This is a genomic window from Pseudomonas tumuqii, from assembly GCF_013184545.1.
Taxonomy (GTDB): domain Bacteria; phylum Pseudomonadota; class Gammaproteobacteria; order Pseudomonadales; family Pseudomonadaceae; genus Aquipseudomonas; species Aquipseudomonas tumuqii.
In genome coordinates this window covers 1-228,845 of sequence record NZ_JAAOJA010000004.1, presented here as the reverse complement: position 1 = coordinate 228,845, position 228,845 = coordinate 1, and the positions used below count along the sequence as shown (strand labels likewise).

Genomic DNA, 228,845 nt, shown 5'->3' with positions numbered 1-228,845 from the left:
AAAGCCAACATACCCCAGCCCGGGCTTCTCGCCTGCCCAGTTTTTTCATGGCCTGCGAGCATATATTTACTAATTTTCCTTAAGCCCGGCCTGCGCCACCATCGTCCTCAACAACCACAAGAAGCCGCTCGCGGCACCCGACAAGCCGTTCACGGCATCAGGTATGCCGCTAGCGGCCCAGGTATGAGGATAGAGGCGATGTTGGACTACAGCGATTGGCACAAGCGCGCCGCCGCGCAAGGCTTTATCCCCCAGGCCCTGATCGACGGGCAGCTGCGCCCGGCCCAGAGCGGTGCGACCTTCGCATCCATCAACCCGGCCACCAACCAGCTGCTGGCCGAGGTCGCCGCCTGCGATGCGGCGGATGTCGATGCCGCCGTGCGCAGCGCCCGCCAGGCCTTCGAGCAAGGCCCCTGGGCACGCATGGCCCCCCGTGAGCGCAAGCAGGTACTGCTGCGCCTGGCCGAGCTGATCATGGCCAACCGCGAGGAACTGGCCCTGCTCGACTCGCTGAATATGGGCAAGCCGGTGATGGATGCCTACAACATCGACGTGCCGGGCGCCGCCAACGTCTTCAGCTGGTATGGCGAAGCCCTGGACAAGCTCTATGACCAGGTCGCCCCCACCGCCAGCGACGCCCTGGCCACCATCACCCGCGAGCCCTTGGGGGTGATCGGCGCGGTGGTGCCGTGGAACTTCCCCCTGGACCTGGCCGCCTGGAAGCTCGCTCCGGCCCTGGCCACCGGCAACTCGGTGGTATTGAAGCCCGCCGAGCAATCGCCCTTCTCCGCCCTGCGCCTGGCCCAGCTGGCCCTGGAGGCTGGCTTGCCGGCCGGGGTGCTGAACGTGCTGCCGGGCCTGGGTGAAAGCGCCGGCAAGGCCCTCGGCCTGCATATGGACGTGGATTGCCTGGCGTTTACCGGCTCCACCGAGGTGGGCAAGTACTTTATGGCCTACGCGGCGCAGTCCAACCTCAAGCAGGTGTGGCTGGAGTGCGGCGGCAAGAGCGCCAACCTGGTATTCGCCGACTGCCAGGACCTGGACCTGGCTGCAGAAAAAGCCGCCTTCGCGATCTTCTTCAACCAGGGTGAAGTCTGCTCGGCCAACTCGCGCCTGCTGGTGGAACGCTCGATCCACGATGAGTTCGTCCAGCGCCTGATCGCCAAGGCCCAGCAGTGGCAACCGGGCGACCCGCTGAATCCGGCCAGCCGCGCCGGCGCCATAGTCGACTCGCGCCAGGCCGAACGCATCATGGGCTTTATCGACCGCGCGCAGAGCCAGGGCGCCACCCTGGTCTGCGGCGGCCAGCGTCTGAGCTTCAATGGCTCGGACAGCTTTATCCAGCCGACCATCTTCACCGGCGTCACCGCGGCTATGCAGCTGGCCCGCGAGGAAGTATTCGGCCCCGTGCTGGCGGTGCTGCCCTTCGACAGCGAAGAGCAGGCCATCGCCCTGGCCAACGACAGCCAGTACGGCCTGGCCGCCTCGCTGTGGACCGATGACCTCAACCGCGCCCACCGGGTGGCCCGCCGCCTGCGCGTCGGCACCGTGTCGGTGAACACCGCGGACGCCCTGGATGTCTGCACCCCGTTCGGCGGCTGCAAGCAGTCCGGTTTCGGTCGCGACCTGTCGCTGCATGCCTTCGACAAATACAGCCTTCTGAAAACCACCTGGTTCCAGCTGCGCAGTTAGTGCGCAGCAGATAACGGTGCGCCTATGAGCACAGCGATATCTGCGCACGCAAGAGCGCGGCGATAACTGCGGCACCTGCCGCGTGCGATTCACCTGAGACAACAACAAGATTGCAGGAGAACCCCCATGCATGATCCCGATATCAGCCTTGCTCCCCCCTTCGAACTGGCGTCGCCCGCCGCGCGCAAACGCAAACCCAGCCTGGGCCTGAGCGCCCTGCTGGCCGTCGCCATCGGCCTGGTGGTATCCCAGGGCGTGATGGTGCTGATGCTGCAAGGCGCGGGCATCGCCGGCCTGGGCTTTCTGATCCCCCTGGCCCTGGCCTTCGTCCTGGCGCTGACCTATGTGCTGTCGTTCGCCGAACTGGCGCTGATGATCCCCCGCGCTGGTAGCCTGAGCAGTTACACCGAGGTGGCCCTAGGGCATTTCCCGGCCATCCTGGCGACTTTCTCCGGCTATGTGGTGGTGGCCATGTTCGCCCTCTCGGCGGAATTGCTGCTGCTCGACCTGATCATCAACGAGGTCTATCCCGGAACCTTCCCGCGCATGAGCATCGCCTACGGGGTGCTGATCGGCTTTACCCTCCTCAACCTGCTCGGTATCGATGTCTTCGCCCGCCTGCAATCGGCCCTGGCGCTGGTCATGATCATAGTGCTGCTGGCCCTGGGCCTGGCGGCGGTGACCGGCAGCGGCAGTGAGCCGATGCTCAGCAGCGCCATCAGCAGCGACTGGAACCCCATGGGCGCCAGCGTGATGACCCTGGTGGCGCTGGCCATCTGGGGCTTCGTCGGCGCCGAGTTCGTCTGCCCGCTGGTGGAGGAATCCAAGCAGCCGGAACGTACTATTCCCTGGTCGATGATCCTCGGCGTGACGGTGATCTTTATCACCATCGCCCTCTACTCCATTGGCGCACTGTTCTATGTGCCCCAGGCGGAACTGGCCAGCTCGGCGCTGCCGCACTACCTGTTCGCCACCGCCCTGTTTGGTGAAACCGGCAAGATCTTCCTGGTGGTCGCTGCCATTACCGCCACCTGCAGCACGGTCAATACCTCGCTGGCGGCCATCCCGCGCATGCTCTACGGCATGGCGGTCAACGGCCAGGCGTTCCCGCAGTTCAAGCTGCTCAGCAAGAAGCACAAGGCACCCTGGGTCGCCGTACTCTTTGTCGCCGCAATCACCGGCCTGCCAGTGGTGTTTATGGGCGACGACCCGGCCGCCATCGGCCTGCTGCTGCTGGCCGCGGCAGTCGCCTGGCTGCTGGCCTATATCATCTGCCACCTGGACGTGATCGCCCTGCGCCGCCGCTACCCGGACCTGGCGCGCCCATTCAAGACACCCTTCTACCCGCTGCCGCAGATCCTTGGCATCGCCGGCATGCTGGTGTCGATCTACTACGTGTCGCCGACCCCGGAGATGACCGCCTCGATCTACTACAGCGCAGGTGCGGTACTCGGCCTGGTATCGCTGATCGCCGTGCTGTGGATCAAGCTGGTGATGGGCAAACCGCTGTTCACCCCGGAGCCCCTGGACAAGGTGCTGGCCCGTCAATGAACCCCCGCCGGGGGCGCGCCCCCGGCTCACACCACAGCTAATCACCGAGGTTGTTGAACATGACAGTCCCACACACCCCCAACCGCCAGACCCAGGACTACCAGGCGCTGGATGCCGCCCACCATATCCATGCCTTTGTCGACCAGAAGGCGCTCAACGCCGAAGGCCCGCGCGTGATGGTGCGCGGCGAGGGCCTGTACCTCTGGGATAACGACGGCAAGCGCTACCTCGACGGCATGTCCGGGCTGTGGTGCACCAACCTCGGCTACGGCCGCAAGGATCTGGTCGCCGCCGCGACCCGGCAGATGGAGCAGCTGCCCTACTACAACATGTTCTTCCACACCACTCACCCGGCGGTGGTGGAGCTGTCAGAAACCCTGTTCAGCCTGCTGCCGGGCCACTACAGCCACGCCATCTACACCAACTCGGGCTCGGAAGCCAACGAGGTGCTGATCCGCACCGTGCGCCGCTACTGGCAGATTCTCGGCCAGTCGCAGAAGAAGGTGATGATCGGCCGCTGGAACGGTTACCACGGCTCCACCCTGGCCGCCACGGCCCTGGGCGGGATGAAATTTATGCACGAGATGGGCGGCATGCTGCCGGATATCGCCCATATCGACGAACCCTACTGGTATGCCAATGGCGGTGAGCTGACGCCGGCCGAATTCGGCCGCCGCTGCGCCCTGCAGCTGGAAGAGAAGATCCTCGAACTGGGCGCGCAGAACGTCGCCGGCTTTATCGCCGAGCCCTTCCAGGGCGCCGGCGGCATGATCTTCCCGCCGGAAAGCTACTGGCCGGAAATCCAGCGCATCTGCCGCCAGTACGACGTGCTGCTGTGCGCCGACGAGGTGATCGGCGGTTTCGGCCGTACCGGCGAATGGTTCGCCCACCAGCACTTCGGCTTCCAGCCGGACACCCTGTCGATCGCCAAGGGCCTGACCTCGGGCTATGTGCCAATGGGCGGCCTGGTACTGAGCAAGCGCATCGCCGAGGTTCTGGTGGAGCAAGGCGGCGTGTTCGCCCACGGCCTGACCTACTCCGGCCATCCGGTGGCGGCCGCCGTGGCCCTGGCCAATATCAAGGCGCTGCGCGATGAAGGCGTGGTCAGCCGGGTCAAGGACGATACCGGCCCCTACCTGCAGCAGTGCCTGCGCCAGGTGTTCGGCGCGCATCCGCTGGTCGGCGAGATCCAGGGCAGCGGCCTGGTCGCCGCCCTGCAGTTCGCCGAGGACAAGGCCAGCCGCAAGCGCTTCGCCAATGAAGGCGACATCGCCTGGCGCTGCCGCACCATCGGCTTCGAGGAAGGCCTGATCATCCGCTCCACCCAGGGCCGCATGATCATGGCTCCGGCCCTGGTGGCCGGGCGCCTGGAGCTGGACGAGCTGGTGGCAAAAACCAAGCTCGCGGTGGATCGCACCGCCATGGAACTGGGCCTGCTTTGAGTCAGCGCTGGCGCCCGATACGAGCAAGCATGACTTGAGCTAAAGGCGTGCAGGCGCAGCAGCGGTACGCTGTTGCGCCTACCCGGTTAACGAGAAGCGCAGTGACGGACAGTTACGGCTTGTGCCAGCGCTCGGCAGCGCTCTGATCGCTTTGCCGGCCTTCGACCCAGCAGGAACCCTCGGCCGTGTCTTCCTTCTTCCAGAACGGCGCGCGGGTCTTCAGGTAGTCCATGATGAAGGCGCACGCCTCGAACGCCGCCTCGCGGTGGGCGCTGGTGGTGCCGACGAAGACGATCGGCTCGCCCGGCTCCAGGCGGCCGACGCGGTGAATGATCTGCAGGTTCAGCAGCGGCCAGCGCTGCTCGGCTTCGAGCGCGATTTTGGTCAGGGATTTCTCGGTCATGCCAGGGAAGTGTTCGAGAAACATCCCGCCGACTTCGCGGCCCGCGTTGAAGTCACGGACATAGCCGATGAAGCTGACCACCGCGCCGATTCCGAGGTTGGCGGCATGCAGCGCGTTGACTTCGGCGCCCGGGTCGAAGGGCTCCAGCTGGACGCGGATGGCCATGCTCAGCCTCCGGTCACGGTCGGAAAGAAGGCCACCTCATCGCCCTCCTCCAGTGGCTCGTCGAGACTGCACAGTTCCTGGTTGCGTGCGCACATCAGGTTCTGTTCGGCCAGCACTTGCCATACACCGCCGCGGGCCAGCAGGTGCTGGCGCAGGTCATCGAGGGTAGCGAGCGCCTGGGTATCGTTCAGTTGCTCGCCGTCCAGGCCCAGGGCCTCGCGGTAACGGGCAAAATACTGCACATGAATCATTGATCGTCCTCGGCCTTGTAGTGACCACTCTTGCCGCCCAGTTTCTCCAGCAGGCGCACGCTTTCGATGACCATGCCGCGGTCAACGGCCTTGCACATGTCGTAGATGGTCAGGGCGGCGACACTGGCGGCGGTCAGGGCTTCCATTTCCACCCCGGTCTGCCCGCTCAGCTTGCAGCGCGCGGTGATCTGCACGGCATCATCGCCATGGGCGAGCAATTCGACCTTGACGCTGCTCAACATCAGCGAATGACAGAGCGGGATCAGGTCGGCGGTCTTCTTGGCGGCCTGGATGCCGGCGATACGCGCGACGGCGAACACATCGCCCTTGGGGTGCGCGCCGTCGACGATCATCTGCAGGGTTTGTGGGCGCATGCGCACCACGGCTTGGGCCACGGCCTCGCGGACGGTCAGCGCTTTGTCGCTGACATCGACCATAGTGGCGTGACCTTGGGAATCGAGATGGGTTAGCACGAGTTTACTCCAGGCAGGGATCGGCCGATTGTAAACCCAGCAGTCAAGATATGGCAGCGGCACGCTGCAAGCCGGGCTGCTGCGCATTCAACTCGCAGCTTATGGCTTGCAGCGTGCCGCTCACCGCCTCCTACATATGGGTTTCGGCGAATTCCGCCAGGATCGAACGCGGCACCCCTTGCAGGGTGATGTGCACGCCGTGGGGGAAGTCCTTGAAGCGCTCGGTGAGGTAGGTCAGGCCCGAGCTGGGCGCCGACAGGTAGGGTGTATCGATCTGCGCCAGGTTACCCAGACAGACCACCTTGGAGCCGGTGCCGGCGCGGGTGATGATGGTCTTCATCTGGTGCGGGGTGAGGTTCTGGCACTCGTCGATCAGGATCAGGCTCTGCTGGAAGCTGCGCCCGCGGATGTAGTTGAGGGATTTGAACTGCAGCGGCACCTTTTGCAGGATGTAATCGACGCTGCCATGGGTGTTCTCGTCGTCCATGTGCAGGGCTTCGAGGTTGTCGGTGATGGCGCCCAGCCAGGGCTCCATCTTCTCCGCCTCGGTGCCGGGCAGAAAGCCGATCTCCTGATCCAGGCCCTGCACGCTACGGGTGGCGATGATCCGCCGATAGCGCTTGCTGACCATGGTCTGCTCGATGGCCGCGGCCAGGGCCAGGATGGTCTTGCCCGAACCGGCGGCGCCGGACAGGTTGACCAGGTGGATGTCCGGGTCGAGCAAGGCGAACAGCGCCAGCGCCTGGTGGATATCACGTGGCCGCAGGCCCCAGGCTTCCTGATGCAGCAGCGGCTCCTGGTGCAGATCGAGGATCAGCAATTCATCGCTCTGGATGCCCTTGATCCAGCCGACGAACCCCTGCTCGTCGATGATGAACTCGTTGACGTGGACTGCCGGCAGGTTGTCGATCAGCTGCACCCGGTGCCAGGTGCGCCCGTGGTCCTGACGGGTCTCGACCTTGCTCACCCGGTCCCAGAAGGAACCGCTCATGCTGTGATAACCCTTCGACAGCAGCGACACATCGTCGACCAGCTGGTCGGTATGGTAGTCCTCCGAGTCGATCCCGCAGGCGCGCGCCTTCAGGCGCATGTTGATGTCCTTGGTCACCAGCACCACGGACATGTCCGGGCGACGGGCTTTCAGCTCGACCAGCTGGTTGATGATCTTGTTGTCGTTGAGATCCTCCGGCAGCCAGGTAATCGGCGAAGTACTTTTAGTCATGAGAATCGAGAGAAAACCACAAGGCCCGCTCTTCTCGCGCTGGATCGCGACACCATGCTCCACTTCCTCGGGTGTGGCGCTACCCAGGATCTTGTCGATCAACCTGATAGCTTGCCGGCACTCGGCGGCGACACCAAGCTTGCCGGTTTTCAGCTTGTCCAACTCCTCCAGAACGGTCATCGGGATGGCGACGTGGTGTTCCTGGAAATTCAGCAGCGCGTTGGGATCGTGGATCAACACATTGGTGTCGAGGGCGTAGAGGGTTGGAGCGGTGGGCTTGAAGCTTCCGTGGTCATCCATACTCGGTCACCTTCTTATAGGAGCCAAGCGACGGAATGCCTGAGCAGCGTTCCGCCGCGGGGACCACCGCCTTCTCAGACGGGGGCTGAGCAGGTGCATGCAAGGTGAAGGCCAAGGGTCGCCACCTGTCTGCAGGGTTCGGCGGTCTGTCTTTTAAATACTCCAAAAATCATGACAGGCGAATGTTTTTTTCAGTTTTCCCACGTTTATTTGTCGCCTCGACAAATAGAGCTTGGCGACCCGCAAAGGCGCCGTTAAAGTCAGAAGTCCGACCCGCGCTCCCAGCGAAAAAAATCCCGCCGCAGTAACCCCCTCACGGCTCGTTTTCAGCACAACGATTAACCTCAATCGTCACGTGCACCAACTCGCTAATCCCCGCCAGCCGGACCTTGTAGCGATCCGCCGAGATGTCGCCATGGGTCACCACGCTGACAATGCAGGCGTACTGTGCGCGACCGACCCGCCACAGGTGCAAGTCCGCCAGTTCGGTGTCCACTTCCTCCGCCAGGGCGCTGCGCACCCGCACCACAACGGGGCTGTCCATCTCCCGATCGAGCAGCACCGTGGCGGTCTCGACCAACAGGCCCCTGGCCCATAGCGCGATGATCACGGCGCCGAGCACGCCCATCAGCGGATCGAGCCAGCTCCAGCCGAACAACAAGCCGCCCAGCAGCGCAACGATCGCCGCCACCGAGGTCAGCGCATCGGCCAGCACATGGATAAAGGCGGCATGCCGATTGAGGTCGCGCGCCTTCGCCGGCGCGACGTGATCGTGATCGTGATCGTGATCGTGATCGTGATCGGCATGAGCATGACCGTGAACATGCGCGTGCTCATGCTGGTCGCGCAGCAGCCAGGCCGACAGCAGATTGACCAGCAGGCCGACCACCGCCACCCCCAGCGCCACCTCGAAGGCAATTACCTGCGGCCGCCACAGCCGCCACAACGACTCGAACGCCAGCAGCGCCACCACCACCAGCAACAGCAGCGAACTGGCGAAACCGGCCAGCACCTCGATCTTCCAGGTGCCGAAGGCGAAACGCGGATCATCGGCGTAACGCCGCGCCAGCAGGTAGGCCAGGGCCGTCAGGCCAATGGCGAGCATATGCGAAGCCATGTGCCAGCCATCGGCGAGCAGGGCCATGGAGTTGAAGGCATAACCGGCGGCGATTTCCACCAGCATGGTCGCCCCGGTCAGCGCGGCCACCCGCCAGGCCTGGCGTTCGCTGCGGGTTTCCAGCGGTCGGTAATCGTGGGAAGGCTCCCAGCGCGAGTGATTGCAGGCGGTCATGGTGGCTCCCTGGAGGATTTGACCTGGACAAACTACAACCCCGTGGCCGCCCCGAGGTCAAGCGCAGCGCTTTGCCCAGGCGCAACACCGTCAGCGCGGATTGCGCCAGGCTTAGCCGGATTACGCCGGTGCACGACATCGTCGCTAGTCTTGGCCGCCCCCAGCTTCTAGAATCGCGCCCAGACTTTCAGGAGCAGACTCTATGCTGATGGTGATTTCCCCGGCCAAGACCCTCGATTACCAGACGCCGCCGGTGACCCAGCGTTATACCCAGCCCGAGCACCTCGACCACGCCCAGGATCTGATCGGCCAACTGCGCGACTTCACGCCCATGCAGATTGCCGAACTGATGCACCTGTCGGACAAGCTCGCCGGGCTGAATGCCGCACGCTTTGGCAGTTGGACCAGGACCTTCACCCCGCAAAACGCCAAGCAGGCACTGCTGGCGTTCAAGGGCGATGTCTACACCGGCCTCAACGCCGAAGACTTCAGCGAAGCCGACTTCGATTTCGCCCAGACCCACCTGCGCATGCTCTCCGGTCTCTACGGCGTGTTGCGCCCGCTCGACCTGATGCAACCCTACCGTCTGGAGATGGGCACCAAGCTGGCCAACCCACGCGGCAACAATCTCTACGACTTCTGGGGCGAGCGCATCAGTGGCTGGCTGAATGACGCACTGGCCGCCCAGGGCGACCGAGTGTTGCTCAACCTGGCCTCCAACGAGTATTTCAGTGCGGTGAAACGCAAGCTACTCGACGCGCGGATCATCGATACCGAATTCAAGGACCTGAAAAATGGCCAGTACAAGATCATCAGCTTCTACGCCAAGAAGGCCCGTGGCCTGATGGCACGCTATGTGATCAAAGAGCGCCTGAGCGATGCCGAGGGTCTCAAGGACTTCGCCGCACAGGGCTACCGCTACTCGGCGGAGCACTCGAAAGCCGACAAACTGGTGTTTCTGCGCGACCTCCCGCAAGACTGATCCCGCCTCCATACCCCCGCCCGGGCCGCCCGCACGGCCCGTCGGCAGCGCCCCAGCGGCAAGCAAATACCGGCACAAACAGCCTGGTTAATTAATTAACACCTGCCCCATTGAACTTTCCGGGCACTTAATGCACCGCGCGCGCAGTGCAAATCCGCGATTATAAATTGCTATCAATTTGCAATTACTTGCCACTATCCAAATAGCCCCTCAAATGAAAAAAGAGGACGAACGGCAGGAACTATAGGAAAAATCGCACACTCTTACCGACGTAACACAATTACTTCATGCAACTTCTGCGTGAACCAACCTGACGCTAATTGTCGGACAGCAGTCCGCCGGGTTACTTCACTCAGATAAATGTTGCCACGCAATCACAGGAGAACTTTTCACTGTTCGAATGTTCCACTGATAGCCAGGAGCCAGAGCCTCCCAGGCCTGCAGCTCAGTAGCAGTATAGGGCACGCTTCATATTACAAGCCCGGTTCAGGCCTCCCCTGCGGATGCCAGATATTTCTCATGCCTAAATTAATTCAGTCGCCCCGTCGACCTGAGTTGAATGAACGATCGTGGCCAAAAAGCCACTATTAAATTGTGCAATAAATGGACGAGGTAATACGATGCGAATCAGTATCTTTGGTTTGGGTTATGTGGGTGCCGTGTGTGCCGGTTGTTTATCGGCCCGCGGCCATGACGTGGTTGGCGTCGATATATCCGCCACTAAAATCGACCTGATCAACAATGGCAAATCGCCAATAGTCGAACCCGGCCTGGAAGTGTTGCTGCAGCAGGGCCTGAACTCTGGCCACCTGCGCGGCACCACCGATGTCGCCGACGCGATTCGTGACACCGAGGTCTCGTTTATTTGCGTCGGTACGCCGAGCAAAAAGAACGGCGACCTGGAACTGGACTACATCGAAGGCGTGTGCCGCGAAATCGGCTTCGCCATGCGCAACAAGCCCGAACGCCACACCGTGGTAGTGCGCAGCACCGTGCTGCCGGGCACCGTGAAGAACGTGGTGATCCCGATCCTCGAAGACTGCTCGGGCAAGAAAGCCGGGGTCGATTTCGGCGTGGCGGTGAACCCCGAGTTCCTCCGCGAAAGCACCGCGATCAAGGACTACGATTTCCCGCCGATGACCGTGATCGGCGAACTGGACAGCGCCTCCGGTGACCTGCTGGAAAGCATCTACAGCGAACTCGACGCACCGGTCATCCGCAAGGACATCGATGTCGCCGAGATGATCAAGTACACCTGCAACGTCTGGCACGCCACCAAGGTGACCTTCGCCAACGAGATCGGCAACATCGCCAAGGCGGTCGGGGTCGACGGCCGCGAAGTGATGGACGTGATCTGCCAGGATCACAAGCTCAACCTGTCCAAGTACTACATGAAGCCCGGCTTCGCCTTCGGTGGCTCCTGCCTGCCGAAAGACGTGCGCGCCCTGTCCTACCGCGCCGGCAGCCTCGACGTCGAAGCGCCGCTGATCGGTTCGTTGATGCGCAGCAACGTGGTCCAGGTGCAGAACGCCTTCGACATCATTTCCAGCTACGACAAGCGCAAGGTCGCCCTGCTCGGCTTGAGCTTCAAGTCCGGCACCGACGACCTGCGCGAGAGCCCGCTGGTGGAGCTGGCCGAAATGCTGATCGGCAAGGGCTTCGAGCTGAGCATCTACGACAGCAACGTCGAATATGCCCGCGTCTATGGCGCCAACAAGGACTACATCGAATCGAAGATTCCGCATGTTTCCTCGCTGCTCAACAGTGACTTCGATGCGGTAGTCGATAACGCCGAGATCATCGTGATCGGCAATGGCGATGAGCGCTTCGCGCCCCTGGCGCAACAGGCTCTCGACGGCAAGCACGTGGTCGATCTGGTCGGCTTCATGCCCACCGCCTCGCGCACGGGTGCCGAAGGTATCTGCTGGTAAATCCAGCCTGCAACAGGCCGTTGAAAAGCGGCAGTAGTTTTTCAACGGACTGGCAGCCAGTTGGGCCGAACCTTGGACGCGCGAGCAGCACCCTCGTCCAAGGTTCCTCCGGCGCACACGATGGATACGCATATGCAAACAAACTCGCTGAAGACCGGTCTCCTAGAGGCCGCAGGCTGGATGTTCTACCTATCACTGCTGATGTTGCTCGCGTTGGCGCTGCCCAGGAGCGTGTTCGACCCCGAGTCGCGCGACTACCTCCTGTTGATCGGCGCTGTGGGCATCTGGCGTTATTCCATGGGTGCGGTGCACTTTTTGCGCGGCACTCTGTTTCTCTATGTGGTGTACCCCTATTACCGCCGCAAGGTGAAAAAACTCGGCAAGGACGCCGACCCTTCTCAGGTGTTTCTGCTGGTCACCAGCTTCCGCATCGACGCGTTGACCACCGCCCAGGTGTACCGCTCGGTGATTCGCGAGGCGATTGACTGCGGTTACCCGACGACGATGGTGTGTTCCATCGTCGAGCTGTCCGATGAACTGCTGGTGAAAAACCTCTGGGCCCGGATGAACCCGCCAGAGCACGTCAAGCTGGACTTCGTGCGCATCCCCGGCACCGGCAAGCGCGACGGTCTGGCCTACGGCTTTCGCGCCATCTCCCGGCAAATGCCGGATGAGAACGCGGTGGTCGCGGTGATCGATGGCGACACCGTGCTCGGCGAGGGCGTGGTGCGCAAGACGGTGCCCTGGTTCAAGCTGTTCCCGAATGTCGGCGGCCTGACCACCAACGAGTTCTGCGAGGTACGCGGCGGCTACATCATGAGCGAGTGGCACAAGCTGCGCTTCGCCCAGCGCCACCTCAACATGTGCTCGATGGCGCTGAACAAGCGGGTGCTGACCATGACCGGACGCATGTCGGTATTTCGCGCCGAGGTGGTCACCAACCCCGCATTCATCGCCGATGTGGAAAGCGATCACCTCGACCATTGGCGCCTGGGTCGTTTCCAGTTCCTCACCGGCGACGACAAGTCGAGCTGGTTCAGCCTGATGAGCCTGGGCTACGACACCTTCTACGTGCCGGATGCGGCGATCAACACGGTCGAGCATCCACCGGAGAAGAGCTTCATCAAGGCCAGCCGCAAGCTGATGTTCCGTTGGTACGGCAACAACCTGCGGCAGAACGCCCGCGCTTTGCGCCTGGGCACCCGCCGCCTCGGCTGGTTCACCAGCCTGGTGCTGTTCGACCAGCGCGTATCGATGTGGACCAGCCTGCTCGGCATTAGCGTGGCGATCATCGCCAGCATCAAGTACGGCGCCGGCATCCTCATCGCCTACCTGCTGTGGATCGGCCTGACTCGCCTGGCACTGACCCTGTTGCTCAGCGTGACCGGCCACCGCATCGGCCCGGCTTACCCGGTGATCCTTTATTACAACCAGATCGTCGGTGCGATGGTGAAGATCTACGTGTTCTTCCGCCTCGATCAGCAGTCTTGGACCCGCCAGCCGACCAAGCTCGAGCGCGGCCTGTTGAGCTTCCAGCGTTGGTTCAACACCTGGTCTTCGCGCTCCATGACTTTTGCTGCTGCCAGCGTTTTTATCGCCACGCTTCTGGCGTTGGTGTGACCGGAACTCGACCGGAACCCTTTTCGAACAGGAAATTGCAACCATGAATACAGCCGTCAACGTCAATGTGGTCCATGAATCGGAAGCCCAGCGGCAACACGCGCGGGTCAAGATCCCGGCCGTGCTGCGCTACCTGACGAAAAACCGTGAGCGCGCCGACCAACCCATCGGCGACATCTCGGCCGGCGGTTTCTGCTTCAACGCCGGCAAGGTGGCGGTGCAGGTCGGCGACTTTCATAAAGGCCGCTTGCAGTTCAAGCTGGACAGCCTCGACCTGGCCATCGATATCGAATTCCAGGTGCGCTCGGTGAATGCCGACGACGGTCGCGTCGGCTGCCAGTTCCATAACATCAAGCCACGCGAGCAGGCCACCCTGCGCTACCTGATCAGCGCCTTCCTCGGTGGCGAACTGGTCAGCGCCGGTGACCTGCTGAGCACCTTGCAGCGGGAAAACTTCACCAAGGCACGCAAGAACGGCGCCGGCGGCTCTGGCATGGGCGTGTTCGGCCGGTTCAAGGCGGTGAGCTTCAGCCTGGCGATCTTCCTGGTCGGTCTGGCCGCCTTCGGCTTTATCTTCAAGTCGATCTACGGCATCTACTTCGTCACCCACGCCGAATCGGGCCTGGTCAACGTACCCAGCCTGCAAGTGACCATGCCGCGCGAAGGCATGGTGCAGAGCCTGCTCGGCCCGGAGGCCATGGTCGAGAAAGGCGCGCCCATTGCCACCTTCTCCGCCAGCATGCTGGAGATGCTCAAGGGTCACCTGACCGACGAGCAAATGTCCCCGGAGAATGTCGAAGAGCTGTTCGGCAAGCAAATGAAGGGCACCCTGACCAGCCCGTGCGACTGCAAGGTGGCCCGTCAGTTGGTTGCCGACGGTCAGTTCGCCGCCAAGGGCGATGTGATCTTCGAACTGGTACCGCAGAACACCAAGGCCACAGTGCTGGCCAGCTTCCCCTACCGCAACTTCGCCCAGGCTCGCCCGGGTAGCCGCGCCAGCTTCTGGGTGGCCGGCGAAGACACGCCGCGCTACGGCAAGATCATCAGCAGCAGCCTGCATGAAGGCGGCCTGTCGGCGGACATTCGCGTGATCATCGAACCGGAGCAGGACCTCAACAGCAGCCTCGCCGGCCAGCCGGTCGAAGTCATCCTCGATCGTGGCCCGTCGTTCGACTGGCTGCTCGACAAAGCCCTGGCGAAAGGTCAATAAGGAGGACTCCGCAATGGCGACTATCGCCCCCCGTCTCATGCATGCCGCGCCCCTGCTGGCGCTTTCCCTGGCCGTGACCCTCGCCGGTTGCGCCGGGCTGCCGGACGAGCGCCTGGCCGCCGAAGCGCTGAAGCGCGGCGACACCAGCATCGCCGAGCAGAACTACCGCCAGCTGGCGGAGTTGGGCTACACCGATGCGCAGGTCGGCCTGGCCGATCTGCAAGTAGCCGGCGGTACGCCGCAAGACCTGGAAAAGGCCGAGCGGACCTATCGCCTGGCCCTGGACGAGTCGCCGCGGGCCAAGGCACGCCTGGGCAAATTGCTCGCGAGCAAAGTGGACGCCAGCCCGGCCGAGCGCCGTGAAGCGGGCGAGTTGCTGAATGACGCCTTCACCGCGGGTGAGCAGAGCAGCCTGTTGCCGCTGGTCATGCTCTACCTGCAATACCCACAGGATTTCCCCGGTATGAACGTTCAACAACGCATCTCCACCTGGCGCCAGCAAGGCCATACCCAGGCCGATCTGGCACAAATCCTCCTCTATCGCACCCAGGGCGACTACGACCAGCACCTGGGTGAAATAGAACAGATCTGCCAAGGCCTGATTGCCGAGGCCGAGGTCTGCTACGTCGAACTGGCCACCGTGTACCAGAAGCAAGGCCAGGCCGACAAACAGAAAGCCCTGCTGCAACGCCTGATGGCGGGCTACCACAGCGCCGTGGTGACCCCGCAGCGGGTGGATGCCGTCGCCCAGGTGCTGGCCGACGCCGAACTGGGCAAGCCGGACGAAGGCAAAGCCCAGGAACTGCTCGAAGCCATCGCCCCGGCCTACCCGGCCGCCTGGGTCAGCCTGGCGCGCCTGCTCTATGACTACCCGGGCCTGGGCGACATCGAGACCATGATGAGCTACCTCGACAACGGCCGCGCCGCGGCACTGCCGCGCGCCGAACTGTTGCTCGGCCGGCTCTACTACGAAGGCAAGCTGGTGCCGCAGGACCCACACAAGGCCGAAGAGCATCTGCGCAAGGCCGCGCCCAGCGAACCCAGTGCCAACTACTTCCTCGGTCAGCTCTACATCCGCGGCTACCTCGGCGACATCTACCCGCAGAAAGCCCTGGATCATTTGCTCAGCGCCGCCCGTAACGGCCAGATCAACGCCGACTTCGCCCTCGCGCAGATGTACTCGCAAGGCAAGGGCGTGATTCCCGATCCGGTCAATGCTTTCGTCTTCAGCCAACTGGCGCTGCCGAAGAACACGCCGCAGGCCACCGAACTGGCCAGCCTGGTCGAACAACAACTGCAACCGGCCCAACGTACCCGCGCCGAGCAACTGCTGCGCGAAGAACGCCAGGTGCGCGGCAACGTCTTGCAAGCCCAAACCTCGTTACAGGCGCAAAACCAATGAACAGGAATTACGCGATGAAACTCAACAGGATCACCGCAGGCCTGGGCCTGAGCGTGTCATTACTCTCCGCCAGCTCGGCATGGGCGGTGCAGATGAGCGACGACAACTTCGGCCTCGACGTCAAGATCACCGCGCAATCGGAAGATGACCGCGACCTCGGCACCCGCGACGGTGGCGACGTCAACGGCATCGGTGTCGACCTGCGCCCCTGGCTGTATGGCCAACGCGGTGACTGGAGTGCCTTCGCCATGGGCCAGGCGGTAGTCGCCAGCGACATCATCGAGACCGATACCCTGGCGTCGTCCGACGCCGACCTGGCCAGCGATGCGCCGGCAGACGACGGCCGCGATCGGAAGAAGAACTACCTGGCCCTGCGCGAATTCTGGGTCGACTACGCCGGCCTCACCGACTACCCCGGCGAGCACCTGCGCCTGGGCCGCCAACGCCTGCGCAACGATGACGGGCAATGGCGCGATACCAATATCGAAGCGCTGAACTGGACCTTCGACACCACCCTGCTGCGCGCCAGCCTGGGTACGGCCCAGCGCTTCAGCGAGTACCGCACCGACCTCGACGAACTGGCCGCGGAAGATGAAGACCGTCTGCATCTGTTCGGCGATATCGAAACCCAGTGGCGCCCGGGACATTGGGTCGGCCTCAATGCCCATCACTCCGACGATGACGGCAAGCTGGCCAATCCCGGCGAACCGATCGACGCCCTGGACAAACGCGCCACCGGCAAACTGACCTGGCTCGGCGTGCAAGCCAACAGCGACGCCTACAACTTCCGCAACCAGAAGCCAGTCAATTACTGGGCCAGTCTCACCTCGCTGACCGGCGACCGTGAAGACCTGACGCGCGGCGTCGACAACGGCCAGGAAATCGCCACCGGCAAAAACAGCGACAACGTCAGCGCCTGGGCCACCGACCTCGGTCTGCGCTTTCGCCTGGACCCCAACTGGCAAGTCGGCGGCGCTTACGCACGGGCCAGCGGTAGCGGCGATGAAGACGGCAACGGCACGGGCAACTATCGCCAGACCGGCCTGCAAAGCAACCGTTCCAACTTCACCGGCACCCGCGCCAGCGTTCATCGCTACGGCGAGGCCTTTCGCGGCGAACTGAACAACCTGCAGTCGGCCACCCTGTTCGGCTCCTGGCAGATGGCCGAGGACTATGACGCCAGCCTGGTCTACCACAAGTTCTGGCGGGTCGATGATCGGCAGCAGATCGGTAGAAGCGGGATCAACGCCCGGATCGATGACCCGCTCGCCGACGACGTCCCGGCGCCCCAGGTCGCCCTGGTGGATGGCGAGAAAGATCTCGGCCAAGAACTCGATCTGGTGGTCACCAAGTACTTCAAGCAGGGCCTGCTGCCCGCTTCGATGAGCGAGGCGATCGACGAGCCGGCAGCCCTGGTGCGTTTTCGCGGTGGCGTGTTCAAGCCCGGCGATGCCTACGGCAGCGACACCGACTCGATGATGCATCGAGCCTTCGTTGACGTTATCTGGAAATTCTGAGGACAGCGCCATGAAGCAACGACCAGGCAAACTCAAACAAGGCTGTGCAGTAGGCCTGCTATGCAGCGGCCTACTGCTCGGCGCGCTGCAGCTGGCGGCGCCCTGGGTGCAAGCGGCGCAAGTGCTCGACAACCCTAATGTGCCGACCAAGGCACTCAAGGAAACCAGCAACTACACGGTAACCAGCGTACCCGTCGAGCAGTTGCATCTGGATGTGCCCAAGCTGCCCGACCTCAGCGGCTACACCGCGGCGGCCGTCGAAGCCAAGATCAAGCGCACGCCCGGCGGCAAGGTCGTGGTGCGGCGCATGTTGCAGCAGGATGCGCTGAAGGACTTCGTCGGCGGCAACGAGCGCCTGCGCGAATGGGTCCAGCGGCAGAACGGCATGCCCCATGCGATCTTTATCGAAGGCGGCTACGTCACCCCGCAGGACATCGCCAAGGCCCTGCCAGACAGTCAGTTCCGCGAGGTCAAGCCGGGCGTCTACCTGGCGCGGCTGCCGATCGTGGTGGCCGAGGGTGCAACCCTGCACGTGGGCAAGGACACCAAGGACCTGCGCCTATCCCAGGAACGCGGCAGCTTCATGGTCAACGACGGCCAGCTGTTCTTCACCGACACCAAGCTCACCGCCTGGCGCGAAGCGGACAACAGCCCGGCCAGCTTTCGCAAGGCCGATGAGTTCCGCCCGTTTCTGGTGTCCTGGGGCGGCAGTGAGCTGTACATCTCCGGCAGCGTCTTCACCAGCCTGGGCTACAGCAACAGCAAGTCCTACGGCGTCAGCATCACCCAGTACACCCCCGGCATGCAGGCCCGCCTCAAGCGTGCGGAACCGACCGGCTGGCTGATCGACTCGGAGTTCGTCGACCACTGGTACGGCTTCTACTGCTACGAAGCCGCGAACGTGGTGGTCAAGGGCAATACCTACCGCGACAACATCGTCTACGGCATCGACCCGCATGACCGTTCCCACGGTCTGATCATCGCCGATAACACGGTGCACGGGACCAAGAAGAAGCATGGCATCATCATTTCCCGCGAGGTCGATGACAGCTGGATCATCAACAACAAGACCTACGACAACAAGCTCTCGGGCATCGTCCTCGACCGTAACAGCGTGCGTAACCTGGTGGCCTACAACGAGGTGTACCAGAACCACGCCGACGGCATCACCATCTACGAGAGTTCGGACAACCTGCTGTGGGGCAACAAGGTGTTGAACAACGCCCGCCACGGCATTCGCCTGCGCAACAGCACCAACATTCGCCTGTACGAGAACATCTCGGCGGCCAATGGCCTGACCGGCATTTACGGCCACATCAAGGATCTCTCGAACACCGACCGCAACGTCGCACTCGACCCCTTCGACACCGAAGTGTCGATGATCGTGGTCGGCGGCAAGCTCGCCGCCAACGGCTCCAGCCCGCTGTCCATCGACTCGCCACTGTCCGTGGAGCTGTACCGCGTGGAAATGCTCGCACCGAGCAAAAGCACCGGCATCAGTTTCGCCGGCATCCTCGGCGAACGACAGGATGAAATTCTCGACCTGATGGTGCGCCGCAAACTAGCCGTACTCATCGACCCGGTCGAGAGTCAGGCCGAACTTCAGGATTGAGGGAATACAACGTGATCAAACGCCACTTCAATTTCCGCCAACTGGCCCTTGCCAGTGCCCTGTTGGGTGCTGCGGGTAGCGCCATGGCCGCACCGCAGTACCAGGTGCAGCGGGTCGGGCCACTGTGTCCGATCGCCCAGGACCCGAGCCAGTACAACACCAAGTACCTGAGCTTCTTCACCGCGCTGGTGCAGGGCCAGGGTGATTGGCTGTTCCGTAGCGGCAACGACCTGCGCACCGATTTTGGCACCACGCCCGCCGGCTATCGCCAGTTCAAGCGCCTGCGCGACACCCTCAAGCGCAAAGGCATCGAGCTGATGGTGGTCTATCAGCCGACCCGCGGCCTGGTCAACCGTCAGCAGCTGACCGCGCAGGAGAAAGCCAGCTTCAACTTCGAGCTGGCCAAGCAGAATTACCTGAAGGCCGTTGCCGAAATCCGCAAGACCGGTATCTGGGTCACCGACCTGTCACCGCTGTTCGACGAACAGGACGTGGACACCGCCTACTACTTCAAGGCCGACCACCACTGGACGCCGGCCGGTGCCGCGCGCACCGCCGAACTGGTGGCCGAAACCCTGAAGCAAATGCCCGGCTTCGACGAAGCGCCGAAGCAGGAGTTCGCCAGCACGGTGACCGGCCTGCTGGGCAAGGCCGGCACCCTGCACAAGACCGCAGCCACCTTCTGCGGCACCACCTACGCCACCGAGTACGTCGAGCGCTTCGAGACCGAGCCGGTGGGCGAAGCCGATAGCGACAGCCTGTTCGGCGACGAGGCCGACCCGAAGGTCGCCCTGGTCGGCACCAGTAACAGCGGCCCGGCCTACAACTTCGCCGGTTTCCTGCAGCAATACAGTGGTGTCGAAGTGCTCAACCGGTCGGTCAGCGGCGGCGGCTTCGACAGCGCCCTGCTGCAATACATGACCAGCAAGGAATTCCACGAAAACCCGCCGAAGATTCTCATCTGGGAGTTCGCCACCCATTACGACCTGGCGCAGCAAAGCTTCTACCGCCAGGCCGTACCGCTGGTGAACAACGGCTGCGAGGGCCGCCCGGCGGTGATGAAGAACAAGGTCACGCTCAAGCCCGGCTCCAACCAGGTCCTGGTCAACGGCGAGAACCAGCCATTGCTGGATCTGCGCGGTGGCGACTACCAGGTCGACCTGACCTTCAGCGACCCCGGCGTGCACAAGGCCAAGGCCACCCTCTGGTACCTGACCGGCCGCCGCGAGAATTTCAAACTCGAGCAGAGCGACCGTGCCCCTACCGACGGACGCTATGTCTTCGAACTGCGCAACGATGCCGATTGGGCCGACCTCAATCTGCTCGCCCTGGACATCCATAGCCCGGAAAACATGCCGGCAAATCTCAGCGTCGAAGCAACCATGTGCAAACGCCCCAGCGCTGGCGACAAAGCCCTCACGGCACAAGCCCAGTGAAGGCAATAGGAGGCACGATGAAACGCCCCATTTGGATACTCGCTCCCTGCCTGATCGGCGCGGCCCTGCTCGCCCAACCGTTGTTCGCCGCCAGCCTGGTGCCGCCGGCCGGCTACTACGCGCCCGTGCAGGTCACCGACAAGAAGGCGCAAGCCTGCCAGGCAACGCCAAAGCCCTACACCGACAAACTGGTGTTTCGCAGCAAATACGAAGGCTCGGGCAAGGCCCGCGCCACCCTCAACACCGACTCGGAGAAGGCCTTTCGCGACAAGACCGCCGCCATCACCGAAATGGAGCGAGGGATCAGCCAGCAGGTCATGCACTACATGCGCGATGGCCAGCCCGAGCTGCTCGACTGCACCGTGCAGTGGCTGAGCGAGTGGGCCGAGGCCGACGCCCTGCTCAGCAGCGATTACAACCACACCGGCAAATCGGTGCGCAAATGGGCGCTGGGCAGTCTGTCCTCCGCCTACCTGCGCCTGAAATTCTCCAAGTCACAGCCGCTGGCCGCCTATCCGCAGCAAACCAAGCTGATCGAAGCCTGGTTCATCAAGATGGCCGAGAACACCGTGCATGACTGGAGCGATCTGCCGCTGAAGAAAATCAACAATCATAGCTACTGGTCCGCCTGGTCGGTGATGTCCACGGCCATCGCCACCGATCGCCGCGATCTGTTCGATTGGGCCGTGGAGCAGTTCCGCGTGGGCGCCAACCAGGTCGACGCCGACGGCTACCTGCCCAACGAACTGAAGCGCAGCCAGCGCGCCCTGGCCTACCACAACTACAGCCTGCCGCCGCTGATGATGATCGCCGCTTTCGCCCAAGCCAACGGCGTCGACCTGCGCAAAGAAAACCAGGGCGCGCTCCAGCGCCTGGCCGAACGGGTACTGGACGGGGTGAATGACCAAGACGACTTCGCCAGCAAAACCGGCGAGAAACAGGACATGGAAGACCTGAAGAAGGACAGCAAATACTCCTGGCTGGCGCCCTACTGCACGCTTTATGCCTGCTCGGCCGACACCGAGGAGCTCAAGCAGGAGATGGGCCCGTTCAAGACCTTCCGTCTCGGCGGCGATGTCAGCCAGGTGTTCGATCCGAAGAAGCCGGACGATAGCTGAGAGCGGCTTTATGTAGGGCGGCTTGTGTAGGAGCCAGCTTGCTGGCGAGCCAGACGCCGCAAAAGCATCGCCAGCAAGCTGGCTCCTACAGGTCCGTGGTGGTTGCACGGAATGTAAGCCTCGGACGATGAAACACCCTCCCGCTCGCGGGGGGAAAGGGGGGCTTGCGAGCCCCGGAAGAGTTGCTACTCAACGGAGATCTACGGATGGTCTTTTCATCCAACGTATTCCTGTTCCTGTTCCTGCCGATCTTTCTCGGCCTGTATTACATGAGCAGTAATCGCTATCGCAACCTGCTGATCCTGATCGGCAGCTACGCCTTCTACGCCTGGTGGCGGGTGGATTTTCTCCTGCTGTTCATCGCGGTCACCCTGTGGAACTACGGTTTCGGCCTGCGCATCTATCGCGCCGGCGTACGCAGCAAGGCGGCGCAACGCTGGGTGATCTGGGGCGTGGCCGGCAACCTGGCGACCCTGGGTTACTTCAAGTACGCCAACTTCGGCGTGGCGAACATCAACAAGGTGCTGGACGGCGCCGGCTTCGAGCCGTTCCTGCTGACCCATGTGATCCTGCCGATCGGCATCTCCTTCTATATCTTCCAGTCGCTCAGCTACCTGATCGACGTGTACCGCGGCGACACCGAACCCACGGAAAACCTGATCAACTTCGCCGCCTTCATCGCCCTGTTCCCGCAACTGATTGCCGGGCCGGTGCTGCGCTACAAGGATCTCGCCGACCAGTTTACCGACCGCACCCACAGCCTCGACAAGTTCTCCGAAGGCGCCACCCGCTTCATGCAGGGCTTCGTCAAGAAGGTGTTCATCGCCGACAGCCTGGCACCGCTGGTCGACCACATCTTCGCCCTGCAAGACCCCAGCACCGGCGACGCCTGGCTGGGCATGATCGCCTACACCGCGCAGTTGTATTTCGACTTCTCCGGTTACAGCGACATGGCCATCGGCCTGGGCCTGATGATGGGGTTCCGCTTTATGGAAAACTTCAACCAGCCCTATATCAGCCAATCGATCACCGAGTTCTGGCGGCGCTGGCACATCAGCCTGTCGACCTGGCTGCGCGACTACCTGTACGTGCCGCTGGGCGGCAACCGCAAGGGCACCTTCAACACCTACCGCAACCTGTTTCTGACCATGCTGCTCGGTGGCCTGTGGCACGGCGCCAACTGGACCTTCCTGATCTGGGGCGCCTGGCACGGCATGTGGCTGACGATCGAACGCCTGTTCGGGGTGAACGCCGCGCCCAAGGTGATCAATCCGCTGAAGTGGCTGTTCACCTTCTTCCTGGTGATGCTCGGCTGGGTGATCTTCCGCGCCGAGAACCTGGACATCGCCTGGCGCATGTACAGCGCCATGTTCAGCCCGGCGATCTTCAGCAGCCAGGGCTGGCAGCTCAGCGAACTGAACAGCGCCAGCATCAGCGACCTGCAGGTTGCCACCCTGGTACTGGCTTATGCGGTCATGGCCTTTTGCGGCTTGCGCCAGTTCTACCGCCACAAGGCGCTGGATGCCCGCGCCGATGGGCCGGCGACCGAGCTGTCGCGCATGGTCAAGGCCGTGCCTGGCGATGAGCAGGGGCTGACCGTCGGCAGCGGCGGTGTGCTGGTGCAACAAGCCACCTGGAGCGCCGCCATGCCGCGCTACCTGGTACGTGGCGCGTTGCTGCTGCTGTTCTGCGCCTCGGTATTGAAGCTCTCGGCGCAGAGCTACTCCCCCTTTCTTTATTTCCAATTCTGAATGAGGCCGAGCATGACGCGTCCATTACGCAAACTCTACGTCGCCCTGTTCCTCGGCGTGCTGACCCTGCTGCTGCTCTGGTCCATGCGCGGGGTCCTGAGTTACCAGGCCCCCAACCAGTTCAGCGTGCTCGACGGCAACCTGGCAAAGACCTTCGAGAGCCATTACGACAAGCAATTCCCGATCAAGCAGATCGGTATCAACGTCTGGGCCGCGCTGGACTTCCTGCTGTTCAACGAAGGCCGCCCCGGTGTGGTGATCGGCAAGCACGACTGGTTGTACTCGGATGAAGAGTTCAAGCCGGTGGCCGATGGCCAACAGCACCAGCGCGACAACCTGGCGCTGATCCAGGGCGTACGCGAGCAACTGGCGCAACGCAATGTGCTGTTGCTGCTGGCGATAGTGCCGTCGAAGTCGCGCCTGTACCCGGAGCACGTCGGCGACAACCGCATCAGCAGCCAGCGCGAGGATCTCTATCAGCGCTTCCACCGCGAGGTGCGTAGCGCCGACATCGCCGCGCCGGACTTGCTCGCCACCCTGCGGGCCGAAAAGAACAGCGGTCAGCTGTTCCTGCGCACCGATACCCACTGGACACCACTGGGCGCGGATCTGGTCGCGCGCCAACTGAGTGAAACCGTAAACCGCTCGCTCGCCCTGAACGGCGAAGCGCAGGCATTCGTCACCGAGGCGACCAAACAGAAGCCACTGCTGGGTGACCTGACCAGCTTCCTGCCACTGGCGCCGCTGTTCGAGCAGCTGATGCCCGAACCCGACCAGTTGCAGCAGTACCAAACCAATGCGGCAGACGCGGCCGGCGGCAGCGATGCGCTGTTCGCCGACAGCGACATCCCGGTGGCACTGGTCGGCACCAGTTACAGCGCCAACCCCAACTGGAATTTTGCCGGTGCCCTGCGCCAACACCTGCAACGCGACCTGAGCAACCACGCCGAAGACGGCCAGGGGCCGATCGTGCCGATGCTCAAGTACCTGCAGAGCGACGAATTGAAGAACGCCGCGCCGCAGTTGGTGATCTGGGAGTTCCCCGAACGCTACCTGCCGATGGCCAACGACCTCAGCAACTTCGATCCGGCCTGGATCGCCGAACTTAAAAGCAACAGCAGCAAGCAACGCCTGGCCAGCAGCACCAGCCATTGAATCGGCCCTGCGCTGGAAAGGCTTCACCCGAACATGATCAACAGATCATTTTGTTAAACCACATGGAGATTTACCCATGAACAGACAAACCAAATGCAGCTGGACGTCCTACGCCTGTGCCATCGCCCTGAGCCTCGGTGCCCTGCACGCCCACGCCGGTGAAGGTGGCCTCTACGCCCCAACCGCGCCCAAGGGATCGACCTTCGTCCGCGCCTATAACGCCGGCAACAGCGAACTGAGCGTCAGCGTCGGCAACACCGACCTGCGCGACATCGCTCCGCTGGGCTCCAGCGACTTCAGCTTCCTCCCGGCCGGCAGCTACAGCGCCAAGGTCGGCAGCAGCAGCCTGCCAGTGAAACTCGACGCCGACCGCTACTACACCCTGGTCAACCAGCCGGGCGCGGAACCCAAGCTGGTGGAAGAAGCCGCATTCGCGAACAAGCAGAAAGCCCTGCTGCGGGTGCAGAACCTGTCCGACAGCACGCTCAGCCTGAAGACCGCCGACGGCAAGGCCGCGGTGGTCGACAAGGTCGCCCCGGATGGCAACGGCGAGCGCGAAGTCAACCCGGTCAAGGTCAGCCTGGCGCTGTTCGACGGCGAGAAGAAGATCAGCGACCTCAAGCCCGTCACCCTGGCGCGCGGCGAAGTGGTCAGCCTGTACATCACCGGCAGCGGCAGCCAGCTCTCGCCGGTGTGGGTCAAGCGCCCAGCCAAGACCGACTAAACACCCGGACAACAGCCAAGATCGGCAATAGACCGACATGCAAACAGCGCCTTCATGAGGAGGCGTTTTGGAGTGATGCCCCCAGAGCTGTTCGTTCAGCCTGGGTAACCGGGCAAACCCGCCAACGGGCGGGACACGTCCAACCAAATGCATAAACGCTTTAGGAGTACCAACATGATTCCAGTAATTCTTTCCGGCGGCAGCGGCTCGCGTCTTTGGCCCCTCTCGCGCAAGCAGTACCCCAAGCAGTTCCTCGCCCTCACCGGTGAAGACACCCTGTTCCAGCAAACCATCAAGCGCCTGGCCTTCGACGGCATGCAGGCGCCGGTACTGGTATGCAACAAGGAACACCGCTTTATCGTCCAGGAACAACTGCACACCCAGCAGCTGGCCACCCAGGCGATCCTGCTCGAACCCTTCGGCCGCAACACCGCGCCAGCGGTGGCCATCGCCGCCATGAAGCTGCTCGCCGAAGGCCGTGACGAACTGCTGCTGATCCTCCCCGCCGACCATGTGCTCGAGAACCAGCAAGCCTTCGAGAACGCCCTGGCGCTGGCCAGCAAGGCCGCCGAAAAAGGCGAGATGGTGCTGTTCGGCATCCCCGCCATCCGTCCGGAAACCGGCTATGGCTACATCAAGTCGGTGGCCGACGCGGCGTTGCCTGAAGGCGTGATTCGCGTGCAGTCTTTCGTCGAGAAACCCGATGAAGCCCGCGCCCGTGAATTCGTCGCCTCGGGTGACTACTTCTGGAACAGCGGCATGTTCCTGTTCCGCGCCAGCCGCTACCTGGAGGAGCTGAAGAAACACGACGCCGACATCTACGACACCTGCCTGCTGGCACTTGAGCGCAGCGAGGTCGAGGGTGACGTCATCAATATCGACGCCGCCACCTTCGAGTGCTGCCCGGACAACTCGATCGACTACTCGGTGATGGAAAAGACCACCCGCGCCTGCGTGGTACCGCTCGATGCCGGCTGGAACGACGTCGGCAGCTGGTCGTCGATCTGGGACGTGCACGAAAAGGACAACAACGGCAACGTCACCAAGGGCGATGTCATGGTGCACAACAGCCGCAATTGCCTGGTGCACGGCAACGGCAAGCTGGTCTCGGTGATCGGCCTGGACGACATCGTGGTGGTGGAAACCAAGGACGCCATGATGATCGCCCACCGCGACCACGTGCAGGACGTCAAGACCGTGGTCAACCAACTCAATGAGCAAGGCCGCAGCGAAACCCAGAACCATTGCGAGGTCTACCGGCCGTGGGGCTCCTACGACTCGGTGGACATGGGCGGGCGCTTCCAGGTCAAGCATATCTCGGTCAAACCGGGCGCCACCCTGTCCTTGCAGATGCACCACCACCGTGCCGAACACTGGATCGTGGTCTCCGGCACCGCCGAGGTGACCTGTGGCGAAAATGTGTTCCTGCTTACCGAAAACCAGTCCACCTACATTCCGATGACCGCGGTGCACCGCCTGAGCAACCCCGGCAAGATCCCCCTGGAAATCATCGAGGTGCAATCGGGCAGCTACCTCGGCGAAGACGACATCGAACGCCTGGAAGACGTCTACGGCCGCAGTGAGGCTGCCCCGCTGAGCATCGCCGCCCGCTGAGTCGACCTTAACCCCGCAGCAAACAAACGCCGGCCCTTGCCACAGCAAGGGTCGGCGTTGCTGTTTCCGGCCTGCGCCAGCACGGCGCATGTCGCCCCAGCCTTGTGTAGGATAAGGTCCTGTGTTGTCCACCAAGGCCCACCCCCTATGTTATTCGGCGCGATACTGGTTCTGAGCTGGCTGATCCTGCTGATCCGCTACCCGAGCAAAGCCCTGCCTATCTCCCTCGTCGCGCTGATCGGCCTGGGCCTGGTGGCCAGCTGGGTGCTCTGGCAGGAAAGCCGCGAGACGCGTCACCTGGCGCATCTGCAATTACGCCTGGTCTACGACCCGCAAAACTGCCCGGCCAATCGCCCGCTGGCCCTGACCCTGCAGAACGGCAGCAGTGCCGCGCTGCTCGAACTGCGCTGGCAGATCGCCGCCTACCGCCCCGGCGACAGCGTCAACCTCGCCGAACGCCTCTACGAATCGCCCCGCTACAGCGGCCCCGGCGAACTGCTGCCCGGCGCCACCTGGCAGGACTGCCTGCCCCTGCCGACCCTGCGCAGCGGCTATCGCGCCAGCACCCTGGAGTTCCGCGCCGAACGCCTGCAAGGCAGTTTCAGTCGCTGATCCACCCTCTCAACCCCACAAGGATGCCCGCATGACCCAGCCCACCGTCCTGATCACCGGATGCTCCAGCGGCATCGGCCGCGCCCTGGCCGACGCCTTCAAACAGGCCGGTTATCAGGTGTGGGCCACAGCCCGCAAGGAGACCGACCTCGCCACCCTCGGCGCGGCCGGGTTTACCGCGGTGCAACTGGACGTCAACGACGGCCTGGGCCTGGGCCGACTGGCCGAACGCATGCAGGCGGAGATCGGCGGCCTGGACGTGCTGATCAACAACGCCGGTTACGGCGCCATGGGGCCGCTGCTCGATGGCGGCGTCGAGGCCATGCGCCGGCAGTTCGAGACCAATGTGTTCGCCATCGTCGGCGTGACCCGGGCGTTGTTTCCCCTGCTGCGGCGCAACAAGGGCCTGGTGGTGAATATCGGCAGCGTCTCCGGGGTTCTGGTCACCCCCTTCGCCGGCGCCTACTGCGCCTCGAAAGCCGCGGTGCATGCCCTCTCCGATGCCCTCCGTCTGGAGCTGGCACCCTTCGCCATCGAGGTGATGGAGGTGCAGCCCGGTGCCATTGCCTCCAGCTTCGGCGCCAATGCCAGCCAGCAGGCCGAGCAGTTGCTCGATGAGGCCTCGCCCTGGTGGCCGATCCGCGAGGGGATTCGCGCCCGTGCCCGCGCCTCCCAGGACAACCCCACACCCGCCAGCCACTTCGCCCGCGACCTGCTCGCCGCCGTGCAACGCGGCAAGCGCCCGCGCCTGCTGCGCCTGGGCAATGGCAGCCGTGCCCTGCCGCTGATGGCGGCACTGTTGCCGAAAAGCCTGCTCGAGGCTGTACTGAAAAAACGCTTCGTGCTGAACCGGAGCCTCTGAATGCAGCCCTCGACCGATCTGACGCCAAGCCCTGCCGCCGTGTCCATGGCCCGCCTGGCCCTGGCGGGCGTGGCGGCGGTGATCGTGCTCAATCTGCTGCTGCGCACCTTCGTCAGACTCGGCGGCCTGCTGACCACCCTGCTGATTGCCGCCACGGTCGCCGCGGCCATGGCCCTCTGGTTTGCCGCTCGCCAGCGCCGCGCGCCACTGCCCAGCGAACGGCGACACCTGGTCTGGCTCTATGGCGGCGTCCTGGGGCTGCTCTATCTCGGCCTGCTGGCCATGATGGCGCTCAAGGACGAGCCCAGCCCGATGGGCATCCTGCTCCTCGCCCTGCATTACCTGTGCTACCCGCTGTTCGCCCACGTGTTGTTCTCCGCGCGGATTTTCCCCAGGCAGCGTTAGCACGCCTGCCGAGGGCCACGCGGTCAACCACAGCAGCTTCTATGCTGACTAGAGTGCCTTTCCCATCAGCCGCTCAATAGGCCATCGCGTATGCGCATCGCACTGCTGGCCCTGAGCCTGATGCTGTTCGGCTGCGCCACCGCGCCGGCCCCGCCTGCGCCCGCGGGCGAGTGGCGGAGCGTCCATGTGGTCAATCACGGCCTGCATACCGGGCTGGTGATCGCCCGCGCCGACTTGCTCGAAGTCCTCCCCGGATTGGCCGAGACGTTCGACGACGGCGACTTCATCGAACTCGGCTGGGGCGACGAGGCGTTCTACCGCGCCGCGCAACCCACCTTGGGCCAGACGCTGCAGGCGTTGTTCTGGCCGACCGCCAGCGCGTTGCATGTGATCAAGATCGCCGGAGACCCTCGGCGGCAGTTCGCCGGCCGCGAACTCATCGAGGTACGGCTGGCCGAGCATGGCTACCGGCAACTGCTCGGCTTCGTCGCCGCGCGCTTCGCCCGCTCGGCGCAGGGCACCTTGCTGGTACTCGGCCCGGGCCAGTATGCCGAGAGCCGCTTCTACCAGGCCGAGGGCAGTTACACCCTGCTCTATACCTGCAATACCTGGGTCGCCGAGGCGCTGGTCCGCGCGGGTTGCCCGCTGACCAGCGCCTCGGCGGTAACCGCGGGCCAGGTCATGGCCCGCCTGCGCCGGGCGACGACGGCCGGCGCGGCCTGCCTGGCCGCGCCCTGAGGCACGCAGGGCCGGCGGCCATACCCGGTTGTTTTAAGCCTGTTCCAAATGGGCATAATCGCGTGTACGTCCCTCGACTATCGTCATGGATATCAGCCTATCGCGCAGCGTCATGCTGTCTGGCGCTCACGGCCAGCACAGTGCCAGAGTCTTCGCTTTACTTGTGCAAGCAGCCGCTGCGCGGGTTGTCGACCCAGCGTTGCTCGAGCCGAGCGAAAGGAGACCATGATGAGCCCACTCAAAAGCGTCGTTATTCCACTGGCATTGTTGAGCGGATCGCTCATGGCATCTGCCGCCTGGGCCGAGCCGGCGGCGCTGATTACCGCCACGCCCGCCGAACTCGAATGGGTCGCCGCGCCGTCGGTGGGACCCGGTGCGATGATCGCCGTGATCGAGGGCGATCTGAAAACTGCCGAGCCCTTTACCTTCCGCTTGAAGGTGCCGGCCAACTCGAACATCGGCGTGCATACCCATCCGGTGACCGAACGGGTAACCGTCATCTCGGGCACCTTCTATTTCGCCAACGGCGACAAGTTCGACGCCGCCCAGGCCAAGGCCTACCAGCCAGGCGACACCCTGATCATCCCCGCAGGGATGCCTATGTTCGCAGCCACCAAGGACCAGGAAGTCGTGGTTCAGTTGCATGGGACCGGCCCCTGGGGCATCAGTTACCTGGACCCGGCGGACGACCCGAGAAACCAGTAGCGTCGTGGCACGCCAGGCTGTTGCCGCGCGATCGCCTCGGCGCGGCAACAGCGGCGGATAAAACGCCGCCCGGCGTCGTGAGCGCGCGGCCCGGAAGCCGGTCAAATTGGCGACAGAGCCAAGCCCGCCATGGTACGTGGGCAATTCCTGGCATACGGCCAGGCGTGATCCGCTATCGGCTCGAGCGCAGCGCATAAGCGCATGCCAGGCAGTGCCGCGCCCCGCAAGCGACTATTGGTTTTATACTCAATGCAGGTCGTGCATGAGTCGGAGGCGAACCATGTCAGTGCCTACCCGCCAAGAGCATCAATGCCTGAACCGCGCGTTGCGCACCCTGAGTGGCTGCAACCGGGCACTGCTGCGCGCCGAAGACGAAGCAACCCTGCTCCAGGAGATCTGCCGGGTGATCGTCGAGCAGGCCGGTTACCGCATGGCCTGGGTCGGCCGCGCCGAGCAGGACGCGGCGAAGACGGTCACCCCGGTTGCCCACGCCGGGGTCGAACAGGCCTACATCGATTCGCTGAACATCTCCTGGGCCGATGACGAACGCGGTCGCGCCACCACCGGCACGGCGATCCGCACCGGCCAACCGGGCCTGACGCGCAATCTGCTGACCGACACCCACACCCGGCCCTGGCGCGAGGGCGCGATCAAGCACGGAATCGCCTCGTTTCTATCGCTGCCGCTACGGGTCGAGGGCGAGATCTTCGGTGCCATCGGCATCGGCGCCCCGGACCCCGATGCCTTCGGCCCCCAGGAGCTGGAGCTGCTGAGCGAGGCCGCCGAGGACCTGGCGTTTGGCCTCCAGGCCCTGCGCAGCAAGGCGCGGCGTGCCCAGGCCGAGCAGGAGATCCAGCGCCTCAACCGCGCCCTGTCGACGCGGGTGGCGGTCAACCATGCACTGATCCACGCCATCAACGAGCTCTCGTTGCTCAAGGAAGTCTGCCGGGTCCTGGTGGCCGAATGCGGCTACCGCCTGGCCTGGGTCGCCTACCTCCAGGAAGACCCCACCGAACCGGAACGCCAGGTCGCCTACGCCGGCGACGATCACGGTTACCTTGCGCGTGTCGAGGCCTGGGCCGGCAGCGCCGAGGGCAAGGCCTACATCCAGCAATTCGATGCCGAGCTCACGGCCGGCCGGCCACTGGTCATCCGCAACCTCCTCGATGAACCGCTAGAAGCGCTAAAAGACGTCGCCATCGAGCACGACATTGGCGCGGCCATCGTGCTGCCGCTGCGGGTCGAAGAGGTGCTGATCGGCAAGCTGGTGATCACGGCCGCCGAGGGCGACGCCTTCGACGAGCAGGAAGTCGACCTGCTGCTGGCCACCGCCAACGACCTCGGTTTCGGCATCGCCACCCTGCGCACCCGGGCTCGGGCGCTGCAGGCCGAAGCGACCATCAGGCGCATGGCTTATACCGACGAGCTGACCGGCCTGCCCAACCGCCTGCGCCTGCGCGAACTGCTGGAGAACGCGATCAGCGCGGCCAAACAGGAGCACTGGGCACTCGGCCTGTTGCAACTGGAGGTCGGGCGCAACCAGGAACTCAACGAAACCCTCGGCTATCGCGAGGGTGACCGCCTGCAACAAGCCATCGCCGCCCGCCTGGTCCAGGCGGTGGGCGCGAGCAACGCGGTGGCGCGGATCGGCGAGTGCGAATACGCCGTGCTGATGCCCAGCGGCGGTGCCGAACAGGCCTCGCAGCTGGCGCAGAAAATCCTGGTGGCGCTGTACGAACCGATCGACCTGTCCGGGCTTTACCTCGACGCCCGCGCCAGCATCGGTATCGCCCTCTACCCCGGTCACGGCACCGATGCGGATGCGCTGATCCGCCGCTCCGGCAGTGCCATGGACCAGGCCAAGCGTTCCAGCAGCGGCTATGCGCTGTTCCACGGCGGCCTGGATCGCGAATGCGCCCAGCACCTGACCCTGATGAGCGAGCTGCGCCGGGCGATCGAAGGCAACCAGCTGCGGTTGTACTACCAGCCGAAGCTGCAGATCGCCACCAACAAGGTCTGCGGCAGTGAAGCCCTGGTGCGCTGGCAGCATCCGCAGCACGGCCTGCTGCCGCCCAACGATTTCATCAAGCTGGCCGAAAATACCGGGCTGATTACCCCACTCACCTACTGGGTGCTCGACGCGGCGCTGGGCCAGAGCTACGCCTGGCACCAGGAAGGCGACCATCGACCGGTCTCGGTCAACCTGTCGGCGCACGATCTGCGCGATCCCAAGCTGATCGAGCGGATTCGCGGCGCCTTCGCCACCTGGGGCGCGCAGCCGAACTGGATCGAATTCGAACTGACCGAAAGCGCACTGATGGAAGATCCGGTGGCGGCGCTGGCGACCCTGACCCAACTGCGAAACCTCGACAGCCGGCTGACCATCGACGACTTCGGCACCGGCTACTCCTCGCTGGCCTACCTGCAGAAGCTGCCGGTGGACTCGCTGAAGATCGACCAGTCCTTCGTCACCCGCATGCTCAGCGACGACGATGACTCGGCGAAGATCGTGCGCTCGATCGTCGAACTGGCGCACAACCTCGACCTCGAAGTGGTCGCCGAAGGTGTGGAAAACCAAGAGACCCTGACCCGCCTAGGCAACTTCGGCTGCGACATCGCCCAAGGCTTCTCGATCAGCCAGCCGCTCCCCGGGGACAGCTTCCGCGCCTGGGAAGCGCTGTCAACCTGGCATTGACCCACGCAGGAGACGCCATGCCATCCCGTAGGGTGTGCCGCGCGTACCACAGCTAAAGACGCTCGTCACCTCTGGCCATTCAGCCCGCAGCCCGTGCCAGCCGCGCTACGGCTTTCGGCTTGCGAAACACCAGCACGTTGCCGAGCATCACCAGCAGCAGACCGAACAACGCCGGCGCGGTCCACTGATAGCCTTCGACGAACACCGAGATATTCAGCGCCACCACCGGGAACAGCACCGTGCAGTAGGCTGCCCGCTCCGGCCCCATGCGCCCGACCAGGGTCAGGTAGGCGGTAAAGCCGATCACCGAACCGGGAATCGCCAGGTACAGCAGCGAACCGACATAGCGCGTGCTCCACTCGAAAGCGAACGGCGTGCCGTTGACCAGACCGATCACCACCAGCATCAGGGCGCCGTAGAGCATGCCCCAGGCATTGGTGGTCAGCGGCTTGAGGCCGGCCTTCTGCTGCAGGCTGGAGAGCAGATTGCCGGCGGAAAAGCACAGGGTACCGAGCAGCGACAAACCGATGCCCAGCAGGGTTTCCCGGCTGGCCGCATGGCCGGCCAGCTCCGGCCAGAACAGCAGGCCGAGGCCGCCCAGCCCCAGGGCGCCGCCAGCCAGTACATTGGCGGCAATCTTCTGCTTGAGGAACAGCCGGGCATTCAGCGCATTCCACAAGGTTGCCGTGGAGAAAATCACCGCGATCAACCCGCTGGGGATCCACTGACTGGAGGTGTAGAAACACAGGAAGTTGATGCAGAACAGACACAGTCCCTGGATCAGGCAGATCACCTGGCCACGTCTATCGAGCTTCTGCAGGCGGCCACTGAGCAGCAGCACGGCAAACAACAGCGCCGCCGCCAGGGCGAAGCGATAGGCAATCGAGGCGACAATCGCCACCTCGCCCATCTGCAGTTTGATGGCGATCCAGGTGGTGCCCCAGATCAGCACGGTCAACAGGTACAACGACAGATTCATCGGATGACTCCCGGTAGATGCCGCAAGTCTGCGCCGTGCCTGGCGCCGGCACTTGCACAAAGTTGCGGGTTTTGTCCGGCAGCGGCAGCAACGCCCGAGCCACTCAGCCGCTGCCGCCGCAGCGCATGTGCGCTGGCGCACCGACCGCAAGTGGCTGTGCGCCCAGTCTGAATCCAGGGCTGCCTGGCGGACTTTTCTCTTCGGCCGTGGTCAATAGCAAGAGGCTGCCGGCAACAGGCAGCACAAGAGGATATGGGTTATGACGACAATCAACAGATTCGGCCCCCTGCTCGGATTGGCCGGTGTCCTTACGCTCAGCGCGTGCATGTCCACGCCACCGCCCGCTGCGCCCTATCCGCAGGATCCCTACCAGGGTAGCGCGGCACCAGGCGGCATCTATTCCGGCTACGGCCGAGTGGAGTCGATTGACAGCGCCCCGCAGGAGTACCAGGGCGTCGGTGGAACCGGCATCGGCCTGGGCTCAGTGGCAGGCGCGGTGATCGGCGGCGTGGCGGGCCACCAGGTAGGCTCGGGCAGCGGCAACACGGCGGCGACAATCGCCGGGGCGGCAGGCGGCGCCTACATCGGCCACCAGCTGGAGAAGCGCAAACAGGCGGCCAGCGCCTACCGGATAACCGTACGCATGGAAGACGGCTCCTATCAAACCCTGACCCAGCCAAGCATCGGCGACCTGCGAGTCGGCGACCGCGTGCGCATCGAGAATGGTGCCCTGCAGCGCTACTAGCGTCGCGATACCGATCAAGCGGCGGTGCAACGCCCTCGCGGATGGGTTAGGCGCACGCTGCCGATAGCGATTGGTCCAGCAAGATCCGTTGCGCCGTAACCCATCATCGGCGCAACGCTGGATAGCGTTTGCTGGCGGAAGTTACTGCGCCGGCTTTAGTCCGCAGACGCCTGGTCCGGCTATGCCCAATGGTTGCTCGGCCCCCCGCCGAGCGGCATGACGGACTCTGCAATCTCATCGGAATTCGGTCCGCGGCTTTCGCCCTGTCCTAAGCTTTATTAAAGGCACCAGGGCATTCGCCTGTGAGGACTGAACATGCACCCCTTGCTAGAGGAGCTTCATCACTATCACCAGACTATTTCCGTCACCATCGACCAGATGAAAGGCCTGCTCGACAAACTGAAAAATGACGTGTGCGACGCGGCCGATCGGCAGCAGCTTTTTGCACTACTGGAGTCGCTGCATGGTGAAGCCGAGACCCGGCACCACCAGAACGAAGAGCTTATTCGCCGCCTGCTGTTGACCACCCGCGCCCCCGTGCATCCGCGCGTGCTGGATATAGAGCGCGACCATCAGGGCTTCGCCCGGATTGCCAACCAACTCAAGGCGCTCGAGCACTCGAGCCATACGCCGAGAGAAATAGCCACCTTCATCGAGGATTACATAAGCAAGTACTATGATCACCTGGACAGCGAGGAACATATCTTCTTCCCCCTGGCGGATGAATGGCTAAGCGACAACCAATGGCAGGAAATCAAGCGACAGTGGCAGGCATCCGGCTCGTAGGGCGGCCCGGACGGCGCTCCGTTCGAAGGTAGGGCGGTCCGGGCGGCGGTCCGCTCGGAGCGCAGCGACAGCCCGCCAGTTTTGTGCCTGAACCATGGTGTACTGCCTGCAATGACGTCCGGCTGTGCTGGTTAAGCCTTCAACGCAGCTTCGATCGTCGCGATGTCGATCTTTCTCATGTTCATCATGGCTTCAAACGCGCGCTTGGCCGCCGCTCGATCAGGATTGGCTATCGCGGCCGTCAATGCGCGTGGCGTGATCTGCCACGACAGTCCCCACTTGTCCTTGCACCACCCGCATGCGCTTTCCTCGCCGCCGTTTTCGACAATCGCGTTCCACAAGCGGTCCGTTTCGGCCTGGTCGTCAGTGGCAACCTGGAACGAGAAAGCCTCGTTATGCGTGAAGACTGGCCCCCCGTTCAGTCCGAGACAGGGGATGCCCATCACCGTGAACTCAACCGTCAGGACATCGCCCTGCTTGCCCGCCGGATAGTCGCCAGGCGCGCGATGGACTGCGCCTACCGCGCTGTCCGGGAACGTCTTGGCGTAGAAGGTCGCAGCATCCAACGCGGTGCCGTCGTACCAGAGGCAAATCGTATTTTTGCTGATCATCCTGGTTCTCCAAGATTGGGACTGACCCGTGGAGTCTAGCCTCGAAGGTAGCCTGGAGCGGCAGCAGGGCATTCTTGCTGCCTGCTATCGAACCAATCATAGCTGCCGTTGGCGAAAGGCAGAACCGGCCAAAAACGGACCTTGAACTGACGACCCATGACGTGTTGTTTTTGATCTTTAGATCACTTTTGCGGTATAGCCCCAACAAGATCCCTGAAGCCTCTTCCGCGTCAGGTTTGTGCGTGCAGGACGTGTTGATCCGGTTGATGGGTTCAGGCGCATCCTGCTCGCCTTCTTCTAGTTATCGAAAAGAGCAGCCAGATCTCCGGTACGCCAGACGTTGTCGACCCTGACGCGTTCAATGAGCCAAACGTCTCCCTGCCTTACCATTTCCACGTCGTAACGGTTTTTCATGAGGTAGTGGCGCGACGGATCGCTTTTCAGCACGTGCTGCGCTTCCACCAGGGCATCCAGATGCGCCTTGTCACCATTGATGCTGGCCCGAGGGTTGCTCACCGAATGAGTGGTGTCGACGTGACTGAGCGCTACTGATAGCGCTGCGACGATAGTGTCCCGACTTTCCAGCACCGGGTATTCAAAGCCGGCTTTTGCGGCGGCGGGCCGGAAGTCGGAAACTGCATTTTCCGCCAACGCCGATGCGAGAAGATCGTTGTCTTGCAGATCGATACCGGCAGCGAATCGGTAAAGTGTTTCAACCACCGAGAGCTTGTCTGCGGTTTCCTGAAGGTCTGTGGATGACATGGTTAACGCCTTATGTGAAGTGAATCACCATGGTATAAGTTGTATACTAGATATCAATTACGCACCTTGGAGTCATCAGGTATCTCAGAGGAAACCACATGCATGAATCGGATGATCGGAGCCTGACTCGAATCGGCTCAGACACAGACAATAAAGTCGATTGCTCGAGTCGTTTCTTGCTGGATCAAATCGCGGACAAGTGGTCGGTACTGATCCTAGCGGCGCTATGTCAGAAGCCGCTGCGGTTCAACGAACTCAAACGCTGCCTGGATGGCATTACCCAAAAAGCGTTGACTCAGGCGCTGCGACGCCTGGAGCGCAACGGCATCCTTGACCGTCGGGTGATCCCTTCGTCGCAGATAGCGGTCGAGTACAGCATTACCCCATTGGGCCGGACGCGGGAAGAACCATTCCGGGCTTTGCATACCTGGACCATCTGTCACGTGGACGCCGTCATACAAGCACAGTCGGCCTTCGACGAACGCGAAACTGAGCCGTTATAGCGCCCTAGTAATCGGTCATTGTCGTACCGGCAATGGTCTCGGCGAATCCGATGCCGAACACCCGTGCCGGGGTTTCGAAGCCGGGTTGTCGCTCACCATTCAGCACCCGACGTGCTGCCTCCACAGCTGCCAAAGGTGTGTAGCTGTAGCCGTTGACTGTTTCGATGACTGAGCGCACAACCATGCCGTCAGCGCCTACGACTTCAGCCACTGCACGGGCACGATGACTGTCACGCTCTTGAATACTTGGGCCGTCCGGGAGTTGTGACAGATCGCCTTCAGGGAAGGCATCGCCGGTTATATGCACAAACATGGCAATGTTCGGGATGGCGGTGGAACGCCAGCCGGTGACCAGATCACCGAACGATAACGGCACGCACAGCGCCGGACCCTGGCCAAAATCGAAGTACTGCGGTTGCGCATCCGGTGTTGCTAAAAGCTGTCCATCCACTCGCGTCAGAAGCCCCGCCCCCATGATCTCGCTGACACTCATGGCCGAGCCCCGTGACATTGAGCCAGCGACCTGTAACGCTACTCTCAACGTCTGCGGATTCTGCACGCGCCGAGCGACATGCATCGCCAGACAGTCTGTCGGCACCACGTCCCAGCCAACCCCAGGCAGCAACATGACCCCGGCCTGCGCAGCTTGGGTTCCCAACCGTTCCGCCAGCCGATAGGCATTGATCTCAGCCGTGATATCCAGATAGTCGACCCCGGCCTTGATGCAAGCGTGCATCAAGGGTTGTGCCGTTTGAGCGAAAGGCCCGGCAAAATTCAGCAGTACGCCGACGCCCTCCAACGCTTCTGCCGCCAGGGCATCAGGGCTGAACACTCGATACGGAACATCAAGTCGCGTAGCGAGTGACTTCACCTTTTCGGCAGTGCGCCCAGCGATAACAATGTCCAGTCCCAATGCCTTGGCATGCTCGGCAGCCATGCGACCGGTGTAACCTGTCGCGCCGTAGATCATTAATTTGTTCATTGCGCGTGCTGCCAGTTCTTGTAGACGAATTCGAGGCTGTAGCCGTCCGGGTCAAGAACATTGGCGGCGTAATAATTGGGGTCGTAATGCAGTCGTGCGCCTGGAGCACCGTTGTCGATAGCACCATGTTCCATGGCGGCTGCGTAGGCGGCATTAACTTCAGCCTTGCTGTGCGCCACGAAGCCAACATGCGCTGCCCGCCCCTCTACCACGCCCTCGCGCAACCAGAAAAATACCCGCCCATTGGCGCCGAAGCCCTTGAGATCCGGGTGGCCCGGCGGACCGTCCTTGCCGTCGTAATCGAGCCGTCCGGTGATGCCGAGCGGAGCCAGCGCAGCGGTATAGAAACGAATGGAACGTTCAACGTCACTGACCGAGATAAAAATGTGATCAAGCATTGCGGATGCCTCGCTTTCAGAGGGTGATTTAAATGAAATATCCGCCCGAGACCTCAATGGTTTGGGCATTGATCCAGCTACCTTCTTCAGACAGCAGCATGGCGATAACACGAGCGACGTCCTGCGCTTCACCCACTCGGCCAAGGGCCGTCTGCGAGGCGAGTAACGTTTCGAATTCTTCATTCAAACCGCCGCCCAGCTCAGTGCGAATCGCGCCCGGCGAGACTGAATTGGCACGGATGCGCCGAGGGCCGAACTCTTTGGCCATGTAACGAGTAAGCACATCGAGCCCACCCTTGAAGGCCGCATAAGGCGCGACGCCCGCCGTGGCAACGCGTGTTGTGGCGCTGGTCAGGTTGACGATACTGGCGCCTTCTTCCATCAGCGGCAGCAAAGCCTGGATCAGAAAAAATGGCCCTTTGAGGTGAACGTTCAACAAGCCGTCAAACTGTGCCTCAGTAACCGTCTCCAACGGGTTGAACAAGCCATGGCCGCCGTTGTTCACCACACCGCCGAGGGTGGTCACTCCCCAGGTTGTCTGTAAGGCGAGTTGCACCGCTTCTCGGAAACTGTCGAAACGGCTTATATCGGCAACGTCGAGTTCAAGCGCCACCGCCTTGCCACCCGATGCCAGGATGCGCTCGACAACAGATGCTGCCGAGTGAGGATCGCTCTTGTAGGTCAGAATGACGCCCATGCCGCGCTGGGCGCAGTGCTCGGCGGCACTGGCGCCGATTCCCCGGCTGCCACCTGTGATAACGACAACACTCATACGCTGCTCCAATGTCGCTGAAATGAGTTACTACAGTAACCATCGCCTTCGCCATGAACGCAGCCGTTCCTACTCGAATCCTGCCTGTTTCTGCTTTTTTCTTGCGTGAATGCATCCGCCTGAGTTCAGATGCCCCTTATGACGAACCGACTGAAAGAACTTCGGGCTTTGGCTGCACAAGCCGAAAACCGCCGCACCGAGACGGGCATCCCGCGCGTGGCCATGGTGCAGGGGAAAATTCCTGAGCATCTGCTGGCAGCTGTTTACGAGCCGATGATCAACCTGATCCTGCAAGGCAGTAAATCGATGACCATCGCAGACCGTACGCTTCGCTACGATCCGGCGACGTATTTCGTGATGTCCATCGAATTGCCAGCAGTAGGTCAAGTACACCCCAGTGCCCAGGGTGAGCCTTACCTCGCGGTCAGCCTGACATTGGATCCGACGGTACTGACAACGTTACTGGCTGACCTTCCAAAACCCGGCGGGCATTACGACAAGAATGCCGGCTTCTCGGTAGCGCCGGTCACACCTGATTTGATGGATGCCTGGGTACGCCTATTACGCTTGATGAACCGCCCCGAGGACATCGCGGTCCTGGCGCCTGCCTACGAACGTGAGATTCTGTATCGTGTTCTGCAAGGCCCCCATGGTTGGATGCTGCGTGACATCGCGGCCCCCGATAGCGCCATGGCTCGGGTCAGTCTGGCCATCCAGTACATTCGCCGTGATTTCGCTAAATCCATACGGGTGGAGGCACTGGCGCAACACGCTGCGATGAGCGTCTCAGCCTTCCACCGTCACTTCAAAGCCGTCACTGCATTGAGCCCGTTGCAGTATCAGAAAAGGGTTCGCCTGCTTCAGGCGCGGACGCTGATGGTCGCCGACGCCAAAAGTGTCACCCATGCGGCGTTTGAGGTTGGTTATGAAAGCGCTACGCAATTCAGTCGAGACTACGCACGGGTATTTGGCATACCGCCAGCGCGAGATGCGACCAGAATTCTTGGGGAAACCCGAGGCGAGAGAAGGTAGGCCGATTTACTTTTTAGCACCAAACACCGCGTGTGCTTAGCAGCCGATCTTAGGTGTACTCCACAAATTACCGAGAGTTAACGTCCTCTTTTGCCGATTCTGTTGAAAACAGTCGATCTTGGCCGGAGCCGCCTTTCCAGAGCTCAAAAACGCACGACTTGGACGTTGCTGCGTGAAAACCAAGGCAGTTCCGTCTCCCGTTCGGGTCAGATTTCAACGTAGGCAACGCTCTTTTGTGGGCTGAAATTGCAAATGGACTTTTTCAACAGAATCGGCCGAACGCAGACTTTCGTGACCGTCCGCTCCTTGGCCCATCATGGCCACCGGCACAAATCCCCTCTTGCCTAAACTTGCGCTTTTCTCTCCCCTGAGGGCTGGCAGATGCTCGGGGCCGGGGTAGCATGGCGTGGCAGAGGGAGTACCCATGTCACAGCTCGATCAAAGCCAGGTCTTCCAGGCCATGGCCAGTTCGCCCAATTCCAGGCTGTTGCACAGCGCCGAGCTGGGCGATGGCCTGGCCGCGGCGCTGTGGAGCAATTGCCACGATACCCGCGACTACCAGGCGCCGAGCCACCATACCCTGTCCTGCTACCTGGCCGGCGGCACCGGTACCTTTCGCCGCGAGCGCCCGGACAGCAAGGGCGCGCCGGACAAGTTGTGCATCCTGCCGGCCGGCCATCAATCGGCCTGGGTGATCAACGGCGAGATCAATCTGGCGCACCTGTATGTCAGCCAGGAGCAGTTCGCCCTCGGCGCCGTGCGCCTGCTCGACCGCGAACCGCGCGAGCTGCAACTGCGCGAAGGCACCTTCCTCGACGACCCGCAGCAGGCCCAGCGCTTTCGCCAATTGAGCCGACTGAACTGGCTGGAGCCCGGCGAGCGTCTGCTGACCAGCAGTCTGGCCCACGCGCTGCTCGACCATGCCCTGCTGTCCCAGGTTGGCCGGCGCGATGGCCTGCGCCTGACCGGCGGCCTGGCGCCAGCACAACGGCGACGGCTGCGCGAGTACATCGACGCGCATCTGGCCGAGCCGCTAAACCTGGGCCAGTTGGCCGGGCTCTGTGCGTTGTCCGAGTACCACTTCGCGCGCATGTTCCACCTGAGTTTCGGCCTGCCGCCGCATCGTTATCTGCTCGCTCGCCGCCTCGAACGCGCCCGCCAGCTGCTGCACGGCAGCCGCCTGCCGCTGGGCGAGATCGCCCTGGCCTGCGGCTTCGCCAGCGCCAGCCACTTCAGCAACCGCTTTCGCCAGGCCTTTGCCGCGACGCCAGGGCAGTACCGCCTGGCGCTCGGCGGCTGACCGGCCGCCGTTTGCCGGGAGACGGCATATGGCTGTGCGAGGCGGCGCCTGACAGCCAGCGCCACCGCTGGCCTGAGCGACCGCCCGCCAGATTGCTCAACGGCCTGCTAATCCACCGCCAGCTGTGCCAGAATCATCGGCTTTGCACCCACCCGGCACTGCCATGTCCAGACTCGCCCCCACTCCCGCTGAATTGCCATGATGGCCCTGGATGTCCTGCATCTGCGCCAGGCCGACTGGCGCCCGGCCTTTCGCGCCGGGGACTTCAGTCGCGGGCTGGGCTATGCCGAGCAGGGCCGCAGCACCCTGCTCAGCCTCAAGGGCGAAACCCTGCTGGCCAGCTGTCGTGGTTCGGGCGCGCAGACCTACCAGCAGCGCATCAGCCTGCAGTCCTTCCCCCAGGGCTGGAGCGTCAACGGCCATTGCAGCTGCCCGGTGGGGTTCAACTGCAAGCACGTGGTCGCCGCCCTGCTGACCCTGGAGCGCCAGCAACTGGCCGGGATCGACCTCAGCCCGCTGATAGAGACGCGCGCCGATGTCGTCGAGCAGCGCCTGGAAGGCGTGCAACCGCGGCCCGTGCTGATGCTCGGCAGCCATGTGCGGGTGCATTTCGATGCGCGCAAGGGCCGTATGCTCGAGCAGACCCAGCACCGCGCCGCCCTGGCCTTCGATTACCAGGGCCAGCTGGCCTACGGTAAACCGGCGAAAGACCTGCTGGTGCGCCAGAGCCCGAGCCTGACCCTGCGCATCATCCGCGACGCCGCTGCCGAGGCGGCGCTGCGCCAGCGCCTGGAAGATGCCGGCCTGCAGGTCGCCCTGCGCCAGAGCGAGGCCCTCGCCGAGCATCCCGGCGAACACTTCGAGCTGCCCGGCGAGACGGCCTGGCTGAGCTTCGTCCAGCAGCAATTGCCGCTGCTGCGCGAGCAGGGCTGGCGGATCGAGCAGCAGCCGGAATTTCGCTACAACCTGGCGCAGGTCGACGACTGGTACGCCGCGATCGAAGAAACGCCCGAACACGACTGGTTCGACCTGGAGCTGGGTATCGAAGTCGAAGGGCAGCGCATCAGCCTGCTGCCGATCCTGCTGCAGGCGATCCGGCACAAACCCTGGCTGCTCAATGGCGATGCCATGGCCCAACGCCAGGATGAGGAAATGCTGCTGGTCAGCCTGCCGCAGAGCAACAAGCACATCGCCCTGCCCTTCGCCCGCCTCAAGCCCTTGCTGGCGACCCTCGGCGAGCTGTTTTTCCGCGAGCCGGGCGAGTCCAGCCAGCGCTTGCGTCTGCCCCGCGCCGACGCCGCACGCCTGAGCGAACTGGAGCAAGGTCCGGCGCTGCACTGGCAGGGTGGCGAGCAACTGCGCGGTTTTGCCCAGCGCCTGCAGGCGCACAGCGCTCAGCAGGTCAAACCGCCGGCGGATTTGCAGGCCACCCTGCGCCCCTATCAACTGCAGGGCCTGGCCTGGATGCAGGCACTTGCCGAGCTGGAAATCGGCGGGGTGCTGGCCGACGACATGGGCCTGGGCAAGACCCTGCAGACCCTGGCGCATATCCTCAGCGAGAAACAGGCCGGGCGCCTGGACCGACCGGCGTTGATCGTCATGCCCACCAGCCTGATCCCCAACTGGCAGGACGAAGCCGCGCACTTCACCCCGCAGCTCCGGGTGCTGGCCCTGTACGGGGCGAAACGCCGCCCGTTGTTCAAGCTGATCGGCGAACACGATATCGTCCTGACCACCTACGCCCTGCTGCCGCGCGACCTCAAGGCGCTGGCCGCGCAGCCCTATCACCTGCTGATTCTCGACGAAGCGCAGAACATCAAGAATCCGCGCAGCAAGGCCGCCCTGGCCGCCGGCCAATTGCAGGCCCGGCAACGCCTGTGCCTGACCGGTACGCCGCTGGAAAACCACCTGGGCGAACTCTGGTCGCTGTTCAACTTCCTCATGCCCGGCTGGCTCGGCGACGCCAAGAGCTTCGCCCGCGACTACCGCACCCCGATCGAGAAGCAGGCCAACCAGCAACGCCTGGCGCACCTGCGCGGACGGATCAAACCCTTCGTGCTGCGCCGCACCAAGGAACAGGTGGCGCGCGAGCTGCCGCCCAAGACCGAGGTCACCCACTGGGTCGAACTGACCGCCGCCCAGCGCGACCGCTACGAAACCCTGCGCCTGGCGATGGACAAGAAAGTGCGCGATGAAGTCGCCCGCCAGGGCCTGGCGCGCAGCCAGATCGTCATCCTCGAGGCGCTGTTGCGCCTGCGCCAGGCCTGCTGCGACCTGCGCCTGCTCGGCGATGACGACGCGCAGCTGAAAAGCAGCGACTCGGGCAAACTCAGCGCCTTGCTGGAGATGCTCGAAGAGCTGGTCGATGAAGGCCGCAAGGTGCTGCTGTTCTCCCAGTTCACCTCGATGCTGGCGCTGATCGAAACCGAGCTGCAGGCGCGGCGGATCGGCTACACCAAGCTCACCGGCAGCACCCAGGATCGGCGCACCCCGGTGCAGCAGTTCCAGGCCGGGCAGTTTCCGGTGTTCCTGATCAGCCTGAAAGCCGGCGGCGCCGGCCTCAACCTCACCGCCGCCGACACCGTGATCCACTTCGACCCCTGGTGGAACCCGGCCGCCGAAGCCCAGGCCAGCGACCGCGCCTACCGCATCGGCCAGGACAAGCCGGTGTTCGTCTACAAGCTGATCGCCCGCGGCAGCGTCGAAGAGAAGATCCAGCACCTGCAGCAGGCCAAGGCCAACCTGGCGCGCGGCCTGCTGGAAGGCGGCAGCCAGGCGCAGTGGCAGATGAGCGAAGACGACCTGCAGGCGCTGTTCGCGCCGCTAAGTGACTGACCCCGCTTTTTGGTCATCGCTCTGCGTATCGTCTTTCTCGGATGCATCATCGGCCGTATTGCGCTTGCGCCGTGGGCCATCCGCCTACACCGAGGAGTAGGCGGCATGGCGCACCAGCAGAATCGCCTTCGCCGCCCAGTTCGTCGCTTTGCCCGACGACATACACCAGGGTCGGCGTCTGATAGACCAGGTTGGCGTTATCGCCGATGCACGCCACGGCAGCGGCGTCGCTTATGATTTTGCTCATTGAGTAAACCTTATAGCTGCCGGACGGGGAGACAAGTGGCTGACAGTAAAGCCGCTGAGCAGGTCAAGCCCGCTGCGGAATATGGCCATGGCTCATGGTTGCCCGAGAGAGACGTGGCGCGATGACTGCCGCGAACGCCTGGAGACGCTCTCGCTACGGCGCTCGATATTTTCACAACCGCTGATCCCTTGCCCCACCTTGCCAACGGGTGACGAGCGCTCCTTGTCACATGCCGTCACATCCCGGTGCAGTGGATGGCTTAGGCAGGCGCTGTAATGGACAAAGATGACGCAAATCGGTGTGGAACCATCCGCATTTTGGCAAGTAACCAGGAAGCAAGGTGCTAGGCTGCAAGCCAAGAGTTACCGGGTAGTTGCTCGCTGTTTGCATGGCTGGAGAGGCCGATCTCGCTATCATCGGGCGCATTCAAATTGCCCACTCAGTTTTTAATCCCAGGAAATCAACCATGCCCAGCAGTACGCGGTTTGCAGTCGCAGTCCATATTCTTACCGGGTTAGCCATTCACGAAAATCAACCCCTGCCATCCGAAATTATCGCCAAGAGCGCCAGTACCAATGCCTCGGTGATTCGTCGAATCCTGTCGATGCTCAATGAGGCCGGCTTTTCCACCTCGCAGTTGGGCCAGGGCGGCGGGGCTTTGTTGGCCAGGCCTGCCAGCAGCATCACGCTGCTGGACATATACCGGGCGGTGGAAAAGGTCCCGCTGTTCTCCATGCACAGAACGGCGCCGGACAAAGGCTGCGCGGTGGGCAAATACATCCAGCCGATCTTGCAGGAGAAAATCGACATCGCCACCGCGGCGCTGGAACTCGAACTCAGCCGGGTGAGCATTGCCGATATCGCCGGACAGATCTCCGAGAGCGAGCGCCTCTGTCCTGACTTGCAGGATTACCAGGCCCGCTAACCAGGCAGCGCGGCCACGCTCAGGGGCTGGCCGAGCAGGCTGCTCATGATGCTGCGCGCCTTGTCCTGCGCGGCACTGCTGCAGAACGCCAGGATGCCAGGGGTTTGCTGTGTGCTGAGCAAATCCAAGGCCTGCAAGCGCCTGCCTACTTCGGCGGCAACCGCCGCCGAGGGATCGATAATCTGCACGTCAGGCCCCACCACGCGCTGGATGCTGTCTAGAAGAAATGGGTAGTGGGTACAACCCAGCACCAGGGTGTCGACGCCCTTGTCCAGCGCAGGGGTGAGCAGGCTCCTGAGTAGTTGCTCCACCTCGCTGGAATCCAGGTCGACGGATTCGACCTTGTCAGCCAGCCCCGGACAGGGCACGAACAGCACCTCCACGCCGGCGGCATAGCGCTGGCGCAAACGCTGCAGGCTTTCGCTGTGCAGCGTGCGGGTGGTGGCCATAACGGCTATGACACCGCTCCGGGTCATGATGGCGGCCGGTTTGATGGCTGGCTCGATGGCGATGATGGGGATCGCGAAGCTATCGCGCAATTCGCTCACCGCCACCGCGGTAATGGTGTTGCAGGCAATCACCACGGCCTTGCACTGCTGCCCGACCAGGAAACTGATGATCTGCGCGGACCTTGCGCTGATCCAGGCCGGACTCTTGTCGCCATAAGGCGCATGGAGCGAATCGGCCACATAGAGCAGATTTTCCTGCGGCAACTCAGCCTGGATCGCGCGCAACAGCGACAGCCCCCCTACTCCTGAATCGAGCACGCCGATCGGCTTAATGACAGCCACACCCGCGGCCTCGCCGTAACAGTTATAGCCATGCACCATTGGATTCATTCCATGGTTTTATCGAGCTTGGCGGCTCGCTGGCCGCGCAGGTGCCACGCAGTCAGCAGCGCCGGGCGGGCGTGTAGCAGCGACATAGACAGTGCGCCGGCCAGCATGCCCCAGAAGGCCGAGCCTATGCCCAGCAGGGAAACCCCCGAGGCAGTTACCAGAAAGGTGATCAAGGCCGCTTCACGGTGCCGCTCTTCCAGCAGGGCGCTGGCCAGGCCGTTGCCTATGGTGCCGAGCAGGGCCAGGCCGGCGATGGCCAGAATCAGCTCATTGGGGAATGCCATAAAGAGCGCGCCCACTGTGGCACCGAAGATGCCCACCAGCAGATAGAAGAAGCCTGCCGCAACCGCTGCCGCATAACGTTTTTTCGGGTCCTCATGGGCTTCCTTGCCGGTGCAGATGGCCGCGGTGATGGTCGCCAGATTCAAGGCGTAACCGCCGAAGGGCGCCAGCAGCAAGGTCGCCACGCCGGTCCAGCCAATCAGTGGCGAGCTGGGCGTCTGGTAGCCGGAAGCGCGCAGCACGGTCAGGCCCGGAATGTTCTGCGAGGCCATGGTCACGGCGAACAGCGGCAGGGCGACACCGATCATGGCCTGCAGGCTGAAGCTGGGCGCGACGAACTCGGGCGTGGCCAAGGCCAGGTCGACTCCCTGGAAATTCAACATGCCGGTGCCGGCGGCTATGCAGATGCCGACGAGCAACGGCACCATGACCGCATACCTGGGCAGCAGGCGGCGCGCCAGCAGGTAAGAGAGGAACATGGGAAACACCAGGCTGAACTGGGTTTGCATGGCCTTGAATGCATCCAGGCCGAAGCGCAGCAGTATGCCGGCCAGCATAGCGGCGGCGATGGCCATGGGGATGTGCTTGACGATGCGTTCGAACCAGCCGCTGAAGCCGCACAAGGCGATCAGCGCACCGCAGACGATAAAGGCCCCGGTGGCTTCCTGCAGTGAAACGCTGGAGGCACTGGTGATCAGGATCGCCGCCCCGGAGGTGGACCAGGCAATGGCGATCGGTGCCTTGTAGCGCAGCGACAGGGCGATGCCGGTTACGCCCATGCCGATGCACAGGGCGAGCATCCACGAGCCGATCTGCGCCGGCGTGGCACCCAATGCCTGGGCGGCCTGGAATACCAGGACGGCGGAACTGGTGAAACCCACCAACACCGTGACGAACCCGGCATTGATGGCGGAAAGGGACAGATCGTTGAAGAAACGCATAACCAGATCCTGTTGTCTTGAAAGCGCCAGGCCTTTCGCGCATACGCGAAAGGCCTGGCGAAACATAGGCCCGCGCCGTTACTGCGAGGCGACCTGCTGGTCCGCGATGGCCTTGATATAGGCCGGATGAGCCTGGACCGCCGCGATCATGCGCTTGACCTTGTCGCTCATCAGGATATCGACCGGGAAGTAGGCACCCCAGCTGGCATACACGGCCAACATCATGTCGACCACGGAAATGCGCTCGCCGAAGATAAAGGTCGAGTTTTCCAGTTGCGTGTCCAGCGAGGCCCACAGCGTGCCGATGATGTCGCTGGCGGCGTTCAGCGCCTGCTCCTTGGCCGGGCCGTCGGCGAGGGTCTTGCCGATAAAGAACAGGCGACCATAGGCCGGATGCAACGTGGCGTTGGCGAACATCAGCCACTCGGTGAAGCGGGTTTTTTCCAGGCCGCCCTCGGGCAGCATCTGGTTTTTGTGCTTCTCCAGCAGGTAGAGAATGATCGCCGCGCCTTCGCGGATGACCTGGCCGTTATCGACCAGTACGGGAACCATGCCGCGGGAGCCCAGCTTGTCGAAATCGCTGACCTTGTTGCGGTCAATCGGCTCGACGTCCTGGTTGAGCTCATTGAGCAGGGCATGGATGGCCAGTGAACAGGCACCCGGCATGTAATAAAGTTTGTACATGATGTTCTCCTACCTTGGTTTCGAGCTGTTGCTCTTCGAATTGACGCGCCCTTAGCGGGGACGCGCCGTCCATCTCCGTTACCTGCGCCTGCAAACCCGGCCTAGTGCTGATGCCAACTGGAGGCCAGTAACACCCTTATGAATCTGCGTTGCCGCGCTTGCGTTCAGGCCACCGCTGTCTCCACACCGGCCGTTTCGTTGCAGCGGAGCCAGTCTAGGCAAGCGTGGTTACTTATGTATACCTGCAATCTTTTAGTTGCTACATTTACCGGTAACCATCTGGTAACCAGCTAGCCAAGGAGTTGAACATGCTGCCGAGACGGCGCAATCCCGTAGCCCATCCCCGTTGTCCCTTGAGCGAATGCCTGAGCATCATCGGCGGCCACTGGACACCCAATATCATCTGGTACCTGAGCCAACAGCCGCGCCGTTTCAGCGAATTGAAGGCGGACATTCCCGGCATTTCGGCCAAGGTTCTCAGCGCCCGGCTGAAGAAGCTCGAGGCCGAAGGGGTGGTCATCCGTACGGTGCTGCCTACCTCGCCGCCCAGTGTCGAATACAGCCTGTCGAGCCTGGGTCTGGAGCTGAAACCGGCGATCGAAGCCATCGTCGCCGTGGGCCATCGGCTCAAGGAAATCGAGTTGGCCGCGGGCTGAATGGCTGTCCTGCCACTAGAGAAATTCATGGCCCGCCTTCCACAGGGTCATGCCCATCAGCGCCACCAGCATGACCAGCAGCATCACCCGGATAAACGGCGCGCCTTTGCTGATCGCCGCGCGGCTGCCCAGCCAGCCGCCCAGCGCATTGGCCAGGATCATGGGCAATGCGACGATCCAGACCACCTTGCCGGCCCAGATAAAGGCCGCCACGCCGCCAATGTTGGTCAGCAGGTTGATGGGTTTGCTGGTCGCCGTGGCAGCCAACAACTCCAGTTTTAGTCGGGCATGCTTGACCAGCAGCAGAAAGACCCCGGTGCCCGGCCCGGAAAAACCGTCGTAGAGCCCCACCGGAGCCAGGCCGGCGATGATCCTGGCCGCCGAGGGTGGCGGGGATGCCCGCTCGCTGCCGCGCACCTTGACCAGCAGCGCCACCAACAGGGCAACGATCAGGCAGACGAGGATGCATAGCTCGAGAATCCAATCGGGCGTGAGTATCGCCAGGCGGCTGCCGAGGAACGCGGCCAGTACGCAGGGCACGGCGGCCACCCGGACGATGCGCCAGACGATCTTGCCATCGAGCGCATAACGCAGCGCCGCGCTGGCGGTGCCGACCAGGGCCACCGCCTTGTTGGTCGCCAGCACATTCACCGGGGCCATGCCGGACAGCAACAGTACCGGCACCTGGATAATCCCGCCACCGCCGGCGATGGCGTCCAGGTAGCCGGCGCAGAGCGCGGCCAAGACCAGCGCCGCCAGCCATTCGGGGGCCTGGTTGAATAGCGTCAGTTCCATCTTGGGCTGCCCGTCAGGCCGGCGCTCGGTTGTATCTGGCGCGATCTAGCCAAGGTGCTGCAGCCGGTCGCGCTCGCTCACCTGGATACCACCGGTACCCCAGTTGTCGGTGTTGACCTCGTCGATGACCACGAAGGTGGTGGCCGGGTTCTTCTGCAGGACATCCTGCATAAGCTGGGTGACGCCGGCGATCAGGCGCGCTTTCTGCTCCCGGGTGACCCCCAGGTCGGTCACTTTGATATTCACGTAAGGCATATTGTGCTCCAGGTCTTGGGTTTGGCTGATGCTGGGCCGGCTGTCAGGCGCAGCCGCAGCTCTGGGCTTGCTCGGCGCTCAGGTGCGCTTCGTTGTGGGTGACGAAGCCGCTGCGTTTCCACCAGTCCAGACCGCCGATCAGCTCCTTAACCTTGAAGCCGAGACGGGCCATCTTCAGCGCCGCGGAGGTGGAGGCGTTGCAGCCGATGCCGTCGCAATACACGACATACAGCGCCGCGCGGGACAGCTGCGCAGTGTGCGTCTCGATCATGCGTTTATGCGGAAAACTCAGGGCGCCGGGGATGTGCTCGCGGGTGAAAGACTCTACGGAGCGGGCATCGAGAACCATCAGGTCCTCGGCGGCTTTCTGGGCTTCGGCCAGGTCCCAGGAATCGATTTCGAAAGCCAGCTTGTTGGCGTAATGCTCGATCTGTTGCTGCATGATGGTCTCCAGGATGATGGGGCGGTGCAATAACGTCCGGCCCGCTAAGCGCGCCGGACGTTGGCGATCAGGCGCGGATAAAGCGCTGCTCGCGGTCGGCGTCGAAGTAGGGGCTGTCGACTATCTTGCTGCCGTCCTCCTTGCATATTTCCAGGTGGAACTTGGTCGGCCCGGCATAGCCGTAATGGTCGCGGGGAATCTCGATGCTCTTGGCGCGGGCCAGGTCATAACGCGAGTCGTCGGCGATAAAGCGCAGGGAGAAGGCGTCGCGGCCTTCCAGCTCGCCCTCGCCCAGCTTGACGCTGCGGTGAATCACGTACTTGTCAAACAGCAGGGCGTCGCCCAGCTCGTAGTCGTCCTCGACCGAGAAGTATTCGAGCAGGCGGCCGATGCCGGGCGAGTTGAGCGGCTCGTCGCGCAGCGCAACGTAGTCGTCGAAGGCGATACCGCCGGACTTGATGCGCTCGTCCAGGCAGCGGAAGACGGCCGGGTCGATATAGTCGTACATGAACTCACCGGAGATGACGTCGCGCGGCACATAGCGCATGCCGCCGGCCTGTTGCTGGGTATTGATGGGGTGCAGCGGTGCCCACAGGGTGGTGGCGTAGTCTTCGGAGCGGTTGAAACCGAAGCTCTGCGATTCGATATGCCAGGTGAAGCCCTTGCTGACATTCTTCTTCAGACCGAAACCGACGCCCTGGGTGAAGAACAGGGTGCGCTTGGTGAGGCCGTGCATGATCTTCTTGAACTGCTGGTTGGCGAGCAGCTCGAAGATCACTTCGTCGTTGTTGCACAGGTCATAGCGCAGCTTGTCGAAGCCCTTCTGATAATGATCGGTGGGCGTTTCCAGTTCATCGTTCACCCGCTTGCGCAGGTACTCGATCATGTCGCTGGAAAAGAACTGTTTGAGCAGGACGAAACCGGTGCGCTGGTAGTCGGCAATATGCTCATCGGTTAGGCGGAAGTTCTGATTAAGCGTTTCCACAAAACACATCTCCATTGTTTATTTGCTGGACTCGTGGGGCTCTGCGCGCAGCAGGCGGCACGAACCTGACACGCAGGTTCGGCATGCCTGACTCGGATTACACCTGCAGCGCAAGAGGTCTTGGCGTATCGGCGTCTTCGCAACTACTGGGGCGAAGGGCGAATACCTTCTCTTGGCGGAGCACGCCGACGAACTCATCGAGCCATTCATCGCTGGGCGCGGTGAAGCTCCGGCCCAGGCGCTCGAGGGTGCGCAGCGTGCGTTCGTTGCTGTACTTGATGTTGCGGCTCTTGCGGCTTGCCCAGAATTTGCCGAGCAGGATGTCCGGGTCATTGGCCCCCTCCACCGCGCGGAACAGTTCGGCGAAGTTGCCGTGGCCACCGCGGCTGAAGTGGAAACCGCAACGTTCCAGGGCGGCGAACACCCGTTCCATGCTGACCTCATGGATGCTGTCGACATGGTAGGTGCCGGGGCTGGATGAGGCGTCCAGCGACACCGCCACTATGCCCGAGGCCACCTCATCGACCGGCGAGAGAACCAGGGGCTCACCCAGGCATTCCGGCAACTGGCCGACCTTGATGCAGGACGCGAGGAACTGCACCAGGCGGTTATCCCGGGCATTGATCTGAAAGCGCGCCGCGCGGGAGTCCGCCGACACGTTGCCGGAGCGGTAAATAAAGCCGTTGTTGCCGTGCAGGCGGAAGCGGTTGACCAGGCACTCGGCGGTGTATTTGGTCAGCTCGTAGTTGTTCTGGAACTCCTGGCCGATATCCAGCGACTCCTCGCAGAAGAAGGCGACCTGTTCCTGGCGGTTCACCCCGCTGACTGCCAGGGTGGACATATAGTGCAAGTCCTTGGCGCGCTGGAATTCGGCCAGTTCGATGCAGGACTTCACCGACTGCACATTGCTCTTGGTGAACGCCTCCTCGGTGCCGAACAGGCGGGTGTCGGCGGCGAAGTGATAGATAGCCTCCACCTGCTCACTGAGCTGCTGGTAGGTCTGGTCATCCAGCCCCAAACGGGCCTCGCAGACATCGCCCTGGTGGATGCTCAAGCGGTTGCTGAAGCCCTCCAGGCGAATGCCGGGGAAATACCAGCCGAACAACTGCTCCAGGCGGGCCTTGGCCGAGGTGCCCTGTTTGTGGCGCACGATGCAGTGGATATGGGCATTCGACTGGAAGATCAGCTCTTTGAGCGCATAAGTCCCGATATAGCCGGTGGCACCGGTCAGCAGCACATGGCGGTATTCGCGATGTTTCTGCTGGCGGGTCTGGGCCAATAGCTGGCGCGGCGCATAGTTGAGCATGCCGGTGCGCGTGCCCTGTTCCAGCACTATCTGCGGTGCCGAAGGAGGCATTCCCGCCAGGTCGGTCAGTTGCGCAGCGATGCCGCGCATCAGCTCGTGCATGTCGGCGGCTTCGACCGACTGCGGGAAGGACAGGTCGAGCAGCAACTGCCCATCTATCACCTTGCCGGTCAGCTTCAGCTCATGGCAGCGGTTGTTCTGCGCATGGCGGGCGTGGCCGAAGGCGAATTTCGCCGGGGTCAGCTCGAAGCGTTCATCGTGGGCGAAATTGACATCGCCGAGAAAGTTGAAGCACACCGGCGCGGACGGGGCATAGCGGCCTTCGTGCGCATGTGGTCGAGACAGCCCGTAGCCCACGCCGAGGTCCTCCACCGCGGCGAATGCACGGCTGACTTCCTGCACCACCGCCGGCATCTCCAGGTGCGGCAGCTCGAGCAGCAAGGGGAAGGTCGAGGTGTGCCAGCCGACCACGCGGCTGACATCGGTGCTGTCATCGAAGGTGACCCGGCCATGGCTTTCGACATCGATGGCTTGCCGTTCGCCGCCGCGCAGTCGCCCCAGGCACAGGCCGAAGGCCGCCAGCAAGAGCAGGTGAAACGGTATGCCGGCGCTGTTCACCAGGTCGCGCAGCAGACGCTGGCTGTCCTCCGCGGAGAAGCCCAGCCACAGCGTGGAGGCGGCACCTTCGGTGTTGTGCGCGGCGAAGTAGCTCGGCAGCGCCGCCGCCTCCCGCTCGGTGCGGCGCAGCCAGGCGCTCTGCAGCTGCGCCTTGTGGCTGTCGATATGCTCCACCCAATCCCAGAAGGTGGTGCGGTTGGGCGTGCGCAGGCTGGCGGTGCCGAAGTACCTGTCGCTGTAGTTGCGCGTCAGCTCGGCGATGATGATGCGCCAGGAAATCACATCCACGGCCAGGTGATGGGCGACCAGCAGCAACAGGTCTTCACCTTCTTTGACCTTGAACAGGTGCACGCGCAGCAGAGTACCGTCCGCCAGGGACAAGGCAGCCTGGACGCGTTCGGCGACCCGCTCGACATGGCTCTGGATCTGCGCCTCGCTGTCGCCGGCGATAAAGGACACGCTGAGGCTATCGTTGCCGTCCTTCTCGGTATGGCTGGCATGCAGGCCCTGGGCATCGCTGGCGTAGGCCATGCTCAACGAGGGGTGCTGCTCCAGCAGTTGACTGAGGGCGGCATTGAGGATGGCCATGTCGATCTTGTCGGCGCTTCTGAGCAGCAGCGCCTGGTTGTAATGGTCCGGCTTGGCCAGTTGCTGCTGGAGCAACTCGCGCTGCGCTGGTGAAAACAAGTTCAGGCGTTGCAGATCACGTTGCGTCGCCGCTCCGTTCAGGCTGCCTTCCTGCTTGTCCAACGCCTGCAGCAGGCCGTTCACACAGGGGTTCTTGAGAAAGGCGTGGGCGCTCACCGGATAGCCTTTTTCCTGCAGTTCGGCGATCAGCTGGATGGCGTCCAGAGAGTCGCCACCGCGATCGAAGAAGCTGTCTTCGAGGCCCACCGCCGCGCCGCGCAGGTGTTTGCGAAACGCCGCGCGAATGGCCTTGAGGCGCTCGTCGCCATCCTCGTCCTGGGGCTGGAGCTCGTCCTGCGGCTGATCTTGCAGTCGCTCCTGAAGCTGCATGCGCAGCAGCGCCAGATTGGTTTTGCCGTTGGCATTGCGTGGAAAATCCGCCAAGGACAGCAGGGTTTTCGGAATCATATAGTCGGGCAGCAGCGCCGGCAGCTGTCCCTTCAGCTCCTGCTCCGGACGCTGGCCCAGCAGCGCCGCGATCAAGCGCTCGCGGCCGCGCACCTCGAGGAGAAACACGGCGGCATCGTCAATCCCGGGAACGCCGCGCAGGACATTTTCCACATGCTCCAGCTCGACCCGGTAGCCGTTGACCTTCACCTGGCGATCGACCCGGCCAATGAACTGCACCAGGCCGCTGGCATCCAGGGCCACCAGATCACCACTGCGGTAGAACCGCTGCGGGCCTTGCGCGGTTTCCATTTCGAGGAAACTCTGGGCGGTGGCCTGCGGGTTGTTGCGATAGCCCTGGGCCACCGAGGGCCCGCCTATATACAGCTCGCCCTTGGCGCTGTGGTTGGCGAATGCGCCCTGCTCATCGCACACGCACAGCAGGCTGTCACCCAGCGCGCGGCCGACCGGAATCGAATCGGAGGGCAGCGCGTCTAGCTGGCCGAGGCTGGTCAAGGCAAAGGTGGTGACCCCCACCGTGGTCTCGGTGGGGCCATAGTGATTGAATAGCTGGGCGATCCGCCCAGACTCGAGCACGCGACGGGCCAGCTTCTTGGGCAGGGCCTCGCCGCCGAACACCAGGTATTCCAGCTGCGGCAACTCGATGCCTGGCTGCTCGGCGGGAAACATCGCATTCCAGTGCGAGGGGGTGATCTTGAGGAAATCGATCCGCTGCCGCTGCAGATAATCGCGAAACGCCGCGGGGTCTTTGCGCTGCTCCACGCTGAGCAGATGCAGGCAGCCCCCGCTGCTCAGCGACAGGAACAGCGAGGTGTTGCCAAGATCCGCCGCCAAGGTGCTGGCATGGGCATAGTTGAGCGGTCGGGTGATCGCGAAGCGCTGGCTGACCGACTCCGTGTAGTGCTGGATATTGCCATGGCTGACAGCTACCCCTTTGGGCATGCCGGTGGAGCCGGAGGTGAACAGCACATAGGCGCTCGCCTCGCGCTCGACCCGGACGACGCTGCCCTGCTCCGCGCCCAGCAACGCGCCGTGCATATCCAGCGGACACAGGCCCAGCTCGCGCAGTGGTTCGAGATGAACCGCCGCGCAGAGCACGGCATCGGCGGCGATGGCCGTCAGCCTGTGGTAGTTCTCCTCACGGACCCCGTCATCCTCGACAAAGGTGTAGGCCGCGCCGACTTTCAGCACGGCAAACAGCGCCACTATCGAGTTGATATCGCGGTTGGTATAGATCGCCACCAGCGAATCCTGAGCAATCCCCGCCTGCGCCAGGTAAGCGACCATGCGCGACGACTGGCGCTCCAGCTCAACATATGAAAGCACTCGCGAGTCGGCCACGACTGCCGGTTGCAGCGGCGCGGACAGACTCAGCTCACGGAGTTTATCTAGCAACATTTCATCAACTTCCTGTCGAGTGTTGGTTAACAAATGGAGGGTTCGACTAGAGGGCGACGCCATGCTGGATAAAAGCCGCGCGGGTGGGCGCGTGATCGAGAACGCCTGAGCGCTGCAACAGCTTGACCAGGTTGGCCTTGGTGGTGACCACATAGCTGTTCAGGTTGTCGAGGAACTGCGCCTGGGTGTCGTCGATGATTTCCGTTACCTGGGCTGCGCTGAAACCACTGGCGCGCAGAATCTTGCGGTCGAAGACGCGATCTTCGTCAGCGGCCAGGTAGTCATCCAGGTAGGCCGGCAGCATGCTGCCGATGATCTGTTTGCGCTCTTCGGGCAGGCGCGCCCAGTGCGCCTTCATCAGCTTGGCGAAGTAGTTGGCGTGACGGCCTTCGTCGGAAACGTGATCGGTCATTACCCTGGTAAACGCGGCGGAGGCGTCCTTCTCACGGCCGATGCTGATCAGGTCCTTGGTCAGGGTGTGTTCGGCCAGGGTCACGGAAATAAGCTGGAAGTCGTTGTGCACCTGGGCCGGCAACAGTTCGAAGGCGCGCTTGACCGCGCTCAGGTTACCGTTGGTTTGCGGCACTTCCAGAGGCTCGACGCCGCTCATGGTTTTCATCTGAATGATGTAATCCATGGCCACGTGAGCGTGGTAGCCCTCGTCAATGACCACAGTCAGGGCGTCGAGCTTCTCTTCTTCACTGGCCCCGGTTATCACGTTGTTGACGATGTTCAGGCTGCAGTCGATAACGAAGCGGGTTTCCAGCAGGCCTATCTCGTACATGTACTGGTAGGCAGACTGGGTCAGCACATAAGCCACGCCCTTGTGGCCGAGCGCCTGGACCTTGGGGTGCTCGCTGAGGATCTGGCGGGATTTCGGGTAGGTGAATTCGCCGTTGGTCTCTTCCGGAACGATGATGCGCGGGCTGTTGCGTACGGTTGCCCTGGCATACCATTTGTTGACCGACTCGAAGAATTGTTTGGAGTTGAGTTCGACGATCGCATTCATGTGCATTCCTCCTTAAAAGTCACGGGTTTGATGAGTCGTATTCAGAACGGCAGCAGAACCGGGAAGGCCTGGCGGTGCGCGGCCAGCGCTTCGCTTACGGATTCGCCAAGGGCTGCGGCGAAACCTTTCAGGTCTTGGTCGCTGTGGGCGGCGGAAAGAAAGATCGGCTCTTCCAGCGACGGAGCCATCAGAAAACCCTTGTCCAGCATCAGTTGATGGGTCTTGGTGTAGACCTCGTAGTGCTGATTCTTGACGTCCTGATAAGACTTCATCGCGCGGTGGCTATCGCGAAAGGCGACGCCGCCGAGCGCACCAAAGCGGGTGAACAGGAACGGAATGTTGGAGGCGTTGAATTCGTCGCGGATGGCGCTATCGAGCACCTGACCCTTGCGCTCCATTTCCTCGTAGAAACCCGGTTGTTCCAGCACATCCAGCGCGGCATTGGCCGCCGCCATGGTCAGCGGGTTGGCGGCGAAGGTGCCCGACTGGAACACGCTGTTGCCGATCGCCACGTGCTGCATGAAGCGCGCCTTGCCGGCGTAGGCACCGATCGGCGTGCCACCACCGATGATCTTGCCGAAGGTCACCAGATCGGGGTCGATATCCATCAGGTTGCAGATGCCGCCAAAGTTGAAACGGAAACCTGTCACCACCTCGTCGAAGATAAACAGCGCCTCATGCTGATCACACAGCAGGCGGATCAGCTCCATAAAGCCTTCCTGCGGACGCACGAAACCCATATTGGTGGCGTAGGGTTCGACTATCACCGCCGCGATGTTCGCGCCGTGCGCCTTGAACAAGCTCTTCAGCTGGTTGGCATCGTTGTATTGGCACAGCAGGATCTCGCGCCCCAGATTTGGCGAAATGCCCTGGGTGACGCCTTTGGTCTTGATCCCGGCAGTGCTCGGGGTGGCCAGCAGTACGTCCGAGTGGCCGTGGTAGGAACCGACGAACTTGACCAACAGGTCTTTGCCGGTATGCGCGCGGGCAATACGGGTGGCGGTCATCACCGCTTCGGTGCCGCTGCAGACGAAACGGATCTGCTCGATAGCCGGAGTGCTGGCAACTATGCGCCTGGCCAGCTGGTGCTCCAGCGGCGAGGTCAAACCAACTACCGTGCCCTGTGCGGCCTGGCGGGAGATCGCCGCGCTGATCTCTTCACGACCATGTCCCAGCAGCAAGGCACCGAAGGCGTTGAGAAAGTCGGTGTACACGTTGCCGTCTACATCGGTGATTTTCGAGCCCTTGGCTGCTGCGAAGCAGATCGGGTTGCCACCGACCTGCTGGAATGCCCGCATCGGCGAACTGACAGCATCTGGGATAACCGAACGGCCGAGTTCGAAGAGGTGAGCTGAGGTTTTGGTGGAGCGCATTCTTGTCGTTTCCCTATTGAACAGAGTGGCCCCCTGGTACTTCGCTCTTTCCAAGGGCGCTAGCGTTTACACATCCGATTTAAATGTATCTGTGTTGCAAACACATGAACAATCTAAGGCGAAACGATGGCTGCACAATCCATATCCAGTGAAAGTGTGAGTCAATTCACTTCGGTGTCGATTGGTCAGGCGAAATCCGTGCGCTTTCACACAATTTTTTGCGATGGGTAACGGGCCGAAGGAGAACTTTTTCTGCCTACTATTCAGGGAGACAGGCAGAAAAATGGCGGCTGGGGCGAGCCGATGGCGGCCAGGGCAAGCCGGTGTTGATCTACAGGCTGATCGCCCGTGCAGCGTCGAACAGAAGATCCAGCACCTGCAGCAGGCCAAGGCCAACCTGGCGGCGCTGTTCGCGCCCTTGAGCGATAGAGGTCGGCGAGACTCGATACGACCTCTACGGGAGAGCAAATCGCCCACCAGAATATGCCCATCAACCAGCACTATGCCCATCAACCCAGACGTCGCAGTTTGCCAAGCCTGCCTACACTGAGACCACGGCCATCTATCCTGACGTGGCAAGCGTCGAGGATTGGATTGCCAGGCACGTCCGTCATACCCATAGCACTTGCTGGTGCCTGAATCGACGCCAGCAAACGCAGAGACCCCGCAATGAGAAAAGTCCTGACCCGCTGCGCCATCGCCGTCGCCCTGCTGCTGCTCGGCTTGCTGATTGTCATGGCAGGTGGCTGGGGCGTGCTGGCCATCACGTTTGCCGGGCCAGCAGACACCACGCTGCGCAATAGCCTGGCAGGCGCAGTTGCCATCGCCTCGCTGGCCGCGTTGGTCGGCCTGGGCTTGCGCCGCTGGCGCGGCCGCTCCCTGGCGGCCTACCTGGTCCTGTTCGCCGGGCTGCTGACCTGGTGGTGGCGCGTCGAGCCGTCCAACGAGCGTGATTGGCAGACCGACGTGTCGGTGCTGCCCTACGCCACTATCGACGGCGATCTGGTCACCGTGCACAACATCCGCAACTTCGACTACCGCAGCGAAACCGATTACACCCCGGCCTGGTACGACAAAACCTTCGACCTGAACAAACTGGAAGGCGTCGACCTGGTCGCCTCCTATTGGATGGGGCCGGCGATTGCCCATACGTTCCTCAGCTTTGCCTTCGAGGGCGGCGACCATCTGGCCGTATCCATCGAGACGCGCAAGGAGAAAGGCGAAGCCTATTCGACGATCAAGGGCTTCTTCCGCCAGTACGAACTGTTCTACGTGGTCGCCGATGAGCGCGACGTCATTCGCCTGCGCACCAACTTCCGCCAGGACCCGCCCGAACAGGTCTATCTCTATCGACTCAAGGGATCTCTGGAAAATGGCCGGCGTCTGTTTCTCGAGTACCTGCACGGCATGAATGCGCTCAAGGACAAACCGGAGTTCTACAACACCCTCACCACCAACTGCACGACGCAGATCTGGTTGAGCGCCAGGGTCAACACCGAGCACATTCCGTTCAGCTGGAAGATTCTGGCAAGCGGCTATGTGCCGCAATACCTCTATGAAAATGGTCGACTGGAGGATAACGGGCCGTCATTCGACGAAGTCCAGCGCAGGGCACTGATCAACGCGCGTGCCAATGCCGTGGATAGCCCACTGGATTTCTCCGCGCGCATCCGCGACCTCTCGCTACTCGATAACTGAGGCCTGGTGCCACTGGCCAATCAAAAACCGCGCACAAGCTGCAAGCAAACGCCACGGGGAGTGACGATGAAACAGCTGGCCCTTTATGTCTCTGCGGCGCTGCTTGGCTGCTGCACACCGAGCATCCTGTCCACCGCCGTGGCGGCCGAATCGCTGGCCGTCAGCGAACGCCCGGCAACCAACCCGAAACGCCCGAAAATCTGCCTGGTACTTTCCGGCGGGGGCGCGCGCGGCGCGGCGCATGTCGGCGTACTCAGGGTGCTCGAGGAATATCGGGTACCGGTCGACTGCATAGCCGGCACCAGCATGGGTTCCCTGGTCGGCGCAGCGTTCGCGACCGGCACCTCCATCGATGAAATGGAGCGGCTGCTCGGCGGCATCTCGACCGAGTTGCTGTTCAAGGAAAAACCGCCGCGCCAGGAACTGGCGATGCGCCGCAAACAGGACGACTACAGCATTCTGTTCACCCCCGAGGTCGGCCTGCAGAACGGTGAGGTCAAGATCAGCAAGGGCCTGGTGTCGGGCGTGCAACTGGAAACCGTGTTGCGCAAGCTGTCCAAGGTCAAGGGCTATCACGATTTCGATAAACTGCCGATCCCCTTCCGCGCGGTGGCCACCGACCTGGTGACCGGCAAGGCCGTGGTGTTCAGCGAAGGCGAACTGGCCAACGTGATGCGCGCCAGCATGTCAGTGCCCGGCGCGGTGGCTCCGGCGGAGTTCGATAGCATGATCCTGGTCGATGGCATGCTCACCAGCAACCTGCCGATCCAAACCGCCCGCAACGAGATGGGCGCGGACATCATCATCGCGGTCAATGTCGGCACGCCCTTGCTCAAGCGCGAAGAGCTGAATGGGATACTCGGCGTCACCAACCAGATGCTGAGTATTCTGACCGAGCAGAATGTGCAGGCTTCGCTGGCGACCCTGCAGCCGGGCGATATCCTGATCTCCCCGGATCTGGGCAATTTCTCCACTGGGGATTTCGACCACCTGCCACAGATCGCTCCGCTCGGTGAGGTGGCGGCGCGTGCAGTGGCCGAGCAGCTCAAGCACCTGTCGCTGCCTCCTGCCGAATACGCTGCGCTGCGCCAACGCCAGTCGGTTCAGGTGGTCGCCGATCTGCGGCCGGTCGACGAGGTTCGCTTCGAGCAGCTGGCTCGGGTCAATCCTGAAACCCTGCAGAGCCTGATGCAAACCAAGGTCGGCCAGCCGATCGACCAGGACATACTCGACCAGGACATGCGCCGTCTGTATGGCACCGATGATATCGAGCACGTGAACTACCGCTTCCTCGAGGAAGAGGGCAAGCGGGTGCTCGCGGTGGATGCCGTCGAGAAAAACTGGGGGCCGAACTACCTGCGCTTCGGCCTGGGACTGTCCAGCGACTTCAGTGGCGATGCCTTCTTCAACCTGCTCGGCAGCTATCGCCAGACCTGGCTCAATTCGCTCGGCGCGGAGTGGCGCAACGACGTGCAACTTGGCCACACCAGCGGCCTGTATACCGAGTTCTACCAGCCACTCAGTGCCCAGGGCGCCTTCTTCGTCGCGCCACACGCGGCAATCGAGCGGCGCACGGCGGACCTGTACCAGGATGATGATCGGATCGCCAGCTACGAGATGACCTCCACCCTCGCAGGCGTCGACATCGGCACTAATTTCAAACGCTATGGCGAGCTGCGCGTCGGCATGTTGGGCGGCAAGCTCAAACCGCAACTGGACACCGGGCCGCAAAGCCTGTCCCCAGGCGAAGGCAGCATCACCCAGGGCGCCTTTACCGGCCGACTGATTCTCGACCAGCTCGATAGCGTGCACTTCCCGCGCTCAGGCTGGCGCGCCGGCAGCACGCTATTCAACTCGAACAGCAGCCTCGGAGCGGACGATGAGTACACCAAGTGGGATGCCGAAGCCAACGCGGTCTATTCGTTCGGCAATCACACCTTCAACTTCGCGCTGAAGGCTGGCGGCAAGCTCGGCAACGACCCCTTGCCGCGCTACGACCAGTTCCAGTGGGGTGGTTTCCTGAAACAGTCCGGCTACTCCACCGGCCAGCTGCTCGGCGAGGAGCTGCAGTTCGGCAGGATGATGTACTACCACCGCATCCTGCCGGGCAGCATATTCGAGGGCGCCTACAGCGGCTTCTCGCTGGAAGCCGGCCGGATCGGCAACCCGCTGGTGCCGGGCAACACGGAGGACTGGCTCAAGTCCGCCAGCGTATTCATCGCCGCCGACAGCCCGCTTGGCCCGGTTTATCTGGGTTACGGCCGCGCGCAGGACGGCAACAGCAGCTTTTATTTCTATCTGGGCAGACCGTTCTAGGTTTTATACGTGAGCAACACCGCCCGCTGACGACAGCTACGGCGGCCGCCGTAGCAACAGCGATGTACAAGGGGCAGCCATGGCCTGCGGGCTCATTTGGCTACCCATGTGAAACGCCAACAGCCCCTGACAGGCCGTTGAAAAATGTAGCGTGCGAATACTAGGCCGGGGCGCGTAGCCAAGCGAAATCAGCCGAGGAAGCGGACTGGGCTCGCACGTGAGAGTACGAGCTGTACATGAGCATTACTCTTGCACCCACCCGTCGGGTCGCACCTAGGCGGCCCCGCTAAAGCGAGTTAGCCGCAAGCGGCTTGCCGAGACTGACTCGTGTCGCTGCGTTGCAACGCGGCACTCATAGTCGAGCGCAGTAGTTTTTCAACAGCCTGCTAAGGCATGTAGCCGACTCTTGACCTAGCCTTCTTCTAGATCCCAGCAGCCCAGCCTTCTGAGCCAGCCATTCGCCTCCGGCAAGGACGATTAGCCATGCCACCAGAATCGTCACTACCCGACAGCCCGCCCAGCCCTGAAACCGCATCCTCCTGGCTACGCTGGCTACCGGGCTTGCTGATGCTCAAGCGATACCGCCTCGACTGGCTGCCCAAGGACCTGGCTGCCGGTCTGGTGCTCACCTCGATGCTGGTGCCAGTCGGCATTGCCTATGCCGAGGCCTCCGGCGTGCCGGGCATCTACGGCCTGTATGCCACCATCGTTCCGCTGCTGGCCTACGCCCTGTTCGGCCCCAGCCGCATTCTGGTGCTCGGCCCGGACTCGTCGCTCGCCGCGCTGATCCTCGCCGTGGTGCTGCCGCTTTCCGGCGGCGATCCGATGCGCGCCATCACCCTGGCCAGCATGATGGCGGTGGTTTCCGGGCTGGTATGCATCCTCGCCGGCCTGCTGCGCCTGGGCTTCATCACCGAGCTGCTGTCCAAGCCGATCCGCTACGGCTACATGAACGGTATCGCCCTGGCCGTTCTCACCAGTCAACTGCCCAAGCTGTTCGGCATCTCCATCGACGGCGAAGGCCCCTTGCGTGATCTCTGGGCCCTGGGCCAGGCTATCCTGGCCGGCGAGGCCAACTGGTATGGCTTCGCCGTGGGTGGCGGCAGCCTGGCGCTGATCCTGCTGTTCAAGCGCTTCGAGCGGCTGCCGAGCATTCTCATCGTGGTGATCCTGGCGACCCTGGCGGTCAGCTTCTTCGATCTGGGCAGCCAGGGCGTCAAGGTGCTGGGCGATCTGCCGCAGGGCCTGCCAACCTTCACCCTGCCCTGGCTCAGCGGCGTCGACATCGCCACCGTGGTGCTCGGTGGCTGCGCCGTCGCCGTGGTGTCCTTCGCCGATACCAGCGTGCTGTCGCGCACCTATGCCGCACGCACCCAAACCCAGGTCGACCCCAACCAGGAAATGATTGGCCTGGGCGCCGCCAACCTGGCCGCCGGACTGTTCCAGGGCTTCCCCATCAGCAGCAGCTCCTCGCGCACCCCGGTAGCCGAGGCGGCTGGCTCCAAGACCCAGGTGACCGGGGTGGTCGGCGCCCTGGCGGTAGCGGCACTGTTGCTGGTCGCGCCATCCCTGATGCGCTACCTGCCCAACAGCGCGCTGGCCGCAGTGGTGATCGCGGCGGTCATTGGCCTGTTCGAGTTCATCGACCTGAAGCGGATTTACCGCATCCAGCGCTGGGAGTTCTGGCTGTCGATGGCCTGCTTTGCCGGGGTCGCCGTCTTCGGCGCCATCCCCGGCATTTGCCTGGCGGTGGCAATCGCCGTGATCGAGTACCTGTGGGACGGCTGGCGCCCGCACTTCGCCATTCTCGGCCGCGTCAATGGCCTGCGCGGCTATCACGATTTGAAGCGCTATCCAGAAGCCCGTCGGGTGCCCGGCCTGGTGCTGTTCCGCTGGGACGCGCCGCTGTTCTTCGCCAATGCCGAGTTGTTCAGGGAATGCATACTGCAGGCCATCGAGGAGTCGCCGACGCCGGTACGCCGGCTGGTGGTAACCGCTGAGCCGGTCACCAGCATCGACGTCACCTCTGCGGACATGCTCGGCGAGCTGTGCGAAACCTTGCGCGCGCGCGGCATCGAGCTGCATTTCGCGGAAATGAAGGACCCGGTCAAGGACAAGTTCAGCCGCTTCGGACTGCTGGAAGTGTTCGGCGAAAACATCTTCCAGCCTACCGTGGGCGCCGCCGTGGATGACTACCTCGACGATCATGCCGTGGACTGGACGCCCTGAGCGGCAGATCGTCAGCAAACCCCGAGACCTTCGTGGCCAATCAAGCCCATTGGCCGTCGATTCAGTAGCGCTCCTCCACCATCTTGAAGGGGTAGGAAACAGCCTTGTAACGGCCGATCCGGGAGCGTTTTGGCAGTTTGACGGGCTCTTGTCGAGTCAGATCCTCGTAGGGAATCTGCTGGAGCAGGTGGCTGATGATATTCAGACGCACCCGCCGCTTTTCCTCGGAGCGCGCCATGAACCAGGGAGCCCAGGAGGTGTCGGTGGCCACGAACATTTCGTCGCGGGCGCGAGTGTATTCGTCCCAGCGGCTGAATGACTTCAGATCCATGGGCGACAGCTTCCAGATCTTGCGGCCGTCGTTGATCCGGTCCTCCAGCCGACGTTGTTGTTCCTCGGCGCTCACCTCGAGCCAATACTTGATCAGAATGATCCCCGACTCGATCATCATCTTCTCGAACAGCGGCGCTATGCTGAGGAACTTTCGAGACTCCTCCTCGGTGCAAAACCCCATGACCCGATCGACGCCCGCACGGTTGTACCAACTGCGATCGAAGATCACCACTTCGCCGGCCGCCGGCATATGGACGAGATAGCGCTGTCCATACATCTGGGTCTTTTCCCGGTCGGTGGGCGCCGGCAGGGCCACCACACGAAACACCCGCGGACTGACCCGCTCGGTGAGCGCCTTGATCGTCCCACCCTTGCCCGCACCATCGCGCCCCTCAAAGACGACGCACACCTTCAAGCCCTTGGCCACCACCCACTGCTGCAACTTGACCAACTCGACATGAAGCTGCTTCAGCGCCTCTTCGTATTCCTTCCTGTGCAGGCGTTCCCCGTCAGCCGGTAGATCCACCGCTGCCTTGTTCTTTTTTTTGGCCATTTGCGAAGCTCCTTCAACTCATTAATACGCAAACTACTGATAGGACGGCCTGCAGTTCCCACGCTCCAACATAAACACCGCTATGCCTGGGTCAGGCGACGCATGCCGTGCCGTGGCAACGCCTCTCAACCGCATCAGCTGGCGCGCGCCCGCCCACGACTTTACTGGGCCTGAGCCGCCTGAGCCGGCCAACCGCCACCCAGCGCCCGGTACAGGCCAACCACTGCACTCAGCTGTTGCTGGCGCGTCTGCGACTCGAGGAGTTCCGCCTGGAACAGGCTGCGGTCAGAGTCCAGCACCTCCAGGTAGCTGACCAAGCCACCGTCATAGCGCGCGCGCGACAGCCGCGCCGCCGTACGCGCCGCCTCGAGCTGGCGCTGCCGGGCGGTGTACTCGGCACGCGAAGTGCGCAAGCCGGTCAGCGAATCGTCCACGTCACGCAACCCATTGAGCACCGCCTGTTCGTAGCCCAGACGCGCCTGCTCGGCACGCTGGCGTTGCGCCTCCTCCACTGATTTCAGCTGCCCCGCGTTGAAGATGGGCGCGAGGATGTCGCCGAATACGTCCCAGCTTTCGCTATCGCCCTCGACCAGGTCGCTCAGATCGCGGCTCGCATAGCCGAAGCTGGCGGTCAGGGACAGGGATGGCAAACGCTGGGCGCGGGCCACGCCAATGCGCGCGGTCTCGGCGGCCAGTTGCTGCTCGGCAGTCACGATGTCCGGCCGCCGCTCCAGCAGGCTCAGCGGCAGGCCTGCCGGAACCTCGACAGGCAAGGTCTGCCGGGCCAGTTCCTCACCGCGCTCAATGACCCGCGGACGCGAGCCCACCAGTACGCTCAGGGCATTTTCGCTCTGGCGTACCGCCCGCTCGAATACCGCCACCGAGGCTTGGGCATCGGCGGCCTCGATCTCGGCCTGGTTGACGTCCAGCTCCGGCACCGTGCCTTTGGCGTAACGCTCCTTGATGATCCCCAGCGCATCTTCACGCGACTGCAGAGTGCGCACGGAGATGCGCAGCCGGTCGTCCAGATCCAGCAACTGGAAATAGGTGGTGGCCACCGAGGCAATCAACGAAATGGTCACGTTGCGCGCGCTTGCTTCGGTGCTCAGCAGCTCCGCCCGTGCCGCCTCCGTCGAGCGCCGCAACTTGCCCCACAGGTCCACCTCGAAGGAGGCTGCGCCGTTGAAGTAATAGCTGCTTGCGGTCTCGGCCGTGGCCAGGATGTTGCGGCTCGGCGATGACCGACCCGCCCCGGCCGCGGCGTCGATGAACGGATACTGGTTGGCCCGTTCGATGCGCAGGATCGCTGCAGCCTCCTCGATGCGCGAGATTGCCACCCCGAGATCGCGGTTGTTGGCCAACGCTTCCTCGATCAGCGCATCGAGCGTTTGGTCGGCGAACAGCTCCCACCAGTCGAGGTTGGCGAACGCCGGATCGGTCGCGGCCGGTTCCTTGTAGGCGCTCGGCACATCGAGTGACGGACGCTGATAGTCGGGGCCGACCATGCAGCCGCCGACCGCCAGCAGCCCGGATAGCAGCATGGCCGTCAGCAGCGGCCGCCTGGCGAATCCCTTCATGGCTTGGCCTCCTCGCTGGCCGGCGCGGCAGGTGCCGCCGGTTTCTTCTTGGCGGTGAGATAACGCTCCACGATCACGTAAAGACCCGGCACCAGCACCACCCCCACCAAGGTAGCCACCAGCATGCCGGCGAAGGAGGTCATGCCCATGATCTTGCGTGCCTCGGCACCGGCGCCACTGGCGAGAATCAGCGGGATCACGCCGAGAATGAAGGCCAGCGAGGTCATCAGGATCGGCCGGAAGCGCCGCCGCGCCGCCTCCAGCGCCGCCTCGACCGGGCCCTTGCCGCGTGCGGTCTCCGCGCGGGCAAACTCGACGATGAGGATGGCGTTCTTCGCCGCCAGGCCGATCAGCATCACCAGGCCGATCTGCGCGAACACGTTGTTCTCGTAGCTGGAGCTGAAGAAGCGCGCCAGCCAGAGGCCGAACATGGCGCCGAAGATGGCAATGGGCGTGCCGAACAGCACGCCGAACGGCAGGGACCAGCTCTCGTACTGGGCGGCGAGAATCAGGAAGACGAACACCAGGGCCATGACGAAGACGATGCTGCCGGAGCCTTCGGCGGCCTTCTCCTGGTACGACATGGCGTTCCAGGCGTAGGACATGTCGCTGGGCAGCACCTGCGCCGCCACCTCCTCCAGCGCCTTGAGGGCCTGGGACGAGCTGTAGCCCGGCGCCGGACGTCCGGTTACTTCGGCGGCGCGGAACATGTTGAAGCGGTAGGTGAACTCGGGGCCGTTGGTGGACTCGTCGGTGAGCAGGGTGTTCATCGGCACCATCTCGCCGGAACCGTTGCGCACATAGAACAGCGAGGCGTCGGCGAGATCCTTGCGGTAGTCGGTCTCCGCTTGCACATAGACCTTGTACAGCCGGCCGAAGCGGTTGAAGTCGTTGACATAGGCCCCGCCGAGGAAGGCGCCCAGGGTCTGGTTCACATCCGCCGGTTCGACGCCGAGCTTCATGGTTTTCTGGGTATCCACGTCCAGGAAGATCTGCGGCACCGTTGCCCGATAGGTGGTGTAGAGGCCGGCAATCTCCGGGCGCTTGGCGGCCGCCTGGATGAATGCATCGGTCTGTTCAGCCAGGTAATCGGGGCTGTTGCCGACCCGGTCCTGCAGCATTATCGAGAAGCCGGAACCGGTACCGAGACCCGGAATCGCCGGTGGCCCGAAGGCAATGGCGATGCCTTCATTGATCGCGGCCAGCTTGGCGCTGAGCCGATGGGCAACCTGGGTCGCCTGATCCGCGGCCGCGGGCCGTTCGTCCCAGTCCTTGAGCTGGATGAAGAAGAACGCGTTGTTGGTGGACGAAGCGCCCGAGAGGAAGCTGTAGCCGGTCACGGTGGTGAAGGACTCGATGGCCGAATCGGCCGCGAGGATGGCCTCGACCTTGGCGGCCGCGGCGTGGGTTCGCTCCAGCGAGGCGGCGTCCGGCAGTTGCAGGTTGGCCATCAGGTAGGCCTGATCTTCCTCCGGCACGAAGCCGCCGGGAACGGTGCGGAACAGCAACAGCAGCGCCAGCACCAGCACGCCGAGCACGGCCAGCGCACGCAACGGGCGATGGGTGAAGCGGCTGGTAACCCCGACGTATTTATCCGTCACCCCGTCCAGCATCCGGTTGAAGCCGTCGAAGAAGCGTGCAAGACGGCCTTTCTTGCCGTGAACGTGCGGCTGTAACAGTGTGCTGCACAGCGCCGGGCTCAGTGACAGCGCAACGATCGCCGAGATACTCACCGAAATGGCGATGGTGATGGCGAACTGTTGGTAGAGCCGACCGGTGATGCCCCCCATCGCGGCCACCGGCACGAACACCGCAATCAGCGAAAGCGCCGTGGCGATCACCGGGCCGCTGACCTCCTTCATCGTCTCGACGGTGGCCTGGCGCCGCTCCATGCCCCGTTCCATCTTCTCCGAAACGCCCTCCACCACCACGATGGCATCGTCCACCACGATGCCGATGGCCAATACCAGGCCGAGCAGCGAGAAGGTGTTGATCGAGAAGCCGAGCAGCGGGAACACCGCGAAGGTGCCGATCAGCGCCACCGGCACCGCCAGGGTGGGGATCAGGGTGGCGCGGAAGTTCTGCAGGAAAATGAACACCACCAGGGTCACGATGGCGGTGGCCTCGAACAGCGTATGGACGATCTCCTCGATGCCGGCAGAAACCGGCTTGGTGGTGTCCAGCGAGATCACGTACTCGATGTCCTCGGGGAAGCGTTCCTTCATCCGTTCCATCGCGCCGCGGATGTTCTCCGCGACTTGCAGGCCGTTGGCATCGGGCAGCTGGTAGACCGCCAGCACGGCGGCCGGCTTGGCATCGAAGGCACCGATCTGGTTGTAGGTCTCGGCGCCCAGTTCGATGCGGGCCACGTCACGCAACAGCACCTGCGAACCGTCGGGGTTCGAGCGCACCACCACCTCGCCGAACTGTTCCGGCGTCTCCAGGCGGCCGCGGGTCTGCACGGCATAGGCGAACTCGGTGCCGGCCGCCGCCGGCGGGCCACCGAGCTTGCCCGCCGGGGTCAGCACGTTCTGCTGCTGCACGGCGTTGACGATGTCCGGCACGGTGAGCGACAGGCGGCTGAGCTGGTCGGGCTTGATCCAGATGCGCATGGCGTAGTCGGCGCCACCGAAGATGGTGACCTGGCCAACCCCCTGAATGCGAGCGATCTCGTCGAGCACGTTGATCGACATGTAGTTGGTGAGAAAATCCGCATCGAAGGTGCCGTTGGGCGAGCGCAGGGTCACCAGCATCAACGGGAACGCCAGCGCCTTCTTGACCTTGACCCCCTTGCGCTTGACCTCCTCCGGTAATTGCGCGGAACCCTCGGACACGCGGTTCTGCACCAGCACGTTGGAGATGTCGAGATCGGAGCCGACTTCGAAGGCCACCGACAGGGTCATCTGCCCGTTACCGGCGTTGGTCGACTTCATGTAGAGCATGTTCTCGACGCCGTTGACCTTCTGCTCCAGGGGGGTGGCGACCGACTGCTCGACGTTCACCGCATTGGCGCCGTCGTAGGTGCCCTCCACCTTGATCTCGGGTGGCGTGATATCCGGATACTGGGCAATCGGCAAGCTCGCCATGGCGACCAGGCCGGCAATGATGATGATGATCGAAATCACCATCGCGAAGATGGGACGACGGACGAAGAACTCACCCATGTCAGGCTCCCTTCGCCGCAGTCGGTGGCAACTCGTTGGCCTCGGCTGGCCGCGGGCTGACGGTCATGCCTGGGCGCAGGCGCAGCAACCCCGCCACCGCGACTCGCTCGCCCGGCTGCAGGCCGGACTCGATCACCCAGCCGCTGCCGAGCCGCTGCCCCACCTGCACCTGGCGCACCTCCACCGTGTCATCCGGCTTGACGACGAACACCCGGTAGGCGGACTGCAATTCGCTGACCGCCCGTTGCGGCAGCACAATCGCGCCCTTGAGCTCGGCGGCATCGAAGCGGATGCGCGCGAACATGCCCGGGCGCAACAAGCCCTCGCGATTGGGAAATTCGGCCTCGATGGTCAGCGAACCGGTGGTGGGATCGATATTGCGGTCGACCTTGGTGGGCACCCCGCGGTGTTCGTAGAGGCTGCCATCGGCCAGGATCAGCGTCAGCGGAAGCTTGCCCATGTTGTCGAGGCCGCCATTGGCGGGGCGGTTGCCCTGTTGCTGGTCGGCCAGCCGCCGCGCCGCGTTCAGATAGCCGCGCTCGGTGATGGAAACCCGCACCGCAATGGGGTCGGTGCGCGATATCACGTTGAGCAGCCCGCCGTTGTTGCGCTGACTGACAAAATCGCCGATCTCGGCCTCCGACAACCCGATCAGGCCGCGCTCGGGCGCATGGATCCGGGTGTAACCCAGCTCGATCTGCGCCAGTTCGACCTGGGCTCTGGCCGCCTCCACGTAACTCTTCGCCGCATCATGGTTGGCAACGGCGGCATCCAGATCCAGCTTGCTGACGGCGTTGATCTCGGCCAACGGCCGGATGCGGTTCAGATCCGACTTGGTCTTGACCAGGCTGGTCCCGGCCTGCGCCAGCATCGCCTGGGCCTGGGCGACCTTGGCCTGGAAGGGTTGCGGGTCGATGGTATAGAGCAGAGCCCCCTTGTCGACGAAGGTACCTTCCTTGAAATGAATCCCGTCGAGGAAGCCATCGACCCTGGCGCGGATGGTCACATCGGTGGAGCCGATGGTCTCACCGATCACATCCAGAGGAATGTTCACGTCCTGAGCGGCAACGGTAACGAAGGGAATGTCCAGCAAGGCTGGTGGTGGTGCTTCCTTGCTGTCGCAGCCACTGAGCAGCATATGCACAACGGCGAACGCCATGCCAAGAAGCAGACGTTGATTGATTTTTTTCGACACGGTGCTTCCCCTCAACAATAGACCTGGCACGGCTCAGTCACACGGGTCACGAGGCAAGCCAGCCCTGGCTCGTCCGTGAGAACTTGCTGATGGTCTCCGTTTGCCAATCAAGGATTAAGAAAACGCTAAAGGACATCTTTCGCGACAAGCGATTGCAGGCGTCAGCACAGAACCTGTGCGGCAGTATCGAGCAGTGGCGGCGATCCCCTGCCGCCGCGAACAGCCGCGCAGTCCTGGTAAAAATCAGTATGGTCAAGGCCTGGCCTTTCGCCACAGTCAGTTATCTCCTTTTGGAATAGTCTGGCTCCGCCGAAGGTTTTCGCCGGCTGTCGCAAGCTCCTCGCGCAGCACCAACAGCGGCTGTTGAGAAGCTCTGAAATAACCGCTTTCCGGGCTATCGAGCAACGCGATCAGGGTCAGCACCACGGAGAACGAAAGCGCCAGCAACGGGATTGCCCATGAGCGCCCGGAACCGGCAATGGCCATCTGGTAGCCGAACCCGAGCATGGTCAGAACCAGCAACGCAAACAGAACCAGCCATATTTCATCGGGAAGCCGCGTTTCTATGCCGATGGTCACCCGTAGCGCATGCACATTGATCAGTTCGTTCAGCGATTCGATGTAGAGGGCGGCAACATCCGAGTTCATGTCCAGGCGGGCATTCTTCACCGCCATTGCCCAGAGCTGCCGTTGCACCTGTTCCGACTCGGCCACGGCCTTGCGGGTTTGCTCGAGACCGGCGGCCTGGGCCGCCTGCAGACGCCAATCCACGTATTCGGCCAACAGGCCTGCTGCTTTCTCACGATCATCCTGCGGAAGAAAATCGGAGCGCAGAAAGGCGGTGCGAATCGAGCCGGCGTCCTCGCGCACCAGTGCTTTACGCGTGTCGTAGCGGTCGGCGACGATCGCGAAGGTGAACGCCAGGATGAACGCCAGCAAGCCCATGGTGGCGCCGGCAATCGCCGAAGCCGACGATTCCTTTTCTTCATCGGAGCGCCTGTGCACGGCAAATCCAAGCCGATACCCCGCCTCGATCGCTACTACCATCAGGAGAACCGTTACCACGAAAAAACCAACGATCACGGACTCTGACTCCCCATGTTTTTCCGCCTCGGCCTGGCCCTATCCTGTTCTTGCAACGAACGCCCAGCGCTCCCAGGCTCGAAGGAGCCTGGCGGCTCATTGCCGCGCTTTTTCCGACCGCGGGATCTGCGACTCACTGATCCTCTCGGCGAGAAGCCGGCTGACGATCACGCCAGGAACCCATCCCCTGTCATGATCGTCATGCATGCGCGGCCCTGCCGGCGCTACTCGAACTTTTCGATATCGCGCACGATGCCGTCGATCACGCCCTTGAGGGTGGCCAGGGTGACCTGTTCCTCCTTGTTCTCCAGTTCCTTGCCATAGCCCTTGCGCACCACCTGCAGCACCGGCTGGCCGGTGCTGGCATCGCGCAGTTCGGCCTCGACGAACAGCTCGGTGGTGCGGTCGCGCGCGCCGGTGGCGCTGGTGGTGGCGGCCACGACCAGTGCGATGGGGATCACCTCGTAGGGCTTGAGCCCTTCGGCCTCGGTCTCCACACCGGTAATGGCGGCACGCAGGATCAGGGTTTGCGGGCCGGGCTTCGTCCCCTCCTCATGAACCTGGAAGCGCCGGCCAAAGGCGGCCTTGACCTGTTCTGAGGTGTAGGTCTGCAACTGATTCAGAGCCGGCGCGCCGATCTGCGCGGATGGACTTGGGGTGGGATAGAAGCCGATTTCCTGCACAATCACGTGCTTATAGCTGTCCAGCTTGACGCCGGGCGCTATCCAGCGCATGACCGGTTGCCCGGTGGCGGACGTGGCAGGTTGCAGCTGCGAGTAATCGGCGAGAAAGCCTGAGTACTGCGCAGGCTCGGTGACTTTCGACGCGCAGCCCGCGAGCAGCAGTGCGGAAAACAACAGCCCAGTGACGGCAATACTGGAACGCTTCATGGGGTGGCTCCTGTAGGGGGCAGTTACGTCAGGCTCATGCAGCCGCCAAGGATGCGGATGGCGGCATCTGGCCGGTGTTCAGGCGTGCTCGATCACAAGGGGCTTTTCTCCCTATGGCAGCGCGTAGACATGCGTCAGGATCTTGGCCATTTCGCCCGGCTCGCCGAAGTACTTCGTGTAGAGCGGCTCGTACTCGTCTGACCGGTACAGGTCGCTCAACACGGTGTCCACCAGCAGGCGGAAGTCCTCGTCACCGCGCGCCAGGGCCATGGACACCGGGGCGATTTCGAAGATGCGATCCAGCACCATCATCTGTTCGGCGGCCTGATTCTTCGCGAGGAAGTTCTGCAGCAGCATGCGCTCGGCGAAGAACGCACTGGCCTTGCCCTCGGCAACGAACTGCACGCCCTGCTCATGGCTGCCGACCGTGACCAGGGTGGCGATCACCCCGAGCCTGCGCAGCTTGTCGCGCACCCAGTCTTCGGTGACGCCGCCTTCAACGGTGGCAAAGGTGTGACTGGCCAACCCCTGGTTGATGGTCGCGCGCCAGGTCGGCCCGCTGTGCACCGCTTCGCCATTGAGTGCGTTCACCAACCCCGGCGCGGCGTCCTTGCGCACCACGACGGAGAGCCCGGCGGTGTACACCGGTAGCGAGTAGCTGATCGACTTGCGCCGCTCCAGGGTTTGCGGCGTCGGCGTGCAGAGGATGTCGATCGCGCCCGAACTGATCGCGCCAACCGCCTCGTCAACAGTCAACGCCTGGTAGCGCACCTGCATATCGCTCAAGCCCAACCCGGTTTTGACCCCGTCTGCGATCTTCAGGCACAGGTCGATGGCATAGCCGCCGACCTTACCGCCCTCCTCACTGCTGAACGGCGCGACGTCGGGTATATAGCCCAGAGTAATCGCGTTGTTGCTGCGTACACGTTCGAGCGTAGCGGCGCCGGCCAGCAGCGGCAGCAGCGCGAACAGACCCGCGAGCAGCAGACTTACGGTTTTGTGTGGCTTCATGTTCATATCCTGGTCCCTACTTTCAGATGTCTTGGCAATCCGGAAGACCACGTTTAGCGCTCGGCAGGCGCGGCCGCGACGGCCGGGCGCTCGTCGACAAAGTTCTTGGCAATCAAACCGTAGAGCAGGTAACCGATCGCCAGCACGATGGTGGCGCCGAACACCGCATCTTTGCCGGAGGCATAGATGGCGTAGTACGAGTAGGCCATCGCCACCAGCAGCACCAGCAGGTTGCGGGTATATACCGCCGAACTGACCTTGGCCTTGTGCATGATCACCAGCAGACCGGTGAGCGCAGTCACGTAGGGAATCAGGTTGGTCACCGCCGCCAGACTGACCAGCTTGCTGAACTGCTCACTGGCGTTGGGCGAGATGGTCGACAGGGCCAGCAGGGTCTGCAACACGCCACAGACGATCATGCCGATGATCGGCGCATTCGCCGCGGTGACCTTGGAGAACAGCTTGGGGAACAAGCCCTGGTCGGCAGTCATCTTGGCGGTCTGCGCCAGGGTGAACTGCCAGCCCAGCAGCGAGCCGATGCAGGCCATCACCGCCAGCACCATGATGATGTTGCCGACCGTCGGGTTGAACATCTGCGCGTATACATAGGCGAACGGTGCCGAGGAGTTGGCCAACTCGGCGTTCGGCACTATGCCCTGGATCACCGTGGTCGACAGCACATAGACCACCGCGGCGCCGAGGGTGCCGAACAGGCAGGCCAGCGGTACGTTGCGCTTGGGATCTTCCACCGCATCCGAGCTCTGCGCCGCCGATTCCATGCCGAGAAAGGCCCACAACGTCAGCGGGATGCTCTGGGTGATGGCGTCGCTGACGGCGATGTTGTTCGGGTTCCAGGCGGCGGCAAACACCTTCGTATCGAACCAGAACCAGCCGATCACGCTCAGCCCCGCCACCGGAATGATCACGCCCCAGACGGTGACAGAACCGATCTTGCCGGTGATATTCGGGCCGCCGAAGTTGGCCACCGTGGTCAGCCAAAGCAGGGTGACCGTACCGACGAACAGCGGAATGGCGCCGCTGCCCAGCCAGGGGATGAACGAGGTGAGATAGCCCACCGCGGAAATGCCGATGGCCACGTTGCCGATCGCCAGCGACAGGAAATACAGGAACGAGCAGAGAAAGAACGCCGACTTGCCGTGCGCCTCCTCGCTGTAGGCTGACATGCCGCCCGAGCGGTTGCAGAAGATGCCGCATTGGGCAAAACAGTAGGCGATGGCCATGGAACCGATCGCGGTGATGATCCATGACAGCAGCGAGACTGCCCCCAGTTGCGCCATGTTCGCGGGCAGCATGATGATGCCCGAGCCCATCATGTTCACCGCCACCAAGGTGGTCAGCCCGAACAGGCTCATTTTCTTACTTGAATCAGCCATACAAGACTCCTTGCTCTGCTCGAAGCGATGACCCTGGGAACGCCGCACTACCGCGCGCCCCGGGTGATTAGGCGCTACTGTTTGACCACATAGACCCTGTAGGTAAGTTGACCCTGGGCGTCGCGCTCGACCTCGACCCCATGGTTGTCATGGCCAAAGCCCGGGAAACGGCCATCGAATAGTTCCATCGCCAGCAGGTAGTCGACGATGGCGCGCTTGTCGGCTCCAGCCTTCTCTCCCGGCATCATCAGCGGGATGCCCGGCGGATAAGGGACAATCTGCACGGCGACGGTGCGGTCCAGCATGTCGCGCACGGCGATCTGCTCGATCTCGCCCCTGACCAGCCGGGCGTAGGTGTCGCGCGGCGAGGACACCGGGTCGGGCAGCAGGCTGAAAGCCGCATCCATGTTGTGCAGCAGGCGCGAGGCCAGCATCTCCTGGTGCATCTCCTCGGCCAGATCGCGCAGGCCCATGCCGGCGTAGCGCTCGGCGTGGCCGGCCACCAGGTCGGGCATCACCAGTTCCAGCGACGAGTTACCGTCGTAGTGTTTCTTGAACTCCATCAGGCCGGCCACCAGCGAACCCCACTTGCCCTTGGTCACGCCCAGGCTGAACAGCAGCAGGATGGAATAGGGCTCGGTCTTCTCCACCACGATGCCGCGGCTGGAAAGGAAGGAGGACACCAGCGGCGCCGGAATGCCGCTGCCTTGCATCTCGCCTTCCAGGGTCTGCCCCGGGGTCAGCACCGTGACCTTGATCGGGTCGAGCATGCAGTAGTCGGCACCCAGGTCGCCGAAGCCGTGCCATTTGGCCGTGGGCTCGAGCACCCAGGCATCGCCACGATGAAGGCGCTGCGGGTCGAGGTCGGCAAACGGCACGCCATCGACCTCGTCCGGCTGCCACACGCCGAACCACCAGTCCTTGGCATCGCGCATGTGCATTTCCTTGCCCAGGCGCACCATGGCCTGGCGGAAGGCGATGGCTTCGCCAATCGATTCGTCGGTGAGGTACTCGCCGGCATCGGCCATCATCTTGGTCGATACATCGGTGGAGGCGATGATGCTGTACTGCGGCGAGGTGGAGGTGTGCATCATGAAGGCTTCGTTGAACAGCGCCGGCTTGACCGGCACCTTGCCCGAACGGATGTGGATCATCGAGGCCTGCGACAGGGCCGCGAGCAGCTTGTGGGTGGAGTGGGTCACGGTCACCGTGGCGTCGTCGGCATGCCGCTCGCCGCGGTACATGCCGTAGCGCCCCTCGTACAGCGGGTTGAAACGCGCATAGGCGTACCAGGCCTCGTCGTAGTGGATCCGATCGACCGTGCGGCTCAGCTCGCGGGTGGTGGTCTGCACGTTGTAGCAGAGGCCGTCGTAGGTCGAGTTGGTCAGCACTGCCAGCACCGGGCGGGCCTGCTTGTCGCGCGCCAGCGGGCTGTCGGCGAGTTTCTGCGCGACCGCCTCGGGAGTCAGCTCGCTGTGCGGCACCGGGCCGATCAGGCCGCGCGCGTTGCGCCGCGGGCGCAGGTACAGCGGCACCGCGCCGGACATGTTCAGCGCATAGTTCAGCGACTTGTGGCAATTGCGGTCGACCAGCACGGCATCGCCGTCGGTCACCGCCGAGTGCAGGACCATCTGGTTGCTCGCCGAGCTGCCGCCGACCGAGAAGAACGAGTAGTCGGCACCGAATACCCGGGCCGCGTAGCGCTCCGCCTCGGCTACCGGGCCGGAGTGGTCGTTCAGCGAACCGAGCTGGCCGACCGACACGCTGAGGTCGGAGCGCAGCATCTGCTCGCCGTAGAAATCGAGGAAACTGCGCCCCACCGCGGTCTTCATGAAGGCGGTGCCGCCGGTGTGGCCGGGGGTATGCCAGGAGTACTCGCAGGTGTCGGCGAAGTTGACCAGGGCACCGAAGAATGGCGGCAGGATGGTGTCGAGGTAGCGCTTGGCAGCCGCCGCGATGCGTCCGGCGATGAACTCGGGGCTGTCTTCCGGCTGCCAGATGAAACCGTCGACGTTCTCGACGAACTCCAGGGGTACCCGGCTCTGGTGCACCTGGCTCATGCCCAGCATGATCGGCAGCTGGGCGGTACGCCGACGGATCAGGCGGATGACCTGCAGCGCCTTGTCCAGGTCGTGCTCGCACAGGCCCCAACCGAGGATCACGCAGGAGTAGGCAGGGTCCGCGCGGAAGACGATTTCCGCATCTGCCAGGGAGCCCACCAGCTCCACCTCAATCTCATGCGCCTGCAGCGCCTGGCCAATCGCCTGGGCGCTGTGGGTGACGATGCTGTCTTCAACTCCGCGGGTGCTGAGGACGATCAGCACCGGGTAGCGCTGTGCCAGGGACGCGGGCAGCGCGGTATCCGAATGAGGCATGAGAGACTCCTGTAGTGATGGAGGTGGAAGCACTCGCCTTACTTGAGGCACCAGAAGTGGTAACCGCCATCCTTGTGCTCGGCGCCTGACACTTCCTTCTCGAATCCGGGGAAGCGCTTGCCCCAGTCCTGCAGCGCCAGGATGTAGCTGAGCCAGGGGCCGTCCAGCGCACCCAGGTTCTCGCCCGGCATGACGATCGGAATGCCCGGCGGATAGGGCATGATGCCGACCCCGGTGACCCGGTTGGCCGCCCGATCGAGCGGCAGCAGTTCGGCATCGCCGGCCTGCAGGGCCTGGAAGGCGGCGCGCGGGGTCATCTCGATCGGCGGCAACTGGCCAAAGGCCTCGGCCTGCAGGGCATCCATGCGGCTGCTGCGCATGTGTTCGAACATCTCCAGGCTGAGGTCGCGCAGGCCCATACCCTGGTAGCGCTCGGGGTGCTGCGCCACCAAGTCGGGCAACACCCGTTGCAGCGACACGTTGGCGTCGTAGTGGCGCTTGAAGGCCAGCAGCACGTTGATCAGCGTGCCCCACTTGCCCTTGGTCACGCCGATGCTGAACAGGCACAGCACCATGAAGTCGGTGATGCGCGAGGGCACGATGTTGTTGCGATAGAGGAAGGCGCCGAGCACGGGCGCGGGAATCCCCTCCGCCTCCAACTGACCGTCGGCGCCCATGCCCGGCACCATGATGCCGACCTTGATCGGGTCGAGCAGGCACCAGCCCTGTTCCAGGCCGGCAAAGCCGTGCCATTCGGCGCCCGGCTCGAGTTCCCAGCAAACCGCATCGGTCGCCAGCTGCTCGGCGTCGGCGTCGGCGAAATCGACCAGCTGGCCACTGCCGTCGCGCACCCGGGGGGCGTTCCACGGCTGGAAGAACCAGTCGCCGCGACTGGCGAACTCGCGATGGACGCGTGCCAGCGCCTGACGGAAATCCACCGCCTCGCGAATCGAGTCCTGGGTCAGGCTGTAGCCGCCATTGCCATCCATCATCGCCGCGCCCACCTCGTTGGAGGCGAACATCGCATAGAGCGGCGAGGTACTGGCCTGGATCACGAAGGACTCGTTGAAGCGGCTGTGCTCGATCGGGTTGCGGCCGTTGCGGATATGGATGAACGAGGACTGCGACAGCGCCGCCAGCAGCTTGTGGGTGGAGTGGGTGGCGAACACCGTCGGCGCGTCGGCCTGGTGTTCGGCCGGGTCGCCGCGCATGGCGAAACGCCGGCGATACAGCGGATTGAAGCGCGCATAGCCGTACCAGGCCTCGTCGAAGTGGATACGCGCGCTGCTCTGCGCCAGCAGGCCTTCGGCACGTTCGGCGTCCAGGCACATGCCGTCGTAAGTGCAGTTGGTCACCACCGCGTAGACCGCCTGGTCACCCTTGGCCTGGGCCTTCAGCGGATGGCTGGCGATGGCTGCGGCGATGCGCTGCGAATCGAACTGCTCGGGCAGGATCGGTCCGATGATGCCGTAGCGGTTGCGCGTCGGGGTCATGTACAGCGGCAGCCCGCCACTCAGCACCAGGCCCTGCTCGATGGATTTGTGGCAGTTGCGGTCGCACAGGGCGAACTGGTTTTCGCCGACGCAGGCCATGAAGATGGCGCGGTTGGAGCCGGAGGTGCCGTTGAGTACCGCATAGCTGGCATGGGAGCCGAAAATCCGCGCGGCATAGGCCTCCGACTCGCCGACCGGGCCGCTGTGGTCGAGCACCGAGCCGAGGTTGCCGCGCTCGATGCCGCTGTCGGCACGAAACAGGTTTTCGCCGAAGAAGTCGAAGAACACCCGGCCCACCGGCGATTTGGTGAAGGCGATGCCACCCTGGTGCCCCGGCGCCGCCCAGGAGTGTTCCTCCTTCATGGTGTAGCGGATCAGCGCATTGGTGAAGGGCGGCAGCAGGTTCTCGAGGTAGCGCTCGATCGCGGCGATCACCCGCCCGGCGACAAAGGGCGCGGTGTCCTCGAGCATCCAGACGAATTCGTCGGCCAGTTCCATGGCTTCGACCGTGAGGCTTTGCTTGGCACTGCGATCGGCCATCAGGAACACCGGCACGTGCTCGTGGCGCTGGCGGATGGCGCGCAACAGTTCCAGGGCCAGCGCATGGCTGGCGGTGTCGTTCTTGCCCAGGGTCCAGTCGACGCAGATGCAGTGCAGCGCCGCATCGGCAACCACCGACGCCAGCCCGTCCTCGTAGGAGGTGGCCTTGACCACCGCGGTATTACGGTTGTGGAACTCGTCCACCAGGTCGTTCAGCACCCGACCCCGCGCACTCAGCGGATTGACGAGGTCATCGTCGACCAGCAGCACGCGTTTCTTCAGTTGAATATTGGTGCGTCCGATCATCAATCCTGCCCTCTAATCCGGGATAGCAGCAGTTGCAGACTGCTACTGAGAGCAGGAGCCAACCGCATTCGCATTGCTAATGCTCCCCTGCCCGATTTGCTCCACGCTAGCTGGCGATAACCGGACAGCAAGTCGCATGAGCGCAAAGATGCTCGACGCCTGATCTAGATCAAAGATTTCTAAGGAAAATTCACCTGGAAATTTTTGCGTGATAACCGCGATTGAGTTGCTGATGGAAGAGGCGTTTTCTATCGTGCAACGCCGTTGCAGGGGCCATTGCCCCGGCGCCGCCACTCGACTCGCTGTCTTCCCGAGCAGCGCTACGGTTGAGTGGCTATGCTGGGCTTACCGTCTCGGTATCGATGCAGCGGTCTACAAGGAGAAAATCGATGCAGCTCATGCCCACTTCCGACAAGGCGCTGTCTCGCGGCCTGCTCGATGTCCTGATTCGTGCCGGCCTGATCGCCGTGCTGGTGATTTTCTGCTACCGGGTCTTCCGCCCGTTCCTCGATCTGATGCTCTGGTCGCTGATCCTGGCGGTCACCCTCTACCCACTGCAGATAAGGCTCAAGAGCAAGCTGGGCAACAACGACGGCCGCAGCGCGACGCTGATCGCGCTGATTGCCATCGGCGTCCTCATGGTGCCCATCTACCTGCTGGGCTCATCCTTGGCCGAGTCGGTGGAGAATGCCCTGGCCGTGGTCAAGAGCGGCAATGTCCATATTCGCCCGCCGGCCGAGTCGGTCGCCGACTGGCCGCTGGTGGGTAAGCCGCTGTATACCTTCTGGCTGCAAGCCTCCACCGACCTCACCGGCGTGGCGCAGAAGTTCACCCCGCAAATCAAGGAGCTCGTGCTCACAATGCTGGGCAAGCTCGCCGGCCTCGGCATGGGCCTGCTGGTGTTCATCGTCGCCCTGATGATCGCGGGCATCTTCATGGCCTACGGCGAGGGCGGCAGCCGTAGCGCGGTGGAGATCGCCACGCGTCTGTCCGGTCCGGACAGGGGACCGCAGATCACCCAACTGTGCACCGCCACCATCCGCGCGGTGGCTCAGGGCGTGGTCGGCATCGCCTTTATCCAGATGCTGCTGATCGGCGTCGCCTTCGTCCTCAAGGGCATCCCCGGCGCCGGGCTGCTGGCCCTGGCGGTGCTGCTGCTCGGCATCATGCAGTTGCCGGCGACCCTGATCACCATCCCGGTGATTGCCTTCGTCTTCACCACCGAGGGGGCCAGCACGGCGACCATCGTCTTTGCCATCTACGTCTTCGTCGCCGGTCTGGCCGATAACGTGCTCAAGCCACTGCTGCTCGGGCGGGGGGTCGATGTGCCGATGCCGGTGGTGCTGATCGGCGCCCTGGGCGGCATGGTCACCAATGGTGTGATTGGCCTGTTCATCGGCCCGGTGGTGCTGGCGGTCGGTTACCAGTTGTTCTGGCAATGGGTCAGGGATCAACCGAAGGATGGCGGACCGGACAGCCAGCAACAGACCTGACTGCGCCATGTTGCCTTCACGTCTCCCAGGCCGATTCCTCCTGCTCGGCGCCCTCGGCCTGAGCGGCTGCATGCGCCTGGGGCCGGATTTTCAGCCACCTGGCGAGGCCTGGCTCGAGCAGTGGCGCAGTGCGGCCATCGAGCAGGCCAGCCAGCCGGGGGCACAACCCGATATCCGCGAGTGGTGGCTGGTGTTCGACGACCCGGCCCTCGACCGCCTGATCAGCGAAGCCGACACCCACAACGCCAGCCTGAAGATTGCCGGCCTGCGGGTGATGGAAGCCCGCGCCCAGCTGGGCATTGCCCAGAGTGGGCGCTACCCGCAACTGCAGCAGGCCAGCGCCGACAGTTTCTACCTGGACCGCAACCAGTCCGGTGGGCGCAATGCGCAGGACAGTCAATTCTGGCAGCACAGCCTGGGCTTCGACATCGGCTGGGAGCTGGATTTCTGGGGCCGTTTCAGCCGGGCCATCGAGTCGGCCGATGCCGCCTACTTCGCCGCCGAGGCCAATTACGAGGACGTGCAGGTGCTGCTGCGCGCCCAGGTGGCGGAAACCTACTACGCCCTGCGCACCACAGAGGCCCGTCTGCGCGTGGCCCGCGAGAACGCCGAGCACCAGCGGCGCAGTTTCGAGATCACCGAGCGCCTGTTCCGCAGCGGCGAGAGTGACGAACTCGATCTGCAACAGGCCAAGACCCAGTACCTCGGCACCCTGAGCAGCCTCCCGGAATTCGAGGATCAGGTAGCGCGCACCCGCAACGCCCTGGCCGTGCTGATCGGCCGCCCTCCCGGCCAGTTGCCGGAGCTGGTCGAGCGCGAAGGACTGATCCCGCTGATCGACCACGCCGTGCTGCAGGATGTGCCGGCCGACCTGCTGCGCCGACGCCCCGACATCCGCGCCGCCGAACTCAATGTCGCCGCCCAGTCGGCGCTGATCGGCGTGGCCAAGACCGATCTCTACCCCTCGCTGAGCCTGCTCGGCAGCATCGTCTGGTCCACCAGCTCGCTGGACGGCGCGCCCGATACCCTGGATCTGGTCGGCGGTCCCAGCCTGCGCTGGAACCTGTTCGACTACGGCCGCATCGACAATAACGTGCGCGTGCAGGACGCCCGCCTGCAGCAGCTGATCGAGGTCTACCGCGACAGCGTGCGCCAGGCGGCGCGCGAGGCCGACGACGCCGCCCGCGGCCTGAGCAAGGCGCTGGAGCGCGAGCGCATCCTGCGCGAGGCGGCGATATCCGCCGAGCGCTCGCTGACCCTGGCCAGCGCCCAGTACCGCGAAGGCTACGCCGACTTCCAGCGCGTGCTGGATGCCCAGCGTGCGTTGCTGGTGCAACAGGACAACTACCTGGTGACGCGCAACAGTGCGGTGAGCAACCTGATCGCCCTGTACAAGGCCCTCGGCGGTGGCTGGCACAGCGCCCAGCCCAGGGTCGATCAGCTCAGCCGCGCGCAGATGCAGCAGCGCACCGACTGGGGCAACCTGCTGGATGAGCCATCGGCCGGTGATGCCCCGCTGCCAAACAAGGACAGCCAAGATGAGTGACGCAGCCCAACCCGCCCCGCCGCTTCCGCCCACTCCGGCGCCAAAGCCGCCCGCCGACCCGGTGAACCAGGGCGTGAAGTGGGTGATCGGGCTGATCGCCCTGAGTCTGCTCTGGTACCTGCTGGCCGACCGCTTCACCCCCTACACGCAACAGGCACGGGTGCAGGCCTTCGTCGTGCCGGTGGCCGCCGAAGTGGCCGGCCGGGTGATCCGGGTACTGGCGCGCAACAATCAGATGGTCGAGGCCGGCGACGTGCTCTTCGAGGTGGATCCCGAGCAGTACCAGATCGCCGTCGAGCGGGCCCGCGCCGAGCTCGAGTCGACCCGCCGGCAGATTGCCGCCAGCACCGCCGGCATCGACTCGGCGCAGGCTTCCCTGCGCGCCGCCCAGGCCAACGAACTGAAGTCGCAGCAGGACCGCGAGCGCCTCGAGCGGCTGTACCGCGAAGACCCTGGCACCATTTCCCTGCGCCGCCTCGAGGTGTCGCGGGCCAGCCATGTGCAAGCCATCAGTCAGGTCGCCGCGGCCAGCGCCGAAGTGCAGCGTGCGCGCGAACAGCAAGGCGGCAGCGACGAACAGAACGCCCTGCTGCGCAGCGCCGCCACCGCCCTGAAGAAGGCCGAGCTGGATCTCGCCAATACCCAGGTGCGGGCACGTTCGGCCGGTCTGATCACCGACCTGCGCACCGATGTCGGCCAGTTCGCCGCGGCGGGCAATCCGCTGATGACCCTGATCACCATCCAGGACGTGTGGATCAATGCGGAAATGACCGAGAACAACCTCGGCCGGCTCGAGCCCGACACGCCGGTAGCCATAGTGCTGGACGCCCTGCCCGGCAAGGTGTTCGCAGGCCGGGTGCGCAGCGTCGGCTACGGCATCAGCGTCGGCCAGAGCACTGCTCCCGGCACCCTGCCCAACGTGGAGAACAGCCGCGACTGGCTGCGCCCGGCGCAGCGCTTCCCGGTGATCATCGAGTTCGCTCCGGGCGAAGTGAGCAAATTGGCCAAGCTGCGCGGCATCCGCGTGGGCGGCCAGGTCGACGTCATGGCGTTCCCCACCGAGGGCAATCCGCTCAATCCACTCGGTCGCCTGTTCCTCTACCTGATGAGCTGGCTGTCCTATGCCTACTGAGTACGCTCATGCCGACCCGGCGTGAACCCCGCGCCCAACGTGCGCTGCGCCTGGCCAGCGGCACCGCACTGTGCCTGGCCGTCAGCTTCGGCCTGGGGCTGCCGCTGCCGTTCATTGCGCCGCTGTTCGCCCTGTTCCTGCTCGCCAAACTCAATCGCCCGCTGTCGCTCAAGGCCGCGCTGGGCCTGACCCTGGTGGTGATGCTGACCACCGGCAGCGGCCTGTTGCTGATCCCGTTGCTGCGCTACGCCTCATTCAGCGGCGTGCTGCTGGTTGGCCTGTGCCTGTTCCTGGCCTTCCGCCACGGGCTGAGTGGTGGCAACGGCCTGCTCACGACCTTCCTGGTGATCGGCCTGACCATGATTTCGGCCGCCGGCACCGCCGATTTCGCCCTGGCCCTGATGGTCATCAATGCCCTGGTACAGAACCTGCTGCTCGCCGTGCTGATCTTGCCCCTCGGCCACTGGCTGTTTCCCGAGCCGGCCGACGCCCCGGCATTGCCGGTCGAACCGCCCCTGCCCGCAGAGGAGGTCGGCTGGGTGGCGCTGCGCGCTGCGCTGGTGGTGCTGCCGGCCTACCTGCTGGCATTGATCAATCCAGCCGGCTACATGGCGATCATCCTCAAGGCGGTGAGCCTCGGCCAGCAGAGTTGCACGGCCACGGTGCGCAATGCCGCTCACGAGCTGATCGGCTCGACCCTGCTCGGCGGCCTGCTGGCCATCCTGTTCTGGTGGGCCCTCGGCCTGTTCGTGCACCTGTGGATGTTCTTCCTGTGGATGCTGCTGTTCGGCCTGCTGCTGGCGCGCAAGCTCTACCGCCTCAGCCCGACCCGGCAAAGCCCCGGCTTCTGGCTGAACAGCCTGGTGACCATGATCATCCTGCTTGGCCTGTCGGTGCAGGACAGTGCCAACGGCCAGGATGTCTACAGTGCCTTCGCCATGCGCATGGGCCTGTTCATCGCCATCAGCCTGTATGCCTGGCTGATGGTCTACCTGCTGGATCGATACCGCCAACGTCGCCAGATACGCCAGCCCGACTGCTGAGGAGATTCGCCCATGCTGCTCAACCTGCTGGCCGGCCTGCCCGTGATGCTGCTCTGCCTGGTCATGGAGGCCATCTTCGTGACCCTGTGCCTGCGTTACTACGCCAGCCACTACAAGCGTTTCAAGCATGCCGGGCGGAGCCGCAAATCGCTTGCCCTGAATATCCTGCTGCTGGGGATGGTGATGCTGCTGATGCTGCTCGGCAATTTCGCCCAGATGATCATCTGGGCCGCGCTGTTCGTGCTGATCGGCGAGTTCGAGGAATTCGCCAGCGCGCTGTATTACTCGGCGGTCAACTTCGCCACCCTGGGCTACGGCGATATCGTCATGTCCGAACGCTGGCGCCTGCTCGGGCCGCTGGAGGCGGCCAACGGCATCCTGATGTTCGGCGTCTCCACCGCGGTGATGACCGCTGCGGTGATGGATGTGATCAAGCACAACATCGCCGAACTGAAGCAGAGCGAACGACCTTAGACCAAGCCTCAATGCCAACAGCAAAGGCGACAGCAAAGGTGTCCCCGATGTGTTGGCACGTAGGCATTGATTGCCCGGTCGAGGCGACTAGAACTTGTCGATATCGCGCACGATGCCATCGATCACGCCCTTGAGGGTGTCCAGGGTGATCTGCTCCTCCTTATTCTCCAGTTCCTTGCCATAGCCCTTGCGCACCACCTGCAATACCGGCTGACCGGTGCTGGCGTCGATCAGTTCGGCCTCGACGAACAGCTCGGTGGTACGGTCGCGCGCGCCGGTGGCACTGGTGGTGGCGGCCACGACCAAGGCGATCGGAATCACCTCGTAGGGCTTGAGTCCCTCGGCCTTGGTGTCCACTCCGGTAATGGCGGCACGCAGGATCAGGGTTTGCGGGCCGGGCTGGGCACCCGCCTCGTGCACCTGGAAGCGCCGGCCAAAAGCGGCCTTGATCTGTTCGGAGGTGTAGGCCTGCAACTGGGCCAGAGCCGGGGCGCCGATCTGCTCGGACGGACTCGGGGCGGGATGGAAGCCGATCGACTGCACAACCACGTGCTTATAGCTGTTCAGGTTGACGCCTGGCGCCATCCAGCGCAAGACCGGTTGGCCAGTGGGAGACGTGGCCGGTTGCAGGCGCGAGTAATCGGCGAGGAAACCGGAATACTGCTCCGGCTCGGTGACTTTCGACGCGCAGCCGCCGAGCAGCAACGCGGAAAACAATAGCCCGGTGACGGCAATGCTGGAACGCTTCATGGTGTTGCTCCTGTGTGGTGACGAGTCGATCAGTAACGCCAGGTGATGGAACTGCTGAGGACATGGATGGCTGCATCGGCGAATTCGCCGGACGTACTGATGCGCTCACCGACACCCTTGCTCTGCGCGATGGGCATGTCGCCCATCCAGATAAAGGCATAGCCGAGGTTCAGCTCCGCGTCCCTGTTGAAAGCGTAGGAGATGCCAGTGGCCAGGCGCCAGGACTCAGCCATCGGCGTGTCAAAAGTGCGGTCACTATCGGCAACCGCCGAGCTGTCATATGCCAGCCCGGCTTGCCAGAGCAGCGCGGGCGTCGCCTGGTACTGGCTGCCGATAGCCAGGTGCCAGGTGTCACGGTATTGACGATCGGTCGTTGCCGACGTCGGGTTGTCGGAATCCAGCTCGATGCCGACCCGACCGAACTCCGACCAGTCCTGCCAGCCGGCACTGGCCAGCAGCGCCCACTGTGCGTCGAGCGCCTGATAGAGGCTGAGGGTAGCGGTTTGCGGAATCGTCATGTCGATGTGCAGCGGTGCGCCGAGGATGCCGCGTTCATCGAGCTGCGTGACCAGCGCGGGGCGCAGGTCGGCGATGCTCAAGCGATCCTCGAACTCAAGATCGACTGCCGTGGTGTAACTCAGGCCGATGCGGGTGCCGGCGCGCGGCTGGTAGATCACCCCGAGGTTGGCACCATAGCCCCAATCGTCGCCCTTGTAATGCAGTTGCCCATCGGCGAAGTTGCCAATACCCAGCGGGTTGTTATCCACCGCCACGTGGGTTTCCAGCGTGCCGTATACCGCGCGCAGGCCGAGGCCGACGGACCACTGCTGGTTGAGCCGGTAGGCCATGCCGGGCGCCAGCGAGACACTCATGATGCTGGCATCCTGGACGAAATAACGGCCGCTCCAGTCTTCGTCGTAATCACCCGCCAGGCCGAAGTCGCCATACAGGCCAAAGCCGACGCTGAGAGCCTGGTTGACTGCATGGCTGACGAAGAAGCTGCCGCCCGGCAGCCACTCGAGGATCTGCCCGCTGTCGGCGCCGGGCTGACTACCCGCCTGGTCATCGAACGAGAGATCGCCATTCACCACCTGCAGACCGCCGCTGACCTGAGTGCCCGGCAAGAAGGCCAGGCCGGCCGGGTTGCTGGCCAGGGTGGATGGCCCCTGGGCACGTGCGGCGGCGCCGGCGTTGGCCAAGCTGACGTTATCGCTAGCGTACTCATACAGCAGGATACCGCCAGCCTGGAGCATGCCGGGACTCACGAGACAAAGGAGACTACTCAACCAGACAAGGGACGGGCTCGCGATGCGCATATGGACATCCTTGATGAAACATCTGCTGCGACTAGCGGCCCAGATAAACGGGCCGTGAACTCCCGTCAGAAGCCAAGATGGAGAAGCGTGAGACGCTCCGCCACAAGCTCGATTAAATGGCACTTCAGCTTCTGATATTTAGTCTGGACCCGGAGTTGTGTCAATTTACGAGCAAAAGCAGATTCGCTCACATGCCCGCAACCATTGCGGTGGCGGTGCGTTGTGCCGTGTTGCTGAAAGCAAGGGCTTGGGGGGGGGGGCTAGGGATTGCCTGCTCGGCCATGCGTTGGCGGCGCTGATCAGCAGGCTTAGATGATGCAGATGCAACGCTGACCTGTCCTCCGGGGCATGTTCTGGAGGACAGTCGTCACCGCGCTATTGATGGATGGATGCAGTCCGGCCCGGCAGCGACGAGCACGCCCATCGGTGCAACGGCTGGCGGAGAACCGGATCGCCGGGCCGCCGGGCCGCCTAATCATCGCCCTGGGCATCATCCTTCTCCGCCGCGTTGTCGGCCGGGTTGCGGCGCATGCGCGGGCCATCGGCTTGCACCGAGGGGAAGCGCGCGGAGGCGTAGCGGACCACCAGAATCGCCACCGCCAGCAACAGGATCGCCCCGGAAATCATCACCACGCCCATATCCGGGCGATGGTGGTGCGACACGTCGGAGATCAGCAAACGAGTCAGCGCGGTGATCGCCACATAGATCAGGAAACGGATCGGCATGTGGTTGGTCTTGAAGTAGATCCCGACCATCGCCCCCAGTTCGAGGTAGATGAACAGCAGCAGGATATCGTCGACCGTGGTGTGGCCCTTCTCGACCATACCGCTGAACGCCATCACCGCCGCCCAGGCGGTGGCCCCGCCGATGGCGAACAGCGCCAGGTAGTGAAAGCTCTCGACCAGCAGGTTGCCGAGCGACTCGGCCAGCCCATGCAGGTTCTCACGCAGCGCCTCGGCCCAATTCAATTTCAAGATGCGACTCCTCGGAGGTTGTGAAGATATCGAGCACCGTCGCGAGGCGGCGGCAGTAGGCGGGTGCTTTTTCACCAGCGCTCGGTAGTGGGTGCCCCGCCATGATCGGACCCGCAGGTGACGGTTGGATTATGCAGGATGAGGGCCAGCCAGGCGGCCGGGAAGAGTGCTGTGCGGCAATACGACACGCCCCCGGCAAGCAGCGGAGGCAAGAAAAAAGCGGGCGGCGCCCTCAGCATTGGCGCCACCCGGAGTCGGGCCTATTCGCTGATCGGTCCGCACTGGGCGGTCGGCATGAGCTGGAGAAACTGCTCCGAACTCATATGCACCAGACCTTCATGATCGCCCGACTCGAAATACACGTCCTTGAGCGCCGTCAGCGACTCGTCGATCAGGGTTTCCATCTCGAACGCGCTGCCCACCGGCGGAATCGCGCCGTCCGCGCAGTCGCTGAAACGCGGGCCGAACTCGTTTTCCCGTGCCAGCCGCCAGTGGCGTTTGGTCAGTTTGCGCACCTTGTTGAGGTCGACCTGGTGGGTCGCCGGGACCACCGCCATCAGCCAATGCCCCTGAAAGTCGTCGAGAATCACCGACTTGGCCATCAGATGCGGCGGTATGCCGGCGCGCCGCGCCGCTTCACGGGTGGTCATCGAAGGATCGTGCTGCAGCATGTCGTAGTGGGAGTGCTGCTGTGACAGGTAGTTTTGCAAACGATTGGCCATGCTCATGATGCACCTCCTGACGTTGGCCTGAGAATCGACGCCAGCCCCGCTTCCCGCTGGAGTCCGCGACAACCGGGTACTGCCGCGACGGGAGTATTGCGAGCCGTCCGGGTATTGCCCGGCCCTGTTTCGAGCCGTGCCTAGCACATACAAGTTTAGTGCATGGGCAAACCCTGTGACCGATGCACTAGCAGGCCTCGGCCAACTGCTTTACACTGCGCCAATACTGTATATATGAACAGTTTTTTACAACCCATCAGCGTGAAGGCGTAGAGGTGATGAATGGCCGTCGAAGTGGTGTACCGCAGCAGCCGGGATCTGGAGCGTTTATTCATGGATAAAGCCGAAGCCGACCGTCATGACAAGATGCTCGAACTGGCCGAGCTGCTCACCGATGTATTGCAAAAGGCCGTGCCTTCGCTGAACGAGCAGCAAGGCGAAGAACTGGGCATTTTCATGGCCAAGAACCGCGAAATCTTCGCCAAGGCCTTCAAGAACCAGCCGGACGCGCTGAGCGAACTGGGCCAAGCCGCGGCCGAATAACCACGACTGCCGCAAGAACGGCCACCCCGTCTTCGCTGCCGCGCTGTCGCGCAGCAAACTGGAGGACTCAAGGATCAAGACCGTAGGATGGGTCGGGCCGCGTAGGTGGGGCCGCCTAGGTCGGGCCGCGTAGGTTAGGCGCCCGCAAATTGACCTGCTGCCAGCAGAACAAAGGCGCCGTAACCCATCATCGATACTCGCCCTGCCAACGGGTACAGGCATAAACCGCCCGATGGGTATCGCTGCGCTCATCCTACGCGGCCCGCACCATCCTACGGTTACTGGCTCCTACAAGATCTCGTACAGATTTCTATATAAAAACAATGGGCTATTTTCAGTTTGATAAGAGCGGGGGGGACGCACAGCCCATGCCTGCGAAACGCTTTTATGACCAAATCTTCTCGGACAGAGCCCACCCCCACCCATCAGTCAGGCCGATGGCTCGCACTGCGTGGCCCGGATGCAGTCCGCAGATGCAATCGCGGCGTAGTTAGCGTCGCCCTCTTCACCTCACCCCCGCTGCCCACGCTTTCGGCCATCCTCATGACTCAGATCATTGTCGCCGACCAGCAATAGCTGGAATCCTGAAGCTCTTGCGAAGCGGAGATTCAAGGAAAAGGCCCATGCCCAGGAAAGTCGAGCCTGGCGACCTGCTACTCGCCATGCTGGTGCTGGCACCGCTCGCCATGGCCGGACCGAGGTTGTCGGGGCTGCAGGGCGAGGGGGTTGTCTGGCTGCTGGCCCTGGCCGGGCGGATAACGGGGGTGCTGGGCCTCGCCGCGCTGCTGGTGACGGCGGCCATGTGCGTACGCCTGCCAGGGCTGGACCGCTGGTTTGGCGGCCTGCCACGCCTGTGGCTACTGCATCGACACCTGGGTTTCAGCGCTTTTATCCTGATTCTCGGCCACGTGCTCCTGCTGAGCTTCGCGGCGCTGCCGCTGTCGCTGGAGCAGGCATTGCGGGTGCTTTTCCCGCCGCTCTCGTATGCCCCTATCTGGGCCGGCTGGCTGGCCCTGGCGGCGCTGATCGGCGCCCTCGCACCGACCTTCCAGGTGTCGGGCATCCACTATCAACGCTGGAAACGCCAGCACCTGCTGTCTGCGGCCGCCCTGCTGCTGGCCTTGCTGCATGCCCTGCCGGTTTCCCCTGAGCGCGCCGCCTGGTGGCTGCTGAGCCTGCTGGCCCTGGCCGCGATCGCCTGGCGCAAGCTGCTGGCCCCGGTTCTGGCGCGGCGCGAATACCGGGTCGCCCAGGTCACCCGACTGGCGGCGGATGTGGTGGAAATCAGCCTGGTGCCCAAGCACAAGGGCATCGTCCATAGTGCCGGACAATTCATTTACCTGACCCCGCAGGATCCATCGCTCGGCGCCGGATGCGCAGAAGAGCACCCCTTCACCATCACCTCTGCGCCGGGCGCTGCCGAATTGAAGCTGGGGATCAAGGCACTCGGCGATGCCAGCCTGGCCCTGCAGGCGCTGACGCCGGGCAGCCGGGTGCAGGTCGAGGGACCGTACGGGCAGTTCTTCGCGCGTCGGGCGCCGCAACGCAAGCAGCTGTGGCTGGGCGGGGGCATCGGCATCACCCCCTTCGTCAGCGCAGCCCGATACCTGGCGGAGCGGCCCGATCAATTCACCCACGTGGTGTTGTTCTACCTGGCCAATCGTCCGGAGCGCGCCTATTACCACGACGAACTCGAACGGATCGCCAGCGCCCACGAGCAGCTGAGCCTGAGCATCCACTACTTCTCCTGCTGCGGCCCCCTCAGCGAGGCCTTCCTGCGCGAGCATTGCCCCGACTTCGCCGAGCGCGAACTCTACATCTGCGGTCCGCCAGCGATGCTCGAGTACCTGCACGGGCTGCTGGCCACGGCCGGGGTCGACCGCGCATTCATCCACACGGAGGCATTCGATTTCCTATGAGCCTGAACAAGATCGCCTATACCGCCCTGGTCGCCTTCTTCAGCGTCGTGCTGACGCTGCTGGCGACCGGTTTGCTCATGGGTCGCTCGACCGAGCCTGCTACCACGGCCGACACCCTCAGACCGATCGGCGCAGAGGAACTGGCCACGCACAATCACCGCGACAGTTGCTGGAAGGCCATCGACGGCAAGGTCTATGACGTCACGTCCTACCTCCCCGAGCATCCCGGCGACGAGGCCCTGACGCTGGACTGGTGCGGCAAGGACGCCAGCGCGGCGTGGCACAACAAACGACCCGGACAGGCCCACAGCGCCAACGCTGCGCTGTTGCTGCAAAGCTATCTGATCGGCCAGTTCGCGTCGGCCACAGCCGCCGCACCGCCCCGGCAGGTCCTGACTACGCCGCAGGGAACAACTGGCACATCTTCGCGCCCGTCCGCCAAGGTACTGCTGGGCCTGGCACCGGGCACCTACCTGGACGGCATCTATCGTGGCCACTTCTCGGACCGGGGCGAGATGCAGGTCAGCCTGCAATTCAGCCTGCGCGAACACCGAATGCACGACATCGAACTGCGCTACCTCGCCTATGCCGGCGTCGACTACCTGAAACTGACCGAGGAACACCCCGCCTACCCGGTACTCCTGCAATACCGGCAAAGCATCGCGCACCTGGAGGGCCAGCCCCTCGCCAACCTCTTCGACCTCTACGAGCCGGGCAAGGTGGTCGACGACATCGACGCCTTCAGCGGCGCCACCCTGCGCGCCAGCAAGGTCATCTCGGCGGTGCGCGATGCCCTGAACCGCGGGGTGTACCAGTGGCAGTGAGCGCATGGGCGCCAGCCGGTCAGGCTGTCCGAGCAGAGCCATAGGCGCAAACTGCTGACTGGGCCAGGCCGTACAGGTCGGACCATTATCGGGCCTACGCGACGCGTCTCTATTTGCAGCTATCCGTATTCCCGAACAGGCCGCTCATCGCATATGTACATAGGTGCCCGGCGCGGCGTCCAGCGGCGGGTAGTCCTGGCTGCCGAGGGCCGTCAGCGTCTCGCGTTGCTCGCCCGAGCGTGCCTGAATCCAGTCCAGCCATTGCGGCCACCAGCTGCCTTCGTGCTTCTGCGCCTGGCTATACCAGGCGTGCGGGTCGGCGCTCAGGCTGGCGTGTTCCATATAGGTGGCCTTGGGGTTGCCCGGCGGGTTGAGGATGGCCTGGATATGCCCGCTGTTGGACAGGATGAAGCGCTTGTCGCCGCCAAGCAGCAGGGCCGAGCGGTAGGCCGTGTCCCAGGGGGTGATGTGATCGTTGATCCCGGCCACGCTGAAGCTGTCGACCGTGACCTTCTGCAGGTCGATCGGCGTGCCGCAGACCTGCATGCCGCCGGCACGGCTCAGGGCATTGAGCCGGAAGAAGTCGAGGAAGTCGCCGTGCAGGGCGGCCGGCAGGCGGGTGTTGTCGTTGTTCCAGTAGAGAATGTCGAAGGCCGGCGGCTGCTTGCCGAGCAGGTAGTTGTTGACCCAGTAGTTCCAGATCAGGTCGTTGGGACGCATCCAGGCGAACACCTTGGCCATGTCGCGGCCGTCCAGCACCCCCTGCTCGGAGGAGCGGCGCTTGGCCGCCTCCAGGGTCTGTTGGTCGACGAACAGCGCCGCCGGGCTCTCCACCCGGCTGTCCAGCAGGCTGACCATGTAGGTGGCGCTGGCGACCTTGCGCAGCTGCCGCTTGGCCTGCAGATGGCCCTGCAGGACGGCCATGGTCAGGCCGCCGGCGCAGGCGCCTAGCAGGTTCACGTCCTTGCTGGCGGTAATCGCCCGACAGGCATCGATGGCCTCCTCGAGCGCCTGCACATAGCTCGACAGGCCCCACTCGCGATGGCGGGCGTCCGGATTGCGCCAGCTCACCACGAACACCTGCAGGCCGTTCTTCAGCGCGTACTGGACGAAGCTCTTGCCCGGCGCCAGATCGAAGATGTAGTACTTGTTGATCTGCGGCGGCACGATCAGCAACGGCCGCGCGTACTGCTGCTCGCTCATCGGCTGGTACTGGATCAGCTCGAGCAACTCGTTGCGCAACACCACCGAACCCGGGGTGACCGCCAGATTGCGACCAACCTCGAAGGCCTGCTTGCTCACCTGGCTGGGCATGCCGCCGTTGTGCAGCAGGTCGTCGACCAGATGACCGACGCCCTTGAGCAGACTGACGCCGCCGGAGTTGAACAGCTCCTTGAGCGCCAGCGGGTTGAGCAGGCTGTTGGACGGCGCCAGGGCATCGCCGAGCTGGGCCAGGACGAAGCGCGCGCGGGCTTGCTCGTCGGCCGGCAGATCGCTCTCGTCGACCCAGGCGTTGAGCTGCTGTTGCCAGACCAGATAGGCCTGCAAACCGCGGCGATAGAAGGGATTGAGCTGCCAGGTGGGATCCTGGAAGCGCGCATCGCGGCTGTTCGGTGGCAGCACGGTGTCGCCGCGCAGCACGCGCCCCAGTTGCCTGCCGAGGGCCAGGGCGTGGCGACTACTGTGGATCGGCTGCTTGAGGCCCTGCAGGGCCAGGGTGCGCAGGGTGGCCAACAGGTTGCGGCCGCGTAAGCCGCCCAGGGCGCTTTGCCCGGCATTGGCAAAGGACGCGGGTACGGGCAAGTTGCCCGACACTGGTTTCTCTTGCATGGAAAAACATCCTCCGGTCATCCCGGTATGGAGTCGAACGGAAAGGGTTGCTCGCCAGGCGCGGCGGGATACGACCGAACAACCGCGCCAAGCCTCAACCCGCAGACAGGCACTGCCAAGGGCTCAGCTGGCGATGCGCTGCGCAGCCCTGCGCTCAACGAGCGGATAGCGGTGGCCATCCAGTAGCGGCGCGGACGTCGCCATGGCCGGCTGAAGGAACCCGAGCAAGGCCTGGCGGGTATCGCGCCAGGCCGCCTTGTGCTCCATATCGAGGAAGTGTCCGGCATTGCCGATGGTGCGGAACTGGCACTGCCGCGCATGGGCGGCGAACAGCCGGGCATCGGCCGCCGTGGTGTATTCGTCCCGCTCGCCGTTGACGAACAGCAGCGGAACCTCGATGGCTTCGGCGCACGCAAGGTAGCACTGGGTATCCCGGGTCAGCACCTCGCGGACATGGAAATGCATCTGCAGGTATTCGTGCTCGGCCAGGCTGCTGATATGCCGCTGGTTGAAGCGTTTGAGCAGCGATGGCAGGTGCTTGCCGATGGTGCCGTTGATCAGGCGGCCGACGTTGAAGCGGTCGCGGGCCAGGAGCAGGTCCAGGCCGCGCTCCAGGTAATCGCGCATCGGCTGGTTGAGCCGCGCGGCGAACGAGTTGATCACGGCCTTCTCGATCCGTCGCGGCCGCTGGGCCAGGGCCAGCAAGGTGGCCGCGCCGCCCCAGGAGAAGGACAGCACATGGTTCGCGCGAAAGTGTTCGATCAATTCCAGAAGTATCTCGGCTTCGTCTTCCTTGCGGATCGGTCGATCATGGCGATTGTGCGCTTTCGACTGGCCGGCATAGGGCTGGTCGTAGAGCACCACATTGAAGCGAGGCTGCAGGTAACGCAGCGTCGGGGCGAAGAATGCGGTGGTTGCCAGTGAGCCGTTGACCAGGATGATGGTCTTGTTGGCGGCAGGGTTGCGGTAATGTTCCGTGTGGATTTTGTACTTCCGGTGAATTTCGACGATGGCAGTTTCCGGCCTCATATCGTTATCCTCTTGGCACAAATTGGGCGCTGCGGACAGTCTGTGCACTGTTCGCAGGGCCATAGCGCGGGCAAAAAAACGCCTGTACCCGAGACTTGAGCAAGTATCAGGCAGCCCCATAAATGACTTGTTTACGTTCACTTAGTTGCAGTGGTTTATCGGATCGATTCCACGTACCACGGCTGAGGATCCCTCCGCTTCAACCAACGCGCACTACACCGCACAGACTGACAACGCGGGCGCCCTGGAGGCTCGACCTGACCTGTTGGTCACCCGTCGACTAGGGAGCAAAATTTAAGCAGGCGTCCCGCGGCTGCGCAACACTCCGCAGGGGTTATTCCGACGAGCGCCAGCGCCATCGAGCGGAACCTGGAGGGCGCTTGGCGAGCCGTTCGAGCGCTGCTCGCCAAAGGTTCGTCAGCCCGCCACTGCGCCGGCGCAAGCGCAGATCCGGGCCAGCCCTGCGCCGGCCAGCTTGTCATTCAGCCAGGCTTCGGGCAGGGTCATGACACCAGCATCCTTGCTCCCGGAGTCACTCATGTCAGCCCTGTACCCAAGTGTCGATCCCGATGGCCTGGTCGAATACTCGGTCGTCTACACCGACCGCTCCCTCAACCATATGTCGCAGGCGTTCCAGCGCGTGATGAACGACATCTCCAGCACCCTGAAACAGGTCTACAACGCCCACGCCGTGGCGATAGTGCCCGGCAGCGGCACCTTCGGTATGGAAGCGGTGGCACGCCAGCTGGCAACCGGCAGGAAGTGCCTGGTGATCCGCAACGGCTGGTTCAGCTACCGCTGGACGCAGATCTTCGAGGCGGGCCAGATCCCGGCAACGGCCCAGGTGCTGAAGGCCCGTCCCGTCGAAGCCGGCGGCCAGGCCGCCTTCGCCCCGCCACCGCTCGACGAGGTGCTGGCGACCATTCACGCGGAAAAGCCGCACCTGGTCTTCGCCGCCCATGTCGAAACCGCCTCGGGCATCCTCCTGCCCGATGACTACCTGCGCGCCGTCGCCGACGCCGTGCATGCGGTAGGTGGTCTGTTCGTGCTCGACTGCATCGCCTCGGGCACGCTCTGGGTCGACATGCAGGTCAGCGCCGTCGATGTGCTGATCAGCGCGCCGCAGAAAGGCTGGAGCGCGTCCCCCTGCTGCGCCCTGGTGATGCTCAGTGCGCTGGCCTGCGCGCGGATCGACGAGACCCAGAGCAGCAGCTTCGCCTGCGACCTGAAGAAATGGCTGCAGATCATGCAGGCCTACGAACAGGGCGGCCATGCCTACCACGCGACCATGCCCTGCGATGCGCTGGCGCGTTTTCGCGATGTCATGCAGGAAACCCAAGGCTACGGCTTTGCCGAGATCCGCGCCGAGCAGCAGACCCTCGGCCAGCGGGTGCGCGCGCTGTTGACCGCCAAGGGTTTCAAGAGTGTCGCCGCAGCAGGCTTTCAGGCCCCCGGCGTGGTGGTTTGCTACACCGACGACGAGCAGATCAAGAACGGCAAGAAGTTCGCCGCCCTGGGCCTGCAAACTGCCGCCGGGGTGCCCCTGCAATGCGATGAACCGGCCGACTTCCAGACCTTCCGCATCGGCCTGTTCGGCCTGGAAAAGCTGAACAATATCGAGCGTACCGTCGAGATCCTCGAACAGGCGCTGGACCAGCTGCCAAGCGACTGATGCATGGCGTTCCAGGCTGCGCCGCCCAGGCGGTACAGCCTGGAGCGCCGCGCGAATCAACCCTCGCCCTGCTCCAGCGCCTGCACCAGCGCCTTGAGAAAACGCGCGGCCTCGCCGCCGGTGACCGCGCGGTGATCGAAGGTCAGCGATAGCGGCAGAATCGGGTGCACCACCACCTTGCCGCCCACCGCCACCGGCTCGTCGCGGATACCGCCAGCGCCGATGATCGCCACCTGCGGCGGCATCACCACCGGGTTGGCGTAACGGCCGAACAGGGTGCCGAAATTGGACAGGGTGATGGTCGCGCCCATCATTTCCTGGGGCGGGATCGAGCGCGCCTTGACGTCGGCACGCAGGCGCGCAACCCCTTCCTTCAAGTCCTCCGCCGTGCGTGCGCCGACATTGCGCAACACGGGCACGAACAACCCGTCCGTAGTATCCACGGCGATGCCCAGATCGAGTTGCGCGTGGCGCTTGAGCGACAGGTTCTTGCCATCGAACCAGCTGTTCAGCACCGGCTCCACCGCGCAGGCGGCGGCGATCGCCTGGGCGATGCGCACCAGCGGATCGCGCGCCTGCAGCCAGCGATGCAGGTCGGCGTCGCCGACAATGAACACCGGCACCACCTCGGCATGCGAACGCGCCATGTTGATCGCCATGCTGCGCCGTACCCCGCGCAGCTTGTCGCCACCGAACTTGTCGCGGGCGGACTGGGTCGCGGCTTCGACATCGCCGCGGGTGATCAGGCCGTCGGACCCGGAGCCGGACAGGCCACTCAGGTCGACCCCCAGCTGGCGGGCCAGTTGACGCACCGCCGGGGTCGCGCGCGGCGCCAGATGCTCGCGGGTCGAAGGCGCGGCGCCGACGAAGAAGCTGTCCGCCTGCGCCTCGCCACCGCCTTCCAGACGGCCGACCACGGTGCCGGCATCGGCCTCGCCCTCGTAGGCCAGCAGCGGCTCGCCGACATGCAGGATGTCGCCCTCGGCGCCGAAGGTCTTGGCCACCACGCCGTCGTAGGGCGCGGGGATATCGACGATGGCCTTGGCGGTTTCCACCGAGACCAACAGCTGGTCGGCCTTGACCTCCTCGCCGGCCTTGACGTGCCACTCGACGATCTCGGCCTCCTGCAGGCCTTCGCCGAGGTCGGGCAGTTTGAAGTATTTCATCTCCACTCTCCCATTCACTTCCCCGTAGAAGCGGGGGTGACGCCTAGTTCCATGCCCGCGATCGATCCGACACCCGCATCGCGGGCATGGCCCGCTCCTACATGATCAGCAGCCGTACACCCGTTTCAGGCGTAATCCAGTACCGTCTCGCAAGCGGCGAGGATGTCCTCGACGCCGGGTATATACAGTTGCTCCTGGCGGTACAGCGGCGGCGGGATATCCGGCGCAGTGACCCGCTGGATCGGCGCCTGCAAATCCAGCAGGGCGCGCTCGTACAGGCTGGCGGCGATTTCCGCGCCGACCGCGCAGCTCTTCGGCGCCTCGTGCACGATCACGCAGCGCCCGGTCTTGCGCACCGAGGCTTCGAGGGTATCCAGATCCAGCGGCTTGATGCAGGCAACGTCGATCACCTCGGCGGACACCCCGCGCTCCTGCAGTTGCGCGGCCGCCTGCAGGGTCTCGTGGACACTGGCGCCCCAGCTGATCAGGGTCAGGTCGCTGCCCTCGCGCAGGGTGAAGCAGCTGTCCAGCGGCAGGCGCTTGCCATCGTCATGCAGCACCTGCGGGTTCATCCGGTACAACCGCGTGGGCTCGAGGAAGATCACCGGATCGGGATCGTCGATGGCCGCCAACAGCAGGCCATAGGCCCGCGCCGGCGAGGACGGGATGACCACGCGCAGGCCGGGAATATGGGCGAACATCGCCTCGGTGCTTTCACTGTGGTGTTCCGGCGCACGAATCCCGGCGCCCATTGGCGTGCGCAACACCATCGGGCAGCTCAAGCGGCCGCGGGTGCGATTGCGCAGGCGGCTGGCATGCGAGACCAACTGATCCAGCGCCGGGTAAATGAAGCCCATGAACTGGATTTCCATCACCGGCTTCAACCCCTGTGCGGCCATGCCGATCGCCAGCCCGGCGATCATGGTCTCGGCCAGTGGCGTGTCGATCACCCGCTTGAAGCCGAAGGTGTCGCGCAGGCCGGCAGTGGCGCGGAACACACCGCCGTTGACGCCGACATCCTCGCCCAGCACCACCACATCCAGGTCCTCGTACATGGCCCGGTGCAGGGCCAGGTTGATCGCCTCCAGCAGGGTCAGTTTGGCCTCACTCATGGCGGCTCTCCTCACGTCGGGCGACGCGCTCGCGCAGCATGTCGCGCTGCTCGGCCAGCGCCGCCGGCCACTGCGCATAGACGTAGTCGAACAGCGCGTCGAGCGGCTGCGTGCCGACCTGTTCGAAGGCCTCCACCGCCTGCTGCACCAGGCCCTGGCACTCGCCGATCAGCGCCTGCTCGCGGCCTTCGTCCCACACCCCCTGGGCGGCGAGAAAAGCCTGCAGGCGCTTGACCGGCTCCTCCTGCCAGGCCTGCTTGACCTCGGAGGCCGGGCGATAGCGGGTGGCGTCGTCGGCGGTGGTGTGGTCGCCGAGGCGGTAGCTGATGCACTCCAGCAACACCGGGCCCTTGCCGTGGCGGGCACGCTCCAGGGCGACCTGCATGCGCTCGTAAACGGCGATGATGTCGTTGCCGTCGACCTGCTCGCCGGGAAAACCGGCACCGATGGCCTTCTGCGCCAGGGTCGGCGCACCGCACTGGATGCGCCGCGGCACCGAGATCGCCCACTGGTTGTTGTTGACCACGAAGACCACCGGCAATTGCCAGGCGCCGGCGACGTTGAGCGCCTCGAGGAAGTCGCCCTTGCTGGTCGCACCATCGCCGCAGGTGGTGACGGCGACCCGGTGCTCGCCGCGAATTTTCATCGCCGTGGCCACGCCGCAGGCATGCAGGGCCTGGGTGGCGATCGGCACGCAGAGCGGAAAGTCCTGGGCCACCGCCGGGTCGACATAGGCGCTGCCACGCTCGTCGCCGCCCCAGTAGAGGAGGATTTCCTCCATCTTCACCCCACGCATCACCTGCACGGCGGTGTCGCGGTAATAAGGCACCAGCACGTCCTCGGGCTTCATCAAGGCGCCGATGGCCACGCCTATGGCTTCCTGGCCGATGGTCGGCGCATAGGTGCCGATGCGCCCGGTACGCTGCAGGGCCACGGCCTTCTGGTCGAACAGGCGGGTCAGGACCATCTGCCGGTACAGGCGGATCAGCAAGTCGAAGTCGTCGGCCCACGCCGGCAAGGCACCGAGCAGGCGACCCTGCGGATCCAGGTAACGGGTATAGGGTATGTCGGGGTTGAGCAAATTCATGGACGTTTCCTCGGCACCTTGTGAGTGTGCTAACAACGGCCGACGCTTGTGGCATCGGCTGAGGCTGGCCGGCCAGGACAAGCAGGGTCAGCCGTACAGCAAACGCTCGGCCAGGGCATCGGCGACCCGCGCGGGTGAGCGCTTGTCGGCCTGGGCGTGGGCGTAGATCTCGGTCAGGCGCAGGCTGATCTGCTGCAGGTGCGTGGTGATCGCCGCCAGGCTCTCACCGCGGTGCCTGAGGGCGACGTAGATCAGCCCGCCGGCATTGATCACGTAATCCGGCGCATAGAGAATCCCGCGCGCCTGCAGGGTGTCGGCGATGTCGGCACTGGCCAGTTGATTGTTGGCCGAACCGGCCACTGCCGAACAACGCAGCTGGCCAACCGTTTCGCCATTCAGCACGCCGCCGAGACCGCAGGGCGCGAAGATGTCGCAGGGCGTGGAGAGCAGGGCGTCACTGGCCACCGGATGGGCGCCCAGTTGTTCCACTGCCAGTTGCACCCTGCCGCGATCCAGGTCGCTGACCAGCAACTCGGCACCGACGGCGTGCAGCTGCTCGGCCAGCGCATAGCCGACATGGCCAAGCCCCTGGATGGCCACGCGCAAGCCTTGCAGATCATCGCCGCCCAGACGCGCCTGCGCCGTGGCGCGAATCCCGGCGAATACGCCCATGGCCGTATGCGGCGAAGGATCGCCCTCCTCGGTGGTGCTGGTGACATGCTGGGTGTGCTGGGCGATGCAGTCCATGTCGGCGCTGGAGGTGCCGCTGTCCACTGCGGTGATGTAGCGACCATTGAGCGTCTCGATGAAACGGCCGAACGCCTCGAACAGCGCCCCACGGTTGGCGACATGCGCCGGGCGGATGATCACCGCCTTGCCGCCGCCCTGCTCGAGGCCGGCCAGTGCGGCCTTGTAGCTCATGCCCTGGGCCAGGCGCACGGCATCGCGAATGGCACTCTGCTCGTCGGGATACGCCAAGTAGCGGCAGCCACCGAGGGCTGGACCGAGACGCGTGTTGTGGATGGCGATTATGGCCTTGAGGCCCGTGGCGGGATCCTGCGTGAGGTGCAATTCCTCAAGCCGGGCGGCTTCCATCATGGCGAACATGCTGTGGCTCCCTTGCTTCTGGTTACAGCCAGTATAGGTGCAGCCCCCGAAACCGCCCGGCCAGGCCGGCATAAGCCGGGCCTTGAGCAAAGCCGGGCTGCATAAACGGCAAATCCAGGCGCAGCACTGGACGCCGCCCAGCAAGGCGGTTACAACCGAGTATTCTGCGGAGGTGATCATGAGCCCACGCCAGACCTGTCTTGCCTGCCTTGAGCGAGAACCGCCTGCGGTCTTCGAGGCGGCGCTATGGATTGCCGCCGAACACGATCCGACGTTGCAACCGGCCGAGGTGCTGCGTGAGTTCGGCACGCTGCAGCAGCAAATCAGCCTCGGCCTCCCCGCCTTGCCGCCCCAGGAACTGGCGCAACCGCTGCTGCGGCGCCTGAGTGAGCTGGATTTTCGCGAAGACGACAGCCCGCCACGCCCGCAGGTCGCCTTGCTGCACAAGGTTATCCAGCGCCGCCGCGGACAACCGCTGGCGCTGGCATTGATCGCCCTGGAGCTGGCGCGACGCCTGGAGATCCCCTTGCAAGGGGTGAACTTCCCCGGACATTTCCTGCTGCGGGTAGCGGGCGCCGATCACCTGCTCGACCCCTGCGGCGGACGACGCCTGTACACCCGTGACTGCCGCGAACTGCTGATCCGCTACCAGGGCGCCCAGGCCGAACTCAGCGCCAGTCACATGCGCCCCTGCGATGGTCGCAGCATGCTGCAACGGCTCTCACGCAACCTGCATCACCTGCACCTGCTGGAAGAGGACTACCTGGCGGCCTTGAAAGATGCCGAACGCGTGTTGCTGCTGGGCGCGCCCACGGTGGCCGACCACCTGGCCCGCGCCGAGCTGTACCAACGGCTGGAGTGCCCTCAGGCCGAGCGCTTCGATGTGCAGCACGCCCTGCTGCTGTGCGACGACCCGGCGCAACGCATGCTGCTCGCCGAGCGCCTGCGCCAGCTCGGCACGCCCCCGCCCCTGCATTGATTCACCCGGGCGGCGATCCGTTCGGAGCGCAGCGATAGCCCGCCGGGTTTTGTGTCGCGCCCTACGGTGTGACAACAAGACATTGCCTTGCTTACAACAGCCCCAACGCCTTGGCCTGCGCCACTGCCTGGGTGCGCCGGGCGACGCCGAGCTTGCCGTTGATCCGCCGCGCATGGGTCTTCACCGTATGCAGGGAAATAAACAGCTGTTCGGCGACTTCCTGATTGGACAGGCCTTGGGCGATCAGGCGTAGCACAGTCAGCTCACGGCAGCTGAGGCAGGCATCTGCCGCCGCCGGCATCTCGCCGATTGCCGCTTGGGGCGGTTCGGCGGCGGCGAACCACAGCCCCTGATAGTTCAGGCGCTCACGCAAGCTTTGCGCGGCCTGCCGGGCCTGGTTCGCCGCCGGCAGATCTGCGCAGGCGCTGCAGGCCTCGGCATAACTTGCCCAGAGTTCGCTGGCGAATGCCTGGCGGCCCTGCCCCACGGCCTGGTCGAGCAATGACTGCAGCGCCTCGCGGACATCTACGCCACGCAGCATGTCGAGGCACAGCAATAGATGTTCCAGGCGCAGGAACAGCTCGGGAAAATTCGGCGGCGGCACGCTGGTTTCGAGTCGGTGCCCCAGCACCCGGGTCAAGGCTTCGCGAGCACGCGAGTGGTGCCCCTGGTAGATCCACAGGCGGCTGCTGGCCAGCAACAGCACGCCGCGATAGAGGGTATCGCTGATCCGCTGGCGCTGCATCCAGCGCTCGGCTTCGGCCAGGTGGGCGAATGCGGCGGGAATATCGCGGCGGCAAGTGGCCAACTCGGCCAGGCCCAGATAGCCATGAAAGGCCCCCGGGTCACCATCAGCCCGGGCATCCGCGAGCCCGGTTTGCAGGTGGCTGGTCGCTTGCTCGATGCAACCCTGACGCAGCGCCAGACGCCCCAGACGCAGCAAAATCCGGCCACGCACCGGCGTCCGCTGCAACGACTGCGCATCCATCTGTTCGAGCACCCGCTGCAGCAGTGCCTCGGCGCGGGCAAACTCACCGCGCACCTCCAGCAGCAGCGCGTGATCGAGCTCCAGCAAGGCCTCAAACACCGTGCTACCGCAGCGGCGCGCCTGCTTGAGTACCTCGTAGCTGAGCTGCTGCGCCTGTTCCAGCCGGCCTTCGCCGATGGCGATCTGGGTCAGCACCGAACGGCAAAGCAGGCTCTGCGCCCAGGCGCTATCCGGCAACGCCGACAGCGCCTCGAGCAGATGCGCGCGCGCCTCTGGCGCCTGGCCACGACCATAGGCGGCAACCCCGCGAATCGCTTGCCACTGGGCGAACAGCTCGGCCAGGCGCTCGGCATCGGCACGCGGCTGAAAGCGCTGCAGTTGATCGACGCAGGCCTGCGCCTCCTCCAGGCGCCCGACCAGCAACAGTGCCCAGGCGTTCAGCAGAATCAGGCGCGGAGTGCTGGTCAGCAGGCTTTCCGGCAGCGAGCTGCGCCAATGCAGAATCAGCGCCAGATCCTGGCCTTGCAGCAGTCGCTCCTCGGCGAAGCGTTCAAGAAAACTGGCCGCGACTTCCGGCTGGCCGCCCTTGAGCGCATGCTCCACCGCCGCGCGCACCTCGCCGCGGGCAGCGAACCACTGGCTGGCATGCAGGTGCAGGCCGGTGCAAGGCGCGGTCTTGGTCCGCTGCTGCAGCAGATGAGCCAGTGGCGGGAAGACCTCGAGCCAGTCCGCCGCACCCTCCACTTCATTGATGAACAGGCCGCGGGCGCGCAACGCCTGCAGCCAGGCCGCCCCCTCGCCCACGCCCAGCAGGTGCTCGCAGAGTTCATCGTTGAAACGCGGAATCTGCGCCAACTGGCAGAGTGCGTGGTTCAGTTCGGCGGGCAGCCCCTGCAACACCTCGTGCTCGATATAGTCGCGCAGCAGGGGATTATGATCTTCACACAGCGGCGATCCCGAGCCCTCGCGTTCGCCCTGGGCGGCCAGCAGACGCAGGGCCGCCGGCCAGCCACGGGTCAGGCCGAGCAGGTTGTCCGCGCGGCTGGCGCGCAGCGTATCCACATGCTGTAACCAGGCGCCGACCTCGCCCGGAGTGAAGGCCAGTTCCGCGCCCCCCAGCTCGAACAACTCGCCCTCCAGCAGCAGGCGCGGCAGGTTGCAAAGCGGGCGCCGCCGGCTGCCGAGCCACCAGCTGAGGTTGGCCGGCGAAGCGCAGAGCAGACGATCGAGGCAGGCGTCGAGTTCGCCATCGGGCTCGCGCGGATAGTCGTTGAGCATGATCCACAGCGCGCGCTGCTCCTGCTGCAGCGCCGCCAACAGTGCGGCTTCGCTCATGCTCGACGGATAGCCCAGGGCGCTGGCCAGTTGTCGGCAGAACGCCGCCGGCGAGGTTGGCTGCCCGGCGCAGTTGAGCCACAGCGGCGAGCATTCGGGCGGACATTGGCGGGCGCAGTCGGCGAGCAGCACCGACTTGCCGAACCCCGCGGGGGCGATCAGCAAACGCAAGCGACAGTCCTGGGCGAGCAAGCGGCGCTGCAGTTGCGCGCGCTGAACATGCCCGGGCGGTTGGCGCGGTAACAGGCCCTTGGCGCAGGATGGCAATGCGATGGGCGGAGATGGCGCGTAGGCGGTCATGACGGCTCGTATTGATTTTGTTTGGGGAGCAGTGCTCATGAGACTAGACCCGAACCCGGGCCTGCAATAGCTGTATCAGCCTAGCTAATATTTGGCGATAAAAAAAAGGCGGCCCGAAGGCCGCCCAATTAAGGAGGAGCAGTGACAGCAGTGACTCTGTCGGCCCTAGCGCACGCCTGAGCTGCGCAGGGCGGCCGGGGTGTAGTCGGCGGCACTGGCCTTGAAGCCGAAGGCATAGGCGGACTTCTCTTCGTTCTTCATGCCCAGGGCCAGGTAGCGACCGGCGACGACGTCGTAGAGAGCCTCCATGGTGTAGGCCGGCACCTTCTGGTGATAGTAATTCTGCGCATGCCCCTCGGCGACGCGCCACAACTGGCCGCGACCGTCGTAGTGGTCAACCAGGGCCAACTGCCAGCTGTCCTCGTCGAAGTACATGTGGCGTTTGGCGTAGATGTGCCGCTCGCCGGACTTCAGCGTGGCCTCCACTTCCCAGACCCGGTGCAGCTCGTAACGGGTCAGGTCCTGGTTGATATGCCCGGCCTTGATCACGTCGTCGTATTTCAGGCTGGGCGAATCCAGCTTGTAGCTATTGTAGGGAATGTACATCTCCTTCTTGCCGACCAGTTTCCAGTCGTAACGATCCGGCGCACCGGAGAACAGGTCGAAGTTGTCTGCGGTACGCATGCCATCGGCGGCGGTGCCCGGACCGTCGTAGGCCACCTGCGGGGCGCGGCGCACGCGGCGCTGGCCGGCGTTGTAGATCCACGCCAGGCGCGGCTCCTTGACCTGGTCGATGGTCTCGTGGACCAGCAGCACGTTACCAGCCAGGCGCGAAGGTGCAGTCACCCGTTGCTTGAAGTAGAGCAGGATGTTGCTCGCCTTGGCCGGGTCGACGTCGGGCATGTCGGAGGGGAAGGCGATTTCGTCCTCGAACTTGACGATGCTGTAAGAGCCGTTGGTCTGCGGAGTCGCCTGGGTGATGTAGCGCTTGACGTTACCGCCGCGGTAACGGGTGATGTGGTTCCACACCACCTCGACCCCGCTCTTGGGGATCGGGAAGGCGTAGTAGCGGCTGTCGCTGAAGTCCTGCAGACCGTTACCGCCATCCATGGGCTTGGTATTGAGTGCGCTCTGCTTGGCCGCTGCGTAGATCTCATCGGGCAGCGCAGCGCTGCGATGGGTCGGGTAGACCGGGATCTTGTAGGTGTCGGCATAGCGCTTGAACATCGCCATTTGCCCGGCGGACAGCTTGTCCTTGTACTGCTCGGCATTGGCGGCGGTGATGGTGAACAATGGTTGCTCGCTGGCGAACGGGTCGGCGAGGAAGCCCTTGGCGTCGACCGCACCGGCGTTGGTTGGCAGACCGCCGGTCCAGGCCGGAATGCTGCCGTCGGCGTTGCCGGCCATTTCCGCGCCTATCGGGGTCAGGCTGCTGCCCAGTTGCGCGGCTTCCTGTTCGGAGACTGCCGCCATCACACTGCTGGCCAGCAGGCTCAGGGCCAGCGCGCCAGTTTGCAGGATTCTTGTAGTTTTCATCATGTACGGATCCTTTGCGCGTGGTTGATCAGAAGTTCGCACCGAAACTCAGGGCAACGAAGTCTCGGTCGGTGATGGTGTTGTATTCGCCGCCGAAGAAATCGGTGTAGCTGAGGCTGGCGTTATAGGTGTTCTGGTAATCGGCACGCAGACCTAGGCTGACGGCCTTGCTGCCTTCATTGAAGTTTGGCCCATAACCGTCGACGTCGTGCGACCAGGCGACGCTCGGAGTCAGGTTGACCCCGGCGATCACGTTGCTGTAGTCGGCGCTGGCGACAAAGCGGTAACCCCAGGAACTGCTGGTGTAGAAACCATCGCCCTGACACTCGTCCGGGTTGGCGGCGTTGAACGCGCCGCACACACCGGGCACGCTGAACTCGCCAGCGCCGAAGATCGGGTCGCGGCCGAAGCGCAGTTCGCCGACATCATCGCTGATGCCGCTGATGTGGTTGTAGCCGACTTCACCGATCAGGGTCAGGCGGCTGGCGCCGAGTACCCGGTCGATGAACTGGATCGCGGTGATCTGCGCCTGGGTGAAGGGCTTGCGCTCGTAGCCGTGGATGTCGCTGCCGCCGACGTTCTGCGCCTGGCCGCTCTCGAATACCGGGTTGAAGGGCAGGCCCAGGGCGGCGAAGGACAGATCGGTGGAGTTGATCTGCATCGGCATGTTCGGCCGGTAACTGAGTTCGCCGGACAACGCGGTGCCACCGACGTTGGTCTGGAAGCTCATGCCATAGAGGCGGATATCCTCCGGATATTCGATAAAGTAACGGGCGTTCGGCGCACCGGGGATAAAGGCCCCTGAAGGGGTGGTGGTGCGGATGGTGCTGAATACCGGGCCGCGGCTGTGGTAGTTCATCGCATAGAGGCCGAACTCGGTGTCGTTCAACTGCTCGGCAAACCAGCGCAAGGCCACCCCGTACTGCCCGCTGTCACGCGCATCGCGGTCGCCGGCACGTGGGATATAGACGTTTTCGCCAGGGGCAAAGCTGTTGTTCGACTCGCCCGGCGGCAGATCCGGGCCGAACACGGTCAGGCGATCATCGCAGCCGTCGGCAATCACATCGGTGGTGGAGAAGAAGGTGCCGCAGTTATCCACCACGGTCTGATCCCACTCCAGCTGATAGAAGGCTTCCATGCTCAGCGAGTCGCTCAGACCCTGGGAGAGATAGAGCATGTTGACCGGGATCAGGCCTTCCTTGATCTCCGCGCCGGGGCGGCGGAAGGCGGCCACGTCGACCGGGTTGATCGAGTTGATCGAGTTCTGGATGAAGGTGCTCTCGCCCCAGCTGACCACCTGCTTGCCGACCCGCACGCTGCCCGGCAGGTCGCCGATGCTGTAGTTGTGATAGACGAAGGCATCGAGAATCTGCGCGCCGGAAGACTGCGCCGCTTCCTTGCGATTGTGGTCGTCGATGTCGTAGAACAGGCGGCTCTCGTCCTTGGTCTCGAAGTCGTACCAGTACTTGCCGCGAACGAACACACCGCTGTCGCCGTACTTCAATTCGAGGTCGTGGATGCCCTTGAAGATCTTCGAGAAGGTCTCGCCTTTCTTGAAGTTCAAGCGGCCGTCGTCCGAGGTGCGCGAGGAGGCCTCGCCGCCGCTGGCGACCGAGATGAAGTCCGGATCGGCGCCGCGCACCGACCAACTGGCGCCGACCGACAGCGCGGAATCGAACTGGACTTCGAGCTCGCCGGCATTGAACGTGATCGCCTGGACCGGCGCGACACAGCCTAGGGCGACGGCAACTGCCAGTGCGCACGGCTGGAAGCTTGCATGCCTTGTTTTTGTTGTCATGCGGCTCTCCTGGAAAGCATGGTTTCGTGTTGAGGGCTCAAGTTACCCAGCGCCACCCTTGCGGATAAGCGCCCGAAAGAGGGATTCGCCCTGTCAACCGAAAGAGTGAATGCCCGCCTGCCGCGCGGCTTGCGCGCCGGCATATGAGCCTGCTGGATGGCCTGCCATAGCGCCGCTGAATACCCAGCCGAAATAGCGCCGAGCGCACCGGGACAAAACGCCTTGCGCCGGCTAGGCTGGCAACGCACTCAACCAGGAATAACCAGCATGTCGCCGTACCCGCCCATCAGCCTGTGGATGGATCAGCTCGACCAGCCCCTGACGCCGCGCCCGGCGCTGCAAGGTCGGCTGGAGGTCGATGTGGCGATCATCGGCGCCGGTTACACCGGCTTGTGGACCGCCTACTACCTCAAACGCCAGGCGCCCGAACTGCGCATCGCCGTGGTCGAGGCCGAGTACGCCGGCTTTGGCGCCTCGGGGCGTAACGGCGGCTGGCTGATGGGCAACCTGCTCGGCGAAGACCGCCTGCTCGCCGGCTTGCCCGCCGAACAGCGCCGGGCCGCCTTCGACCTGCTGCACGGCATCCCCGACGCAGTCGCCGAGGTCTTGCAACGCGAAGGCATCGCCTGCGACTACCGCCAGGGCGGTGTGCTCTATTGTGCAGCGCGTTACCCGGAGCAGGAGCGCCGCCTGCGCAGCTGGCTCGACTCGCTGTACGCCGAGGGCCTCAGCGAAGCCGACTACCGCTGGCTGACGCCGGGCGAACTGCAGCAACAGCTGCGCATCAACGGCCCGCTCGGCGCCATCCACAGCCCGCACTGCGCAACCATCCAGCCAGCCAGACTGGTGCGCGGCCTGGCCCAGGCGGTCGAACGCCTGGGCGTGCAGCTGTTCGAGCAAAGCCGCGTGACCCATTGGCAGCCGGGCCTGCTGCGCACCGCCCAGGGCGAGTTGCGCGCCGACTGGGTGGTACCGGCGGTGGAAGGCTACGCCGCCGAGCTGCCGCTGCTGCGCCGCTATCAGTTGCCGGTGCAAAGCCTGCTGCTGGCCACAGAACCCCTGTCGGCCAGCCAGTGGGACGAGATCGGCCTCGATCGCGGCCAGGCCTTCAGCGAATTCAGCCGCCAGGTCACCTACGGCCAGCGCAGCGCCGACGACCGCCTGGTGTTCGGCGCCCGTGGCGGCTACCGCTTCGCCGGCAAGCTGCGCCAGGACTTCAACCTGAATGCCGAGGAAATCGGCCTGCGCCGCTACCTGTTCGGCGAGCTGTTCCCGCAGTTGCGCAACGTCGCGATCAGTCATGGCTGGGGCGGCAACCTCGGCATGGCGCGGCGCTTCCAGCCGCACATGCTGCTCGACCGCAACAACCGCATCGCCCTCTCCGGCGGCTACGGCGGTGAAGGTGTCGGCGCCAGCAACCTCGGCGGGCGCACCCTGGCCGACCTGATTCTCGGCCACAGCAGCCAGCTGACCCGGCAACCCTGGGTGCTCGGCGAACGCCCCCTGTCCGCCCTCAAGGCCTGGGAGCCGGAACCCTGCCGCTGGCTCGGCTACACCGCCATCATGCGCAGCTTCGCCGCCGAAGACCGGGTGCTCGCCAACCCGCACAGCCCACCCTGGCGCCGCGCCCTGGCCGCCAGACTGGCGGACTTCATGGAAGGCCTGATGCGCTGAGCCGCGCCGATCGCCTTATCGCCTTAACTGTGGGAGGGTCCGGGTGGCGTTCCGTGACCTCGGGGCGAAGCCTTTACCCTGCAGCGCAGCACCACAAGCTGGCAGCCCTGCGGGCTGCATTCGCCGCGGGGCGCGCCTCCTACAAGGTTGCGTACAGCACACCTGCTAGACCGGGCCGGGACTGACCGGCAGCTTGATCACCCCGCAGGCGAAACGTGCACCTCCGCCGCCCAGGGGCTGGGGATGGTCGGCGTGATTGTCCGCGCCGGCGTGTACCATCAACGCGCGGTTGTGCAGGTCTTTCAGACTCTTCAGGCGTGGCGCCAGCACCGCTTGGGTGGCGCTGCCATCGGCGGCCACATAGAGCGCCGGCAGATCGCCGCGGTGCGCATCGTCCTCCCAGGGGAAACCGTGCCGGCCGGTCTTGTCCGGGTCCCAGTGACCACCGGCGGCGCCGGCCGGGGTCAGCTTGCCATCCACCTCCACGGCATTGCAGTTGCCGGTCATGTGCACGTGAAAGCCATGCAGGCCCGGCTCCAGCCCGGCGAGACTGGGGGTGAACACCAGGCCGTACTTGGACTCGCTGATGCTGACGCTGCCGAGCGACGGGCCGCTGCCGGACTCGCTGGTCCTGGCCATGTCGACGGTGACCGATTCGGCCGCCTGCAGGCCACCGGCGATGAACAATGAGAAGCTGAGGGCGATGCAAGGACGCATGGGCTGACTCCTGGGTTATCAAGCGGTTGTGCAACGGACAATCGGGGACTGCTGTGGGTTCATAATAGTCGATGTATTCAAATCGATACGTCGTAACGATTTGAATACATGCACCGAGAGCCCCCGGCACCACTAAAGCGACACCGATTTTCCCGAGAACGACACAGCCATCCGTATCGATTTCGCTACACATAAATGCAACGGGTACCCCTGTAAATATATAACTCGTTGTTTTAATTATACTTTTTAGTTTTGGCACTGGCATTGCAGAAGGTCAGCATCCCTGCGCTCGCTGCCCGCCACGAGCGCATTACAACGGCCCGCCAGCCAAGAAGCGGGCGCCCCCTTGAGGAATCCCCATGAGCGAGTTGCGTTTTACTGTCGAACACGAATGGCTGCGTCAGGACGCCGATGGCCTGGTCACCGTGGGCATCACCGCCTACGCCCAGGAAGCCCTGGGTGATGTGGTGTTCGTGCAACTGCCGGACCTGCAGAGCTACGCTGAAGGCGCAGAAGTCGCGGTACTGGAGTCGGTAAAAGCGGCCAGCAACATCGCCATGCCGCTGGACGGCGAAGTGCTCGAAGTCAACGCCGAGCTGGAGGCCAGCCCGGAACTGGTCAACGAGGATCCGCTGGGCAAGGGCTGGTTCTTCCGCTTCCGTCCGACCAATGCCAGTGCCGTGGCTGACCTGCTCGACCAGGCCGCTTACGAGCGCCTGCTCAATGCCAACGCCGACGCCTGAGAGAGCAACATGACCGATCTGACCACCCAGAACGAATTCATCGCCCGCCATATCGGCCCGCGCGACGCCGACACGGCGGCCATGCTCGGCACCCTCGGTTTCGACTCCCTCGACGCCCTGACCGCCAGCGTGATCCCCGAGAGCATCAAGGGCACCAGCGTCCTCGGCCAGACCCCGGGCCTGTCCGAAGCCGATGCCCTGGCCAAGATCAAGGCGATTGCCGGTCACAATCAGCAACTCAAGACCTACATCGGCCAGGGTTACTATGGCACCCACACGCCGAGCGCGATCCTGCGCAACCTGCTGGAAAACCCGGCCTGGTACACCGCCTACACCCCCTATCAGCCGGAAATTTCCCAGGGCCGCCTGGAAGCGCTGCTGAATTTCCAGACCCTGATCATCGACCTCACCGGCCTGTCGATCGCCAACGCATCCTTGCTCGACGAAGCCACCGCCGCCGCCGAAGCCATGACCTTCTGCAAGCGCCTGTCGAAGAACAAGGCCAGCAACGCCTTCTTCGCCTCCCAGCATTGCCACCCACAGACCCTCGACGTGCTGCGCACCCGCGCCGAACCGCTGGGTATCGAGGTGGTGGTCGGCGACGAAAGCGCCATCACCGATGCCAGCGCCTACTTCGGCGCGCTGCTGCAATACCCGGCGAGCAATGGCGATATCTTCGACTACCGCGCGCTGGTCGAGCGCTTCCACGCCGCCAATGCCCTGGTCGCGGTGGCCGCCGACCTGCTGGCCCTGACCCTGCTGACCCCGCCGGGCGAATTCGGCGCCGACGTAGCCCTGGGCAGCGCCCAGCGTTTCGGTGTGCCGCTGGGTTTCGGCGGCCCGCACGCCGCCTACTTCGCCACCCGCGATGCGTTCAAGCGCGACATGCCGGGCCGCCTGGTCGGCATGTCGGTCGACCGTTTCGGCAAGCCGGCCCTGCGCCTGGCCATGCAGACCCGCGAGCAGCACATCCGCCGCGAGAAGGCCACCAGCAACATCTGCACCGCCCAGGTGCTGCTGGCCAACATCGCCAGCATGTATGCCGTGTACCACGGCCCCAAAGGCCTGATCCAGATCGCCCAGCGCACCCACCAGCTGACCGCGATTCTCGCCCAGGGCCTGGCCAAACTCGGCCTGGCCGTGGAGCAAGCGCACTTCTTCGACACCCTGACCGTCGCCAGCGGCGAGCGCACCGCACAACTGCACCAGCAGGCACGCGCGATGGGCATCAACCTGCGCGAGATCGACGGCGAACGCCTGGGCCTGTCGCTGGACGAAACCACCGACCAGGCCGCCGTCGAGCGCCTGTGGGAAGTCTTCGCCGAGCCGGGCAACAGCCTGCCTGACTTCGCCGAGCTGGCCGCCAGCGTCGCTACGCGTCTGCCGCAAGGCCTGCTGCGTCAGTCGGCGATCCTGCAGCACCAGGTGTTCAACCGTTACCACTCGGAAACCGAGCTGATGCGCTACCTGCGCAAGCTCGCCGACAAGGACCTGGCGCTGGACCGCAGCATGATCCCGCTGGGCTCCTGCACCATGAAGCTCAACGCCGCCAGCGAAATGATGCCGGTGACCTGGGCCGAGTTCGGCAACCTGCATCCCTTGGCCCCGGCCGAGCAGAGCCAGGGCTACCAGCAGCTGACCGACGAGCTGGAAGCCATGCTCTGCGCCGCCACCGGCTATGACGGCATCTCCCTGCAGCCGAACGCCGGCTCCCAGGGCGAATACGCCGGCCTGCTGGCGATCCGCGCCTACCACCAGAGCCGCGGCGACGAGCAGCGCGACATCTGCCTGATCCCCTCCTCGGCCCACGGCACCAACCCGGCAACCGCCAGCATGGCCGGCATGCGCGTGGTGGTGACCGCCTGTGACGCCCGCGGCAACGTCGACATCGCCGACCTCAAGGCCAAGGCCGAAGAGCACAAGGAGCGCCTGGCCGCGCTGATGATCACCTACCCGTCGACCCACGGCGTGTTCGAGGAAGGCATCCGCGAGATCGCCCAGATCGTCCACGACAACGGCGGTCAGGTGTACATCGACGGCGCCAACATGAACGCCATGGTCGGCCTCTGCGCGCCGGGCCGCTTCGGCGGCGACGTCTCGCACCTGAACCTGCACAAGACCTTCTGCATTCCCCACGGCGGTGGCGGCCCGGGCGTCGGCCCGATCGGGGTCAAGGCGCACCTGATCCCGTTCCTGCCCGGCCACGCCAGCATGCAACGCAAGGTCGGTGCGGTCAGCGCCGCGCCGTTCGGCAGCGCCAGCATCCTGCCGATCACTTGGATGTACATCAGCATGATGGGCGGCGAAGGCCTCAAGCGCGCCTCGCAGATGGCCATTCTCAACGCCAACTACATCGCCCGCCGCCTGGAAGAACACTACCCGGTGCTCTACAGCGGTGAAGGCGGCCTGGTCGCCCACGAGTGCATCCTGGATATCCGTCCGCTCAAGGACAGCTCCGGCATCAGCGTCGACGACGTGGCCAAGCGCCTGATCGACTTCGGTTTCCACGCCCCGACCATGTCCTTCCCGGTCGCCGGCACCCTGATGATCGAGCCGACCGAAAGCGAATCCAAGGAAGAACTGGACCGCTTCTGCGACGCCATGATCGCCATCCGCAATGAAATCCGCGCGGTCGAACGTGGCGAACTGGACGCCACCGACAACCCGCTGAAGAACGCGCCGCACACCGCCCTGGAACTGGTCGGCGAGTGGACCCACGCCTACAGCCGCGAACAGGCGGTCTACCCGGTTGCCAGCTTGATCGATGGCAAGTACTGGCCACCGGTCGGCCGGGTCGACAACGTGTTCGGCGACCGCAACCTGGTCTGCGCCTGCCCGTCGATCGAGGCCTATCAGGAGGCCTGAGGCGATAAAAACGTAGGATGGGTCGGGCCGCGTAGGTTAGCGGTGCGGGACACCTCTCGCATTGCTGACACCCCTCTCCGCGCACCGCGTAACCCATCAAGGGCCAGCGCGGCTTACGCAATGATGGGTATCGCTTCGCCAACCCACCCTACGTTTTGTTTACCCAATATTTTCGACTCACCCCTACCCGGGGCGGGTCAGTTGCACCCGACAAGAACAACAACCGAGGATCCTCGCCATGTTCAGCAAGCACGACCAACTGCAAGGCTACGATGACGCCCTGCTCGCCGCGATCAACGCCGAAGAGCAGCGCCAGGAAGATCACATCGAGTTGATCGCCTCGGAAAACTACGCAAGCAAACGGGTCATGCATGCCCAGGGCAGTGGCCTGACCAACAAGTACGCCGAAGGCTACCCGGGCAAGCGCTACTACGGCGGCTGTGAGCACGTCGATGTGGTCGAGCAGCTGGCCATCGAGCGCGCCAAGCAGCTGTTCGGCGCCGACTACGCCAACGTCCAGCCGCACTCCGGTTCCTCCGCCAACAGCGCCGTATACCTGGCGCTGCTCAATGCTGGCGATACCATCCTCGGCATGAGCCTGGCCCACGGCGGCCACCTGACCCACGGCGCCAAGGTGTCGTCCTCGGGCAAGCTGTACAACGCGGTGCAGTACGGCATCGACGGCAACGGCCTGATCGACTACGCCGAAGTCGAGCGCCTGGCCGTCGAGTGCCAGCCGAAGATGATCGTCGCCGGCTTCAGCGCCTATTCGCGCACCCTGGATTTCGCCCGCTTCCGCGCCATCGCCGACCAGGTTGGCGCCCTGCTGTTCGTCGACATGGCGCATGTCGCCGGGCTGGTCGCCGCCGGCCTGTACCCCAACCCGCTGCCCTATGCCGACGTGGTCACCAGCACCACCCACAAGACCCTGCGCGGTCCGCGCGGCGGCCTGATCCTGGCCAAGGCCAACCCGGAGATCGAGAAGAAGCTCAACTCCGCGGTGTTCCCCGGCGCTCAGGGCGGTCCCTTGATGCACGTGATCGCGGCCAAGGCGGTGTGCTTCAAGGAAGCCCTGGAGCCGGCCTTCGTCGCCTACCAGCAGCAGGTGATCGACAACGCCCGCACGATGGCCGAGGTGTTCGTCGGTCGCGGCTATGAGGTGGTGTCCGGCGGCACCGACAACCACCTGATGCTGCTCAGCCTGGTCAAGCAGGGCCTGACCGGCAAGGCCGCCGATGCGGCGCTGGGCGCGGCGCATATCACGGTGAACAAGAACGCTGTGCCGAACGACCCGCAGTCGCCGTTCGTCACCTCCGGCATCCGCATCGGCACCCCGGCGGTGACCAGCCGCGGCTTCAAGCAAGGCGAGTGCCGCGAGCTGGCCGGCTGGATCTGCGACATCCTCGATGAGCTGGATAACGCCGAAGTGAGCGAGCGGGTTCGTGGTCAGGTCGCCGACCTTTGCGCGACTTTCCCGGTCTACTCTGCATAAGTAACGCACTGCCGTAGGAGCGGGCCATGCCCGCGATGTGCCGCGATAGTCGCGGGCATAGGACTCGGCGTCCGCTCCTGCTCCTACGTCAAAATGGCTGACCAGCCGATGGAGTCAAGCATGTCACTCAGCGTTTTCGATCTATTCAAAATCGGCATCGGCCCGTCCAGCTCGCACACGGTCGGGCCGATGCGCGCCGCCGCACGCTTTGCCGAAGGCCTGCGCCGCGACGACCTGCTGGCCAGCACCGAGTCGGTGAAAGTCGAGCTGTACGGCTCGCTCGGCGCCACCGGCAAAGGCCACGGCAGCGACAAGGCGGTGCTCCTCGGCCTGCAAGGCGAGCAGCCGGACAGCGTCGACATTGCCAGTATCGCCGGGCGCCTGGCGACCCTGCGCGAAACCGGCGAACTGCAACTGCTCGGCGAAAAAACCATCCGCTTCATCGAGAAAGAACACCTGGCGATGATCCGCAAACCGCTGGAGTTCCACCCCAACGGCATGATCTTCCGCGCCTTCGATGCGGCCGGCCTGCAGATCCGTTCGCGCGAGTACTACTCGGTGGGCGGTGGTTTCGTCGTCGACGAGGACGCCGCCGGTGCCGACCGCATCGTCGAAGACCAGACCGTACTGACCTACCCCTTCACCACCGCCAGGCAATTGCTCGTCCACTGCGCCGAACACCAGCTGTCGATCAGCCAGGTGATGCTGGCCAACGAAGCCGCCTGGCGCCCGGAAGCGGAAACCCGCGCCGGCCTGCTGAAGATCTGGCAGGTGATGCAGGACTGCGTCGAAGCCGGCTGCCGCAATGAAGGCATCATGCCCGGCGGGCTCAAGGTCAGACGCCGCGCCGCCGCCCTCCATCGGCAACTGTGCCAGCACCCGGAAGCCGCCCTGCGCGATGCCCTCAGCGTGCTCGACTGGGTCAACCTCTACGCCCTGGCGGTGAACGAGGAAAACGCCAGCGGCGGCCGCGTGGTGACCGCCCCAACCAACGGCGCGGCCGGCATAGTGCCGGCGGTGCTGCACTACTACACGCGCTTCATCCCCGGCGCCAACGACGACGGCGTGGTGCGCTTCCTGCTCACCGCCGCCGCCATCGGCATCCTCTACAAGGAAAACGCCTCGATCTCCGGCGCCGAAGTCGGCTGCCAGGGCGAAGTCGGCGTGGCCTGCTCGATGGCCGCCGGCGCCTTGTGCGAAGTGCTCGGCGGCAGCGTCAACCAGGTGGAGAATGCCGCCGAGATCGGCATGGAACACAACCTCGGCCTGACCTGCGACCCGATCGGCGGCCTGGTTCAGGTACCCTGCATCGAACGCAACGCCATGGGCTCGGTGAAGGCGATCAACGCCGCGCGCATGGCCCTGCGCGGCGATGGCCAGCACTTCGTCTCGCTCGACAAGGTGATCCGCACCATGCGCCAGACCGGCGCCGACATGAAGAGCAAATACAAGGAAACCTCGCGCGGCGGCCTGGCGGTGAACATCATCGAATGCTGAACACCTGTTACGGGCGCGCGAATTGCCGCCACCCTACGCCATAACACTGCAACCATCCCCTCGCCCCTCTGGGGAGAGGGCTAGGGAGAGGGGTCGATATTCGCCCCACCCACGACATCAATGGAGAAAACCGCATGACCAGCGAAACCCTGGCGAAAACCCCGCTACACGCCCTGCACCTGGAACTTGGCGCGCGCATGGTGCCCTTCGCCGGCTACGACATGCCGGTGCAATACCCGCTCGGCGTGATGAAGGAACACCTGCACACCCGCGAAGCCGCCGGCCTATTCGACGTCTCGCACATGGGTCAGATCATCCTGCGCGGCCCGCATGCAGCACAGGCCCTGGAACGTCTGGTGCCGGTCGACATCATCGACCTGCCGGTCGGCATGCAGCGCTACGCCATGTTCACCGACGACCAGGGCGGTATTCTCGACGACCTGATGGTCGCCAACCTGGGCAACGACTGCCTGTTCCTGGTGGTCAACGCCGCCTGCAAGCACCAGGACCTGATGCACCTGCAACTGCAGATCGCCAGCCAGTGCCAGATCGAGCCCTGCTTCGATCGCGCCCTGCTCGCCCTGCAAGGCCCGAAAGCCGTCGACGTACTGGCGCGCCTGGCGCCGGAAGTCGCCAAGATGACCTTCATGCAGTTCGCCCCGGTGCGCCTGCTCGGCGTCGACTGCTACGTCAGCCGCTCCGGCTACACCGGCGAAGACGGCTATGAAATCTCGGTGCCGGCCGCACACGCCGAAGCCCTGGCGCGCAGCCTGCTGGCCGAACCGGAAGTCGCGGCCATCGGCCTCGGTGCGCGCGATTCGCTGCGCCTGGAAGCCGGCCTGTGCCTGTACGGCCACGACATGAGCACCAGCACCACGCCGATCGAAGCCAGCCTGCTGTGGGCCATATCCAAGGCCCGCCGCGCCGATGGTGCGCGTGCCGGTGGCTTCCCCGGCGCCGAGCGGATTTTCGCCCAGCAGCGCGACGGCGTCGCCAGCAAGCGCGTCGGCCTGCTGCCGCAAGAGCGCGTGCCGGTGCGTGAAGGCGCGGAAATCGTCGATGCCGATGGCAATGTAATCGGCAGCGTCTGCAGCGGCGGCTTCGGCCCGACCCTCGGCGCACCGGTCGCAATGGGCTACGTGCAAAGTAGCCATAACGCCCTCGACACCCCGGTCTGGGCCATGGTGCGCGGCAAGCGCGTGGCGATGAAAGTCGCCAAGACCCCGTTCGTGCCGCAGCGTTACTACCGCGGCTGACGATTGCCTCACTGCGCCGGCTGCCCGGTTGGCGCAGCCTGATTCGCGCGGTTATGCCGCGCGAATATCGGTAAAGATCAGGCGATTGCCGAACGGGTCCGTGACCTGCATATCGCGCCCCCAGGGCTGGCTGATGATGCCGGGCCGCGCATTGCCATAAGCCCGACCCGTCAGCTCGGCGTGCAAGGCATCCAGATCATCGACACTGATGCGCAGCGCCGCACCGGGGCAGCAATCGCCATGGTGCTCTGACAAATGCAGCACGCACCCTGCCCTGGATACTTGCAGATAGAGCGGCAGGCCCGCCTCGAAGCGATGCGCCCAGTCTTCGCTGAACCCCAGAAATTCGCAGTAGAAAGCCCGCGCCTTGGCTTCATCGAAGCTGCGCAGGATAGGAATCGGAGCCGCCAGCTGCATAAATACCTCTCCCTGAATAAGTGCAAGGCACTCTATTTCAGCTTTGCCCCCCTGTCATCCAGGGCAACGGCTGGTTGACCGGTTTGCGCCACTGCTCAGCTGGGCAGTCAGGCAACTGCGCCTGTTGCTGAACACCTCGCGATCGATATCGCGCACATCCAGCGACAGCGCATTGACCCCGGGCAGGCGCTCGACCAGGGCGCGCACTATCTGCCGGGACAGCAGGCGCTTCTGCTCATCCGTGCGCCCCGCCAGGATGTAGAAGATCAGGTGAACAACGTCTTCCTGCGTGCCACCAACATTGAAGTGCTCATACAGGCTCAGGCGTCGCTTGACCTCGCCCGACTGAAACAACCCGGTGGCGGCGGTCGCCTCCTCGACTAGGCGCCGCAACTCGGCCGGCGTGATCAGTCGCGTCACGTCAGGCTTTGCGAGCCTTCGATAAGGCAGTGCGGCATAGGCGTCTCCTGCAGAAGAGAGGATCCGGAGCTGGATCACCCGAATAATCGTCATACGTTATCGCACAACAAAATCAACAATAACAGCCCTTCATACAGTGCAAACCAACCGCCGCCGGCCTCTGACACGCCCTTCTACAGCGCCGCCGGCAACCGCAAGCGCTCCCAAGCGCCACGCCACACCCCTTATAAATAGGGGACTACACGGATCAACCCGTGCGCACTGGACGCTTGATGGCGCTTTTTTCTTATTGAACTTTCGTCTAGGGACGCGTTGACAACGCCAGCCAAGACTGCCGATAATCCAGCCAATGTTGTACGACAACATATGACTAATCATAAAAACAAAAACCAAGGCCCGACCATGACGACTGTTGCTCTCGCCGCATCGGCTCGCTTCTCGCCCCTCCCAGCCGGCCCCGCTTCGCTACGCGCCAGCAGGACGCCCCGGCGACACCCGCACACAGCCACCGAATTCGCCGAAGGCTAAGCCCGAAGCAAAGGCGTGTTCCTAACCCGAACTCGCTCATCGCCCTGGCACAGGGCAACTCACACGCTCCCTGCGCACGATGCTGGCTTCAAGGCCGGCAAGGGAGCGGCTTGTTCAAAAATGGGAGCACAACAACAATGACAGCACGCAACGCCCTCTCGCTGGTCCTGCTCGGCGCCGGCAGCATGGCCCTCGCCTTACCGCTCAGCAGCCAGGCCGCCGGTTTCAGCGAAGACGCCAAGGTCACCCTCGGCCTGCGCAACTTCTATATCAACCGCAACTTCGTCGACCCGGCCTTCCCCCAGGGCAAAGCCGAAGAGTGGACCCAGAGCTTCATCCTCGACGCGCGCTCCGGCTTCACCGAAGGCCCGGTCGGCTTCGGCGTCGACGTGCTGGGCCTGTATGCGCTCAAGCTCGACGGCGGCCGCGGCACGCGCAACACCGGCCTGCTGCCGGTACATGACGGCAACCACCCGGCCGACGACTTCGGCCGCCTGGGCGTGGCGGCCAAGGCCAAGCTGTCCAAGACCGAACTGAAGGTCGGCGAGTGGATGCCGGTCCTGCCGATCCTGCGCGCCGACGACGGCCGCTCGCTGCCGCAGACCTTCCAGGGCGCCCAGCTGACCTCCAACGAGATCGCCGGCCTGACCCTGTATGGCGGCCAGTTCCGCCAGAACAGCGAACGCAACAACGCCAGCATGGAAGACATGAGCTTCGCCGGCGCCCTGTCGGACCGCTTCAACTTCGCCGGCGGCGAATACAGATTCAACCAGGAGCGCACCCTGGTCGGCCTGTGGCACGCCGAACTGCAGGACGTCTACAACCAGCAGTACCTGCAAGTGCAACACGGCCAGCCAGTCGGCGACTGGACCCTGGGCGCCAACCTCGGCTACTTCCAGGGCGGCGAAGACGGCAGCGAACTGGCCGGCGAACTGGACAACAAGACCTACTCGGGGCTGTTCTCGGCCAAGCTCGGCGGCAACACCTTCTATGTCGGCCTGCAGAAGGTCAGCGGCGACAGCGGCTGGATGCGGGTCAACGGCACCAGCGGCGGCACCCTGGCCAACGACAGCTTCAACGCCAGCTACGACAACGCCAAGGAGCGCTCCTGGCAAGTGCGCCACGACTACAACTTCGCCGCCGCCGGCATCCCCGGCCTGACCCTGATGAACCGCTACATCAGCGGCGACAACGTACACACCGCCAGCACCGACGACGGCAAGGAATGGGGCCGTGAAACCGAACTGGCCTATGTCATCCAGAGCGGCGCCCTGAAGAACCTGTCGATGAAATGGCGCAACGCGAGCATCCGTCGCGACTTCAGCAGCAACGAGTTCGACGAGAACCGCCTGATCTTCAACTACCCGCTGTCGATTCTCTGATTCACGGCTTTACCCGCGTCGGCTTACTCCATGTGTTACGGCACCTTCGGCCCGTCCTGGTGACGGGCTTTTTTTATCTGCTGGATCCGCTACCCGACTGTCGATCTGCAGCCCTGTCATACGACCAGTTACCGGGCACCGTGATTTCACCATGCCCTGACTCAACTGGGAGACCGCCATGTCGACAGAGACGCATAGCAACCCGCAAACCGAGGTGCGCGCACTACTGGAACGCTGGGCGCAGGCCATTCGCAGCAAGGATCTGGACGGGGCGAGTGCCTGTTACGCTGCCGAGGTGCTGTCGTTCGACCTCGCACCGCCGCTCCAACGCAGCGGGCGGGAGCGGATCAGCGCGGACCTGGCGCACTGGTTCGCCACCTGGGATGGGCCAATCAGCCTGGAGATTCGCGAACCACGCCTTACCCTGGGCGACGAGGTCGCGTTCTGCACCAGCCTGCAACGAATCAGCGGGCGTAAAACCGACGGCGAGCGACCGGCAATCTGGGTGCGCGCCACCCTGGGCCTGCAGAAGTTCGACGGCGCCTGGCGCATCGTCCATGAACACGCCTCGACGCCTTTTTATATGGATGGCAGTTACAGGGCCGCGATCGATCTCGAGCCCTAAGACATTCCGTAGGGCCGGCCCCACGCAACCGATCTCCCCTGGCCACGGCAGATCCAGCTTGAGCACCTGCTTGTAGAGAAATAAAACGAGGCCAACGGAAGCGGACACACCTCTGCGCAGCGCGAGATCGGAACGGAAAGCCTCGACTTCAGCCGCCCCTTCGCCAGAGGGTGACGATTGCGATGACAACGTATAAAACGCCGCCCCACTCGTAATAAGTGCGCTCGGTACGAATCGCGCAGTTTTGCAGGCGAATCTGCTCGCGCACCTGATCGAGCAACCGGGGCTTCCCGCCCAAGGCATTCAACTCCCTTATGCGGTCATCCAACCGCTACAATGCCCAGGACAGGGCTGGTCGAGAGGACAGGGAATGCCCCCGTCAAAGGGTTATCACACCAGTTGGTGTCCATTTATAGTTAGGCCGCAAGTGCCATCATCCCTTACTTCGAACGAACGCTTCCTCGCTGACTTTCATGATCAGCGTGCTGGCGTCACATCGCAGGCCTTCATGTCATTGCGAGCCGCCAAGCAGGGTGAAGTCGCCACGTCTTCATACGACTTCCTTGCCGCCTTGGTTTCCAAAGAGAACTCGCCACTGACAGTGCTGGATGTAGCCTGCGGTGATGGCTACCTGCTGTGGCTAGTGGCTTCCTCGCGGCAGCGGCCAGCAACGCTGATGGGCGTTGACATCAGCCAAGGCGAACTCACGGTGGCAAGACGCAGACTCGGGCAAAGTGCCACTCTCATCCAAGGGCGTGCTCAGGCACTGCCGCTGCCTGAAGGCTCGGCCGACTTCGTGCTTTGTCACATGGCCCTCATGCTCATGGACGATCTGGACTCCGTGATCACGGAAGTCAGGAGAGTACTGAGATCCGGTGGCGTCTTCTCATTCATTGTGGGAGCCAAGCCACCACCGAGCGCTGCACTGGACCTGTACCTAAGCCTGCTCCGCGTCGCGCGGCGGCGTCTGAACTCAACGATCCCAAGTTTTGGCGACCCGCGGCTCAGTGAGCCTGGGCAGATTCAGCAATTGCTCACCAATCGTTTCGATGACGTGTTGGTCGAAGATGTCTCGATCTCAAGACGCTACTCGCCATCGGATATTTGGTCTTGGTTTGAAGGTATGTACGACCTGCATGGAATCCCACCGCACGAGCAAGCGCTTATGAAGCAGGATTACATCGCAGCTCTGTCCCCGCTGTGCGAGGAAGACGGATGCCTCGAGTTCACAGACAACCTTCGTCAGGTGCGCGCGATTGCGACCTCACCTCAAACCGTATGCCCATCAACCTGAACCGGAGCTGTATACATGGAAGTAGTAAATAATTTGGCACCTGATGAATGTGGTGGAATGGAGGACATTCGCAGAGAGATTGATCTTCTTGACCAGGATGTTTGAATGAATTTTTCCAAGCACCAGCGAGTTGGGCAGGTCCGCCCCCATGAGCCGCAAAATACCCCGTGAGCAGCCGACGTCTCCCCATCGAACGCACGGCCTCGGTTGACGTGCCAGCTATAGCAGGGCGCGTGCAACGGTTTTGCGAAACTCGGCTGGACTGGTTCCCGACCAACGCGCAAACGCGCGAATAAATGCGGCCGGTTCGCTGTAAGACAACTGGTAGCCGATGGCTTTTACGGAATCGGCGGAATGACTCAACAGGTAGACGGCACGGTCAAACCTGATCTTGTCGATCAACTCCGAATACTGCACGCCCTCCTCATTCAGATGCCGACGCAAGCTGCGCTCGGAACAATTCAAGGACTCCGCCATTGCGGCTGCACTGGGATACTCGTCCATACACGACAAGCTATTGAGCACGCGTTGCCGACAGGATGTTGAAGCAAAGCGCGTGGCGGACTCACGGCACTGTTGCAGGAAAACGTTGTAGCTGAACTCGCTGCGTTTCGGGTTGATCGCCTGGCCAACTTCATGATCAAAAGTGACGTAGGTGAAGTCGTGGCCGAAACTGACCGGGCAATTGAACTCCGTTAGATGCTGTTGCGGTTTTTCCGGTTGGGGATAAGCGAAAGCAACTTTCGTGACGAAACCCTTGGCAGCGTCACCGAATATTTCGCCAAGCAAATGCTGTGCGCCGCACATCGACAGATTGATCAGAAAACCATGGTACCGCTCCAGATTGACCGTCTGGCGATAACGCACCACGGCGTTGCCCGGTGCCAGCGAACCGATTAGCTCCGGCGTAAACCACCGATTGGACAATGTTTGAAAGCGCCTTAACAAGTAACCGGCATGGTTCAAATCGACGGCATTGGCCACCAATCCACCGAGCATACCGACGCTATTGACGTTGACTTCCCCGCCTATGGCCAGCCCAAGTTCGTCCATGTTCTTGCTACCAACCAGCCGTTGAATACTGGCGTAGACGGCGAGCTCGGCTTTGCCATTGAGCAGGGTTTCCGGCTGCGAATACGATTGGCCATCAAGCCCGCTGTCGCGCAAAACCTCATCCAGATCGTAGCCGCGCCGCAGCATTTGCTGAATGCAAAACGAGAGCAATGCGGGCATTGGACAGGTCGACTGCAATGGATTCATTTTGGTGATGAACCAGATAGTTTGGCCGGAATTATCAATTGTATGGCCGTTCTCAGCCTTTGGGGAAGCCGCTTTGGCTTGTAGGCTTTCTGCATTCATCTACAGCGGTAGCCGATGAGTGTCGGCGCAGCGATCATCAATTCAAATTCAATAATTCAAATTCAATAATAAAGAAGAACAAGCCATGACAGAGAAGCAAGCCAGCGAAACTATTCGAGCCCCCGGCCTGCACTTGCTGGCGATGGAACTGCGTTTGCCGCTGGAAATATTATCCACGCTGGCATTGTGGCCGCTGCTGACGGCCAGAGCGCGCGGCGATGGACATCCGGTGCTGGTCTTTCCGGGCCTGGTCGCCAGTGACCGCTCGACGTTTCTGCTGCGACGCTTTTTGCAAGCACAGGGCTACTCGGTGCACTGCTGGGAAATGGGTCGCAACCTTGGGCCGCAGCCCGGCGTGATGGGGGCCTGCCTGAAACGCATTGATGAATTGCGCGCACAGCATGGACGCAAAGTCAGCCTCGTCGGCTGGAGTTTGGGCGGCCTGTTCGCGCGTGAGCTGGCGAAAATGCGACCCGATGATGTACGGGCGGTGGTGTCGCTAGGCAGCCCATTTGCCGGGCCTGAAAGCGCCAGCAATGCGAACGGCATTTATCGGCGCTATAACCCGCCTAAAGGCGAGGCGGCCAGCGAGTTCCCCAACTTGCATCTCGCGCCGTCAATGCCAACGACTTCGATCTACAGCCGCAGCGACGGCATCGTGGCCTGGCCCTGCTGCATCCAAAACGACAATCCGCATACCGAAAATATCGAGGTGCATGCCAGCCATGTCGGCATGGGCGTGAACCCTATGGTCTTGCGCATTCTCGCCGACCGCCTCGCCCAGCCCGAGGGTGCGTGGCAACCCTATCGTCGTTCGAACCTGGACTAATGCGCCATTTCGGCAGTGCGGGGATTCGCCAGCCAGATGCGCACGTGCACCTATTCGACTAAACCCACCCAAGCAATCGAGGGGCATTGACATGGCGCGTGGCTTAAAACACTTAACGGCGATAGACGCGATGTTTCTGTATGTGGAAACGCCCGAGATGCCGATGCACGTGAGCTCCTTGATGTGCTGCACGCTGCCCGATGGCTACCAGGGTGATTATTTCGAGGACGTAAAAGCCTTGCTGCAAGCACGCTTGCATCTGGCCAGCCTGTTCACCAGCAAGCTGGTGCAGATGCCGTTCGATCTCACCACGCCGGTTTGGGTTGAAGACGAGAATCTCGATCTGGATTACCACTTGCGGCGGATGGTGCTGTCCAAACCGGGTACGCGCCAACAGCTGCACGCGCTGGTTGCGCGGCTGCAATCGTCATTGCTCGACCGCAGTCGCCCGTTGTGGGAGATCTACGTCATCGAAGGCCTGGAAAACGGCGAGGTAGCGGTTTTCAACAAGATTCACCACGCCGCGATGGATGGCCAGGGCGGCGTGGCGGTGGCCAAGATAATTTTGGACATCACCCCGGAGCCGCGTGCGGTGCGAGCACCGCGCACGCGCCTGTACCGTTGCAATGATCAACTGGGCGCCGCCGAGATGATGAGCGCCGGCCTTGGCAATACGGCGGGCCAAGTCAAGAAAGTAGCGACTGTGTTCGGCCAATTATTGGCAATGGGCGGCGACAAAGTAATAAGGAGCATGTCGTGGAAAGCCTTACTCAAAAGCAGCGAAGCGGTTGGCGTCGACGCCGCGGAACCAAGCCCCCAGCCGCGACGCGAGCGCCAACGCTTCGCCCCGACCACGGTATTCAACGGCAGCATTACCAATCAACGCTCGGTGACCAGTTTCTCGCTGGACCTGGCCGAGCTGAAAGCGCTCGGCAAATCCGTGGACGCGACCATCAATGACATGGTGATGGCGATCTGTTCCGGCGCGCTGCGTAGCTATCTCAGTGATGCCAACGCGTTGCCGGCCAAGTCGTTGATAGGCGCGGTGCCCTACTCGATGCGCGCGGCAGGCAACACCGAGATTTCCAATCAATCGTCATTGGGCTACATGCGCCTGCGTACCGACATCGCCGACCCGATGCGACGGCTGCGCGCGATTCAGGAATCTTCCCAGGCATTCAAACAAGACAACGCGGTGTTCAAAGGTTTCGCCCTGACTGATTTTCCGTCGATCGGCTTGCCGTGGCTGTTGCCGATGATGGTCAACTTCGTCACCCGCGCGCGCCTGACGGAAAAAGCCCCCGCGCTTGCCAACGTCGCCATCTCCAATGTACCGGGCCCCAATATGCCGCTGTATTTTGCTGGCGCGCGCCTGCGCGTCTTTGCCCCGGTAAGCATCGTCATGCACGGCGTGGCGCTGAATATCACGGTGCAAAGCTACAACGGCGGGCTGAACTTTGGTGTGGTGGCGTGCCGCCGCGCGTTGCCCAATATGGAAGATTTTGCCGAGGATATGTTGGCCGCCTATGAGGACTTGAAGAAGGCCATCGCGCGTCATCAGCGCAAGCTGGCAAAGGAGGCGGATGAGCTGGCCAGCGATGCTCTCCCCAACCGCGCGCCGGCAGCAACCGACGCTACAGCCGAGCCAGCTGTTGCGCCGATCAAGCGCAGCAAGCCTGCGTTGGTCAAGGCATTGCCCAAACCCAAGGCGAAAAAGTCCACGTGACCTCGCATCGCCGCCGCACGGCCATAAAGCGTGGCGGTGTCTTTCTCGAAAGGAAAATTTGCCATGAATGAACTGAATCAACGCTTCCAACGCGCGACGGAAATCGCCGAGCGCGACATCGGCTTCAAGCCAGAGACGGCGGTCTTGCTGCAGTCCTATGCACTCTATAAGCAGGCCACTACTGGTGATATCGAGGGCGAGCGCCCCGACGAGCTGGTCGCCGTCGCGAAGTACGCCGCGTGGGAGCGGCTGGAAGGCATGAGCGCAGACGAAGCCAAACGACAGTATGTGGACCTGGTCGAGAACACATTGGCGCAATGATTCGCCGCACCAGGTTTCCCGCGCGGTAGAGCGGCCACCGCGGCCACCCTGGATTCTGTCTCTGCGCGTCATGCAGTTCGGCGTTCATGAACGGCTCGAAGCCGATAGGCGTTTGCCCAAATGGCGGCGCCTCCTGAGATTGATGCCGCGATGCTCGATGCGCTCGCCAAAGAAGCCGGCACGTTCTGCGCTGAGGTGCCGCATCCGCTCAATGCAATAGCGGACCGCGAAGGCTGCCGCATGGCGCGCCAGCGTTTGCAGCCGACAGCACGGGCGCTATGCTGCATAAGCAGGGCGCGCCGCGATTGCAATGCGGTCGTCAACGCTCCGCTGCAGGCATAGTGCAGCCGCCAGTGCGGCCGAGGTGCTCATGACACGGAGACGACCATTGCTCACACTGGGCTCGCTCGTGCTCACGGGCCTGCTTGCCGTCCCCGTGGTCGATGCCCAGGCATGGGAGTTGCGGGGTGTGAAGAGCATCACCGCCACCACCCGCGACAACCAGCGAATCACCCTTGGCAGCGTGCGCTTCGAGCCGCGGGGTGATGGAAGCGTGGCGTTCACCGTCAGTCTGGAGCCTGCGCGCTTCACCGATCACTTCCTGTCGATGAAGGAGTTCAAATGCCTCGATGGTCCGGGCGAAGTCGTCTGCCATGTGCCCTACCCGCACGCGCAGCCCGGCACAATTACCCTCGATGACCTGGCGTGGCTGGAGCACAACCTGCTGTTCTTGTACCAGTTGCCGACCGATTTCGGCGCCAAGCTGTGGAACGGCTTGTACTTCCAACTGGAGCCGACCGAACAAGGGCTGCGGGGCAGGCCGCAGGCGATCGACCTCAACTACATCAGCGCGCCGTCAGGCACCCCCGAGCAGCCGCCCTACCAACCGGAGCAGCGCGACGAGATTGCCCCAGGCGTGCGCTGGATCGAGTCCCTGAGCATCGAGTAGTGCCCGCGCTGCTCGTCCTGCCTAGCGCAACGTCCCCACCATCTCTGCCGCCACGCTGAGCACAGCCCTGCCCAGCCGCATCGAGCGTTTGCCGCTCCAGCCGGTAAGCGGATCGGGGCTGTCGTCGTGGTCCTTGAAGGGCATTTCGATGGTGAAGGACAGGCAGTCGAACTCCATGCCGACCGCGTTGCACGCCAGGGTGGTGTTGGCCTGGCCGGGTTCGTCGCGCTTGTAGCCGAATGCAGTCTGGAACTCGGCGCCGAGCGCCAGCAGGCGGCGGCGGAATTCTTCCTCGAGTTGTTCCAGGCGCGGGCTGTAGCCGGGGTTGCCTTCGCAGCCGGCGGTGAACACGTGGGGGATTTCCTCGTCGCCGTGGATGTCGAGGAACAGGTCGACGCCAACCTGGCGCATCTGCTGCTGGACGAAGTACACCTCGGGCGTCTCGCTCGCGCTGGCCGCTTGCCAGGCGCGGTTGAGATCTTTGCCGGCGGCGTTGGTGCGCAGGTGGCCACGCAAGGCGCCATCCGGGTTCATGTTCGGCACCAGGTAGAGGTCGGCCTGTTGCAGCAGGGCATTCAGTTCGGCGTCGTCGCGCTGTTGCAGGCGCTCGATCACGCCTTCCATGAACCATTCGGCCATGTGCTCGCCGGGGTGCTGCTGGGCGATGATCCAGATCTTGCGCTGAGCCTGCGGGTTGCGGCTGACGCGCAGCAACTGGATGTCGCGGCCCTCGATGCTCTTGCCCGTGGCGAACAGTTCGGCACCGGCCCGGTTCAGCGCCTGCTCGATCAGCCAGTCATGCCGCGCACGGCTGTAGGGCTCGAAGTAGGCGAACCAGACCTGGGACTCGCTCGGTTCGATGGCGAAGCTGAGCGCGCCACCCTCGAAACGGCTGGGCACGCGAAACCAGTTGCTATGGTCGTAAGAGGCAACGGCGTGGTAACCCTCCCAGGCCTTGTTGTAGGCCGATTCGCCGGCGTTGGTCAGGCTGAAGCCATAGCGCTGGCCTGGAGTCAGGCCGTCGACCTTGAAGTGGAACCACTGGAAGTGATAGCTGTTGAGATCGGGGCGCATGGCCAGCAGCACCTGTTGCGGGTTGCTGGCGTCGAGCACCTCGATATTGCCGCTGTCGAAGTTGCAGTTGATGTTCATGAATACCTCGCGAGCCTGATGGTGCCCTGCACCTTTGCCCGCAAGAATCGCAGGTCTGCCCGTCGGATGAAATGCCAGAGGCGACATCTGGCTCGGCCAAACCTTATCGACTGCTCAGAGCATCCGGGCGCGATACAGCAGCAAATAACCCAGGCCCAGCAGCAGCCAGCCCAGCAGCGGGTGAAACAGCAGGTGCCAGAACCAGGCCCGCGGATCGAAACCGACGCCGTGGATAAAGCCGTTGGCCACGCCCCACATCGCCAGCATCAGCAGGCCGTGGCTGTAGTGCCCGTCGGCATCGAGCATGGCCGCCGGGTGAATCAGCAGCACCAGGCTCAGCGGTATGGCCAGCAGCAGGGACAACGCCCGGCTGCCGCCATGCCTGAGCCAGGGACGGGCTTCAGTCGTCACCCACGGGCTCCTCGTCGAGGCTCTGGGTGGTCTCCAGCCACAGGGCGTTGATGATGCCGAAACTGCAGGCGAGCAATACGCCGAGTATCCAGGTGAAATACCACATGGTCGTGCTCCTCAATAAAGCCCGTGCTGGTTGTCTTGGATATGCGCGGTGGTGACCTTGCCCCACATCTTGACGTAGCACCACAGCGTGTAGCAGAGGATCAGCGGCACGAAGATAGCCGCGGCGACCAGCATGATGCCGAGGGTCAGCTTGCTCGACACGGCGTCCCATACGGTGAGGCTGGAGGCCGGATCCAGGCTCGACGGCATGACGAAGGGAAACAGGGCGAAGCCGGCGGTACAGAGGACGCCGACGATGGCCAGGCTGCTGCCGAGAAAGGCGATGCCGCCCTGCCGCGCGCTGGCGCCGGCGAAGGCCAGGGCCGCGCCGAGAATGCCCAGCAGCGGGGCGATCTTGCTCAGCGGGTAGTGCCCATAGTTGGCCAGCCAGCCGGGGTTGTTCTGCACGACGGTCTTGCCCAGCGGGTTGAGCGCCGCAGCCGGATCGAAGCTGGAGCTGATGACCAGGCCGTTGATATTGCCCAGCCACAGCCACAGGCCCGCGCCGATGAAACTGGCCAGGAACACCAGCGCCAGCAGCCGCGCCGCCTGCCGCGCACGTTGGGCGATGACGCCCTCGGTGCGCATCATCAGCCAGGTGCCGCCGTGCAGGCCGAGCATGCTCAGGCTGACCACGCCGGCGAGCAGGCCGAAGGGGTTGAGCAGTTGCCACAGGCCTCCCTGGTAGCTGGAGCGCAGGCTGTCGTCGAACTGGAAGGGCACGCCCAGCAGCAGGTTGCCGAAGGCCACGCCGAACACCAGCGAGGGCACCACGCCACCGACGAACAGGCCCCAGTCCCAGCTTTTCCGCCAGCGGGTGTTTTCCAGCTTGCTGCGGTAGTCGAAGCCCACCGGGCGCACGAACAGGGCGAACAGCACCAGCAGCAGCGCCCAGTAGAAGCCGGAGAAGGCCGCCGCATAGACCAGCGGCCAGGCGGCGAACAGCGCGCCGCCGGCGGTGATCAGCCAGACCTGGTTGCCGTCCCAGTGCGGCGCGATGGTGTTGATCACCACCCGCCGTTCGTTGTCGCTGCGGCCGACGAAGGGCAGCAGCGCGGCGGCGCCGAGGTCGAAACCATCGGTCAGGGCGAAGCCGATCAGCAACACGCCGACCAGCACCCACCAGATCAGCTTGAGACTCTCATAATCGAACATGCGGTTCTCCTCAGGCCAGAGTCGGTTGCGCGCCAGGTGCCGCTGCCGGCGCCCGCTCGAAGTGGTAACGCCCGGTATGCAGGCTGCTCGGGCCGAGCCGGGCGAACTTGATCATCAGGTACATTTCGATCACCAGCAGCACGCTGTAGAAGGCGGCCAGGGCGATCAGCGAACCCCAGACATCGCCTTCCGAAACGCTGGAGGTGGACAGGTGGGTCGGCAGCACTTCACCGATCGACCAGGGCTGGCGGCCATGCTCGGCCACGTACCAGCCGGTCTGTGCGGCGAACCAGGGCAGCGGCAGGCACCACAAGGCCCACTTAAGCAGCCAGGGTTTGCTCTCCTCGTTCTTGCGCGCCGAAGCCCAGAAGGCGCAGACGAACAGGCCCAGCATGAGGAAGCCGCTGAGCACCATGATGCGGAAGGTCCAGAACAGCGAGGCGACATCGGGGATGGTGTCCAGGGCCGCCTGCTTGATCTGCGCCTCGCTGGCATCCACCACGGTCTCGCTGTACTTCTTCAGCAGCAGGCCGTAGCCGAGATCCTGTTTCACCGCGTTGAACGCGGCGATATTGGCCGCGCTCTTGTCGCCGGCGCGCAACTGGCTGAGCAGGCCGTAGGCGAGCATGCCGTTGCGGATGCGCAGCTCGTGCTGGGCCACCAGATCCTTGATCCCGGTGACCTGCTGGTCCAGCGAGCGGGTGGCGATGATGCCCATGGCATAGGGAATCCTCACTGCATAGTCGGTGCGCTGCTCGGCCTGATTGGGCAGGCCGAACAGGGTGAAGGCCGCCGGCGCCGCCTCAGTCTCCCACTCGGCCTCGATGGCCGCCAGCTTGGTCTTCTGCACGTCGCCGATCTCGTAGCCGGACTCGTCACCCAGCACGATCACCGAGAGGATCGACGCCAGGCCGAAGGCCGAGGCGACGGCGAAGGAACGCCGGGCGAAACCGAGGTCGCGGCGCTTGAGCAGGTACCAGCTGGAGATCGCCAGGACGAAGATCGAGCCGGTGACGTAGCCGGCCGCCACGGTGTGGACGAACTTGACCTGGGCCACCGGGTTGAACAACAGTGCGCTGAAGCTGGTCAGCTCCATGCGCATGGTCTCGAAATTGAACTCGGCACCCACCGGGTTCTGCATCCAGCCGTTGGCGATCAGAATCCACAGCGCCGACATGTTCGAGCCGATCGCCACCAGCCAGGTCACCGCCAGGTGCTGCACCTTGCTCAGGCGGTCCCAGCCGAAGAAGAACAGGCCGATGAAGGTCGACTCGAGGAAGAACGCCATCAACCCTTCGATGGCCAGCGGCGCGCCGAAGATGTCGCCGACGTAGTGGCTGTAGTAGGCCCAGTTGGTGCCGAACTGGAACTCCATGGTCAGCCCGGTGGTGACGCCGAGGGCGAAGTTGATGCCGAACAGCTTGCCCCAGAACTGGGTCATGTCCTTGTAGACCTGTTTGCCGGTCATCACATAGACCGACTCCATGATCGCCAGGAGAAACGCCAGGCCCAGGGTCAGCGGCACGAACAGGAAGTGATACAAGGCTGTCATGGCGAATTGCAGCCGGGACAGGTCGACAACGGTTTCCGAGATCATCTCGGTTTCTCCTCGGCGGGGGTGGATGCGGTTGAGCGGCCCAACAGGTGCTGACCGGTTTTCGCGCTGCCATCCTTGGGCACGGTCGGCGCATCGAACCAGAACGTCTTGATGCCCAGCAGCAGAACCAGCTTGATCAGCAGGATCAGGCTGATCTCTTTCACCAGGCGGTGACGCAAGAAGTCGAAGTGAGCGGCCATGGTCGATACTCGTGGGGGTATGCGAATTGTCGCGCAGTGGGTCACTCGACTGTTGATCCAGGGCAATGAAAGCCTGGTGGCCGCCGCGGCGAAGCGTCGCAGCGCCCCCCTCCCCATACGAGGCAAGTGCCGCTCGACTCGCCTGAGGATTTCATCGGAATCTTGCAAACGCCAAGGCCGCCGGCCCCTGCAGGGCACCGCCCGCCCGGTGGCAAGCAACTTGCCGGGGTAAATGGGGTCTTCTAGTCTGCAGCGGCCGCCTTCAGGCGTTCACGGCAAGGCGCAGGACCCTGCAGCGATTCGTAGGGCCGTCCTTTCAGCAGCCACCCGCATCGACTCGACAAGAAGTGACAGACCATGAACGCTCAGCAATGGCTCCGCCCGCCCCTCCCGGCACTCATCTGCGCACTGCTCCTGCTGGGCGGTTGCGCCGCTCAGCCAGCGGGCACGGGCAGTGCACCGCAGACAGAACCACCCGTGGCCGACACAGCAGCGGTTGCGGACGTCGACGCCACCCTGGAGAGACTGCGCAGCCAAGCCAATCGCGGCGATCTCGACAGCCAGTTCCAGCTGGGCAGTTTCTACTTCGTCGGCAAACCGGCGAAAGACCTCAAGCAAGCCGAATACTGGTGGCAGCAGGCCGCCGACAAGGGCCACGCCATGGCGGCGGTCAGCCTGGCCTATCTGTATACCGGCCGCGACAACCCGGACTTCGCCAACCCGCAGCGCATGCTCAAGTACCTCAACCAATCGGCCGCCGGTGGCAATCCGATGGCCCAGCATATTCTCGGCAACCTCTACCTCAGGGGCGAACAAGGCGTGCCGCGCGATGCCAGCCAGGCCCGCCGACTGTTCCAGAGCGCCTGCAAACAGAACTACGCCGCCAGTTGCACGGCGCTGACCGCACTGCCCTGAACCTGTCGCAGGCCCCTCATTAGCGGTGCAGGCACTGCAGGTGCGAGGGGCTCCGCATAAGAGCGATCCGGCGGGCGGCGTTGCCTTTCAGCCAGCAGATTCGCGGATAAAGACCGGGCACGCCGAGCGCCGAGCGCATAGCGCTCGGCCAGCGGTGCGCACGACGCACCCTACCCGGATCGGGCACGCGCCACGCCACAGTGGTTGCGGGCAGGGCTGCCGCCCCCGTCATGGCGTCAGGTCGAACAGCGCCTTGCCGCTTTCCATGTCGCTGGGCACGGAAAAATGCTCGTGGGCAATCAACCAGCGCTCGCCCTGTTTGCGGAAGCACTGGGTGACGCGCATCCAGCAGGTCTGCGTCTGGCCCTTGTCGTCGGTGCCGCCGCAATGCAACAGGTAATGGGCCACGCCGAGGTTGTCGTCGATCATGAAACTCGGATCGTGCACCTCGAACATGCCCTCGCCCGTACACATTTCCATGCAGGCTTGCCAGTGCGCCTTGTAGGCTTCGCGACCAACGAAACGCAACGGACCGATGGCGTCATAGGCCACCACTTCGTCGCTGTAGTGGCTGATGATGCGCTCGACATCCTTGGACTGTGCGGCCTTCGCCCAGCTGTCGATGGCCTGCTTGAGCTGGCTTTGTGGGGTATCGATGATCATTGCTCTATCTCCTCTTGCAGGGTGCGGGGTCAGGCTTCGTTCGGCGCGCAGCACGCGTGGGCGGACGCCGGTTGTTGGTACTGGTCATGCAGGCGGGTCCAGTGCATGCCCTTGCCGTCGAGGTCGGGCATGCCGCCCCAGCCTTCTCCGCGGCCGAACGGCGTCAGGTCGAGGTAATTGTAGGTGCCCATGAGGATGTCCAGGCCGCGGCCGTAGCTGGAATAGCAGTGATAGACCCGCTCGCCGTCGCGCAGGAACACGCTGACGCCGGGCTGTTCGCCCTGTATGTGATAGGTCAGACCGAGGCGCTCCAGCGCGGCCTTGTCGCGGTAGTTGTACTCCACCGGCGCCACCGCCTCGTCGGTAGTGACGTGATAGTCGTAATTGAAGGCGCTGCCGTAGGAGGAATACCAGGGCAGGGTCCAGCCCATGCGCCGCCTGAACGCCTCAAGCTCGGCCAGCGGTGCGCGGGAAACCAGCACCAGGGTGGTGTCGCGGGCATGCAGGTGGGCCTGGTGGCCGATGTTGTCGACCAGGCTGGAACAGCCTTCGCAGCCCTCGCCGCGGTCACGGAGGTACATGAAGTGGTAGATGATCAACTGGCGGCGCCCCTCGAACAGGTCGACCAGGCGCAGTTCGCCCTGCGGCCCCTGGAAGCGGTAATCCTGGGTCACCGCCACCATCGGCAGCTGCCGACGCTCGGCGTTGAGTGCATCTCGCTGGCGGGTCAGGGCCTTCTCTTTCTCCAGCAGCGCCTTGCGCGCCAGCAGCCACTCTTCGCGGCTGGCGATTCGGGGTAGTGGGTAGTCATTGCGGTTCATGGTCTGAACTCCCGGTGATGGATTGACTTGCGCTGGCTGCGGCGCGGCCCGCTCACACGTCCAGCTGACGCACCGGCCGCACTTCGACGCTGCCGACCCGCGCCGCCGGGATCTTGCCGGCGATCTGGATGGCTTCGTTGAGGTCGCGGGCATCGACCAGGTAGAAGCCGGCCAGTTGCTCCTTGGTCTCGGCGAAGGGGCCGTCGGTGATCGACAGCTTGCCGCCGCGCATGCGCACCGTGGTCGCCGTCTCCACCGGCTGCAGCGCCTCGGCGGCGAGCATGCGGCCGCTGTTGCGCACCGATTCGGCGTAGGCGAAGCACTCCTCGTCACGCGGGCTGTCGGGGGAGTCGTGCAGCAGCTGTTCGTTGCTGTAGACCAGGCAGAGGTATTTCATAACGGGCTCCGGATTGCATGGGGCTGGGTATTGATTAGTCGAGCGCCAGGCGCGGCAATCGACAGCGCGCAGATAAATATTTCCGCGCCCGACCAACGGCCACCCCGTAGGGTGCGCCGTGCGCACCAACAAGCTTGGCCGGCGACGCACCTCAGCCGTCGGCCAGCTGGTCCAGGCGGCGTTGCAGGAACTGCCGATCCGGTCCCTGCCGGGCCAAGTGCAGAGCGCGCCGATAAGCGGCGCGGGCCTCGCCACTGCGGCCCAGACGGCGATAGAGATCGGCCTGGGCGGCGTGCGCCAGGTGGTAGTCGACCAGTTCGCCACGCTCGAGCAGGGCTTCGATCAGGGCCAGACCGGCTGCCGGGCCGTCGCGCATGGCCAGCGCCACCGCGCGGTTGAGTTCGATCACCGGCGAGGGCGAGATGCGCAGCAGGGCGTCGTAAAGCCCGACAATCTGCGCCCAGTCGGTGGCCGCGGCGTTCGGCGCCTCGGCATGCACGGCGGCGATGGCCGCCTGCAACGCATAAGCGCCGAACCGTCGCGAGCGCAGCGCCTGCAGCACCAGGATGTCGCCTTCGGCGATCAGCTCGGCAGACCAGAGCGAGCGATCCTGCTCGTCCAGCAGCACCGGCTCACCGCTCGCCGAGGTCCGCGCCGGGCGACGCGCCTCGTGCAGCAGCATCAAGGCCAGCAGGCCCATGACTTCCGGCTCGGGCAGCAGGTCGAGGAGCAGCCGCCCCAGCCGGATGGCCTCGCTGGACAGGTGGCTGCGGGTCAGCGCGTCGCCGGAACTGGCGAAGTAGCCCTCGTTGAACACCAGGTAGATCACCTGCAGCACCGACTCCAGGCGCTCGGCCAGTTCGCCGCGCCCCGGCACCTCGTAGGGGATGCGCGCATCGCGGATCTTGGCCTTGGCCCGCACGATGCGCTGGGCCACGGTGCTCGGGCTGGTGAGAAAGGCGCGGGCGATGTCCTCGGTGCTGAGGTCGCAGATCTCGCGCAGGGTCAGCGCCACCTGGGCATCGGCGGCGAGCGCCGGGTGGCAGCAGGTGAAGATCAGGCGCAGGCGGTCGTTCTCGACGCTGTCGCCGTCCCACGGCGGCTGATCGCGCGCGGCAATGCTATCGGCAAGCTGCGCATCCAGCGGTTCGAAACGCGCCTGGCGACGCAGGCCGTCGATGGCCTTGAAGCGCCCCGCCGACACCAGCCAGGCCCGCGGATTGGCCGGTACGCCATCGCGCGGCCACTGCTCCATCGCCACCCGAAACGCCTCGTGCAGCGCCTCTTCGGCCAGGTCGAAATCGCCCAGCAGGCGGATCAGGGTCGCCAGCACCCGCCGCGACTCGTCACGGTAGAGCGCGGTCAGCAGTTCGTGCAGCTCGTCGGCGGCGTCCATGGTTGCCCTCCCTTCGACTGATGAGCCTGTCAGCGTAGGCCGCCTGGACGGCGAGGACAACGGGCCGGAACAACCGATCGACCGGCGTAGGCGGTGCCGCGCGCGCCATCGGGTATGCGCGTTATGCGCGATGAGCACTTGCTGCGCATGGCGCAGCCTGCGAGTCGATGTCATCTCCAAGACGGCTCACCGGCAAGTCATGGCGCCTGCCGGCAAAAGCGTCTCGACGCAGATGACAGAAAAGCGCCTGGTCAGGTGCTGGTGAGAACGTCGACAAAAGCCGGCTGTAACGCAGCAACCCGGCGCGCTTGTGGCGCGCCGGTAACAGCACAGGTGAGGTTGCAGGAAGAGCAGCCGCGCCGCTTGTGGCAGCGCGGTGATAGGCACGCCGGACGAAACCGGCACACATATGGGGTGGCGCGGCGCTTACAGCGGGGTAAGCAGCTCGCCCTGGTCGACAAAGGCCTGCAGATTGGCCAGCACCAGCTGTTCCATCTGCAGACGGGTTTCCTCGCTGGCGCTGCCGATGTGCGGCAGCAGCACCACGTTATCCAATTCGCGCAGGGCGGCCGGCACCGCGGGTTCGGCCGCGTAGACATCCAGCCCGGCACCGCCCAATACGCCGTTTTGCAGCGCCTCGATCAGCGCCGTTTCATCGACCACCGAGCCGCGCGCGACATTGATCAGGATGCCCTGCGCTCCCAGCGCTTCGAGGATCGGGGTATTGATCAGGTGATGGGTGGCCGCGCCGCCCGGACAGGTCAGGACGAGGAAATCCGCCCAGCGCGCCAGTTCGAGCAGGCTGGCTGCATAGGCATGAGGGCTGCCGGTCACCGGCCTGCGGTTGTGGTAGCGCACCTGCATGGAGAAGCCAGCGGCACGCTGCACCACGGCTTCGCCGATGCGCCCCAGGCCGACGATGCCCAGGCGTTTACCGCTGACCTTGCGCGCCAATGGAAACGCCGCACTCGGCCAACTGCCGGCGCGGACAAAACGGTCGCTTTCGGACATGCGCCGCGCCGTGTCGATGATCAGGCCCATGGCCACGTCGGCGACGCAATCGTTGAGCACATCCGGGGTGGAGCTGAGGACGATGCCGCGATCACGCAGCAGCTCCAGCGGATAGGGGTCGTAACCTACGCCAAAGCTGCAGATGGCGCGCAGGTTCGGCAGGCACTCCAATTGCTCGGCGCTGCAGCCGAAGCGGGCCGAAGACACCAGCAGCTCGAACTGTTCGCCCTGCTCGCGCAGAAAGGCCAGGGGGTCGGCCTGCTGCCATAGCGCAGTCACCTGATAGTGATCAGCCAAGGTGCGGTTGAAGCGCTCACTTAGCGGGCCGATCTGCAGTACCTGGGGTTTGCTCATGGGGCTCCTCGGTTGACCTTTATCTCGGTGGAAATGGGTGCGCACGGTATGCGGCGTGCCCGTAGGGTGCGCCGCGCGCACCGTCCTTCAGGTCACCGGGGCCGGGTTGAATAGCACCAAGTCGTTGTGCAGCCTGTGCTTCTCGGCCCAGGTCTGTTGCTTGCCGCTGGCGACATCCAGATACAGCTGGAAGATGTGCCAGCCCATCTCGTCCAAGGTCATGCGCCCGGAGGTGATCTGCCCGGCGTCGACGTCGATCAGGTCGGGCCAGCGCTCGGCCAGCTGGGTACGGGTGGAGACCTTGATCACCGGCACCATGGCCAGGCCGTAGGGCGTGCCGCGACCGGTGGTGAAAATATGCAGGTTCATCCCGGCGGCCAGTTGCAGGGTGCCGCAGATAAAGTCGCTGGCCGGCGTGGCGCAGAACCACAGGCCCTTGCCGCGCACCCGCTCACCCGGTGACACCACCCCGGCGATGGAGCTGGAGCCGGACTTGGCGATCGAGCCCATGGCCTTTTCGACAATATTGTTCAGCCCGCCCTTCTTGTTGCCCGGCGTGGTGTTGGCGCTGCGGTCGGCCATGCCGCGCTGCAGGTAGCGGTCGTACCAGTCCATCTCGCGGATCAGCGCATCGGCCACTTCCACCGAGGCCGCGCGCGGGGTGAGCAAATGGATGCCGTCGCGCACCTCGGTGTTCTCGGAGAACATCACCGTGGCACCGGCGCGCACCAGCAGATCGGCGGCCACACCGAGGGCCGGGTTGGCGGTGATGCCGGAGAAGGCGTCGCTGCCGCCACACTGCATACCCACCGACAATTCAGACGCTGGCACCGTCTCGCGGCGGCGCTCGTTCAGTACCTGCAGACGCGCCTCGATCATCGCCATGATCTGTTCGACCATGCCGGCGAAGCCGTTGCTGGAATCCTGCAGGCGGAATAGCCAGTCCTCCTCGTCCATGCCGTTGGTGAGCTGGTCGCCATCCATCAACTGGCTGGCCTGCAACTTCTCGCAGCCGAGGCTGATCACCAGCGCCTGGCCGCCGAGGTTGGGGTTGCGGCTGATGTTGTAGAGCGTGCGGATCGGCACCACCGCATCCGGCGCGTTGATCGCCACGCCGCAGCCATAGCTGTGCGACAGGGCGACCACGTCATCGACATGGGGGTACTTGGGCAGCAGCTCCTTGCGCACCCGCTCGACGCAATGATCGAGCACCCCGACCACGCACTGCACGGTGGTGGTCACACCAAGGATATTGCGCGTGCCAACGCTGCCGTCCGGGTTGCGAAAACCCTCGAAGGTATAACCCGTAAGCGGCTCAATCGGCGCAGCCGGCAAGGTCGCCTTGGGCAGGTTGTCCAGGGCGGGCGGCTCCGGCATGCGCAGTTGCGCCTCGGTCACCCAGCGCCCGGCGGCGATGGGCTCCAGGGCATAACCGATCACCTCGCCGTAGCGCAGCACTTTGCCCTCCACGGCGAAGTCCTGCAACGCCACCTTGTGGCTCTGCGGAATACCTTCGACGGCCTCCAGGCCATCGGCAAAGCGGCCGCCCTTGGCCACGCCCTGCTCATTGACCACCACACCAACGTTGTCGGCCGGGTGCAGGCGGATATAGCGCGGCGAATCCTGATGGGGAATCAACTGCATGGACATGCTCTCCTCTATTTCAAAGTGGACGCCGCCACGGCGCTTTCAGCCGCAAGGCCTGGCGGCGCGTCCAGCTCGATCCGGTGAATACGACCGACGATAACCAGATAACTGATCACCGCCAGCAAAGCGTTGGCACCGACATAGATCAGCGCCGCATCGAACGAGCCGGTGAGGCTGACCAGATAACCGACCACGATAGGCGTGGTGATGGCCGCCAGGTTGCCGAAGGTATTGAACAGCCCACCGGACAGGCCGACGATCTGCCGGGGCGAGGTGTCGGCCACCAGCGTCCAGCCCAGGGAGCCGAAGCCCTTGCCGAAAAACGCCAGGGCCATCAGGCCGATCACCGCGGTATCACTCTCGGCATAAACACAGAGCACGATGCTGCTGGCCAGCAGCATGCCGACGACGATAGGCAGCTTGCGCGCCAGGGTCAGCGAACAGCCGCGGCGCAGCAAAGCGTCCGACACCAGGCCACCGAGCACGCCGCCGATAAAGCCGCAGATTGCCGGTAGCGAGGCGGCAAAACCGGCGGAGAGAATGGTCATGCCGCGCGCCTGCACCAGGTAGACGGGAAACCAGGTGAGGAAGAAATAGGTAATGGCGTTGTTGCAGTACTGTCCGAGGTACAGACCGATCAACGTGCGTTGGATCAGCAGCAACTTGAGATAACGCCACTGCGAGCCGCCCGCACCGGCAGGCCTTGGGGCCAGGTCGATCAGCGCGCCGCCGGCTTCGATATGGGCGAACTCGGCTTCGCCCAGGCGTGGATGTTCCCGCGGGCCGTGCATCACCTTGAGCCACAGGCCACAGAGCAGCAAGCCCAGGCCGCCCAGCACGACAAACACATACTGCCAGCCCATGTCCTGCACCACCCAGCCCATCAGCGGGGCGAATACCGCGGTGGCCGCATACTGCGCCGAGGCGGACATGGCCGTGGCGGTGCCGCGTTCGCGGGTCGGGAACCAGGCGGCGATGATCCGCGCATTGCCCGGAAAACAGGGGGACCCGGCAAAGCCTACCGCCAGGCGCAGAAGAAACAGGCTGACGATGGCCCAGGCCAGCGGCAGCATGCCGACAAGGCCCTGCAACAGGGTAAACAGCGACCAGCAGAACAGCGTGATCAGATAAACGCGCCTCGCCCCGAAGCGATCGAACAGCCAGCCACCCGGGATCTGCCCGATCACATAGGCCCAGCCGAACGCGGAAAAGATATAGCCGAGCATCACCGCATCGATGCCCAGATCCGCCTGCAGCGCGGCCCCGGCTATCGATAGGCTGGAGCGGTCGGCGAAGGTGACCGTGGTGACGAGGAACAGCATCAGCAGGATGGAGTAACGCACCCGGCCCGGTTTGACTGCATGCATTGGGCAAACTCGTCAGAAATTCGAGTGAGGCGGCCCGCTGCCTGTTGGCAAGCGGACCGCCGGACACTGGTTTAACGCACCAGACAGGGCCGTTTGTTATCGAACTGCCAACCGGAGATCAGGTACTGCATGGCCACGGCATCGTTGCGCGCACCGAGGCCCATGCCCTTGTACAGCTCGTGGGCCTTGGCCAATGCATCCCAGTCCAGCTCGACGCCCAGACCCGGAGTCTTCGGCACCTGCACCAGACCGCCTGCGATCTGCAGCGGGTTGCGCGTGAGGTGCTGACCGTCCTGCCAGATCCAGTGGGTGTCGATAGCGGTGACCTTGCCCGGCGCGGCGGCGGCCACGTGGGTGAACATCGCCAGGGAAATGTCGAAGTGGTTGTTGGAGTGCGAACCCCAGGTCAGGCCCCATTCGTTGCACATCTGCGCCACCCGCACCGAGCCCTGCATGGTCCAGAAGTGCGGATCGGCCAGCGGAATATCCACCGACTGCAACTGGATGCAGTGGCCCATCTGCCGCCAGTCGGTGGCGATCATATTGGTCGCGGTCGGCAGGCCGGTGGCGCGGCGGAATTCGGCCATCACCTCGCGGCCGGAGTAACCGTTTTCCGCGCCGCAGGGGTCTTCGGCATAGGCCAGCACGCCGTGCAGGTCGCGGCACAGCTCGATGGCTTCGGCCAGGGACCAGCCGCCATTGGGGTCGAGGGTCACCCGCGCATCCGGGAAACGCTCAGCCAGGGCACAAATCGCCTCGACTTCTTCGCCGCCGCGCAGCACGCCGCCCTTCAGTTTGAAGTCGTTGAAGCCATAGCGCGCATGGGCCGCTTCGGCCTGGCGGACGATGGTCTCCGGGCTCAGCGCCTCTTCGTTGCGCACGCGGAACCAGGCGTCGTTGGCATCCGCTTCGTTGCGGTAGCCCAGATCGGTCTTCTCGCGGTCACCGATATAGAACAGATAACCGAGCATCTCCACCGCATCGCGCTGCTGACCTTCGCCGAGCAGGGCCGCCACCGGTACGCCAAGGTGCTGGCCGAGCAGGTCGAGCAGCGCCGCCTCCAGGGCGGTAACCGCGTGGATGGTGATACGCAGGTCGAAGGTCTGCAGGCCGCGCCCGCCTAAGTCGCGGGCGGCGAAGGCCTTGCGCACCTGGTTGAGCAGGCCGTTGTAGTTGCCGATGGACTGGCCCACCAGCAAGGGGCGAGCATCTTCCAGGGTCTGACGGATGGCTTCGCCACCGGGCACCTCGCCGACGCCGATGCGCCCGGCGTTGTCCTTGAGAATGAGGATATTGCGGGTAAAGAATGGGCCGTGGGCACCACTCAGGTTGAGCAGCATGCTGTCGTGGCCGGCGACCGGCACGACCTGCAGCTCGGTGATGATCGGGGCACCGGCGAAGGTGCCGGCAGTGTTAGCTGTACTCATGACCGTTCCCTTTTTATTGTTGGGCGGGATAAAGCTCTTGTTGCAGCCGTGGGGTGGGTGACGCTTTTTCATCCACCACAACGACGCTGTGGTGGATCGGTGAAACGTGATCCACCCTACGCGGTTGAGACCGGTGCCGGTCTCAACCGATGTAGGTGGTCTTCACCGTCGTATAGAACTCCTGGGCGTATTTACCCTGCTCGCGGCTGCCGTAGGACGAACCTTTGCGACCACCGAACGGCACGTGGTAATCCACCCCGGCAGTCGGCAGGTTGACCATGACCATACCGGCCTGGGCATGACGCTTGAAGTGGTTGGCGTATTTCAGCGAGGTGGTGCAGATACCGGCGGACAGACCGAACTCGGTGTCGTTGGCCATGGCCAGCGCCTCGTCGTAATCGGCCACGCGGATGATATTGGCCACCGGGCCGAAGATCTCCTCGCGGCTGATGCGCATGTCCGCCGTGCAGTCGGCGAACAGGGTCGGGGCCAGGTAGTAGCCGTCCTGCTCGCAGCTGACGCGCTCGCCGCCGCAGACCAGGCGTGCGCCCTCGGCCTTGCCGATCTCGATATAACGCAGGTCCTGCTCGAGCTGGGCCTGGGACACCACGGGACCGATATCGCTGCCCTTCTCCAGCGCATGGCCGACGGTGATCGACTGCATCCGCTCGGCCATGGCCGCGACGAACTGGTCGTAGATACCGGCGGTAACGATCAAGCGGCTGGAGGCGGTGCAACGCTGGCCGGTGGAGTAGAAGGCGCTCTGCACCGACAGTTCCACGGCGGTTTTCAGGTCGGCATCGTCGAGGATGATCTGCGGGTTCTTGCCGCCCATCTCCAGCTGCACCTTGGCACCGCGCGCCATGCAGCTGGCGGCGATGCTGCGGCCGACGCCGACCGAACCGGTAAAGCTGACGCCATCGACCTGCGGGTGCTGCACGATGGCTTCACCGACCACCCGACCGCTGCCCATCACCAGGTTGAACACCCCGGCGGGGAAACCGGCGCGGGAGATGATTTCGGCGATGGCCCAGGCGCAGCCCGGCACCAGATCGGCCGGTTTCAACACCACGCAGTTGCCGTAGGCCAGGGCCGGGGCGACTTTCCAGGCAGGGATGGCGATGGGGAAGTTCCACGGGGTGATCAGGCCGATCACGCCCAGCGGTTCGCGGGTGACTTCCACCGAGACGCCGGGGCGCACCGAGGCCAGCACTTCGCCGGCCTGACGCAGGCATTCGCCGGCGTAGAACTTGAAGATATTGCCGGCGCGAGTCACCTCGCCAATGGCTTCGGGCAGGGTCTTGCCCTCTTCCCGGGCCAGCAGCGCACCGAGCTCTTCGCGGCGGGCGAGGATTTCGCTGCCGACCTTGTCCAGCGCATCGCTGCGCGCCTGGATACCGGAAGTCGACCAGGCCGGAAAAGCGGCGCGGGCGGCGGCGATGGCCTGAGCAACCTGAGCGGCGTCGGCCTGGGCGTATTCGCCGACCACATCGGCCAGATCGGACGGGTTGATATTGCTCGAATAGCTGGTAGCGGCGAGCCACTGGCCGCCGATGTAGTTGTCGTAACGTGATGGATTGGCCACGAATAGCCTCCTGTCTGTGGGCGACGCGTGATCGCGCCGCGCTCGGTCAAACGGTGTTTATTGCGCGCCCTGGGCTTCGATCAGGGCGGCGAGCATCTCGTACTCATCCGCCAGCAGATCGGTCAGCGGCGCACGTACCGGGCCGGCGTCATGGCCGACAATCCTGGCACCGGCCTTGATGATGCTGACGCCGTAACCGGCGCAGCGATTACGGATATCCAGGTACGGCAGGAAGAACTCATCGATGATCTCGCCAACAGTGGCGTGATCGTCGCGCGCCATGGCGTTATAGAAGGACATGGCAGTTTTGGGGATGAAGTTGAACACCGCCGAGGAGTACACCGGCACGCCCAGGGCCTTGTAGGCGGCGGCATAGACTTCCGCGGTGGGCAGGCCGCCGAGGTAGCTGAAGCGCTCGCCGAGACGGCGACGGATCGACACCATCAGTTCGACATCGCCCAGGCCGTCCTTGTAGCCGATCAGGTTCGGGCAACGCTCGGCCAGTTGTTCCAGCAGCGGCGCGGTCAGGCGGCAGACGTTGCGGTTATAGACCACCACGCCGATCTTCACCGACTTGCACACCTGCTCGACGTGGGCGGCAACCCCTTCCTGGCAGGCTTCGGTCAGGTAGTGCGGCAGCAGCAGCAGGCCCTTGGCCCCCAGGCGCTCGGCTTCCTGGGCCATTTCGATGGCCTGGCGGGTCGGCCCACCGACACCGGCGAGGATCGGCACGCTGCCGGCGCAGGTGTCGACCGCGGTCTTGATCACCGCCGAATACTCTTTGCCGGTCAGGGAGAAAAATTCGCCGGTGCCGCCGGCGGCGAACAGCGCCGAAGCACCGTAGGGCGCCAGCCATTCCAGGCGGCGCGCATAGGTATCGGCGCGGAAATCGCCGGCAGCATCGAAATCGGTCACGGGAAAGGACAGCAGACCGGAAGAGAGGATGGACTTCAGTTCTTGTGGATTCATTGTGCGAACACCCTGGAGAGCGAATGGTGGAGAGGAGCATCAGTCGAGACTGTAGAGATACGTTATCGTACAACAATGGTCAATACCATCACTTTTCTCGACCGGCTATCGCCCTGGCTGCCACCCCTCGCCTCCGTCAGTTGCCACCCCAGTGCCCGGGCAGTTGCCCGCCAGGCTCGACGCTAGAAGCCTGCGCATCGCCACTGCAGAGCGAGTAGCGACTGTGGCGGCTAACCCGGCAAACCCGCGCCGCACCCATAACCGGTGGTCGCCGCCGGCACTTTTCACTCAACCGCGCGTTGACAAGCTCGTCAGACGCTGTTGATAATCCGGCCAAGTCATACGACAACGTATGACACTTCTAACAACAAAGAATCAGGCCCAGCCATGATTATGAAGACCCAGGCACATGCGCCCTTTACCTGCCCGATAGCTGTCGCCCCCGACGGCCCAGCCGCCTTGTGCACCGTGCACCCACGGAACGCTCTGCATCTGCTGCGCAGCGCCGCGCCGAAGCGCCTCCCTCATTCCTGCTTGCGCTCATTGCACCGCGCCATGCCTGCAACGCCGCGCCTTCATACGGCCGGCGCACGGCTCCGCGCCCCCGCTGCCCAGCCCCTGGAGAACCCTGCCCATGCTTGAACAGGCCCATACGCACACCCCGCGAGTGGTGGAGATGCAGGTGATTCCGGTCGCCGGCCACGACAGCATGCTGCTCAACCTGTGCGGTGCCCATGCGCCCTACTTCACCCGCAACCTGGTCATCCTCAAGGACAGCGCCGGGCGCAGCGGCGTCGGCGAAGTACCCGGCGGCGAGGGCATCCGCCAGGCGCTGGAACGCAGCAAGGGGCTGGTCATCGGTCAGCCGGTCGGCCGCTATAACCGCATCCTCAACAGCCTGCGCCAGGCCATCGCCGGGCGCGACGGCGGCCCGCAGACCACCGTGCATCAGGTGACGTCCGAGGCCGAGGCCGCCGTACTCAAGCAGCCGCATGAGATCAACCTGCGCCTGGACAACGTGATCACCGCGGTCGAAGCCGCGCTGCTCGACCTGCTCGGTCAGCACCTCGACGTCCCGGTCGCCGAGCTGCTCGGCAACGGCCAGCAACGCGACAGCGTGCCGATGCTCGCCTACCTCTTCTATATAGGCGACCGCCAGCGCAGCGACCTGCCCTATCTGGCCGGCCAGGGCTCGGGCGAGGACTGGTACCACCTGCGCCACCAGGAGGCCGTCACCCCGCAGGCCATCGCGCGTCTGGCGCAGGCGGCGAACGCCCGCTACGGCTTTAGCGACTTCAAGCTCAAGGGCGGGGTGATGCGCGGTGCCGAGGAGATGCAGGCGGTGGCCGCGATCAAGGCGTGCTTCCCCGACGCCCGCGTGACCCTCGACCCCAACGGCGCCTGGTCCCTGGCCGAGGCCATCGAGCTGTGCCAGGGCCAGGGCCATCTGCTGGCCTATGCCGAAGACCCCTGCGGCCCCGAGCACGGCTATTCCGGCCGCGAGATCATGGCCGAGTTCAGGCGCGCCACCGGCATCCCCACCGCCACCAACATGGTCGCCACCGACTGGCGGCAGATGGGTCACTCCCTGCGCCTGGAAGCGGTCGACATCCCACTGGCCGACCCACACTTCTGGACCATGCAGGGCTCGGTGCGCCTGGCGCAGCTGTGCGAGGAGTTCGGCCTGACCTGGGGCTCGCACTCCAACAACCATTTCGATGTTTCCCTGGCCATGTTCACCCATGCCGCCGCCGCGGCACCGGGACGCATCACCGCCATCGACACCCACTGGATCTGGCAGGAAGGCCAGGAGCGCCTGACCCGCGAACCGCTGCAGATCGTCGGCGGTCGTGTGCAGGTGCCGCAGAAACCGGGGCTGGGCATCGAGCCGGACATGGAGCGCATCATGCTCGCCCACGAACTCTATCAACAGGTCGCCGGTGCTGCCCGCGACGACGCCATGGCCATGCAGTACCTGGTGCCCGGCTGGCAATACGACCCCAAGCAACCGAGCCTCGGCCGCACGCCGGCCTAACCCACCACTTCGCCGCAAGCCCACTCACCGGAGAACTCCAATGAAAAAAACAATCCGCGCCTCCCTCCTCTCTGCCCTGGTCGGCATGGCTGCTATCGCCGCCCAGTCGACCGCCTTCGCCGCCGACGAGGTCAACTGGCCGACCCGCCCGGTGCAGGTGGTGGTGATCGCCAACCCCGGCGGCGATACCGACTTCAATGCGCGCATGATGGCCAAGTACTTCAACAAGATCACCGGCAAGAACATGGTGGTGACCAACGTCGCCGGTGGTGGCGGTACCCTGGCCGCCGAGCAGGTCAAAGGCGCCGCGGCGGACGGCAACACCATCCTCTTTACCCACACCGGCCAGCTGATCGTCAACGAAGTGGCCGGCCTGTCCGATGACAGCTTCGAGGCCTTCGACATTGCCTGCATCGCCGGCGTGGACAAGGGTGCGATCTTCGTCGCCAGCGAGAGCGCCGAGGTCAAGACCCTGCAGGCGCTGATCGACAAGGCCAAGGCCAATCCCAACAGCGTCAGCTACGGCACCGAGATGGGCAGCTTCTCGCATATCCAGGGGCTGATGTTCGAACAGCTGGCCGGGGTGAAGCTGAAGATGGTCGACGCCGGTACCGTGTCGGAGAAGGTCGTCGCCCTGCTCGGCGGCCGTATCGACCTGGGCGCGATCAGCTACGGTTCGGTGCAGGACTACGTCACCGGCGGCCAGATGGCCGCCCTCGGCCAGCCCAACAGCGAGCGCAACGCACTGCTCGGCGACGTACCGACCTTCAAGGAGCAGGGCGTCGACTTCACCATCGACAAGCCCTACGTGGTCGCATTCCCGAAAGGCACCGACCCGGCCATCGTGGCCAAGATGGCCGGCATCATGCAGCAGATCACCGAGACGCCCGAGTACGCCGAGGAGCTGAAGAAGTCCTTCAAGCAGCCGGTGGCCTACCATGGCACCGAAGAAGCCATCGCCGTACTGAGCAAGACCCGCGAAGACTTCATGCAGTACAAGGATGTCCTGCGCAACAAGTAACAGGTGACCCGGCCAGCCCGAGTGCTGGCCGGTGCCCGGCCCCATCCCCTGAGGTTTCCCGATGGCTACCACCAAGAAAAAGGAGCTGCTGATCGGCATCGCCATGCTCGGCGCCAGTCTCGGCTACCTGTTAATGACCATCCAGTTGCCGCGTCACAACGGCATCGACGCGGCCTTTGTGCCCAGCCTGCTGTCGGCCATGCTCTGCCTGCTCGGCGTGCTGCAACTGCTGAGCGTACGCAACTGTACTCAAGCCGTGACGGAGTACCACCCCGATGGCGAAGCCGAGGTGGCGGGCGGCAGCGATATCAAGACGGTGGTCAAGACCCTGGCGTTGATCCTCGGCTATATCGCCCTGCTCAACCCGATTGGTTTTCCGATCATGACCGTGATCTACCTGTACCTGCAGTTCATCGTGCTGACCCCGCTCGATCATCGGGTCAACCACCTCGTCTATGCCCTGATCGCCGTAGTCACGTCGGCCATCACCTACCTACTGTTCCGCGAGGCCTTCGATCTGATGCTGCCTTCCGGGCTGCTGCCGTTCTAAGGAGGATCGACCATGCTCGAATTACTGCAGCAAGGCTTCGGTGCCGTCTTCTCGCTCCATATCATGCTGCTGATGGTGATCGGTGTCGCCGTCGGCATCGTCTTCGGCGCGGTGCCCGGCCTGTCGGCGACCATGGCGGTGGCCCTGTGCCTGCCGCTGACCTTCACCATGGGCCCGCAAGCCGGCCTGTCGCTGCTGGTCGCGCTGTTTATCGGGGCCACCTCGGGCGGGCTGATCTCGGCCATCCTGCTGAAGATCCCCGGCACGCCCTCCTCGATCGCCACGGTGTTCGATGGCGGTCCGCTGATGGAACAGGGCCATGGGGTCAAGGCCCTCGGCGTCGGTATCGTGTTTTCCTTTCTCGGCACCATTTTCAGCATCGCGGCGCTGATGTTTATCGCCCCGCAGCTGGCCAAGGTCGCCCTGCGTTTCGGTCCCCATGAATACTTCGCCATCGCGGTGTTCTCCCTGACCCTGATCGCCACCCTGTCCGCCGGCTCCATGGTCAAGGGCCTGTTCGCCGGTGCCCTGGGCTTTGCCGTGTCCACCGTGGGCATCGCCCCGGTGGAGGCGATCCGCCGCTTCACCTTCGGCGTCGCCGAGCTCAATGGCGGCTTCGCCATGCTCACGGTGATGGTCGGCATGTTCGCCGTGGCCGAGATCATCAAACTGGCCGAGAGCGGCCGCCACGCCCACCAGAGCAAAGCGCAAGCGGTGAGCATGAAGAACATCAAGGGCTTCGGCTTCTCGCTCAAGGAGTTCCGCGAGCAGCTGCCCAACGCCGGGCGCTCCGGCCTGATCGGCCTGGGTATCGGCATCCTCCCGGGCATCGGCGCAGGCACCTCCAACCTGGTCGCCTACATCATCTCGAAGAAGCGCGCGAAGAACCCGGAAACCTACGGCAAGGGCAATATCGGCGGCGTGGTGGCCAGCGAAACGGCCAACAACGCCGGCATCGGCGGGGCCATGCTGCCGCTGATGACCCTGGGCATTCCCGGCGACACCGTCACCGCGATCCTGCTCGGCGGTTTCCTGATCCACGGCATCCAGCCCGGTCCGCTACTGTTCATCAGCCAGGGACCGCTGGTGTACACCATCTTCGCCGCGCTGATCATGTCCACCGTGCTGATGCTGTTCATGGAGTTCTACGGCCTGCGCCTGTTCATCAAACTGCTCGACGTGCCCAAGCACATCCTCCTGCCGATCATCCTGGTGCTCTGCGTGGTCGGTGCCTTCGGCCTGAGCAGCCGGCTGTTCGACGTCTGGTCGATCCTGCTGTTCGGCCTGCTCGGTTACCTCTTCGTCAAAGCCGGGATGCCGGCGGCCCCCTTTATCATCGGTTTTATCCTCGGGCCCATGGCCGAGACCAACCTGCGCCGCGGCCTGATGCTCTCCGACGGCAACTTCGGCGCGTTTCTCAGCAACCCCATCGCCGCGGCATTCCTCGGCCTGGCCCTGGTCTTTATCCTCTGGCAGGTCGTCAGCGCACTGCGCAGCAAGAAAAGCCTGGTGAACGAGATACTGCGAACCTGAGCCTGCCCCCTGGCCACGCTTAAGCCAGCATCTCGCTAATCCACCGGGCGTGTTGGGCAACCTCCTGCACCTTCGCCTCGGGCACGGCCTGCCGCGCCTGGGCGAAGTCGGCCAGGGTGCGCTGCTTCAAGCGCAACATTCGCTGCCACTTGGTCAGAAATGCCGGGCTGCGTTGCTGCAGCTGCTGCGGGCCGAAGTACAGCTCCTCAGCGCAGTACATCACCGGCCTCATGCGCTCGGCGACGATGATTTCGTAGTAGAAGCGGTTTTCCCGCAGCACTTCCTCGCAAAGGATGCAGTAGCCATTGTCCATCAGCCATTGGCGCAGTGGCTGCTCGCCGCCGTTGGGCTGCAGGATCAGGCGCTCATTACCGCTCAGGCGGGCCTTGCCGCTGTCGAGGATGTCGCGGATTCTCTCGCCGCCCATGCCACAGAGACTGATCGCCGTGATCCTGTCGCCCGGCTCGATTGCCGCCAGGCCATTAGCGAGGCGCACGCTGATGCGCTGGCTCAGCTCGTTCTCGCGCACGGTACGTTCAGCCGCGTGAAACGGCGTCAAAGCCACCTCGCCGGCCACCGCCGCCGTGATGACGCCGCGACGCATCAACGCCACGGGCAGGTAGCAGTGATCCGAACCGATATCGGCCAGCCGCGCACCTGCAGGTACATGCGCCGCTACACGCTCCAGACGCATGGACAATACCCGTTCGTTCAACTTCAACCCCTTTCACCACCGACGTCCGACACGGACGGCCAGATCGGCGCGCGATTCTGCCGAGCAATGCGGGGGATGGCAAATGCTTGCGAGCAGCGCTGCGGTTCGGTCTGGATCTGTGTGCCCTACTCGCCCCACCACCTGCAATCAGCCACTCCCCCACTCGATCAACTCGAACCCCACATCCAGCCGCAACGGCTCACGCGCCAGCGCCGGTTCGGCGATACGCGGCAGCGGCGCGCAAGTCGGGAGATTTTCTGCTCAAGCATGCCCCTAGGAAGTCCACGCAGCTTGGCCAGCGGCTGTACACTGCTGACGCGAGATACGTTGTCATACAACTTTAGTCGGTAGTGGCGGACCTCAGGTTTGCCGGACAACCGGCCTGGGCCTGGCAAGAGCCACTCAGGTGCTTGCCAAACAGCCCTGCAGCTGGCGTTATAGAGGCCTTAAGCCAGAATAAAACCACACATTACCAAGGGTTTAGCGCCTGACAAATCGCGGCATCAAGCAGACGAATAACCGCAACTGGTTCCTCTTGCGCGTTGACATTTGCCCACAGGCCTGATGATAATCGACACAAGTCATACGACAACAGATGACATGCCCAATAACAACAAAGCAGAGCCTGCCATGACCCCAACAGCCAACGTCCCAGCCCCCTTCAATCGACTGCTGCTCACCGGTGCCGCTGGCGGTCTGGGCAAGGTGCTGCGGGAAAGCCTGCGGCCTTACGCCGCCATCATGCGGGTGTCCGATATCGCCGAGATGGCTCCCGCCGCTGGCGCCTATGAAGAAGTCCAGGTCTGCGACCTGGCCGACAAGGCCGCGGTACACCAGCTGGTCGAGGGCGTGGACGCGATCCTGCACTTCGGCGGGGTGTCGGTCGAGCGCTCGTTCGAGGAAATCCTCGGGGCCAATATCTGCGGCGTGTTCCACATCTATGAAGCGGCGCGCCGGCATGGCGTCAAGCGGGTGATCTTCGCCAGCTCCAACCATGTGATCGGCTTCTACAAGCAGAACCAATTTATCGACGCCAACGCGCCGCGCCGACCGGACAGCTACTACGGCCTGTCCAAGTCCTACGGCGAAGACATGGCCAGCTTCTACTTCGACCGCTACGGCATCGAGACCGTGAGCATCCGCATCGGCTCCTCCTTCCCCGAGCCGCACAACCGCCGAATGATGAGCACCTGGCTGAGCTACAGCGACCTGACCCAGCTGCTCGAACGCGCCCTGTACACCCCCAACGTCGGCCACACCGTGGTTTACGGCATGTCGGATAACCACAACGTCTGGTGGGACAACCACCTGGCCACGCACTTGGGCTACCAGCCCAAGGACAGCTCGGAGCAGTTCCGCAGCCGGATCGAAGCCCAGCCCATGCCCGCCGCCGATGATCCGGCGATGGTCTACCAGGGCGGTGCCTTCGTTGCCGCCGGCCCATTCGGCGACGCCTGAAACACCCCTGCGCTGCAGAACCACCAAAGGGGAACCAGCTGCCATGCAAGCCGAACTGATTGTCGACGCACGCAATGCCACCGGCGAAAGCCCGGTGTGGAGCACCGAGGAACAGGCCCTGTACTGGGTCGATATCCCGGCCGGCCAGCTGTACCGCTGGAGCCCCGCGGATAATCGCACCCAGCAATGGACGGCTCCGCAAATGCTTGCCTGTATTGCCCGCTGTCGTGACGGCGGCTGGATCGCGGGCATGCAGAGTGGCCTGTTTCACCTGCAGCCCGGCACCGACGGCAGCCTGCACAGCCGCCCACTCAGCAGCGTGGCGCATGCCCTCCCGGCTATGCGCTTCAACGATGGCCGCTGCGACCGCCAGGGCCGCTTCTGGGCCGGCAGCATGCTGCTCGATATGAGCGCCGCCGCGCCAGTCGGTGCCCTGTACCGCTACTGCGTCGGGCAACACGAGCCGCTTGCCGCGCAAATCGGCGCGCTTATCGTTCCCAACGGCCTGGCCTTCAGCCCGGACGGTCGCACCCTGTACCTGTCCGACTCGCACCCTTCGGTGCAGGCCATCTGGGCCTTCGACTACGACATCGACAGCGGCACGCCGCATAACCGCCGCTTGTTCGTCGACATGCGCCAGCACCCCGGCCGCCCCGATGGCGCGGCGGTGGACAGCGAAGGCGGCTACTGGATCTGCGCCAACGACGCCGGCCTGATCCACCGCTTCAGCCCCGACGGCCGCCTGGACCGCTCCCTCGCCGTGCCAGTGAAGAAGCCAACCATGTGCGCCTTTGGCGGGCGCAATCTGGACACCCTGTTTGTCACCTCGATCCGCCCGGCCGGCGACCTCAGCGACCAGCCACTGGCTGGCGGTGTGTTCGCCCTGCAACCCGGGGCCAAGGGACTGGAGGAAACCTGCTTCAACAACTGAGCGGCGACTCGCGATTGGTCGCGCGCTCGGTTTTCGCAACGCTGCACATCCAACAACAACAAGACTGGAGCTTCACCATGACCTTCAAACGCAAGTTGCTTGTCGCCGCCCTGCCCTTTGCCTTCTGCCTTTCAGGTCTGGCGCAAGCCACCACCATGAAGATGGCCGAGATTCATCCGGCCGGTTACCCGACCGTTGTCGCCCAGGAAGCCATGGGCAAGAAGATCGAAGCGGCCACCAATGGTGAGCTGAGCTTCAAGATGTTCGCCGGTGGCGTGCTGGGCTCGGAAAAGGAAGTGGTCGAGCAGGTGCAGATCGGTGCCGTTCAAATGACCCGCGTCAGCCTGGGTACCGTTGGCCCGGTGGTACCGGACGTCAACGTGTTCAACATGCCATTTATCTTCCGCGACACGGCGCACATGCGCGCGATCATCGACGGTGAAATCGGCCAGGAAATCCTCGACAAGATCACCAACTCCGAATTCAACATGGTCGGCCTGGCCTGGATGGATGGCGGTACCCGCAACATCTATTCCAAGAAGCCGGTACGCAACCTTGAAGACCTCAAGGGCATGAAGATCCGCGTGATGGGCAACCCGCTGTTTATCGAGACCTTCAACGCCATGGGCGCCAATGGCGTGGCCATGGACACCGGCGAAATCTTCAGCGCCTTGCAGACTGGCGTCGTCGACGGCGCGGAAAACAACCCGCCGACCATGCTTGAACACAACCACTACCGCACGGCCAAGTACTACAGCCTGACTGGCCACCTGATCCTGCCGGAGCCACTGGTGATGTCCAAGGCCAGCTGGAACAAGCTCACCCACGAGCAGCAAGAGATCGTCAAGAAGTACGCCAAGGAAGCGCAGTTCGAAGAGCGCAAGCTGTGGGATGAAAAGTCCGCCAGCAGCGAAGCCAAGCTGAAAGAAGCCGGCGTCGAGTTTATCGAAGTCGACAAGAAGCCCTTCTTCGACGCCACCGCGCCGATTCGTGCGAAATACGGCGCGCCCTACGCTGAGCTGATCAAGCGTATCGAAGCAGTCCAGTAACTCAGTATCTCTGAAGAACCCCGTGGCGGCTGCTTAGGCCGTCGCCACGCGCGTGGTGAAGTCTCATGAAAAACTTGCTGTTACGCATCAACGACGTGATTTACCAGGCCTGCATCTGGGTCGCTGGCACCGCCATCGTCGTGATGGCGCTGATCATTCCATGGGGCATTTTCGCCCGTTACGTACTGGGCAGTGGCGCCGGTTGGCCGGAGCCCATTGCGATCATGCTGATGGTGCTGTTCACCTTTATCGGTGCCGCCGCCAGTTATAGGGCCGGTGCACACATGGCCGTGACCACCTTTACCGACCGCCTGTCACCCGCGTGGCAACCCAGCATCAGCCTGCTGGTGCAGCTGCTGATGGCGGCCATCGCCCTGTTTATGACCATCTGGGGCATCAAGCTGTGCGCGGCCACCTGGAACCAGTTCATGAGTACGCTACCGACACTGCGCGTAGGCATCAGCTACTCCCCCATTCCGATTGGCGGTTTCGTGACCCTGGTCTTCGTTCTTGAGCGCCTGTTCCTCGGCGACCAGAGCCACCGCCGCGTGGTCAACTTCGAGCTGCTTGAAGACAGCAAGGAGGCCGTGTAAATGGATGCGCTAATCCTGCTTGGCAGCTTTCTCGTCCTGATTCTGCTGCGCGTACCCGTGGCCTATTCCCTGGGCATATCGGCCTTGCTCGGTGCCTGGTACATCGATATTCCGTTCCACGCGATCATGATTCAGATCAGCGGTGGCGTGAGCAAATTCTCCCTGCTGGCCATCCCGTTCTTCGTCCTGGCTGGCGCGATCATGGCCGAAGGCGGCATGTCGCGGCGTCTGGTGAATTTCGCCAACGTGCTGGTGGGTTTCGTGCGGGGCGGCCTGTCGCTGGTCAACATCCTCGCCTCGACCTTCTTCGGCGCCATCTCCGGCTCGTCCCTGGCCGATACCGCCTCGGTCGGTTCGGTGCTGATCCCGGAAATGGAAAAGAAGGGCTACCCGCGTGAGTACTCCACCGCGGTCACCGTCAGCGGCTCGGTACAAGCGCTGCTGACCCCACCCAGCCACAACTCGGTGCTGTACTCGCTGGCGGCCGGCGGCACGGTGTCCATCGCCTCGCTGTTTATCGCCGGCATCGGCCCGGGGCTATTGCTCAGCGCGGTGATGATGGGCATGTGCCTGTACTTTGCGCGCAAACGCAATTACCCCAAGGGCGAGGTCATCCCGCTCAAGCAAGCGCTGAAAATCTGTGTGGATGCGCTATGGGGCCTGTTCACCATGGTGATCATCCTCGGCGGCATCCTCTCGGGCATATTCACCGCCACCGAGTCGGCCTCCATCGCCGTGGTCTGGGCGTTCTTCGTGACCATGTTTATCTACCGCGACTACAAGTGGCGCGAGCTGCCCAAGCTGCTGCACCGCACCGTGCGTACGCTGTCGATCGTGATGATCCTGATCGCCTTCGCCGCCAGCTTCGGCTACATCATGACCCTGATGCAGATCCCCTCGAAGATCACCGCGCTGTTCCTGACCCTGTCGGATAACCGCTACGTGATTCTGATGTGCATCAACTTTATGCTGCTGGCTCTCGGCACGCTGATGGACATGGCCCCGCTGATCCTGATCCTCACGCCGATCCTGCTGCCGGTGGTGGTGGATATTGGCGTCGACCCGGTGCACTTCGGCATGATCATGCTGGTCAACCTGGGCATCGGCCTGATCACCCCGCCGGTGGGCGCGGTGCTGTTTGTCGGCGCGGCCATCGGCAAGGTGACTATCGAGAACACCATCAAGGCACTGCTGCCGTTCTACGCCGCGCTGTTTATGGTGCTGATGGCCGTGACCTATATTCCGGCCATCTCGCTGTGGCTGCCGAGCATGGTGCTGTAGAACCTGCTCACAATCTGCTGCGCGTCGGCCCTGCGGCGTTAAAAACAGGCTCGGACGGTGGCTTGCCACCGAACGGCCTTTAGGCCGGCCCGGAGGGCAAGCGGAGCGAGTAATGCTCATGTACAAAAGTACACTCGTGTGCGAGCCCAGTCCGCTTCCTCGCCTGTTTTGACCAGCCGAAGGCTGTTACTAATGTAGCGCCTTGCATGGCTCTAGCTCGCGAGATCGTGAACAGGTTCTAGGCCGTGTCACTGCGTCACGATCCCCTGGAGCCGCCGACCTGGCGGCTCCTTGCTTTGTAAGGACAGAATCTCCGCCATGCCTGCCGCCCCACCCTTCCCCCGGCATATCGCCGCACTGATCCTGGCCACCCTGGCCTGCTCCTTCGCCGGCAACCATATTGCCGCGCGGATCGCCTTCGACCATGACACCGGCCTGCTGCTGGCGATGCTCTGCCGTTCCGGGGTGACCCTGCTGGCGCTCGCCGCTCTGGTGCTGTGGCGTGGCGAATCGCTGAGGATGCGCCGCCAGACCTGGGCCTGGCAGCTGCTGCTGGGCCTGCTGATCGCGGTGCAGAGTTTCTGCATCTACTCGGCGGTGGCGCGGATTCCGGTGGCCCTGGCGTTGCTGGTGGTCAACCTCGCGCCCATTCTGCTGGCGCTGCTGACTTGGGCCCTGGGAGGGCCGCGACCGACCCGCCGCGCGGCCTGGCTGATGGGGCTGATTCTGCTGGGCCTGGTGTTTGTGCTCGACCTGCCGCAGCAGCTGTCCGGCCCGGCCGAGATCGATCGGCGCTGGGTCGAAGGGGTGCTGTTCGGTCTGACCGGGGCGGCGGCATTTGCCTGCGCCCTGTGGATCACCGGACACCGGCTCAGCGGCATGCCGGGCACGGTGCGCAGCATGCTGACCATGCTGGTGGTGTTCGCCGCCTCGGCCCTGGCCGGGGCCGGCGGTCTGCTGCCGGGCGGGATGGATCTGCCTAGCGCCACGGCCGGCTGGATCGCCTTGGGCTGCCTGGTGCTGCTGTATGGGGTGGCGTTTTCTGCGCTGTTTATCCTGGTCACCCGCCTGGATATCGCGCGCAATGCGCCGGTGATGAATATCGAACCGGTGGCCGGTCTGCTGTTCGGCTGGCTGATTCTCGATCAGCTGCTCAACGGCCTGCAGATGTTCGGCGGCCTGCTGGTAGTCAGCGGTATCGTCCTGCTGGCTTACAAGCGCCAGGCCTAGCAGGACCCTCTTGAACTATCGGCCGCCATCAACCGTGCAGCGCCTGCGCCTCCGCCGTTTCATGGGCCTGACGCAGACGCTCGCGGCTGTTGGTCAGGTGCAGGCGCATGGCCGCGCGGGCCGCATCGGAATCCTGGCGGGCGATGGCCTCGAAGATCTGCTCGTGCTCGCGGCTCAGACGCGCCATGTAGTTCTGCTGGTCGTCCTGGGCAATGCGCGCCGAGTTCAGGCGGGTGCGCGGGATGATGCTGGTACCCAGGTGGCTCATGATGTCGGTGAAGTAGCGATTGCCGGTGGCCTCGGCGATCAGCAGGTGGAACTGGAAGTCCGACGCCACCGCATCGCCGGAGTGGGTGACGTTCTGGCTCAGGGCATCCAGGGCCTCGCGCATGGCCGTCAGCTGCTCCGCACTGCGCCGTTGCGCGGCCAAGCCCGCCGACTCGACCTCGAGGCTGATGCGCAACTCGAGAATCGCCAGCACATCGCGCAGGGTGACGATGGTCGCCGGGTCGATGCGAAAACCGCTGGGGCTCGGCGTGTCCAGCACGAAGGTGCCGATGCCGTGGCGGGTTTCCACCAGGCCAGCCGCCTGCAAGCGCGACAACGCCTCGCGCACCACGGTGCGGCTGACGCCCTGCTCTTCCATGATCGCCGACTCGGTCGGCAACTTGTCGCCGCGCTTGATCACGCCGTCGCGAATCCGCTGGGACAGCTCGGTCACCAATTCCTGGGCCAGGCTGCGATGCTTTCTGCGTACGCGCGGTGGGCTGTTCTGAGTGTCCATATCGGAGGTCTTTCTCGGCTGACGACTAGGCTGCCATCATATCCCAGCAGTTGTACGATGACACCCCCGGTCACGCATCGGCCGTGTGCAGCAACGACAGCACGCGTTTTCAAGACAGCTATTGGCGAAGGCGGAACCCGATGACAGCGACACTTCTCAGCCTCGAAGACGGCATCACCCGCCTGAGCCTGGCCCCCGAACTGGGCGGCAGTATCGTCAACTGGGTGGTCACCGCCACGGGTCAGGCGCTGCTGAGGCCCAGCGACCAACAGGCCCTCGACGCCGCCACGCCACGGCGGCTGGCCTGCTACCCGCTGGTGCCCTGGTCCAATCGTATCGCCGGCGGCGGCTTTGCCGGCCCCGATGGCTGGTTCGATCTGGCCGCCAACAGCCCCAGCGATCCCTTGCCGATCCACGGCAGCGCCTGGCAACAGCCCTGGCAGGTGAGCGCACAGAGCGCGACGGAAATCGTCCTGCAACTGGACAGCCAGCTGCCCTTCGCCTATCGCGCGGTACAGCGCTTTCGCCTGCACGGCGGGCGGCTCGACCTCGACCTGCAGGTCACCCACCTGGACGAGCGCGCCGCCTGGCATGGTCTGGGCTGGCACCCCTATTTTCCGCGCACTCCGCACACCCGCCTGCGCGCCGCGGCAAAACAGGTCTGGCACTGCGACCACAGCCGCTTGTCCACCGAACTCGCTACGCTGCCAGCGGCCTGGAACTTCGAGCAGGCTCGCCACCTACCCGCGCAGCAGGTCGATAACGCCTTTGCCGGCTGGAACGGTGAATGCCAGATCATTCAGGAAGATGGCGGTTACCAACTCGACTGTTGCAGCGACAGTCCGTATTACTTGCTTTATTGTCCAACCAAGCAGAGTCCAACCAAAGAGAGTCCAACCGAACAGAACTTCTTCTGTTTCGAACCGGTCACCCACCCGGTCAACGCCCATCACCTCCCTGGTCGCCCGGGCCTGCGCTTACTGCGCCACGGCCAATCCTCCAGCCTGCACTTCGGTTTGCAGTACCGGCCACTGAGCCACAGTTGAACGCCTGCCGGAGGCACTATCGAGCGCTTAATTGAACATAACGGTCTTATTCACTGTCAGACCAAACTCATAGTGGTCACCCGTCTAGACAGGGCGATTCAAACCCCCTCTAGACTTTTAAACGACGTTGACCATAATTGTATTCAGCTGTATGCAGTGGCACTTTTGAGAACACTCGCTTAATTATTCCAAGTAGTTGTTTTCGAAGAACATTATTTCTCAACAAGATGCATGGAGGAGTGTTCGACAGCCACATCAGCCATTGCCACAGCCAATAAATCGATGACCGTTGCAGTAAGGCCAATGCCTTACGTTGTCATCGCACCACTCTTCAAGACCATGGGTAATCACGTGACGAAAGACGAACTGCGCGCCGAACTCGAGCGCCAGGCGCAGCGTTACATGGATGTACAAGGCGGAGAAATCATTACTTACGCCGCTCAACCGGATCCCGAGCGCAAGCCCTGGCGCAAGAAGGCCAGCCTTCTTGACCAAGCATTTGAAAAAGAAATCGAAAAGATCGAGAAAGACCTGCACGCCAAACCCGACGAGCACAGCGGCTGAGCGATTCCTGCAGAACGTCCTTGCAGGAATAACGATCGATAACCGCAGCTCGCGGCGTTAGCGCCCCTTGCCACCCAGCAACGAGCCCAGCAGACCGCGCACCAACTGCCGACCAAGCTGGTTGGCGGCTTGGCGTACGGCGCTTTTCATCACCTGGCCGGCCAGGCCGCCCAGCATGTCGCCGATGCCGTCGGCGGGACTCGCTTTGGTTGGCGGCTGCGCCGCCGCCTCGGCACTGGCTTGCGCGGCACGGGCGCTGAGCAGTTCGTAGGCCGACTCGCGGTCGACCGGTTTGTCGTAGCGCCCAGCCAGCGGCGACTGGCGAATCAAGGCGCCCCGCTCGCTCTCGCTCAACGGACCGATGCGCGACTGTGGCGGCGCGATGGCCACGCGCTGGACCATGGCCGGCGTGCCCTTCTCTTCCAGGGTGCCGACTAGGGCCTCGCCGATACCCAGTTCGGTCAGGGTTGCCAGGGTATCGAGCGAGGGGTTGGGGCGGAAACCGTCGGCCACCGCGCGCAGGGATTTCTGCTCCTGGGTGGTGAAGGCGCGCAGGCCGTGCTGAATGCGCAGGCCGAGCTGGGCCAGCACGTCATCGGGCAAGTCACTGGGCGATTGGGTGACGAAGTAGACGCCGACGCCTTTCGAGCGAATCAACCGCACCACCTGTTCCAACCGCTCCTGCAGGGCTCTCGGGGTGTCGGCGAACAGCAGGTGCGCCTCATCGAAGAACAGCGCCAGCAGCGGCTTGTCGGCATCGCCGCGCTCCGGCAACTGCTCGAACAACTCGGCCAGCAGCCACAGCAGGAAGGTCGCGTAGACCTTCGGCGCCTCATGCACCAGACGGCTGGCGTCGAGCAGATGGATGCGCCCGCGGCCGTCGCGATCCGGCTGCAGAATGTCCTCCAGCTGCAGCGCAGGCTCGCCGAACAGGGCCTCGGCGCCCTGTTGTTCGAGGCTCGACAGACGCCGCAGGAGGGCCTGGGAAGAGCCAGTGGTGAACAGCGCACTGTCCTCGCCGAGCACGGCCGGATTGTTCTTCAGGTAGGCCAGCAGGGCTTTCAGGTCTTTCAGATCGAGCAACAGCAGCCCTTCGCGATCCGCCACCTTGAACGCCGCATAGAGGGCGGCCTGCTGGCTGTCGGTCAACTCCAGCAAAGCCCCGAGCAACAGCGGGCCCATCTCGCTGAGGGTGGTGCGCAGCGGATGACCGCTCTGGCCATGGATATCCCAGAGCGTAACCGGGTAGGCCGTCGGTCGATGCTCAAGCCAGGGCATGCTGGCAATGCGCTCGGCCACCTTGCCTTGCGGCGCGCCGACGGCGCCGAGTCCGCACAGGTCGCCCTTCACATCCGCGGCGAACACCGCCACACCGGCATCGCTGAACGCCTCCACCAGGCGCTGCAGGGTCACCGTCTTGCCGGTGCCGGTCGCCCCGGCCACCAGGCCATGACGATTGGCCAGGCGCAAAAGCTGGCCGACAGGTTGACCACCGAGATCGGCGCCAAGAACCAACTGGTTTGCTGCAGGCATTTATATGTCCCCTGAGTTAAAGCTTTGCTCCCACCATGCCGACATAATTGCTGACGCCGATTTACCGGCGCTGCCTGTGCCGTGCACCAGCCCAAGACTGGTTCCAGACATTACCGGACGCAAGAAGCCATGAGTAATAATTTGAAATTCAGCCACAAGATTCTCCTGGCCGCCTCGCTAGTGGTAATCGCCGCCTTCTCCCTGTTCACCCTGTACAACGACTACCTGCAACGCAATGCGATCCGCACAGACCTGGAAAACTACCTGCAGGAAATGGGCAACGTCACCGCCAGCAATATCCAGAACTGGCTGTCGGGGCGCATCCTGCTGGTGGAAAGCGCCGCCCAGTCGATTGCCCGGAACAGCGAGCCCGAGCAGGTCGTCGGCCTGCTGGAGCAGAAAGCCCTGACCTCGACCTTCGCCTTCAGTTACCTGGGCAGCGCAGACGGCGCATTCACCATGCGCCCGGACGAGAAGATGCCGGACGACTACGACCCGCGCAGCCGCCCCTGGTACAAGGACGCCATGGCTGCCGGCGCCACCACCCTCACCGAACCTTACGTGGATGCCGCCACCGGCGCACTGATCATCACCATCGCCACCCCGGCCAAACCTGCCGGCGTAGTCGGCGGCGACCTGAGCCTGAAGGCCCTGGTCGACATCATCAATTCGCTGGACTTTGACGGCCTGGGTTACGCCTTTCTGGTCAGCGCCGATGGCAAGATCCTGGTGCACCCGGACAAGAGCCTGGTGATGAAAAGCCTCGCCGACGTCTTCCCCGAGAACACCCCGCGCATTGGCAGTGCGCACAGCGAGGCGGCCAGCAACGGCCAGACCCGCATCCTCACCTTCGCCCCGGTCCAAGGCCTGCCCTCGGTCAACTGGTACGTCGGCCTGTCCATCGACAAGACCAAGGCCTATGCGGCGCTCAGTGACTTCCGCGCCTCGGCCATAGTCGCCACGCTGATCGCGGTGGTGCTGATCATCCTCCTGCTGAGCATGCTGATCCGCCTGCTGCTGCAACCGCTGACCGTGATGGGCAAAGCCATGCAGGACATCGCCCAGGGCGACGGCGACCTGACCAAACGCCTGGCGATCCAGTCCGACGACGAATTCGGCGTCCTGGGCAAAGCCTTCAACCAGTTCGTCGAACGGATTCACGGCTCGATCCGCGAAGTGTCTTCGGCCACCCACCAGGTCAACGAAGTGGCCAAACTGGTGGTCAACGCCTCCAACTCCTCGATGATCAACTCCGACGAACAGGCTAGCCGCACCAATAGCGTGGCCGCCGCAATCAACCAACTGGGCGCCGCTGCCCAGGAAATCGCGCGCAACGCCGCGGACGCCTCGACCCAGGCCTCCGATGCGCGGCAACAGGCCGAGGATGGCCGTCAGGTGGTGGAGAAAACCATCCACGCGATGAACGACCTGTCCAGCAAGATCCGCACCTCCTGTGGCCACATCGAAACGCTGAACGGCAAGACGGTGAACATCGGCCAGATTCTCGAGGTGATCAAGAGCATCTCCCAGCAGACCAACCTGCTCGCGCTCAACGCCGCCATCGAAGCCGCCCGTGCCGGCGAAGCCGGTCGCGGCTTTGCCGTGGTCGCCGACGAGGTGCGCAACCTGGCGCACCGCACCCAGGAGTCGGCGCAGGAAATCGAGAAGATGATCGAGGAACTGCAGGTCGGCTCCCGCGAGTCGGTCACCACCATGACCGAGAGCCAGCGCTACAGCGAAGAAAGCGTGCAGATCGCCAACCAGGCCGGCGAGCGCCTGAACAGCGTGACCCTGCGCATCGGCGAGATCGACGGCATGAACCAGTCGGTGGCCACCGCCACCGAAGAGCAGACCTCGGTGATCGAGTCGCTGAACATGGACATCACCGAGATCAACACCCTCAACCAGGATGGCGTGGAAAACCTGCAGGCCACCCTGCGCGCCTGCGGCGACCTGGAACAACAGGCCTCGCGCCTCAAGCTGCTGGTCGACAGCTTCCGCATCTGAAACCGTCGACAGCCAGGGAGGGCGCCTAGTCGGCGCCCGTTTTCATTTCGCTGCCCGCTGCTTCCGGCGGCTCGCCAGCCTGCTCCTGGAGCTGGCGCCACAGCTCGGCGGCATCGGCAAATTCGCTGCCGCTCTGCGGGTGCAAGGCATCCGGGTCATAACGCCTGACGCAGCCCTCACCAAGCGCTGGTGGTGGCTGCGAGGTAGCGCGGTCGAGGGGGTCGTGCATGCCGTGCACCTCCGTTGGCGCCCGCATTAGCGCCCAATAGATCATTGAAATCGATCGATATCAGCGCAAATTTACGCTTTTTATTGATCCGTCCATTTCCCACAATGACCACCTCGAGGTACTTCCCAGAGGTGATCATGTACCAGCTTCGCCCCGCTGCCGAACGCGGTCACTCGCAACTGAGCTGGCTGAACAGTTACCACAGTTTTTCCTTCGGCGAGTATTACGACCCGCGCTTTCAGGGTTTCTCGCACCTGCGGGTGATCAACGACGATAGCGTCATCGCCGGCGCCGGGTTTGCCACGCACGGCCACCGCGACATGGAAATCATCAGCTATGTTCGCCAGGGCACCCTGGCGCACCAGGACTCGCTGGGCAGCCGCGAAGAAATCCAGGCAGGGGAATTCCAACTGATGCGCGCCGGTTCCGGCATCCGCCACAGCGAGTTCAACGCCTCGGCGAGCGCGCCCGTGCACTTCATGCAAATCTGGATAGAGCCGGCGCAACGCGGCTTGGCGCCGAGTTATCAGCAGCGCGCCTTCGCCACGCAGGAAGGCCTGCAGCTCATCGCCAGCCCGGACGGCGCTGGCGGCAGCTTGCAGGTCGCCCAGGACATGACGCTCTACCGCTGGCAGAGCGGCCCGCTCGACTATGTGCTTGCCCCCGGCCGCTGGCTCTACCTGCAGCTGTTGACGGGCCAGCTGAATGGCCCAGGCATACACCTGACCCCTGGCGATGGCCTGCAAGTGCGCGAGCCCGGCACACTCAACCTGCAGGGTCAGGGCGAGGCGCTATTGTTCGACTTGCCCGCGGCCTGAAACCTCGGCGCCGCAGGCGACTTGCGGTCTCACTGTGAAAGGACTTTGCCCTGCTCGTGCTGGGCGAACTCCTTGACCGCGCGCAGCACATCGCTGCGACTGATCTGGCCAACCAGACGCCCGTTCTCCACCACCGGGAGGCGTCCCAGACGACCGCGCAGAAAGCGCTCGGAGACCTCAATGATGTCGGTTTCCGGAGAGATGGTCTCAACCTCGGTAGTCATATAGGAACTGACCACACCCCCGATCGCCTCGTAATAAGCCCCCGAGAGGATGCCCCGCAGGCAGTCGCCCTCGGATAACAAGCCGATCAGGTGGCCCTGGGAGTCAACCACCGGGGCGCCCGCAATACGATGTTCCAATAGCCGATTGATGGCGGTGAACAGATCGGTGTCAGACCGAAACGTCACCAGATGGCGAGTCATGTAATCGCGCACCTTGATTGATTTGAGCATTAGCGAACTCCTTCAGCCTGCACTTGGTTAATGCACGATACGGCAATCAGTCGAACACCACAGTCTTGTTATCGTGAACCAATACTCGGTCCTCTAAGTGATAGCGTAGCCCACGGGACAACACCATTTTTTCCACATCCTTACCCAGACGGACCATTTCTTCGATGCTGTCGCGGTGACTGACACGCACCACGTCCTGCTCGATGATCGGGCCGGCATCCAACTCCTCGGTCACATAGTGCGAGGTGGCGCCGATCAGCTTGACTCCGCGTAGCGAAGCCTGGTGATAAGGCTTGGCACCGACGAACGACGGCAGAAAGCTGTGGTGGATATTGATCACCCGCTGGGCGAAATCGCGACACAGTTGCGCAGGCAGAATTTGCATATAACGCGCCAGCACTATGACGTCGGCGGCATGCGCATTGACCAGTCGTTCCACTTCATCGAAGGCCCGCTGCTTGTGCTGTGGCTCGACCGGCACATGGAAATAGGGGATGCCGTGCCACTCGACCATGCTGCGCAAATCCTCATGATTGGAAATCACGCATGCAATATCGCAGTCCAACTCATCGCTGTGCCAACGGTGCAGCAAGTCAGCCAGACAATGCGACTCGCGACTGGCCATCAACACCACGCGCTTTTTCTGTGCCGAATCAGTGACCCGCCATTCCATGGAGAACTCACGGGCGATGGGCGCAAAGGCTTGATGAAACCCCGGCAAATCGAACGGCAAGGAATCGGCACGAATCTCATGGCGCATGAAGAACCAACCGCTGTGATTATCCGAGTGATGACTCGCCTCGGTGATCCAGCCGTTGTAGGTGGCCAGAAAGTTACTGACCTTGGCCACGATACCAACGCGGTCCGGACAGGCTATGACCAACCGAAAAGTACGCATGGGAAACTCCAGAGAAACCGCAAAGTCGGTCATTCTAGCCACAGCGCGAGAAAACTGCAGTAATCCTGACATCCAGCGCGGACCTCGAAAAAACTGACAAACACTGACGGGTTGACTCATAGAGTTATCGCGCCAGCAAATTTGCAACTTTGTTTGATAAACCGTGGCAAATTCTTGCAAAGCAGTTTACTTGTCAAAAGTGCCTGACTATTATTACTGACACTTAGCCATCACCTACTCAGATTAAGGTAAGCCCCATGTCGCTGATCAACGAATACCGTGCCACCGAAGAAGCCATCAAAGAACTGCAAGAGCGCCTGAAAAATCTGTCGCAAGACGACAAGCTGAAAAAAGAACTCGAATTCGAAGGCAAACTGCGCACGCTGATGGGCGAATATCAGAAGTCCCTGCGTGACATCATCGCCATGCTCGACCCGGACGCCAAAGTCAGCAAGGCACCGCGCGCCGGCGCCAAGACCACCGGGGTCAAGCGTGCGCGCAAAGTTAAGCAGTACAAGAACCCGAACACCGGCGAAGTGATCGAAACCAAAGGTGGCAACCACAAGACCCTGAAAGAGTGGAAAGCCAAGTGGGGCGGCGATGTTGTTGAAAGCTGGGCCACCCTGCTGGACTAAGCTCTACGCTTGAATCAGCGATTTCAGCGCATAAAAAACGCCAGCCTTGCTGGCGTTTTTTATGCGTTGTAACAATATCCATGTCGAAGACAAGCGCCGGGTGGCGTCAGGCCGCGCGGCCAGACGGCGAGCCCCTACAAAATGGCAGGCAACGGCCACTCGCTATTTAGCGTCTGCAGCCTGCAGCCCATTTAAAGGGCATAACGCAAGCGCAACTGTTGCGCATAGTCACGCCACTCCGTCAGTACCGTTTGTTGCCCGGGTGTGGCCTGCGCGAATATTTCGTCGAGCGCTGCCTCGAAATTCGTCAAGGTATTAGGCGCGCCACACTCGGGGCGGGTTAAACGCTGCTGACAAAATTCTACCCAGCGCTGCTGTTCTGCCGCGTCCAGGCTGGAGGAAAAGTTGCGCGCGCGATAACGAAATAATAATTCAGGTAAGCGTGCATCATCGAACGGCCAGGCATTCTTGGCTAACTGCGAGGGTTCGGCACTGCGCACTTGTTCGCATAAACGCCGGTCGCGATCACCGATAAAACCATCATATAGCTGTTGCTCGGGATCCTCGCTGGGCGCAAAACCTTCTTCGCCATATATCAGCGCGAGTTTGTCCTGCCATTGCGCTTGAGCGGCCACCAGTCGATCGGCATGCAGCAGAGGACCGGTCATATCCAACTGCAAACGCTGAATATCTTCGCCACGCAGTACATTCAATGGCGCCAGCACCGGACAACGGTTGATGTGCAGCAACTTCAAGGGGACCGGCAACTCGCCGTCGCCCAGTTGCTCGCGCCGGGTATATAGGCGCCGGCGCAAGGACTCGCCATCTTCCTCGAGCAACGGCGCCGGATCGGCGTGCAAGTCGCAGACGATAAGCGCATTGCGATTACGCGGATGCCAGGCCAGCGGCAATACCACAGCCAGGTAATGCCGCGTACCGGCGAAGCGCCCGGAAATATGCACCAGGGGTTGTAACAAACGAATCTGGTCGAGCACCCGTTGCTTGCTGCGCATGTGATAGAGGTAGTTGTACAGTTTTGGCTGCTTACTGCGAATCAGGCGCGCCAGCGCGATGGTCGCGCGCACATCGGCCAGCGCGTCATGGGCCTGGCCATGTTCGATGCCGTTGGCCGCGGTCAGGCGCTCCAGCTTGAGGCTGACGCGGCCCTCTTCCTCCGGCCAGACAATGCCATCCGGGCGCAGGGCATAGGCCGCGCGCACCAGATCGATCAGGTCCCAGCGGCTGTTGCCACCTTGCCACTCGCGGGCATAGGGGTCGAAAAAATTGCGGTACAGGCTGTAGCGGGTGACTTCATCGTCGAAGCGCAGGCTGTTGTAGCCCACAGCGCAAGTACCCGGCTGAATCATTTCGGCATGCATGCGGGCCATGAATTCGGCCTCGCCCAAGCCTTTCTCCGCCAACTGACTGGGCGTGATACCAGTGATGAGGCAGGCGGCCGGGTGCGGCAGGATGTCGTCGCTGGGCTGGCAGTAGATGTTCAGCGGCTCGCCGATTTCATTGAGGTCTTCGTCGGTGCGAATCCCGGCGACTTGCAGCGGTCGGTCGCGACGCGGATCGATACCGGTGGTTTCGTAGTCGTACCAGAACAGACTGGAGGTCACGGCGGTTTCCTAGAGGCGGGGTCCGCGCCAGTCTAGCAGGCTGTTGAAAACCGTAGCGAGCAACGGCCGGGCCGAGGCGCCTGGCTGAGGCCTTGACCCACCGCACAGCCGGGCGCGCTCGCAACGCCCTTGTTTGCCAGGCTGATTGCCAGTATCGCTATCGCTACTATGCTCTCTTGGACATTTCTGCTCATACAAGGACGCCGCCATGAGTGACGCAACCAGCCCCAACCCCTATGCAGCCCCCGCCAGCAGCCTGCGACAAGCGCCGAGCGACAGCCAGGCGCCGAGCATCGAGCAAGCCCTGAGCCGCGGTTACGACTTCGCTATCGGCGAACTGCTCGGCGAAGCCTGGCAGCGCGTCAAAGGCACCAAGGGCATCATCATCGGTGGCTTCCTGGTGTTCTATGCCGTGATGTTCGTCGTGTCACTGGTACTCGGCGGCATGCTCGGCATCTTCGCTGCCCTCAGCGAAAGCCCGACGTCAGTCATGATCGGCGAGCTGGTGATCGGCGTGCTGGCCTCGGCCCTGGCCTATCCCTTCATGGCCGGGATCAACATGATCGGCATTCGCCGCGCGGCCGACCAGCCGATCAGCTTCAACGAGATCTTCAGCCATTTCGGCCGCACCCTGCCCCTGGTGATCACCGCAGTGGTGATGATGCTGCTGATCTATCTCGGTATGTTCCTGCTGATCATCCCGGGCCTGTATCTGGCCATCGCCTACATGCTGGCGATTCCGCTGGTGGTCGAGCGCGGCCTGTCGCCCTGGCAGGCGCTGGAAGCCTCGCGCAAGGCCATCAGCCAGCACTGGTTCAAGACTTTCGGCCTGTTCCTGCTGCTCGGCCTGATCACCCTGGTCAGCGTCATTCCGCTGGGCATCGGCCTGGTCTGGAGTATTCCGCTGTTCGTCATCGCCATGGGCGTACTCTATCGCACCATTTTCGGCGTGCTGCCGCCCGCCCAGTGAACCCCACGCAATCGGGCCGATTCGCCGGCCCGATTGCGTCCCCGCCTGCTGCTGGTTAGGGTCTGTTCCCGTTTCATCGCGACCGCGCCGGAGCCTGTTTTTGCGCGAGGCAAGGCGCGAGACGCGAAGTTTGGTCGTTCCAAATGAGCGTCAAGAAACGCAGCATCGCGCAAAAACAGGCCCGGCCCTGCGGGTTGCGCGGAAAATCTCGCCATGCGTTGTTGTAGGACTTGGCAAGGGAACAACCATTACCGGCGTCCTACGCCTAGCGGAACGCCGCCCGGCCATGGCGAGATTTTTTGCGGCAACGCGGCTTGCGCTGAAACGGGAACAGACCCTAGCATCGGGCTTTCTTCGATGCAGTCTGCCAATGCCCCTCAACCCAGTCGCCCGTTTCTCCCGCGCGCAGTGCCCGCCGCTGGATACCCGTTATCGGGTGGAAACCCCGGAAGGCATCGATCTGCTCCTGCGCCCGGCGGGCCTGGTGCCGCGCGCCCTGGCCTTCGCCATCGACCTGCTGATTCGCGGCCTGCTGTTGCTGGCGATGTACGTCGTCCTCGGTCTGCTCGGCAAGTTCGGCATGGGCCTGGCGACCATCCTGCTGTTCCTGGTGACCTGGTGGTACATGGTGCTGTTCGAGGTATTCAACCAGGGCCGCTCGCCGGGCAAGCAGCTCCTCGGCCTGCGCGTGGTGCACGATGACGGCACCCCGGTCGGCTGGGCCGCCTCGCTGACCCGCAACCTGCTGCGCTTCGTCGATATCCTGCCGTTCGGCTACACCCTGGGCATTCTCAGCTGCCTCAATCACCCGGCGTTCAAGCGCCTCGGTGATATCGCCGCCGGCACCCTGGTGGTCTACCGCGACACCCTGCCCGCGAGGCCGAGCCTGCCGCAGGCCGAAGCGCTGCATGCACCCTTCGCCCTCGACCTGCTCGAGCAGCGCGCCCTGCTCGGCTTTGCCGAGCGTGGCGCCAGCCTGTCCGGTGAACGCCGCACCGAGCTGGCGGCCATTCTCGCCGAGCCGCTGCAAGTCCCGGTCGAGCAGGCGGAACAGCGGCTCAACGGCATCGCCCGCGGCCTGCTGGGGCCGACATGAAACAGCGCCTGTTCGAAAGCCGTCACCAGGTCGACTGGCAAGCCTTCGCCGAACAACTCGACGCGCTTGAACGCGGCAAGGCCGACAGCCAGCAATGCAAGGGCTTCGCCGCCGCTTACCGGCGCCTGTGCCAGCAGCTGGCCCTGGCCCAGGCCCGCGGTTACAGCAACCACCTGATCGAGCAACTGCAGCAACTGGCGCTGCGTGGCCACCAGCAGTTCTATCGCCATCGCAGCCCCCTGGGCGCGCAGTTGCTCGGTTTCCTGCTGGGCGGCTTCCCCCGTCTGGTCCGCGCCGAATGGCGCTGCGTGCTGGTCGCCAGCCTGGTGTTTTTCGGCAGCCTGCTGGTCATGGGCGCGCTGGTCTACCTGTTCCCCGAACTGATCTACAGCCTGGTCGATGCCGACCAGGTGGCGAGCATGGAGCAGATGTACGACCCCGATGCCCGGCGCCTCGGGCGCTTCGGCGAACGCCACTCGGGCGACGACTGGCTGATGTTCGGCTTCTACATCATGAACAACATCGGCATCGCCTTTCAGACCTTCGCCAGCGGCCTGCTGTTGGGCCTGGGCAGCCTGTTCTTCCTGCTGTTCAACGGCCTGATGATCGGCGCAGTGGCCGGCCACCTGAGCCAGATCGGTTACGGCACGACCTTCTGGTCGTTCGTCATCGGCCACGGCGCCTTCGAATTGACCGCCATCGCCCTGGCGGGCGGCGCCGGCCTCAAGCTCGGCTGGGCCCTGCTCGCGCCCGGTCGCCGGTCACGCGGCGAAGCCTTGCGCCTGGCCGCCGGGCGCAGCGTGCGTCTGATTGGCGGGGTGATTGTGCTGCTGGTGCTGGCGGCATTCGTCGAGGCCTACTGGTCCTCGATGACCTTCGCCGAACCGACGGTCAAATATGCGGTTGGCGCCGCCCTCTGGTTGCTGGTGCTGAGCTACCTGCTGCTGGCCGGCCGAGGTGCCCATGCGCCTGACTGATGCCAGCGTGGCGATCCGTCCGCGCGGTCCCTGGGAAGCGCTGGATCTGGGCGTACTGCTGGCGCGCCGGCATGCCGGCCTGTTGCTGGCCAGCTGGGCGTTGGTCACGGTGCCGATCTTCGCCCTGCTCTGCCTGTTGCTGTGGGACTACCCGGGCTGGGCGATATTCGCCTTCTGGTGGTTGAAACCGGCCTACGAGCGCCTGCCGCTGCATATCCTCGCCCGTGCCCTGTTCGGCGACACGCCCAGCCTCAAGCAAGCGCTCAAGGCCCTGCCCGGCCTGCTCAGACCGCAGTTGCTGGCCAGTCTGACCTGGCGCCGCTTCAGTGCGACGCGCAGCTTCGACCTGCCGGTGTTGCAACTCGAAGGCTTGTCCGGCCAGGCGCGCAGCCAGCGCCTGGTAGTCCTGGGCCAGCGCGATGCGGGCGCCGCGAGCTGGCTGACGGTGGTCGGCATGCACCTGGAGATGGCGCTGTGGCTGGGCCTGGTCAGCCTGTTCTACCTGCTGCTGCCGGCGCAGATCGAGCTGGACTGGAGCTGGCAAAGCCTGGCCAATGCGGCGGCCGGCGAGTGGCTGTGGCTGGAACACCTGTCCAACCTGCTGTATGTGCTGGTGCTGATCGTCTGGGAACCGGTCTACGTGGCCTGCGGCTTTACCCTCTACCTGAACCGACGCACCGCCCTGGAGGGCTGGGATATCGAACTGGTGTTCCGCCAACTGCGCCAGCGCCTGACCGGCGTGGCCTACGCCCTGCTGCTCGGTTGCGGCCTGTTGCTGCTGCAAGCGCCGACGCCGGTCATGGCTGCCGAGATCGGCAGTTGTCCGCTGCCGCTGGAAGACCCCAGAGGTCCCGAGGCCGCACGCCTGCTCAAGCAACCGCTGAGCAGCCAGGCGGCCCAGCACAGCATCGAGCAACTGCTGGATCAACCACCCTTTGAACACCGCGAAACCGTTACCCGCTGGCGCTTCGGCGAGCAAGAACCAGCCGCAGAGCCGAGCGAAGAGCAGCTCAGCGGCCTGCTGGAACTGCTCGAGAAGTTCTTCAAGCTGGCCGAATTCTGGAACAGCATCGACGCCGTCGCGCTGTTTTTCGAGGCCCTGCTCTGGGCGGCCCTGCTCGGCCTGGTGGCCCTGCTGGGCTGGCGTTATCGGCAATGGCTCGGCGTCTTCGCCGGGCGCCTGGGCCTGCCGCAGCGCACCGCAACGCCGCCCAGCCGCCAGCTGTTCGGCCTGGAGGTGACCCCGCAAAGCTTGCCAGAAGATGTCGCCGGCACAGTCGAGCAACTCTGGGCCGAACAGCCGCGCGCGGCTCTCAGCCTGCTCTATCGCGCCTTGCTCAGCCGCCTGCTGGACGATTATCGCCTGCCCCTGAACAGCGCCCACACCGAGAGCGAAGTGCTGCGCCTGGTCGAGGACCTGGAGCAAAGCGAACTGAGCAGCTTCAGCCAGGCCCTGACCCTGCACTGGCAGAATCTCGCCTACGGCCATCGCCTGCCGCCGGACGAGCTGCGCCAGACGCTGTGCCAAGACTGGCGGCGCCTGTTCGACGACAGGGTAAGAACATGAGCAGACGCCGCCAGTGGCTTATCGGCAGCGCGCTCATGCTTGGCCTGATCCTGCTCGGCCTCTACCTGCTGAGCCGCGCCCAGCCCTACACCGAAACCCTCGAGCACGGTCCGGCACCCGAGGCGCAGGCCAATCCGTACCTGGCCGCCGAGCACTTTCTCCGCCAGCAGGGCCTGCAGGTGCAGCGCAGCGCGGACCTGCAGCTGCTGCCGACCCTGCCCAGTGCCGGGCAGACCCTGTTGCTGCTTGCCGATCGCCAGCGCATGAGCCCGCGCCAGGTCGAACGCCTGCTGGCCTGGACGGCCAAGGGCGGGCATCTGGTATTGGTGGCCGAACGCCTGTGGGATGAGGATGAGGGTAGAAGCGGCGACCTGCTGCTCGACAGCCTGGGCCTGCAGCAGTACCAGAGCGACGACCTCGACCAGCCAGACGACGAGGCAGAGGAACCCGCTCCGGATGCCGACGAGACCGCAGCCAGCGCCTACCCCGAACTGACCCAGCTCTACCTGGAAAACGAGGACGCGCCGGCCTACTTCAGTTTCGACACCGGTTTTCACCTCTACGATGCCGACAATCGCGCCCATGCCTGGGCCAACAGTGCCGCGGCGACCCACCTGGTCCAGCTCTACCATGGCGACGGCCTGGTCAGCGTGCTGAGCGACAGCTGGATCTGGCAGAACGACAGCATCGCCAATTACGACAATGCCTGGCTGCTCTGGTACCTGAGCCAGGACAGCGCCGTGACCCTGCTCTACCACGCCGAGCGCGACGACCTGTTCAGCCTGCTGTTGCGCGACTTCCCCCAGGCCCTGCTGGCCCTGGCCCTGCTGCTCGGCCTCGGCCTGTGGCACGTCGGCATGCGTCAGGGACCGCTGCAAGCGCCAGCCAGCCCGAGTCGCCGGCAGTTGCAGGAGCACCTGCGCGGCAGCGCCGACTTCCTCCTCAGGCGCAGCGGCCAGCACAGCCTGCTGCAGGGTTTGCAACAGGATATCCAGCGCCGCGCGCGACGCCGTCACCCCGGTTTCGAGCGCCTCGGCGTGACCGAACAATGGCAAGTGCTGGGACGCCTGACCCGTCTGCCCAGCCGCGCCATCAGCCAAGCCATGCGGCCGCTGCCCACACAGCGCCTGTCCGCCGTCGACTTCACCCGCCAGGTCGCCCACCTGCAAACACTCAGGAATGCCCTATGATGAGCGAACACACGCCCGAACCGCTGAGCCCAGCCGCTGCCGCCCCGGCCCCAGCGCCGAGCAATCCGGCGCAGCAACGCCAGCGCGCCAGCCAACTGGCCCAGGCCCTGCGCCAGGAACTGCACAAGGCGCTGATCGGCCAGAATGCGGTGGTCGACGATGTGCTCACCGCCCTGATCGCCGGCGGCCACGTGCTCATCGAGGGCGTCCCCGGCCTCGGCAAGACCCTGCTGGTACGCGCCCTGGCGCGCTGCTTCGCTGGCGAGTTCGCACGCATCCAGTTCACCCCGGACCTGATGCCCAGCGATGTCACCGGCCACGCCGTGTACGACCTGCAGAGCGAGCAGTTCAAGCTGCGCAAGGGCCCGGTGTTCACCAACCTGCTGCTGGCCGACGAGATCAACCGCGCCCCGGCCAAGACCCAGGCGGCGCTGCTGGAGGTCATGCAGGAGCGCCAGGTTACCCTCGAAGGCCGCGCCCTGGCGGTGCCGCTGCCGTTCATGGTGCTGGCCACGCAGAACCCGATCGAGCAGGAAGGCACCTACCCGCTGCCCGAAGCCGAACTCGACCGTTTCATGCTCAAGCTGCGCATGGACTACCCCGAGCAGGCCGAGGAGCTGAGCATGGTGCGCCAGGTCACCCGCTCGACCCGCGCCGACATGCTCGACGTCAGTCCCTTGCGCACCCTGCTGCAAGCCAAGGATCTGCTGGCCATGCAGAAGATCGCCAGCGACCTGCCGCTCGACGAGCAGGTGCTCGACTATGCCGTGCGCCTGGCGCGCGCCACCCGTACCTGGCCGGGGCTGATTCTCGGCGCCGGACCCCGCGCCTCGATCGCCCTAGTCCGCGGCGGCCGCGCCCGTGCCCTGCTGCGTGGCGGCGACTTCGTCCTGCCGGACGACATCAAGGGCTGCGCCCTGGCCGTGCTGCGCCACCGCGTACGCCTGGCGCCGGAGTTGGATATCGAAGGGCTGGCGGTCGATCAGGTGCTCCAGCAGTTGCTCGATCAGGTTGCGGCGCCGCGTCTATGAACCTGTCGATCCCGGGGGTTGGCGCATGAAGCCCGCACGCGCGCTGCTGAGCCTGCTCGGCGCCCTGCTCGGCCTGGCGATTGTGCTCGGCGTCTTGCAGGCCCTGGCGGTAAAAGTGCCGCAGAGCCTGCACGCGCTCTGGTGGGGGCTGCTGCTGGCGCTGACCGGCGCGGCGCTGGTGGATGCCCTGCGCGTGCGCAAATTGCCCTCGCCACGCCTCGAGCGGCTGTTGCCGGGCAACCTGCCGCTGGGGCGCTGGAGCGAGGTACGCCTGTGCCTGCACCACGCCTATGCCCAGCCCCTGGCGCTGGAGGTGTTCGACCACGTGGCCGATGGCATGGCGTTCGAGCATCTGCCGCAACGCATCGAACTGCGTCCGGGCGAACAGACGCAGCTCAGCTACCGCGTGCGGCCGCTGTTGCGCGGGCACTTCAGTTTTACCCAGTGCGAGATCGACCTGCCCAGCCCGCTGGGCCTGTGGCGCGCGCGCCGCTACCTGGCCCTGCCCGGGGAAACCCGGGTCTACCCGGACTTCGCCCGCCTGTATGGCGCGCAACTGATGGCGGTCGACGACTGGCTCAGCCAGCTTGGCGTACGCCAGCGGCCACGCCGCGGCCTGGGTCTGGAGTTTCACCAGCTGCGCGAATTCCGCGACGGCGACAGCCTGCGCCAGATCGACTGGAAGGCCACCGCCCGCAAGCGCACGCCGATCGCCCGCGAGTACCAGGACGAGCGCGACCAGCAGATCATCTTCCTGCTCGACTGCGGCCGGCGCATGCGCAGCCAGGACGGCGAACTGGCGCACTTCGACCACGCCCTCAATGCCTGCCTGCTGCTCAGTTATGTGGCCCTGCGCCAGGGCGATGCGGTGGGCCTGGCGACCTTTGCCGGGGAGCAGCAGCGCTTCCTCGCGCCGGTCAAAGGGCCGGCGCAACTCAATGTGCTGCTGAACGCCGTATATGACCTGCGCAGCACCCTGCAGCCGGCCGACTTCGCCGCCGCGGCCGACAGCCTGCTCGCCCGCCAACGGCGGCGCGCCCTGGTGGTGCTGGTGAGCAACCTGCGCGACGAAGATGACGAGGAGTTATTGAGCGCGGTCAAACGCATCGGCCGCCAGCACCGCGTGCTGATCGCCACCCTGCGCGAAGAGGTGCTCGACAGCCTGCGCCACACGCCGGTCGAGGATCTTGCCACGGCCCTGAGCTACTGCGGCGCGGTCGATTACCTCAACGACCGCGCCGGCCTGCACGAGCGCCTGGCCGCGCACAACGTGCCGGTGCTCGACGCCCGCCCCAGCGAACTGGGCCCGCAACTGGTCAGCCGCTACCTGGACTGGAAGAAGGCCGGGGTGCTATAGGCGATTCGTAGCCTGGATGAGATCCAGGACAGCAGCTGGGTCGTGGCATACCGCTCGCGGATGTCATCCGGGCTACGGGAAATAGCAGATCAGCCGCGGGCGGCCTTGACCACTTCGATATAGGGTTCGGCAAAGCGCTGATCCTGGATCAGGGCGATGAAATCGCGACCCTGGGCATCCTTGGCCTCGAGGTCGTAACCGGCTTCGACGAAAAAGCCGACGAAACGCGCGAAATCGTCGATGCGCAGGCCGCGATAGGCCTTGATCAGCTTGTGCAACGACGGCGGCGTGGCGTCAGCCGGCTCCACGGAGAGGAACAGCTTGATCGGCTCGTCACCGATCTCTTCGCCAATCACCTGTTTCTTGTCTTTACGCATCGTTCACTCCAACACTGCAGGCCACACGGGGCCGGCAGTGTACCTCTGGCGGAGGCTGCTGCTCAACGCGCAAGCGGGCTGGGAGATGGCGATGGCAGGCCTGGACCTGCCCGGCAAACAGCCAGCCGGACGTTGTAGCACACGGCGCGTCGACGCCAACAGCCGACTTAGGTCAACGCCCTGGCCGCGCGCCAGGCTCTATACTCCGCGCAGCCATGCCGGAGGCCCCATGTCGCTATCCTTACCGCCGCTGTTCGCCGCCTGGCGCCAGAGCCTGCGGGCCGGCTATGGCTGGAAAAGCCTGCGCGGCGACCTGAGCGCCGGCGTCACCGTCGGCATCATCGCCATTCCGCTGGCCATGGCCCTGGCGATTGCGGTGGGCGTGGCGCCGCAGCACGGTCTCTATACGGTGTTGATCGCTGCCCCGCTGATCGCCCTGTGCGGCGGTTCGCGCTTCAACGTCTCCGGCCCCACCGCGGCCTTCGTGGTGATCCTGCTGCCGATCACCCAGCAATTCGGCCTCGGCGGCCTGCTGCTGTGCACCCTGATGTCCGGGCTGATCCTGATCGCCCTGGGCCTGCTGCGTGCCGGCCGCCTGATCGAGTTCATCCCCTATCCGGTGACCCTGGGTTTTACCGCGGGCATCGGCATCGTCATCGCCACCCTGCAGCTCAAGGACCTGTTCGGCCTGAGCCCGCTCGGCCAGCCGAACAACTACGTGGAACAGCTGAGCCTGCTGCTGCAGGCACTGCCCGGCCTGCAGCTCGCCGACACCCTGGTCGGCCTGGTCTGCCTGAGCGTGCTGATACTCTGGCCGCGCTGGGTGCCGAGAATCCCCGGGCACCTGGCCGCCCTGGCCATCGGCGCCGTGCTCGGGCTGCTGCTGGAGCACGTCGGCCTGCCACTGGCGACCCTCGGCGAGCGCTTCAGCTACAGCCTGGACGGCGTCGAGCACCCGGGCATCCCGCCGTTCCTGCCGAGTTTCGCCTGGCCCTGGCAACTGCCCGGAGCGGACGGCCAGCCGCTGCAGCTATCCTTCGAGCTGGTCCGCCAGTTGCTCGCGCCGGCCTTCGCCATCGCCATGCTCGGCGCCATCGAATCGCTGCTCTGCGCGGTGGTCTCCGACGGCATGACCGGCAGCAAGCACGACCCCAATGGCGAGTTGCTCGGTCAGGGCATCGGCAACCTGATGGCGCCGCTGTTCGGCGGCATCACGGCCACCGCGGCCATCGCCCGCAGCGCCGCCAACGTGCGCGCCGGCGCCTTTTCGCCGCTGGCGGCGATCATCCATGCCGGCGTGGTGCTGATCGCCATCCTGTTCCTCGCGCCGCTGTTCAGCTACCTGCCGATGGCGGCCATGGCCGCCCTGCTGCTGATGGTCGCCTGGAACATGAGCGAGGCGCGCCACGTGCAGCACACCCTGCGCATCGCCCCGCGCAGCGATGTGCTGGTGCTGCTGACCTGTCTGGTGCTGACGGTATTGTTCGACATGGTGCTGGCGGTCGGCGTCGGCCTGCTGCTGGCCGCCGGGCTGTTCATCAAGCGCATGAGCGACCTGACCGACACCGCCGCCCTGCCCAAGCACTTCCACGAAGCGCTGAGCGACCTGCCCGAGCATGTCCTGGCCTACGCCATTCGCGGCCCGCTGTTCTTCGGCGCGGCGGAAAAGGCCCTGAGCGTGCTGCGCCGCTTCACGCCCGGGGTGAAGGTGGTGATCGTCGAGATCAGTGCCGTGCCATTGCTCGACATGACCGCCCTGGCGGCGCTGGACAATGTATTGCGCGACTACCGCACGCAAGGCGTGGGCCTGGTACTCAGCGGCCCGACGCCGCAGGTGCGCCTGCAACTGCGCCGCGCCGGCATCCAGCGGGTCGAGGGCCAATTGGCCTATGTACGCGACCTCGATCAGGCGCGGGCGAAGGCCCTGCGCTGGCTGCAGCCGGCAGAAGAATCGAACGAGGTGGTGACCACCCCGTAACGCGCATCGCTACATGCCCTTGACCGCATAGATCCCGGCGGCGTTGCGCCAGTAGCCCTTGTAATCCATGCCGTAGCCGAAGATGTAACGATCGATGCAGGGCAGGCCGACGTAATCGGCTTGCAGGTCCGGGCGCGCCTTGCGCTGGTGATCCTTGTCAATCAGCACCGCGGTATGCACCGCGCTGGCACCGGCGTGGCGGCAGAAGTCGACGATCGCGCCCAGGGTGTGCCCTTCATCGAGGATGTCGTCGATGATCAGCACGTCGCGGTCGATAAAGGAGATTTCCGGCTTGGCCTTCCAGAACAGCTCGCCACCGCTGGTTTCGTTGCGATAACGGGTGGCGTGCAGGTAGGACAACTCCAGCGGGAAGTCGAGCTTGGGCAGCAACTTGCCGGAGAAGATCAGGCCGCCGTTCATCACGCAGAACACCACCGGGTTGCGCTCGGCCAACTCGTCGTTGATCGCCGCGGCGACCTGGTCGATGGCCGCTTCCACTTCGGCTTCGGTGTACAGGCAATCGGCTTCCAGCATGACTTGGCGGATATGGGCGAGATCGACGGGCATGGTCTTTCCTCTATGAGTGGACGAAAGCTGAACAAGCACAGAAACTGATCGATACGTCAGAATAAAAGTCGGCAAAGGTACCCATCTGCCCCCGGCGGAGCAAGCCCTGGCAGACAAACCGCCGGAGGTATGCGCAATCGGCGACATTACACCCTGAATTCCTGTAAGCCGCGTGCGTCTGCGCGCCAGCAACGCAAAGCCAATGCTAATCTAGGCCAATTTTTTTTTGCCAGCCCGTCGGAGAGTCCAGCATGCCCGTCCTCGAGATCCGCCACCCGCTGATCCGCCACAAACTCGGCCTGATGCGCCGCGCCGATATCAGCACGAAGAACTTCCGCGAGCTGGCCCAGGAGGTCGGCGCCCTGCTGACCTACGAAGCGACCAAGGATCTGCCCCTGGAAAACTGCGAGATCCAGGGTTGGGCGGGCACCGTGCAGGTGGAGAAAATCTCCGGCAAGAAAATCACCGTGGTACCGATCCTGCGCGCCGGCATCGGCATGCTCGACGGCGTGCTCAGCCTGATTCCCGGGGCCAAGGTCAGCGCCGTGGGCGTGGCGCGCAATGAGAAGACCCTGCAGGCGCACACCTACCTGGAAAAACTGGTGCCGGAAATCGACGAGCGCCTGGCCATGATCATCGACCCGATGCTCGCCACCGGCGGCTCCATGGTCGCCACCATCGACCTGCTGAAGAAGGCCGGCTGCAAGGATATCCGCGCCATGGTGCTGGTCGCCGCGCCAGAAGGGATCAAGGCAGTGGCCGACGCCCACCCCGAGGTGATGATCTTCACCGCCTCGATCGACCAGCGCCTCAATGAGCACGGCTACATCATTCCCGGCCTGGGCGATGCCGGCGACAAGATCTTCGGCACCAAGCAGAAGGACGCCTGAGCAGGCAGCCGGCCGTCAGGCCGACCTGGCCGCCCACTGCTGCAGGCGCACCACGCTGTCGCGGTAGGGCTTGAGGCTCATGCTCAGCAACACGACCGAGCTGAATACGGCGATGCTGGTGACGATCAGCAGCGAGTAGCGCAGCGCCAGGTCATCGCCGAATACATAGTCGGTCACCAGCGCCACCGCCGTCGGGCCGATGCCCAGGCCGATCAGGGTGATGACGAACAAATAGATCGCCGAGGCCTGGCCGCGCATCGAGTTGGGCATGATTTCCTGGATCGCCGCCGGGGCGACGCCGAACGGCATGCTCAGGAAGAACACCGCCGGCGCGATCAGGATCGCCGCCCAGAGTGCGCTGTCCATCAACGGGAAGACCAGCACGAAGGGCGCGGCACCTATGGCGGCATACAGACCGACACGCATATTGGCGTCGCTGCTGCCGCGCCTGGCCATCCGGTCGGCCAGACGCCCGCCGGAGACGATGCCCAGGCAACCGAACACCGCCACTATGCTGCCGTAGACGATGCCGACCTGGCCGGCGTCCCAGCCGTAGGTGCGGATAAAGAAGGTCGGAATCCAGGCCGCGCTGCCGTAGCCGGCGAATGCCAGGCCGGCAAAGCCGAAGTTGTGGCACAGCACGGTGCGTTTGTTGGCGCGGATATAGCGGCCGACATCCGCCAGCGGCACCGCGACACCGGCGCCGACACCACGCCGGGCCGGCTCCTTGACCGCCAGCATGAGCAGGGTGAAGAGCACTCCGGCGGCGCCCAGGGCGAGAAAAATCAGCTGCCAGGGCCGCACTTCGCCGATTACCGGCAGCATCACGTCGCCCTGGGCCGAAGCCAGCTTGATGACCAGGCCGCCGAACAGAAAGGCCAGGCCCGAGCCCAGATAGACCCCCATCGAGTAGACGCTGATGGCGGTAGCGCGGCGCGCGGCGGGGAAGCTGTCGGCGATCAGCGAATAGGCCGCCGGCGACAAGGCCGCCTCGCCGACACCGACGCCGATGCGGCAAATCAGGAACTGCCAGTACAACCTGGCCATGCCGCAGGCGGCGGTGGCCGCACTCCAGAACAGGATGCCGATGGCGATCAGCCCGCGCCTGCTCTTGGTATCGGCCAGGCGGCCCAGGGGAATGCCGCAAACGGTGTAGAACAGAGCGAAGGACAGGCCCATCAGCAGGCTCATCTGGGTGTCGCTGATCATCAGGTCGCGGCGGATGGGGCCGACCAGCAGGTTGAGAATCTGCCGGTCGATAAACGACAGCACGTAGGCCACCATCAGAATGGCGACAGTAGCCCAGGCTCGGGCACTGGAGGGATAGCCGTTATTGTTGTTGGACACTGGCGGTCTCCTCGGCACCGCTTACGCGATGCGCGACGGTTGAAAGTGCCGCCAGCTTAGGCCGATATGGCCCTTGTGGAGTATCGCCTGGCGGCCTTATCAACCTGGCGAATGCAACGCATCCCTTCGAGCGAATGGACCGCCTGACCAGGCGTAACCCGGATAACGTGCAGTGGAAAACCAGGGACGGGCTGCCGGGGTCGCCCGTCCCGCTCTGCCAGGCCTGCCGTCACAACATCAACGGCGCCCGCTCGCTGAGGGTCTTGAGCGCCGCCACCCAGCTCGGGTGATCGTTGAGGCAGGGCACCAGTTGCAGGCTTTCGCCGCCGGCGGCCTGGAATTGCTCCAGGCCACGATCGCCGATCTCCTCCAGGGTTTCGATGCAGTCGGCAACGAACGCCGGGCACATCACCAGCAGTTTCTTCACGCCCTGCCCGGCCAGCGCCTGGAGACGACTTTCGGTATAGGGCTCGATCCACTTATCCCGCCCCAGACGCGACTGGAAGGACACCGACCACTGCTCCGGGCGCAGGCCCATGCGCTCGGCAAAGGCGGCGGCGCTGCGCATGCATTGCGCGCGGTAGCAGGTCGCCAGCACTTGCGGCGGCGCCGTGCGGCAGCAATCGGGGCCCTTGAGGCAGTGCTTGCTCGGGTCGAGCTTGCGCAGGTGGCGTTCCGGCAAGCCGTGAAAACTCAGCAACAGGTGGTCGAAATCCTGCTCGAGGTAAGGCCTGGCACTGTCGACCAGGGCATCGATGTATTCCGGCTGGTCATAGAAGGGTGCCAGTATGGAGAAACGCATGTCCAGGTTAGCCGCACGCACCACCCGCCTGGCTTCCTCGATCACCGTGGTGGTGGTGCTGTCGGCAAACTGCGGGTACAGCGGCGCCAGGGTCACCTGCTGGATGCCTTGCGCCGTCAGCCGATTGAGCACCGTCTCGATCGACGGCTCGCCGTAGCGCATCGCCAGTTCGACCGGGCCCTGGGTCCACTGCGCCTTCATCGCCGCCTGCAGGCGCCTGCTCAACACCACCAGCGGCGAGCCGTCCGCCCACCAGATCGACGCATAGGCATGGGCCGAAGCCGCGGGGCGCTTGAGCAGAATCAGCGACACCAGCAAACGCCGCAGCGGCCAAGGCAAATCGACCACATAGGGGTCCATCAGAAATTGATTGAGGTAGCGCCGTACATCAGCCACTTCGGTCGACGCCGGGGAGCCCAGGTTGACCAGCAGCAAGGCGTGATTGCTCATGCAGAATCCTTATCAGTCAGTGTCGACCCAGCAAATCCGCCAGGGCCGTATCCAGATCGGTGAAACGAAATCGAAAACCGGCTTCGCTCAGGCGCACCGGCAAGGCGCGCTGGCCTCCCAGCAGCAAACCGGACAATTCGCCCAGACCGACGCGCAACACCACCGCCGGCACCGGCAATAACGCCGGCCGATGCAGGGCGCGGCCCAGCGCACGGGCAAACTCGGCATTGCGCACCGGATGCGGGGTGCAGGCATTATAAGGACCGCTGGCCTGCTCCCGCTGCAAGAGAAAATCCATCAGGGCGATTTGATCGGCCACATGCACCCACGGCATCCATTGCCGACCATCGCCCAGCCGCCCGCCCAAGCCGAGCTTGAATGGCAACAACAGGCGCTTGAGAAAGCCACCATCACGGGCCAGCACCAAACCGGTGCGCACCAGCACCACGCGAATCCCCAAGGCTTCGGCGCGTTGCGCGGTTTCCTCCCAGGCGCCGCACAGTTGCGCGGCAAAGTCCTCGCAGACCGGCGGCGAATCCTCGTGCAGCTCGCGCTCGCCGCCATCGCCATACCAGCCCACCGCCGATCCGGACAGCAGTACCCGCGGCTGCTCGGCGCGCCCCTGCAGCCAGCTCAGCAGCTGCTCGGTAAGGGTGATGCGGCTGGCCCAGAGCAGGCTCTTGCGCTTGCTGGTCCAGGGCCGGTCGGCGATCGGCGCACCGGCCAGATTGACCACCGCATCCACCGGCTCAGCACCCAGTTCTTCGAGCTGGCCGATGCCGCGCACCTGCGCCCCGCACAGCGCTGCAACCCGCTGCGGACTGCGGCTCCACACCGTCAACTGGTGGCCCTGCTGCGCCCAATGCTGACAAAGACCGCGACCGATCAAGCCGGTCCCACCGGTGAGCAATATGTGCATGGCATCCTCCTCGCATGGCGTTCACCAACCTGATATCCGTCAGTCTGGTTTATCACAGGGCAACGTGCCTTTAATCCGGCTCAGGATTGTCTTTAATAAAGAGAGGCACGATTGAATCCGATAAGCCCTGTACACACAATCAATACTGTATAGGTTTTGTCTAAAGCGTAGCCTAGCAGGCCGTTGAAAAACGTAACGAGCGAAGGCTAGGCAAGGCTGATTTCAACGCTGCATAGCCGCGCGCAGTAGTTTTTTGACAGCCGGCGAGTGCTTTGAAGTTAAGAGGTAGATATGACCGCACCCATCGCCATCATCGGCACCGGCATCGCCGGACTGTCCGCCGCCCAAGCCCTGCACGCCGCCGGACATGAGGTTCAACTGTTCGACAAAAGCCGTGGCAGCGGCGGCCGCATGGCCAGCAAACGCAGCGATGTCGGCGCCCTGGATCTGGGCGCGCAGTACTTCACTGCCCGCGATCGCCGCTTTGTCGATGTGGTTCAGCAATGGCATGCTCGCGGCTGGGTCGCCGAATGGACGCCGAACCTCTATCACAGCCGCAATGGCCAACTCAGCGCCTCGCCGGACGAGCAGGTGCGCTGGGTCGGCAGCCCGCGCATGAGCGCCATTACCCGCGCCATGCTCGGCGCCCTGCCGGTGCATTTCTCCTGCCGGATCACCGAAGTGTTCCGTGGCGCGCAGCACTGGCATCTGCAAGACGCCGAAGGTCATAACCACGGCCCCTTCAGCCATGCGGTGGTCGCCACTCCGGCGCCGCAAGCCAGCGCCCTGCTGGCGGCGGCGCCGAAACTCGCCGGCGCAGCCTCCAGCGTGATCATGGAACCGACCTGGGCGGTTGCCCTGGCCTTTGCCAACCCACTGGACACCAAGGTCGATGGCTGCTTCGTGCAGGACAGCCCGCTCGACTGGTTGACGCGCAACCGCAGCAAACCCGGGCGCGACGGCAGCCCGGACACCTGGGTGCTGCACGCCAGCAGCAGTTGGAGCAAGCAGCACCTGGACATGCCCAAGGAGGCGGTGATCGAACACTTGCACGGTGCCTTTGCCGAGCTGATCGACTGCGCCATGCCTGCGCCCATCTTCAGCCTGGCGCACCGCTGGCTCTATGCCCGTCCGGCCAGCGCCCACCAGTGGGGTTCGCTGGCCGATGCCCACCTGGGCCTGTATGCCTGCGGCGACTGGTGCCTGTCCGGGCGAGTCGAGGGTGCCTGGCTGAGCGGCCAGGACGCGGCGCGCAAACTGCTCGCACACCTGCAATGAGCGCAACAGCGCCCGGGGTGACCGCCAGGCAGCGCCTCAACCCGGACAAACTGCTGCTGTCGAAATGGACTGCGGTGCAGCCGCAAGACTGCGAAAAACACTTTCTGGCCAGCCAACTGTTCTACGACGAACAGGGCCATGTGCTGCAGATCGAACTGCAGGCAGAGGTTGTGAAAATATCGAGCGCCGTAGCGAGAGCGTCTCCTGGTGTTCGCGGCAAGGCGCGCTACGCGAAAAATGGGGGAGTTTAGTGAGCTAAATGACCCGGTTTTTCGCGTAGCGCAACGCCAGCAGCGGACGCCAGGGGGCGGTCGCAGTAGGCGAGCGTTTTTTCACAAGCTCTCAGCTCAGCCAACGCTGCCAGCGCCTGGACTGGCGCGTACTGGATGATGCCATGAGCTGGCACCTGGGCTGGCAGTAGCACAGCCTCGATCAGCCTGCTGCCGCGGCAGGTAAGCACAAGCCCCCCCCCGCCGAACACCACTAGTCGCCCCCTTCTCTTCCATCCCCATGCCAGCGAACCGCCGACATCGCGCAACGTGGCGATCGCCACTCGCCACGAAAAACCGATGCAGTACTTGTACAAAATGTTTTACTTGTACAATTGCGACCCTATGATGAACACAAGTTGTACATTAATAATTTTATGTACAAGTACTCATCAGAGGTTGTGCCATGAACCCGCTCCCAGTCGCCGCCAGCAAACCCAAACTCGCCATCAGCGCCTGCCTGCTGGGTGCTGAAGTGCGCTACAACGGCGGTCACAAGGAATCACGGCTGTGCAGCCGCACCCTCAGCGAGTATTTCAATTTCGTCCCCCTGTGCCCCGAGGTGACGATTGGCCTGGGTACCCCGCGCGAACCCATCCGCCTGGTCGGTGACCCCGCAGCGCCCCGTGCAGTGGGTAGCGTGCAGCGTGAGCGCGACCACACTGAAGCGCTGGCCACCTACGGCGTCCAGATGGCGGGAACGCTGGACGATATCTGCGGCTACATCTTCATGCAGCAATCGCCGTCCTGTGGCCTGGAGCGGGTCAAGATCTACCAGGACAACGGCCGTCCCAGCGAACCCAAGGGCCGCGGCATCTACGCCGCGGCATTCTGTGCCCGCCGCCCGGATCTGCCGGTGGAGGAGGATGGCCGGCTCAACGATCCCATCCTGCGCGAGAACTTCATCACTCGCGTGTTCGCCTACGCGCAATGGCAACAACTGCTGCGCGACGGCATGACCCGCAAGACCCTGCTGAACTTCCACTCGCGCTACAAATACCTGCTGATGGCCACCCATCCCCTGCAATACAAGGCGCTCGGCCGCCTGCTCGGCAACCTGCACCAGCATGATCTGCAGGAATTGGCGCCGCGCTACTTCAGCGAGCTGATGGCGGCATTGAAGCAGTGCGCGACCCGGCGCACCCACAGCAACACGCTGCAGCACCTCAGCGGTTACCTCAAGCAAGCCCTGAGCAGCGCAGACCGCCAGGAAATGCAGCAGCTGATCGGCCAGTACCGCAACGGCATCGTGCCGCTGGTGGTGCCTCTGACCCTGCTCAAGCATCACTTGCGTCGCCACCCGGACAGCTACGTGGCCACCCAGGTTTACCTGCAGCCCCATCCAGAAAACCTCAGCCTGCGTAATGCCCTCTGAGCATGGATGACCTCACGCAGAGCGACTCGCCCGCAGCTGCCGGCGACGACTACCAGCAGGCACTGGCCAAGGGCTTCCTGCCGATTCGCGACGTCGCCCGGCTTACCGGCGTGAACGCCGTGACCCTGCGTGCCTGGGAACGCCGCTATGGTCTGATCGTGCCGCACCGCACGCCCAAGGGGCACCGCCTGTACTCGGTCGATCATGTGGCACAGGTCCAGACCATCCTCACCTGGCTCAATCGAGGCGTCTCGGTTGGCCAGGTCAAGGGCCTGCTGCGCGCCAATCAGCCAGCATTTGCCGAGGCCACCTCGCAATGGGACGAGAAATGCCAGCGCCTGCAGGAAGCCATCTGCAACCTGGCCGAACGGCGCCTGGACGAATGCTTCAACAGCGAGCTGGCGCTCTACCCGCCGCACACCCTGTGCAAACAGCTGCTGCTGCCCCTGCTCGAAGCGCTGGAACTGCGCTGGCGCGGTCAGTTCGGCGCCCAGGCCGAGCGGGTGTTCTTCTATTCCTGGCTGCGCAGCAAGCTCGGCGCGCGGCTCTACCACCACAACCGCCAGCAGGGCGGCGCGCCGCTGCTGCTGATCAATCTTTCCGACTTGCCGATGGAGCCGGGGCTGTGGCTCACCGCCTGGCTGGCCAGCAGCGCCGGCTCGGCGGTGGAGGTCTTCGATTGGCCAGTGCCACCGGCGGAGCTGGCCATGGTGATCGAGCACATCCAGCCCAAGGCGCTGCTGCTCTATTCCAGCCAGGCGCTGCACAGCGCGCATTGGCCGCGCCTGCAGGCGGGTTACGCCTGCCCGTGCCTGGTCATTGGCCCGGCGGCGCACATCCACCACCAAGAACTGCAGGCCCTGGCGCGGCAGGACAGCGCGCTGGACATGGCGCCAGACCCGCTGAGCGCCCTGCACATTCTTTCCACTCGCAACCTGCTGGATCGCCAATGACCACGCCACAACTGCTATGGCTGCGCACCGACCTGCGCGTGCACGACAACAGCGCCCTGGCCGCCGCCATGGCGGCCGGGCCGACGGTCGCCCTGTTCCTGCTCAGCCCCAGGCAATGGCAAGCCCATGACGATGCGCCGAGCAAGGTCGATTTCTGGCTGCGCAACCTGAGTGAGGTGAGCCGCGAACTGGGCGCCCTCAACGTGCCCCTGCTGGTGCGTCAGGCCGACCACTGGAGCGAAGCGCCGCGGGTGATCGCCGAACTCTGCCAGCAATTGCAGATTGGCAGCGTTCAGGTCAACGAGGAATACGGCGTCCACGAGAGTCGCCGCGACCAGGCCGTGGCCCAGGCACTGGACGCGCTTGGGATCAACTTCCGCAGCCACCTCGATCAACTATTGTTCAGGCCCGGCAGCGTGCTGACCAAGTCCGGCGGCTACTTCCAGGTCTACAGCCAGTTCCGCAAGGTCTGCTACCAGCGCCTGCACAGCGCCCTGCCCGCGCAGGTCAAGCGCCCGGCCGCGCAGGCGCCGCTGCCTATCGCCAGTGACCCGATTGCCGACGCGGTGGCGGGCTTTGCCCCACCGGCCGCCAGCCTGCGCCAGCTCTGGCCGGCTGGCGAGCAGGAAGCCCACAGACGCTTGCAGGCCTTCGCCGACGAGCAGATCAACGACTACCAGAGCGAGCGCGACTTGCCGGGCAAACCCGGCACCAGCCGCTTGTCCGCCTACCTCGCCGCCGGCGTGCTGTCGCCCCGCCAATGCCTGCACGCCGCTCTGCACGCCAACCGGGGCGAGTTCGACAGCGGCAACAGCGGCATCGTCACCTGGATCAACGAACTGCTCTGGCGCGAGTTCTACAAGCACATCCTGGTCGGCTACCCGCGCGTCTCCATGCACCGCGCCTTTCGCCCGGACACCGACGTCCTGGCCTGGCGCCAGGCGCCGGACGAACTGGCCGCCTGGCAACAAGGCCGCACGGGTTTTCCGCTGATCGATGCGGCAATGCGCCAGCTGCTCGCCACCGGCTGGATGCACAACCGCCTGCGCATGGTCGTGGCGATGTTCCTGACCAAGAACCTGCTGATCGACTGGCGCGAAGGCGAGCGCTTCTTCATGCGCCACCTGATCGACGGCGACCTGGCGGCCAACAATGGCGGCTGGCAGTGGAGTGCCTCCACTGGCACCGACGCGGCACCCTACTTCCGCATCTTCAACCCACTCAGCCAATCGCAGCGCTTCGACCCGGACGGCCGCTTCATCCGCCACTGGCTGCCCGAGCTGAGCGGCTTGAACAACCAGGACATCCACAACCCGGCGGCCATCGGCGGCCTGTTCGGCGTAGCGGATTACCCGCGGCCGATGGTCGACCTCGGCAGCAGCCGCGCACGCGCCCTGGCCGCCTTCAAGCGCCTGCCGCAGCTGGCACCGGAGACGCAGGCATGAGCGATTTCCTGCGTCAGTTCGCCCACTCCTTCGCGGCCCTGAACAAGGACAACCTCGAGCGCCTCGGTGAGTTGTACAGCGACGATGCGCTGCTGCGCGACCCCCTGCACGAGGTGCGCGGGCTGGCCAACCTGCAGCGCTATTTCGCCGAGCTGTACGCCAACGTCAGCGAGCTGCGCTTCGATTTCTACGGCTTCGATCAGGTGCGCCCGGGCGAAGGCTACCTGCGCTGGACCATGAGCTACCGCCACCCGCGCCTGGCCGCCGGCCAACTGATCCGCGTGGAAGGCTGCTCGCACCTGCTGTGGACCGACAAGGTTCATCAGCACCGCGATTTCTTCGATGCCGGCGGCCTGCTCTACGAGCATCTGCCTCTACTCGGCCAGGCCATCCGCTGGCTGAAAAGGAGACTGGCATGAAACGCATCTGGCTCACCGGCGCCAGCAGTGGTATCGGCGCGGCCCTGGCCGAACTGCTGCTGCAACGCGGCCATCGCCTGGCGCTCAGTGCGCGCACGGCCAAACCCTTGCACGCCCTGGCCGAGCGCTACCCGGAACAGGTGCTGGTCGCCGCCGGCGATCTCGGCGACGCCACTCAGGTACGGGCGATTGGCGAGCGCATCGCTCAGGTATGGGGGGCGCTGGACAGCGTGATCCTGAATGCCGGCACCTGCGAGTACGTCGAGGTGCAGAGCTTCGAGGCCGCAATGATCGAACGGGTGGTGCGCGCCAATCTGTTCTCCGCCAGCTACTGCATCGAAGCGGCGCTGCCGCTGCTGCGCCTGGGCCATGAGCCGCATCTGGTCGGCATCGGCAGCGCGGTGACCTACCTGCCGCTGCCGCGCGCCGAGGCCTATGGCGCCTCGAAGGCCGGCATGCGCTACCTGCTGGAAGCGCTGCGCCTCGACCTGGCGGCCGAGGGCATCGCCGTCACCCTGGTCAGCCCCGGCTTCGTCGACACCCCGCTGACGCAGAAGAATGATTTCCCCATGCCGATGCGCTGGCCGGTGGACAAGGCCGCCCGGCATATCGCCGAGCGGCTGGAGCAGCGCCCGTTCGAGATCGCGTTTCCCGGCCCCTTCATCGCCATCCTGCGGCTGCTGGCCCATCTGCCCAAACGCCTGCAAGTGGCCATCGGCACGCGCATGGCCCGTACTGCCAAGGACCACGCATGAAAATCGCCATTATCGGCAGTGGTATCGCCGGCTTGACCAGCGCCTACCTGCTCAATCGCAACCATGCGATCACAGTGTTCGAGGCCGGCGACTGGGTCGGCGGACATACCCATACGGTGGACATCGAAGTCGACGGCCGTCCGTACGCAATCGACACCGGCTTCATCGTGTTCAACGACTGGACCTACCCGAACTTCATCCGCCTGCTCGGCCAGCTCGGCGTCGGCTACAAACCCAGCGAGATGAGCTTCTCGGTGAGCGATCCGCTCAGCGGCGTGGAGTACAACGGCCACAGCCTCAACAGCCTGTTCGCCCAACGCAGCAACCTGCTGTCGCCGAAGTTCATCGGCATGCTGCGCGACATCCTGCGCTTCAACCGCGAGGCGCTGGACGACCTGCAGCACCAGCGCATCGATGCCGTCACCAGCCTCGGCGGCTACCTCGAGCAGCGCGGCTACGGCGAGCGCTTCATCCAGCACTACATAGTGCCGATGGGCGCGGCGATCTGGTCGATGTCGCTGGCCGACATGCTCGGTTTCCCCCTGCAATTCTTCCTGCGTTTCTTCAACAATCACGGCCTGTTGTCGGTCAGCGAGCGCCCGCAGTGGTGCGTGGTCGAGGGCGGTTCGCGCAGCTATGTGGCGCCCTTGTGCTCCTCGTTCAAGCAGCACATTCGCCTGAACTGTCCGGTGCTACGGGTCGAGCGCGACGAGCACGGCGTCAGCCTGCATACCCGCGCCAGCCGCCAGCGTTTCGACAAGGTGGTGTTCGCCTGCCACAGCGACCAGGCGCTCAGGCTGCTCGCCCAACCCTCGCCGGCCGAGCAGGAAATCCTCGCAGCCCTGCCCTATGCCGACAACGATGTGGTGCTGCACAGCGACACCCGCCTGCTGCCCAAACGCCCCCTGGCCTGGGCCAGCTGGAACTATCGTCTGGGCGGGCCGGTCAATCAGCCCGCCGCGGTGACCTACAACATGAACATCCTCCAGGGCATTCAAAGCGACACCACCTTCTGCGTCAGCCTCAATCAGACGGCGCTGATCGACCCGAGCAAGATCCTCGCGCGCTACCGCTACGCTCACCCGCAATACAGCCTGGCCGGCATGGCCGCGCAGGCACGCTGGGAAGAACTGCTCGGCGCCCGGCACAGCTATTTCTGCGGTGCCTACTGGGCCAACGGCTTCCATGAAGATGGCGTGGTCAGCGCCCTGCGCGTGGCGCGCGCCTTCGGCGAGGAGCTGTGATGAACAGCGCCCTGTACAGCGGCTGGGTGCAGCACCGGCGCTTCGCCCCCAAAGCCCACGCCTTCCGCTACCGCATGGGCCTGCTCTACCTGGACCTGGACGAGCAGCAGCAGCTGTTCGACCTCTCGCCCCTGGCCGGCAATGGCCGCTGGGCGCCTTTCGCCTTTCGCGAAACCGACTACCTGCCGCAATTCACCCGCGCCGGGATCCGCCTGAGCGATGCCGTGCGCCAGCGGGTCGGCGCCGCCCTCGGTCACAGGCCGCTGGGCTCGATCTGCCTGCTGACCCAGCCGCGCAGCTGGGGCCTGGCCTTCAATCCGGTGAATTTCTTCTACTGCCATGACGCCGACGGCAGCCTCGCCGCGATCCTCTGCGAGGTGAGCAATACCCCCTGGCGCGAGCGCTATCACTATGTGCTGCCGTCAGACGGCGACGGCCATCAGCACTTCGCCGTGGCCAAGGCCTTGCATGTCTCGCCCTTTCTGCCGCGCGAACTGGAATACCGCATGGCCTTCAGCCCCGCCGGCGCACGCCTGGGCATCCACATGGCCGACTGGCTGACCGACGGCCAGGGCGCGACCAAGGTCTTCGACGCAAGCATCAGCCTGCACCGCAGCCCACTCGACCGCGCCAGCCTGCACGCCTACCTGCGCAGTTTTCCCTGGATGACCGGCAAGACAGTCGCGGCCATCTACTGGCAAGCCCTGCGCCTGCTGCTCAAGCGCATCCCCCTATTCAGCCATCGCGCCGCGCAAGGTCAATTCCGCGTCGCGCGCCCAGTGTCGAAGGACGTGCCCCATGAAAAGCTCTAGCCTGTCATCCGCGAAAACCTCGCTGCGTGTCGGCAGCGGCATTGGCGCCAGCCTGCTGCGTCGCGCCGTCCTGCGCCAACTGGGCCAGTTGCGCCACGGTCACCTGCGGCTCATCGACGGCGATGACTTTCTCGAATTCGGCGATGCCAATGCCAGTCTGCGCGCCGAGATCCGGGTGCTGGACGGCGCACTCTGGGGCCTGGTCGCCGGCAACGGCTCGATCGGCGCGGGCGAGGCCTATATCCACGGCTACTGGAGTTCCCCCGACCTCACCGCGGTGATTCGCGTGTTCGCCGGCAACCTGGCACTGCTGGACGCCATGGAGCGCGGCCTGGCTCGGCTTGGCCGCCCTTTCGTGCAGAGCCTGCACTGGCTCAATCGCAATACCCGCAAGGGCTCGCGCAGGAATATCGCCGCTCACTATGACCTCGGCAACCCGCTGTTCGAGCAGTTGCTCGACCCGACCATGATGTACTCCGCCGCCATGTTTGCGCGCCCGGACGACAGCCTGGAGCAGGCGCAACTGCACAAGCTCGAACGCATCTGCCAGAAACTCGCGCTCAAACCCAGCGATCACCTGCTGGAAATCGGCACCGGCTGGGGCAGCATGGCCATCCATGCCGCCACCCGGTACGGTTGCCGGGTGACCACCACCACCCTGTCGCGGGAGCAGTACGCCTACACAGAGCGGCGCATTGCCGAACTCGGCCTGGGCGATCGCATCACCCTGCTGCTGGAGGACTACCGCGACCTGCAGGGCCAGTACGACAAGCTGGTGTCGATCGAAATGATCGAAGCCGTCGGCCATCGCTTCCTGCCGACCTACTTCAAGCAATGCGCGCAGCTGCTGAAAGATGACGGACTGATGCTGCTGCAAGCCATCACCATCCGCGACCAGCGCTACGAGCAGGCCAAGCGCAGTGTCGACTTCATCCAGCGCTATATCTTCCCCGGCGGCGCGCTGCCCTCGCTGCACAAGATGCTGGAAATCATCACCGCCAAGACCGACATGAACCTGCACCACATGGAAGATTTCGGCCAGCATTACGCGCGCACCCTGCGCCTGTGGCACGCCAACCTGCAGCAGGCCCGGCACAAGCTCGAACAACTGGGCTACGACGAACACTTCTATCGGCTCTGGGAGTTCTACCTGTGCTATTGCGAGGGCGGCTTCATCGAGCGCACCATCGGCACCGCGCAATTACTGCTGGCCAAGCCGGCGGCGCAACCGCAACCCCTGCTAGGAAACTTCGATGCCTAAACTGATCGCCAACGCCCTCCTCTTTCAGCTCGGCTGGTTCGCCTGCGTATTCAGCGGCGACAGCCTGTGGCTGCTGCTGGTCGCGGCGGCAGTGGCGGTGCACCTGCTGTGGGTCAGCAACTGGAGCGCCGAGGGCAAACTGCTGATCAGCGTATTTCTCGCCGGCAGCGCCCTGGACAGCTTCCTGCTCAACCTCGGGGTATTCGACTTCGGCGAGCCGCGCAACCTGATCCCGCTGTGGCTGGCCCTGCTCTGGCTGCTGCTGGCCACCACGCTCAACCACTGCCTGGCCTGGAGCGCCCGGCCCTGGTGGCGCGCCAGCCTGCTCGGGGCCTGCGCCGGCCCGCTGTCCTACTATGTCGGCGCGCAGATCGCCGGGGTCGGCCTGCCTTACGGCACCTGGCCGACCCTGCTCCTGCTCGCCGTGCTCTGGGCCCTGGTGCTGCCCGTGCTGCATGGGTTCGCCAAGCTCTACCGCAACCAATATGAACAAAGCGTGCGCGCACGCCAATCGACCTAGGCGGCGCGAGCTGAATCAGGCTTGTGTATTCATCGGCGCGCAGGGCGCGCCCTACAAGCTGCTTTGGTCGGCCGGATGCAATTCGGCCCCGCGCCTGGCGTACACTGCACCGCTATGACCGAGCCAACCCAGATTCCCCTCAGCCAATTGCCCAGCGAAACCGCCGTCAGTTGCAGCAACTGCGCCGCCTGCTGTTGCCAGCTGGAAGTGATGCTGATCACCGACACCGGGGTGCCGCCACGCTTCATCGCCACCGACGACTGGGGCGGTGAAGTCATGCATCGTCTGGACGACGGCTGGTGTGCGGCGCTGGATCGCGACAGCATGCGTTGCACCATCTACGAGGTGCGCCCGCTGATCTGCCGCGAATTCGAGACTGCCTCGGCCGAATGCCTGGACGAACGCCGCGGCATGACCAGCATCTATCGCTGAATCGGACCTATTGCAGAAACAAAAAATCGGCCAGCTGGCCGATTTTTCTTTGCCCCGCTCTAGAAACTCAAACGGTAATGCAGGGTATAGGCCTCGGCACCGTCGTTCGGGTTTTCCAGCCCGGCGTTGGAGTAATGCAACGCCCGCAGACCGACTTCCTGACCGGCAAAGCGCAGCCCGAAACCGAGGCGATCTTCGAACTGGAAGGACGAACCCAGATCGTTGTCCTCCAACTCGGTGCTGCTGAAGACGGCCAGGCCGATACCCGCTTCGACATAGGGCCGCACACTGTCGCCGGCAAACTCGTAGACGAACACCGGCGTGAAGGACAGGCTGTGGTTGCTCGCCGTCTCGTCGCCTTCCCAGTAGGTATACCCCGCATCCCAGTAACCGGTCAGGCGCCCGATGTCATGCGTCAGCAAGGTGCCGAAATCGAACTGGGTGCCCAGCCGATAGACCATGGTCGAGTCGCCGGACTGGCCGATGGCGAAGGTCACGTCGGCGGCTTGCGCTGTGCCAACCGGCCCCAGGATCAAGGCTGCAAGCGCAGCCGCAGGAAACAGCTTGGTCATTGGAATATCCTTTTTCACCCGGTGGAGGGAGCTCCACCCTTCGCTGCTGGAAGTATAGAAATTTTTGTTCCTAGTGAAAGGCCAGCAATGCATAAAAGTGCAGTCCTGGCGCAATCACAGCGGTCGCACCGGCGCCGACTCACCCCACAACAGGGGTAACACCGCCTGCATGCGCAGCGGTTCGGCGCTCGACCAGAAGCGGGCCGCCTGCGCCGGCCCGCCGGCCAGCAACTGGCGCTCGCCGAGCCTGCGCTGCAGTTGCCGCGCCACCGCCGCGCCGGTGTCGATCAGGCTGACCGATGCAGGCAGCAGCTCGCGCAACAATGGCTTGATAAAGGGGTAATGGGTACAACCGAGGATCAGCGTGTCGCAGCCCTCGGCCAGCAGTGGCTGCACCCAGCCACGCAGCATGTCGCGGGTCTGCGCGCCATCCAGATCGCCGGCCTCGATACGTTCGACCAGGCCCGGGCACGGCTGGGTAATCACCCGCACATCGCTGGCGAAGCGGTCGAGCAAGGCGGCGAATTTGGCGCTCTTCAGGGTACCGGTGGTGGCCAGCACGCCGACCACCCCCGAGCGGGTCGCGGCAGCGGCCGGCTTGACCGCCGGCTCCATGCCGACGATCGGCAACTGCGGGTACAGCTCGCGCAATTCGGCGACGCCCGCCGCGGTGGCGGTATTGCAGGCCAGCACCAGCGCCTTGGCGCCTTGCTCGAGGAGAAACCCGGCCAGCAGCCGGCAGCGCTCGCGGATGAATTCCGGGCTCTTCTCGCCATAGGGCACATGACCGCTGTCGGCTATATAGAGCAGCGATTCATTGGGCAGCAGCGCACGAATCTCGCCCAGCACCGACAGACCGCCGACGCCGGAATCGAACACGCCGATTGGCGCGTCATTGCTCACGGCCGGCACCGCCACAGACGCTGCACGCCGGGTCACGCTTGACCCGCAGCTCACGAAAGCGCGAGCCCAGCGCATCGATCAGGAGCAAGCGACCGACCAGCGGCTCACCGAACTGCGCCAGCAGCTTCAGGGCTTCCAGGGCCTGCAGGCTACCGACCAAACCCACCAGCGGGCCGACCACGCCGGCCTCGCTGCAGGTCAGTTCGGCTTCGCTGCCGTGGCCGTACAAGCAGTGATAGCAGGGGCTGTCGGCACGCCGTGGATCGAACACCGAGAGCTGCCCTTCCAGGCGAATCGCCGCGCCGCTGACCAGCGGCTTGCGCGCCGCCACGCAGGCGGCGTTGACCGCCACGCGGGTGGCGAAGTTGTCCGAGCAATCCAGCACCAGATCCACCGCCGCCACGGCGGCGGCCAGGGAATCGCTGTCCAGCGCCTGGCGATGGCTGTGCAGGCGCAGCTGTGGGTTGATCGCCAGCAGGCGTCGCGCGGCCGAGTCGACCTTGCTCTGGCCGATGCTCTGGGTGTCATGGACGATCTGTCGCTGCAGGTTGCTCAGGTCCACCGTGTCGAAATCCGCCAGGTGCAATTCGCCAACCCCGGCCGCCGCCAGATACAGCGCCACCGGCGAGCCCAGCCCGCCGAGACCGACGATCAGCGCGCGGCTGCGCTTGAGGCGCAACTGGCCATCGATATCGATCTGTTGCACCAGGATCTGCCGGCTGTAGCGCAGCAGTTCCTGGTCACTCAGCATGTCCTGTTGGTTCATGGTGTCACTCATGCGGCTGTTCCTGAAGCAAGCATCCCAGACTGATACGTTCGTGACCACCCAGGTCGCGACGGCTCTGCACCGCGCTGAAACCGCGCGCGGCCAGCAGCTCGCGCACCGCGGCGGCCTGGTCGAAGCCGTGTTCCAGCAGCAGCCAGCCCGCCGCGTCGAGATAGGCCGGCGCCTGTTCGATGATCAGGCGAATATCGTCCAGTCCATCGACCCCGGCAACCAGCGCACTGCTCGGCTCGAAGCGCAGATCGCCCTCGCCCAGATGATGATCGCCGGCGGCGATATACGGTGGGTTGCTGACGATCAGCCGATAACGCTGGCCGGCCAGCGCCGCGAACCAGTGACTCTCGCAGAAACGCGCATTGGCCAGCTTGAGCCGCGCGCGGTTGCGCTCGGCCAGGGCTACCGCCTGCGGTACCCGATCGACACCTGTGACCTGCCAGGCCGGCCGTTCGCTGGCCAGGGCCAGGGCAATCGCGCCGGTGCCGGTGCCTAGGTCGAGCACGGCCGCAGGCGTGGCCGGCAGCAGGGTCAATGCGGTCTCCACCAGCAACTCGGTGTCCGGCCGGGGAATCAGGGTGTGCGCGGCGACGTCCAGCTCCAGGCTCCAGAAGCCCTGGCGGCCGAGAATATGCGCCACCGGCTCGCCGGCCTTGCGCCGCGCCAGGTCGGCGGCAAAGCGGGCGCCCTGTTCGGCGTTGACCTCACGCTCGGGCCAGGTGTGCAGGTAGCTGCGCGACTTGCACAGGGTATGGGCGAGCAACAGCTCGGCATCCAGCCGCGGCGTCGGCGAGTCGGGCAGTTCGGCGTGGCTGAGCAAGGATTCGATGGTGACCATGGCTGCATTTTCGTAGGAGCCAGCTTGCTGGCGATCAAAGAGCGTCAAGCATCGCGAGCAAGCTCGCTCCTACAGGAGCTAGAGCTAACCCGCCCCGTAGCCCGGATGCAATCCGGGGCAAAGCCAACCTGCATCAATCGCCCAACGCGGCCAACTGGTCGGCCTGGTATTCGGCGAGCAGCGGTTCGATCACCGCGTCGACGCCACCGGCCAGCACTTCATTGAGCGAATACAGGGTCAGGTTGATGCGATGATCGGTGACCCGGCCCTGGGGGAAGTTGTAGGTGCGAATACGCTCGGAACGGTCACCGGAGCCCACCAGCAATTTGCGCGTGTCGGAAATCTCCTTGTGCGCGGCGGCCTCCTGCTGGTCCTTCAACTTGGCCGACAACCAGGCCATGGCCCGCGCACGGTTCTTGTGCTGGGAGCGCTCTTCCTGACATTCGACCACCGTGCCGGTGGGAATGTGGGTGATGCGGATCGCCGAGTCGGTGGTGTTGACGTGCTGACCACCGGCACCGGAAGAGCGGTAGGTGTCGATGCGCAAATCGGCCGGATTGATGTCGATGGCCGCTTGTTCATCCGGTTCGGGCAACACAGCCACGGTGCACGCCGAGGTGTGGATGCGGCCCTGGGATTCGGTTTCCGGAACCCGCTGGACGCGGTGGGCGCCGGACTCGAACTTGAGCTTGCCATAGACATTGTCGCCTTCGACCCGGGCAATCACTTCCTTGTAGCCGCCGTGCTCGCCTTCGCTGGCCGAGAGAATCTCAACCCGCCAGCCGCGCCGTTCGGCATAGCGCGAATACATGCGGAACAGGTCGCCGGAGAAGATCGCCGCCTCGTCGCCGCCGGTGCCGGCGCGCACTTCGAGAAAGACGTTGCGGCCGTCGCTGGGGTCTTTCGGCAACAGCATGCGCTGCAGGTTGTCTTCCAGTTCGATCAGCTTTTCTTTGGCCTCGGCAACTTCTTCCTCGGCCATTGCACGCATGTCCGGGTCGCTGTCCTTGAGCAGCGCCTGGGCGCCCTCGAGATCGGCCTGCACCTTTCGAAACGCCCGAAACGTGCTGTTAACCGGCTCGATCTCGGCATATTCGCGGGAGTAAGCCCGGAACTGGTTCTGATTGCCGATCACTTCGGCATCGCCAAGCAGCGCAGTCAGCTCTTCGAAGCGGTCCTGCAGCATGTCGAGTTTGTTGATCAGTGACGCTTTCATTGCAGGCCTTTATTTATTGACCGAACTGGACGGCGCGCCCTCATCGAGGGCAAAGAGTTCCTGGGCCACGCCGAGCGCATCGACGCGACCGTCGGCAGAGAGTTTTTTCAGCTGCACGCTAGGCGCATGCAGCAGCTTGTTGGTCAGTCCGCGGGCCAGTTGCACCAGCACCTCCTCGGCCGCACTGCCGTTATTGAGCAGGCGCAGGGCCTTGGCCAATTCTTCGTCGCGCAGGCGCTCGCCCTGCTGGCGATAGGCCTTGAGCACATCCACCGCGGCCAGCTCGCGCAGGCGCAGCATGAAGGTCTCGGCACCCACGGCGACCAGCTCCTCGGCCGCCTGTGCGGCGCCCTGGCGGCTTTTCAGGTTCTCCGCGATCACTTCGTGCAGGTCATCGACGGTGTACAGGTAGACATCGTCGAGCTCGCCGACCTCGGCCTCGATATCCCGTGGCACGGCGATGTCAACCATGAAGATCGGCTTGTGCCGGCGCTGTTTCAGCGCACTTTCCACCGCGCCCTTGCCGAGAATCGGCAACTGGCTGGCAGTCGAGCTGATGACGATGTCACTGTGCACCAGCTCCTGGGGAATATCCGAGAGCAGCACCGCATGGGCACCGAACTGCTCGGCCAGGCTGCTGGCCCGCTCCAGGGTGCGATTGGCCACGACGATGCGCTTGACCCCCTGTTCGTGCAGGTGCCGCGCCACCAGGCTGATGGTCTCGCCGGCGCCGATCAGCAGGGCCTGGCTGCGGTGCAGGTCGCTGAAGATCTGCTTGGCCAGGCTCACCGCGGCAAACGCCACCGACACCGGGTTCTCGCCGATCGCGGTATCGGTGCGCACGGTCTTGGCGGTGCTGAAGGTGGCCTGGAACAGGCGCCCGAGCAACGGGCCAATGGTGCCGGCCTCGCGCGCCACGGCGTAGGCGGACTTCATCTGCCCGAGAATCTGCGGCTCGCCCAGCACCATCGAGTCCAGCCCCGAGGCCACCCGCATCATGTGGCGCACCGCGGCATCGTCCTCGAGCACGTAGGCACAGGCGCGCAACTCGTCGAGGCTGAGCCTGTGGTACTCGGCCAGCCAGACCAGCACCCCGTCGACGGTCAGCACGTCCTGTTCGAGGTACAGCTCGCTGCGGTTGCAGGTCGACAGAATCGCCGCCTCGCGGCTGGCCGTGCACCGGCAGAGCTGCTGCAGGGCCTCGACCAGCTGCTCCGGGGAAAAAGCCACGCGTTCGCGTACCGCCACCGAAGCGGTTTTATGGTTGATCCCGAGGGCAATAAAGGTCATGCACAGTCGCTGGCAGGAAGATAAGCGCGCAATTGTCCTACTTCGACAGAGTGAGAACAACCACCGCCGAATATTGTCTCAAGTAGTCACCAATCAGCTATCAGGCCTCGCCCCATGGGCTTGCCCTACGGCTTGTGTCATGATGCTCCGACCGCAGGTTAGTCGCTCTTCTCTCTATGAATAGATCATTCGCGTTGCTGGCCGCCCTTGCCTTGTTAAGCGGTTGCCAGACATTTACCTCCTCCGAGCCAGACGGCGTACCGCCAGTGGAAGAAGCCTCTGCTGTAGCAGAAGTGCCGAAGCCCGAAGTCTATGCTTCGTTCAGCCAGGAAACCCTGCTCGCCTTGCTCACCGCCGAACTGGCCGGGCAACGCAATCGCTTCGATATCGCCATCGGCAACTACGTGCAGCAGGCCCAGGCGACCCAGGACGCCGGTGTGGCCGAGCGCGGCTTTCGGATTGCCGAATACCTCGGCGCCGAGCAAGCGGCGCTGGATACCTCGCTGATCTGGGCGAAAAACGCCCCCGACAACCTCGACGCCCAGCGTGCCGCCGCCATTCAGCTGGCCCGCGCCGGCCGTTATGACGAGTCCATGACCTACATGGAGCAGGCGCTGCAACGCAAAGGCAGCACCCACTTCGACTTCCTCGCCCTGTCCGCCCTCGAAACCGACCCGGATACCCGCGCCGGCCTGCTGCAAAGCTTCGACCGCCTGCAGAGCAAGTACCCGGACAACGGCCAGCTGCTATTCGGCAAAGCCTTGCTCCTGCAGCAGGACGATCGCCCGCAGGAAGCCCTCGAGCTGCTCGAAGCACAATCGGCCAACCAGGATGAAATCCCTCCTCTGCTGCTCCATGCACGGCTGCTGCAAAGCCTCGAGCGTGGCGAGGAAGCCTTGCCCCTGCTGGAAAAAGGCATCAGCCTGCACCCCGACGACAAGCGCCTGCGCCTGACCTATGCCCGCCTGCTGGTCGAACAGGATCGCCTGGACGACGCCAAAGGCGAGTTCGCCTCGCTGCTGCAACAGTTCCCCCAGGACGACGACCTGCGCTTCTCGCTCGCCCTGGTCTGCCTGGAAGCCGAAGCCTGGCACGAGGCCATCGTCTACCTCGAAGAGCTGATCGAACGTGACAGCCACGTCGATGCCGCCCACTACAACCTGGCCCGCGCCTATGAAGCCCTCGGCGAAAATGACAGCGCCCTGATCGAATATGCACTGGTCGGCCCCGGCAATGATTTCCTCCCGGCCCAGGCGCGCCAGGCGCAACTGCTGCTCGACAGCAAGCGCGGGGCAGAAGCCGCGCAGCGCCTGAGCGAGGCCCGTACAGCGCAGCCCGACTATGCCATCCAGCTCTACCTGATCGAATCGGAAGCCCTGGCCAGCCACAGCCAGCACGAACAAGCCTGGCAAGTGGTGCAGCAAGCGCTGGAGCAATTCCCCGACGACCTCAACCTGCTCTACACCCGCGCCATGCTCGCCGAGAAACGCGACGACCTGGACCTGCTGGAGCAGGATCTGCGCTTCATTCTCGAACGCGAACCGGACAACAGCATGGCGCTCAACGCGCTGGGCTACACCCTGGCCGACCGCACCACGCGCTACGACGAAGCCAAGGAGCTGATCGAGCAAGCCCTGCAGCTCAACCCGCAAGACCCGGCGATTCTCGACAGCCTCGGCTGGGTCAACTATCGACTGGGCAATCTCGACGAAGCCGAACGCCTGCTGCGCCAGGCGCTGGCGCGCTTCCCCGACCATGAAGTCGCCGCCCACCTCGGCGAAGTACTCTGGGCCCGGGGCAAGCAGCGCGAGGCGCGCAAGGTCTGGGCCAACGCCCTCAAACAACAGCCTGACAGCACTTTATTGCGCAGCACCCTGCTGCGCCTGACCGGATCAGAGACCTTTTGATGTTTGTGCGGCAACTCCTCGTACTCGGCCTGCTGGCCCTGCTCGCCGGCTGCGCCGGCCTGACCTCCCGCGAATCCCTCGAGGGCGAAGGCAGCCCGGCGCTCTGGCAAAGCCATAAACAACAGATCGGCGGCCTCGACGCCTGGCAAATCAGCGGCAAGGTCGGTATTCGCGCAGCACAGGACTCCGGCAGCGGCACCCTGTTCTGGCTGCAGCGCCAGGACTATTACGACATTCGCCTGTCCGGCCCGCTCGGCCGTGGCGCTGCACGCCTGACCGGGCGTCCAGGCGACATCCAGCTTGAAGTAGCCAACCAGGGGCGCTACCAGGCCGCCTCCCCCGAACAACTGCTGCAGCAACAGCTGGGCCTCAACCTGCCGGTCTCGCACCTGCTGTGGTGGATTCGCGGCCTGCCCGCGCCCGACAGCAGAAGCCGCCTGACCCTCGACCGCGACAGCCGTCTGGCGCAACTGAGCCAGGACGGCTGGCAGGTCGAGTACCTGCGTTACGCCGAGCAGGATGGCTACTGGCTGCCCGAGCGCCTCAAGCTGAGCGGTCACGATTTGCAGGTCACCCTGGTGATCAAGGACTGGCAACCGCGCCAGCTCGGCCAATGACCCCGTCGGCAATACCCGCCGCCGCCGAACTGAAGCTGCCGGCACCGGCCAAACTCAACCTGATGCTGCATATCCTCGGCCGCCGCGCCGACGGCTACCACGAGCTGCAGACCCTGTTCCAGTTCCTCGACTTTGGCGACGAGCTGGGTTTCGCCCTGCGCGCAGACGGCGCCATCCGCCTGCACAGCGACATCCCCGGCGTGGCCCACGACAGCAACCTGATCGTGCGCGCCGCTCGCGCCCTGCAACAGCAGACGGGCTGCGCACTGGGCGCCGACATCTGGCTGACCAAGCGCCTGCCCATGGGCGGCGGGATCGGCGGCGGCAGCTCGGATGCGGCGACCACCCTGCTCGGCCTCAACCACCTCTGGCAACTGCATTGGGACGAAGATCGCCTGGCCGGCCTGGGCCTGAGCCTGGGTGCCGACGTCCCGGTTTTCGTTCGCGGCCGCGCCGCCTTCGCCGAAGGCGTTGGCGAAAAACTCACCCCAGTGACCCTCAGCGAGCCCTGGTTTCTCGTGGCAATTCCGCAAGTCCTTGTCAGTACTGTGGAAGTTTTCTCCGACCCTGAGTTGACACGGGATACGCCGCCCATTAAAGTTCGCAGCCTTCTTGAGGGGGGTAGTCGTAATGACTGCCAGCCAGTCGTCGAGAAGCGTTACCCAGAAGTACGTAACGCGCTGATCTTATTGAACAAATTCGTATCGGCAAAACTGACTGGGACTGGAGCTTGTGTGTTTGGGAGCTTCCCAAACAGGGCCGATGCTGATAAAGTCGCCCGCCAACTTCCAGCCACTCTGCCAAGTTTTGTGGCACAAGGTCGTAACATCTCGATGTTGCACCGCGAGCTTGAAGTATTGGCAAAGAAGTGAATGCGTAGCATCAGTTACAGGGGCGTCGCCAAGCGGTAAGGCAGCAGGTTTTGATCCTGCCATGCGTTGGTTCGAATCCAGCCGCCCCTGCCATTACTGCCCCAGGGCAGCGATAAACTGACAAGCAGCATTGGGTTACACACGATACAGGGGCGTCGCCAAGCGGTAAGGCAGCAGGTTTTGATCCTGCCATGCGTTGGTTCGAATCCAGCCGCCCCTGCCATTTTCTATACTCATCCAGGTATACCCTCAGCCGGCAGGTACTGCGCGTGTCCAAGATGATGGTCTTTACGGGGAACGCTAACCCCGATCTGGCGCGACGTATCGTACGTCAGCTGCACATCCCCCTCGGCGATGCCTCTGTCGGAAAATTCTCCGACGGCGAAATCATGATTGAAATCAACGAAAACGTTCGCGGTAAAGACGTTTTCCTGATTCAGCCGACGTGCGCGCCAACCAACGACAACCTGATGGAACTGGTAGTGATGGCCGACGCCTTCCGCCGCTCCTCAGCCACCCGAATCACCGCTGTCATCCCCTACTTCGGCTATGCCCGCCAGGATCGCCGACCGCGCTCCGCCCGCGTGGCAATCAGCGCCAAAGTCGTGGCCGACATGCTCACCGTAGTAGGCATCGACCGGGTTCTTACCGTCGACCTGCACGCGGACCAGATTCAGGGCTTCTTCGATATCCCGGTAGATAACATCTACGGTTCGCCAGTACTGGTGGACGATATCGAAGACCAGCGCTTCGACAACATGATGATCGTCTCCCCGGACATCGGTGGCGTGGTGCGTGCGCGTGCCGTCGCCAAATCTCTGGGTGTCGACCTGGCGATCATCGACAAGCGTCGCGAGAAAGCCAACCAGTCCGAAGTGATGCACATCATCGGCGACGTGGAAGGCCGTACCTGCATCCTGGTCGACGACATGGTGGATACCGCCGGCACCCTGTGCCACGCGGCCAAAGCGCTGAAAGAACATGGCGCCGCCAAGGTCTTCGCCTATTGCACCCACCCGGTACTCTCGGGCCGTGCGATCGAAAACATCGAAAACTCCGTACTCGACGAGCTGGTGGTGACCAACACCATCCCGCTGTCCGCTGCCGCGCAATCCTGTTCGCGTATTCGCCAACTGGATATCGCCCCGGTAGTCGCTGAAGCGGTTCGCCGTATCAGCAATGAAGAATCGATCAGCGCGATGTTCCGCTAACCCGGAAATCGCCCTGAACGCGAAACGCCCCACTGTGTTGGTGAGGCTTATTACCTAACCGTCTGGTCGCTGGTCGCAAGCGTGAAGGGCGGTTTGGTTATTTTGGAGAAGTGAAATGACTGTTGAATTTGCCCTGAATGCTGAAGTGCGTTCCGACCTGGGGAAAGGTGCGAGCCGCCGCCTGCGTCGTAACGTTGCCATGGTTCCTGCTGTCATCTACGGTGGCGAAAAAGCCCCGCAGTCGATCAGCCTGCTGGCCAAAGAACTGGCCAAACTGCTGGAAAACGAAGCCTCGTTCAGCCACGTGCTGAACCTGAATGTCGCCGGCAGCACCGAAAGCGTCCTGATCAAAGCGCTGCAGCGTCACCCGGCCAAAGGCTACGTGATGCACGCCGACTTCATCCGTGTGGTTGCCGGCCAGAAACTGACCGCCCACGTCCCCCTGCACTTCCTCAACCAGGAAACCTCGGTTGGCGTGAAGACCCAAGGTGGCGAAGTTTCCCACACCCTGGTTGAAGTTGAAGTTTCCTGCCTGCCGAAAGACCTGCCGGAATTCATCGAAGTCGACATGGCTGCCGTTGAAATCGGTCAGATCGTTCACCTGTCCGACCTGAAACTGTCGAAAGGCGTTGAACTGGTTGCACTGGCTCACGGTAACGACCTGGCAGTGGCCAACATCCACGCTTCGCGCGTAGTCAAAGACGTAGTAGAAGGCGAAGGCGAAGGCGCTGCCGAGTAATACTCGCACCGCCGGAAACCAGCCCAGGCGCATTAGCGGCTGGGCTATTTCCACGAAAGGGCTCCTGACATGACTGCCGTACAACTGATCGTCGGCCTGGGCAACCCCGGCCCCGAATACGACCAGACCCGGCATAATGCAGGGGCCCTTTTCGTTGAGCGCCTGGCCAGCAACCAGGGCGTCAATCTCAACACTGATCGCAAATATTTCGGCCTGGTGGGCAAGTTCAGCCATCAGGGTCGCGACGTTCGCCTGTTGATCCCCACCACCTTCATGAACCGCAGCGGCCAGTCCGTAGCGGCGCTGGCGAATTTCTTCCGCATCCCGCCGGAAGCCATTCTGGTGGCCCACGACGAACTCGACATGCCGCCAGGCGTCGCCAAACTCAAACAGGGTGGCGGGCACGGCGGGCATAACGGCCTGCGCGACATCATCGCCCAGCTCGGCAACCAGAATAACTTTCACCGTCTGCGGCTTGGCATCGGCCACCCAGGGCACAGCAGCATGGTCTCCAACTTCGTCCTCAGCCGCGCGCCGCGCAGCGAGCAGGAACTGCTCGACACCAGCATCGACTTCGCTCTCGGCGTGCTGCCGGAAATGCTCGCTGGCGACTGGAACAAAGCGATGCTCAAGCTGCACAGCCAGAAAGCCACCTCTTAACTCTCCGCGAGGGATACACCATGGGATTCAATTGCGGCATCGTCGGCCTGCCCAACGTCGGCAAGTCCACCCTGTTCAATGCCCTTACCAAAGCCGGCATCAGCGCGGAGAACTTCCCTTTCTGCACCATCGAGCCCAACAGCGGCATCGTGCCGATGCCCGATGCGCGCCTGCAGGTACTGGCCGAGATCGTCAAACCCGAGCGTGTGCTGCCGACCACCATGGAGTTCGTCGACATCGCCGGCCTGGTCGAAGGCGCCTCCAAGGGTGAAGGCCTGGGCAACAAGTTCCTCGCCAACATCCGCGAGACCGATGCCATCGCCCACGTGGTGCGCTGCTTCCAGGACGACAACGTGATCCACGTGTCCAACAGCATCGACCCCAAGCGCGACATCGAAATCATCGACCTGGAACTGATCTTCGCCGACCTCGACAGCGTCGAGAAGCAGCTCTACAAGGTGCAGCGCAACGCCAAGGGCGGCGACAAGGATGCCGTCGCACAGAAAGCCCTGCTGGAGAAGCTGATCCCGCACTTCAGCAAAGGCAAGCCGGCGCGCACCCTGATGAAGACCCTCAGCGACGATGAGAAGCAACTGGTCAGGGGCTTCCACCTGCTCACCAGCAAGCCCGTGATGTACATCGCCAACGTCGCCGAAGACGGCTTCGAGAACAACCCGATGCTCGATGCGGTGCAAGCCATCGCCGACGCCGAAGGCGCCATCGTGGTGCCGGTGTGCAACAAGATCGAAGCGGAAATCGCCGAACTGGATGACGGCGAAGAGAAAGACATGTTCCTCGAAGCCCTAGGCTTCGAAGAACCCGGCCTCAATCGGGTAATCCGCGCCGGCTACGAACTGCTCAACCTGCAGACCTACTTCACCGCCGGCGTGAAGGAAGTACGCGCCTGGACCGTCAAGGTCGGCGCCACCGCACCGCAAGCCGCCGCCGTGATCCACACCGACTTCGAGAAAGGCTTCATCCGCGCCGAGGTCATCGCCTATAGCGACTTCGTCCAGTACAAGGGCGAAGCCGGCGCCAAGGAAGCAGGCAAATGGCGCCTGGAAGGCAAGGAGTACATCGTCAAGGACGGCGACGTCATGCACTTCCGCTTCAACGTCTAAGCGCTTGATCGCACGCGAAAAAATTCGCGCATCAGGGTTGACAGAAAAGTCCTGGACGCGAATAATGCGCGCCACATCGGCTACGTAGCTCAGCTGGTTAGAGCATAGCATTCATAATGCTGGGGTCCGGGGTTCAAGTCCCTGCGTAGCCACCAAACAAAACAAGGGTTTAGCGAAAGCTAAGCCCTTTTTTGTTTTCCGAAGTGACTACAAAGTAACTACGGCGTGCCTACAGACCGACTGACCACCTCAAGCTTCCCAAGGATTGATCACGGGAACGCCCAGGTAGTCGAAGTGACGAACATTGCGCGTAGCGACTCGCGCATCATGCAAAGCGGCGATTGCGGCGATCTGCCCGTCAGCCATATCCACGACCTTCCCTTCTGCCTCACTCTCAGCCGCTAAGCCTGCATAGTGAATAGCCGCTTCTGTATCAAACGGAAGAATGCGACCGGCAAAATCCTCTTCAAACATCAGCGTCGCCAGCTCGAGCAAACCTTGCTTGCGCTTGCCATCAGACATGCGGGCGATGCCGTAGAGAATTTCGGCAACGGTGATGGCACTGATGAACAGCTCGCGTGAAGACTGGGCATCAACCCACGCCAAGACCTCTGGAGCAGGCTTAGCCCGCATCAACTCGGAAAGCACGTTGGTATCCAGCAAGATCATTCGCCAAAGCTCGCGGCACGTGCCTTGTCCTTGCGAGCAGGCACTTCGAGATCCACCCCACCAACGGTAGCGAATCGAGCGTGGATGCGACTACCTAAGCCACCACTCTTTTCTGGCTTAAATAACGCTTGGCGAATAATGACCCTGGCCTCTTCTTCCATCGAGCGGCCATGGCTTGCGGCAACCACACGCAGTTGAGCCTTGAGGTCGTCGTCTAGGTTTCGAATAGTGATGCTGGCCATATCGTCTCCAAATGAAATCATTGATTGCATTGATATCACCCAGAAGTATATCCGCACTGCGCAAGGGGCGACAGCCTCAAAGCAGACTCCAAATGATCCGGCGACAAGTGGGCATAGCGCATGGTCATGGTGATGGATGAATGGCCGAGGATTCGTTGCAGGCTGAGGATATCCCCTCCCCTCATCATGTAATGACTGGCGAAGGTGTGGCGTAGGATGTGGGTAGCTGCCCTGGTGTCTGGAAGCCACAGCGTTCGTAGGCGCTTCGAAATGTAGCCCGGCAGGACATGAACAGCCGACCGTTTCCAGGCATGGCCACCTTGAACGCAGCAGCTTCGACTTCCTTGGGTATCGGCACCGAGCGCGACTGCCGAGTCTTGATCCGGTGAAAATGGGCCTTGCCCAAAAGACGGCTCCTCGCGACAGGCTTCCGGCTTCATCCCAGTGCACACCAGTGCTCAAGCAGACCAGGGCAACCGGATAGGTGTGGTTGTTCGTCGACGCCCTGCCCTCACCGAGAAGCCGAGCGTTGGTCATGCGCCTGCTGAGATTTACTCCCCGGCTAGCACGGGCGCCACGTCGAAACACATGCGCCACCCCTCGTTATTGATCCCGAAGCGCCCAATCGAGACCGCCCTGTCGGGGTATATAAGCTGGAACCGCTCACACAGCCTCAGCGCGACTGCGTTCTTGGTTTCCTGAGTACGATCCTCGGCGGCCACATCGACATTAACGAAGCGACTATGCGCTCCTTCGTTCGCCTCAGGCTCAGGCAGACAACCCAGCGGCATCAACTCATCCGCGTATTCCTGTGCTGTTTTGCTCACGTCGCATCTCCTGACTGGGGTTTAGATCGCTGGTGACTACTGATGCACGACCTGTCGCACGCGGCAATCGGCGGACAAAGCTGGCGATTCAAGGACCAGCTAACGGCGAGGCAAGTTCCCCCGAAGAGACCTCAACCTTACGCCAATAAAGGGATCACCTGGCGACTTGCGTGTTTAACCAACACTGACAGTCAGCACGGGCTTATTGGTTTCCGCTCATTTCGCTCAGCGACTGTGAAAACATCGAGCCCGTCGCGAGAGCGTCTCCTGCTGTTCGCGGCTACGCACAGGGCGCCAAGCCATGGAGGCATGAGCCAGTCCCGCAGAGGCCGTATTACCTTGCAGCGGCCAATGCCGGCAAGGCCAGCATGGCCAAACCCACGGTTAATCGCGCCAGCACGATGGCTCTAGGTGATAATGCCCCACCATATGGTTATTCACTCAACAGAGGAGTCCTGCGCAGGTGATGTTCGAGATCAAGCAGTTGAATCCTGAGAAATACCGCCAGCAGACGCGCCGCAGCACCCTGATCATTGTGCTGCTTTTTGTGCTGCTGGGCATGCTGCTATCTAGCGCCGCCGTGAGCCTGTTCGGCGAACCCGGCGGCGATAATTTTCGCTGGAATCTGGGCGGCATTATTGCCGGGCTGCTGCTGACCGTGGTGCTGGTGCGGTTCAAGTTCTGGCAGCAACCCTGGATGGCGCCGGCCGTCTACGGCTGGCAGCTCAAGCGCAGGCTGATGAGCATCACCAATGTCATGCACCACGTCACCGTCGGCGTCGCCGCTCAAGATCCGAGCGCGATGAAACTGCTGCGCTTCTATCACCTGGGCCTGACCCAGATGCACCACCTGGACGGCAACCCCAGCGCCCTCAGCCAGATGATCGCGGAGATCAACCGACACAAGGAGTCTATGGCGGCCTTGGGCCTGGATACCGAGCAGAATCAGCTGGATCCAGCCTGGCTTGAGACGGTGAAGAAGGCCAACGCGGCGCGCTAACCGCGCCACTGGCCCACGAACAGCCGCTGGGTCTCGCTTCACTCAGCCTGCGCCGCCGACCTGCACCCCCATCCCGACCGATCAGCCGCGCCTGGCACTCATCTGCGTGCCCAGCAGCAGTCCGCCGAAGATCAGCCCGCCGCCCAGCCAGTGGAAGGGTTGCAAGCCCTCGCCCAGCAGCAGCCAGCCGAGTACCGCGGTGAACACCGGCATCAGGTAGTTGGACAGCGCCGCTTTGGCGGCGCCGAGTACGCGCACGCCGTGGTTCCAGGCAAGGTAGGCGACCAGCGAGGCGAATACCGCCGTATAGGCGATGGCGCCGAGGTTGCTCGGGGTGACGGCGAAACTGGCGCCCTGGCTGAGTTCGTAGAGGTAGAACGGCAGGATCAGCGGCACGCCGAGCAGCATCAACACGCCGAGCAGCGCCAGTGGCGGAATCGGCAGCAGGTACTTGGCCCAGCGCCGCAGCAGCAGGGAATACAGCGCCCAGTCGGCCACGGCCAGCAGCATGATCAGGTCGCCACGGTTGAACGACAGCGCGGTCAGGGTCGCCCAGCGGCCCTGGGCGATCAGCACCAGCAGGCCGCTCGCGGCCAGGCCCATGCCCCACCAGGCGCGGCGTTGCGGCCATTCGCCGAGCAGCAGGCCGGCGCCGATAAAGGTCATCAGCGGCAGGCAGGTGTTGACCAGGGTGATGTTGATCGCCGCGGTAGTCTGCGCGGCGCTGTAGAGCATCGAGTTGTAGCCGGCGATGCCGAGCCCGCCGAGCACCAGCAGGCGCCAGCCAGCCGCACGCAACTCGGGGCGATGGCGCCACAGCGGCGCCAGCACGAACGGCAGCAGCAGGCTCAGGGCCAGGCACCAGCGCCAGAACGACAGGGCCAAGGGCGGGATCTCGCCGGCGAAGGCGCGCGCCACCAGGGCGTTTCCCGACCAGCACAGCACGGCCAGCAGCAGGCCGAGCATGGCCAGGCTGCGCGAACTGTGCACCACCTCAGTTCTGGCCGAGCGGACGCAGGCGGTATTGCGGCGGCAGCTGTTCGATGCCACTGACGGTGACGTTGAGGTTCTTCCAGCGACCGTCCTTGATGCCGTAGATGCAGCCGTGTACCGACAGTTCCTGACCGCGATGCCAGGCGTTCTGCACGATAGTGGTATGGCTGACGTTGGCCACCTGCTGGATCACGTTGAGCTCACAGAGGCGGTCGACCCGCTCCTCCTCGCTCGGCAACTTCGCCAGATGGTCGCGGTGCTCGTAATACAGATCGCGGATGGTCCGCAGCCAACCGTCAATCAGGCCGAACTGGGTGTCCTGCATGGAGGCCCGCACGCCGCCGCAACCGTAGTGACCGGTGACCAGGATGTGCTTGACCTTGAGCACGTCGACCGCGTACTGGATCACCGACAGGCAGTTGAGGTCGGTGTGCAGCACCACGTTGGCGACGTTGCGATGGACGAACAGATCGCCCGGCAACAGGCCGACGATCTCGTTGGCCGGCACCCGTGCATCGGAGCAGCCGATCCACAGGTATTCCGGCGCCTGCTGGCGGGCCAGCTTGGCGAAGAACGCGGGGTCCTGCTGGGTGATGGCCTCGGCCCACCGTTCGTTGTTGTCGAAGAGGTGTTGTAAGTCACTCATACCATCGGCTCCCTAAAGTATCGATGCGCACCATACGGAGCGCACATGGCCTTTGACAAGCCACTTGGCGTTGCCGTCACAGCCGAAATGATGCAGACAGTGTCGAATCGCGCGAGCCCGGGCACCCTCAAACGGCCGCATTACCGCCGGGCCCGTCGACTCATGTCAGCCGAACGGCCCCGCTCGAGCGAGCGCAGAGGGAAATTCGCGGGAATCTTCCGCGTTCAGAACCGTCAACCCCCTATGGCTTCCGCAAAAGAGGAATACCGATGAGCCGATCCAGCACAACCAACGCAACAGCCCAGCAGGCCTCGAACCAGCAAGAGGAGTCCAAGCGCGATCAGGCTGTTCAGGAAGGAGCGCCGAACGAGCCCAGTGCCCAAGAGCAGATAATGGAGGAGCTTTCCCCCGGCAAACGCCGTGCAGCAGGCCTGAGCGGCGATGACGATCGCGGCTATGGCCCCGACAGCGACGACCTGGAAGCAGAAGACCTGATCAGGAACGACGGCGCCCGCTCGCCCTTTGAACAAGGTGAGGTGCTGGCCGCTGACATGGATCTGAGCATCGTCGACGCAGACGAAGCTGGTGCCGGCGATGTTCTCGATGAAGAAGAAATGGCCGGCCAGGAGCCGCTCAACTCAGCGCGACAGCGTACGCCGAACGGCTCAATCGATTAGCGTGCAGGCCATCACCAGCGCGTCCTCGCGGCCGCCGACCGCGGGGTAGTAGTCGCGGCGCCGGCCGATTTCATTGAAACCGTAACGCTCGTACAGGCGATAGGCCGACTGGTTGCTGGCGCGCACTTCGAGGAAGCATTCGCCAGCCTTGAGTTCCATGGCGCGTTGCATCAAGCGCTCCAGCAGCAACAAGCCGAAACCGCGACCCTGGCTCTCCGGCTTGATGGTGATATTGAGCAGATGGGCCTCGTCGATGATCACGTTGATCACCCCATGGCCGACCTGCTGCTGCCCCTCGAACATCACCCAGCAATCGTAGGACTTGAGGCTGTCGAGGAAGATGCCGCGGGTCCAGGGATGGCTGAACGCGGCGTACTCGATCTTCAGCACGGCCTCGATATCCGCCTCGCTCATCGGGCGGAAAGAAATCGCATCACTCATTCGGGTTGACTCAACAGGCGGTTGAAACGTAGGCGAAATGGCCGAAACCAGGCGACGCTGGAACTGCTCAAGAGGTTGCCAGCCAGCGTTGCCGCACCCGGCGCATGGCTTGCCACAGCTCGGCCTTGCGCACCGGCTCGTCCATCAGCAATTCCAGCCCCGGCAGCGCCCAGGCCGCCCCCAGGCCGTCGATCTGCAACTCGCGGTTGTAGGCCTCGGCATCGGCGTCGCCAGCGAAGCGGATGGCCGGCAAACCGACCAACCACAGACAGATGCAGGGTTGCTGCTCCTCCAGGCGCGCGGCGATGAAGCTCTGCACATAGTCCAGCGCGGCCTGTGGCCCCTGATCCATGCTGCCGCGCGCCAGCAATGGCCAACGTACCGGCTCACCGACCAATTGCGGGCTGTCCGGCAGGCCGGCGGCGCGCAGCAGATCCTTGAGCAGCAGGTAGGCCGGATCGCGGCCCTGCAAGGGTTCGCCGGTCGGCAGCTCGACCAGCAAGGCGCAGTCGCCGGCGCGCAACAGTTGCAGGGCGAAACGCGGCGGCGGCGCAGCCACTGGCTTGGCCGCTACAGGCGGCTCGGCCTCGGCAGCGGCGTCCGCTTTGCCACTGCGGGGCATGACGCTGGGCCGCGGCACCTCGATCTTCGGCCGCTCGGCTGGCGGCTCGGGCCTGCTCGGCGGCGCGGGTTCGCTGGCCGGCACCGCGACCGGCGGCGCGGCCGCGACTGGCACCTCCGGCGCTGCCGGCTGCAGCAGCTCCGGGCGTGAGGGGGCAGCAAAAGGCAGCTCCACCCGCGGCAGCCAACTGGCCACCTGCATGGCGCTCAGATACGCGCGACGCCGCAGCTCTGCAATCAAACGTCAGCCACCTGCGGGTGGGCCTTGTGCCCGGCCTGCATCAGGTTGAGGGCATTGATATAGGCCTTGGCCGACGCCACCAGAATGTCGGTGTCGGCACCATTGCCGTTGACGATGCGCCCGGCCTTTTCCAGGCGCACGGTGACTTCGCCCTGGGAGTCGGTGCCCTCGGTGATGGCGTTGACCGAGTACAGTTGCAGGCTGGCCTGCGAACTGGCAATCGACTCGATGGCCTTGAAGGTCGCGTCCACCGGACCGGAGCCTTGCGCAGCCGCCCTGCGCTCCTGGCCATCGACACTGACCACGATCTGCGCCTGCGGCACTTCGCCGGTTTTGCTCGCCACTTCCAGACTCAGCAGCTTGAAGTGCTCGGGCGCTTCGGCGCTCAGGCTGTCGGAAACCAGCGCCTGCAGGTCTTCGTCGAAGATTTCGTGTTTCTTGTCGGCCAGCTCCTTGAAACGGGCAAAGGCGGCGTTCAGTTCGCCCTCGCCGGCCAGGACGATACCCAGCTCCTCCAGCCGCGCACGAAACGCCGCACGCCCGGAATGTTTGCCCATGACCATCTTGTTGGCATTCCAGCCAACCGACTCGGCAGACATGATCTCGTAGGTCTCCCGGTGCTTGAGCACACCATCCTGGTGAATACCCGATTCATGGGCGAAGGCGTTGGCGCCGACGATGGCCTTGTTCGGCTGCACCGGGAAACCGGTGATGCCGGAGACCATGCGCGAGGTACTGAGGATGTGGGGGGTGTCGATGCGGGTGTGCACGCCGAGCAGATCTGCGCGGGTCTTGATCGCCATGACGATCTCTTCCAGCGCGGCGTTGCCGGCACGCTCGCCGAGGCCGTTGATCGTGCATTCCACCTGCCGGGCACCGGCCACCACGGCGGCCAGGGAGTTGGCCACGGCCAGACCCAGGTCGTTGTGGCAATGCACGGAGAACACCGCCTTGTCGGCATTGGGAATGCGCTCGAGCAACTGCCGGATCATCTCCGCGTACTGGTGCGGAATCGCGTAGCCCACGGTATCCGGAATATTGATGGTGCGCGCCCCGGCATCGATCGCCGCTTCGACAATCCGGCAGAGAAAATCGATCTCCGAACGACCAGCATCTTCACAGGAGAATTCCACGTCGGCGCACAGGTTGCGCGCGCGCTTGACCGCATGCACCGCCTGCGCGACCACCTGATCGGGCTGCATGCGCAGCTTGTACTGCATGTGGATCGGGCTGGTGGCGATAAAGGTGTGGATACGCCCGGAGTTGGCGCCCTTGAGCGCTTCGGCGGCGCGGTCGATGTCGGCATCGAGGGCGCGCGACAGGCTACACACGGTGCTGTCCTTGATGGCGTCGGCAATCGCCTTGACCGCGGCGAAGTCACCCGGGCTGGCGATGGCGAAGCCGGCTTCGATCACATCGACTCGCAAACGCTCCAGAGCCTTGGCAATGCGCAGCTTCTCTTCACCGGTCATGGACGCGCCGGGGCTCTGCTCGCCGTCGCGCAGAGTGGTATCGAAGATAATGACGCGGTCGTTGCTGCTCATGCTGGGTTCCTCACGGATGCGCAGAAGCACACGCCCGATGTGGGGGCGCATGTCGATAAGGATTGATTGTCGCGTGAAATGCCGCGGGCGGGAAGCGTGATGGACGCCTGCGTACCATCGCGGCTAAAGCCCCTCCCACGGGCCAGAAAGCAAAACGCCCACCAAAATGGTGGACGTTGGGCTGATCGAGCGAGCTAGGCGCAGCCGATCAGAGGGCTTGATCCCAGGGACGGTCGCCGTTGGCGTCCTTGATCCGGGTCGGCAGGCCCATCACGTCCAGCAGCTTGAGGAACGGCTCGGCCGGCAGCTGTTCGACGTTGGCCATGCGCGCCACATCCCAATCGCCCCGGGCGACCAGCAGAGCGGCGGCGACCGGCGGTACGCCGGCGGTGTAGGAAATGCCCTGGCTGTCGGTCTCGGCATAGGCATCGGCGTGGTCGGCGACGTTGTAGATGAACACCTCGACCGGTTTGCCGTCCTTGCTGCCTTTGACCAGGTCACCGATGCAGGTCTTGCCGCTGTAGCCCGGGGCCAGCGAGGCGGGGTCCGGCAGTACGGCCTTGACCACTTTCAACGGCACCACCTGCAGACCTTCGGCTGTGGTTACCGGCTGCTCGGAGAGCAGGCCGAGGCTGTTCAGCACGGTAAACACATTGATGTAGTGCTCCCCGAAGCTCATCCAGAAACGCACATTGGGCACGTTCAGGTGCTTGGACAGGGAATGCACCTCGTCATGCCCGGTCAGGTACAGATTCTGCTCGCCGACCACCGGCAGGTCGTCGGTGCGTTTGACTTCGAACATCTTGTTGCTGGTCCACTGGCTGTTCTGCCAGCTCCAGACTTGGCCGGTGAATTCGCGGAAATTGATTTCCGGATCAAAATTGGTGGCGAAGTACTTGCCGTGGGAACCGGCGTTGACGTCGAGGATGTCGATCGACTCGATGCTGTCGAAGTACTGCTGTTGCACCAATGCAGCATAGGCATTGACCACGCCCGGGTCGAAACCGACGCCGAGGATGGCGGTCACGCCTTTTTCCTGGCACTCGGCCAGCTGCTTCCACTCATAGTTGCCGTACCAGGGCGGCGTTTCGCAGACCTTGCCCGGTTCTTCGTGGATGGCGGTGTCGAGGTAGGCAGCCCCCGTCTCGATGCAGGCGCGCAGCACCGACATGTTGAGGAACGCCGAACCCACATTGATGACGATCTGCGATTCGGTCTCGCGGATCAGTGCCTTGGTTGCTGCTATATCCAGCGCGTTCAGCGCGTAAGCCTTGATCTCGGCCGGCTGCTTCAAGCTGCCTTTGGCCTTTACGCTGTCGATGATGGCCTGGCATTTGGAGATGTTGCGCGACGCGATAGCAATACGACCCAACTCGTCGTTGTGCTGCGCGCACTTGTGGGCCACCACCTTGGCGACACCTCCTGCACCAATGATCAGAACATTCTTCTTCAATTTCTTTGTACCTCCTTTAACCGCCGGTCTTCAGGAAAGACTGGACAGGTAGTCGTCGAAACCAAACTCACGAACCAGCTCGACGCTGCCATCGAGTTGTCGCACTGCAATAGACGGCATTTTAAGACCGTTGAACCAGTTTTTCTTGACCATGGTGTAACCCGCTGCGTCGATAAACGACAGCCGATCGCCGATGGTCAGCGGACGATCGAACTGGTATTCGCCGAAGATATCCCCAGCCAGGCAGGATTTACCGCACACCATGTAGCTGTGCTCGCCATCACAGGGGGCCATCTTGGCGTCCAGACGGTAGATCAACAGATCGAGCATGTGCGCTTCGATGGAGCTGTCGACCACGGCCAGATGCTTGCCGTTGAACAGGGTGTCGAGCACCGTGACTTCCAGGGAGGCGCTCAGGGTGATTGCAGCCTCGCCCGGCTCCAGATAGACCTGCACGCCGAAACGCTCGGAGAAGGCCTTGAGGCGTGCGCAGAACTGATCCAGCGGATAGCCTTCGCCGGTGAAGTGGATACCGCCACCCAGGCTGACCCACTCGACCTGCTCAAGCAGATGGCCGAAGCGCTCTTCGATGGAGCTCAGCATCTGCTCGAACAGCTCGAAGCTGGAGTTCTCGCAGTTGTTGTGGAACATGAAACCGCTGACCTTATCCATCACCCCGGCGATCTTTTTCGGGTCCCACTCACCCAGGCGACTGAACGGGCGTGCCGGGTCGGCCAGCAGGTAATCCGAGCTGCTCACCTGCGGGTTGACCCGCAGGCCACGCACCTTGCCGGCGGACGCCTCGGCGAAGCGCTCGAGCTGGCCGATCGAGTTGAAGATGATCTTGTCGCAGTTGGCCAGCATCTCGTCGATTTCATCGTCGGCCCAGGCCACGCTGTAGGCGTGGGTTTCGCCGGCGAACTTCTGCCGACCGAGCTTGAGCTCGTACAGCGACGACGAGGTGGTGCCGTCCATGTACTGCTGCATCAGGTCGAATACCGACCAGGTGGCGAAGCACTTGAGCGCCAGCAGCGCCTTGGCCCCGGACTGCTCGCGCACATAGGCAATCTTCTGCAGATTGCCCAGCAGCTTTTGCTTGTCGATGAGGTAGTACGGCGTCTTGATCATCTGTGTGCCTATACAAGGTCAGCCGGCAGGAAATCAGCAGTGCCAACCCCCTCCCCAAAAAGTGGAGGCGAATTGTGCCGATAACCGACGCATATCGAAAGAGCAACGGGGATATTTCGTCTGACAACCGACCATTGGCGACGCTTTAACGCAAGCGCCGGCCAGCCGCAGCCGCGCTGGAGCGCCCGTAGCCTATGGTTGCAGGCGCCAGACAGGATGCACAGCAAGAATGACCAACTGGTGACAGCAATGTGCCATGCAGACGCGCCGATTGCAGGTTATTGCGGCGCAAAGCGACTCAGCCCTGGCGAAACAACCCGAGCAGGTGCCGGGCAATTGCCCCCTTGATCGCGTTGATGCTCGGTGGCGAGCAGTGCGCCAGCTGGAGCGGATTGAGACGGTGCAGGTGCAACGACGGCATGCGCGCCTCGAACCCGCGCAGATCCTCCTTGATCAACACCGGCAGGAACGACTCGCCCCTGGACCGATAGCGCTGGATCAGCAACCTGAGGCCATCCTGAAACGGCAATTCCCTGGAGGCCACCAGGCGATTGTGGCTGGGAATTTTCAAATAGAGGCCAGGGTAGCCCATGGTTTCGCCCGGCAGGATATGGATACCGGTGGGTTCTACCGCATGGGCCGGGATGTCATGGAAGGTCTCGCTCCAGCAGCGCTCGTCCGGGAGGATGGTGATGTCGCCATGATCGCTCGGCGGCACCACGAAGCTGTAGCTGCTGTAGAGCGTTGCCGCATAACCCGAGTAGACGCACAGGCGGTTCTCGAAACGCTGCAGGAAGGCGATTGCCTCGCGACGGTCGGTGATGGCGTCGAGATCCCAGTCCAGGTCACGCTGATCCTGCAACTCGCGCCAACAGGCATCGACATAGGCGGCGGAGGTGGACGACATAGGCTCGATCCCAGCAGGGGCTTTGATCGGCTATCGCAGAAAACATGCCAGCGAATTCAGTCACTTGAATGGGGCTTCCAGCGCATTCGGATAATCCGAGCACGACTGCGGCGGTCGCAAACTGCCGCATTGCGTCACCTGCGCCAACAAAGCGCCTCCGATCGGTTCAGGCTCAATCGATTGCCGGTCGATGCAGTACAATCGGCGTTTTTCCCAGATTGAGCGACCGGCCTTCGATGATCGATCCCAAGCGCGTACTGCGCGCCCTTGCCGAACACTGGACGTTGCTCGAACCGCTCTGCGAGCGCTTCGATAGCGGCACCCTGAGCCTGATCGAGCTGCGCAAACAGCTGACGGCGCAGTTGCCGGAGAGCACGCCGGTGGACATTACCGCCCTGCTCGACCAGTGGATCCGCCTGGACATCCTGGTGCCGGTGGCCAAGAGCCCCAACCGCTTCGAGCTGAACGCGCAGATCCACGACTTCCTCGCCTACCTGCGCCGCGAGCACCGCTTGGGCTTGTGTCTGGAGATCGAGGCCTATTTGCGCCACCTCGAGCGCCTGGCCGGCTATATCAAGGACGCCTTCGAGGTGCGCGACGCCGCCGACCTGGCGCGCCAGCTGCGCCTGCTGGATATGCGCGTGCGTGACGTGCTGAAGAAGCTGGCCAACGACGAACAGGCGCTGGTCGCCGTGGCCGAGCGGGCCAAGACCAGCGACCGGCAGATCCCGTTGCGCCAGCGTTACGCCGAGGTGCTGGCGACCTGGGACGAATACGTCGAGCCGATGATCCAGCTGGTCGCCGCCGACGGCGCCTTCGAGCAGGGCGTCTACCGCGTCGAGCATGTGTTGCTGCGCCTGCTCGGCGAACAGCAGCGCCTCGGCCAACTGGTCGACGATGACCTGCTGCTGCGTACCCACGCGCGCATCCTGGAGATGCAGACCACCGCCCAACTGACCCTGCGCCGCGCCCGCGAACTGCTGCTGCCGCTGCGCGAGGAGGCGCGTCGGCACAACGCCGTCACCCGTGGCGCGGCCCTGGCCCTGGCGGCGATCCGCCGTAAAGGCCTCGACGCGGTGCCGCAGGCATCCTTGCCGCTGTTCAGCCGGCCGCAGAGCACCTTTCTCGGTACCGCGTCGCAGGTCGAGGCCTATGTCTATGCGCTGGCGCGCTTCGAGCCCAAGCCGGCGCAATTCCCCAAGGCCAGCACTGCGCGCAAGGGCGAAGCACCGCGCGCGCCACGCACCGCCCGCGAGATGCTCGAACGCTGCGAACAGGCGTTGCCGCTGCCGGATTTGATGAGCTGGCTGCTGACGCAGGAACCCGAAGGTGCCACCGACGAACTGCTGTATTGGTTCTCGCGCCTGTCGCGTGACGCGCGCTTCCAGCGCGAGCGCCTGGAACGCCGCGATTACCTGACCGCCGAGCACCAGCTCAGCCTGAGCTCATTCACCTTGCTCCGCGCCGCGCCATAGGCTGCTCGCGCGCAGCACAACCGAATCCGCGGTGCGCACCGCGCACCCTACGTACAACGCGCTGCCGCCGCAGCGAATGGATTGCCATGAATATCGACCTGAAAGAACTGACCCAACTGGCACCGATCTTCCGCGAGCTGTTCAAGGGGTATCACGTCAGCCGCCGCGACCCGGAGCTGTATGCTCAGCTGTCCAACCAGCAGGACCAGTACCGCGCGCTGTTCAAGGCGCTCGGCTATGAGCTGGTCTGCGATAGCCGCGGCTTCTACTATTTCGTTCCCGAGCAGATGGGCGCCCAGGTCAACAAGACCGCCCAGCGTTTGGCACTGTTCACCTTCATCCTGGTCGAGCACCTCGCCGACCAGGGCCGCGACCCGTTGGCCGTGCTCGACGGTGGCAGCCTCGGCCGCGATGAACTGCCGCCGCTGCTGGAAAAATACCGTGACCTGTTCCTCCAAGCCGAGGTCACCAGCGTTGAGGAGCTGGAAGAAAAAGTCATGCGCCGCCTGAACCAGCTGGGCTTTGCCAGCGAAGACAACGGCATCTACCGCTTCCTCGCCCCCATGCACCGCTTTCTCGATGTCTGCCTGAGCGTGCAGCAGGATCGCGACCTGGCCGCCACGCTGCACAGCGCCCTGCCGCTGCCGACCCCGGTGCTGCTGGACGATGAAGCCGAGGACGACATCATCAGCCTCGCCGAAGAGTATGCCGACGAATCCGAAGAAGACGCCCTGGCCCGTGCCATGGCCGACGAACACGCCGTACAGGAGACCCTCGCATGAGCCAGGAACGCTACGGCATTCGCCGCTTTGCCCTGTTGAACACCGCCGGCTACAGCCTCGGCCTGTTTCCCCTGGAAAACCCGCTGTCGGTGTACGGTGCCAACAACCTGGGCAAATCCGCCTCGATCAACGCCCTGCAGTTCCCCATCCTGGCGCGCATGTCGGACATGAGCTTCGGCAAGTACAGCCTGGAGCAGTCGCGCAAGTTCTACTTCGCCACCGATACCAGCTACATCCTCGTCGAAGTCGCCCTGCCCCACGGCCCCCACGTGATCGGTGTGGCCGGGCGCGGGCCGGGCGGCGGTTTCGGTCACCAGTTCTTCGCCTACCAGGGCGAGCTGGACCTGGCCCACTACCAGAAGGACGGCACCTGCCTGCGTCAGCGCGAGTTGTTCAACGCCCTGGAGCGCGAAGGCATCAAGGCCTTTGAGCTCAAGCCGGAAGAGCTGCGCCGCCTGCTGGTCGGCGGCCACACCTCGATACCGCTGGACCTGACCCTGATCCCGCTGCGCTCGACCAGCGAGCAGAGTCTGAAGACCTTCCGCGCGTTGTTCATCAACCTGCTGCATATGCGCGAGATCACCGCGGCCAAGCTCAAGCAGCTGTTCCTCGACGCCTTCGAGCACAGCCTGCGCTCGGGCAGCGTCGACTACATCGCCGCCACCGAAGAGGCGTTCCGCGATGTGCGCCGGATGGAGCAGGACTACCAGGCGCTGGTCAGCGCCGGGCCGCTGATCGAGGCCCTGGCCGCCGGCGTGGCCCAACGCGAGCAACTGCGCGGCAAGTTGCATCGCCTGTCGCCACTGCTCGATTCCCTGCTCGGCACCTGGCAGGACTATGCCGGCGCGCGCCGCGAAGAGCTGGTGATCCAGGCCGAGCATTACCGCGGCGAACAGGATGGCCTGCAGCACGAACAACGCGGCGGCACCGCCGAGCTGATGCGCCTGGAGCGCGAGATTAGCGAAATCCAGCGCTGGCTCGGCGAGCTGGCCGTACTGAAGAACCGTTTCGCCCTGGTCAGCGACGTGCAAGTGCTGGAGGCGCAACTGCTCGCCGCCAAGGACGCCCACGACGAACTGGCCGGCGCCCTGGCGCAGTCGCGGCAGTTCTCCAGCGAAGATCTGGACGAGCGCCTGAGCGATCTGGACAAACGCCTGAAGTCGGTCAAGCAGCAGCTCGAACACGCCGACAACAACAGCTACTCGCGCCTGCGCGAAGAGTTCTCCCAGGCCGACGTCGACCGCCTGATGCGCCTGTTCAATGGCCAGCTGTTCAGCCTGCCACTGGGTGAAAAAGGTATTCAAGTTGGCGATGGCGAGGCCTGGGTAAAATCCCTGGAAGCCGTGCTGGATGGGTTCAAGGGCGAGCGCTTCGAAGTACCGGGCCTGTCCATCGACCTCTCGCATATCGAACCGCCGGCCCTGCAAGCGCTGGCCGACCGTGCCGCGCTGCGCGACCAGAAAGACCGCCTCGAGCGCGAATACAAGCAATTGAAAACCCAGCAGGCGGTGGCCGCCGACCGCGCCGCCAGCAAGGCCCAGGCCGAACAGTTGTACCAGGCCGTGCTGGATGCGCAGAAAGCCCTGGAGGATTTCCGCCGCAGCCAGACCCTGGCGGTGGAAGAAAACGGCAAGCTGGAACAGCTTGCGCAGTTGGAAGCCGCCCAGGACGAACTCAAGCGCGCCTCGGACGCCTTTACCGAGCGCGTGCAACAATTGTCCGCCAAGCTGCAACTGGTCGGCCGTCAGCTGGCCGACCTGGAAGCCAAGCAGCGCACCCTGGAGGACGCCCTGCGCCGCCGCCAGCTGCTGCCGGCCAATCTGCCGTTCGGCACGCCGTTCACCGACCCGCTGGACGATTCCCTGGACAACCTGCTGCCGCTGCTCAACGACTACCAGGACGCCTGGCAGGGCCTGCAGCGGGTCGATGGGCAGATCGAGGCGCTCTATGCCCAGGTACGCCTGAAAGGCGTGGCCAAGTTCGACAGCGAGGACGACGTCGAACGCCGCCTGCACCTGCTGGTCAACGCCTATGCCCATCGCCAGGACGAAGCGCTGACCCTGACCAAAGCCCGCCGCGCCGCCGTCACCGATATCGCCCGCACCCTGCGCAATATCCGCAGCGACTACGACAACCTGGAACACCAGCTGGCGCTGTTCAACCGCGAGATCAACAAGCGCCAGGTCTCCAACCTGGAGAGTTTTCGCATCGTTCTGGCGCCGAACAAGGACGCGCTCAAGCATATCGACCAGATCATCCACAGCGCTGGCCAGTACGAGCAAGGCGAGACCCTCTCGGTGTTCGACCTGCAGCAGAGCAGCGATCAGGACAGCAAGAACGAGGAAGCCAAGGAATATCTGGCGCGCCTGGTCGCCGCCAACCATAACCAGTTGGGCCTGAAGGATCTGTTCGAGCTGGCCTTCGAGATCACCAAGGTGCATGGCCAGCCGGTGATCCACACCGATATCGACGGCGCAGCGTCGAACGGCACCACCATGACCATCAAGGCGCTGACCAACATGTATCTGCTGCTGCACCTGATGGATCGCGATCAGGCCGGACGCATCCGCCTGCCCTACTACCTCGACGAGGCGGCGGATATCGACGAGAAGAACCAGCAGGCCTTGATCGAAACCAGCCTGCAACTGGGCTTCGTGCCGATTCTCGCCTCGGTCAAGCCGCAGGTCTCGGCCCATGTGGCCATCGACCTGGAAGGCGGCAGCGGACCGAACGGCATCTATATCGACGAGGCGGATTGGAAATACATCCAGCGCCGGGAGACCAGCAAAACACAGGCTCTGCCTGTCGAAGCTGTCGAACCGGCCTGAAACATCCGACACAACTAACCCGGCCCGCCTAGGCGGTCCTGATTAGTTGTGATGTGCCTATTTCGGCAAGGCGATCTTCGGTGCCCAACCCAACCATTCGCCCTGTGGCTCGTCGAACAGGGCAAAGGTCTGTCCCGCCCGGGCCTGGTTGCTCGTGGGCTCCTCCGGCGTGGCGAACGCCACGCCGCCTTCGATCAGGGTTTCCAGGGACTCGCTACGCACCTTCACGCCCTTGAACAGTCCCGCCTCGAAACCAACGCCCGAGGTATTCCAGAAACGGCTGCCGGTGCGCACCAGGCCGGCATAGCGCGGCTCGATGAGGATATGAATCAGCACCCGATCCGCGGTCGGTCCCAGCTCATAGCCAGTCACCTTGCCCACCGGCACTTCCCGATAACTCACTGGCACCCCGGCTTTCAGCGAGCTGCGCCGCGTGGTGCTGAGCACCAGATGCAGGCCATGCTCCTCCACCTCTTGGCTCGGCGGTCGGGCCAGCGCGATGAATTCGGTCTGTCGGGACGCGGCCTTGTGCGCCGGCAGCACTTCCAGGTACTGGCCACTGACCAGGGTATCCAGGTTAGTCACGCGGGTCAGGCTGAACTCCGGTTTGACCACCCAGAACCGCGTACCAACCCGGGCGATCTGCTCAGTCGCCAGGGTCACGCGAGCACGCAAAACCACAGCCTGCAGGTCATCACTGAGCTCGATACTTTCGACCTTGCCGACATCCAGGCCTCTGTAGCGTATCGCCGTGCCCGGACTCAGGCCATCACCGCGCTCCACCCTGATGGTGATTGCCATGCCATCCTGCATGGCCGTTTCGCGACTCTCGTAGAGGTTGAAGCGCGGCACTCGTCTGGACAGGGCAGGTGCCTGCATATCCGTGGTTTCGAACGCGATGCCGCCAGACAACAGGGTCTGCAGCGACTCGCTCTTGACCTCGACCCCGGACAAACCGCCTTTCAAGGTAATTCCACTGGCATTCCAGAAACGCGTCGAGCTGTTCACCAGATGTACATACTCGGGCGCGACGTGCAGCCCAAAGACCACACGCCGATTGTCGCGCGCGAGCTGAACGCTCTGCACCGAACCGACAGCTACCTGGCGATAGAGGATCGGACTGCCGACGTCCAGTGAACCCCGGCTTTCGCTGAACAGCACCAGGTGCAGGCCGGGCGCATCCAGGTTGAGTGGTGGGGCCTTGGGCCGCGCCACGAAATCGCGCTTGGTTGTCGCGCCCTTCTCGCCGGGGCGCACGGCAATGTAATTGCCCTTGACCAGCGCCTCCAGACCGGTAATACCGGCCAGGGAAATCGACGGTTTGACCACCCAGAACTCGGTGCCATCAACCAGGTAGTCTTCAGTGCGCGGATCGAGGCTCAATTCGGCCAAGGCGCCGGTCAGGTCATCATTGATCTTCAGCGCCTTCAAGGTGCCGGCCTGTACGCCGTTGTACAACACCGGCGTGCGTCCGGCCTGCAAGCCTTCGAAATCGGTCATCTTGACCAGCACCCTGATGCCGGCCTGAGCTGCGTCGAAATCTTCATACAGGCGAAATGGAATGCTCGGGTCGGTCGCCGGACTCTCCTTGCGATGCTCCGGCGTGGCGAAGGCGATCCCGCCCGCCACTATGCTGGCCAACGACTCACTGCGCAGCTTGAAACCCGACAATCCGGCGTCGATACTGATGCCGCTGGCATTCCAGAACCGCGTATGTTTGCGCACCAGGGCGGCATAGGTCGGCTCGATATAAAGCTTCACCTCGACCGTGCTCTGATCGTCGGCGAGGGCATAACTTTTCACCCGGCCAACCTGAATCTGCTTGTAGAACACCGGACTGTCGCGATTCAGCGAACCGAGGCGCTCGGCCTTCAAGGTCAGATGCAACCCGGGCCGGTCATCCGATAACGGAGGGGGCTCGACTAGGGCCTCGAACTCCAGAGTCGGCTCACCGTCACCAGGACTTACCGCAATGTAATTACCCGACACCAGGGTTTCCAATCCGGTGATACCCGCCAGGCTCACGCTCGGCTTGACCAGCCAGAAGCGCGTGTTACTGCGCAGGTGCGGCTCAACCTTCTTGTTCATTTCCACAGTAGCGACAACGCCGAGGTTTTCACCACTGTCATCCAGTGTCATCGCCTTGACCTTGCCGATCGCCATGCCCTTGTAAATCACTTCAGTCTTGCCGGCCTGAATGCCTTCGCCGCTCGGGAAGACCACCTGAATGTCGATGCCTGCCTGACTGTAGGCGCGCCAAACCAGCCAGATACCGATCAGCAAGGCAATCAGCGGCAACACCCAGATGGCCGACCAGTTGGAAGCGGGACGCGTTCTCGCCGTCGGTAAATCAGTCATGGTCGTCATTCGACTCCGTGTTATCCCAGATCAAGCGGGGATCGAAAGTTAAAGCCGCGAGCATCGTCAAAATCACCACGCTGGCGAAGGCAATCGAACCGAAACCAGGCTCGATACTCGCCAGGCTGCCGAACTTGACCACCGCGACCAGAATCGCAATCACGAAAATATCCAACATCGACCAGCGACCAATCCACTCGATAAAGCGGTACATGACTATCCGCTGACGCACCGAGATTGGCTGATGGCGCTGCACCGAATACAGCAGCAAGGCAATGCCAAACAACTTGAACGTCGGCACCAGAATACTGGCGATGAACACCACTGCGGCAATCGGCAGCATACCGAGGTGCACCAGCTCGATGATGCCCGACATGATGGTGTCGGACTGCCCCTTGCCCAGCGAGTTGACGGTCATGATCGGCAGCAGATTGGCGGGGATGTACAGCAGCGCAGCCGTCAGCAGCAATGCCCAGGTACGAATCAGGCTGTTCGGGCGACGGGCATGAATAACGCCCCCGCAACGCGAACAAAACTGCCTGGGACTGTCAGGCTCCAGCTTATTCAGCATATGGCATTCGTGGCACACCAACAGGCCCGCATCAATTGCCCGCATGTGCATCTTCCCCGGATAACGCCCGCCAAATCTGATGCGGGGACATCGTAACCTCCAGCCAAACCTGGACCAATAACAAGGCCACGAAACACACCAAGCCAATCCCCAGGCTCAAGTCGGCGATATCGGCCAGCTTGACGATCGCCACCAGGATGCCCATCAAATAAACCTCGAGCATGCCCCAATCACGCAGATGGTGATAGATACGGTAGAACAGCAAGCCATAGCCACGGCCAATGTTCCAGGCAATGCTCAGTAACACCAGTAGCTGGCAAAGCAGCTTGAGCAAAGGCACCGCCATGCTGCAGAGAAACACCACCACGGCCACGCCCTGCATATCACTTTCATACAGCCCAACCACACCACTCCACACCGTGTCCTCGGTCGTCTGACTGAGCAAGTTCAGCTGCATGATTGGCAGAAAATTAGCGGGGACGTAAAGCAACAGGGCAGCAAGCACCAGAGCCAGGCTGCGTCTTACAACCTGATGGCGCTGGGAGTAAAGCTCAAAACCACAACGTGGGCACTCAGCCCGCTCGCCATCCGCCAACTGCGGCCGACGCATCAATAGATCGCACTCATGGCACGCAACCAATTCATCCAGTGGCAGCGTCGACAAGTCATGAGATTCAGCCGAATCGGCCATATGCAAAGGCTCAAGCGAAGTGAATGACTATTCTAGACGAGCAGAGCACAGAACCGTGCCTTCTGACATCGCAGGATGGGATGCCTGCGCCCGGTCTTTTCCGCGCACAAAGACAAACCCCCCACCTGCTTACGCAGATGGGGGGTTTGGAATATAAGCTTGACGATGACCTACTCTCACATGGGGAAACCCCACACTACCATCGGCGATGCATCGTTTCACTACT

The 228,845-nt window shown here is 63.7% G+C and carries 201 protein-coding genes, 3 tRNA genes and 5 pseudogenes; 110 read left to right on the top strand and 99 right to left on the bottom strand.

Features of this window, described 5'->3' with window-relative positions:
- The first annotated feature begins 198 nt into the window (after window positions 1-198).
- From G9C89_RS09990 to G9C89_RS09980, 3 genes are all read left to right on the top strand, one after another.
- Window positions 199-1,692 (top strand): aldehyde dehydrogenase, encoded by a 1,494-nt coding sequence (locus G9C89_RS09990; RefSeq protein WP_172147722.1) that lies wholly within the window; start codon window positions 199-201, stop codon window positions 1,690-1,692.
- 126 nt (window positions 1,693-1,818) lie between these two features.
- Window positions 1,819-3,243, top strand: a complete 1,425-nt coding sequence (locus tag G9C89_RS09985) for an APC family permease (protein ID WP_172147721.1) — start codon at window positions 1,819-1,821, stop codon at window positions 3,241-3,243.
- A gap of 59 nt (window positions 3,244-3,302) precedes the next feature.
- Window positions 3,303-4,685: an aspartate aminotransferase family protein gene (locus G9C89_RS09980; protein ID WP_172147720.1), complete on the top strand. Its 1,383-nt coding sequence runs from the start codon at window positions 3,303-3,305 to the stop codon at window positions 4,683-4,685.
- A gap of 112 nt (window positions 4,686-4,797) precedes the next feature.
- Here G9C89_RS09980 and moaE read toward each other — a convergent pair whose 3' ends face one another.
- The 5 genes from moaE to dmeF form a co-directional block, all read right to left on the bottom strand.
- Entirely contained in the window at window positions 4,798-5,253 is a 456-nt protein-coding gene (gene moaE / locus G9C89_RS09975; RefSeq protein WP_172147719.1) for a molybdopterin synthase catalytic subunit MoaE, read from the bottom strand.
- Between the two features lie 2 nt (window positions 5,254-5,255).
- Window positions 5,256-5,504 carry a MoaD/ThiS family protein gene (locus tag G9C89_RS09970; RefSeq protein ID WP_172147718.1) on the bottom strand — a complete coding sequence of 83 codons (249 nt, stop codon included), beginning with the start codon at window positions 5,502-5,504 and terminating at the stop codon, window positions 5,256-5,258.
- Window positions 5,501-5,977: a cyclic pyranopterin monophosphate synthase MoaC gene (moaC, locus tag G9C89_RS09965; RefSeq protein WP_172147717.1), complete on the bottom strand. Its 477-nt coding sequence runs from the start codon at window positions 5,975-5,977 to the stop codon at window positions 5,501-5,503. The genes G9C89_RS09970 and moaC overlap by 4 nt, the downstream gene beginning before the upstream one ends.
- Window positions 5,978-6,107: 130 nt before the next feature.
- Window positions 6,108-7,499, bottom strand: a complete 1,392-nt coding sequence (locus G9C89_RS09960; RefSeq protein WP_172147716.1) for a PhoH family protein — start codon at window positions 7,497-7,499, stop codon at window positions 6,108-6,110.
- 313 nt (window positions 7,500-7,812) lie between these two features.
- Entirely contained in the window at window positions 7,813-8,790 is a 978-nt protein-coding gene (dmeF, locus tag G9C89_RS09955; protein ID WP_172147715.1) for a CDF family Co(II)/Ni(II) efflux transporter DmeF, read from the bottom strand.
- Between the two features lie 202 nt (window positions 8,791-8,992).
- On the opposite strand from dmeF, the gene yaaA reads away from it, so the two are divergent.
- The 19 genes from yaaA to G9C89_RS09860 all read left to right on the top strand — a co-directional run bounded on the left by yaaA (window position 8,993) and on the right by G9C89_RS09860 (window position 32,879).
- Window positions 8,993-9,772 (top strand): peroxide stress protein YaaA, encoded by a 780-nt coding sequence (yaaA, locus tag G9C89_RS09950; RefSeq protein ID WP_172147714.1) that lies wholly within the window; start codon window positions 8,993-8,995, stop codon window positions 9,770-9,772.
- Between the two features lie 620 nt (window positions 9,773-10,392).
- On the top strand, window positions 10,393-11,703 hold the full coding sequence (locus G9C89_RS09945) for a nucleotide sugar dehydrogenase (RefSeq protein WP_172147713.1): 1,311 nt from the start codon (window positions 10,393-10,395) through the stop codon (window positions 11,701-11,703).
- 132 nt (window positions 11,704-11,835) lie between these two features.
- Window positions 11,836-13,323, top strand: coding sequence for a mannuronan synthase (alg8, locus tag G9C89_RS09940; RefSeq protein WP_256674161.1), 1,488 nt, complete (start codon window positions 11,836-11,838; stop codon window positions 13,321-13,323).
- A gap of 43 nt (window positions 13,324-13,366) precedes the next feature.
- The gene (locus tag G9C89_RS09935; protein ID WP_172147711.1) at window positions 13,367-14,533 is read left to right on the top strand and encodes an alginate biosynthesis protein Alg44; all 1,167 of its coding nucleotides are present in this window, start codon (window positions 13,367-13,369) and stop codon (window positions 14,531-14,533) included.
- A gap of 13 nt (window positions 14,534-14,546) precedes the next feature.
- Entirely contained in the window at window positions 14,547-15,935 is a 1,389-nt protein-coding gene (algK, locus tag G9C89_RS09930; RefSeq protein ID WP_172147710.1) for an alginate biosynthesis TPR repeat lipoprotein AlgK, read from the top strand.
- A 14-nt stretch (window positions 15,936-15,949) separates the two neighbouring features.
- A complete protein-coding gene (locus tag G9C89_RS09925) occupies window positions 15,950-17,452 on the top strand; it encodes an alginate export family protein (protein WP_172147709.1) in 1,503 nt (500 codons plus the stop codon).
- A 10-nt stretch (window positions 17,453-17,462) separates the two neighbouring features.
- Window positions 17,463-19,064: a mannuronan 5-epimerase AlgG gene (gene algG, locus G9C89_RS09920; protein WP_172147708.1), complete on the top strand. Its 1,602-nt coding sequence runs from the start codon at window positions 17,463-17,465 to the stop codon at window positions 19,062-19,064.
- Between the two features lie 11 nt (window positions 19,065-19,075).
- On the top strand, window positions 19,076-20,500 hold the full coding sequence (locus G9C89_RS09915) for an alginate O-acetyltransferase (protein WP_390623788.1): 1,425 nt from the start codon (window positions 19,076-19,078) through the stop codon (window positions 20,498-20,500).
- 17 nt (window positions 20,501-20,517) lie between these two features.
- Entirely contained in the window at window positions 20,518-21,618 is a 1,101-nt protein-coding gene (locus G9C89_RS09910) for a mannuronate-specific alginate lyase (protein ID WP_172147707.1), read from the top strand.
- Window positions 21,619-21,824: 206 nt separating this feature from the next.
- A complete protein-coding gene (locus G9C89_RS09905) occupies window positions 21,825-23,369 on the top strand; it encodes an MBOAT family O-acyltransferase (RefSeq protein WP_172147706.1) in 1,545 nt (514 codons plus the stop codon).
- A gap of 12 nt (window positions 23,370-23,381) precedes the next feature.
- Window positions 23,382-24,524, top strand: coding sequence for an alginate O-acetyltransferase (locus G9C89_RS09900; protein WP_172147705.1), 1,143 nt, complete (start codon window positions 23,382-23,384; stop codon window positions 24,522-24,524).
- A 76-nt stretch (window positions 24,525-24,600) separates the two neighbouring features.
- Window positions 24,601-25,248 (top strand): alginate O-acetyltransferase AlgF, encoded by a 648-nt coding sequence (locus tag G9C89_RS09895; protein ID WP_172147704.1) that lies wholly within the window; start codon window positions 24,601-24,603, stop codon window positions 25,246-25,248.
- A 174-nt stretch (window positions 25,249-25,422) separates the two neighbouring features.
- A complete protein-coding gene (locus tag G9C89_RS09890) occupies window positions 25,423-26,862 on the top strand; it encodes a mannose-1-phosphate guanylyltransferase/mannose-6-phosphate isomerase (protein ID WP_172147703.1) in 1,440 nt (479 codons plus the stop codon).
- A gap of 147 nt (window positions 26,863-27,009) precedes the next feature.
- Window positions 27,010-27,474 carry a multidrug transporter gene (locus G9C89_RS09885; protein WP_172147702.1) on the top strand — a complete coding sequence of 155 codons (465 nt, stop codon included), beginning with the start codon at window positions 27,010-27,012 and terminating at the stop codon, window positions 27,472-27,474.
- Window positions 27,475-27,505: 31 nt separating this feature from the next.
- Complete coding sequence (locus G9C89_RS09880) at window positions 27,506-28,336, top strand: SDR family oxidoreductase (RefSeq protein WP_172147701.1); 831 nt, start codon at window positions 27,506-27,508, stop codon at window positions 28,334-28,336.
- Window positions 28,337-28,741, top strand: a complete 405-nt coding sequence (locus G9C89_RS09875) for a hypothetical protein (protein ID WP_256674160.1) — start codon at window positions 28,337-28,339, stop codon at window positions 28,739-28,741.
- Window positions 28,742-28,831: 90 nt separating this feature from the next.
- Window positions 28,832-29,479, top strand: a complete 648-nt coding sequence (locus tag G9C89_RS09870; protein ID WP_172147700.1) for a DUF2459 domain-containing protein — start codon at window positions 28,832-28,834, stop codon at window positions 29,477-29,479.
- A 228-nt stretch (window positions 29,480-29,707) separates the two neighbouring features.
- Window positions 29,708-30,184, top strand: coding sequence for a cupin domain-containing protein (locus G9C89_RS09865; protein ID WP_172147699.1), 477 nt, complete (start codon window positions 29,708-29,710; stop codon window positions 30,182-30,184).
- 280 nt (window positions 30,185-30,464) lie between these two features.
- Complete coding sequence (locus G9C89_RS09860) at window positions 30,465-32,879, top strand: bifunctional diguanylate cyclase/phosphodiesterase (protein ID WP_172147698.1); 2,415 nt, start codon at window positions 30,465-30,467, stop codon at window positions 32,877-32,879.
- A 79-nt stretch (window positions 32,880-32,958) separates the two neighbouring features.
- Here the strand turns inward: G9C89_RS09860 and G9C89_RS09855 are convergent, their stop codons facing one another.
- Window positions 32,959-33,858, bottom strand: coding sequence for a DMT family transporter (locus G9C89_RS09855; protein WP_172147697.1), 900 nt, complete (start codon window positions 33,856-33,858; stop codon window positions 32,959-32,961).
- Between the two features lie 259 nt (window positions 33,859-34,117).
- Here G9C89_RS09855 and G9C89_RS09850 point away from each other — a divergent pair, with 259 nt between their 5' ends.
- Both G9C89_RS09850 and G9C89_RS09845 read left to right on the top strand, forming a co-directional pair.
- Complete coding sequence (locus G9C89_RS09850) at window positions 34,118-34,603, top strand: outer membrane lipoprotein (RefSeq protein ID WP_172147696.1); 486 nt, start codon at window positions 34,118-34,120, stop codon at window positions 34,601-34,603.
- 315 nt (window positions 34,604-34,918) lie between these two features.
- Window positions 34,919-35,389: a hemerythrin domain-containing protein gene (locus tag G9C89_RS09845; protein WP_172147695.1), complete on the top strand. Its 471-nt coding sequence runs from the start codon at window positions 34,919-34,921 to the stop codon at window positions 35,387-35,389.
- Window positions 35,390-35,520: 131 nt separating this feature from the next.
- On the opposite strand, the gene G9C89_RS09840 is transcribed toward G9C89_RS09845, so the two are convergent.
- On the bottom strand, window positions 35,521-36,000 hold the full coding sequence (locus G9C89_RS09840; RefSeq protein WP_172147694.1) for a VOC family protein: 480 nt from the start codon (window positions 35,998-36,000) through the stop codon (window positions 35,521-35,523).
- A 297-nt stretch (window positions 36,001-36,297) separates the two neighbouring features.
- Window positions 36,298-36,762 (bottom strand): nuclear transport factor 2 family protein, encoded by a 465-nt coding sequence (locus tag G9C89_RS09835; protein ID WP_172147693.1) that lies wholly within the window; start codon window positions 36,760-36,762, stop codon window positions 36,298-36,300.
- A gap of 98 nt (window positions 36,763-36,860) precedes the next feature.
- Between G9C89_RS09835 and G9C89_RS09830 the strand changes: the two genes are divergently transcribed.
- Window positions 36,861-37,265: a winged helix-turn-helix transcriptional regulator gene (locus G9C89_RS09830; protein ID WP_172147692.1), complete on the top strand. Its 405-nt coding sequence runs from the start codon at window positions 36,861-36,863 to the stop codon at window positions 37,263-37,265.
- 4 nt (window positions 37,266-37,269) lie between these two features.
- Here G9C89_RS09830 and G9C89_RS09825 read toward each other — a convergent pair whose 3' ends face one another.
- Genes G9C89_RS09825 through G9C89_RS09815 form a run of 3 tightly spaced genes read right to left on the bottom strand, consistent with a single transcriptional unit; the run spans window position 37,270 to window position 39,417 of the window.
- On the bottom strand, window positions 37,270-38,247 hold the full coding sequence (locus G9C89_RS09825) for a saccharopine dehydrogenase family protein (RefSeq protein WP_172147691.1): 978 nt from the start codon (window positions 38,245-38,247) through the stop codon (window positions 37,270-37,272).
- Entirely contained in the window at window positions 38,244-38,645 is a 402-nt protein-coding gene (locus tag G9C89_RS09820; protein ID WP_172147690.1) for a VOC family protein, read from the bottom strand. Before G9C89_RS09820 ends, G9C89_RS09825 begins: the two co-directional genes overlap by 4 nt.
- Before the next feature lie 28 nt (window positions 38,646-38,673).
- On the bottom strand, window positions 38,674-39,417 hold the full coding sequence (locus G9C89_RS09815) for an SDR family NAD(P)-dependent oxidoreductase (protein WP_172147689.1): 744 nt from the start codon (window positions 39,415-39,417) through the stop codon (window positions 38,674-38,676).
- Between the two features lie 138 nt (window positions 39,418-39,555).
- Here G9C89_RS09815 and G9C89_RS09810 point away from each other — a divergent pair, with 138 nt between their 5' ends.
- The 3 genes from G9C89_RS09810 (at window position 39,556) to G9C89_RS09800 (ending at window position 44,584) form a co-directional block, all read left to right on the top strand.
- Window positions 39,556-40,449, top strand: a complete 894-nt coding sequence (locus G9C89_RS09810; RefSeq protein ID WP_172147688.1) for an AraC family transcriptional regulator — start codon at window positions 39,556-39,558, stop codon at window positions 40,447-40,449.
- A 424-nt stretch (window positions 40,450-40,873) separates the two neighbouring features.
- Window positions 40,874-41,749, top strand: a complete 876-nt coding sequence (locus G9C89_RS09805; RefSeq protein ID WP_172147687.1) for a helix-turn-helix domain-containing protein — start codon at window positions 40,874-40,876, stop codon at window positions 41,747-41,749.
- 201 nt (window positions 41,750-41,950) lie between these two features.
- Window positions 41,951-44,584 (top strand): DEAD/DEAH box helicase, encoded by a 2,634-nt coding sequence (locus G9C89_RS09800; protein ID WP_172147897.1) that lies wholly within the window; start codon window positions 41,951-41,953, stop codon window positions 44,582-44,584.
- A 46-nt stretch (window positions 44,585-44,630) separates the two neighbouring features.
- Here the strand turns inward: G9C89_RS09800 and G9C89_RS09795 are convergent, their stop codons facing one another.
- Window positions 44,631-44,831, bottom strand: coding sequence for a hypothetical protein (locus tag G9C89_RS09795; RefSeq protein ID WP_172147686.1), 201 nt, complete (start codon window positions 44,829-44,831; stop codon window positions 44,631-44,633).
- A gap of 388 nt (window positions 44,832-45,219) precedes the next feature.
- Here G9C89_RS09795 and G9C89_RS09790 point away from each other — a divergent pair, with 388 nt between their 5' ends.
- Window positions 45,220-45,756: an Rrf2 family transcriptional regulator gene (locus G9C89_RS09790; protein WP_256674159.1), complete on the top strand. Its 537-nt coding sequence runs from the start codon at window positions 45,220-45,222 to the stop codon at window positions 45,754-45,756.
- Here G9C89_RS09790 and murI (G9C89_RS09785) read toward each other — a convergent pair.
- The 3 genes from murI (G9C89_RS09785) to G9C89_RS09775 are packed head-to-tail and all read right to left on the bottom strand — an operon-like array spanning window position 45,753 to window position 48,502.
- Window positions 45,753-46,547: a glutamate racemase gene (gene murI, locus G9C89_RS09785; protein WP_218575922.1), complete on the bottom strand. Its 795-nt coding sequence runs from the start codon at window positions 46,545-46,547 to the stop codon at window positions 45,753-45,755. The two genes, G9C89_RS09790 and murI (G9C89_RS09785), sit on opposite strands and share 4 nt — an antisense overlap.
- A gap of 44 nt (window positions 46,548-46,591) precedes the next feature.
- Window positions 46,592-47,884, bottom strand: a complete 1,293-nt coding sequence (locus G9C89_RS09780; protein ID WP_256674158.1) for a benzoate/H(+) symporter BenE family transporter — start codon at window positions 47,882-47,884, stop codon at window positions 46,592-46,594.
- 12 nt (window positions 47,885-47,896) lie between these two features.
- On the bottom strand, window positions 47,897-48,502 hold the full coding sequence (locus G9C89_RS09775; protein ID WP_172147683.1) for a glutathione S-transferase family protein: 606 nt from the start codon (window positions 48,500-48,502) through the stop codon (window positions 47,897-47,899).
- A gap of 308 nt (window positions 48,503-48,810) precedes the next feature.
- Here G9C89_RS09775 and G9C89_RS09770 point away from each other — a divergent pair, with 308 nt between their 5' ends.
- A complete protein-coding gene (locus G9C89_RS09770; protein ID WP_172147682.1) occupies window positions 48,811-49,158 on the top strand; it encodes a winged helix-turn-helix transcriptional regulator in 348 nt (115 codons plus the stop codon).
- 15 nt (window positions 49,159-49,173) lie between these two features.
- Here G9C89_RS09770 and G9C89_RS09765 read toward each other — a convergent pair whose 3' ends face one another.
- The 7 genes from G9C89_RS09765 to G9C89_RS09735 form a co-directional block, all read right to left on the bottom strand.
- Window positions 49,174-49,953: a sulfite exporter TauE/SafE family protein gene (locus tag G9C89_RS09765; RefSeq protein ID WP_172147681.1), complete on the bottom strand. Its 780-nt coding sequence runs from the start codon at window positions 49,951-49,953 to the stop codon at window positions 49,174-49,176.
- 45 nt (window positions 49,954-49,998) lie between these two features.
- Window positions 49,999-50,208 (bottom strand): tautomerase family protein, encoded by a 210-nt coding sequence (locus G9C89_RS09760; protein ID WP_172147680.1) that lies wholly within the window; start codon window positions 50,206-50,208, stop codon window positions 49,999-50,001.
- A 43-nt stretch (window positions 50,209-50,251) separates the two neighbouring features.
- A complete protein-coding gene (locus tag G9C89_RS09755) occupies window positions 50,252-50,650 on the bottom strand; it encodes a rhodanese-like domain-containing protein (RefSeq protein ID WP_172147679.1) in 399 nt (132 codons plus the stop codon).
- Window positions 50,651-50,717: 67 nt separating this feature from the next.
- A complete protein-coding gene (locus G9C89_RS09750) occupies window positions 50,718-51,635 on the bottom strand; it encodes a hypothetical protein (protein ID WP_172147678.1) in 918 nt (305 codons plus the stop codon).
- A 97-nt stretch (window positions 51,636-51,732) separates the two neighbouring features.
- Window positions 51,733-56,052: an AMP-binding protein gene (locus G9C89_RS09745; protein ID WP_172147677.1), complete on the bottom strand. Its 4,320-nt coding sequence runs from the start codon at window positions 56,050-56,052 to the stop codon at window positions 51,733-51,735.
- A 46-nt stretch (window positions 56,053-56,098) separates the two neighbouring features.
- Window positions 56,099-57,061 (bottom strand): diiron oxygenase, encoded by a 963-nt coding sequence (locus G9C89_RS09740; RefSeq protein ID WP_172147676.1) that lies wholly within the window; start codon window positions 57,059-57,061, stop codon window positions 56,099-56,101.
- Between the two features lie 41 nt (window positions 57,062-57,102).
- Window positions 57,103-58,434 (bottom strand): aspartate aminotransferase family protein, encoded by a 1,332-nt coding sequence (locus tag G9C89_RS09735; protein WP_172147675.1) that lies wholly within the window; start codon window positions 58,432-58,434, stop codon window positions 57,103-57,105.
- A 308-nt stretch (window positions 58,435-58,742) separates the two neighbouring features.
- On the opposite strand from G9C89_RS09735, the pseudogene G9C89_RS25515 reads away from it, so the two are divergent.
- The 4 genes and pseudogenes from G9C89_RS25515 to G9C89_RS09720 form a co-directional block, all read left to right on the top strand.
- Window positions 58,743-58,837: pseudogene (locus G9C89_RS25515) on the top strand (hypothetical protein); the annotation flags it as partial.
- A gap of 266 nt (window positions 58,838-59,103) precedes the next feature.
- Window positions 59,104-60,132, top strand: a complete 1,029-nt coding sequence (locus G9C89_RS09730; RefSeq protein WP_218575921.1) for an Lnb N-terminal periplasmic domain-containing protein — start codon at window positions 59,104-59,106, stop codon at window positions 60,130-60,132.
- Between the two features lie 66 nt (window positions 60,133-60,198).
- Window positions 60,199-62,448 carry a patatin-like phospholipase family protein gene (locus tag G9C89_RS09725; protein ID WP_172147674.1) on the top strand — a complete coding sequence of 750 codons (2,250 nt, stop codon included), beginning with the start codon at window positions 60,199-60,201 and terminating at the stop codon, window positions 62,446-62,448.
- Window positions 62,449-62,931: 483 nt separating this feature from the next.
- On the top strand, window positions 62,932-64,677 hold the full coding sequence (locus G9C89_RS09720; RefSeq protein WP_172147673.1) for a SulP family inorganic anion transporter: 1,746 nt from the start codon (window positions 62,932-62,934) through the stop codon (window positions 64,675-64,677).
- 61 nt (window positions 64,678-64,738) lie between these two features.
- On the opposite strand, the gene ppk2 is transcribed toward G9C89_RS09720, so the two are convergent.
- The 10 genes from ppk2 to G9C89_RS09670 form a co-directional block, all read right to left on the bottom strand.
- Window positions 64,739-65,563 carry a polyphosphate kinase 2 gene (gene ppk2, locus G9C89_RS09715; RefSeq protein WP_172147672.1) on the bottom strand — a complete coding sequence of 275 codons (825 nt, stop codon included), beginning with the start codon at window positions 65,561-65,563 and terminating at the stop codon, window positions 64,739-64,741.
- 161 nt (window positions 65,564-65,724) lie between these two features.
- Window positions 65,725-67,140 carry an efflux transporter outer membrane subunit gene (locus G9C89_RS09710; RefSeq protein ID WP_172147671.1) on the bottom strand — a complete coding sequence of 472 codons (1,416 nt, stop codon included), beginning with the start codon at window positions 67,138-67,140 and terminating at the stop codon, window positions 65,725-65,727.
- On the bottom strand, window positions 67,137-70,304 hold the full coding sequence (locus G9C89_RS09705) for an efflux RND transporter permease subunit (RefSeq protein ID WP_172147670.1): 3,168 nt from the start codon (window positions 70,302-70,304) through the stop codon (window positions 67,137-67,139). The genes G9C89_RS09710 and G9C89_RS09705 overlap by 4 nt, the downstream gene beginning before the upstream one ends.
- Window position 70,305: 1 nt before the next feature.
- Window positions 70,306-71,499: an efflux RND transporter periplasmic adaptor subunit gene (locus G9C89_RS09700; RefSeq protein WP_172147669.1), complete on the bottom strand. Its 1,194-nt coding sequence runs from the start codon at window positions 71,497-71,499 to the stop codon at window positions 70,306-70,308.
- A gap of 276 nt (window positions 71,500-71,775) precedes the next feature.
- The gene (locus G9C89_RS09695) at window positions 71,776-72,582 is read right to left on the bottom strand and encodes a bestrophin-like domain (protein ID WP_172147668.1); all 807 of its coding nucleotides are present in this window, start codon (window positions 72,580-72,582) and stop codon (window positions 71,776-71,778) included.
- 224 nt (window positions 72,583-72,806) lie between these two features.
- Window positions 72,807-73,472, bottom strand: a complete 666-nt coding sequence (locus tag G9C89_RS09690) for a DUF3313 domain-containing protein (RefSeq protein ID WP_172147667.1) — start codon at window positions 73,470-73,472, stop codon at window positions 72,807-72,809.
- Window positions 73,473-73,583: 111 nt separating this feature from the next.
- A complete protein-coding gene (locus tag G9C89_RS09685; RefSeq protein ID WP_172147666.1) occupies window positions 73,584-74,489 on the bottom strand; it encodes an amino acid ABC transporter substrate-binding protein in 906 nt (301 codons plus the stop codon).
- A gap of 47 nt (window positions 74,490-74,536) precedes the next feature.
- Window positions 74,537-75,877: a putrescine-ornithine antiporter gene (gene potE, locus G9C89_RS09680; protein WP_172147665.1), complete on the bottom strand. Its 1,341-nt coding sequence runs from the start codon at window positions 75,875-75,877 to the stop codon at window positions 74,537-74,539.
- Between the two features lie 74 nt (window positions 75,878-75,951).
- Window positions 75,952-78,252: an Orn/Lys/Arg family decarboxylase gene (locus G9C89_RS09675; protein ID WP_172147664.1), complete on the bottom strand. Its 2,301-nt coding sequence runs from the start codon at window positions 78,250-78,252 to the stop codon at window positions 75,952-75,954.
- Window positions 78,253-78,290: 38 nt separating this feature from the next.
- Window positions 78,291-80,591 (bottom strand): Orn/Lys/Arg family decarboxylase, encoded by a 2,301-nt coding sequence (locus G9C89_RS09670; protein WP_172147663.1) that lies wholly within the window; start codon window positions 80,589-80,591, stop codon window positions 78,291-78,293.
- A gap of 389 nt (window positions 80,592-80,980) precedes the next feature.
- Between G9C89_RS09670 and G9C89_RS09665 the strand changes: the two genes are divergently transcribed.
- Genes G9C89_RS09665 through G9C89_RS09645 form a run of 5 tightly spaced genes read left to right on the top strand, consistent with a single transcriptional unit; the run spans window position 80,981 to window position 86,279 of the window.
- Complete coding sequence (locus G9C89_RS09665) at window positions 80,981-82,084, top strand: AI-2E family transporter (RefSeq protein ID WP_172147662.1); 1,104 nt, start codon at window positions 80,981-80,983, stop codon at window positions 82,082-82,084.
- Window positions 82,085-82,091: 7 nt separating this feature from the next.
- The gene (locus tag G9C89_RS09660) at window positions 82,092-83,630 is read left to right on the top strand and encodes an efflux transporter outer membrane subunit (protein ID WP_172147661.1); all 1,539 of its coding nucleotides are present in this window, start codon (window positions 82,092-82,094) and stop codon (window positions 83,628-83,630) included.
- Window positions 83,623-84,762 (top strand): HlyD family secretion protein, encoded by a 1,140-nt coding sequence (locus G9C89_RS09655; protein ID WP_172147660.1) that lies wholly within the window; start codon window positions 83,623-83,625, stop codon window positions 84,760-84,762. The genes G9C89_RS09660 and G9C89_RS09655 overlap by 8 nt, the downstream gene beginning before the upstream one ends.
- 8 nt (window positions 84,763-84,770) lie before the next feature.
- Window positions 84,771-85,805: a DUF2955 domain-containing protein gene (locus G9C89_RS09650; protein ID WP_172147659.1), complete on the top strand. Its 1,035-nt coding sequence runs from the start codon at window positions 84,771-84,773 to the stop codon at window positions 85,803-85,805.
- Between the two features lie 12 nt (window positions 85,806-85,817).
- Window positions 85,818-86,279 (top strand): potassium channel family protein, encoded by a 462-nt coding sequence (locus G9C89_RS09645; RefSeq protein WP_172147658.1) that lies wholly within the window; start codon window positions 85,818-85,820, stop codon window positions 86,277-86,279.
- An 87-nt stretch (window positions 86,280-86,366) separates the two neighbouring features.
- On the opposite strand, the gene G9C89_RS09640 is transcribed toward G9C89_RS09645, so the two are convergent.
- The 4 genes from G9C89_RS09640 to G9C89_RS09625 all read right to left on the bottom strand — a co-directional run bounded on the left by G9C89_RS09640 (window position 86,367) and on the right by G9C89_RS09625 (window position 90,048).
- A complete protein-coding gene (locus G9C89_RS09640) occupies window positions 86,367-87,029 on the bottom strand; it encodes a DUF3313 domain-containing protein (protein WP_172147657.1) in 663 nt (220 codons plus the stop codon).
- A 29-nt stretch (window positions 87,030-87,058) separates the two neighbouring features.
- On the bottom strand, window positions 87,059-88,282 hold the full coding sequence (locus G9C89_RS09635; protein WP_256674157.1) for an OmpP1/FadL family transporter: 1,224 nt from the start codon (window positions 88,280-88,282) through the stop codon (window positions 87,059-87,061).
- A 534-nt stretch (window positions 88,283-88,816) separates the two neighbouring features.
- Window positions 88,817-89,320: a phosphate-starvation-inducible protein PsiE gene (locus tag G9C89_RS09630; protein ID WP_172147655.1), complete on the bottom strand. Its 504-nt coding sequence runs from the start codon at window positions 89,318-89,320 to the stop codon at window positions 88,817-88,819.
- 260 nt (window positions 89,321-89,580) lie between these two features.
- Window positions 89,581-90,048 (bottom strand): aminoacyl-tRNA deacylase, encoded by a 468-nt coding sequence (locus G9C89_RS09625; RefSeq protein WP_172147654.1) that lies wholly within the window; start codon window positions 90,046-90,048, stop codon window positions 89,581-89,583.
- Window positions 90,049-90,324: 276 nt separating this feature from the next.
- Here G9C89_RS09625 and G9C89_RS09620 point away from each other — a divergent pair, with 276 nt between their 5' ends.
- From G9C89_RS09620 to G9C89_RS09610, 3 genes are all read left to right on the top strand, one after another.
- Window positions 90,325-90,585: a YebG family protein gene (locus tag G9C89_RS09620; RefSeq protein WP_172147653.1), complete on the top strand. Its 261-nt coding sequence runs from the start codon at window positions 90,325-90,327 to the stop codon at window positions 90,583-90,585.
- Window positions 90,586-91,208: 623 nt separating this feature from the next.
- On the top strand, window positions 91,209-92,504 hold the full coding sequence (locus tag G9C89_RS09615) for a ferredoxin reductase family protein (RefSeq protein ID WP_172147652.1): 1,296 nt from the start codon (window positions 91,209-91,211) through the stop codon (window positions 92,502-92,504).
- Window positions 92,501-93,328: a cytochrome b5 domain-containing protein gene (locus G9C89_RS09610; protein WP_172147651.1), complete on the top strand. Its 828-nt coding sequence runs from the start codon at window positions 92,501-92,503 to the stop codon at window positions 93,326-93,328. Before G9C89_RS09615 ends, G9C89_RS09610 begins: the two co-directional genes overlap by 4 nt.
- Window positions 93,329-93,472: 144 nt before the next feature.
- Here the strand turns inward: G9C89_RS09610 and phaC are convergent, their stop codons facing one another.
- Window positions 93,473-95,158, bottom strand: coding sequence for a class II poly(R)-hydroxyalkanoic acid synthase (gene phaC, locus G9C89_RS09605; RefSeq protein ID WP_172147650.1), 1,686 nt, complete (start codon window positions 95,156-95,158; stop codon window positions 93,473-93,475).
- Window positions 95,159-95,281: 123 nt separating this feature from the next.
- Window positions 95,282-96,187, bottom strand: coding sequence for an alpha/beta fold hydrolase (locus tag G9C89_RS09600; RefSeq protein ID WP_172147649.1), 906 nt, complete (start codon window positions 96,185-96,187; stop codon window positions 95,282-95,284).
- Between the two features lie 538 nt (window positions 96,188-96,725).
- On the opposite strand from G9C89_RS09600, the gene G9C89_RS09595 reads away from it, so the two are divergent.
- Window positions 96,726-97,859 (top strand): aminotransferase class V-fold PLP-dependent enzyme, encoded by a 1,134-nt coding sequence (locus G9C89_RS09595; RefSeq protein WP_172147648.1) that lies wholly within the window; start codon window positions 96,726-96,728, stop codon window positions 97,857-97,859.
- A 56-nt stretch (window positions 97,860-97,915) separates the two neighbouring features.
- On the opposite strand, the gene G9C89_RS09590 is transcribed toward G9C89_RS09595, so the two are convergent.
- From G9C89_RS09590 to G9C89_RS09575, 4 genes are all read right to left on the bottom strand, one after another.
- The gene (locus G9C89_RS09590; protein ID WP_172147647.1) at window positions 97,916-99,025 is read right to left on the bottom strand and encodes a dihydrolipoamide acetyltransferase family protein; all 1,110 of its coding nucleotides are present in this window, start codon (window positions 99,023-99,025) and stop codon (window positions 97,916-97,918) included.
- Window positions 99,026-99,150: 125 nt separating this feature from the next.
- Window positions 99,151-100,137, bottom strand: coding sequence for an alpha-ketoacid dehydrogenase subunit beta (locus G9C89_RS09585; protein WP_172147646.1), 987 nt, complete (start codon window positions 100,135-100,137; stop codon window positions 99,151-99,153).
- Window positions 100,130-101,224, bottom strand: coding sequence for a pyruvate dehydrogenase (acetyl-transferring) E1 component subunit alpha (pdhA, locus tag G9C89_RS09580; protein WP_172147645.1), 1,095 nt, complete (start codon window positions 101,222-101,224; stop codon window positions 100,130-100,132). The genes G9C89_RS09585 and pdhA overlap by 8 nt, the downstream gene beginning before the upstream one ends.
- An 87-nt stretch (window positions 101,225-101,311) precedes the next feature.
- Window positions 101,312-102,331 (bottom strand): Leu/Phe/Val dehydrogenase, encoded by a 1,020-nt coding sequence (locus tag G9C89_RS09575; protein WP_172147644.1) that lies wholly within the window; start codon window positions 102,329-102,331, stop codon window positions 101,312-101,314.
- A gap of 178 nt (window positions 102,332-102,509) precedes the next feature.
- Between G9C89_RS09575 and G9C89_RS09570 the strand changes: the two genes are divergently transcribed.
- A complete protein-coding gene (locus G9C89_RS09570) occupies window positions 102,510-103,310 on the top strand; it encodes a SirB1 family protein (RefSeq protein WP_172147643.1) in 801 nt (266 codons plus the stop codon).
- A gap of 91 nt (window positions 103,311-103,401) precedes the next feature.
- On the opposite strand, the pseudogene G9C89_RS25510 reads toward G9C89_RS09570, so the two are convergent.
- The 4 genes and pseudogenes from G9C89_RS25510 to G9C89_RS09555 form a co-directional block, all read right to left on the bottom strand.
- Window positions 103,402-103,593 (bottom strand): annotated as a pseudogene (locus tag G9C89_RS25510) (response regulator transcription factor); the annotation flags it as partial.
- 189 nt (window positions 103,594-103,782) lie between these two features.
- Window positions 103,783-105,576 (bottom strand): annotated as a pseudogene (locus tag G9C89_RS09565) (hypothetical protein); the annotation flags it as partial.
- Window positions 105,577-106,098: 522 nt separating this feature from the next.
- Window positions 106,099-107,469, bottom strand: a complete 1,371-nt coding sequence (locus tag G9C89_RS09560) for a DUF1329 domain-containing protein (RefSeq protein ID WP_172147641.1) — start codon at window positions 107,467-107,469, stop codon at window positions 106,099-106,101.
- A gap of 28 nt (window positions 107,470-107,497) precedes the next feature.
- Entirely contained in the window at window positions 107,498-109,267 is a 1,770-nt protein-coding gene (locus tag G9C89_RS09555) for a DUF1302 domain-containing protein (protein ID WP_172147640.1), read from the bottom strand.
- Between the two features lie 267 nt (window positions 109,268-109,534).
- Between G9C89_RS09555 and G9C89_RS09550 the strand changes: the two genes are divergently transcribed.
- Window positions 109,535-110,941, top strand: coding sequence for an NAD(P)/FAD-dependent oxidoreductase (locus G9C89_RS09550; protein ID WP_172147639.1), 1,407 nt, complete (start codon window positions 109,535-109,537; stop codon window positions 110,939-110,941).
- Between the two features lie 165 nt (window positions 110,942-111,106).
- Here G9C89_RS09550 and sodC read toward each other — a convergent pair whose 3' ends face one another.
- Window positions 111,107-111,658, bottom strand: coding sequence for a superoxide dismutase family protein (sodC, locus tag G9C89_RS09545; RefSeq protein ID WP_172147638.1), 552 nt, complete (start codon window positions 111,656-111,658; stop codon window positions 111,107-111,109).
- 359 nt (window positions 111,659-112,017) lie between these two features.
- Here sodC and gcvH point away from each other — a divergent pair, with 359 nt between their 5' ends.
- The 5 genes from gcvH (at window position 112,018) to gcvT (ending at window position 119,511) form a co-directional block, all read left to right on the top strand.
- On the top strand, window positions 112,018-112,401 hold the full coding sequence (gene gcvH, locus G9C89_RS09540; protein ID WP_172147637.1) for a glycine cleavage system protein GcvH: 384 nt from the start codon (window positions 112,018-112,020) through the stop codon (window positions 112,399-112,401).
- A 9-nt stretch (window positions 112,402-112,410) separates the two neighbouring features.
- Window positions 112,411-115,266, top strand: coding sequence for an aminomethyl-transferring glycine dehydrogenase (gene gcvP / locus G9C89_RS09535; RefSeq protein ID WP_172147636.1), 2,856 nt, complete (start codon window positions 112,411-112,413; stop codon window positions 115,264-115,266).
- A gap of 238 nt (window positions 115,267-115,504) precedes the next feature.
- On the top strand, window positions 115,505-116,758 hold the full coding sequence (glyA, locus tag G9C89_RS09530; RefSeq protein WP_172147635.1) for a serine hydroxymethyltransferase: 1,254 nt from the start codon (window positions 115,505-115,507) through the stop codon (window positions 116,756-116,758).
- A gap of 120 nt (window positions 116,759-116,878) precedes the next feature.
- A complete protein-coding gene (locus tag G9C89_RS09525; RefSeq protein WP_172147634.1) occupies window positions 116,879-118,255 on the top strand; it encodes an L-serine ammonia-lyase in 1,377 nt (458 codons plus the stop codon).
- 134 nt (window positions 118,256-118,389) lie between these two features.
- On the top strand, window positions 118,390-119,511 hold the full coding sequence (gene gcvT, locus G9C89_RS09520; protein WP_172147633.1) for a glycine cleavage system aminomethyltransferase GcvT: 1,122 nt from the start codon (window positions 118,390-118,392) through the stop codon (window positions 119,509-119,511).
- A gap of 51 nt (window positions 119,512-119,562) precedes the next feature.
- Here gcvT and G9C89_RS09515 read toward each other — a convergent pair whose 3' ends face one another.
- Window positions 119,563-119,928, bottom strand: coding sequence for a glyoxalase superfamily protein (locus G9C89_RS09515; protein ID WP_172147632.1), 366 nt, complete (start codon window positions 119,926-119,928; stop codon window positions 119,563-119,565).
- Window positions 119,929-119,982: 54 nt separating this feature from the next.
- Window positions 119,983-120,348 (bottom strand): 5-carboxymethyl-2-hydroxymuconate Delta-isomerase, encoded by a 366-nt coding sequence (locus G9C89_RS09510; protein WP_256674156.1) that lies wholly within the window; start codon window positions 120,346-120,348, stop codon window positions 119,983-119,985.
- Between the two features lie 665 nt (window positions 120,349-121,013).
- Between G9C89_RS09510 and G9C89_RS09505 the strand changes: the two genes are divergently transcribed.
- The 4 genes and pseudogenes from G9C89_RS09505 to G9C89_RS25195 form a co-directional block, all read left to right on the top strand.
- Window positions 121,014-122,258 (top strand): OprD family porin, encoded by a 1,245-nt coding sequence (locus G9C89_RS09505; RefSeq protein ID WP_172147631.1) that lies wholly within the window; start codon window positions 121,014-121,016, stop codon window positions 122,256-122,258.
- A gap of 178 nt (window positions 122,259-122,436) precedes the next feature.
- A complete protein-coding gene (locus tag G9C89_RS09500; RefSeq protein ID WP_172147630.1) occupies window positions 122,437-122,883 on the top strand; it encodes a YybH family protein in 447 nt (148 codons plus the stop codon).
- A gap of 370 nt (window positions 122,884-123,253) precedes the next feature.
- Window positions 123,254-124,177, top strand: coding sequence for a class I SAM-dependent methyltransferase (locus tag G9C89_RS09495; protein WP_172147629.1), 924 nt, complete (start codon window positions 123,254-123,256; stop codon window positions 124,175-124,177).
- Window positions 124,178-124,192: 15 nt separating this feature from the next.
- Window positions 124,193-124,279, top strand: a pseudogene (locus G9C89_RS25195) (isochorismate-pyruvate lyase); the annotation flags it as partial.
- Window positions 124,280-124,396: 117 nt separating this feature from the next.
- Here G9C89_RS25195 and G9C89_RS09490 read toward each other — a convergent pair.
- Window positions 124,397-125,536 (bottom strand): AraC family transcriptional regulator, encoded by a 1,140-nt coding sequence (locus G9C89_RS09490; protein WP_172147628.1) that lies wholly within the window; start codon window positions 125,534-125,536, stop codon window positions 124,397-124,399.
- Window positions 125,537-125,621: 85 nt separating this feature from the next.
- Here G9C89_RS09490 and G9C89_RS09485 point away from each other — a divergent pair, with 85 nt between their 5' ends.
- The 4 genes from G9C89_RS09485 to G9C89_RS09470 all read left to right on the top strand — a co-directional run bounded on the left by G9C89_RS09485 (window position 125,622) and on the right by G9C89_RS09470 (window position 129,361).
- Complete coding sequence (locus G9C89_RS09485; RefSeq protein ID WP_172147627.1) at window positions 125,622-126,365, top strand: esterase/lipase family protein; 744 nt, start codon at window positions 125,622-125,624, stop codon at window positions 126,363-126,365.
- A gap of 91 nt (window positions 126,366-126,456) precedes the next feature.
- Window positions 126,457-128,091, top strand: a complete 1,635-nt coding sequence (locus G9C89_RS09480; RefSeq protein WP_172147626.1) for a WS/DGAT/MGAT family O-acyltransferase — start codon at window positions 126,457-126,459, stop codon at window positions 128,089-128,091.
- A 63-nt stretch (window positions 128,092-128,154) separates the two neighbouring features.
- Entirely contained in the window at window positions 128,155-128,412 is a 258-nt protein-coding gene (locus G9C89_RS09475) for an acyl-CoA-binding protein (RefSeq protein WP_172147625.1), read from the top strand.
- Between the two features lie 388 nt (window positions 128,413-128,800).
- Window positions 128,801-129,361, top strand: a complete 561-nt coding sequence (locus G9C89_RS09470) for a hypothetical protein (RefSeq protein ID WP_218575920.1) — start codon at window positions 128,801-128,803, stop codon at window positions 129,359-129,361.
- A gap of 21 nt (window positions 129,362-129,382) precedes the next feature.
- Here G9C89_RS09470 and G9C89_RS09465 read toward each other — a convergent pair whose 3' ends face one another.
- The 6 genes from G9C89_RS09465 to cydP form a co-directional block, all read right to left on the bottom strand.
- On the bottom strand, window positions 129,383-130,513 hold the full coding sequence (locus G9C89_RS09465; protein ID WP_172147623.1) for a M14 family metallopeptidase: 1,131 nt from the start codon (window positions 130,511-130,513) through the stop codon (window positions 129,383-129,385).
- 114 nt (window positions 130,514-130,627) lie between these two features.
- Entirely contained in the window at window positions 130,628-130,924 is a 297-nt protein-coding gene (locus G9C89_RS09460) for a cyd operon YbgE family protein (protein WP_172147622.1), read from the bottom strand.
- Complete coding sequence (gene cydX, locus G9C89_RS09455; RefSeq protein ID WP_172147621.1) at window positions 130,914-131,030, bottom strand: cytochrome bd-I oxidase subunit CydX; 117 nt, start codon at window positions 131,028-131,030, stop codon at window positions 130,914-130,916. Before cydX ends, G9C89_RS09460 begins: the two co-directional genes overlap by 11 nt.
- Window positions 131,031-131,041: 11 nt before the next feature.
- Complete coding sequence (gene cydB / locus G9C89_RS09450) at window positions 131,042-132,184, bottom strand: cytochrome d ubiquinol oxidase subunit II (RefSeq protein ID WP_172147620.1); 1,143 nt, start codon at window positions 132,182-132,184, stop codon at window positions 131,042-131,044.
- A gap of 10 nt (window positions 132,185-132,194) precedes the next feature.
- A complete protein-coding gene (locus G9C89_RS09445) occupies window positions 132,195-133,781 on the bottom strand; it encodes a cytochrome ubiquinol oxidase subunit I (RefSeq protein ID WP_172147619.1) in 1,587 nt (528 codons plus the stop codon).
- Window positions 133,778-133,981 carry a cytochrome oxidase putative small subunit CydP gene (gene cydP / locus G9C89_RS09440; RefSeq protein WP_172147618.1) on the bottom strand — a complete coding sequence of 68 codons (204 nt, stop codon included), beginning with the start codon at window positions 133,979-133,981 and terminating at the stop codon, window positions 133,778-133,780. Before cydP ends, G9C89_RS09445 begins: the two co-directional genes overlap by 4 nt.
- Before the next feature lie 357 nt (window positions 133,982-134,338).
- Between cydP and G9C89_RS09435 the strand changes: the two genes are divergently transcribed.
- Window positions 134,339-134,896, top strand: a complete 558-nt coding sequence (locus G9C89_RS09435) for a tetratricopeptide repeat protein (RefSeq protein ID WP_172147617.1) — start codon at window positions 134,339-134,341, stop codon at window positions 134,894-134,896.
- A 228-nt stretch (window positions 134,897-135,124) separates the two neighbouring features.
- Here G9C89_RS09435 and G9C89_RS09430 read toward each other — a convergent pair whose 3' ends face one another.
- The 10 genes from G9C89_RS09430 to kdgD all read right to left on the bottom strand — a co-directional run bounded on the left by G9C89_RS09430 (window position 135,125) and on the right by kdgD (window position 146,533).
- Complete coding sequence (locus tag G9C89_RS09430) at window positions 135,125-135,559, bottom strand: YybH family protein (RefSeq protein ID WP_172147616.1); 435 nt, start codon at window positions 135,557-135,559, stop codon at window positions 135,125-135,127.
- A 29-nt stretch (window positions 135,560-135,588) separates the two neighbouring features.
- A complete protein-coding gene (locus G9C89_RS09425; protein ID WP_172147615.1) occupies window positions 135,589-136,380 on the bottom strand; it encodes a DUF899 domain-containing protein in 792 nt (263 codons plus the stop codon).
- A gap of 52 nt (window positions 136,381-136,432) precedes the next feature.
- Window positions 136,433-136,777, bottom strand: coding sequence for a YciI family protein (locus G9C89_RS09420; RefSeq protein WP_172147614.1), 345 nt, complete (start codon window positions 136,775-136,777; stop codon window positions 136,433-136,435).
- A gap of 151 nt (window positions 136,778-136,928) precedes the next feature.
- Window positions 136,929-138,173, bottom strand: coding sequence for an RNA polymerase sigma factor (locus G9C89_RS09415; RefSeq protein ID WP_172147613.1), 1,245 nt, complete (start codon window positions 138,171-138,173; stop codon window positions 136,929-136,931).
- Window positions 138,174-138,599: 426 nt separating this feature from the next.
- Window positions 138,600-139,538: a 2-hydroxyacid dehydrogenase gene (locus G9C89_RS09410; RefSeq protein ID WP_172147612.1), complete on the bottom strand. Its 939-nt coding sequence runs from the start codon at window positions 139,536-139,538 to the stop codon at window positions 138,600-138,602.
- Between the two features lie 87 nt (window positions 139,539-139,625).
- Window positions 139,626-141,182, bottom strand: coding sequence for a galactarate dehydratase (gene garD / locus G9C89_RS09405; RefSeq protein WP_172147611.1), 1,557 nt, complete (start codon window positions 141,180-141,182; stop codon window positions 139,626-139,628).
- Between the two features lie 14 nt (window positions 141,183-141,196).
- A complete protein-coding gene (locus G9C89_RS09400) occupies window positions 141,197-142,552 on the bottom strand; it encodes an MFS transporter (protein WP_172147610.1) in 1,356 nt (451 codons plus the stop codon).
- A 71-nt stretch (window positions 142,553-142,623) separates the two neighbouring features.
- On the bottom strand, window positions 142,624-143,979 hold the full coding sequence (gudD, locus tag G9C89_RS09395; RefSeq protein WP_172147609.1) for a glucarate dehydratase: 1,356 nt from the start codon (window positions 143,977-143,979) through the stop codon (window positions 142,624-142,626).
- A gap of 142 nt (window positions 143,980-144,121) precedes the next feature.
- Entirely contained in the window at window positions 144,122-145,564 is a 1,443-nt protein-coding gene (locus G9C89_RS09390) for an aldehyde dehydrogenase family protein (protein WP_172147608.1), read from the bottom strand.
- A 57-nt stretch (window positions 145,565-145,621) separates the two neighbouring features.
- Entirely contained in the window at window positions 145,622-146,533 is a 912-nt protein-coding gene (gene kdgD / locus G9C89_RS09385) for a 5-dehydro-4-deoxyglucarate dehydratase (protein WP_172147607.1), read from the bottom strand.
- A 634-nt stretch (window positions 146,534-147,167) separates the two neighbouring features.
- Between kdgD and G9C89_RS09380 the strand changes: the two genes are divergently transcribed.
- From G9C89_RS09380 to G9C89_RS09365, 4 genes are all read left to right on the top strand, one after another.
- Window positions 147,168-148,568, top strand: coding sequence for an enolase C-terminal domain-like protein (locus tag G9C89_RS09380; protein ID WP_172147606.1), 1,401 nt, complete (start codon window positions 147,168-147,170; stop codon window positions 148,566-148,568).
- A gap of 40 nt (window positions 148,569-148,608) precedes the next feature.
- The gene (locus G9C89_RS09375) at window positions 148,609-149,589 is read left to right on the top strand and encodes a tripartite tricarboxylate transporter substrate binding protein (RefSeq protein WP_172147605.1); all 981 of its coding nucleotides are present in this window, start codon (window positions 148,609-148,611) and stop codon (window positions 149,587-149,589) included.
- Window positions 149,590-149,650: 61 nt separating this feature from the next.
- Window positions 149,651-150,139, top strand: coding sequence for a tripartite tricarboxylate transporter TctB family protein (locus tag G9C89_RS09370; protein ID WP_172147604.1), 489 nt, complete (start codon window positions 149,651-149,653; stop codon window positions 150,137-150,139).
- Window positions 150,140-150,151: 12 nt separating this feature from the next.
- Window positions 150,152-151,672 carry a tripartite tricarboxylate transporter permease gene (locus G9C89_RS09365; RefSeq protein ID WP_172147603.1) on the top strand — a complete coding sequence of 507 codons (1,521 nt, stop codon included), beginning with the start codon at window positions 150,152-150,154 and terminating at the stop codon, window positions 151,670-151,672.
- A 19-nt stretch (window positions 151,673-151,691) separates the two neighbouring features.
- On the opposite strand, the gene G9C89_RS09360 is transcribed toward G9C89_RS09365, so the two are convergent.
- Window positions 151,692-152,387, bottom strand: coding sequence for a tRNA (adenine(22)-N(1))-methyltransferase (locus G9C89_RS09360; protein ID WP_172147894.1), 696 nt, complete (start codon window positions 152,385-152,387; stop codon window positions 151,692-151,694).
- 630 nt (window positions 152,388-153,017) lie between these two features.
- Between G9C89_RS09360 and G9C89_RS09355 the strand changes: the two genes are divergently transcribed.
- The 6 genes from G9C89_RS09355 (at window position 153,018) to G9C89_RS09330 (ending at window position 158,929) form a co-directional block, all read left to right on the top strand.
- The gene (locus tag G9C89_RS09355) at window positions 153,018-153,845 is read left to right on the top strand and encodes an NAD-dependent epimerase/dehydratase family protein (RefSeq protein ID WP_172147602.1); all 828 of its coding nucleotides are present in this window, start codon (window positions 153,018-153,020) and stop codon (window positions 153,843-153,845) included.
- Window positions 153,846-153,888: 43 nt separating this feature from the next.
- A complete protein-coding gene (locus G9C89_RS09350; protein ID WP_172147601.1) occupies window positions 153,889-154,776 on the top strand; it encodes a glucurono-1,5-lactonase in 888 nt (295 codons plus the stop codon).
- 77 nt (window positions 154,777-154,853) lie between these two features.
- Window positions 154,854-155,825 (top strand): TRAP transporter substrate-binding protein, encoded by a 972-nt coding sequence (locus G9C89_RS09345; protein ID WP_172147600.1) that lies wholly within the window; start codon window positions 154,854-154,856, stop codon window positions 155,823-155,825.
- A gap of 65 nt (window positions 155,826-155,890) precedes the next feature.
- Window positions 155,891-156,418 carry a TRAP transporter small permease gene (locus G9C89_RS09340; RefSeq protein ID WP_172147599.1) on the top strand — a complete coding sequence of 176 codons (528 nt, stop codon included), beginning with the start codon at window positions 155,891-155,893 and terminating at the stop codon, window positions 156,416-156,418.
- Entirely contained in the window at window positions 156,419-157,699 is a 1,281-nt protein-coding gene (locus G9C89_RS09335; RefSeq protein ID WP_172147598.1) for a TRAP transporter large permease, read from the top strand. It abuts the gene before it with no gap.
- Between the two features lie 318 nt (window positions 157,700-158,017).
- A complete protein-coding gene (locus G9C89_RS09330) occupies window positions 158,018-158,929 on the top strand; it encodes an EamA family transporter (RefSeq protein ID WP_172147597.1) in 912 nt (303 codons plus the stop codon).
- Between the two features lie 28 nt (window positions 158,930-158,957).
- On the opposite strand, the gene G9C89_RS09325 is transcribed toward G9C89_RS09330, so the two are convergent.
- Complete coding sequence (locus G9C89_RS09325; protein ID WP_172147596.1) at window positions 158,958-159,713, bottom strand: FadR/GntR family transcriptional regulator; 756 nt, start codon at window positions 159,711-159,713, stop codon at window positions 158,958-158,960.
- 140 nt (window positions 159,714-159,853) lie between these two features.
- Between G9C89_RS09325 and G9C89_RS09320 the strand changes: the two genes are divergently transcribed.
- Together G9C89_RS09320 and G9C89_RS09315 are read left to right on the top strand one after the other, a co-directional pair.
- Window positions 159,854-160,759 carry an aldose 1-epimerase gene (locus G9C89_RS09320; protein ID WP_172147595.1) on the top strand — a complete coding sequence of 302 codons (906 nt, stop codon included), beginning with the start codon at window positions 159,854-159,856 and terminating at the stop codon, window positions 160,757-160,759.
- A gap of 351 nt (window positions 160,760-161,110) precedes the next feature.
- On the top strand, window positions 161,111-161,323 hold the full coding sequence (locus G9C89_RS09315) for a hypothetical protein (RefSeq protein WP_172147893.1): 213 nt from the start codon (window positions 161,111-161,113) through the stop codon (window positions 161,321-161,323).
- 57 nt (window positions 161,324-161,380) lie between these two features.
- Here G9C89_RS09315 and G9C89_RS09310 read toward each other — a convergent pair whose 3' ends face one another.
- Window positions 161,381-162,856: a helicase HerA-like domain-containing protein gene (locus G9C89_RS09310; protein WP_172147594.1), complete on the bottom strand. Its 1,476-nt coding sequence runs from the start codon at window positions 162,854-162,856 to the stop codon at window positions 161,381-161,383.
- A gap of 129 nt (window positions 162,857-162,985) precedes the next feature.
- Between G9C89_RS09310 and G9C89_RS09305 the strand changes: the two genes are divergently transcribed.
- Window positions 162,986-164,863, top strand: a complete 1,878-nt coding sequence (locus tag G9C89_RS09305; RefSeq protein ID WP_172147593.1) for a methyl-accepting chemotaxis protein — start codon at window positions 162,986-162,988, stop codon at window positions 164,861-164,863.
- Window positions 164,864-164,888: 25 nt separating this feature from the next.
- Here the strand turns inward: G9C89_RS09305 and G9C89_RS09300 are convergent, their stop codons facing one another.
- Window positions 164,889-165,092, bottom strand: a complete 204-nt coding sequence (locus G9C89_RS09300; protein ID WP_172147592.1) for a hypothetical protein — start codon at window positions 165,090-165,092, stop codon at window positions 164,889-164,891.
- Between the two features lie 137 nt (window positions 165,093-165,229).
- On the opposite strand from G9C89_RS09300, the gene G9C89_RS09295 reads away from it, so the two are divergent.
- Window positions 165,230-165,910, top strand: a complete 681-nt coding sequence (locus tag G9C89_RS09295) for a pirin family protein (protein WP_172147591.1) — start codon at window positions 165,230-165,232, stop codon at window positions 165,908-165,910.
- Between the two features lie 29 nt (window positions 165,911-165,939).
- Here the strand turns inward: G9C89_RS09295 and G9C89_RS09290 are convergent, their stop codons facing one another.
- Window positions 165,940-166,365 carry a CBS domain-containing protein gene (locus G9C89_RS09290; RefSeq protein ID WP_172147590.1) on the bottom strand — a complete coding sequence of 142 codons (426 nt, stop codon included), beginning with the start codon at window positions 166,363-166,365 and terminating at the stop codon, window positions 165,940-165,942.
- Between the two features lie 46 nt (window positions 166,366-166,411).
- On the bottom strand, window positions 166,412-167,263 hold the full coding sequence (gene purU / locus G9C89_RS09285) for a formyltetrahydrofolate deformylase (RefSeq protein WP_172147589.1): 852 nt from the start codon (window positions 167,261-167,263) through the stop codon (window positions 166,412-166,414).
- 257 nt (window positions 167,264-167,520) lie between these two features.
- On the opposite strand from purU, the gene mvaT reads away from it, so the two are divergent.
- On the top strand, window positions 167,521-167,898 hold the full coding sequence (gene mvaT / locus G9C89_RS09280) for a histone-like nucleoid-structuring protein MvaT (RefSeq protein WP_172147588.1): 378 nt from the start codon (window positions 167,521-167,523) through the stop codon (window positions 167,896-167,898).
- A gap of 191 nt (window positions 167,899-168,089) precedes the next feature.
- Here the strand turns inward: mvaT and sbcB are convergent, their stop codons facing one another.
- Entirely contained in the window at window positions 168,090-169,520 is a 1,431-nt protein-coding gene (gene sbcB, locus G9C89_RS09275) for an exodeoxyribonuclease I (protein WP_172147587.1), read from the bottom strand.
- Window positions 169,521-169,728: 208 nt separating this feature from the next.
- Between sbcB and G9C89_RS09270 the strand changes: the two genes are divergently transcribed.
- From G9C89_RS09270 to G9C89_RS09240, 7 genes are all read left to right on the top strand, one after another.
- Window positions 169,729-170,490 carry a hypothetical protein gene (locus G9C89_RS09270; RefSeq protein WP_172147586.1) on the top strand — a complete coding sequence of 254 codons (762 nt, stop codon included), beginning with the start codon at window positions 169,729-169,731 and terminating at the stop codon, window positions 170,488-170,490.
- Window positions 170,491-170,860: 370 nt separating this feature from the next.
- Window positions 170,861-171,586, top strand: a complete 726-nt coding sequence (locus G9C89_RS09265; protein ID WP_172147585.1) for an RDD family protein — start codon at window positions 170,861-170,863, stop codon at window positions 171,584-171,586.
- Window positions 171,583-172,563 (top strand): stage II sporulation protein M, encoded by a 981-nt coding sequence (locus tag G9C89_RS09260; protein ID WP_172147584.1) that lies wholly within the window; start codon window positions 171,583-171,585, stop codon window positions 172,561-172,563. The genes G9C89_RS09265 and G9C89_RS09260 overlap by 4 nt, the downstream gene beginning before the upstream one ends.
- On the top strand, window positions 172,550-174,130 hold the full coding sequence (locus G9C89_RS09255; RefSeq protein ID WP_172147583.1) for a DUF4129 domain-containing protein: 1,581 nt from the start codon (window positions 172,550-172,552) through the stop codon (window positions 174,128-174,130). Before G9C89_RS09260 ends, G9C89_RS09255 begins: the two co-directional genes overlap by 14 nt.
- Window positions 174,127-175,320 (top strand): DUF4350 domain-containing protein, encoded by a 1,194-nt coding sequence (locus G9C89_RS09250; RefSeq protein WP_172147582.1) that lies wholly within the window; start codon window positions 174,127-174,129, stop codon window positions 175,318-175,320. The genes G9C89_RS09255 and G9C89_RS09250 overlap by 4 nt, the downstream gene beginning before the upstream one ends.
- The gene (locus tag G9C89_RS09245; RefSeq protein WP_172147892.1) at window positions 175,320-176,351 is read left to right on the top strand and encodes an AAA family ATPase; all 1,032 of its coding nucleotides are present in this window, start codon (window positions 175,320-175,322) and stop codon (window positions 176,349-176,351) included. The genes G9C89_RS09250 and G9C89_RS09245 overlap by 1 nt, the downstream gene beginning before the upstream one ends.
- Before the next feature lie 25 nt (window positions 176,352-176,376).
- Window positions 176,377-177,708 (top strand): DUF58 domain-containing protein, encoded by a 1,332-nt coding sequence (locus G9C89_RS09240; RefSeq protein ID WP_172147581.1) that lies wholly within the window; start codon window positions 176,377-176,379, stop codon window positions 177,706-177,708.
- Between the two features lie 89 nt (window positions 177,709-177,797).
- Here G9C89_RS09240 and G9C89_RS09235 read toward each other — a convergent pair whose 3' ends face one another.
- Window positions 177,798-178,085, bottom strand: a complete 288-nt coding sequence (locus G9C89_RS09235; protein WP_172147580.1) for a PA4642 family protein — start codon at window positions 178,083-178,085, stop codon at window positions 177,798-177,800.
- A gap of 229 nt (window positions 178,086-178,314) precedes the next feature.
- Between G9C89_RS09235 and dauA the strand changes: the two genes are divergently transcribed.
- Window positions 178,315-180,063 carry a C4-dicarboxylic acid transporter DauA gene (gene dauA, locus G9C89_RS09230; protein ID WP_172147579.1) on the top strand — a complete coding sequence of 583 codons (1,749 nt, stop codon included), beginning with the start codon at window positions 178,315-178,317 and terminating at the stop codon, window positions 180,061-180,063.
- A 9-nt stretch (window positions 180,064-180,072) separates the two neighbouring features.
- Here dauA and G9C89_RS09225 read toward each other — a convergent pair whose 3' ends face one another.
- Window positions 180,073-180,630 (bottom strand): hypoxanthine-guanine phosphoribosyltransferase, encoded by a 558-nt coding sequence (locus G9C89_RS09225; protein ID WP_172147578.1) that lies wholly within the window; start codon window positions 180,628-180,630, stop codon window positions 180,073-180,075.
- Between the two features lie 251 nt (window positions 180,631-180,881).
- Between G9C89_RS09225 and upp the strand changes: the two genes are divergently transcribed.
- Entirely contained in the window at window positions 180,882-181,520 is a 639-nt protein-coding gene (gene upp, locus G9C89_RS09220; protein ID WP_172147577.1) for a uracil phosphoribosyltransferase, read from the top strand.
- Window positions 181,521-181,535: 15 nt separating this feature from the next.
- On the opposite strand, the gene G9C89_RS09215 is transcribed toward upp, so the two are convergent.
- The 3 genes from G9C89_RS09215 to G9C89_RS09205 form a co-directional block, all read right to left on the bottom strand.
- Window positions 181,536-182,867, bottom strand: a complete 1,332-nt coding sequence (locus G9C89_RS09215; RefSeq protein ID WP_172147576.1) for a spinster family MFS transporter — start codon at window positions 182,865-182,867, stop codon at window positions 181,536-181,538.
- Between the two features lie 229 nt (window positions 182,868-183,096).
- Window positions 183,097-184,119 (bottom strand): ferrochelatase, encoded by a 1,023-nt coding sequence (gene hemH / locus G9C89_RS09210; RefSeq protein ID WP_172147575.1) that lies wholly within the window; start codon window positions 184,117-184,119, stop codon window positions 183,097-183,099.
- Window positions 184,120-184,135: 16 nt separating this feature from the next.
- Window positions 184,136-185,038, bottom strand: coding sequence for a TIGR01777 family oxidoreductase (locus tag G9C89_RS09205; RefSeq protein ID WP_172147574.1), 903 nt, complete (start codon window positions 185,036-185,038; stop codon window positions 184,136-184,138).
- A 291-nt stretch (window positions 185,039-185,329) separates the two neighbouring features.
- Here G9C89_RS09205 and G9C89_RS09200 point away from each other — a divergent pair, with 291 nt between their 5' ends.
- From G9C89_RS09200 to G9C89_RS09145, 12 genes are all read left to right on the top strand, one after another.
- Window positions 185,330-186,316 (top strand): NAD(P)/FAD-dependent oxidoreductase, encoded by a 987-nt coding sequence (locus tag G9C89_RS09200; RefSeq protein ID WP_172147573.1) that lies wholly within the window; start codon window positions 185,330-185,332, stop codon window positions 186,314-186,316.
- The gene (locus G9C89_RS09195) at window positions 186,313-186,567 is read left to right on the top strand and encodes a TIGR02450 family Trp-rich protein (protein WP_172147572.1); all 255 of its coding nucleotides are present in this window, start codon (window positions 186,313-186,315) and stop codon (window positions 186,565-186,567) included. Before G9C89_RS09200 ends, G9C89_RS09195 begins: the two co-directional genes overlap by 4 nt.
- Window positions 186,568-186,991: 424 nt before the next feature.
- Entirely contained in the window at window positions 186,992-187,960 is a 969-nt protein-coding gene (locus G9C89_RS09190) for a YbgA family protein (RefSeq protein ID WP_172147571.1), read from the top strand.
- 2 nt (window positions 187,961-187,962) lie between these two features.
- Window positions 187,963-188,913 (top strand): MerR family transcriptional regulator, encoded by a 951-nt coding sequence (locus G9C89_RS09185; RefSeq protein WP_172147570.1) that lies wholly within the window; start codon window positions 187,963-187,965, stop codon window positions 188,911-188,913.
- Window positions 188,910-190,358, top strand: a complete 1,449-nt coding sequence (phrB, locus tag G9C89_RS09180) for a deoxyribodipyrimidine photo-lyase (protein ID WP_172147569.1) — start codon at window positions 188,910-188,912, stop codon at window positions 190,356-190,358. The genes G9C89_RS09185 and phrB overlap by 4 nt, the downstream gene beginning before the upstream one ends.
- Window positions 190,355-190,777, top strand: coding sequence for a nuclear transport factor 2 family protein (locus G9C89_RS09175; RefSeq protein ID WP_172147568.1), 423 nt, complete (start codon window positions 190,355-190,357; stop codon window positions 190,775-190,777). The genes phrB and G9C89_RS09175 overlap by 4 nt, the downstream gene beginning before the upstream one ends.
- Complete coding sequence (locus tag G9C89_RS09170) at window positions 190,774-191,532, top strand: SDR family NAD(P)-dependent oxidoreductase (RefSeq protein ID WP_172147567.1); 759 nt, start codon at window positions 190,774-190,776, stop codon at window positions 191,530-191,532. The genes G9C89_RS09175 and G9C89_RS09170 overlap by 4 nt, the downstream gene beginning before the upstream one ends.
- Window positions 191,529-192,776, top strand: a complete 1,248-nt coding sequence (locus G9C89_RS09165) for an NAD(P)/FAD-dependent oxidoreductase (protein ID WP_172147566.1) — start codon at window positions 191,529-191,531, stop codon at window positions 192,774-192,776. The genes G9C89_RS09170 and G9C89_RS09165 overlap by 4 nt, the downstream gene beginning before the upstream one ends.
- A complete protein-coding gene (locus G9C89_RS09160; RefSeq protein ID WP_172147565.1) occupies window positions 192,776-193,588 on the top strand; it encodes a DUF1365 domain-containing protein in 813 nt (270 codons plus the stop codon). Before G9C89_RS09165 ends, G9C89_RS09160 begins: the two co-directional genes overlap by 1 nt.
- Window positions 193,575-194,849, top strand: coding sequence for an SAM-dependent methyltransferase (locus G9C89_RS09155; protein ID WP_172147564.1), 1,275 nt, complete (start codon window positions 193,575-193,577; stop codon window positions 194,847-194,849). Before G9C89_RS09160 ends, G9C89_RS09155 begins: the two co-directional genes overlap by 14 nt.
- Window positions 194,842-195,369, top strand: coding sequence for a DUF2878 domain-containing protein (locus G9C89_RS09150; RefSeq protein ID WP_172147563.1), 528 nt, complete (start codon window positions 194,842-194,844; stop codon window positions 195,367-195,369). The genes G9C89_RS09155 and G9C89_RS09150 overlap by 8 nt, the downstream gene beginning before the upstream one ends.
- A 114-nt stretch (window positions 195,370-195,483) precedes the next feature.
- Window positions 195,484-195,801: a YkgJ family cysteine cluster protein gene (locus G9C89_RS09145; RefSeq protein WP_172147562.1), complete on the top strand. Its 318-nt coding sequence runs from the start codon at window positions 195,484-195,486 to the stop codon at window positions 195,799-195,801.
- A 59-nt stretch (window positions 195,802-195,860) separates the two neighbouring features.
- Here G9C89_RS09145 and G9C89_RS09140 read toward each other — a convergent pair whose 3' ends face one another.
- The 6 genes from G9C89_RS09140 to hemA form a co-directional block, all read right to left on the bottom strand.
- Window positions 195,861-196,373 (bottom strand): acyloxyacyl hydrolase, encoded by a 513-nt coding sequence (locus G9C89_RS09140; RefSeq protein ID WP_172147561.1) that lies wholly within the window; start codon window positions 196,371-196,373, stop codon window positions 195,861-195,863.
- 114 nt (window positions 196,374-196,487) lie between these two features.
- Window positions 196,488-197,276 carry a glutamate racemase gene (gene murI, locus G9C89_RS09135; protein WP_315852807.1) on the bottom strand — a complete coding sequence of 263 codons (789 nt, stop codon included), beginning with the start codon at window positions 197,274-197,276 and terminating at the stop codon, window positions 196,488-196,490.
- On the bottom strand, window positions 197,266-198,027 hold the full coding sequence (locus G9C89_RS09130) for a molybdopterin-synthase adenylyltransferase MoeB (RefSeq protein WP_172147891.1): 762 nt from the start codon (window positions 198,025-198,027) through the stop codon (window positions 197,266-197,268). The genes murI (G9C89_RS09135) and G9C89_RS09130 overlap by 11 nt, the downstream gene beginning before the upstream one ends.
- Window positions 198,028-198,046: 19 nt before the next feature.
- Window positions 198,047-198,892, bottom strand: coding sequence for a peptide chain release factor N(5)-glutamine methyltransferase (gene prmC / locus G9C89_RS09125; protein WP_172147559.1), 846 nt, complete (start codon window positions 198,890-198,892; stop codon window positions 198,047-198,049).
- A gap of 133 nt (window positions 198,893-199,025) precedes the next feature.
- A complete protein-coding gene (gene prfA, locus G9C89_RS09120; protein ID WP_172147558.1) occupies window positions 199,026-200,108 on the bottom strand; it encodes a peptide chain release factor 1 in 1,083 nt (360 codons plus the stop codon).
- A gap of 9 nt (window positions 200,109-200,117) precedes the next feature.
- A complete protein-coding gene (hemA, locus tag G9C89_RS09115; RefSeq protein WP_172147557.1) occupies window positions 200,118-201,398 on the bottom strand; it encodes a glutamyl-tRNA reductase in 1,281 nt (426 codons plus the stop codon).
- A gap of 176 nt (window positions 201,399-201,574) precedes the next feature.
- On the opposite strand from hemA, the gene G9C89_RS09110 reads away from it, so the two are divergent.
- From G9C89_RS09110 to G9C89_RS09065, 10 genes are all read left to right on the top strand, one after another.
- A complete protein-coding gene (locus G9C89_RS09110; protein ID WP_172147556.1) occupies window positions 201,575-203,305 on the top strand; it encodes a tetratricopeptide repeat protein in 1,731 nt (576 codons plus the stop codon).
- Complete coding sequence (gene lolB, locus G9C89_RS09105; protein WP_172147555.1) at window positions 203,305-203,922, top strand: lipoprotein insertase outer membrane protein LolB; 618 nt, start codon at window positions 203,305-203,307, stop codon at window positions 203,920-203,922. The genes G9C89_RS09110 and lolB overlap by 1 nt, the downstream gene beginning before the upstream one ends.
- Window positions 203,919-204,794, top strand: coding sequence for a 4-(cytidine 5'-diphospho)-2-C-methyl-D-erythritol kinase (gene ispE, locus G9C89_RS09100; protein WP_172147554.1), 876 nt, complete (start codon window positions 203,919-203,921; stop codon window positions 204,792-204,794). Before lolB ends, ispE begins: the two co-directional genes overlap by 4 nt.
- An 18-nt stretch (window positions 204,795-204,812) precedes the next feature.
- Window positions 204,813-204,887, top strand: a tRNA-Gln gene (locus tag G9C89_RS09095).
- 55 nt (window positions 204,888-204,942) lie between these two features.
- A tRNA-Gln gene (locus tag G9C89_RS09090) sits at window positions 204,943-205,017 on the top strand.
- A gap of 46 nt (window positions 205,018-205,063) precedes the next feature.
- Window positions 205,064-206,005, top strand: coding sequence for a ribose-phosphate pyrophosphokinase (locus G9C89_RS09085; RefSeq protein ID WP_090505108.1), 942 nt, complete (start codon window positions 205,064-205,066; stop codon window positions 206,003-206,005).
- 115 nt (window positions 206,006-206,120) lie between these two features.
- On the top strand, window positions 206,121-206,744 hold the full coding sequence (locus G9C89_RS09080) for a 50S ribosomal protein L25/general stress protein Ctc (protein WP_172147553.1): 624 nt from the start codon (window positions 206,121-206,123) through the stop codon (window positions 206,742-206,744).
- A gap of 69 nt (window positions 206,745-206,813) precedes the next feature.
- Entirely contained in the window at window positions 206,814-207,404 is a 591-nt protein-coding gene (gene pth / locus G9C89_RS09075; RefSeq protein WP_172147552.1) for an aminoacyl-tRNA hydrolase, read from the top strand.
- A gap of 20 nt (window positions 207,405-207,424) precedes the next feature.
- The gene (gene ychF, locus G9C89_RS09070) at window positions 207,425-208,525 is read left to right on the top strand and encodes a redox-regulated ATPase YchF (RefSeq protein ID WP_172147551.1); all 1,101 of its coding nucleotides are present in this window, start codon (window positions 207,425-207,427) and stop codon (window positions 208,523-208,525) included.
- 78 nt (window positions 208,526-208,603) lie between these two features.
- Window positions 208,604-208,680 (top strand) — tRNA-Met (locus tag G9C89_RS09065).
- Window positions 208,681-208,774: 94 nt separating this feature from the next.
- Here G9C89_RS09065 and G9C89_RS09060 read toward each other — a convergent pair.
- The 4 genes and pseudogenes from G9C89_RS09060 to G9C89_RS09045 form a co-directional block, all read right to left on the bottom strand.
- The gene (locus G9C89_RS09060; protein WP_172147550.1) at window positions 208,775-209,194 is read right to left on the bottom strand and encodes a type II toxin-antitoxin system VapC family toxin; all 420 of its coding nucleotides are present in this window, start codon (window positions 209,192-209,194) and stop codon (window positions 208,775-208,777) included.
- Window positions 209,191-209,436 (bottom strand): FitA-like ribbon-helix-helix domain-containing protein, encoded by a 246-nt coding sequence (locus G9C89_RS09055; RefSeq protein ID WP_172147890.1) that lies wholly within the window; start codon window positions 209,434-209,436, stop codon window positions 209,191-209,193. Before G9C89_RS09055 ends, G9C89_RS09060 begins: the two co-directional genes overlap by 4 nt.
- Window positions 209,437-209,471: 35 nt before the next feature.
- A pseudogene (locus tag G9C89_RS09050) lies at window positions 209,472-209,964 on the bottom strand (tyrosine-type recombinase/integrase); the annotation flags it as partial.
- Window positions 209,965-209,987: 23 nt separating this feature from the next.
- Window positions 209,988-210,263, bottom strand: coding sequence for a hypothetical protein (locus tag G9C89_RS09045; protein ID WP_172147549.1), 276 nt, complete (start codon window positions 210,261-210,263; stop codon window positions 209,988-209,990).
- 466 nt (window positions 210,264-210,729) lie between these two features.
- Between G9C89_RS09045 and G9C89_RS09040 the strand changes: the two genes are divergently transcribed.
- Entirely contained in the window at window positions 210,730-211,263 is a 534-nt protein-coding gene (locus G9C89_RS09040; protein ID WP_172147548.1) for a DUF3087 domain-containing protein, read from the top strand.
- A gap of 81 nt (window positions 211,264-211,344) precedes the next feature.
- Here the strand turns inward: G9C89_RS09040 and G9C89_RS09035 are convergent, their stop codons facing one another.
- Together G9C89_RS09035 and can are read right to left on the bottom strand one after the other, a co-directional pair.
- A complete protein-coding gene (locus G9C89_RS09035) occupies window positions 211,345-212,253 on the bottom strand; it encodes a DMT family transporter (RefSeq protein WP_390623785.1) in 909 nt (302 codons plus the stop codon).
- Between the two features lie 4 nt (window positions 212,254-212,257).
- Window positions 212,258-212,902 carry a carbonate dehydratase gene (can, locus tag G9C89_RS09030; protein ID WP_172147547.1) on the bottom strand — a complete coding sequence of 215 codons (645 nt, stop codon included), beginning with the start codon at window positions 212,900-212,902 and terminating at the stop codon, window positions 212,258-212,260.
- Between the two features lie 269 nt (window positions 212,903-213,171).
- On the opposite strand from can, the gene G9C89_RS09025 reads away from it, so the two are divergent.
- Complete coding sequence (locus G9C89_RS09025) at window positions 213,172-213,579, top strand: hypothetical protein (protein WP_172147546.1); 408 nt, start codon at window positions 213,172-213,174, stop codon at window positions 213,577-213,579.
- On the opposite strand, the gene rimI is transcribed toward G9C89_RS09025, so the two are convergent.
- The 6 genes from rimI to G9C89_RS08995 form a co-directional block, all read right to left on the bottom strand.
- Window positions 213,568-214,020, bottom strand: coding sequence for a ribosomal protein S18-alanine N-acetyltransferase (rimI, locus tag G9C89_RS09020; RefSeq protein WP_172147545.1), 453 nt, complete (start codon window positions 214,018-214,020; stop codon window positions 213,568-213,570). The genes G9C89_RS09025 and rimI overlap by 12 nt on opposite strands.
- Window positions 214,021-214,087: 67 nt before the next feature.
- A complete protein-coding gene (locus tag G9C89_RS09015) occupies window positions 214,088-214,882 on the bottom strand; it encodes an energy transducer TonB (RefSeq protein ID WP_172147544.1) in 795 nt (264 codons plus the stop codon).
- Entirely contained in the window at window positions 214,879-216,426 is a 1,548-nt protein-coding gene (locus G9C89_RS09010) for a 2-isopropylmalate synthase (RefSeq protein WP_172147543.1), read from the bottom strand. The genes G9C89_RS09015 and G9C89_RS09010 overlap by 4 nt, the downstream gene beginning before the upstream one ends.
- Window positions 216,427-216,634: 208 nt before the next feature.
- Complete coding sequence (locus tag G9C89_RS09005) at window positions 216,635-217,879, bottom strand: saccharopine dehydrogenase family protein (protein ID WP_172147542.1); 1,245 nt, start codon at window positions 217,877-217,879, stop codon at window positions 216,635-216,637.
- A gap of 30 nt (window positions 217,880-217,909) precedes the next feature.
- Window positions 217,910-219,007 carry a carboxynorspermidine decarboxylase gene (locus tag G9C89_RS09000; protein ID WP_172147541.1) on the bottom strand — a complete coding sequence of 366 codons (1,098 nt, stop codon included), beginning with the start codon at window positions 219,005-219,007 and terminating at the stop codon, window positions 217,910-217,912.
- Window positions 219,008-219,305: 298 nt separating this feature from the next.
- Window positions 219,306-219,914: a hypothetical protein gene (locus tag G9C89_RS08995; protein ID WP_172147540.1), complete on the bottom strand. Its 609-nt coding sequence runs from the start codon at window positions 219,912-219,914 to the stop codon at window positions 219,306-219,308.
- Between the two features lie 236 nt (window positions 219,915-220,150).
- On the opposite strand from G9C89_RS08995, the gene mksB reads away from it, so the two are divergent.
- The 3 genes from mksB to mksF all read left to right on the top strand — a co-directional run bounded on the left by mksB (window position 220,151) and on the right by mksF (window position 224,999).
- Entirely contained in the window at window positions 220,151-221,389 is a 1,239-nt protein-coding gene (mksB, locus tag G9C89_RS08990) for an Mks condensin complex protein MksB (RefSeq protein ID WP_172147539.1), read from the top strand.
- Between the two features lie 86 nt (window positions 221,390-221,475).
- Window positions 221,476-222,171: an Mks condensin complex protein MksE gene (mksE, locus tag G9C89_RS08985; RefSeq protein WP_172147538.1), complete on the top strand. Its 696-nt coding sequence runs from the start codon at window positions 221,476-221,478 to the stop codon at window positions 222,169-222,171.
- Window positions 222,168-224,999, top strand: coding sequence for an Mks condensin complex protein MksF (gene mksF, locus G9C89_RS08980; protein WP_172147537.1), 2,832 nt, complete (start codon window positions 222,168-222,170; stop codon window positions 224,997-224,999). The genes mksE and mksF overlap by 4 nt, the downstream gene beginning before the upstream one ends.
- A gap of 57 nt (window positions 225,000-225,056) precedes the next feature.
- On the opposite strand, the gene G9C89_RS08975 is transcribed toward mksF, so the two are convergent.
- Genes G9C89_RS08975 through G9C89_RS08965 form a run of 3 tightly spaced genes read right to left on the bottom strand, consistent with a single transcriptional unit; the run spans window position 225,057 to window position 228,619 of the window.
- Window positions 225,057-227,357 carry a PqiB family protein gene (locus G9C89_RS08975; protein ID WP_172147536.1) on the bottom strand — a complete coding sequence of 767 codons (2,301 nt, stop codon included), beginning with the start codon at window positions 227,355-227,357 and terminating at the stop codon, window positions 225,057-225,059.
- Window positions 227,350-227,973, bottom strand: a complete 624-nt coding sequence (locus tag G9C89_RS08970; protein WP_172147535.1) for a paraquat-inducible protein A — start codon at window positions 227,971-227,973, stop codon at window positions 227,350-227,352. Before G9C89_RS08970 ends, G9C89_RS08975 begins: the two co-directional genes overlap by 8 nt.
- Window positions 227,960-228,619, bottom strand: coding sequence for a paraquat-inducible protein A (locus G9C89_RS08965; protein WP_172147534.1), 660 nt, complete (start codon window positions 228,617-228,619; stop codon window positions 227,960-227,962). The genes G9C89_RS08970 and G9C89_RS08965 overlap by 14 nt, the downstream gene beginning before the upstream one ends.
- Window positions 228,620-228,845 lie beyond the last annotated feature (226 nt).

What these genes read in the sequence shown, in the direction of transcription:
- G9C89_RS09990 (WP_172147722.1), top strand. Translation starts at nt 199, where the DNA reads ATGTTGGACTACAGCGATTGGCACAAGCGCGCCGCCGCGCAAGGCTTT.
- G9C89_RS09985 (WP_172147721.1), top strand. Translation starts at nt 1,819, where the DNA reads ATGCATGATCCCGATATCAGCCTTGCTCCCCCCTTCGAACTGGCGTCG.
- G9C89_RS09980 (WP_172147720.1), top strand. Translation starts at nt 3,303, where the DNA reads ATGACAGTCCCACACACCCCCAACCGCCAGACCCAGGACTACCAGGCG.
- moaE (WP_172147719.1), bottom strand. Translation starts at nt 5,253, where the DNA reads ATGGCCATCCGCGTCCAGCTGGAGCCCTTCGACCCGGGCGCCGAAGTC.
- G9C89_RS09970 (WP_172147718.1), bottom strand. Translation starts at nt 5,504, where the DNA reads ATGATTCATGTGCAGTATTTTGCCCGTTACCGCGAGGCCCTGGGCCTG.
- G9C89_RS09960 (WP_172147716.1), bottom strand. Translation starts at nt 7,499, where the DNA reads ATGGATGACCACGGAAGCTTCAAGCCCACCGCTCCAACCCTCTACGCC.
- dmeF (WP_172147715.1), bottom strand. Translation starts at nt 8,790, where the DNA reads ATGACCGCCTGCAATCACTCGCGCTGGGAGCCTTCCCACGATTACCGA.
- yaaA (WP_172147714.1), top strand. Translation starts at nt 8,993, where the DNA reads ATGCTGATGGTGATTTCCCCGGCCAAGACCCTCGATTACCAGACGCCG.
- G9C89_RS09945 (WP_172147713.1), top strand. Translation starts at nt 10,393, where the DNA reads ATGCGAATCAGTATCTTTGGTTTGGGTTATGTGGGTGCCGTGTGTGCC.
- alg8 (WP_256674161.1), top strand. Translation starts at nt 11,836, where the DNA reads ATGCAAACAAACTCGCTGAAGACCGGTCTCCTAGAGGCCGCAGGCTGG.
- G9C89_RS09935 (WP_172147711.1), top strand. Translation starts at nt 13,367, where the DNA reads ATGAATACAGCCGTCAACGTCAATGTGGTCCATGAATCGGAAGCCCAG.
- algK (WP_172147710.1), top strand. Translation starts at nt 14,547, where the DNA reads ATGGCGACTATCGCCCCCCGTCTCATGCATGCCGCGCCCCTGCTGGCG.
- G9C89_RS09925 (WP_172147709.1), top strand. Translation starts at nt 15,950, where the DNA reads ATGAAACTCAACAGGATCACCGCAGGCCTGGGCCTGAGCGTGTCATTA.
- algG (WP_172147708.1), top strand. Translation starts at nt 17,463, where the DNA reads ATGAAGCAACGACCAGGCAAACTCAAACAAGGCTGTGCAGTAGGCCTG.
- G9C89_RS09910 (WP_172147707.1), top strand. Translation starts at nt 20,518, where the DNA reads ATGAAACGCCCCATTTGGATACTCGCTCCCTGCCTGATCGGCGCGGCC.
- G9C89_RS09905 (WP_172147706.1), top strand. Translation starts at nt 21,825, where the DNA reads ATGGTCTTTTCATCCAACGTATTCCTGTTCCTGTTCCTGCCGATCTTT.
- G9C89_RS09900 (WP_172147705.1), top strand. Translation starts at nt 23,382, where the DNA reads ATGACGCGTCCATTACGCAAACTCTACGTCGCCCTGTTCCTCGGCGTG.
- G9C89_RS09895 (WP_172147704.1), top strand. Translation starts at nt 24,601, where the DNA reads ATGAACAGACAAACCAAATGCAGCTGGACGTCCTACGCCTGTGCCATC.
- G9C89_RS09890 (WP_172147703.1), top strand. Translation starts at nt 25,423, where the DNA reads ATGATTCCAGTAATTCTTTCCGGCGGCAGCGGCTCGCGTCTTTGGCCC.
- G9C89_RS09885 (WP_172147702.1), top strand. Translation starts at nt 27,010, where the DNA reads ATGTTATTCGGCGCGATACTGGTTCTGAGCTGGCTGATCCTGCTGATC.
- G9C89_RS09880 (WP_172147701.1), top strand. Translation starts at nt 27,506, where the DNA reads ATGACCCAGCCCACCGTCCTGATCACCGGATGCTCCAGCGGCATCGGC.
- G9C89_RS09875 (WP_256674160.1), top strand. Translation starts at nt 28,337, where the DNA reads ATGCAGCCCTCGACCGATCTGACGCCAAGCCCTGCCGCCGTGTCCATG.
- G9C89_RS09870 (WP_172147700.1), top strand. Translation starts at nt 28,832, where the DNA reads ATGCGCATCGCACTGCTGGCCCTGAGCCTGATGCTGTTCGGCTGCGCC.
- G9C89_RS09865 (WP_172147699.1), top strand. Translation starts at nt 29,708, where the DNA reads ATGAGCCCACTCAAAAGCGTCGTTATTCCACTGGCATTGTTGAGCGGA.
- G9C89_RS09860 (WP_172147698.1), top strand. Translation starts at nt 30,465, where the DNA reads ATGTCAGTGCCTACCCGCCAAGAGCATCAATGCCTGAACCGCGCGTTG.
- G9C89_RS09855 (WP_172147697.1), bottom strand. Translation starts at nt 33,858, where the DNA reads ATGAATCTGTCGTTGTACCTGTTGACCGTGCTGATCTGGGGCACCACC.
- G9C89_RS09850 (WP_172147696.1), top strand. Translation starts at nt 34,118, where the DNA reads ATGACGACAATCAACAGATTCGGCCCCCTGCTCGGATTGGCCGGTGTC.
- G9C89_RS09845 (WP_172147695.1), top strand. Translation starts at nt 34,919, where the DNA reads ATGCACCCCTTGCTAGAGGAGCTTCATCACTATCACCAGACTATTTCC.
- G9C89_RS09840 (WP_172147694.1), bottom strand. Translation starts at nt 36,000, where the DNA reads ATGATCAGCAAAAATACGATTTGCCTCTGGTACGACGGCACCGCGTTG.
- G9C89_RS09835 (WP_172147693.1), bottom strand. Translation starts at nt 36,762, where the DNA reads ATGTCATCCACAGACCTTCAGGAAACCGCAGACAAGCTCTCGGTGGTT.
- G9C89_RS09830 (WP_172147692.1), top strand. Translation starts at nt 36,861, where the DNA reads ATGCATGAATCGGATGATCGGAGCCTGACTCGAATCGGCTCAGACACA.
- G9C89_RS09825 (WP_172147691.1), bottom strand. Translation starts at nt 38,247, where the DNA reads ATGAACAAATTAATGATCTACGGCGCGACAGGTTACACCGGTCGCATG.
- G9C89_RS09820 (WP_172147690.1), bottom strand. Translation starts at nt 38,645, where the DNA reads ATGCTTGATCACATTTTTATCTCGGTCAGTGACGTTGAACGTTCCATT.
- G9C89_RS09815 (WP_172147689.1), bottom strand. Translation starts at nt 39,417, where the DNA reads ATGAGTGTTGTCGTTATCACAGGTGGCAGCCGGGGAATCGGCGCCAGT.
- G9C89_RS09810 (WP_172147688.1), top strand. Translation starts at nt 39,556, where the DNA reads ATGACGAACCGACTGAAAGAACTTCGGGCTTTGGCTGCACAAGCCGAA.
- G9C89_RS09805 (WP_172147687.1), top strand. Translation starts at nt 40,874, where the DNA reads ATGTCACAGCTCGATCAAAGCCAGGTCTTCCAGGCCATGGCCAGTTCG.
- G9C89_RS09800 (WP_172147897.1), top strand. Translation starts at nt 41,951, where the DNA reads ATGGCCCTGGATGTCCTGCATCTGCGCCAGGCCGACTGGCGCCCGGCC.
- G9C89_RS09795 (WP_172147686.1), bottom strand. Translation starts at nt 44,831, where the DNA reads ATGAGCAAAATCATAAGCGACGCCGCTGCCGTGGCGTGCATCGGCGAT.
- G9C89_RS09790 (WP_256674159.1), top strand. Translation starts at nt 45,220, where the DNA reads ATGGCTGGAGAGGCCGATCTCGCTATCATCGGGCGCATTCAAATTGCC.
- G9C89_RS09780 (WP_256674158.1), bottom strand. Translation starts at nt 47,884, where the DNA reads ATGTTTCGCCAGGCCTTTCGCGTATGCGCGAAAGGCCTGGCGCTTTCA.
- G9C89_RS09775 (WP_172147683.1), bottom strand. Translation starts at nt 48,502, where the DNA reads ATGTACAAACTTTATTACATGCCGGGTGCCTGTTCACTGGCCATCCAT.
- G9C89_RS09770 (WP_172147682.1), top strand. Translation starts at nt 48,811, where the DNA reads ATGCTGCCGAGACGGCGCAATCCCGTAGCCCATCCCCGTTGTCCCTTG.
- G9C89_RS09765 (WP_172147681.1), bottom strand. Translation starts at nt 49,953, where the DNA reads ATGGAACTGACGCTATTCAACCAGGCCCCCGAATGGCTGGCGGCGCTG.
- G9C89_RS09760 (WP_172147680.1), bottom strand. Translation starts at nt 50,208, where the DNA reads ATGCCTTACGTGAATATCAAAGTGACCGACCTGGGGGTCACCCGGGAG.
- G9C89_RS09755 (WP_172147679.1), bottom strand. Translation starts at nt 50,650, where the DNA reads ATGCAGCAACAGATCGAGCATTACGCCAACAAGCTGGCTTTCGAAATC.
- G9C89_RS09745 (WP_172147677.1), bottom strand. Translation starts at nt 56,052, where the DNA reads ATGTTGCTAGATAAACTCCGTGAGCTGAGTCTGTCCGCGCCGCTGCAA.
- G9C89_RS09740 (WP_172147676.1), bottom strand. Translation starts at nt 57,061, where the DNA reads ATGAATGCGATCGTCGAACTCAACTCCAAACAATTCTTCGAGTCGGTC.
- G9C89_RS09735 (WP_172147675.1), bottom strand. Translation starts at nt 58,434, where the DNA reads ATGCGCTCCACCAAAACCTCAGCTCACCTCTTCGAACTCGGCCGTTCG.
- G9C89_RS09730 (WP_218575921.1), top strand. Translation starts at nt 59,104, where the DNA reads ATGAGAAAAGTCCTGACCCGCTGCGCCATCGCCGTCGCCCTGCTGCTG.
- G9C89_RS09725 (WP_172147674.1), top strand. Translation starts at nt 60,199, where the DNA reads ATGAAACAGCTGGCCCTTTATGTCTCTGCGGCGCTGCTTGGCTGCTGC.
- G9C89_RS09720 (WP_172147673.1), top strand. Translation starts at nt 62,932, where the DNA reads ATGCCACCAGAATCGTCACTACCCGACAGCCCGCCCAGCCCTGAAACC.
- ppk2 (WP_172147672.1), bottom strand. Translation starts at nt 65,563, where the DNA reads ATGGCCAAAAAAAAGAACAAGGCAGCGGTGGATCTACCGGCTGACGGG.
- G9C89_RS09710 (WP_172147671.1), bottom strand. Translation starts at nt 67,140, where the DNA reads ATGAAGGGATTCGCCAGGCGGCCGCTGCTGACGGCCATGCTGCTATCC.
- G9C89_RS09705 (WP_172147670.1), bottom strand. Translation starts at nt 70,304, where the DNA reads ATGGGTGAGTTCTTCGTCCGTCGTCCCATCTTCGCGATGGTGATTTCG.
- G9C89_RS09690 (WP_172147667.1), bottom strand. Translation starts at nt 73,472, where the DNA reads ATGAAGCGTTCCAGTATTGCCGTCACTGGGCTGTTGTTTTCCGCACTG.
- G9C89_RS09685 (WP_172147666.1), bottom strand. Translation starts at nt 74,489, where the DNA reads ATGAACATGAAGCCACACAAAACCGTAAGTCTGCTGCTCGCGGGTCTG.
- potE (WP_172147665.1), bottom strand. Translation starts at nt 75,877, where the DNA reads ATGGCTGATTCAAGTAAGAAAATGAGCCTGTTCGGGCTGACCACCTTG.
- G9C89_RS09675 (WP_172147664.1), bottom strand. Translation starts at nt 78,252, where the DNA reads ATGCCTCATTCGGATACCGCGCTGCCCGCGTCCCTGGCACAGCGCTAC.
- G9C89_RS09670 (WP_172147663.1), bottom strand. Translation starts at nt 80,591, where the DNA reads ATGATCGGACGCACCAATATTCAACTGAAGAAACGCGTGCTGCTGGTC.
- G9C89_RS09665 (WP_172147662.1), top strand. Translation starts at nt 80,981, where the DNA reads ATGCAGCTCATGCCCACTTCCGACAAGGCGCTGTCTCGCGGCCTGCTC.
- G9C89_RS09660 (WP_172147661.1), top strand. Translation starts at nt 82,092, where the DNA reads ATGTTGCCTTCACGTCTCCCAGGCCGATTCCTCCTGCTCGGCGCCCTC.
- G9C89_RS09655 (WP_172147660.1), top strand. Translation starts at nt 83,623, where the DNA reads ATGAGTGACGCAGCCCAACCCGCCCCGCCGCTTCCGCCCACTCCGGCG.
- G9C89_RS09650 (WP_172147659.1), top strand. Translation starts at nt 84,771, where the DNA reads ATGCCGACCCGGCGTGAACCCCGCGCCCAACGTGCGCTGCGCCTGGCC.
- G9C89_RS09645 (WP_172147658.1), top strand. Translation starts at nt 85,818, where the DNA reads ATGCTGCTCAACCTGCTGGCCGGCCTGCCCGTGATGCTGCTCTGCCTG.
- G9C89_RS09640 (WP_172147657.1), bottom strand. Translation starts at nt 87,029, where the DNA reads ATGAAGCGTTCCAGCATTGCCGTCACCGGGCTATTGTTTTCCGCGTTG.
- G9C89_RS09635 (WP_256674157.1), bottom strand. Translation starts at nt 88,282, where the DNA reads ATGCTCCAGGCTGGCGGTATCCTGCTGTATGAGTACGCTAGCGATAAC.
- G9C89_RS09625 (WP_172147654.1), bottom strand. Translation starts at nt 90,048, where the DNA reads ATGAGCATGGCCAATCGTTTGCAAAACTACCTGTCACAGCAGCACTCC.
- G9C89_RS09620 (WP_172147653.1), top strand. Translation starts at nt 90,325, where the DNA reads ATGGCCGTCGAAGTGGTGTACCGCAGCAGCCGGGATCTGGAGCGTTTA.
- G9C89_RS09615 (WP_172147652.1), top strand. Translation starts at nt 91,209, where the DNA reads ATGCCCAGGAAAGTCGAGCCTGGCGACCTGCTACTCGCCATGCTGGTG.
- G9C89_RS09610 (WP_172147651.1), top strand. Translation starts at nt 92,501, where the DNA reads ATGAGCCTGAACAAGATCGCCTATACCGCCCTGGTCGCCTTCTTCAGC.
- phaC (WP_172147650.1), bottom strand. Translation starts at nt 95,158, where the DNA reads ATGCAAGAGAAACCAGTGTCGGGCAACTTGCCCGTACCCGCGTCCTTT.
- G9C89_RS09600 (WP_172147649.1), bottom strand. Translation starts at nt 96,187, where the DNA reads ATGAGGCCGGAAACTGCCATCGTCGAAATTCACCGGAAGTACAAAATC.
- G9C89_RS09595 (WP_172147648.1), top strand. Translation starts at nt 96,726, where the DNA reads ATGTCAGCCCTGTACCCAAGTGTCGATCCCGATGGCCTGGTCGAATAC.
- G9C89_RS09590 (WP_172147647.1), bottom strand. Translation starts at nt 99,025, where the DNA reads ATGAAATACTTCAAACTGCCCGACCTCGGCGAAGGCCTGCAGGAGGCC.
- G9C89_RS09585 (WP_172147646.1), bottom strand. Translation starts at nt 100,137, where the DNA reads ATGAGTGAGGCCAAACTGACCCTGCTGGAGGCGATCAACCTGGCCCTG.
- pdhA (WP_172147645.1), bottom strand. Translation starts at nt 101,224, where the DNA reads ATGAATTTGCTCAACCCCGACATACCCTATACCCGTTACCTGGATCCG.
- G9C89_RS09575 (WP_172147644.1), bottom strand. Translation starts at nt 102,331, where the DNA reads ATGTTCGCCATGATGGAAGCCGCCCGGCTTGAGGAATTGCACCTCACG.
- G9C89_RS09570 (WP_172147643.1), top strand. Translation starts at nt 102,510, where the DNA reads ATGAGCCCACGCCAGACCTGTCTTGCCTGCCTTGAGCGAGAACCGCCT.
- G9C89_RS09560 (WP_172147641.1), bottom strand. Translation starts at nt 107,469, where the DNA reads ATGAAAACTACAAGAATCCTGCAAACTGGCGCGCTGGCCCTGAGCCTG.
- G9C89_RS09555 (WP_172147640.1), bottom strand. Translation starts at nt 109,267, where the DNA reads ATGACAACAAAAACAAGGCATGCAAGCTTCCAGCCGTGCGCACTGGCA.
- G9C89_RS09550 (WP_172147639.1), top strand. Translation starts at nt 109,535, where the DNA reads ATGTCGCCGTACCCGCCCATCAGCCTGTGGATGGATCAGCTCGACCAG.
- sodC (WP_172147638.1), bottom strand. Translation starts at nt 111,658, where the DNA reads ATGCGTCCTTGCATCGCCCTCAGCTTCTCATTGTTCATCGCCGGTGGC.
- gcvH (WP_172147637.1), top strand. Translation starts at nt 112,018, where the DNA reads ATGAGCGAGTTGCGTTTTACTGTCGAACACGAATGGCTGCGTCAGGAC.
- gcvP (WP_172147636.1), top strand. Translation starts at nt 112,411, where the DNA reads ATGACCGATCTGACCACCCAGAACGAATTCATCGCCCGCCATATCGGC.
- glyA (WP_172147635.1), top strand. Translation starts at nt 115,505, where the DNA reads ATGTTCAGCAAGCACGACCAACTGCAAGGCTACGATGACGCCCTGCTC.
- G9C89_RS09525 (WP_172147634.1), top strand. Translation starts at nt 116,879, where the DNA reads ATGTCACTCAGCGTTTTCGATCTATTCAAAATCGGCATCGGCCCGTCC.
- gcvT (WP_172147633.1), top strand. Translation starts at nt 118,390, where the DNA reads ATGACCAGCGAAACCCTGGCGAAAACCCCGCTACACGCCCTGCACCTG.
- G9C89_RS09515 (WP_172147632.1), bottom strand. Translation starts at nt 119,928, where the DNA reads ATGCAGCTGGCGGCTCCGATTCCTATCCTGCGCAGCTTCGATGAAGCC.
- G9C89_RS09505 (WP_172147631.1), top strand. Translation starts at nt 121,014, where the DNA reads ATGACAGCACGCAACGCCCTCTCGCTGGTCCTGCTCGGCGCCGGCAGC.
- G9C89_RS09500 (WP_172147630.1), top strand. Translation starts at nt 122,437, where the DNA reads ATGTCGACAGAGACGCATAGCAACCCGCAAACCGAGGTGCGCGCACTA.
- G9C89_RS09495 (WP_172147629.1), top strand. Translation starts at nt 123,254, where the DNA reads ATGCCCCCGTCAAAGGGTTATCACACCAGTTGGTGTCCATTTATAGTT.
- G9C89_RS09490 (WP_172147628.1), bottom strand. Translation starts at nt 125,536, where the DNA reads ATGAATGCAGAAAGCCTACAAGCCAAAGCGGCTTCCCCAAAGGCTGAG.
- G9C89_RS09485 (WP_172147627.1), top strand. Translation starts at nt 125,622, where the DNA reads ATGACAGAGAAGCAAGCCAGCGAAACTATTCGAGCCCCCGGCCTGCAC.
- G9C89_RS09480 (WP_172147626.1), top strand. Translation starts at nt 126,457, where the DNA reads ATGGCGCGTGGCTTAAAACACTTAACGGCGATAGACGCGATGTTTCTG.
- G9C89_RS09475 (WP_172147625.1), top strand. Translation starts at nt 128,155, where the DNA reads ATGAATGAACTGAATCAACGCTTCCAACGCGCGACGGAAATCGCCGAG.
- G9C89_RS09465 (WP_172147623.1), bottom strand. Translation starts at nt 130,513, where the DNA reads ATGAACATCAACTGCAACTTCGACAGCGGCAATATCGAGGTGCTCGAC.
- cydX (WP_172147621.1), bottom strand. Translation starts at nt 131,030, where the DNA reads ATGTGGTATTTCACCTGGATACTCGGCGTATTGCTCGCCTGCAGTTTC.
- cydB (WP_172147620.1), bottom strand. Translation starts at nt 132,184, where the DNA reads ATGTTCGATTATGAGAGTCTCAAGCTGATCTGGTGGGTGCTGGTCGGC.
- G9C89_RS09445 (WP_172147619.1), bottom strand. Translation starts at nt 133,781, where the DNA reads ATGATCTCGGAAACCGTTGTCGACCTGTCCCGGCTGCAATTCGCCATG.
- cydP (WP_172147618.1), bottom strand. Translation starts at nt 133,981, where the DNA reads ATGGCCGCTCACTTCGACTTCTTGCGTCACCGCCTGGTGAAAGAGATC.
- G9C89_RS09435 (WP_172147617.1), top strand. Translation starts at nt 134,339, where the DNA reads ATGAACGCTCAGCAATGGCTCCGCCCGCCCCTCCCGGCACTCATCTGC.
- G9C89_RS09430 (WP_172147616.1), bottom strand. Translation starts at nt 135,559, where the DNA reads ATGATCATCGATACCCCACAAAGCCAGCTCAAGCAGGCCATCGACAGC.
- G9C89_RS09425 (WP_172147615.1), bottom strand. Translation starts at nt 136,380, where the DNA reads ATGAACCGCAATGACTACCCACTACCCCGAATCGCCAGCCGCGAAGAG.
- G9C89_RS09420 (WP_172147614.1), bottom strand. Translation starts at nt 136,777, where the DNA reads ATGAAATACCTCTGCCTGGTCTACAGCAACGAACAGCTGCTGCACGAC.
- G9C89_RS09415 (WP_172147613.1), bottom strand. Translation starts at nt 138,173, where the DNA reads ATGGACGCCGCCGACGAGCTGCACGAACTGCTGACCGCGCTCTACCGT.
- G9C89_RS09410 (WP_172147612.1), bottom strand. Translation starts at nt 139,538, where the DNA reads ATGAGCAAACCCCAGGTACTGCAGATCGGCCCGCTAAGTGAGCGCTTC.
- garD (WP_172147611.1), bottom strand. Translation starts at nt 141,182, where the DNA reads ATGCAGTTGATTCCCCATCAGGATTCGCCGCGCTATATCCGCCTGCAC.
- G9C89_RS09400 (WP_172147610.1), bottom strand. Translation starts at nt 142,552, where the DNA reads ATGCATGCAGTCAAACCGGGCCGGGTGCGTTACTCCATCCTGCTGATG.
- gudD (WP_172147609.1), bottom strand. Translation starts at nt 143,979, where the DNA reads ATGAGTACAGCTAACACTGCCGGCACCTTCGCCGGTGCCCCGATCATC.
- kdgD (WP_172147607.1), bottom strand. Translation starts at nt 146,533, where the DNA reads ATGAATCCACAAGAACTGAAGTCCATCCTCTCTTCCGGTCTGCTGTCC.
- G9C89_RS09380 (WP_172147606.1), top strand. Translation starts at nt 147,168, where the DNA reads ATGCTTGAACAGGCCCATACGCACACCCCGCGAGTGGTGGAGATGCAG.
- G9C89_RS09375 (WP_172147605.1), top strand. Translation starts at nt 148,609, where the DNA reads ATGAAAAAAACAATCCGCGCCTCCCTCCTCTCTGCCCTGGTCGGCATG.
- G9C89_RS09370 (WP_172147604.1), top strand. Translation starts at nt 149,651, where the DNA reads ATGGCTACCACCAAGAAAAAGGAGCTGCTGATCGGCATCGCCATGCTC.
- G9C89_RS09365 (WP_172147603.1), top strand. Translation starts at nt 150,152, where the DNA reads ATGCTCGAATTACTGCAGCAAGGCTTCGGTGCCGTCTTCTCGCTCCAT.
- G9C89_RS09355 (WP_172147602.1), top strand. Translation starts at nt 153,018, where the DNA reads ATGACCCCAACAGCCAACGTCCCAGCCCCCTTCAATCGACTGCTGCTC.
- G9C89_RS09350 (WP_172147601.1), top strand. Translation starts at nt 153,889, where the DNA reads ATGCAAGCCGAACTGATTGTCGACGCACGCAATGCCACCGGCGAAAGC.
- G9C89_RS09345 (WP_172147600.1), top strand. Translation starts at nt 154,854, where the DNA reads ATGACCTTCAAACGCAAGTTGCTTGTCGCCGCCCTGCCCTTTGCCTTC.
- G9C89_RS09340 (WP_172147599.1), top strand. Translation starts at nt 155,891, where the DNA reads ATGAAAAACTTGCTGTTACGCATCAACGACGTGATTTACCAGGCCTGC.
- G9C89_RS09335 (WP_172147598.1), top strand. Translation starts at nt 156,419, where the DNA reads ATGGATGCGCTAATCCTGCTTGGCAGCTTTCTCGTCCTGATTCTGCTG.
- G9C89_RS09330 (WP_172147597.1), top strand. Translation starts at nt 158,018, where the DNA reads ATGCCTGCCGCCCCACCCTTCCCCCGGCATATCGCCGCACTGATCCTG.
- G9C89_RS09325 (WP_172147596.1), bottom strand. Translation starts at nt 159,713, where the DNA reads ATGGACACTCAGAACAGCCCACCGCGCGTACGCAGAAAGCATCGCAGC.
- G9C89_RS09320 (WP_172147595.1), top strand. Translation starts at nt 159,854, where the DNA reads ATGACAGCGACACTTCTCAGCCTCGAAGACGGCATCACCCGCCTGAGC.
- G9C89_RS09310 (WP_172147594.1), bottom strand. Translation starts at nt 162,856, where the DNA reads ATGCCTGCAGCAAACCAGTTGGTTCTTGGCGCCGATCTCGGTGGTCAA.
- G9C89_RS09305 (WP_172147593.1), top strand. Translation starts at nt 162,986, where the DNA reads ATGAGTAATAATTTGAAATTCAGCCACAAGATTCTCCTGGCCGCCTCG.
- G9C89_RS09300 (WP_172147592.1), bottom strand. Translation starts at nt 165,092, where the DNA reads ATGCACGACCCCCTCGACCGCGCTACCTCGCAGCCACCACCAGCGCTT.
- G9C89_RS09295 (WP_172147591.1), top strand. Translation starts at nt 165,230, where the DNA reads ATGTACCAGCTTCGCCCCGCTGCCGAACGCGGTCACTCGCAACTGAGC.
- G9C89_RS09290 (WP_172147590.1), bottom strand. Translation starts at nt 166,365, where the DNA reads ATGCTCAAATCAATCAAGGTGCGCGATTACATGACTCGCCATCTGGTG.
- purU (WP_172147589.1), bottom strand. Translation starts at nt 167,263, where the DNA reads ATGCGTACTTTTCGGTTGGTCATAGCCTGTCCGGACCGCGTTGGTATC.
- mvaT (WP_172147588.1), top strand. Translation starts at nt 167,521, where the DNA reads ATGTCGCTGATCAACGAATACCGTGCCACCGAAGAAGCCATCAAAGAA.
- G9C89_RS09270 (WP_172147586.1), top strand. Translation starts at nt 169,729, where the DNA reads ATGAGTGACGCAACCAGCCCCAACCCCTATGCAGCCCCCGCCAGCAGC.
- G9C89_RS09265 (WP_172147585.1), top strand. Translation starts at nt 170,861, where the DNA reads ATGCCCCTCAACCCAGTCGCCCGTTTCTCCCGCGCGCAGTGCCCGCCG.
- G9C89_RS09260 (WP_172147584.1), top strand. Translation starts at nt 171,583, where the DNA reads ATGAAACAGCGCCTGTTCGAAAGCCGTCACCAGGTCGACTGGCAAGCC.
- G9C89_RS09255 (WP_172147583.1), top strand. Translation starts at nt 172,550, where the DNA reads ATGCGCCTGACTGATGCCAGCGTGGCGATCCGTCCGCGCGGTCCCTGG.
- G9C89_RS09250 (WP_172147582.1), top strand. Translation starts at nt 174,127, where the DNA reads ATGAGCAGACGCCGCCAGTGGCTTATCGGCAGCGCGCTCATGCTTGGC.
- G9C89_RS09245 (WP_172147892.1), top strand. Translation starts at nt 175,320, where the DNA reads ATGAGCGAACACACGCCCGAACCGCTGAGCCCAGCCGCTGCCGCCCCG.
- G9C89_RS09240 (WP_172147581.1), top strand. Translation starts at nt 176,377, where the DNA reads ATGAAGCCCGCACGCGCGCTGCTGAGCCTGCTCGGCGCCCTGCTCGGC.
- G9C89_RS09235 (WP_172147580.1), bottom strand. Translation starts at nt 178,085, where the DNA reads ATGCGTAAAGACAAGAAACAGGTGATTGGCGAAGAGATCGGTGACGAG.
- dauA (WP_172147579.1), top strand. Translation starts at nt 178,315, where the DNA reads ATGTCGCTATCCTTACCGCCGCTGTTCGCCGCCTGGCGCCAGAGCCTG.
- G9C89_RS09225 (WP_172147578.1), bottom strand. Translation starts at nt 180,630, where the DNA reads ATGCCCGTCGATCTCGCCCATATCCGCCAAGTCATGCTGGAAGCCGAT.
- upp (WP_172147577.1), top strand. Translation starts at nt 180,882, where the DNA reads ATGCCCGTCCTCGAGATCCGCCACCCGCTGATCCGCCACAAACTCGGC.
- hemH (WP_172147575.1), bottom strand. Translation starts at nt 184,119, where the DNA reads ATGAGCAATCACGCCTTGCTGCTGGTCAACCTGGGCTCCCCGGCGTCG.
- G9C89_RS09205 (WP_172147574.1), bottom strand. Translation starts at nt 185,038, where the DNA reads ATGCACATATTGCTCACCGGTGGGACCGGCTTGATCGGTCGCGGTCTT.
- G9C89_RS09200 (WP_172147573.1), top strand. Translation starts at nt 185,330, where the DNA reads ATGACCGCACCCATCGCCATCATCGGCACCGGCATCGCCGGACTGTCC.
- G9C89_RS09195 (WP_172147572.1), top strand. Translation starts at nt 186,313, where the DNA reads ATGAGCGCAACAGCGCCCGGGGTGACCGCCAGGCAGCGCCTCAACCCG.
- G9C89_RS09190 (WP_172147571.1), top strand. Translation starts at nt 186,992, where the DNA reads ATGAACCCGCTCCCAGTCGCCGCCAGCAAACCCAAACTCGCCATCAGC.
- G9C89_RS09185 (WP_172147570.1), top strand. Translation starts at nt 187,963, where the DNA reads ATGGATGACCTCACGCAGAGCGACTCGCCCGCAGCTGCCGGCGACGAC.
- phrB (WP_172147569.1), top strand. Translation starts at nt 188,910, where the DNA reads ATGACCACGCCACAACTGCTATGGCTGCGCACCGACCTGCGCGTGCAC.
- G9C89_RS09175 (WP_172147568.1), top strand. Translation starts at nt 190,355, where the DNA reads ATGAGCGATTTCCTGCGTCAGTTCGCCCACTCCTTCGCGGCCCTGAAC.
- G9C89_RS09170 (WP_172147567.1), top strand. Translation starts at nt 190,774, where the DNA reads ATGAAACGCATCTGGCTCACCGGCGCCAGCAGTGGTATCGGCGCGGCC.
- G9C89_RS09165 (WP_172147566.1), top strand. Translation starts at nt 191,529, where the DNA reads ATGAAAATCGCCATTATCGGCAGTGGTATCGCCGGCTTGACCAGCGCC.
- G9C89_RS09160 (WP_172147565.1), top strand. Translation starts at nt 192,776, where the DNA reads ATGAACAGCGCCCTGTACAGCGGCTGGGTGCAGCACCGGCGCTTCGCC.
- G9C89_RS09155 (WP_172147564.1), top strand. Translation starts at nt 193,575, where the DNA reads ATGAAAAGCTCTAGCCTGTCATCCGCGAAAACCTCGCTGCGTGTCGGC.
- G9C89_RS09150 (WP_172147563.1), top strand. Translation starts at nt 194,842, where the DNA reads ATGCCTAAACTGATCGCCAACGCCCTCCTCTTTCAGCTCGGCTGGTTC.
- G9C89_RS09145 (WP_172147562.1), top strand. Translation starts at nt 195,484, where the DNA reads ATGACCGAGCCAACCCAGATTCCCCTCAGCCAATTGCCCAGCGAAACC.
- G9C89_RS09140 (WP_172147561.1), bottom strand. Translation starts at nt 196,373, where the DNA reads ATGACCAAGCTGTTTCCTGCGGCTGCGCTTGCAGCCTTGATCCTGGGG.
- G9C89_RS09130 (WP_172147891.1), bottom strand. Translation starts at nt 198,027, where the DNA reads ATGCTGAGTGACCAGGAACTGCTGCGCTACAGCCGGCAGATCCTGGTG.
- prmC (WP_172147559.1), bottom strand. Translation starts at nt 198,892, where the DNA reads ATGGTCACCATCGAATCCTTGCTCAGCCACGCCGAACTGCCCGACTCG.
- prfA (WP_172147558.1), bottom strand. Translation starts at nt 200,108, where the DNA reads ATGAAAGCGTCACTGATCAACAAACTCGACATGCTGCAGGACCGCTTC.
- hemA (WP_172147557.1), bottom strand. Translation starts at nt 201,398, where the DNA reads ATGACCTTTATTGCCCTCGGGATCAACCATAAAACCGCTTCGGTGGCG.
- G9C89_RS09110 (WP_172147556.1), top strand. Translation starts at nt 201,575, where the DNA reads ATGAATAGATCATTCGCGTTGCTGGCCGCCCTTGCCTTGTTAAGCGGT.
- lolB (WP_172147555.1), top strand. Translation starts at nt 203,305, where the DNA reads ATGTTTGTGCGGCAACTCCTCGTACTCGGCCTGCTGGCCCTGCTCGCC.
- ispE (WP_172147554.1), top strand. Translation starts at nt 203,919, where the DNA reads ATGACCCCGTCGGCAATACCCGCCGCCGCCGAACTGAAGCTGCCGGCA.
- G9C89_RS09080 (WP_172147553.1), top strand. Translation starts at nt 206,121, where the DNA reads ATGACTGTTGAATTTGCCCTGAATGCTGAAGTGCGTTCCGACCTGGGG.
- pth (WP_172147552.1), top strand. Translation starts at nt 206,814, where the DNA reads ATGACTGCCGTACAACTGATCGTCGGCCTGGGCAACCCCGGCCCCGAA.
- ychF (WP_172147551.1), top strand. Translation starts at nt 207,425, where the DNA reads ATGGGATTCAATTGCGGCATCGTCGGCCTGCCCAACGTCGGCAAGTCC.
- G9C89_RS09060 (WP_172147550.1), bottom strand. Translation starts at nt 209,194, where the DNA reads ATGATCTTGCTGGATACCAACGTGCTTTCCGAGTTGATGCGGGCTAAG.
- G9C89_RS09055 (WP_172147890.1), bottom strand. Translation starts at nt 209,436, where the DNA reads ATGGCCAGCATCACTATTCGAAACCTAGACGACGACCTCAAGGCTCAA.
- G9C89_RS09040 (WP_172147548.1), top strand. Translation starts at nt 210,730, where the DNA reads ATGTTCGAGATCAAGCAGTTGAATCCTGAGAAATACCGCCAGCAGACG.
- can (WP_172147547.1), bottom strand. Translation starts at nt 212,902, where the DNA reads ATGAGTGACTTACAACACCTCTTCGACAACAACGAACGGTGGGCCGAG.
- G9C89_RS09025 (WP_172147546.1), top strand. Translation starts at nt 213,172, where the DNA reads ATGAGCCGATCCAGCACAACCAACGCAACAGCCCAGCAGGCCTCGAAC.
- rimI (WP_172147545.1), bottom strand. Translation starts at nt 214,020, where the DNA reads ATGAGTGATGCGATTTCTTTCCGCCCGATGAGCGAGGCGGATATCGAG.
- G9C89_RS09010 (WP_172147543.1), bottom strand. Translation starts at nt 216,426, where the DNA reads ATGAGCAGCAACGACCGCGTCATTATCTTCGATACCACTCTGCGCGAC.
- G9C89_RS09000 (WP_172147541.1), bottom strand. Translation starts at nt 219,007, where the DNA reads ATGATCAAGACGCCGTACTACCTCATCGACAAGCAAAAGCTGCTGGGC.
- G9C89_RS08995 (WP_172147540.1), bottom strand. Translation starts at nt 219,914, where the DNA reads ATGTCGTCCACCTCCGCCGCCTATGTCGATGCCTGTTGGCGCGAGTTG.
- mksB (WP_172147539.1), top strand. Translation starts at nt 220,151, where the DNA reads ATGATCGATCCCAAGCGCGTACTGCGCGCCCTTGCCGAACACTGGACG.
- mksE (WP_172147538.1), top strand. Translation starts at nt 221,476, where the DNA reads ATGAATATCGACCTGAAAGAACTGACCCAACTGGCACCGATCTTCCGC.
- mksF (WP_172147537.1), top strand. Translation starts at nt 222,168, where the DNA reads ATGAGCCAGGAACGCTACGGCATTCGCCGCTTTGCCCTGTTGAACACC.
- G9C89_RS08975 (WP_172147536.1), bottom strand. Translation starts at nt 227,357, where the DNA reads ATGACTGATTTACCGACGGCGAGAACGCGTCCCGCTTCCAACTGGTCG.
- G9C89_RS08970 (WP_172147535.1), bottom strand. Translation starts at nt 227,973, where the DNA reads ATGCGGGCAATTGATGCGGGCCTGTTGGTGTGCCACGAATGCCATATG.
- G9C89_RS08965 (WP_172147534.1), bottom strand. Translation starts at nt 228,619, where the DNA reads ATGGCCGATTCGGCTGAATCTCATGACTTGTCGACGCTGCCACTGGAT.